203 protein-coding genes, 1 tRNA gene and 1 other annotated feature (2 of these 205 cut by a window edge) are annotated in these 229,811 nt (G+C 67.3%); of the genes, 127 read left to right on the top strand and 77 right to left on the bottom strand.

Features of this window, described 5'->3' with window-relative positions:
- The 10 genes from IAI54_RS15805 to IAI54_RS15760 all read right to left on the bottom strand — a co-directional run.
- A protein-coding gene (locus IAI54_RS15805) for a flagellar basal body P-ring protein FlgI (protein WP_187968112.1) crosses the window boundary here: on the bottom strand, positions 1–981 show its 5' portion. The gene continues 240 nt to the left of window position 1, outside the view; the window shows 981 of its 1,221 coding nt (coding positions 1–981); the start codon lies at positions 979–981; its stop codon lies off the left edge, out of view.
- Entirely contained in the window at positions 981–1,448 is a 468-nt protein-coding gene (gene flgA / locus IAI54_RS15800; protein ID WP_187968111.1) for a flagellar basal body P-ring formation chaperone FlgA, read from the bottom strand. The genes IAI54_RS15805 and flgA overlap by 1 nt, the downstream gene beginning before the upstream one ends.
- A gap of 6 nt (positions 1,449–1,454) precedes the next feature.
- Complete coding sequence (flgG, locus tag IAI54_RS15795) at positions 1,455–2,243, bottom strand: flagellar basal-body rod protein FlgG (protein WP_187968110.1); 789 nt, start codon at positions 2,241–2,243, stop codon at positions 1,455–1,457.
- Positions 2,244–2,254: 11 nt separating this feature from the next.
- Positions 2,255–2,572, bottom strand: a complete 318-nt coding sequence (gene fliE, locus IAI54_RS15790; protein ID WP_187968109.1) for a flagellar hook-basal body complex protein FliE — start codon at positions 2,570–2,572, stop codon at positions 2,255–2,257.
- Positions 2,572–2,988, bottom strand: a complete 417-nt coding sequence (gene flgC / locus IAI54_RS15785) for a flagellar basal body rod protein FlgC (RefSeq protein ID WP_187973183.1) — start codon at positions 2,986–2,988, stop codon at positions 2,572–2,574. The genes fliE and flgC overlap by 1 nt, the downstream gene beginning before the upstream one ends.
- 8 nt (positions 2,989–2,996) lie before the next feature.
- Entirely contained in the window at positions 2,997–3,371 is a 375-nt protein-coding gene (flgB, locus tag IAI54_RS15780) for a flagellar basal body rod protein FlgB (protein WP_187968108.1), read from the bottom strand.
- A gap of 79 nt (positions 3,372–3,450) precedes the next feature.
- Complete coding sequence (locus IAI54_RS15775) at positions 3,451–4,062, bottom strand: hypothetical protein (RefSeq protein WP_187968107.1); 612 nt, start codon at positions 4,060–4,062, stop codon at positions 3,451–3,453.
- Positions 4,055–5,458, bottom strand: coding sequence for a flagellar protein export ATPase FliI (gene fliI, locus IAI54_RS15770; protein WP_187968106.1), 1,404 nt, complete (start codon positions 5,456–5,458; stop codon positions 4,055–4,057). Before fliI ends, IAI54_RS15775 begins: the two co-directional genes overlap by 8 nt.
- 8 nt (positions 5,459–5,466) lie before the next feature.
- Positions 5,467–6,186 (bottom strand): flagellar basal-body rod protein FlgF, encoded by a 720-nt coding sequence (gene flgF, locus IAI54_RS15765; RefSeq protein ID WP_187968105.1) that lies wholly within the window; start codon positions 6,184–6,186, stop codon positions 5,467–5,469.
- An 11-nt stretch (positions 6,187–6,197) separates the two neighbouring features.
- The gene (locus IAI54_RS15760; protein ID WP_210321136.1) at positions 6,198–6,974 is read right to left on the bottom strand and encodes a DUF1217 domain-containing protein; all 777 of its coding nucleotides are present in this window, start codon (positions 6,972–6,974) and stop codon (positions 6,198–6,200) included.
- Positions 6,975–7,137: 163 nt separating this feature from the next.
- On the opposite strand from IAI54_RS15760, the gene motA reads away from it, so the two are divergent.
- The 6 genes from motA to IAI54_RS15730 are packed head-to-tail and all read left to right on the top strand — an operon-like array spanning position 7,138 to position 12,112.
- Positions 7,138–8,007, top strand: coding sequence for a flagellar motor stator protein MotA (gene motA, locus IAI54_RS15755; protein WP_187968104.1), 870 nt, complete (start codon positions 7,138–7,140; stop codon positions 8,005–8,007).
- 1 nt (position 8,008) lies between these two features.
- Positions 8,009–8,956: a FliM/FliN family flagellar motor switch protein gene (locus IAI54_RS15750; RefSeq protein WP_187968103.1), complete on the top strand. Its 948-nt coding sequence runs from the start codon at positions 8,009–8,011 to the stop codon at positions 8,954–8,956.
- A gap of 39 nt (positions 8,957–8,995) precedes the next feature.
- Positions 8,996–9,487 carry a flagellar motor switch protein FliN gene (gene fliN / locus IAI54_RS15745; RefSeq protein WP_235679066.1) on the top strand — a complete coding sequence of 164 codons (492 nt, stop codon included), beginning with the start codon at positions 8,996–8,998 and terminating at the stop codon, positions 9,485–9,487.
- A gap of 7 nt (positions 9,488–9,494) precedes the next feature.
- A complete protein-coding gene (locus tag IAI54_RS15740; RefSeq protein WP_187968102.1) occupies positions 9,495–10,538 on the top strand; it encodes a flagellar motor switch protein FliG in 1,044 nt (347 codons plus the stop codon).
- 45 nt (positions 10,539–10,583) lie between these two features.
- Positions 10,584–11,675 (top strand): flagellar biosynthesis protein FlhB, encoded by a 1,092-nt coding sequence (gene flhB / locus IAI54_RS15735; RefSeq protein WP_187968101.1) that lies wholly within the window; start codon positions 10,584–10,586, stop codon positions 11,673–11,675.
- A complete protein-coding gene (locus IAI54_RS15730; protein ID WP_187968100.1) occupies positions 11,672–12,112 on the top strand; it encodes a hypothetical protein in 441 nt (146 codons plus the stop codon). Before flhB ends, IAI54_RS15730 begins: the two co-directional genes overlap by 4 nt.
- 44 nt (positions 12,113–12,156) lie before the next feature.
- Here the strand turns inward: IAI54_RS15730 and IAI54_RS29145 are convergent, their stop codons facing one another.
- The 3 genes from IAI54_RS29145 to IAI54_RS15715 all read right to left on the bottom strand — a co-directional run bounded on the left by IAI54_RS29145 (position 12,157) and on the right by IAI54_RS15715 (position 14,851).
- Positions 12,157–12,903 (bottom strand): response regulator transcription factor, encoded by a 747-nt coding sequence (locus tag IAI54_RS29145; protein WP_187968099.1) that lies wholly within the window; start codon positions 12,901–12,903, stop codon positions 12,157–12,159.
- A gap of 2 nt (positions 12,904–12,905) precedes the next feature.
- Positions 12,906–13,616 carry a helix-turn-helix transcriptional regulator gene (locus IAI54_RS15720; protein WP_187968098.1) on the bottom strand — a complete coding sequence of 237 codons (711 nt, stop codon included), beginning with the start codon at positions 13,614–13,616 and terminating at the stop codon, positions 12,906–12,908.
- Between the two features lie 179 nt (positions 13,617–13,795).
- Complete coding sequence (locus IAI54_RS15715) at positions 13,796–14,851, bottom strand: LacI family transcriptional regulator (RefSeq protein WP_187968097.1); 1,056 nt, start codon at positions 14,849–14,851, stop codon at positions 13,796–13,798.
- Between the two features lie 378 nt (positions 14,852–15,229).
- Between IAI54_RS15715 and IAI54_RS15710 the strand changes: the two genes are divergently transcribed.
- From IAI54_RS15710 to IAI54_RS15640, 15 genes are all read left to right on the top strand, one after another.
- Positions 15,230–16,447 carry an ABC transporter substrate-binding protein gene (locus IAI54_RS15710; RefSeq protein WP_420838306.1) on the top strand — a complete coding sequence of 406 codons (1,218 nt, stop codon included), beginning with the start codon at positions 15,230–15,232 and terminating at the stop codon, positions 16,445–16,447.
- Between the two features lie 104 nt (positions 16,448–16,551).
- The gene (locus tag IAI54_RS15705) at positions 16,552–17,454 is read left to right on the top strand and encodes a carbohydrate ABC transporter permease (protein ID WP_187968095.1); all 903 of its coding nucleotides are present in this window, start codon (positions 16,552–16,554) and stop codon (positions 17,452–17,454) included.
- Positions 17,455–17,491: 37 nt separating this feature from the next.
- Positions 17,492–18,385: a carbohydrate ABC transporter permease gene (locus IAI54_RS15700; RefSeq protein WP_235679413.1), complete on the top strand. Its 894-nt coding sequence runs from the start codon at positions 17,492–17,494 to the stop codon at positions 18,383–18,385.
- A gap of 5 nt (positions 18,386–18,390) precedes the next feature.
- Positions 18,391–19,473: an ABC transporter ATP-binding protein gene (locus IAI54_RS15695; RefSeq protein WP_187968093.1), complete on the top strand. Its 1,083-nt coding sequence runs from the start codon at positions 18,391–18,393 to the stop codon at positions 19,471–19,473.
- 34 nt (positions 19,474–19,507) lie between these two features.
- Positions 19,508–20,254 carry a sugar phosphate isomerase/epimerase family protein gene (locus IAI54_RS15690; RefSeq protein ID WP_187968092.1) on the top strand — a complete coding sequence of 249 codons (747 nt, stop codon included), beginning with the start codon at positions 19,508–19,510 and terminating at the stop codon, positions 20,252–20,254.
- A gap of 33 nt (positions 20,255–20,287) precedes the next feature.
- Positions 20,288–21,451: a Gfo/Idh/MocA family protein gene (locus IAI54_RS15685; RefSeq protein WP_187968091.1), complete on the top strand. Its 1,164-nt coding sequence runs from the start codon at positions 20,288–20,290 to the stop codon at positions 21,449–21,451.
- A gap of 191 nt (positions 21,452–21,642) precedes the next feature.
- Complete coding sequence (locus IAI54_RS15680; protein WP_187968090.1) at positions 21,643–22,023, top strand: hypothetical protein; 381 nt, start codon at positions 21,643–21,645, stop codon at positions 22,021–22,023.
- 86 nt (positions 22,024–22,109) lie between these two features.
- The gene (locus tag IAI54_RS15675; RefSeq protein ID WP_187968089.1) at positions 22,110–22,658 is read left to right on the top strand and encodes a copper chaperone PCu(A)C; all 549 of its coding nucleotides are present in this window, start codon (positions 22,110–22,112) and stop codon (positions 22,656–22,658) included.
- Positions 22,659–22,830: 172 nt separating this feature from the next.
- Positions 22,831–23,361, top strand: coding sequence for a YcnI family copper-binding membrane protein (locus IAI54_RS15670; RefSeq protein WP_187968088.1), 531 nt, complete (start codon positions 22,831–22,833; stop codon positions 23,359–23,361).
- 54 nt (positions 23,362–23,415) lie between these two features.
- Positions 23,416–25,041 (top strand): copper resistance CopC/CopD family protein, encoded by a 1,626-nt coding sequence (locus IAI54_RS15665; RefSeq protein WP_235679065.1) that lies wholly within the window; start codon positions 23,416–23,418, stop codon positions 25,039–25,041.
- A 43-nt stretch (positions 25,042–25,084) separates the two neighbouring features.
- Positions 25,085–25,558 carry a copper uptake system-associated protein gene (locus tag IAI54_RS15660; protein WP_187968087.1) on the top strand — a complete coding sequence of 158 codons (474 nt, stop codon included), beginning with the start codon at positions 25,085–25,087 and terminating at the stop codon, positions 25,556–25,558.
- A gap of 93 nt (positions 25,559–25,651) precedes the next feature.
- Positions 25,652–29,440 (top strand): methionine synthase, encoded by a 3,789-nt coding sequence (gene metH, locus IAI54_RS15655; RefSeq protein WP_187968086.1) that lies wholly within the window; start codon positions 25,652–25,654, stop codon positions 29,438–29,440.
- 114 nt (positions 29,441–29,554) lie between these two features.
- The gene (locus IAI54_RS15650; protein ID WP_187968085.1) at positions 29,555–31,117 is read left to right on the top strand and encodes a carbamoyltransferase C-terminal domain-containing protein; all 1,563 of its coding nucleotides are present in this window, start codon (positions 29,555–29,557) and stop codon (positions 31,115–31,117) included.
- A gap of 184 nt (positions 31,118–31,301) precedes the next feature.
- The gene (locus IAI54_RS15645) at positions 31,302–32,306 is read left to right on the top strand and encodes an ornithine cyclodeaminase family protein (protein ID WP_187968084.1); all 1,005 of its coding nucleotides are present in this window, start codon (positions 31,302–31,304) and stop codon (positions 32,304–32,306) included.
- On the top strand, positions 32,303–33,826 hold the full coding sequence (locus tag IAI54_RS15640; RefSeq protein WP_187968083.1) for an aromatic amino acid lyase: 1,524 nt from the start codon (positions 32,303–32,305) through the stop codon (positions 33,824–33,826). Before IAI54_RS15645 ends, IAI54_RS15640 begins: the two co-directional genes overlap by 4 nt.
- Here IAI54_RS15640 and IAI54_RS15635 read toward each other — a convergent pair.
- From IAI54_RS15635 to IAI54_RS15595, 9 genes are all read right to left on the bottom strand, one after another.
- A complete protein-coding gene (locus IAI54_RS15635; RefSeq protein ID WP_187968082.1) occupies positions 33,807–34,574 on the bottom strand; it encodes a 2-keto-4-pentenoate hydratase in 768 nt (255 codons plus the stop codon). The genes IAI54_RS15640 and IAI54_RS15635 overlap by 20 nt on opposite strands.
- Positions 34,571–35,830, bottom strand: coding sequence for an LLM class flavin-dependent oxidoreductase (locus tag IAI54_RS15630; protein ID WP_187968081.1), 1,260 nt, complete (start codon positions 35,828–35,830; stop codon positions 34,571–34,573). The genes IAI54_RS15635 and IAI54_RS15630 overlap by 4 nt, the downstream gene beginning before the upstream one ends.
- On the bottom strand, positions 35,827–36,486 hold the full coding sequence (locus tag IAI54_RS15625) for an LLM class flavin-dependent oxidoreductase (protein WP_187968080.1): 660 nt from the start codon (positions 36,484–36,486) through the stop codon (positions 35,827–35,829). The genes IAI54_RS15630 and IAI54_RS15625 overlap by 4 nt, the downstream gene beginning before the upstream one ends.
- 2 nt (positions 36,487–36,488) lie before the next feature.
- Positions 36,489–37,415, bottom strand: coding sequence for an ABC transporter ATP-binding protein (locus IAI54_RS15620; protein WP_187968079.1), 927 nt, complete (start codon positions 37,413–37,415; stop codon positions 36,489–36,491).
- A complete protein-coding gene (locus IAI54_RS15615; RefSeq protein ID WP_187973179.1) occupies positions 37,412–38,053 on the bottom strand; it encodes an ABC transporter permease in 642 nt (213 codons plus the stop codon). Before IAI54_RS15615 ends, IAI54_RS15620 begins: the two co-directional genes overlap by 4 nt.
- 2 nt (positions 38,054–38,055) lie before the next feature.
- Positions 38,056–38,679, bottom strand: coding sequence for an ABC transporter permease (locus tag IAI54_RS15610; RefSeq protein ID WP_187968078.1), 624 nt, complete (start codon positions 38,677–38,679; stop codon positions 38,056–38,058).
- 74 nt (positions 38,680–38,753) lie between these two features.
- On the bottom strand, positions 38,754–39,614 hold the full coding sequence (locus IAI54_RS15605; protein WP_235679412.1) for a glycine betaine ABC transporter substrate-binding protein: 861 nt from the start codon (positions 39,612–39,614) through the stop codon (positions 38,754–38,756).
- A gap of 259 nt (positions 39,615–39,873) precedes the next feature.
- The gene (locus tag IAI54_RS15600) at positions 39,874–40,722 is read right to left on the bottom strand and encodes an FkbM family methyltransferase (RefSeq protein ID WP_187968076.1); all 849 of its coding nucleotides are present in this window, start codon (positions 40,720–40,722) and stop codon (positions 39,874–39,876) included.
- Positions 40,723–40,747: 25 nt separating this feature from the next.
- Positions 40,748–43,225, bottom strand: a complete 2,478-nt coding sequence (locus tag IAI54_RS15595) for a mechanosensitive ion channel family protein (protein ID WP_187968075.1) — start codon at positions 43,223–43,225, stop codon at positions 40,748–40,750.
- A gap of 90 nt (positions 43,226–43,315) precedes the next feature.
- On the opposite strand from IAI54_RS15595, the gene IAI54_RS15590 reads away from it, so the two are divergent.
- The 5 genes from IAI54_RS15590 to IAI54_RS15570 all read left to right on the top strand — a co-directional run bounded on the left by IAI54_RS15590 (position 43,316) and on the right by IAI54_RS15570 (position 50,083).
- Entirely contained in the window at positions 43,316–43,918 is a 603-nt protein-coding gene (locus IAI54_RS15590) for a histidine phosphatase family protein (protein WP_187968074.1), read from the top strand.
- Positions 43,919–44,091: 173 nt separating this feature from the next.
- The gene (locus tag IAI54_RS15585) at positions 44,092–46,002 is read left to right on the top strand and encodes an ABC transporter ATP-binding protein (RefSeq protein WP_187968073.1); all 1,911 of its coding nucleotides are present in this window, start codon (positions 44,092–44,094) and stop codon (positions 46,000–46,002) included.
- Positions 46,003–46,007: 5 nt separating this feature from the next.
- Positions 46,008–47,903, top strand: a complete 1,896-nt coding sequence (locus IAI54_RS15580; RefSeq protein WP_420838305.1) for an ABC transporter substrate-binding protein — start codon at positions 46,008–46,010, stop codon at positions 47,901–47,903.
- Between the two features lie 6 nt (positions 47,904–47,909).
- A complete protein-coding gene (locus IAI54_RS15575; protein WP_187968071.1) occupies positions 47,910–48,905 on the top strand; it encodes an ABC transporter permease in 996 nt (331 codons plus the stop codon).
- Positions 48,902–50,083 (top strand): ABC transporter permease, encoded by a 1,182-nt coding sequence (locus tag IAI54_RS15570; protein ID WP_187968070.1) that lies wholly within the window; start codon positions 48,902–48,904, stop codon positions 50,081–50,083. Before IAI54_RS15575 ends, IAI54_RS15570 begins: the two co-directional genes overlap by 4 nt.
- Before the next feature lie 30 nt (positions 50,084–50,113).
- On the opposite strand, the gene IAI54_RS15565 is transcribed toward IAI54_RS15570, so the two are convergent.
- The 7 genes from IAI54_RS15565 to IAI54_RS15535 all read right to left on the bottom strand — a co-directional run bounded on the left by IAI54_RS15565 (position 50,114) and on the right by IAI54_RS15535 (position 59,441).
- Positions 50,114–50,875 carry a polysaccharide deacetylase family protein gene (locus IAI54_RS15565; RefSeq protein ID WP_187968069.1) on the bottom strand — a complete coding sequence of 254 codons (762 nt, stop codon included), beginning with the start codon at positions 50,873–50,875 and terminating at the stop codon, positions 50,114–50,116.
- Complete coding sequence (locus IAI54_RS15560) at positions 50,872–52,011, bottom strand: glycosyltransferase family 4 protein (RefSeq protein WP_187968068.1); 1,140 nt, start codon at positions 52,009–52,011, stop codon at positions 50,872–50,874. Before IAI54_RS15560 ends, IAI54_RS15565 begins: the two co-directional genes overlap by 4 nt.
- 52 nt (positions 52,012–52,063) lie before the next feature.
- Positions 52,064–53,224, bottom strand: a complete 1,161-nt coding sequence (locus IAI54_RS15555) for a glycosyltransferase family protein (protein ID WP_187968067.1) — start codon at positions 53,222–53,224, stop codon at positions 52,064–52,066.
- Entirely contained in the window at positions 53,221–54,486 is a 1,266-nt protein-coding gene (locus IAI54_RS15550) for a glycosyltransferase family 4 protein (protein ID WP_187968066.1), read from the bottom strand. The genes IAI54_RS15555 and IAI54_RS15550 overlap by 4 nt, the downstream gene beginning before the upstream one ends.
- Positions 54,483–55,724 (bottom strand): glycosyltransferase family protein, encoded by a 1,242-nt coding sequence (locus tag IAI54_RS15545; protein WP_210321135.1) that lies wholly within the window; start codon positions 55,722–55,724, stop codon positions 54,483–54,485. Before IAI54_RS15545 ends, IAI54_RS15550 begins: the two co-directional genes overlap by 4 nt.
- Before the next feature lie 205 nt (positions 55,725–55,929).
- The gene (locus tag IAI54_RS15540; protein WP_187968065.1) at positions 55,930–58,281 is read right to left on the bottom strand and encodes a mechanosensitive ion channel family protein; all 2,352 of its coding nucleotides are present in this window, start codon (positions 58,279–58,281) and stop codon (positions 55,930–55,932) included.
- Positions 58,278–59,441: a 2Fe-2S iron-sulfur cluster-binding protein gene (locus tag IAI54_RS15535; protein WP_187968064.1), complete on the bottom strand. Its 1,164-nt coding sequence runs from the start codon at positions 59,439–59,441 to the stop codon at positions 58,278–58,280. The genes IAI54_RS15540 and IAI54_RS15535 overlap by 4 nt, the downstream gene beginning before the upstream one ends.
- A 259-nt stretch (positions 59,442–59,700) precedes the next feature.
- Between IAI54_RS15535 and IAI54_RS15530 the strand changes: the two genes are divergently transcribed.
- Positions 59,701–60,771, top strand: a complete 1,071-nt coding sequence (locus IAI54_RS15530) for an MBL fold metallo-hydrolase (RefSeq protein ID WP_235679063.1) — start codon at positions 59,701–59,703, stop codon at positions 60,769–60,771.
- Between the two features lie 156 nt (positions 60,772–60,927).
- Here the strand turns inward: IAI54_RS15530 and IAI54_RS15525 are convergent, their stop codons facing one another.
- Entirely contained in the window at positions 60,928–62,157 is a 1,230-nt protein-coding gene (locus IAI54_RS15525; protein WP_235679062.1) for a serine hydrolase domain-containing protein, read from the bottom strand.
- A gap of 253 nt (positions 62,158–62,410) precedes the next feature.
- On the opposite strand from IAI54_RS15525, the gene IAI54_RS15520 reads away from it, so the two are divergent.
- A complete protein-coding gene (locus IAI54_RS15520; RefSeq protein WP_187968063.1) occupies positions 62,411–63,076 on the top strand; it encodes a TetR/AcrR family transcriptional regulator in 666 nt (221 codons plus the stop codon).
- Between the two features lie 12 nt (positions 63,077–63,088).
- Here IAI54_RS15520 and IAI54_RS15515 read toward each other — a convergent pair whose 3' ends face one another.
- The 11 genes from IAI54_RS15515 to IAI54_RS15465 form a co-directional block, all read right to left on the bottom strand.
- On the bottom strand, positions 63,089–64,120 hold the full coding sequence (locus tag IAI54_RS15515) for an ABC transporter ATP-binding protein (protein ID WP_187968062.1): 1,032 nt from the start codon (positions 64,118–64,120) through the stop codon (positions 63,089–63,091).
- Positions 64,117–65,166, bottom strand: a complete 1,050-nt coding sequence (locus IAI54_RS15510; protein WP_187968061.1) for an ABC transporter ATP-binding protein — start codon at positions 65,164–65,166, stop codon at positions 64,117–64,119. The genes IAI54_RS15515 and IAI54_RS15510 overlap by 4 nt, the downstream gene beginning before the upstream one ends.
- A complete protein-coding gene (locus tag IAI54_RS15505) occupies positions 65,163–66,152 on the bottom strand; it encodes an ABC transporter permease (RefSeq protein ID WP_187968060.1) in 990 nt (329 codons plus the stop codon). The genes IAI54_RS15510 and IAI54_RS15505 overlap by 4 nt, the downstream gene beginning before the upstream one ends.
- A gap of 75 nt (positions 66,153–66,227) precedes the next feature.
- Positions 66,228–67,208, bottom strand: coding sequence for an ABC transporter permease (locus IAI54_RS15500; RefSeq protein ID WP_187968059.1), 981 nt, complete (start codon positions 67,206–67,208; stop codon positions 66,228–66,230).
- A gap of 66 nt (positions 67,209–67,274) precedes the next feature.
- Positions 67,275–68,855: an ABC transporter substrate-binding protein gene (locus IAI54_RS15495; protein WP_187973175.1), complete on the bottom strand. Its 1,581-nt coding sequence runs from the start codon at positions 68,853–68,855 to the stop codon at positions 67,275–67,277.
- A gap of 184 nt (positions 68,856–69,039) precedes the next feature.
- Positions 69,040–70,437: a dihydrolipoyl dehydrogenase gene (gene lpdA, locus IAI54_RS15490; protein ID WP_187968058.1), complete on the bottom strand. Its 1,398-nt coding sequence runs from the start codon at positions 70,435–70,437 to the stop codon at positions 69,040–69,042.
- 79 nt (positions 70,438–70,516) lie between these two features.
- Positions 70,517–71,851 (bottom strand): dihydrolipoamide acetyltransferase family protein, encoded by a 1,335-nt coding sequence (locus IAI54_RS15485; RefSeq protein ID WP_187968057.1) that lies wholly within the window; start codon positions 71,849–71,851, stop codon positions 70,517–70,519.
- A 1-nt stretch (position 71,852) separates the two neighbouring features.
- Positions 71,853–72,866 (bottom strand): alpha-ketoacid dehydrogenase subunit beta, encoded by a 1,014-nt coding sequence (locus IAI54_RS15480; protein ID WP_187968056.1) that lies wholly within the window; start codon positions 72,864–72,866, stop codon positions 71,853–71,855.
- A gap of 1 nt (position 72,867) precedes the next feature.
- Positions 72,868–74,100: a 3-methyl-2-oxobutanoate dehydrogenase (2-methylpropanoyl-transferring) subunit alpha gene (locus IAI54_RS15475; protein WP_187968055.1), complete on the bottom strand. Its 1,233-nt coding sequence runs from the start codon at positions 74,098–74,100 to the stop codon at positions 72,868–72,870.
- 178 nt (positions 74,101–74,278) lie between these two features.
- The gene (locus tag IAI54_RS15470) at positions 74,279–75,094 is read right to left on the bottom strand and encodes a metallophosphoesterase (protein WP_187968054.1); all 816 of its coding nucleotides are present in this window, start codon (positions 75,092–75,094) and stop codon (positions 74,279–74,281) included.
- A gap of 205 nt (positions 75,095–75,299) precedes the next feature.
- Positions 75,300–75,683: a RidA family protein gene (locus IAI54_RS15465; RefSeq protein ID WP_187968053.1), complete on the bottom strand. Its 384-nt coding sequence runs from the start codon at positions 75,681–75,683 to the stop codon at positions 75,300–75,302.
- A gap of 229 nt (positions 75,684–75,912) precedes the next feature.
- On the opposite strand from IAI54_RS15465, the gene IAI54_RS15460 reads away from it, so the two are divergent.
- Positions 75,913–76,254 (top strand): ArsR/SmtB family transcription factor, encoded by a 342-nt coding sequence (locus IAI54_RS15460; RefSeq protein WP_187968052.1) that lies wholly within the window; start codon positions 75,913–75,915, stop codon positions 76,252–76,254.
- Positions 76,251–77,177 (top strand): SRPBCC family protein, encoded by a 927-nt coding sequence (locus tag IAI54_RS15455; protein ID WP_187968051.1) that lies wholly within the window; start codon positions 76,251–76,253, stop codon positions 77,175–77,177. Before IAI54_RS15460 ends, IAI54_RS15455 begins: the two co-directional genes overlap by 4 nt.
- A gap of 7 nt (positions 77,178–77,184) precedes the next feature.
- Here IAI54_RS15455 and IAI54_RS15450 read toward each other — a convergent pair whose 3' ends face one another.
- The gene (locus IAI54_RS15450; RefSeq protein ID WP_187968050.1) at positions 77,185–77,985 is read right to left on the bottom strand and encodes an IclR family transcriptional regulator domain-containing protein; all 801 of its coding nucleotides are present in this window, start codon (positions 77,983–77,985) and stop codon (positions 77,185–77,187) included.
- Between the two features lie 192 nt (positions 77,986–78,177).
- Between IAI54_RS15450 and IAI54_RS15445 the strand changes: the two genes are divergently transcribed.
- The 32 genes from IAI54_RS15445 to IAI54_RS15290 all read left to right on the top strand — a co-directional run bounded on the left by IAI54_RS15445 (position 78,178) and on the right by IAI54_RS15290 (position 117,212).
- Positions 78,178–79,491: an aromatic ring-hydroxylating dioxygenase subunit alpha gene (locus IAI54_RS15445; RefSeq protein WP_187968049.1), complete on the top strand. Its 1,314-nt coding sequence runs from the start codon at positions 78,178–78,180 to the stop codon at positions 79,489–79,491.
- A 247-nt stretch (positions 79,492–79,738) separates the two neighbouring features.
- Complete coding sequence (locus IAI54_RS15440) at positions 79,739–81,190, top strand: glutamine synthetase family protein (protein ID WP_187968048.1); 1,452 nt, start codon at positions 79,739–79,741, stop codon at positions 81,188–81,190.
- An 861-nt stretch (positions 81,191–82,051) separates the two neighbouring features.
- On the top strand, positions 82,052–82,270 hold the full coding sequence (locus IAI54_RS15435) for a hypothetical protein (protein ID WP_210321134.1): 219 nt from the start codon (positions 82,052–82,054) through the stop codon (positions 82,268–82,270).
- 235 nt (positions 82,271–82,505) lie between these two features.
- Positions 82,506–83,432: an ABC transporter ATP-binding protein gene (locus IAI54_RS15430; RefSeq protein ID WP_187968046.1), complete on the top strand. Its 927-nt coding sequence runs from the start codon at positions 82,506–82,508 to the stop codon at positions 83,430–83,432.
- Positions 83,429–84,190: an ABC transporter permease gene (locus tag IAI54_RS15425; RefSeq protein ID WP_187968045.1), complete on the top strand. Its 762-nt coding sequence runs from the start codon at positions 83,429–83,431 to the stop codon at positions 84,188–84,190. The genes IAI54_RS15430 and IAI54_RS15425 overlap by 4 nt, the downstream gene beginning before the upstream one ends.
- A 208-nt stretch (positions 84,191–84,398) precedes the next feature.
- Positions 84,399–84,698, top strand: a complete 300-nt coding sequence (locus IAI54_RS15420; RefSeq protein ID WP_187968044.1) for a DUF6074 family protein — start codon at positions 84,399–84,401, stop codon at positions 84,696–84,698.
- Between the two features lie 518 nt (positions 84,699–85,216).
- Entirely contained in the window at positions 85,217–86,203 is a 987-nt protein-coding gene (locus tag IAI54_RS15415; RefSeq protein ID WP_187968043.1) for a flagellin N-terminal helical domain-containing protein, read from the top strand.
- Positions 86,204–86,521: 318 nt separating this feature from the next.
- Positions 86,522–88,135 carry a globin-coupled sensor protein gene (locus IAI54_RS15410; protein WP_210321133.1) on the top strand — a complete coding sequence of 538 codons (1,614 nt, stop codon included), beginning with the start codon at positions 86,522–86,524 and terminating at the stop codon, positions 88,133–88,135.
- 31 nt (positions 88,136–88,166) lie between these two features.
- Positions 88,167–88,442 (top strand): STAS domain-containing protein, encoded by a 276-nt coding sequence (locus tag IAI54_RS15405; RefSeq protein ID WP_187973174.1) that lies wholly within the window; start codon positions 88,167–88,169, stop codon positions 88,440–88,442.
- A 1-nt stretch (position 88,443) separates the two neighbouring features.
- Positions 88,444–88,809: a response regulator gene (locus IAI54_RS15400; protein WP_187968041.1), complete on the top strand. Its 366-nt coding sequence runs from the start codon at positions 88,444–88,446 to the stop codon at positions 88,807–88,809.
- A 37-nt stretch (positions 88,810–88,846) separates the two neighbouring features.
- The gene (locus IAI54_RS15395) at positions 88,847–90,988 is read left to right on the top strand and encodes a chemotaxis protein CheA (protein ID WP_187968040.1); all 2,142 of its coding nucleotides are present in this window, start codon (positions 88,847–88,849) and stop codon (positions 90,986–90,988) included.
- 42 nt (positions 90,989–91,030) lie between these two features.
- Entirely contained in the window at positions 91,031–91,507 is a 477-nt protein-coding gene (locus IAI54_RS15390; RefSeq protein ID WP_126698717.1) for a chemotaxis protein CheW, read from the top strand.
- On the top strand, positions 91,504–92,394 hold the full coding sequence (locus IAI54_RS15385) for a CheR family methyltransferase (protein ID WP_275403575.1): 891 nt from the start codon (positions 91,504–91,506) through the stop codon (positions 92,392–92,394). Before IAI54_RS15390 ends, IAI54_RS15385 begins: the two co-directional genes overlap by 4 nt.
- Entirely contained in the window at positions 92,391–93,473 is a 1,083-nt protein-coding gene (locus IAI54_RS15380) for a protein-glutamate methylesterase/protein-glutamine glutaminase (RefSeq protein ID WP_187968039.1), read from the top strand. Before IAI54_RS15385 ends, IAI54_RS15380 begins: the two co-directional genes overlap by 4 nt.
- Positions 93,461–93,850 (top strand): response regulator, encoded by a 390-nt coding sequence (locus IAI54_RS15375; protein WP_187968038.1) that lies wholly within the window; start codon positions 93,461–93,463, stop codon positions 93,848–93,850. The genes IAI54_RS15380 and IAI54_RS15375 overlap by 13 nt, the downstream gene beginning before the upstream one ends.
- Positions 93,847–94,389, top strand: coding sequence for a chemotaxis protein CheD (locus tag IAI54_RS15370; RefSeq protein WP_235679061.1), 543 nt, complete (start codon positions 93,847–93,849; stop codon positions 94,387–94,389). Before IAI54_RS15375 ends, IAI54_RS15370 begins: the two co-directional genes overlap by 4 nt.
- Before the next feature lie 19 nt (positions 94,390–94,408).
- The gene (locus IAI54_RS15365) at positions 94,409–94,798 is read left to right on the top strand and encodes a hypothetical protein (RefSeq protein ID WP_187968037.1); all 390 of its coding nucleotides are present in this window, start codon (positions 94,409–94,411) and stop codon (positions 94,796–94,798) included.
- A 226-nt stretch (positions 94,799–95,024) separates the two neighbouring features.
- The gene (locus IAI54_RS15360) at positions 95,025–95,981 is read left to right on the top strand and encodes a TAXI family TRAP transporter solute-binding subunit (protein WP_187968036.1); all 957 of its coding nucleotides are present in this window, start codon (positions 95,025–95,027) and stop codon (positions 95,979–95,981) included.
- A 123-nt stretch (positions 95,982–96,104) separates the two neighbouring features.
- Complete coding sequence (locus tag IAI54_RS15355; protein ID WP_187968035.1) at positions 96,105–98,198, top strand: TRAP transporter permease; 2,094 nt, start codon at positions 96,105–96,107, stop codon at positions 98,196–98,198.
- A gap of 172 nt (positions 98,199–98,370) precedes the next feature.
- On the top strand, positions 98,371–98,739 hold the full coding sequence (locus IAI54_RS15350) for a DUF1850 domain-containing protein (protein ID WP_187968034.1): 369 nt from the start codon (positions 98,371–98,373) through the stop codon (positions 98,737–98,739).
- A gap of 126 nt (positions 98,740–98,865) precedes the next feature.
- Positions 98,866–99,774, top strand: a complete 909-nt coding sequence (locus tag IAI54_RS15345) for a LysR family transcriptional regulator (protein WP_187968033.1) — start codon at positions 98,866–98,868, stop codon at positions 99,772–99,774.
- An 80-nt stretch (positions 99,775–99,854) separates the two neighbouring features.
- The gene (locus IAI54_RS15340) at positions 99,855–100,469 is read left to right on the top strand and encodes a Uma2 family endonuclease (RefSeq protein WP_187968032.1); all 615 of its coding nucleotides are present in this window, start codon (positions 99,855–99,857) and stop codon (positions 100,467–100,469) included.
- Between the two features lie 191 nt (positions 100,470–100,660).
- On the top strand, positions 100,661–101,818 hold the full coding sequence (locus IAI54_RS15335) for an ABC transporter substrate-binding protein (RefSeq protein ID WP_187968031.1): 1,158 nt from the start codon (positions 100,661–100,663) through the stop codon (positions 101,816–101,818).
- 197 nt (positions 101,819–102,015) lie between these two features.
- Entirely contained in the window at positions 102,016–103,014 is a 999-nt protein-coding gene (locus tag IAI54_RS15330; protein ID WP_187968030.1) for an ABC transporter ATP-binding protein, read from the top strand.
- Positions 103,014–103,964, top strand: coding sequence for an ABC transporter permease (locus tag IAI54_RS15325; RefSeq protein WP_187968029.1), 951 nt, complete (start codon positions 103,014–103,016; stop codon positions 103,962–103,964). Before IAI54_RS15330 ends, IAI54_RS15325 begins: the two co-directional genes overlap by 1 nt.
- A gap of 185 nt (positions 103,965–104,149) precedes the next feature.
- Positions 104,150–104,965, top strand: coding sequence for an ABC transporter permease (locus IAI54_RS15320; protein WP_187968028.1), 816 nt, complete (start codon positions 104,150–104,152; stop codon positions 104,963–104,965).
- Positions 104,966–105,101: 136 nt separating this feature from the next.
- Positions 105,102–106,529 carry a gamma-aminobutyraldehyde dehydrogenase gene (locus tag IAI54_RS15315; RefSeq protein ID WP_187968027.1) on the top strand — a complete coding sequence of 476 codons (1,428 nt, stop codon included), beginning with the start codon at positions 105,102–105,104 and terminating at the stop codon, positions 106,527–106,529.
- 145 nt (positions 106,530–106,674) lie between these two features.
- Positions 106,675–107,865 (top strand): Mrp/NBP35 family ATP-binding protein, encoded by a 1,191-nt coding sequence (locus tag IAI54_RS15310; protein WP_187968026.1) that lies wholly within the window; start codon positions 106,675–106,677, stop codon positions 107,863–107,865.
- 281 nt (positions 107,866–108,146) lie between these two features.
- Complete coding sequence (locus IAI54_RS15305) at positions 108,147–109,925, top strand: adenylate/guanylate cyclase domain-containing protein (protein WP_187968025.1); 1,779 nt, start codon at positions 108,147–108,149, stop codon at positions 109,923–109,925.
- A 92-nt stretch (positions 109,926–110,017) separates the two neighbouring features.
- On the top strand, positions 110,018–114,298 hold the full coding sequence (locus IAI54_RS15300; protein WP_235679060.1) for a cytochrome P450: 4,281 nt from the start codon (positions 110,018–110,020) through the stop codon (positions 114,296–114,298).
- A 206-nt stretch (positions 114,299–114,504) separates the two neighbouring features.
- The gene (locus IAI54_RS15295) at positions 114,505–116,031 is read left to right on the top strand and encodes a methyl-accepting chemotaxis protein (protein ID WP_187968024.1); all 1,527 of its coding nucleotides are present in this window, start codon (positions 114,505–114,507) and stop codon (positions 116,029–116,031) included.
- Positions 116,032–116,330: 299 nt separating this feature from the next.
- Positions 116,331–117,212, top strand: a complete 882-nt coding sequence (locus IAI54_RS15290) for an AraC family transcriptional regulator (RefSeq protein ID WP_187968023.1) — start codon at positions 116,331–116,333, stop codon at positions 117,210–117,212.
- Positions 117,213–117,233: 21 nt separating this feature from the next.
- On the opposite strand, the gene IAI54_RS15285 is transcribed toward IAI54_RS15290, so the two are convergent.
- Positions 117,234–117,908 (bottom strand): Crp/Fnr family transcriptional regulator, encoded by a 675-nt coding sequence (locus tag IAI54_RS15285; protein WP_187968022.1) that lies wholly within the window; start codon positions 117,906–117,908, stop codon positions 117,234–117,236.
- A 176-nt stretch (positions 117,909–118,084) separates the two neighbouring features.
- On the opposite strand from IAI54_RS15285, the gene paaG reads away from it, so the two are divergent.
- Complete coding sequence (gene paaG / locus IAI54_RS15280; RefSeq protein ID WP_187968021.1) at positions 118,085–118,873, top strand: 2-(1,2-epoxy-1,2-dihydrophenyl)acetyl-CoA isomerase PaaG; 789 nt, start codon at positions 118,085–118,087, stop codon at positions 118,871–118,873.
- A 7-nt stretch (positions 118,874–118,880) separates the two neighbouring features.
- Here the strand turns inward: paaG and IAI54_RS15275 are convergent, their stop codons facing one another.
- Positions 118,881–119,333: an SRPBCC family protein gene (locus tag IAI54_RS15275; protein ID WP_187968020.1), complete on the bottom strand. Its 453-nt coding sequence runs from the start codon at positions 119,331–119,333 to the stop codon at positions 118,881–118,883.
- Between the two features lie 143 nt (positions 119,334–119,476).
- On the opposite strand from IAI54_RS15275, the gene IAI54_RS15270 reads away from it, so the two are divergent.
- Positions 119,477–121,291, top strand: coding sequence for an IlvD/Edd family dehydratase (locus IAI54_RS15270; protein ID WP_420838227.1), 1,815 nt, complete (start codon positions 119,477–119,479; stop codon positions 121,289–121,291).
- Between the two features lie 90 nt (positions 121,292–121,381).
- Here IAI54_RS15270 and IAI54_RS15265 read toward each other — a convergent pair whose 3' ends face one another.
- Positions 121,382–121,840, bottom strand: coding sequence for a hypothetical protein (locus IAI54_RS15265; RefSeq protein WP_210321131.1), 459 nt, complete (start codon positions 121,838–121,840; stop codon positions 121,382–121,384).
- Positions 121,841–122,043: 203 nt separating this feature from the next.
- Here IAI54_RS15265 and IAI54_RS15260 point away from each other — a divergent pair, with 203 nt between their 5' ends.
- Entirely contained in the window at positions 122,044–122,703 is a 660-nt protein-coding gene (locus tag IAI54_RS15260) for a Crp/Fnr family transcriptional regulator (protein WP_235679059.1), read from the top strand.
- A 29-nt stretch (positions 122,704–122,732) separates the two neighbouring features.
- Here IAI54_RS15260 and IAI54_RS15255 read toward each other — a convergent pair whose 3' ends face one another.
- Both IAI54_RS15255 and IAI54_RS15250 read right to left on the bottom strand, forming a co-directional pair.
- Positions 122,733–124,319 carry a trimethylamine methyltransferase family protein gene (locus tag IAI54_RS15255; RefSeq protein ID WP_187968017.1) on the bottom strand — a complete coding sequence of 529 codons (1,587 nt, stop codon included), beginning with the start codon at positions 124,317–124,319 and terminating at the stop codon, positions 122,733–122,735.
- A gap of 163 nt (positions 124,320–124,482) precedes the next feature.
- On the bottom strand, positions 124,483–125,979 hold the full coding sequence (locus tag IAI54_RS15250; protein WP_187968016.1) for an aminotransferase-like domain-containing protein: 1,497 nt from the start codon (positions 125,977–125,979) through the stop codon (positions 124,483–124,485).
- 203 nt (positions 125,980–126,182) lie between these two features.
- Between IAI54_RS15250 and pgi the strand changes: the two genes are divergently transcribed.
- The 4 genes from pgi (at position 126,183) to IAI54_RS15230 (ending at position 129,754) form a co-directional block, all read left to right on the top strand.
- On the top strand, positions 126,183–127,820 hold the full coding sequence (gene pgi / locus IAI54_RS15245) for a glucose-6-phosphate isomerase (protein ID WP_187968015.1): 1,638 nt from the start codon (positions 126,183–126,185) through the stop codon (positions 127,818–127,820).
- Between the two features lie 64 nt (positions 127,821–127,884).
- Positions 127,885–128,586 (top strand): HAD family hydrolase, encoded by a 702-nt coding sequence (locus IAI54_RS15240; RefSeq protein ID WP_187968014.1) that lies wholly within the window; start codon positions 127,885–127,887, stop codon positions 128,584–128,586.
- A 108-nt stretch (positions 128,587–128,694) separates the two neighbouring features.
- Positions 128,695–129,144, top strand: a complete 450-nt coding sequence (locus tag IAI54_RS15235; RefSeq protein WP_187968013.1) for a GNAT family N-acetyltransferase — start codon at positions 128,695–128,697, stop codon at positions 129,142–129,144.
- Positions 129,145–129,322: 178 nt separating this feature from the next.
- A complete protein-coding gene (locus IAI54_RS15230) occupies positions 129,323–129,754 on the top strand; it encodes a GNAT family N-acetyltransferase (protein ID WP_210321130.1) in 432 nt (143 codons plus the stop codon).
- Between the two features lie 132 nt (positions 129,755–129,886).
- On the opposite strand, the gene IAI54_RS15225 is transcribed toward IAI54_RS15230, so the two are convergent.
- Together IAI54_RS15225 and IAI54_RS15220 are read right to left on the bottom strand one after the other, a co-directional pair.
- A complete protein-coding gene (locus tag IAI54_RS15225) occupies positions 129,887–131,578 on the bottom strand; it encodes a long-chain-fatty-acid--CoA ligase (protein ID WP_187968011.1) in 1,692 nt (563 codons plus the stop codon).
- Between the two features lie 186 nt (positions 131,579–131,764).
- Positions 131,765–132,319 carry a DUF924 family protein gene (locus tag IAI54_RS15220; RefSeq protein WP_187968010.1) on the bottom strand — a complete coding sequence of 185 codons (555 nt, stop codon included), beginning with the start codon at positions 132,317–132,319 and terminating at the stop codon, positions 131,765–131,767.
- Positions 132,320–132,550: 231 nt separating this feature from the next.
- Here IAI54_RS15220 and IAI54_RS15215 point away from each other — a divergent pair, with 231 nt between their 5' ends.
- From IAI54_RS15215 to IAI54_RS15180, 8 genes are all read left to right on the top strand, one after another.
- The gene (locus tag IAI54_RS15215) at positions 132,551–134,143 is read left to right on the top strand and encodes an ABC transporter substrate-binding protein (protein ID WP_187968009.1); all 1,593 of its coding nucleotides are present in this window, start codon (positions 132,551–132,553) and stop codon (positions 134,141–134,143) included.
- A gap of 102 nt (positions 134,144–134,245) precedes the next feature.
- Entirely contained in the window at positions 134,246–135,250 is a 1,005-nt protein-coding gene (locus IAI54_RS15210) for an ABC transporter permease subunit (RefSeq protein ID WP_187968008.1), read from the top strand.
- An 8-nt stretch (positions 135,251–135,258) separates the two neighbouring features.
- Complete coding sequence (locus IAI54_RS15205; protein ID WP_187968007.1) at positions 135,259–136,176, top strand: ABC transporter permease subunit; 918 nt, start codon at positions 135,259–135,261, stop codon at positions 136,174–136,176.
- A gap of 197 nt (positions 136,177–136,373) precedes the next feature.
- The gene (locus tag IAI54_RS15200) at positions 136,374–137,225 is read left to right on the top strand and encodes an ABC transporter ATP-binding protein (RefSeq protein WP_187968006.1); all 852 of its coding nucleotides are present in this window, start codon (positions 136,374–136,376) and stop codon (positions 137,223–137,225) included.
- Entirely contained in the window at positions 137,222–138,049 is an 828-nt protein-coding gene (locus IAI54_RS15195) for a dipeptide ABC transporter ATP-binding protein (RefSeq protein WP_187968005.1), read from the top strand. Before IAI54_RS15200 ends, IAI54_RS15195 begins: the two co-directional genes overlap by 4 nt.
- 43 nt (positions 138,050–138,092) lie before the next feature.
- Positions 138,093–139,043, top strand: a complete 951-nt coding sequence (gene bhcB, locus IAI54_RS15190) for a beta-hydroxyaspartate dehydratase BhcB (protein ID WP_187973169.1) — start codon at positions 138,093–138,095, stop codon at positions 139,041–139,043.
- Positions 139,044–139,109: 66 nt separating this feature from the next.
- Positions 139,110–140,120 carry a ligase-associated DNA damage response exonuclease gene (locus IAI54_RS15185; RefSeq protein ID WP_187968004.1) on the top strand — a complete coding sequence of 337 codons (1,011 nt, stop codon included), beginning with the start codon at positions 139,110–139,112 and terminating at the stop codon, positions 140,118–140,120.
- Between the two features lie 233 nt (positions 140,121–140,353).
- A complete protein-coding gene (locus IAI54_RS15180) occupies positions 140,354–141,958 on the top strand; it encodes a cisplatin damage response ATP-dependent DNA ligase (protein WP_187968003.1) in 1,605 nt (534 codons plus the stop codon).
- Positions 141,959–142,125: 167 nt separating this feature from the next.
- Here the strand turns inward: IAI54_RS15180 and IAI54_RS15175 are convergent, their stop codons facing one another.
- Entirely contained in the window at positions 142,126–143,430 is a 1,305-nt protein-coding gene (locus tag IAI54_RS15175; protein ID WP_187968002.1) for a hypothetical protein, read from the bottom strand.
- 206 nt (positions 143,431–143,636) lie between these two features.
- On the opposite strand from IAI54_RS15175, the gene IAI54_RS15170 reads away from it, so the two are divergent.
- Entirely contained in the window at positions 143,637–144,590 is a 954-nt protein-coding gene (locus IAI54_RS15170) for an NAD(P)H-dependent flavin oxidoreductase (RefSeq protein ID WP_187968001.1), read from the top strand.
- Positions 144,591–144,632: 42 nt separating this feature from the next.
- Here IAI54_RS15170 and IAI54_RS15165 read toward each other — a convergent pair whose 3' ends face one another.
- The 6 genes from IAI54_RS15165 to IAI54_RS15140 all read right to left on the bottom strand — a co-directional run bounded on the left by IAI54_RS15165 (position 144,633) and on the right by IAI54_RS15140 (position 152,733).
- Complete coding sequence (locus IAI54_RS15165; RefSeq protein WP_187968000.1) at positions 144,633–145,697, bottom strand: HD domain-containing phosphohydrolase; 1,065 nt, start codon at positions 145,695–145,697, stop codon at positions 144,633–144,635.
- A 9-nt stretch (positions 145,698–145,706) separates the two neighbouring features.
- The gene (locus tag IAI54_RS15160) at positions 145,707–147,938 is read right to left on the bottom strand and encodes an ATP-binding protein (protein WP_187967999.1); all 2,232 of its coding nucleotides are present in this window, start codon (positions 147,936–147,938) and stop codon (positions 145,707–145,709) included.
- Entirely contained in the window at positions 147,935–148,438 is a 504-nt protein-coding gene (locus tag IAI54_RS15155; protein WP_187967998.1) for a putative pterin-binding protein, read from the bottom strand. Before IAI54_RS15155 ends, IAI54_RS15160 begins: the two co-directional genes overlap by 4 nt.
- Before the next feature lie 362 nt (positions 148,439–148,800).
- Positions 148,801–149,601 (bottom strand): FAD binding domain-containing protein, encoded by an 801-nt coding sequence (locus IAI54_RS15150; protein ID WP_187967997.1) that lies wholly within the window; start codon positions 149,599–149,601, stop codon positions 148,801–148,803.
- Between the two features lie 128 nt (positions 149,602–149,729).
- Positions 149,730–152,084, bottom strand: a complete 2,355-nt coding sequence (locus IAI54_RS15145; RefSeq protein WP_187967996.1) for a xanthine dehydrogenase family protein molybdopterin-binding subunit — start codon at positions 152,082–152,084, stop codon at positions 149,730–149,732.
- Between the two features lie 160 nt (positions 152,085–152,244).
- Positions 152,245–152,733, bottom strand: a complete 489-nt coding sequence (locus IAI54_RS15140) for a (2Fe-2S)-binding protein (protein WP_187967995.1) — start codon at positions 152,731–152,733, stop codon at positions 152,245–152,247.
- A 455-nt stretch (positions 152,734–153,188) separates the two neighbouring features.
- On the opposite strand from IAI54_RS15140, the gene IAI54_RS15135 reads away from it, so the two are divergent.
- From IAI54_RS15135 to IAI54_RS15085, 11 genes are all read left to right on the top strand, one after another.
- Positions 153,189–153,264 (top strand) — tRNA-Thr (locus IAI54_RS15135).
- A gap of 145 nt (positions 153,265–153,409) precedes the next feature.
- On the top strand, positions 153,410–154,453 hold the full coding sequence (locus IAI54_RS15130; protein WP_187967994.1) for an HD domain-containing phosphohydrolase: 1,044 nt from the start codon (positions 153,410–153,412) through the stop codon (positions 154,451–154,453).
- 264 nt (positions 154,454–154,717) lie between these two features.
- Entirely contained in the window at positions 154,718–155,014 is a 297-nt protein-coding gene (locus tag IAI54_RS15125; RefSeq protein ID WP_187967993.1) for an STAS domain-containing protein, read from the top strand.
- A gap of 37 nt (positions 155,015–155,051) precedes the next feature.
- On the top strand, positions 155,052–155,420 hold the full coding sequence (locus IAI54_RS15120; protein ID WP_187967992.1) for a response regulator: 369 nt from the start codon (positions 155,052–155,054) through the stop codon (positions 155,418–155,420).
- On the top strand, positions 155,417–157,447 hold the full coding sequence (locus IAI54_RS15115; protein WP_187967991.1) for a chemotaxis protein CheA: 2,031 nt from the start codon (positions 155,417–155,419) through the stop codon (positions 157,445–157,447). The genes IAI54_RS15120 and IAI54_RS15115 overlap by 4 nt, the downstream gene beginning before the upstream one ends.
- A complete protein-coding gene (locus IAI54_RS15110; RefSeq protein ID WP_235679058.1) occupies positions 157,444–157,950 on the top strand; it encodes a chemotaxis protein CheW in 507 nt (168 codons plus the stop codon). The genes IAI54_RS15115 and IAI54_RS15110 overlap by 4 nt, the downstream gene beginning before the upstream one ends.
- Positions 157,950–160,058, top strand: a complete 2,109-nt coding sequence (locus tag IAI54_RS15105; protein WP_187967990.1) for a HAMP domain-containing methyl-accepting chemotaxis protein — start codon at positions 157,950–157,952, stop codon at positions 160,056–160,058. The genes IAI54_RS15110 and IAI54_RS15105 overlap by 1 nt, the downstream gene beginning before the upstream one ends.
- A gap of 62 nt (positions 160,059–160,120) precedes the next feature.
- Complete coding sequence (locus IAI54_RS15100) at positions 160,121–160,600, top strand: chemotaxis protein CheW (protein ID WP_187967989.1); 480 nt, start codon at positions 160,121–160,123, stop codon at positions 160,598–160,600.
- 134 nt (positions 160,601–160,734) lie between these two features.
- Positions 160,735–161,619, top strand: a complete 885-nt coding sequence (locus tag IAI54_RS15095) for a CheR family methyltransferase (protein ID WP_187967988.1) — start codon at positions 160,735–160,737, stop codon at positions 161,617–161,619.
- A gap of 7 nt (positions 161,620–161,626) precedes the next feature.
- On the top strand, positions 161,627–162,748 hold the full coding sequence (locus tag IAI54_RS15090; protein WP_187967987.1) for a protein-glutamate methylesterase/protein-glutamine glutaminase: 1,122 nt from the start codon (positions 161,627–161,629) through the stop codon (positions 162,746–162,748).
- Positions 162,745–164,442 (top strand): methyl-accepting chemotaxis protein, encoded by a 1,698-nt coding sequence (locus IAI54_RS15085; protein ID WP_187967986.1) that lies wholly within the window; start codon positions 162,745–162,747, stop codon positions 164,440–164,442. Before IAI54_RS15090 ends, IAI54_RS15085 begins: the two co-directional genes overlap by 4 nt.
- A gap of 67 nt (positions 164,443–164,509) precedes the next feature.
- Here IAI54_RS15085 and IAI54_RS15080 read toward each other — a convergent pair whose 3' ends face one another.
- Positions 164,510–165,454 (bottom strand): Gfo/Idh/MocA family oxidoreductase, encoded by a 945-nt coding sequence (locus tag IAI54_RS15080; RefSeq protein ID WP_187967985.1) that lies wholly within the window; start codon positions 165,452–165,454, stop codon positions 164,510–164,512.
- A 180-nt stretch (positions 165,455–165,634) separates the two neighbouring features.
- The gene (locus IAI54_RS15075) at positions 165,635–166,810 is read right to left on the bottom strand and encodes a LysR family transcriptional regulator (RefSeq protein ID WP_275403619.1); all 1,176 of its coding nucleotides are present in this window, start codon (positions 166,808–166,810) and stop codon (positions 165,635–165,637) included.
- Positions 166,811–166,999: 189 nt separating this feature from the next.
- Here IAI54_RS15075 and IAI54_RS15070 point away from each other — a divergent pair, with 189 nt between their 5' ends.
- The 4 genes from IAI54_RS15070 to pobA all read left to right on the top strand — a co-directional run bounded on the left by IAI54_RS15070 (position 167,000) and on the right by pobA (position 170,360).
- Entirely contained in the window at positions 167,000–167,887 is an 888-nt protein-coding gene (locus IAI54_RS15070; RefSeq protein ID WP_187967983.1) for an amidohydrolase family protein, read from the top strand.
- An 11-nt stretch (positions 167,888–167,898) separates the two neighbouring features.
- Complete coding sequence (locus IAI54_RS15065; RefSeq protein WP_187967982.1) at positions 167,899–168,258, top strand: protocatechuate 4,5-dioxygenase subunit alpha; 360 nt, start codon at positions 167,899–167,901, stop codon at positions 168,256–168,258.
- 2 nt (positions 168,259–168,260) lie between these two features.
- Positions 168,261–169,109 carry a class III extradiol dioxygenase family protein gene (locus tag IAI54_RS15060; RefSeq protein WP_187967981.1) on the top strand — a complete coding sequence of 283 codons (849 nt, stop codon included), beginning with the start codon at positions 168,261–168,263 and terminating at the stop codon, positions 169,107–169,109.
- Positions 169,110–169,187: 78 nt separating this feature from the next.
- Positions 169,188–170,360 carry a 4-hydroxybenzoate 3-monooxygenase gene (pobA, locus tag IAI54_RS15055; RefSeq protein ID WP_187967980.1) on the top strand — a complete coding sequence of 391 codons (1,173 nt, stop codon included), beginning with the start codon at positions 169,188–169,190 and terminating at the stop codon, positions 170,358–170,360.
- Between the two features lie 36 nt (positions 170,361–170,396).
- Here pobA and IAI54_RS15050 read toward each other — a convergent pair whose 3' ends face one another.
- From IAI54_RS15050 to IAI54_RS15040, 3 genes are all read right to left on the bottom strand, one after another.
- Positions 170,397–171,491, bottom strand: a complete 1,095-nt coding sequence (locus tag IAI54_RS15050) for an AI-2E family transporter (RefSeq protein ID WP_187973167.1) — start codon at positions 171,489–171,491, stop codon at positions 170,397–170,399.
- Positions 171,492–171,571: 80 nt separating this feature from the next.
- Positions 171,572–172,309 carry an amino acid ABC transporter permease gene (locus tag IAI54_RS15045; protein ID WP_187967979.1) on the bottom strand — a complete coding sequence of 246 codons (738 nt, stop codon included), beginning with the start codon at positions 172,307–172,309 and terminating at the stop codon, positions 171,572–171,574.
- Positions 172,310–172,320: 11 nt separating this feature from the next.
- Complete coding sequence (locus tag IAI54_RS15040) at positions 172,321–173,067, bottom strand: amino acid ABC transporter ATP-binding protein (RefSeq protein WP_275403574.1); 747 nt, start codon at positions 173,065–173,067, stop codon at positions 172,321–172,323.
- Between the two features lie 151 nt (positions 173,068–173,218).
- Between IAI54_RS15040 and IAI54_RS15035 the strand changes: the two genes are divergently transcribed.
- From IAI54_RS15035 to IAI54_RS15025, 3 genes are read left to right on the top strand one after another with little or no spacing between them, the layout of a single operon-like run.
- Entirely contained in the window at positions 173,219–173,995 is a 777-nt protein-coding gene (locus tag IAI54_RS15035) for a transporter substrate-binding domain-containing protein (protein WP_187967978.1), read from the top strand.
- 43 nt (positions 173,996–174,038) lie between these two features.
- Positions 174,039–174,686: a glutathione S-transferase family protein gene (locus IAI54_RS15030; RefSeq protein ID WP_187967977.1), complete on the top strand. Its 648-nt coding sequence runs from the start codon at positions 174,039–174,041 to the stop codon at positions 174,684–174,686.
- Complete coding sequence (locus IAI54_RS15025; protein WP_187967976.1) at positions 174,683–175,420, top strand: creatininase family protein; 738 nt, start codon at positions 174,683–174,685, stop codon at positions 175,418–175,420. The genes IAI54_RS15030 and IAI54_RS15025 overlap by 4 nt, the downstream gene beginning before the upstream one ends.
- Here IAI54_RS15025 and IAI54_RS15020 read toward each other — a convergent pair.
- Positions 175,396–176,541: a hypothetical protein gene (locus IAI54_RS15020; RefSeq protein ID WP_187967975.1), complete on the bottom strand. Its 1,146-nt coding sequence runs from the start codon at positions 176,539–176,541 to the stop codon at positions 175,396–175,398. The two genes, IAI54_RS15025 and IAI54_RS15020, sit on opposite strands and share 25 nt — an antisense overlap.
- 98 nt (positions 176,542–176,639) lie before the next feature.
- Between IAI54_RS15020 and gcvA the strand changes: the two genes are divergently transcribed.
- On the top strand, positions 176,640–177,578 hold the full coding sequence (gene gcvA / locus IAI54_RS15015; protein ID WP_187967974.1) for a transcriptional regulator GcvA: 939 nt from the start codon (positions 176,640–176,642) through the stop codon (positions 177,576–177,578).
- Here gcvA and IAI54_RS15010 read toward each other — a convergent pair.
- Positions 177,539–178,609 (bottom strand): aromatic ring-hydroxylating dioxygenase subunit alpha, encoded by a 1,071-nt coding sequence (locus tag IAI54_RS15010; RefSeq protein WP_187967973.1) that lies wholly within the window; start codon positions 178,607–178,609, stop codon positions 177,539–177,541. The two genes, gcvA and IAI54_RS15010, sit on opposite strands and share 40 nt — an antisense overlap.
- 12 nt (positions 178,610–178,621) lie before the next feature.
- On the opposite strand from IAI54_RS15010, the gene IAI54_RS15005 reads away from it, so the two are divergent.
- Entirely contained in the window at positions 178,622–179,695 is a 1,074-nt protein-coding gene (locus tag IAI54_RS15005; RefSeq protein ID WP_187967972.1) for an amidohydrolase family protein, read from the top strand.
- A 225-nt stretch (positions 179,696–179,920) separates the two neighbouring features.
- Here IAI54_RS15005 and IAI54_RS15000 read toward each other — a convergent pair whose 3' ends face one another.
- The 3 genes from IAI54_RS15000 to IAI54_RS14990 are packed head-to-tail and all read right to left on the bottom strand — an operon-like array spanning position 179,921 to position 187,875.
- Positions 179,921–180,586, bottom strand: coding sequence for a tetratricopeptide repeat protein (locus tag IAI54_RS15000; RefSeq protein ID WP_187967971.1), 666 nt, complete (start codon positions 180,584–180,586; stop codon positions 179,921–179,923).
- A 56-nt stretch (positions 180,587–180,642) separates the two neighbouring features.
- Positions 180,643–183,186 carry a glycosyltransferase family 2 protein gene (locus IAI54_RS14995; protein ID WP_187967970.1) on the bottom strand — a complete coding sequence of 848 codons (2,544 nt, stop codon included), beginning with the start codon at positions 183,184–183,186 and terminating at the stop codon, positions 180,643–180,645.
- A gap of 24 nt (positions 183,187–183,210) precedes the next feature.
- Positions 183,211–187,875, bottom strand: coding sequence for an autotransporter outer membrane beta-barrel domain-containing protein (locus tag IAI54_RS14990; protein WP_187967969.1), 4,665 nt, complete (start codon positions 187,873–187,875; stop codon positions 183,211–183,213).
- A 261-nt stretch (positions 187,876–188,136) separates the two neighbouring features.
- Here IAI54_RS14990 and IAI54_RS14985 point away from each other — a divergent pair, with 261 nt between their 5' ends.
- The 3 genes from IAI54_RS14985 to pdeM all read left to right on the top strand — a co-directional run bounded on the left by IAI54_RS14985 (position 188,137) and on the right by pdeM (position 192,522).
- On the top strand, positions 188,137–189,159 hold the full coding sequence (locus tag IAI54_RS14985; RefSeq protein WP_187967968.1) for a class I SAM-dependent DNA methyltransferase: 1,023 nt from the start codon (positions 188,137–188,139) through the stop codon (positions 189,157–189,159).
- Positions 189,160–189,280: 121 nt separating this feature from the next.
- Positions 189,281–191,818, top strand: a complete 2,538-nt coding sequence (locus tag IAI54_RS14980) for a ligase-associated DNA damage response DEXH box helicase (protein WP_187967967.1) — start codon at positions 189,281–189,283, stop codon at positions 191,816–191,818.
- A complete protein-coding gene (pdeM, locus tag IAI54_RS14975) occupies positions 191,815–192,522 on the top strand; it encodes a ligase-associated DNA damage response endonuclease PdeM (RefSeq protein ID WP_187967966.1) in 708 nt (235 codons plus the stop codon). Before IAI54_RS14980 ends, pdeM begins: the two co-directional genes overlap by 4 nt.
- Positions 192,523–192,524: 2 nt before the next feature.
- On the opposite strand, the gene IAI54_RS14970 is transcribed toward pdeM, so the two are convergent.
- The 4 genes from IAI54_RS14970 to IAI54_RS14955 form a co-directional block, all read right to left on the bottom strand.
- A complete protein-coding gene (locus IAI54_RS14970; protein ID WP_187967965.1) occupies positions 192,525–192,998 on the bottom strand; it encodes a DUF3429 domain-containing protein in 474 nt (157 codons plus the stop codon).
- Positions 192,999–193,000: 2 nt separating this feature from the next.
- Positions 193,001–193,849, bottom strand: a complete 849-nt coding sequence (locus IAI54_RS14965; RefSeq protein WP_187967964.1) for a TIGR02186 family protein — start codon at positions 193,847–193,849, stop codon at positions 193,001–193,003.
- 3 nt (positions 193,850–193,852) lie between these two features.
- The gene (locus tag IAI54_RS14960; protein WP_187967963.1) at positions 193,853–194,776 is read right to left on the bottom strand and encodes a sulfite exporter TauE/SafE family protein; all 924 of its coding nucleotides are present in this window, start codon (positions 194,774–194,776) and stop codon (positions 193,853–193,855) included.
- Positions 194,777–194,957: 181 nt separating this feature from the next.
- The gene (locus tag IAI54_RS14955; protein ID WP_338021461.1) at positions 194,958–198,338 is read right to left on the bottom strand and encodes a peptidoglycan-binding protein; all 3,381 of its coding nucleotides are present in this window, start codon (positions 198,336–198,338) and stop codon (positions 194,958–194,960) included.
- On the opposite strand from IAI54_RS14955, the gene IAI54_RS29210 reads away from it, so the two are divergent.
- From IAI54_RS29210 to IAI54_RS14895, 13 genes are all read left to right on the top strand, one after another.
- Positions 198,337–198,882 carry a hypothetical protein gene (locus IAI54_RS29210; protein WP_338021460.1) on the top strand — a complete coding sequence of 182 codons (546 nt, stop codon included), beginning with the start codon at positions 198,337–198,339 and terminating at the stop codon, positions 198,880–198,882. The two genes, IAI54_RS14955 and IAI54_RS29210, sit on opposite strands and share 2 nt — an antisense overlap.
- Before the next feature lie 466 nt (positions 198,883–199,348).
- Complete coding sequence (locus tag IAI54_RS14950) at positions 199,349–199,801, top strand: MerR family transcriptional regulator (protein WP_187973165.1); 453 nt, start codon at positions 199,349–199,351, stop codon at positions 199,799–199,801.
- Positions 199,802–200,002: 201 nt separating this feature from the next.
- Positions 200,003–201,799, top strand: coding sequence for an acyl-CoA dehydrogenase C-terminal domain-containing protein (locus IAI54_RS14945; protein ID WP_187967962.1), 1,797 nt, complete (start codon positions 200,003–200,005; stop codon positions 201,797–201,799).
- Positions 201,800–201,986: 187 nt separating this feature from the next.
- Positions 201,987–203,159 carry an acyl-CoA dehydrogenase family protein gene (locus IAI54_RS14940; RefSeq protein WP_187967961.1) on the top strand — a complete coding sequence of 391 codons (1,173 nt, stop codon included), beginning with the start codon at positions 201,987–201,989 and terminating at the stop codon, positions 203,157–203,159.
- 5 nt (positions 203,160–203,164) lie between these two features.
- Positions 203,165–203,620: an OsmC family protein gene (locus IAI54_RS14935; RefSeq protein ID WP_187967960.1), complete on the top strand. Its 456-nt coding sequence runs from the start codon at positions 203,165–203,167 to the stop codon at positions 203,618–203,620.
- 177 nt (positions 203,621–203,797) lie between these two features.
- A complete protein-coding gene (locus IAI54_RS14930; protein ID WP_187967959.1) occupies positions 203,798–205,006 on the top strand; it encodes an acetyl-CoA C-acetyltransferase in 1,209 nt (402 codons plus the stop codon).
- A gap of 181 nt (positions 205,007–205,187) precedes the next feature.
- On the top strand, positions 205,188–207,404 hold the full coding sequence (locus IAI54_RS14925) for a 3-hydroxyacyl-CoA dehydrogenase NAD-binding domain-containing protein (protein ID WP_187967958.1): 2,217 nt from the start codon (positions 205,188–205,190) through the stop codon (positions 207,402–207,404).
- 287 nt (positions 207,405–207,691) lie between these two features.
- Positions 207,692–208,237, top strand: a complete 546-nt coding sequence (locus IAI54_RS14920) for a thioesterase family protein (RefSeq protein WP_187967957.1) — start codon at positions 207,692–207,694, stop codon at positions 208,235–208,237.
- A gap of 72 nt (positions 208,238–208,309) precedes the next feature.
- Positions 208,310–208,516, top strand: a complete 207-nt coding sequence (locus IAI54_RS14915) for a hypothetical protein (protein ID WP_187973402.1) — start codon at positions 208,310–208,312, stop codon at positions 208,514–208,516.
- Positions 208,506–208,715 carry a type II toxin-antitoxin system RelE/ParE family toxin gene (locus tag IAI54_RS29310; protein ID WP_187967956.1) on the top strand — a complete coding sequence of 70 codons (210 nt, stop codon included), beginning with the start codon at positions 208,506–208,508 and terminating at the stop codon, positions 208,713–208,715. The genes IAI54_RS14915 and IAI54_RS29310 overlap by 11 nt, the downstream gene beginning before the upstream one ends.
- A gap of 103 nt (positions 208,716–208,818) precedes the next feature.
- On the top strand, positions 208,819–209,442 hold the full coding sequence (locus IAI54_RS14905) for a 2-hydroxychromene-2-carboxylate isomerase (protein ID WP_187967955.1): 624 nt from the start codon (positions 208,819–208,821) through the stop codon (positions 209,440–209,442).
- 80 nt (positions 209,443–209,522) lie between these two features.
- Complete coding sequence (locus IAI54_RS14900; RefSeq protein ID WP_187967954.1) at positions 209,523–210,182, top strand: S24 family peptidase; 660 nt, start codon at positions 209,523–209,525, stop codon at positions 210,180–210,182.
- Between the two features lies 1 nt (position 210,183).
- Positions 210,184–211,002 carry a thermonuclease family protein gene (locus IAI54_RS14895; RefSeq protein ID WP_187967953.1) on the top strand — a complete coding sequence of 273 codons (819 nt, stop codon included), beginning with the start codon at positions 210,184–210,186 and terminating at the stop codon, positions 211,000–211,002.
- A gap of 91 nt (positions 211,003–211,093) precedes the next feature.
- On the opposite strand, the gene IAI54_RS14890 is transcribed toward IAI54_RS14895, so the two are convergent.
- Positions 211,094–212,746 carry a lysine--tRNA ligase gene (locus IAI54_RS14890; protein ID WP_187967952.1) on the bottom strand — a complete coding sequence of 551 codons (1,653 nt, stop codon included), beginning with the start codon at positions 212,744–212,746 and terminating at the stop codon, positions 211,094–211,096.
- A 135-nt stretch (positions 212,747–212,881) separates the two neighbouring features.
- On the opposite strand from IAI54_RS14890, the gene IAI54_RS14885 reads away from it, so the two are divergent.
- Together IAI54_RS14885 and IAI54_RS14880 are read left to right on the top strand one after the other, a co-directional pair.
- Positions 212,882–213,298 (top strand): tellurite resistance TerB family protein, encoded by a 417-nt coding sequence (locus IAI54_RS14885; RefSeq protein ID WP_235679057.1) that lies wholly within the window; start codon positions 212,882–212,884, stop codon positions 213,296–213,298.
- A 98-nt stretch (positions 213,299–213,396) separates the two neighbouring features.
- The gene (locus IAI54_RS14880; protein ID WP_187967950.1) at positions 213,397–214,233 is read left to right on the top strand and encodes a sterol desaturase family protein; all 837 of its coding nucleotides are present in this window, start codon (positions 213,397–213,399) and stop codon (positions 214,231–214,233) included.
- Here IAI54_RS14880 and IAI54_RS14875 read toward each other — a convergent pair.
- On the bottom strand, positions 214,209–215,030 hold the full coding sequence (locus IAI54_RS14875; protein ID WP_187967949.1) for a transporter substrate-binding domain-containing protein: 822 nt from the start codon (positions 215,028–215,030) through the stop codon (positions 214,209–214,211). The genes IAI54_RS14880 and IAI54_RS14875 overlap by 25 nt on opposite strands.
- A gap of 467 nt (positions 215,031–215,497) precedes the next feature.
- On the opposite strand from IAI54_RS14875, the gene IAI54_RS14870 reads away from it, so the two are divergent.
- Positions 215,498–217,525: a glycosyltransferase gene (locus IAI54_RS14870; protein ID WP_187967948.1), complete on the top strand. Its 2,028-nt coding sequence runs from the start codon at positions 215,498–215,500 to the stop codon at positions 217,523–217,525.
- Here IAI54_RS14870 and ppk2 read toward each other — a convergent pair.
- Positions 217,444–218,343 (bottom strand): polyphosphate kinase 2, encoded by a 900-nt coding sequence (ppk2, locus tag IAI54_RS14865; protein ID WP_187967947.1) that lies wholly within the window; start codon positions 218,341–218,343, stop codon positions 217,444–217,446. The genes IAI54_RS14870 and ppk2 overlap by 82 nt on opposite strands.
- Before the next feature lie 110 nt (positions 218,344–218,453).
- Between ppk2 and IAI54_RS14860 the strand changes: the two genes are divergently transcribed.
- From IAI54_RS14860 to IAI54_RS14850, 3 genes are all read left to right on the top strand, one after another.
- Positions 218,454–219,716, top strand: a complete 1,263-nt coding sequence (locus IAI54_RS14860; RefSeq protein WP_187967946.1) for an ATP-binding protein — start codon at positions 218,454–218,456, stop codon at positions 219,714–219,716.
- Positions 219,717–219,847: 131 nt separating this feature from the next.
- Positions 219,848–220,153: a hypothetical protein gene (locus IAI54_RS14855; RefSeq protein WP_187967945.1), complete on the top strand. Its 306-nt coding sequence runs from the start codon at positions 219,848–219,850 to the stop codon at positions 220,151–220,153.
- Position 220,154: 1 nt separating this feature from the next.
- Positions 220,155–220,745 (top strand): PRC-barrel domain-containing protein, encoded by a 591-nt coding sequence (locus tag IAI54_RS14850; protein WP_187967944.1) that lies wholly within the window; start codon positions 220,155–220,157, stop codon positions 220,743–220,745.
- A gap of 58 nt (positions 220,746–220,803) precedes the next feature.
- Here IAI54_RS14850 and IAI54_RS14845 read toward each other — a convergent pair whose 3' ends face one another.
- Positions 220,804–221,652 carry a universal stress protein gene (locus IAI54_RS14845; protein ID WP_187967943.1) on the bottom strand — a complete coding sequence of 283 codons (849 nt, stop codon included), beginning with the start codon at positions 221,650–221,652 and terminating at the stop codon, positions 220,804–220,806.
- A gap of 12 nt (positions 221,653–221,664) precedes the next feature.
- A complete protein-coding gene (locus IAI54_RS14840) occupies positions 221,665–223,149 on the bottom strand; it encodes a SulP family inorganic anion transporter (RefSeq protein WP_187967942.1) in 1,485 nt (494 codons plus the stop codon).
- A 69-nt stretch (positions 223,150–223,218) separates the two neighbouring features.
- Positions 223,219–223,274 (bottom strand) — a sequence feature (sul1 is cis-regulatory element that is thought to sense ions involved in sulfur or methionine metabolism; They are found in Alphaproteobacteria).
- A gap of 126 nt (positions 223,275–223,400) precedes the next feature.
- Here IAI54_RS14840 and phoU point away from each other — a divergent pair.
- The gene (phoU, locus tag IAI54_RS14835) at positions 223,401–224,114 is read left to right on the top strand and encodes a phosphate signaling complex protein PhoU (RefSeq protein WP_187967941.1); all 714 of its coding nucleotides are present in this window, start codon (positions 223,401–223,403) and stop codon (positions 224,112–224,114) included.
- A gap of 58 nt (positions 224,115–224,172) precedes the next feature.
- On the opposite strand, the gene IAI54_RS14830 is transcribed toward phoU, so the two are convergent.
- Positions 224,173–224,685 (bottom strand): GcrA family cell cycle regulator, encoded by a 513-nt coding sequence (locus tag IAI54_RS14830; RefSeq protein WP_187967940.1) that lies wholly within the window; start codon positions 224,683–224,685, stop codon positions 224,173–224,175.
- A gap of 416 nt (positions 224,686–225,101) precedes the next feature.
- Here IAI54_RS14830 and IAI54_RS14825 point away from each other — a divergent pair, with 416 nt between their 5' ends.
- The 3 genes from IAI54_RS14825 to IAI54_RS14815 are packed head-to-tail and all read left to right on the top strand — an operon-like array spanning position 225,102 to position 228,221.
- Positions 225,102–226,292, top strand: a complete 1,191-nt coding sequence (locus IAI54_RS14825) for an aspartate aminotransferase family protein (RefSeq protein WP_187967939.1) — start codon at positions 225,102–225,104, stop codon at positions 226,290–226,292.
- Between the two features lie 17 nt (positions 226,293–226,309).
- On the top strand, positions 226,310–227,239 hold the full coding sequence (gene argF / locus IAI54_RS14820; protein ID WP_187973164.1) for an ornithine carbamoyltransferase: 930 nt from the start codon (positions 226,310–226,312) through the stop codon (positions 227,237–227,239).
- Between the two features lie 7 nt (positions 227,240–227,246).
- Positions 227,247–228,221, top strand: coding sequence for an Hsp33 family molecular chaperone (locus IAI54_RS14815; RefSeq protein WP_235679409.1), 975 nt, complete (start codon positions 227,247–227,249; stop codon positions 228,219–228,221).
- 3 nt (positions 228,222–228,224) lie between these two features.
- On the opposite strand, the gene apaG is transcribed toward IAI54_RS14815, so the two are convergent.
- On the bottom strand, positions 228,225–228,617 hold the full coding sequence (gene apaG, locus IAI54_RS14810; protein WP_187967937.1) for a Co2+/Mg2+ efflux protein ApaG: 393 nt from the start codon (positions 228,615–228,617) through the stop codon (positions 228,225–228,227).
- Positions 228,618–228,748: 131 nt separating this feature from the next.
- Here apaG and IAI54_RS14805 point away from each other — a divergent pair, with 131 nt between their 5' ends.
- The 3 genes in view from IAI54_RS14805 to IAI54_RS14795 are tightly spaced (at most 48 nt apart) and all read left to right on the top strand, a layout consistent with a single transcriptional unit that may run on beyond the window.
- Complete coding sequence (locus IAI54_RS14805) at positions 228,749–229,354, top strand: CDP-alcohol phosphatidyltransferase family protein (protein WP_187967936.1); 606 nt, start codon at positions 228,749–228,751, stop codon at positions 229,352–229,354.
- Positions 229,355–229,402: 48 nt separating this feature from the next.
- Entirely contained in the window at positions 229,403–229,708 is a 306-nt protein-coding gene (locus IAI54_RS14800; protein WP_187967935.1) for a type II toxin -antitoxin system TacA 1-like antitoxin, read from the top strand.
- Positions 229,705–229,811, top strand: partial view of a GNAT family N-acetyltransferase gene (locus IAI54_RS14795; protein WP_187967934.1) — the start only. It continues 385 nt past the right edge of the window; the window shows 107 of its 492 coding nt (coding positions 1–107); the start codon lies at positions 229,705–229,707; its stop codon lies off the right edge, out of view. The genes IAI54_RS14800 and IAI54_RS14795 overlap by 4 nt, the downstream gene beginning before the upstream one ends.

The raw sequence follows: 229,811 nt of genomic DNA, 5'->3' as shown, positions 1-229,811 counted from the left end.
GATGCGGACCGTGAGCTGGCCGTAGCTGACCGCGACCTGAGAGATCTTGACGTCCTGGCCGATGACGATGGTGCCCGTCCGCTCGTCGACGACGACCTTGGCCGGCGTGTCGGTGGCCACCAGCAGGTTCTCGATCTCGGCCACGAAGCGGGCGGCGGTGACGTTGGCCGGGCGCTTCACCAGAATGGTGCGCGAATCCTGCTCGCTCGCGGTTCGATTGCCGAAGCGGCTCGCCGTGTATTCGTTGATGACGTCCGTGACGCGGATCGCGGTCGAGAAATCGGGATTGCGGAGCTGGAGGGTGAGCACGCCGTCGTCGTTGAAGCGCGCCTCGATCTGGCGTTCCACGATGGCGCCGTTGGGGATGCGGCCGGCGGTCGGGACGCCCCTGGTCAGGCTTTCGGCCTCGCCCTGGGCGCTGAAGCCGGAGATGAAGACGGGTCCCTGGGCGACGGCGTAGATGTCGCCGTCCGGCGCGCGCAGCGGCGTCATGACCAGCGTTCCGCCCTGCAGCGAGGTCGCATCGCCGAGCGAGGAGACGCTGACGTCGATGCGGGCGCCCGACTGGACGAAGGGCGGGAGCGTGGCGGTGACGATCACCGCCGCGACGTTGCGGGCGCGTGCCTGACCGCCCTCCATCGCGATGCCGAGATTCTGCAGCATCGCGCGGATCGACTGCTCCGTGAAGGGCGAGTTGCGCAGTCCGTCGCCGCTGCCCTGGAGGCCGATCACCAGGCCGTAACCGATCAGCTGGTTGTCGCGCGCGGTCTGGATGGTCGCGATGTCCTTGACCCGGGAGACGGGGCCGACCACCGTCGGCAAGGTCGAGGGTCCGGCCGCGATCTCGATACGATAGTTGACGTCCTGGCCGGCGCCTGTCTGGCCTGGACCCGCCGGCCGGGGCGGGAAGTCGGCAGCGAGCGCGGGCGCAGCGGAAAGGCCGAGCGCCAGGAAGATGCGCAGTGCAAGAAAGCGCAGCATCAGTTGCCTACCCGCAGGGTGCCGTCGGCCAGCACGATGCCGCTGAACACCGCCCCGCTGTCGGCGTTGCGCACGCGGATCATGTCGCCGATCGAACCCGGCTGGAGGGGTATGGCCATGGTCGTGATCTGCAGGCCGTTCTGGATGAAGTTGACTTCGACCGGAGAACCGGCCTCCACGACATAGGCCTCGCGTACGGAACTCAGCGGAATGAAGCGGCCCGGCAGCAGGGTGCGCTTGGCGACCTTGCCATCGATGTCTTCGGCCAGATAGGCGATCTCGGTGGTGATGCGCGCAGGATTGCGGACAGGAACCTCCGAAAGAGCGCCCGCGTCGATGGTCTCGCCGGGATAGATGACGCGCTTGGGGATGACCGCCGTGTCTGTGGCCATCGCCGGGCCATGAGGGGCGGCGGCAAGCAGCGTCGCGGCAGCCACCAGGACCATCGTGCGGAGCGGTCTCGACATGGGGGCCTACCGGATGCTCTGCGAGACGACCGACGCCATTTCGTCGGCGGCCTTGATCACCTTCGAATTCATCTCGTAGGCGCGCTGGGCGGAGATCAGTTCGGTGATCTCCTTGACCGGGTCGACGTTCGAGCTCTCGAGGTAACCCTGCTCGATCGTGGCATAGCCGGGGTCACCTGGAACGCCGACGGTCGCTGCACCCGAGGCTTCCGTCTCCCGGAACAGATTGTCGCCCATGGGCGAGAGGCCGGCCTCGTTGGCGAAGGTCGCCAGCGTCAGCTGGCCGAGGTCCTGCAGGGCCGCCTGGCCGTCGATGCGGGCGAAGACCTGGCCGGACTTGTTGACGATGACTTCCACCGTCTCCGCCGGGACGACGATCGCCGGAATGACGTTGAAGCCGTCGATGGTGACCAGTTCGCCCGCAGCATTGGTGTTGAAGGCGCCGGAGCGGCTGTAGAGCGTGGTGCCGTCGGCCCCCTGCACCTGAAACCATCCCGGCCCCGTCAGCGCCAGGTCGAAACGGTTGCCGGTGGCGGCGAGGGCGCCCTGCAGATGGACGTTGCGGACGGCGGACGTCTTGACGCCGAGGCCGATGTTGGCGCCCTCCGGGACGATGCTCTGGTCGGCGCGGTTGGGCACGCCCTGGAGCCGCTCGGTCTGGTAGAGCAGATCGGAGAATTCGGCACGCGCGCGCTTGAAGCCCGTGGTGTTGATGTTGGCGATGTTGTTGGCGATGACTTCCAGGTTCAGCTGCTGGGCGTTCATGCCGGTCGCGGCGATGGCGAGAGCTTTCATGATCCTGGTCCTCAGATCGCCATACGGCTGACTTCGAGATAGGCGGTGACGATCTTGTCGCGGATCGAGATCGCGGCCTGCAGGGTCTGCTCGGCGCTCATCACCGCGTCGACGACCTCGCGGGTCTGGACGTTCCCGCCCTCGAGCGCCGTCATGGAGACGGTCTCGGCCTGGCCGAGCGTGTGGATGGTGCGGCTGGCCGCCTCCGCCACCGCGCTGGCGAAATCGCTCGTCGAAACGGAGGGCGCGACCGGGGTGAGCGGGCCGGACACGCCGCCGAGGCGCATGCTGCCCGAGAGGGCGTCGAGAGCTCCGAGTCCGCCGATCATCACTGCGCCCTCATCAGATCGATGGTCATGGAGATGAGCTCGCGCGCCTGGCGGATCACCTGGAGGTTGGCCTCGTAGGAGCGATTGGCCTCGGTCATGTCGGCCATCTCGATCAGCACGTTGACGTTGGGCAGCTTGACGAAGCCGTTCTCGTCGGCGGCCTGATGGGTGGGGTCGTACTCGACGGGAAACTCGGAGGCGTCGACGTCCACCGCCTGGATGCGGACATAGGCTCCGCCGCTGTCGGCATCGAGCGCCGAGGCGAAGGATACGGTCTTGCGCTGGTAGGGATCGGAGCCCGGCGTCCGGCCGGTGGACTGCGCGTTGGCGAGGTTTTCCGAGACGACGCGGATGCGCTCCGACTGAGCCTTGAGGCCCGAGGCGGCGACGCCGACCGACAGGGTGAGCGGATCGATCGTCATCCTTACCTCGACGCCAGCATGACCATGCGGTGGAAAGCCTTGACGATCGCCGTGTTGAGCTCGACGCCGCGGCGGACCTCGCCGGCCTTGACCAGTTCTTCCTCGACGGACACCGAATTTCCGGACGTGGAGACGACCGGCGAGTCGTCCTCGGAGAGGCCGAAGTCGCCGCTGGCGCCGCCGAAGGCGATGTGGCCGGGTTGGGTGGAGGCGACCGTCAGCGTCCGGTCAGCCAGCAGATCCTGAAACGGCTGGACGTCCACGGCCCGGTAGCCGGGCGTGTTGATGTTGGCGACGTTGCCGGCGACGGCCGCCTGGCGAACCGACAGCCATCGCGCCTGGTGCGTGGCGAGTTCGAAGAGACTGACGGGCTGCATCCTGTTTCCCCTGCTGGAAGGGAATCATAGGAGACCAGTCTTGCGTGGAACTTGCGCGCAGCCGCGAGGCCGGGGCCGGTCACTCGACGAGTTCGACGACCTGTTCGCGACTGGTCTTCAGCAGCCACTTGCCGTCGGCGTTCTCGATCGAGACGACCCTCGAATTGTCAGGCAGGACGGAGCCGCGCTCGACCACGAAGAAGCCGTTCGCATCGCTTATCATGGCGCGTCCCTTGGCGACGTGCACGAGCTTGAAGCTCGGCGGCAGGCCGGGGAAGGGTTGGGTCTCGGGGCCCGGATCCGGCAGTTCGCGATCGATGGACCCGACCACGGTGCCTGTCGCGGCCAGATCGAGCGCCAGGGCATCCATGTCCTGCTCGGTCACGGGCTTCGGGCGCCACTGGACGCGCTGGGTGTAGAACGGACCCGACAGGTCCGATTCGGTCGGCGTCTGCTCGAACTCGACCACCGTGTAGCCGAACTTCTCCTGGTTCATGAAGACGTACCAGGGAAAGGTCGCTGCGGCAGCGGCGAGGCCGACACCGATGCCGACGAGGACGGCATCGGTGACGCTGAAGTCGCGCTTCTGCCAGAAGCGGACCGGTCGCTCCTCGCGCGGGAGCTCCATGCCGGCAAGCGGGGGCGCGGGCTCGTGCGGTGCACGACGCAACCACGAACGCCAGTCAGCCATCCGCCTTCTCCTGCTTCTTGAGGTGCCGCGCGAGTTCGGCGAAAGGATCGGCGACCGGACCGTCCTGCGGCGACTGGACCAGCGCGTCGTAGATCAGCGGCACCTGGCGCACCGCGGCGTCCAGATCCGGATCGGCGCCCGGCTGGTAACCGCCGAGCAGGCGGATGTCGCGCGTCTCCTCGTAGCGTCCGATCAGCGCACGCAGCCGCGTGACGAGCAGGCGCTCGCCGTCGTTCCAGGCACGGTTGGCCAGCCGCGAGACGGAGCCGAGCGGGTCGACGGCCGGATAGCGCCCCTGCTCGGCGATGCTGCGGCTGAGCACGATGTGCCCGTCGAGGATGCCGCGCACCGTATCGGCCACCGGATCATTGTGGTCGTCGCCGTCGACGAGGACCGATATGATCGCGGTGATGGAGCCGGCGCCCGCCGCGCCGGGGCCGGCCCGCTCCAGCAGGCGCGGCATGTCGGTGAAGACGGAGGCGGGATAGCCGCGCGCGACCGGCGGTTCGCCGGCGCCGATCGCCACCTCGCGCAGCGCATGGGCGAAGCGGGTGATGGAATCGACCACCAGCAGCACGCGGTCGCCCCGGTCGCGGAAATGCTCCGCGACGGACATCGCCGTGCCCGAGGCGCGCTTGCGCATCATGGCGCTCTCGTCGCTGGTGGCGACCACGGCGACCGTCTTCTTCATCGCCTGTTCGCCGATCGTATCCTCCAGGAATTCGCGCACCTCGCGGCCGCGTTCCCCCACCAGCGCCACCACGACCGTGTCGAAGGCATGGGCGGCGGCGAGCATGGCGAGCAGCGTCGACTTCCCGACGCCCGATCCCGCGAAGACGCCGAGGCGCTGGCCGAAGCAGAGGGGCGTGAAAAGGTCGATGACCTTGACGCCGGTCTGGAACGGCTTGTCCACGCGCTGGCGGTTCAGGGCTCCGGGAATGCCGCTGGCGATCTCGGTGCCTGCGGCGAGCGGAGGTCCGCCGTCGACAGGCCGGCCGAGTGCATCGATGACCCGTCCGCGCCAGCTCGTGTCGGGCGACACCCGGAACGCGCCGCGGAGGTAGACCGGATCGGCCACGCCGGCATCCGCGGATGCGTCGAACGGTGCGACGAGCAGTTCGCGCTGGCCGATCTGCACCACCTCCCCCGTCCGGACGCCATTCCGGCCATGGTGCTCGACCACGTCGCCGAGCCGCGCGACGGTCGAGAGGCCGCGTACGCGGTAATGGGTGGGCGAGACCTCGACGACGCGGCCGCCGCGACGCAGCAGCGCCGATTCTCCGGCGGCCTCGCGGAACAGCCGCTCCAGGATCTCGAGCGAAGCAGGCCGGCCCCCGGCCGGCGGGGGGAGGGTCGGATGGCCGGGCGTGGCGGGGGCGTACTCCTCCTCGAGCATCTAGCGGCTCAGGTGCCCAGGGCCTTGACCGCCTCGCCCAGGGTCTGGTCGCCGGCCCTTATCAGTGCCGAGGCATTTTCGAACGAGCGCTGCACCATGATGAGCTGCGTCATTTCCAGGACGGGATTGACGTTCGATTGTTCCACGAAGCCCTGCACCACGCCGACGTCCGGCTGGTCGACCACCGGCTCGGGCGGGGTCGGCGGGATCAGGCCGGAATTGCCGAAGCGCACGAAGTTCTCGCCCGGCGTGAAGGCGAAGAGGCCGATGGCGGCGACCGCCTGTCCGTTCTGGCGCAGCATGCCGTCGGCTGCGGCTTCCGGCGCCCCTTCCTGCGGGTTGAGCTGGATGGCCGCGCCGCCGGCGTCGAGCACCGGATAGCCTTCCAGCGTGACGACGTCGCCCGTGTCCAGCATGGTGAAACGGCCGTCGCGGGTCATCACCGTTCCGGCGGGGGTCTGGATGCCGAACCAGGCATCGCCGCGCACGGCGAAGTCGAGCGGGTTGCCGGTCTGGGTGTACCCGCCGGCCTTGCCCGAAAGGTAGGTGGTTCCGGGCGAGACGAAGGCGACCTTGCGGTCGCCGAGCGAGGCGACCACGTCCTCGAACTTGACCTCGGTCGAGCGGAAACCCACCGTGTTGGCGTTGGCGACGTTGTCGGCGATGGTGTCCAGCCGCTTCTGGAGCGCGATCTGGGCGGAGATGGCGACGTAGAGGCCCGACTGCATGGTCCCGGTCCTCAGGCTTTCAGCTGCTGCATCGTCAGCATCAGATCGGTGGAGATGCCGAACTGCGCCGGCTGGCTGAACAGGATGCCGACATTGGCGACGCCGCTACCGGTCTGGTTCTGGACATCCCACATGCTGGTGAAACGGGTGATGAGCTTCGACAGCGCCTCCGGCTCGGCAAAATCCTCGATGTCGATCTTCGATCCGAGGAACTCCACCTGCTTGTCGACGTCGAGGAGCGCGAAGGAATCCGGCAGGCCGAGCGAGGTGCGGACGACCTTGGAGAGCGCGGTGTCGGCGAGGATCTCGTACATGCTGGTGATTTCGGGCGCCTTGCGCTCGAAATACAGAGCCAGTCGCACGGCCTCGTTGGAGGTCCCCGCATCCTGCTCCAGGGTCTGACGCAGGTAGTTGTCCACCGCTCCCTGCTGGGCGCGGGTGAAGATGGTTGCGGTCTCCCCATGCCGCGCGAAGTTGTAGGTCTCGGCGAATTCCCGGTAGCGCTTGTCGCTGAGCGTATTGGCGAAACTGTCCCGCTCGTCGACGCCGCCTTCGAGCACCTTCACCATGAAGGCCTTCGCGTAGGTCATGTCTTCCAGCCCGTGCGCCTTCATCGCATAGGCGAAGAGACGGCGATCGCCTACAAAATCGTCGATCGTCTTAACCTTCCCGATAGCTTCGAGATAGTATTCCGTCTCACGCTCCACGAATGGCTGCTTCTCCACCCGCTCGAGCGAGAGGTTCAGGTCGCGGGTGATCGCGGCGTAGCTGGCATAGGTGCTGACCAATTGCGGTCTCCGGATGGAGGTCGTCGCATCGCACGTTAGCGCCCAATCCTTGCCCGAACCTTTCGGACGTCCGGCGAAACGGCCGTCCCGGAGCTGCAAACAAGCTTCACACAAGGCAGGGCGGCTACCCGTGCAGACGAGGCAGGCCGCATGGAGGGCTGAGTTGGGGATTCTCATCGGACTGGTCGTGACGTTCGGCTGCGTGCTGGGCGGCTTCATGGCCATGGGCGGCCATATCGAAGTCCTCGTTCAGCCGTGGGAGTTCGTCATCATCCTCGGTGCCGCGGTCGGTGTGTTCCTGATCGCCAACCCGATGAAGACGGTGAAGGACACGGGCAAAGCCATCCTCGAAGCCTTCAAGAACGCGGTGCCGGGGGAGCAGGACTATCTCCAGACGCTCGGCGTCCTGCACAGCCTGATGCGCGAACTGAAGACCAAGTCACGCAGCGAGGTCGAGGGCCACATCGACAATCCCGACGAATCGTCGGTGTTCCAGGCCTATCCGATCGTCCTGAAGAACAAGGAGCTCACCAACTTCATCTGCGACTATTGCCGGCTGATCATCATCGGCAACGCCCGCTCCTTCGAGATCGAGGCGCTGATGGACGAGGAGATCCAGACCATCCGGCACGACAAGCTGAAGCCCTATCAGGCGCTGACCGCGGTGGGCGACGCGCTGCCGGCGATCGGCATCGTCGCGGCGGTGCTGGGGGTCATCAAGGCCATGGGCGCGCTCAACGAATCACCGGAAGTGCTGGGCGGCCTGATCGGCGCCGCGCTCGTCGGCACCTTCGTCGGTATCTTCGCCTCCTACGGACTGGTCGGCCCCGTCGCGACCAAGGTGAAGATCGTGCGCGAGAAGAAGAACCGCCTGTTCGTGATCGTCAAGCAGACGCTGCTCGCCTACATGAACGGCGCCCTTCCGCAGGTCGCGCTGGAATTCGGCCGCAAGACGATTTCGGCGTACGACCGGCCGTCGATCGACGCCGTCGAGCAGCAGACGCTCAACAGCCACGCCGAGAAGGCAGCCTGACATGCAGGAGGCCGCGCCCAGCCCGTCTCCCGCACCGTCGACCGCTTCGATCCTGGAGCGGCTGCTCGGCGCGACCGGGGATCCGGAGGAAGTGGTCCGGGCCGGCCGGAGCATCGCCGAGCGCATGCTCAAGCCGCTGCGCGCGAGCCTGGAGGATGCCGCCAGCGAAGCGGTGCCGGTCGAGATCGAGGCCGTCCGCGTCGAGCGGACGACGGAACTGCTCACCGGCGCCGGGCCGCACGATGCGCTGACGGTGGGATCGTCGAGCATCTCGCCGGATGCGCTCTCGATCCGGCTCGAGGCGAAGGCGATCGCGGTGCTGGTCAACGCGCTGTTCGGTGCCGAGGCGGACGTCGGCGCCGGCGGAATCGACCGCGACCTGTCGCCGGTCGAGGTCGAGGTGGCCAATCTGATCTGCCGGCTGCTGGCCACCGCCTACAACGGTTTCAATGGGCCGTCCCAGCGCCTCCGGCTGCCTCTGCCGACGGTCGCCTCGGGCGAAGGACTGAAGGAGTTCGCCGTCCGCGACGGCCCGGGCCTGCGGATCGACTTCGCCATCGGACCGGATACCGAGCAGGGACGCATCTCGCTCTTCATGCCGCAGCGCATCGTGCTGCAGCGCGGCGAGCAAGAGGCAGCCGACCCCGCGCTCGCCGAGGCGCAGTCGGCGGAGTGGGCGGCGCGGTTCAACGAGGAGGTGATGCGCGCCCGCGTCACCCTGCAGGCGACGCTTTCGGCCGGGCGCATGACGCTCGGACAGGTCGCGGCGTTCCGCAGGGGGCAGGTGATCGAGCTGTCCCGCACGGCGCCGACCGAAACGCGGCTTTCGGCACGCAACAAGCAGCTCTTCGTTTGCGAGTTCGGGCGTCTCGATGAAAACTACACGGTACGAATCAGAACGCCGGTGGCCGAGAGCCAGGACATCATCGACGGGCTCGTTTCCCCGTGACGCCGACGACGGGTCGGCCGAGCGGCATGGAGTAACGGTATGAGCAAGGCCAAGGCGAAAGTGCCGGGCGAGGAAGAGCTGGACCGCGCGATCAGCGAGTTGCGCGGCGTGCTGAAGGAGGATGCGAACCCGACCGGCGCGCCCTCCTTCGGCGACCCCGATGCGTTCGAAGCGCCGGCCTTCGGCGATAACGGAATGCCGTCCTTCGACACGCCGGAGATGCCCTCCTTCGGCGCGGCCATGCCCGATTTCTCCGAGGACGGCGGCGGCGGAGCGGCGAATCCCGGCGTCATCATGACCATACCGGTCGACGTGCAGATCGTGCTCGGCAGCGCCGAGATGCAGGTGTCCGAACTGATGGCGCTGAAGAAGGGAGCGACCGTCGCGCTCGACCGCCGCATCGGGGAGCCGGTGGACGTGGTGGTGAACGGACGCAAGGTCGCGCGCGGCGAGATCACCGTCCTCGACAGCGACCCGACGCGTTTCGGCATCCGCCTGACCGAGATCATCTCCGCCGGAAAGGGCGGCTGAAGCCGTGATGGACTTCGGAATCGGCTCGATCGAGGAACCTTCGTACACGTCGTCGTCGCTGACGCCGCCCCAGAAGGCCGCCGCGATCCTGGTGGCCATGGGCAAGCCCGCCGCAGGCAGGCTGCTGAAGTTCTTCAAGCAGGACGAGCTGAAGGCGCTGATCGAGGCGGCGCGGATGCTGAAGACCATTCCGCAAGGCGAGCTCGAGAAGATCATCGCGGAATTCGAGGACGAGTTCGCCGAGGGCGCCGGGCTGATGGATTCGGCCGCGACGATGGACAAGATCCTGAGCGAATCGCTCTCGCCCGAGGAAGTGAACGCGATCATGAACCCCGGCTCCGCGACGGTCGAATCCGACGCGCCGCCGCCGGTCTGGCCCGCGATCGAGGCGCTGGAGCCGGCGCGGGTCGGCACCTTCCTGGCGGGCGAACATCCGCAGACGGCGGCGCTGGTGCTGACCAACCTCGCCCCCGCCGCCGCCGCCAACGTGCTGCTGACGCTGCCGAAGGCGCTGCGCGGAGACGTGGCGAAACGCATGGTGACGATCGGAACGGTCAAGCCGGCGGCGCTGCGGATCGTCGAGAACCAGCTCAGGACCCGCCTGCTCGGCGACACCGGAGCCAAGTCGCCCGCCGTCGGGCATGCCCGCGTGGCCAACGTCCTCAACGAGCTCGACAAGTCGCAGCTCGACGAGATCCTGTCCGACATGGAGAGTGCCGGCTTCTCCGACGTCAAGGCGATCAAGGCGCAGCTCTTCTCGTTCGAGGACCTGCCGATGCTGGACCAGCGCGCGCGCCTGACGCTGTTCGACGGAATGTCGTCGGAGACCGTCACGCTGGCGCTGCGCGGTGCCGACAAGGCGATCGTCGAGGCGGTGCTCACCGCCGTCGGCGCGCGGGCGCGACGGATGATCGAAGCCGAACTCGCCGCCGATCCCGGCAACGTCCAGCAGTCCGCCGTCATCCGGGCGCGGCGGGAGATCGCATCGACCGCGATCCGCATGGGCAAGAGCGGGCAGATCACCATGCCGGCCGCCAAGGAAGCCGCCTGATCCGCATCGCGGCCCTCCGACCCCGCCTGAAGCGAGTGCCTTCGCATGGCCGACGACGAAGACAAGGAAAGCAAGACAGAGCAGGCGAGCGAGAAGAAGATCCGCGACGCCGTGGAGAAGGGCAACCTGCCGTTCTCCAAGGAAGCGCCGATCTTCGCCACGCTGCTTGCCGTGCTCGTCTTCGCCATGTTCTTCGCCTACGACGCGGCGGTGCGGCTCGCCGTCTTCCTGTCGACCTTCCTCGAACGGCCGAACGAGTGGAGCCTGGCGAACGCGACCGATGCCATCTCGCTCTACCAGATCGTTTTCCTGGAGATCGGGCGGGCGATCCTCGTGGTGATGGCGCTGCTCGTCGCCGCGGGCGTAGGCGCATCCGTGATGCAGAACCTGCCGCAGTTCGTCGGCGACCGGATCATGCCGAAGATGAACCGCATCTCGCCGATGGCCGGATGGAAAAGGCTGTTTGGCGTCCAGGGTCTCGTCGAGTTTCTCAAGTCGCTGGGAAAGGTGCTCTTCGCAGGCGTCTTCCTGGGCTTCGCCATGAGCGACGTCCACGTCAGGCTGCTCGAGGACATGCTGATGCTGCCGTCGGCCTTCGGCATGCAGATCCGCGACATCGTGGTGGACCTGGTGATGGTCGTCGCATTCGCGATGGCGCTGATTGCCGGTGCCGACCTCCTGTGGACCCGTTTCCACTGGATGCAGGAACTGCGGATGTCCAAGCAGGAAGTCAAGGACGAGCACAAGCAGGCCGAAGGCGATCCGATCCTGAAGTCGCGCATGCGGTCGCTGGCGCGCGACCGGGCGCGGCAGCGCATGATGGCGTCGGTTCCGCGCGCCACGCTCGTCATCGCCAACCCGACCCACTTCTCGATCGCGCTGCGCTACGTGCGCGAGGAGACGGCGGCGCCGGTCGTGGTGGCGAAGGGGCAGGACCTCATCGCGCTCAAGATACGCGAAGTGGCCGAAGAGCACGGAATCCCGGTCTTCGAGGACGTGACGCTCGCCCGCTCCATGTTCAAACAAGTTTCGGTCGATAGCATGATCCCGCCGCAGTTCTACCAGGCGGTCGCAGAGCTCATCCGCATCATCCAGGGCAACCGCAAGGGCCCGAAGGCAGGCACGTCAGCTTCATGAATCGGCAGCCGCATTCTTCCGCACGCGAAATCATCGTGGCCAGCGTCCTGCGCGAGGTGGTCTCGGAACTGAGGATGGTGGACGTCGCCGACTACATCGCCTTCATCCGGCTGGAACAGCACGGCAACCTGGCCGATCTCGTGGAATCGGCGGCCGAACTCTACCTCATGCCCGGAACGCTCGGTTTCGGCCATGGCGGCGACGTGAACGTAGGATGGACGGGGGAACCGACGATCACGCTCGACCTGCAGCTGAAGCCGCGCGGCGCGACGATCTACTTCGCCCTGAAGATGTCGGCGCTCAAGGCGAGCATCGAGGTCAACTACGTGTCCTTCGAAGATCCGTCACCGGACCCGGCCGAGAACACCCGGTTCCTGGCCGAGACCCTGGAAGCCAGCCGCATCCACCGCGCGACGCCCATGGCGATGCGGGGCTGAGGCGCGCGTAGGTCTGCCGCTGCGACACCGCATCGAAGCGGACGTCAGTCGATCAGTCCCAGCCGCAGGGCCTTGGCGACCGCATGCATGCGGTTGACGGCGTTGAGTTTCTGCGTGGTGGCGGTGAGGTACTGGTTGGCGGTGTGGATCGACAGGCCGAGCGCGGCGGCTATCTCGTCGCTGGTCTTGCCCTGGGCGGTGAGCCGCAGGCACTGCAGCTCGCGCTTCGACAGAACCGGCACCTCGCCGGTCTGCGACAGCAGCATGCGGGCGACGGTGCCGAACAGCGTCAGCGTCCGCATGTGAAGGTCGCAGACGAGCGCGTCGTCGACGGCGATTCCTTCGCCCGCCAGGACCACGAATCCCTGCGCGCCGTCGTCGGCGAAGGCCGGCAGCGCCAGCCCGGGAAGGTCGGGCGTGAGCGTCGGAGTCTGCTGGCCCACCACAAGCAGCGGAAAGGCCGGGCAGCGCTCCTGCGCGGTTTCGCCCTGCCACCAGAACGGCGTCAGGGAGCGCCCGGCGGCGGCGAGCCAGGAGACGCCGCGTTCGCCGCACAGGATGCGCGAGGTCTCCGAGCTGCGCGGGAACTTCCGGTCGAAACAGAGCGCCAGGGCCGGCTGAGGCGTCGTCCGCGACACCAGAAAGACACCGTAGTAGCTTGCTCCCGCCTCCACCGACATGCGGCGAACCTGGCGGACGGTGTCGAGGAGCAGGCCGACGTTCTGCACGGTGACGATGAGGCCGCGGCCCGCCACCTCGATCCAGCTGCCCTCCGTCGCCCAGCCGGTCATCGTCAGATCAGCCCGGCGCGGATGGCGGTGGCGATGGCCATGGCGCGATTGCTCGCGCCGACCTTGCGGATCGCCTGGCCGAGATAGCTGTTGACGGTGTTTGCGGTGACGCCGAGGATCATGGCCACTTCGCCCGCGGTCTTGCCTTCGGCAACCCAGTACAGGCATTCGCGCTCGCGGTCCGACAGGATTTCGTCCGCACGGTCGTCGAAGAGACCGGCCGGTGGCCGGGCGAGCAGATAGCAGCAGGCGAGGTGAGCCGACGGCAGCATCGCTTCGTCGATCGTGCCGGCCGTCGCGCAGGACAGCAGAAGATGACAGCGTCGCGCGGCGTCCCTGAGCGGCAAGGCGTGCAGTTCCGCGTGACCCAGCCGCCGCAACGTCTCGCGCAGCCGCTGATCGGCCGCTGCCCGTTCCGCACTTCCGGGAACGGGACGCAGCGCCTGCATCGGCATGCCCTGCCGCGCGGCCGCGTGCGCGAAACGCTCCAGCGCCTCGGCGCCGACCGCCTGCACGGCGTCGAAGATCCAGTTGCTCGCCACGACCTGGGGCTCGCTCTTTCCGCGGACATGGCGTTCGAGCAGCAGGAGATAGTGCGAGGCGCCGGTCTCGCCGGCAATCCGGCCAAGGCAGTCCGCGAACTGCTCCCGGTCCAGGGTGTGACGGATCGCGGCGAGCGTCGTGCGGGAAGGCGTCGGCCGCGGAGGCTTCATGGCAGGGCCGATCCCACAGGCCGGCGGCACGACGGGGGTCGCCCATTCACGGGAGGGGGCGAAGCGCGGAGCCTGCCGACGAGGCACTTCGACTCATGGTCCATGACCCACGAATTCCATGCCCTGCCGGACGGGTCAAGCTCGGGTCGAGGCCGCGGGCGGTGCAGACGGCGGGAAGTCTAGGCGGTCGAGGGCATGCGGCACGAGACGACGTCGCCGGGAGCAGCCAGGCTCTGCAGCGTGGAGACCGGCCTGCCTTCGATGCGGCCGAGCACCGACTTCGCGACCTCGCGCCCGGCGAGGCGGAAATCCTCCTGCGAAATCCACAGTTCGGACCTGTACCAGCGGAGCAGTCTGGACGACTGCTTGGAGACCACGTCGACGTCCCGGCCGAGAGCGAGCCCGGCCTCCTCGATGCCGGCGACGAGCGCGAAGGTCGCGCCACCGCTCGCCGCCACCAGTCCGTCGGGACGGTCGGCGCGCCGCATCAACCGCGCGGTCTTGGCAAGGATGGCGTCGATCGGATCGTCTATGGAAATGCCGCCCCAGGCGACCTCCGTCGCGCCGAGTTCCTGCACGGCGTCCGAGAAGCCGTCACGCATGTGCTGGTGGTAGGTCAGGTCCGGCGGCGGCGGCAGCAGCGCCAGCCTGCGGCGCCCGAGTTCGGTCAGCTTGCGGACGGCGGCGGCCGCGAAGGCGCGATTGTCGAAGTCGTGGAAGGGATGGTCCTCGCCGATGGCGGTGCGGCCATGCGTGGCGAAGGGGAAATGATGCTCGAGGAGGTAGGCGACGCGGGGATCGTTCGGCTGGGTGCGCGACAGGATGATGCCGTCGGCCGAGCCCGTCTCGACGACGTACCGCACCGGATCCATCGGGTCGTTGCGCCGGGAATAGGGCGTCACGATCAGATGGTAGGGCGTCTCGGCGATGGTCTCCGAGATCCCGTAGATCATGTCGGAGACGAAGCCGGTGAGATCCTCCCCGGTGTCGAGCACGAGGCTGATGACGTTGGTCTTGCCGGTGCGCAGGCGCACGCCCGCGCGGTTGGGCCTGTAGCCGATCTGCTTGGCCACCAGCCGCACGCGGCGCTTGGTCTCCTCTCCGATCTCCGGCGCGTCCTTCAGCGCGCGCGACACCGTCGTCACACCGAGGCCGGTCATGAAGGCGATCGTCTTCAGCGTCGGGCGCGCGCCCTCGGCCGGCGCGGAATCGGAACTTGGATCGAGGCTGTCCATCGACGTGGCCTATCAGCCCCCCATGCCGCTGGCAACATTGCCGGCTGGGCCACGGGCGGGGCGTTTCCGGTGCAATGCCTGAAACGTTACAGAAAATTCCTGCGCGGTGCGAGGGCCAGCGACGTCGTGGCGATCGTCCAGGCGGATACGATCCGTCGTGCAGGCCGCTGACCTCCGCCGCTCTGGATCGGCATTGTGTGCTGCAGCAGCGGAAATGTTGCGCTGCAGCGCGTTCCGAAGGCAGTTGCTTTAGTTCGGCGCCCGAAAAAAAGCGACGTCGCCCTCGCTTTCCGGATTGCCACGATTTCCGGCTTCGCCTATGCTCGAACCTGTAACGTTTCAGAATTCCAGGGAGGAACACCAGTGCGTTATCATCTCATGACGGCCGCGTTCGCGGCTTCGGTCGCCTTGGCGGCTCCGGCTGCGGCCACGGAACTCGAGGTCACACATTGGTGGACCTCCGGTGGCGAGGCGGCCGCGGTCGCCGAGCTCGCCAAGGCCTTCGACGCCACCGGCAACAAGTGGATCGACGGCGCCATCGCCGGATCCGGCGGCACCGCCCGCCCGATCATGATCAGCCGCATCACCGGCGGCGACCCGATGGCCGCCACGCAGTTCAACCACGGCCGCCAGGCCGAGGAACTCGTGCAGTCCGGCCTGATGCGCGATCTGACCGACATCGCGGAGAAGGAAGGCTGGAAGGACATCGTCCGCCCGTCGAGCCTCCTCGATTCCTGCACGCTCGACGGCAAGATCTACTGCGTGCCGGTGAACATCCATTCGCAGCAGTGGCTGTGGCTCTCGAACGCCGCTTTCGAGAAGGCCGGCGTGGCGGTCCCGACCAACTGGGACGAGTACGTCGCCGCAGCGCCCGCGCTGGAAAAGGCCGGCATCATCCCGCTGGCGCTCGGCCAGCAGCCCTGGCAGGCGTCGCTCGCCTTCCAGGTGCTGGTGGTGGCGCTCGCCGGCTCCGACACCTACAACAAGATCTACGGCGACAAGGACGCCGAACTCGCCGCCGGCCCGGAGATGGCCAAGGTGTTCGAGGCCGCCGACAAGGCGCGCGCCATGGCCGCCAAGTCGAACGTGCAGGACTGGAACCAGGCGACCAACCTCGTGATCTCCGGCCAGGCCGCCGGGCAGATCATGGGCGACTGGGCGCAGGGCGAGTTCGCCGTGGCCGGACAGGTCGCGGGCAAGGACTACACCTGCCTGCCCGGGCTCGGGGTGAACGAGGTCATCCAGACCGGCGGCGATGCCTTCTACTTCCCCATCCTGAAGGATGCCGAGAAATCGGCCGCGCAGGAGGTCCTCGCCTCGACCATGCTGGCGCCCGCCACGCAGGTGGCCTTCAACCTCAAGAAGGGCTCGCTGCCGGTGCGCGGGGACGTCGACATCACCGCCGCCAACGATTGCATGAAGAAGGGTCTCGACATCCTGGCCAAGGGCAACGTCATCCAGTCGCCCGACCAGCTGATGTCGGCCGACTCGCTGACGCAGGTGAACGACCTGTTCGTGCAGTTCTTCAACACGCCGTCCATGACCGCCGCGGACGCGCAGAAGACCTTTGCCGAGATCGTCGCGGCCGCCGACTGACGGCACGCGACGCGGATCCGGCGCCGGTTCCGCCAATCATGGCGGGACCGGCGGCTTCGCCCCGTCGTTTCGGCGACGGACCCCGGCAGGCGGGAGGCTCCCTCATGGCAGATACCCGGAACGGACGACCGAGCCAGGTCTTCCGCAACATCAACTCGAAGGTCGCCTCGATACCGATGGTGCTGACGGCATCAGTCGTCTTCGTCGGCGGTACCGTCTGGACGGTCATCCACTCCTTCACGAATTCCAAGCTGCTGCCGCGTCTCAACTTCGTGGGCCTCGACCAGTACGAGCGGCTGTGGGGCTCCAACAAGTGGCTGATCTCGATCGAGAACCTCTTCATCTACGGCGTGCTCTCGCTGATCTTCTCGCTCGTGATCGGCTTCGTCCTGGCGGCGCTTCTCGACCAGAAGATCCGCTTCGAGGACACGTTCCGGACGATCTTCCTCTATCCCTTCGCGCTGTCCTTCATCGTCACCGGCCTCGTCTGGCAGTGGATTCTGAACCCCGACTTCGGCGTGCAGGCCGTGGTGCGCGGCCTCGGCTGGGAAAGCTTTGCTTTTGACCCGCTCTACAATCAGGACATCGTCATCTACGGCATCCTGATCGCCGGGCTGTGGCAGGGAACGGGCCTCGTCATGTGCCTGATGCTGGCCGGACTGCGCGGCATCGACGAGGACATCTGGAAAGCGTCACGGGTGGACGGCATTCCGATGTGGAAGACCTACCTGTTCATCGTCATCCCGATGATGCGGCCGGTCTTCGTCACCACGCTGGTCATCATCGCGTCGGGCATCGTGCGCGTCTACGATCTCGTGGTCGCACAGACCAGCGGCGGCCCCGGAATCGCCTCCGAGGTGCCGGCCAAATACGTCTATGACGCGATGTTCCTGTCGCAGAACCTCGGCCAGGGCTTCGCCGCCTCCACCATGATGCTGGTCACCGTGCTGATCGTCATCGTGCCGTGGGCCTATCTCGAATTCGGCAGGAGGCGCCACCGTGGCTGACCAGGCAACCGCTTCATCCGCCGCCGGCTTCGACGCCGTGCGTGTTTCGGCTTCCGAGGCCTGGGGGCCGCGCCCCCGCCGCGCATTGTCGCGCCGCAACATCATCATCTACGGCACGCTCACGGTCGTTGCGCTCTACTACCTGCTGCCGCTCTACGTGATGATCGTCACGTCGCTGAAGGGGATGCCCGAGATCCGCATGGGCAACATCTTCTCCCCGCCGATGGAGATCACCTTCGAACCCTGGGTGAAGGCCTGGGCGACCGCCTGCACGGGGCTCAACTGCGAGGGCCTGTCGCGGGGCTTCTGGAATTCCGTGCGCATCACCGTGCCATCGGTCATCATCTCGATCCTGATCGCCTCGGTGAACGGCTATGCGCTGGCCAACTGGCGTTTCCGCGGGGCCGACATCTTCTTCACGATCCTGATCGTCGGCGCCTTCATCCCCTACCAGGTGATGATCTATCCGATCGTCATCATCCTGCGCGAGATGGGGCTCTACGGCACGCTCACCGGTCTGGTCATGGTGCACACGATCTTCGGCATGCCGATCCTGACGCTGCTTTTCCGCAACTACTTCGCATCGGTGCCGGAGGAGCTGTTCAAGGCGGCCCGCGTCGACGGCGCCGGTTTCTGGGCGATCTACTTCAAGATCATGCTGCCGATGAGCCTGCCGATCTTCGTCGTCGCTGTGATCCTGCAGATCACGGGCATCTGGAACGACTTCCTCTTCGGCGTCGTCTACACCAAGCCCGACGTCTATCCGATGACCGTGCAGCTCAACAACATCGTCAACTCCGTGCAGGGCGTGAAGGAGTACAACGTCAACATGGCCGCAACGCTTCTGACGGGCCTCGTGCCGCTGATCGTCTACTTCATCTCCGGCAAGCTGTTCGTGCGCGGCATCGCCGCGGGCGCGGTGAAGGGGTGAGCAGCATGTCCAGTGTCATCGTTCGCGACGTCTCGCTCAACTTCGGTGCCGTCGAAGTGCTGCGCTCGCTCAACCTGGATGTCGCGGAAGGCGAGTTCATCGTCCTTCTCGGCCCCTCTGGCTGCGGCAAGTCCACGCTGCTCAACTGCATCGCCGGCCTGCTCGACGTCTCGCAGGGGCAGATCTTCATCAAGGGCAGGAACGTCACCTGGGAAGAGCCGAAGGATCGCGGCATCGGCATGGTGTTCCAGTCCTATGCGCTCTATCCGCAGATGACGGTGGAAGGGAACCTCTCCTTCGGCCTGAAGAATGCCGGCCTGCCGAAGGACGAGATCGCCAAGCGGGTCGCCCGGGCGTCCGAGATCCTGCAGATCGAGCCGCTGCTGCAGCGCAAGCCCGCCGCGCTGTCGGGCGGCCAGCGGCAGCGCGTGGCGATCGGGCGCGCGCTGGTGCGCGACGTCGACGTGTTCCTGTTCGACGAGCCGCTGTCGAACCTCGACGCCAAGCTGCGCTCGGAGCTGCGCGTCGAGATCAAGCGGCTGCACCAGAAGCTCGCCAACACGATGATCTACGTGACCCACGACCAGATCGAGGCGCTGACGCTCGCCGACCGCATCGCGGTGATGAAGGGCGGGGTCATCCAGCAGCTGGACGGTCCGCAGGCGATCTACAACCGGCCGGTCAACCGCTTCGTGGCAGGGTTCATCGGCTCGCCCGGCATGAACTTCCTCGAGGGGCAGGTGTCGCGCGACGGGTCGCCGCGCTTCCTCGTCGGCGACCTCAGCATACCGCTCGACCGCTACGCTTTCTCGGCCGCCGATGCGGCTGGCGCCGCCGCGCTCGGCATCCGGCCCGAGCACGTGGCTCTCGACGGGGCGGCGGCGGCGATGCCCTTCTCGCTGGAGGCGGTGGTCGAGATCGTCGAGCCGATGGGATCCGATACGCTCGTCTGGACGACCCTCGGCGGCCACAACTTCAATTTCCGCGCGCCGTCCGAGCGGACGCTCAGGCTCAGGGAGCGCATCACGATCGGCTTCGACCCGGCGCGCGCGTCCCTGTTCGACGCCCGCACGGACATGCGTCTCTGACACTGCAAAACGAAGAATGCTCGAGGAAGCAGACATGGACTGGTCGTTCCAACTTTACAGCGCCCGCAATTTCCAACCCTGGAACCGCATCCTGAAGCTGCTGGCGGAGTGCGGCTACCGGCAGGTGGAAGGCTATGGCGGCGTCTATTCCGATCCGGCCGGATTCCGTGCGGAAATGGACCGAAACGGCCTGTCGATGCCGAGCGGCCACTTCTCCATCGACGCACTGGAAAACGATTTCGACGGCGTTCGACGCATTGCAGACGCCCTCGGCGTCCGCATGCTGATCTGCCCCTACCTGATGCCCGATGCCCGGCCCTCGGACGCGGCCGGCTGGCGCAGCTTCGGCGATCGGCTGGCGCAGGTCGGCGCGCGTGCGGGCCGCGACGGCTACGGCTTCGCCTGGCACAATCATGATTTCGAATTCAGGGCACTCCCGGACGGCACCGTCCCGCAGGAGCATATCCTGTCGGGGGCGCCCGAGATCGGCTGGGAGATCGACGTGGCCTGGGTGGTCCGCGGCGGCGTCGACCCGCTGCCCTGGATCGAGCGCCACGGCGCGCGCATCGTCGCCGTCCACGTCAAGGACATCGCGAAGCCGGGCGAGGGGCTCGACGAGGACGGCTGGTCCGACGTCGGCCACGGCACCATCGACTGGCGCGGCATCATGAAGACGCTGCGCGCGTCGACGACGGCGCGCTACTACGTGATGGAGCAGGACAACCCCAACGACATCGATCGTTTCGCACGCCGCTCGATCGAAGCGGCGAACGGCTTCTGACGACGGCCGGCGATCCTTTCCAGGAGACTTGCAATGGTGAAGAAACTAGGCGTCGGCGTCATCGGCTGCGGCAACATCTCTGCGGCCTATCTGAGGCTCGCACCGCTGTTCCTCGGCATCGAGATGCGGGCCTGCGCCGACATCGACATGGCCGCAGCGACGGCGCGTGCGACCGAGTTTGGCGTGCGGGCGGAGACGGTGGAGGGACTGCTCGCGGCCTCCGACATCGACATCGTGGTCAATCTGACGATCCCGGCGGCGCATTACGAGATTTCGCGCCGCGCGCTCGATGCGGGCAAGCACGTCTATTCGGAGAAGCCCTTCGTTCTGTCGGTGGCCGAAGGGCTCGACCTGAAGAAGGTCGCGACCAAGAAGAAGCTGCGCATCGGATCGGCCCCGGACACCTTCCTCGGCGGAGCGCACCAGTACGCCCGCCACATCGTCGATTCCGGGGCGGTCGGCCGCATCACCAGCGGCACCTGCTACGTGATGAGCCACGGTATGGAGCACTGGCATCCGAACCCCGATTTCTTCTTCAAGGCCGGCGGCGGCCCGGTGCTCGACGTCGGACCCTATTACGTCGCCAACCTGATCCAGCTCATCGGGCCGGTGCGGCGCGTGGCGGCGCTGTCGTCCATCCCGACACGGGAGCGGCTGATCACGTCGCAGCCGCGCGCCGGTCAGACCATCGCCGTCGAGACGCCGACGACGCTGCACGCGCTGCTGCATTTCGAGAGCGGCGCGGTGGTGACGCTGAACGCGAGCTGGGACGTCTGGACGCACGGTCATTCTCCGATCGAACTCTACGGGGAGGAAGGGACGCTCTTCGTGCCCGACCCGAACTTCTTCGGCGGCGACGTGCGCTACACGCTCCGCGACCAGCCGGTGGCCAGTCCGGAGCCCTGGGAGCATCCCTTCGCCGTGCCCAACCAGGACAGTCCGCGCGGGCCGCTGGCCAATTACCGCGCCTCCGGCCTTGCGGACATGGCCGCCGGGATCCGCGAGGACCGGCCGCACCGCTGTTCGCTGGAAGCCTCGCTGCATGCGATCGAGATCATGACCTCGATCCTGAAGTCGGGCGAGACGGGCAAGTTCGTCGAGATGAAGACGACCTGCGAGCGGCCAGCGGCCCTGTCGCCGTCCGATGCCAGCGCGCTGCTCGCCGCCGATCCGCAGAAGCCCGCCCGCGCGGCCTGACCGCCGCGTCCTCCGGAGCCCCGGTGCGGCACGACGGCCGCACCGGGCGCGGCAGGAGAGGCCGAAGGAGCAAATGCCGCACCCGGCATCGTTCGAGCCACGCCGTGACCTGCTTGGCGCACGCATCGCGACCTGCTAGGAAACCTTCCAGCGGGCAGAAGGATTGCTCGAGACGGAAGGAACGTTCGGCCGTGAAGGCTTTGCGGAGAGCATCGGGGAGGTGGACGGCGCAGATCGCGCTGCTCGTCCTGCTCGTCCAGCTTTTCGCAGCCGGTCTCGGCAGCGCCGCTCATGCCGCGGTGCCCCAGCTCGATGCCTTCGGCAACGTCCTGTGCCTGGCCGGCGAGCCGGGCGCCGAGATGCCCGCTGGCGATCCCGCGGGATTCCACGACTGCTGCACCTTCGGATGCGGGAATGCGGTCTCCTCGCTGCTCCCGCCGCTCGACCCGGTGACACTGCCGGCCTACCATCCCCGCTCCACGCGTCCCTTCGTCAAGGAGCCGGTAGGCCTTGCCGCTTCCAGCCGGCCGACGCGCCCGGGCAGTCCGCGCGCCCCTCCGACCGCGATCTGATCGATGCCGCCCGGCGATCCCGGGCCGCCTGTCGTGATCATCGGGTCCGCCTTCGCGGACGCCATCGCTTCGTTCGGAGAACCATCATGTCGACTTCCCTTCGCGCATCCGCGCTCACCTTCGCCCGCCGCACCCATCTGGCCGGCATCCTCACCGCATCGGCACTGTCGCTTGCGGCGCTGTTCGCCTCGGCGCCGGCCTCGCACGCCCATGAGTTCAAGGCCGGCGACATCGTCATCGGCCATCCCTGGTCGCGCCAGACGCCGGAAGGCGCCAAGGTGGCCGGCGGGTTCCTGGTGCTGACCAACAACGGCACCGCGGCGGATCGTCTGGTCGGCGTGTCCTCGCCGATCTCGATGAAGGGCGAGGTGCATGAGATGTCGGTCGACGACAAGGGCGTCATGACCATGCGCCCGGTCGAGGGCGGTCTCGAGATTCCGGCCGGCGGTTCGGTCGAGCTCAAGCCCGGCTCCTACCACCTGATGTTCATGGGCCTGACCGCGCGTCCCGTCGAGGGCGACAGCTTCGAAGCCACGCTCGAGTTCGAGAAGGCGGGCAAGGTCGCGGTGGAGTTCGCCGTCGAAGGCATGGGCGGCGCGCCGAAGCACGACGGGCATTCCGGCCACGGCGGCTGACGCCCGGCCGGTAGGCCAGCCAGAAACAGCCTACAGCCCGAACGGCCGCGCAGCAGCGGCCGCCCGCAGCGGTCCGGACATCTCCGGACCGGACATCCTCGCTTTGTCCGGCGACCGGCCGGGCATGCACCCGATCCAACAGCATCCATCTTCATCAAGGAAAGACACACTGATGTCGAAGTCCATTCTCTCCGCCTGCGCTCTCGTCCTCGCCACAGCCGGCATGGCCCAGGCCCACACCACGCTCGAGCAGGCTGAAGCGCCCGTCGGCGCGAGCTACAAGGCAGTGTTCCGCGTGCCGCACGGCTGCGAGGGCAAGCCGACCAACACCGTGCGCGTCCAGATTCCCGAGGGCGTGATCACCGCCAAGCCGATGCCGAAGGCCGGCTGGACGCTGGAGAAGGTCACCGGTGCCTATGCCAAGTCCTACGAGTATTACGGCCGCACGCTCAGCGAGGGCGTGAAGGAGGTGGTCTGGAGCGGCGGAAATCTCGGCGACGACGAGTATGACGAGTTCGTCGTGCGCGTCTTCCTGACCAAGGACCTGCCGGTCGGCCAGATGCTCTATTTCCCGGTCGTGCAGGAATGCCCGGACGGTGCTGCCGAGCGCTGGATCGAGATCCCGAAGGAAGGCCAGGACCCGCACGACCTCGAGGGCCCGGCCCCGGGCATCAAGCTGATCGAGAAGCCGCACGCGCATTGATCGACCACGGGCGGGCCGTGGAGGCCCGCCCGATCCGACCAGGGAGAGAACGCAATGCTGCCGTCATCCATGCCGATCGAGGTCGGGCGCCGGGCAGGTGCGTCTTTCCTGGCAAAGGCCATCCTCGCGCTGGCCCTGCTGTTTGCCGGGACGGCCGGAGCGCTGGCGCATGCCTCGCTCGCCTCGGCCGATCCGGCGGACGGCGCGGTCGTGGCAATGGCGCCGTCCGGGATCGCGCTGACCTTCTCCGAGATCGTGTCGCCGCTGGTGATGCGGCTGGTTACCCCGGACGGCGCATCCCGGGATCTGTCCGATGTCGCCTACAGCGGCAACACGCTGCGCGTCGCGCTGCCGGACGGGCTATCCGACGGCACGCACGTGTTCTCCTGGCGGGTCGTCTCTGAGGACGGGCATCCCGTCGGCGGCTCGCTGATCTTCTCCATCGGCGCTCCCAGCGCCATGCCCGGAGCACAGGCCGAAGCGGTCGACTGGCCGGTGCGCGGCCTGGTCTGGGCATCGAAACTCCTGCTCACCGCCGGAATTGCGTTCGGCATCGGCGGCGTCTTCGCGCTTTCGTGGTTCGGGACGGGCCGGGACGTCGGCCGGGGCGTGGCCGCCGGCTTCGTCGTCGCAGGTATGATCGCGGCTGTGCTGGCGGTCGGCGCGCAGGGGCTCGACGCGCTGGCGAAACCGGTGACGAGCCTCCTTCATCCGACGGTCTGGCTGACCGGTCTCGATACCTCCTTTGGCCGAACCGCGCTCGGGCTCCTCGTTGCCTCGGCGGCGGCCATGGTCGCGATCGTCCTGCCCGGACCCGCCGGGCGCGCACCGGCGCTGATCGCCCTCCTCGGCGCAGGCGCGGCGGTGGCCGCCAGCGGGCACGCAGGCTCCGCCGAACCGCAATGGCTGACCCGGCCGATGGTGGCGCTGCACGTCGCGACGATGGCGGCCTGGATCGGCGCGCTGATGCCGCTCGGGCTCGCGCTGCGGGCGGGCGGCGAGGCGGCGACCGTCCTGCTCGGCCGCTTCTCGCGATCGATCCCCTGGCTGCTGGTCGTCCTGGTCGCTTCGGGCGGCGTGCTCGCTTTCATCCAGGTCCAGACACCGGCGGCCCTCGTGACGACCGCCTATGGCCGGGTCCTCCTCGTCAAGCTGGCGCTGGTTGCCCTGCTGCTTGTGCTCGCCGCCTTCAACCGCTGGCGCCTGACGCCGGCGGCGGCACGCGACGATGCGGCTGCCCGCCGGGCGCTCCTCCGCGCCATCGTCGCGGAACTGCTGCTCGCCGTCCTCATTCTCGGCGCGGCCGCCACGTGGCGCTTCACCCCGCCGCCGCGCGCGCTGGCGCGGGCCGCTGCCGAGCCCGCCTGGGTGCACCTGCACGATCCGCGCGTGATGGCCGACGTGACCGTGATGCCGGGCGTCGCGGGGCCGGTCGCGGTCAGTGCGGCGCTGCAGGGCGGCGATTTCGGTCCCTTCACGGCCAAGGCCGTCACGCTCGTGCTGTCGCGGCCCGACGCCGGCATCGAACCGATCCGCCGCGACATGGCGGCGGAGGAGGGCGTATGGCGCGCCGGCGACCTCGTGCTGCCTCTGCCGGGCCGCTGGTCGCTGCGGGTCGACGTGCTGGTCAGCGATTTCGAGCGCGTCAGGCTCGAGGGCGAGGTCGACATCCGGCCATGAAGCCGGCCGCACGAGCCTCATTTCCAACCAAGGAGGAACGACGATGAGACGATCCACGCTTTCCCTCGCCATCACGCTGGCACTCGGGCTGACCCTGGCGGTGCCGGCCTCGGCCCACGACACGTCCGACGGCGGCGCCATCCGGCACCTGATGATGGCGACCTTCGACAAGCCCGAGTCACCGCTCACCGTCGAACCGGTCGTGGTGCAGGGCGACATCGCGGTCGCCGGCTGGTCGCAGGGCGAGATGGGCGGCCGCGCCCTGCTGCGCCGCAAGGGCGACGCCTGGACACTGACGCTGTGCAGCGGCGATGCGCTGAAGGAAGCCGCCTCGCTGACGCATTTCGGCCTGAGCCAGACGGAGGCTTCGGCAATGGCTGCGGCCATCGCCGAAGCCGAGGCGAAGCTCGATCCGGCGCTGGTGGCGAAGTTCTCGACGTTCGACGGCGTCGTGATGATGGATGAGGAGGGGCACCATCCTCCGGTACACGGAGGCGGGCACAAACCGCATTCGTGACCGATCCGCGGGCGGCAGGTCGTCCATATTGACATAAAGATATCCTTATGTGAGCATTCGGTTTAACCAAATGCCAGCATGAGGATATCCGCCATGGCTTCGAGCCTCGACGATCTGTTCGGTGCCGCCGCGCCCGTGCGCGACGGCGCGGAGATCCGCGCGGCGCTCCGTGCGGCCGCGCGCGAGCGCATCCTGATCCTCGACGGTGCGATGGGGACGGAGATCCAGGGGCTCGGGCTCGGCGAGGATCATTTTCGCGGCGACCGTTTCGAGGGCTGCGCCTGCCACCAGCAGGGCAACAACGACATCCTGATCCTGACCCAGCCGAAGGCGATCGAGGAGATCCATTATTCCTACGCCATCGCCGGCGCCGACATCATCGAGACCAACACCTTCTCGTCGACGTCCATCGCGCAGGCCGACTACGGCATGGAGGAGATGGTCTACGACCTGAACCGCGACGGCGCGCGGCTGGCCCGGCGGGCCGCGCTCCGCGCCACGCAGGAGGACGGACGGCGCCGCTTCGTGGCCGGCGCGCTGGGGCCGACCAACCGCACCGCGTCGATCTCGCCCGACGTCAACAATCCCGGCTACCGCGCGGTGTCCTTCGACGACCTGCGGCTCGCCTATGGCGAACAGCTGCGCGGCCTCATCGACGGCGGCGCCGACCTGATCCTGATCGAGACGATCTTCGACACGCTGAACGCCAAGGCGGCGATCTTCGCCTGCGGCGAGGTCTTCGCCGAGAAGGGCATCGACCTGCCGATCATGATCTCGGGTACCATCACGGACCTGTCGGGCCGGACGCTTTCCGGCCAGACGCCGACGGCCTTCTGGCACTCCGTGCGCCATGCGCGGCCGGTGTCGGTGGGCCTCAACTGCGCGCTGGGCGCCGCCGCCATGCGGCCGCACATCGCCGAGATTTCGGGCGTCGCCGACACGCTGACTTGCGCCTATCCGAACGCCGGTCTGCCCAACGCCTTCGGCCAGTACGACGAGAGCCCCGAATTCATGGCCTCCCAGGTCGCGGACTTCGCGCGCGAGGGGCTGGTCAACATCGTCGGCGGCTGCTGCGGCTCGACGCCCGAGCACATCCGCGCGATCGCGGAGGCCGTCGGGAGGCACCCGCCGCGGGCGATTCCCGAAGTTGGGCCGCTGATGCGCCTGTCGGGGCTGGAGCCCTTCGTGCTCACCAGGGACATTCCCTTCGTCAACGTCGGCGAGCGGACCAACGTGACCGGGTCGGCGAAGTTCAGGAAGCTGATCACCGCCGGCGACTATGCCGCAGGCCTCGACGTCGCGCGCGACCAGGTGGAGAACGGCGCGCAGATCATCGACGTCAACATGGACGAGGGCCTGATCGATTCGCAGAAGGCGATGGTCGAGTTCCTCAACCTGATCGCCGCCGAACCCGACATCGCCAAGGTGCCGCTGATGATCGACAGTTCCAAGTGGGAGATCATCGAGGCCGGGCTGAAATGCGTCCAGGGCAAGCCGGTCGTCAACTCGATCTCGCTGAAGGAAGGCGAGGAGGCCTTCCTGCACCATGCGCGGCTCTGCCAGGCCTATGGCGCCGCCGTCGTCGTGATGGCCTTCGACGAGAAGGGCCAGGCCGACACGAAGGAGCGCAAGGTCGAGATCTCGAAGCGGGCCTTCAAGCTGCTGACCGAGGAGGCCGGCATGGAGGCCGCCGACATCATCTTCGACCCGAACATTTTCGCGGTGGCGACCGGTATCGAGGAGCACGACAATTACGGCCACGACTTCATCGCGGCCGCGCGGGAGATCACGACCGCCATGCCGGGCGTCCACGTCTCGGGCGGCGTGTCGAACCTCTCCTTCTCGTTCCGGGGCAACGAGCCGGTGCGCGAGGCCATGCACGCGGTGTTCCTCTACCACGCCATCCAGGCGGGCATGGACATGGGCATCGTCAATGCGGGCCAGCTCGCCGTCTACGAGACGATCGATCCGGAACTGCGCGAGGCCTGCGAGGACGTGGTGCTGAACCGCAAGCCCAGGGCCGGCGGGACGGCGACGGAGAACCTGCTCGACCTCGCCGAGCGCTACAAGGGCGCGGCCGGCAAGGAGGCGCGCGAGAAGGACCTGAGGTGGCGCGACTGGCCGGTGGAGAAGCGGCTGGAGCATGCGCTGGTCAACGGCATCACCGAATACATCGACGTCGACACCGAGGAGGCGCGGCAGGCGGCCGAGCGTCCGCTGCACGTCATCGAGGGGCCGCTGATGGCCGGCATGAACGTCGTCGGCGACCTGTTCGGCGCCGGCAAGATGTTCCTGCCGCAGGTGGTCAAGTCGGCGCGCGTGATGAAGCAGGCGGTGGCGGTTCTGCTGCCCCACATGGAGGCCGAGAAGCGGGCCAATGGCGGCGGCGGCGCGCGCAAGACCGCAGGCACGGTGCTGATGGCGACCGTCAAGGGGGACGTCCACGACATCGGCAAGAACATCGTCGGCGTCGTGCTCGCCTGCAACAATTACGAGATCATCGACCTCGGCGTGATGGTGCCGGCGACGAAGATCCTGGAGACGGCGCGCGAGCGCAAGGTCGACATCATCGGGCTCTCGGGCCTGATCACGCCGTCGCTCGACGAGATGGTGCACGTCGCTTCGGAAATGGAGCGGGAAGGCTTCGACATCCCGCTGCTCATCGGCGGGGCGACGACGAGCCGCGTGCACACCGCGGTGAAGATCCACCCGCGCTATCATCGCGGCCAGGCGATCTACGTCACCGATGCCAGCCGCGCCGTGGGCGTGGTCTCGGGCCTGCTGTCGCAGGAGACGAAGCCCGGCATGATCGAGACCGTTCGCGCCGAGTACCGCAAGGTCGCCGATGCGCATGCGCGCTCGGAGGCCGACAAGCAGCGCCTGCCGCTGGCGCGTGCCCGCGCCAATGGGCATCGCATCGACTGGGCGTCCTACGACCCGCCGAAGCCCTCCTTTCTCGGCACGCGCGTGTTCCAGGACTGGGATCTGGCAGACCTCGCCCGCTACATCGACTGGACGCCCTTCTTCCAGACCTGGGAGCTCAAGGGCCGCTACCCGAAGATCCTGGACGACGAGAAGCAGGGCGCGGCGGCGCGCCAGCTGTTCGAGGACGCGCAGGCGATGCTCGCCAAGATCGTCGCGGAAAGCTGGTTCGCGCCGAAGGCGGTGGTCGGCTTCTGGCCGGCCAACGCGGTCGGCGACGACATCGCGCTGTTTGCCGACGACAGCCGCGCAAGTGAGATCGCCGCGCTCCATACGCTGCGCCAGCAGCTTCCCCGCCGCGACGGCAAGCCGAACCTCGCGCTCGCCGATTTCGTCGCGCCGCGGGACAGCGGCAGGGACGACTATGTCGGCGGCTTCGTGGTGTCTGCCGGCATCGAGGAGGTGGCGATCGCGGAGCGCTTCGAGCGCGCCAACGACGACTATTCCTCGATCATGGTCAAGGCGCTGGCCGACCGTTTCGCCGAAGCCTTCGCCGAGCGCATGCATGAACGCGTGCGCAAGGAGCTCTGGGGCTATGCGGCAGACGAGGCTTTCGCGCCGGAGGATCTCGTGGGCGAACCCTACCGCGGCATCCGCCCGGCGCCGGGCTACCCGGCGCAACCCGACCACACCGAGAAGGCGACGCTGTTCGACCTGCTCGACGCGGAGGCGCGGATCGGCGTGCGGCTGACCGAGAGCTATGCGATGTGGCCCGGCTCGTCGGTGTCGGGCCTCTATCTGTCGCATCCGGAAAGCTATTATTTCGGCGTCGCGAAGGTCGAGCGCGACCAGGTCGAAGACTATGCGCGCCGCAAGCGCATGAGCGTGGAGGAGGTGGAACGATGGCTGGCCCCGGTCCTCAACTACACGCCGACCGCCTTCGCGGAAGCAGCCGAATAGCCGCCGCTTTCCGCCGGACCGTTGCCGCAGTGCCATAGGCCTGCGGCCGATCATGCCCTAAGGATCGGGTGCGGGGTCGGGGAGGCTCCGTCTTCCGACCCCTGCGGAGCGCGCATGAAGATCTTTTCCTACAAGCCCGGTCACGACGGTCACGTCGCCCTGATCGAGGACGCGACGCTCGCCTTCTCGATCGAGGCGGAGAAGGATTCCGGCCCGCGTTATGCGCCGGTGACGCCGGAACTCGTGCTGCGCGGGCTCGGTCTCTGCGACGCCATTCCGGACGTGCATGCGCTGTCGGGCTGGATGGGCTCGTTCCGGCCGTTCGCGCAGCCGCTCGGCGCCGGCTATTTCGGGCACGACGAGAGCGGCATCATCGACCGTCCGCAGCGCTTCGCGGGCAAGGAGGTGCGCTTCTTCTCGTCCTCGCACGAGCGGTCCCACATCATCGGCAGCTACGCCATGTCCCCGTTCCCGCAGGGTCAGGCCTGCTACGCGCTGGTGTGGGAGGGCGTGCTCGGTTCGTTCTACCGCATCGACGAGAAACTCCAGGTGACGAAGCTCGGCACCCCGGTCACCGGTCCGGGCCACAAATACGGCTTCCTCTACGGGCTGGCAGACCCGACCTTGGCGATCGATGCCCGCAAGTCGCGGCGCGAGGACGCGGGCAAGCTGATGGCGATCGCCGGCTATGGCCGGGACGTTCCCGAGACGCCCGAGGAGCGGGAACTGATCGAACGGCTGATCGCCTGGGACGCGGTGGCCGCGCCGCTGCGCAAGGCGGACTTCGTCGGCACGCCCTTCTTCGACATCGGGCTGGAGACCGAAGCCTTCCGCAATCTGGCGCGCCGCTTCCAGGACGCGATGTTTTCGCGCTTTCTCGACTTCGCCAGGGCGAACATGCGCGACGGCCTGCCGCTGCTGGTCTCCGGCGGCTGCGGCCTCAACTGCGACTGGAACAGCGAATGGAAGGGCTGCGGCCTGTTCGCGGACGTCTTCGTGCAGCCCTGCACCAATGATTCCGGTTCCGCCATCGGCACAGCCGCCGATGCACAGCTGCGCATCACCGGCAATGCCAAGATCGCCTGGACGGCCTATGCCGGCGAGGATTTCGTGCATGATGCGGCCGACCTGACGGGCTTCGCCGCCGTGCCCGCCGACGATGCCGTGGTGGCCGAGGCGCTGGCCGGCGGCGCCGTGCTCGCCTGGGTGCAGGGGCGCTACGAGATCGGCCCGCGCGCGCTGGGCAACCGGTCGCTGATCGCGGCCCCCTTCACGAAGGAGATGCACACGCGCCTCAACGCGATCAAGAAGCGCGAGGGCTTCCGCCCGATTGCGCCGATTCTGCTCGAGGAGGAGCTCGACCGGCTGTTTACGCATCACGGGCCGAGCCCGCACATGCTCTATTTCCAGCGCGTCAAGACCGACGCCATCCAGGCCGTCACCCATGTCGACGGATCCGCGCGGGCGCAGACGGTCACCGCCGCGCAGAACGCGCGGATGCACGCGCTGCTGTCGGCCTTCAAGGCGCGCACCGGCTATGGCGTTCTCTGCAACACCTCGCTCAACTTCTCGGGCAAGGGCTTCATCAACCGGATGAGCGATCTGGTGCGCTATGTCCGCGACACGGGGCTCGACGGCTTCGTCGTCGGCGACAGGTTCTACAGGCGCCGCCCGTAGAGACTGCCAGGCGCGCACCGCCCGGTTGCGGGATCCGCGGCCGCACTGTGCGCTGGTGCCTCCGGCTAAGCGGCTGCACCTCCGCCGGTTTGCCGATGCGGTCGTTGCGGCACGACCTCGCTTCCTTGCCTTCGCCGCATCGAACGGGCAGCAATGGGCGATTGAAACGTCAGGACACCGGCACATGCTCCCCATCTACATCACCTACCTCAACCGCTTCGACATCGAGGCGGCCATGCTCGGGGATGGCGAGATTCTCGCGGCGATCGAGGCCAGTCTGGCCATGCAGGGACGCGGGGAAACGGTCATCGAGCCGCGCATGCATCTGGAGCCGCGCGCCGGCGTGGAGGGCCATTTCAACGTGCTGCGCGGCTGGATCGGCGGCGAGATCGACGCGGCAGGCGTGAAGATCGTCGGCGACTTCGTCGACAACTACAAGCACGGCATGCCGTCCGAATTCGGAGTCCTCAACCTCTTCGATCCGCGCACCGGCAAGCCCACGGCCATCCTCGATGCCAGCGGCATCACCGACATGCGCACCGGCGCCGTCACAGCCATCGGCGCCAAGCACCTGGCGCGCAAGGGCTCGAAGGTGCTCGGCCATATCGGCGCGCGCGGCACGGCGTACTGGAACGTGCGGCTCCTCGATCATCTCTTCGACTTCGACGAGATCCGCGTGCATTCGCGCCGGCCCGAAAGCCGGGAGAGCTTCGGAGAACGGCTCTCCCGCGACCTCGGCAAGGCGGTGACCGTCACCGAGGACTGGCGTTCCTGCGTCGAAGGCGCCGACATCGTGGTCGAGGCCTCGCGGCTGAGCGAGCCCCGGCCGATGCTGAAGACGGAGTGGATCAAGCCGGGCGCGCTCGTCGTGCCCTACGGAACGATGAGCGCGGTGGAGCTTTCGCTCACCGACATCATGGCGAAGATGGTGGTGGACGACTGGGGGCAGTGCAAGGGCGGCAAGTTCGGCTCGCTGCGCGCCCATGTCGAGGCCGGCAAGCTGTCGGAACGGACGCTTCATGCCGAACTCGGCCAGATCGTCGCCGGACTGAAGCCCGGCCGCGAGAGCGAGGCGGAAACCAACCTGTTCTGGCATCGCGGCCTCTCCCTGTCCGACATCGCGCTCGGTCATGCCTTCCTGACGAAGGCGCAGAGCATGGGCGTCGGGCACCGGCTGCGCTACGCATGAGGACGTTCGTCTTCTCTGACCGGCTGGTGACGATCGCCGACGTTGTCGCTGCCGCGCAGGGGCCGGTCGCGGTCACGGCGAGCCCCGTGCGGCGCGCGGCGATGCAGCAGGCGCGCGGCGTGCTCGACGATCATCTCGCGCGGGACATTCCCGTCTACGGGCTGAACACCGGGCTCGGCGGCAATATCGGCCACCGGATCCACGCGGCGGAGGCCGAAGATCTGCAGGCCTCGCTTGTAACGGCGCGCGTCGCGGGCGTGGGCGCGGCGCTGCCGGTCGACGTCTGCCGGGCGGTTCTCTTCTGCCGCCTCGCCGGGCTCGCGCAGGCGGGCGCCGGGGTGTCGCTTCCGGTCTTCGACCTGCTGTCGGAGATGCTGGCGCGGGACGTGGTGCCGGTCATCCCCTCGCGCGGATCGACCGGCGCCAGCGACCTCGTGCAGACCATGAGCCTGGCTGCTGCCGCGATCGGCGAGGGGGAGGCGTATCTGGGCGGCGTCCGATTGCCGGCGCGCGACGCGCTGGCCAGGGCAGGGCTTGCCGCCGCCCGGCTGGCGCCCAAGGACGGGCTGTCGATCGGCAGCGCCTCTTCGGTCACGGTGGCGACGGCGGCGCTGGCGATCGCGGCGCTGGAAGACCTCGCGGCCGTCCATGTCGCCGTCGCGGCCCTCGCCTGCGAGGGGTTTGGCGCCAGCCCGCACATTTTCGACGCGCGGATCGCCGGCGCCCGTCCTGCGGCGGGGCAGGTCGAGGCGGCTTCGCTGTTTCGGGCCGCGCTTTCGGGCGGCGGCCATGTCTCGCGGACCTCGCAGAAGGTGCAGGACGCGCTGTCGTTCCGCGCCCTGCCGCAGGTCACCGGTCCATTCCTCGCCGCGCTCGAGACCGCGCGCCGGGAGGTCGAGATCGAGCTGAATTCGCCCGCCGACAACCCCCTGGTGATCGGGCCGCAGGGCGAGGTTCGATCCTCCGCGAACTTCCTGACGGCATCGATCGCGCTTTCCTTCGACACGCTGGCCATCGCGATGGTGCAACTCGCGACGGCCTGCGTGCAGCGCTCCATCAAGCTGACGACCGGCCGCCTGTCCGGCCTTGCCAATTATCTGTCGCCGGTCGGCGGCGCTTCGGCCGGCTTCGTTCCGATGCAGAAATCGCTCGCGGCCCTGCATGCCGAAATCAGGCTCAGGGCCACGCCGGCGAGCCTCGACACGATCGTGGTTTCGGAGATGGTGGAGGACATCGGGACCAACGCCGTGCTCGCGGTTTCAAAGCTCGCCGAACAGGTCGAACCGATGCGATGGCTCCTCGCCATCGAAGCCATGCTCGCGGCGCAAGCCGTCGACCTGCGCCGGCGGATCGAGCCCGGGCCGGCGCTGTCCCCGGTCTGTCTGCGTGTTCATGACGCCGTCCGTTCGGCGGTCCCCGCGCTCGACGAGGATCGTCCCACGGGTGCGGATGCCGCGAGGGTCTTCGAGGCCTTGTGGACGCCGCAGGTCGTCGGCGAACTCAGGAGCCTCGCAGGCTGAGCGAGACGGTGCCCAGCGGCGCGATCTCGACGGTGACGGAGCTTGGCTTCGTCAGGGCGAAGCCGGGCAGATGCGCGCCGGTGAGCACGATCATGCCGGCCTCGAGCGGCAGCCCGTCCGCGGCGAGCCGGCGCGACAGCCAGGCAAGCGCTTCCGTCGGCGTCTGCGGTGCGGCGCCTTTCGCCTCGCCGCGCGTTTCGCCGTCGACCCGGAGCCTCGCCACCACGTCGGCGACGTCGACCGCGCAGCGGCTGCCGGCCTCGCCGATCACCGCGCCCTCGGCGTGGACGCGCTGGGCGACGGCCGCGGCCGCGCTCGGGTCCCGCGCGAAGGCGCCGCGCACGTCCATGATCTCGATCGCAGGCAGGAGGACGCCGATCGCCGCTTCCACGCCCGCGTCGTCCTCGTTGCCGGTGAGGGTGGCGGAAAGGCGGATCGCGATTTCCGGCTCGATGACCGGATCGCGATACAGGCGAAACGGCAACGTCGCGCTGCCGGAATGGATCTGGTCGGAGAACAGGGGCGCATAGCAGGGCTCGCTCAGGCCATAGTAATCCATCGACGAGCGCCTGTTGAAGGCGATCTTGTAGCCGGCGATGCGGCGGCCGGGATGTCGGTCGAGCAGCGCGGCCGTCACCTTCTTCTGGATGTCGTAGGCATGGGTCAGTCCCTCGATCGCATCCTCGCGCGGATCGAAGGGCAGCAGGTTCTCGATGTCGTGGACGATGCTCTCGACGATGTCGCTCATGCCGGCACCTCGAGGCCGAGATTGGCGCGCAAGGTGCCGCCTTCGTATCGCGTCCGGAACAGCCCGCGGCGCTGCAGTTCCGGGATCACCAGGTCGACGAAATCGTCCAGTTCCCCGGGGAACCAGGCCGGCATCACGTTGAAGCCGTCGCAGGCGGCGCCGACGAACCAGGCTTCCAGTTCGTCGGCGATGTCGGCCGCGGTGCCGATCAGCCGCCAGTGGCCGCGGGCGCCGGCGAAATGCTGCGCCACCTGGCGGATGCTCAAGCCCTCGCGGCGCGACTGGTCGATGACCAGCTGCTGACGGCTCTGCATTCCCTCGTTCGCCTTCAGGTCTGGCATCGGACCGTCGAGCGGCAGGCCCTCCAGGGCATCGGTGGACAGATAGCTCGCGAGCAGCGCCAGTCCCACCTCGTCGGGAATGAGCGCCTGAAGCGCATCGAACTTCGACTGCGCCTCGTCACGCGTCCTTCCCACCACCGGCGACACCCCCGGCATGATCTTCAGCTGGTCGGGTTTGCGTCCCGCCCGGACGACGCGCGCCTTCACGTCGTCGTAGAAGGCCTTTGCGGCGTCGAAGGTCTGGGTCGCCACGAAGACGATGTCGGCGGTGCGGGCCGCGAGGTCGCGGCCGACGTCCGACGAGCCGGCCTGCACCAGCACCGGCGCGCCTTGCGGCGACGCGGGAATGCCGAGCCCCTGCCGGACCGAGAAGCTCTCGCCGACATGGTCGATCGTCCCGGAGCGGTTTCCGGGGCTCCACAGCCGCGCGACCACTGCTGCGAATTCGTCCGCCCTGGCGTAGCGGTCCCGATGCGCGCGCAGACCCTGCGCGCCGAAATTCGCGGCCTCGATCTCGCTGGCAGAGGTGACGAGGTTCCAGCCCGCCCGTCCGCCGCTGACGAGGTCGAGCGTGGCGAAGGCGCGGGCGAGCGCGTAGGGCTCGTTGTAGGAGGACGAAGCGGTCGCCACGAGGCCGATGGTCCGCGTGCGGGCCGCGAGCGCCGAAAGCAGGCTGACCGGCTCGAAACCCAGCGAGCGGGCGGTCTGCGAGGCGATCTCGACGCGCGCCTCGCGCACGCCGGCTGCATCCTCGAAGAAGACGAGGTCGAACAGGCCGCGCTCGGCCGTCTGCGCCAGCGCTATCATGTGATCGACGTTCATGCCCGCATCGGCGGCCGCCTGCGGGTGGCGCCACGCGGCGACATGGTGGCCGGTCGGCATGAGGAACGCGCCGAGCTTCATCGTCGCGCTCATCGGGCCTGTCCTTCGATCAGCGCTCTCGCGGCTTCGAGGCTCGTCACGACCGATGCTTCCGTGAGATCGCCGTCCCGCAGCACGTCCGGCTTGCCGCGCGGCGAGCGCATCACGTTCAGCGGTCCGCGCACGGTGAAGTAGTCGCCTTCGTGATCGAGCGCGTGCATCGCTTCCGGCCTGAAGAACTGCCCCTTGTCGCGGTCGAGCGTCAGGGCGTCGGCATCCCAGCTCTGCAGGAGCCCGTCCACGACCCGCTCGAATTCCCGCTGCCGCGCGGCGATGTCCGCGTCCTTGAGCCTGGCCTCGCCGCTGAAAGCCGCATAGGCGTCGCCGCTTTCCTCGGCATCGATCACCCAGCCCGTGCGGCCGTGGCTGACGAGCTCCAGCGAGGCGAGACGCCGCGCCAGATTGTAGGGCTGGTGCCCGAGGCTCGAAACGCGTGCCAGGAGCCGGATGCGGGTGGTGCCGGCAGCCAGCCAGCCGATCAGGATCAAGGCATCCGGCCAGGCCTCTCCGCCCGTGGCCGGCGCGATCGTATCAGGCAGCACCAGCGCGACCGTACCGGCCCTCTCGGCCAGCAGGGCGAATTCGGCGAGACCTTCGACGGTCCAGTCGGCGAAATCGCCCGCGACGATGATGGTGTGGGGGATGCTCATGATCAGATCGACATGATCCGGTCGCGGCTGATGGTTCCGATCACCATGCCGGCGCCGTCGACGACCGCAGCGCTCTCCGCCTTCGCCGCGATGATCGCCGACAGGGCGTCGCGCAGATCGGCGTCCGCCGCGACGTGTGGAAGCGATGCGTCGCCGCCGCCACGCTCCATCGCATCGGCGACGCTGAACAGGGTCAGGCGCTTCAGCGCGCGGTCGGCGCCGACGAAATGTTCCACGAATGCGTCGACGGGCCTGGAGAGGATGGTGTCCGGCGTGTCGTACTGCACGATGCGCCCGTCCCGCATTATGGCGATCCGGTCGCCCAGGCGCACGGCCTCGTCGATGTCATGCGTGACCAGAACCACGGTCTTGCGGACGCGCGCGAGGATCTGCCGGAATTCGTTCTGCAGCCGCAGGCGCGCGATCGGATCGATCGCGCCGAAGGGCTCGTCCATGAGCAGGACCGGCGGGTCCGCCGCCAGCGCGCGGGCGACGCCGACGCGCTGGCGCTGGCCGCCGGACAGCTGGCGCGGATAGCGCTCCAGCATCCCGGTCTCGAGCCCCACCAGTTCCATCAGTTCGCGGTTGCGCGCGTCGATCCGCGCCTTGTCCCAGCCGAGCAGCTTCGGCACCGAGGCGATGTTCTGGGCGATCGTCATGTGCGGGAACAGGCCGACCTGCTGGATCACGTAGCCGATGTGCCGACGCAGCTGCACCGGGTCGGCCTTTCGCACGTCCTGGCCGCCGACGATGAGCTCGCCGCTGGTCGGCTCGATCAGGCGGTTGATCATGCGCATCGTCGTCGTCTTGCCGCAGCCGGACGGCCCGACCAGCGCGACGGTGAGGCCGTCCGGGACCTCGAGCGTCAGGTCGTCGACGGCCGGGGCACCGGCGCCGAACCGCTTGGTCACATTCTTCATGACGATCATGCGGCGCGTCTTTCTCCGAAGAACAGCCGTTCCACCAGGCCGAGCGCGAACTCGGTACCGAGTGCGAGCAGCGCGATGGGCACGGCGCCGACGAGCAGCCGCGACTGGTCCATGCCCGCGACGCCGACGGCGATGAAGTCGCCGAGCCCGCCGCCACCGATGAAGGGCGCGAGCGTAGCGCCGGCGAGGACCTGCACGGAGGCCGTGCGCAATCCGGCGAACATGGCGGGCGCTGCAAGCGGGACGCGGATCTTGCGCAGGATCTGGCCGTCGCTCATGCCCATGCCGGCCGCCGCCTCGATGGAATCCGGGTCGACGTCGCGGAGACCGACATAGGCGTTGATGAGGATCGGCGGCAGCGCCAGGATCGTCAGCGCCACGATGGCGGGCCACAGGCCGATGCCGAGGATCGGCATCATGATGGCGAGGATGGCGAGGCTCGGCAGCGTGCGCATGCCGTTGACGAGGTTGATGGCGGCGGATGCCCACTTCGCGTGCCGCAGGATCACGACGGCGAGCGGCAGACCGATCGCCAGCGCGATGGCGATCGCCGAGATCGACATCACGAGATGCTGGTAGAGCGCGCGGTTGAAAGGGACGGGATTGTCGAGAATCCAGGTGAAGGCTTGCCACAGCAGGTTCATGCCTGCCTCCAGCGCTGCAGCCGGCGCTCGATCCAGGTCAGGAGGAGATCGAAGAACACGGCGATCAGCGCCGTCAGCACGCCGCCGACGATGATCTTTTCCGGCCAGTTCTGGTCGATACCCTGCAGGATGATCGAGCCCAGCCCACCCGCGTCGATGAAGGCGGCGATGGTGGCGATGCCGATGACGGTGACGAGCGCGATCCGGATGCCGGAGACGATCAGGGGCAGGGCCAGCGGCAGCTCGATCCTGACGAGGCGCTGCCAGCGGCTGAAGCCCATGCCGTCGGCGGCGTCCAGCACCTCGGCGGGGACGTTGCGGAGCCCGGTCACGACGTTGCGCAAGAGGATCAGCACGCAATAGGAGGACAGGCCCGTGAGCGCGGGTTTCATGCCCAGTCCCATGATCGGGATCAGGAAGGCAAACAGGGCGAGGCTCGGGATGACGAAGACGATGCCGGCGATCGTCAGGAACGCCACGTAGAGGCGTGGGCGACGCGCGGATATGACGCCCAGCACGAGCGCGATGGCGCAGCCGATCAGGACCGACAGGAACGACAGCGTCAGGTGCTGGCCCGCCGCCTCGGCGATCAGACCGAGGTTCTTGTGTGCCCAGGTCAAATGCGGACCATCATCTGGAACCAACTCGTTGAAGGGATTGCCCGCCGCGCCTCAGGCGGGCGGGCAATCCGGGATCACATTCCTTCCGCGGCAAGGAATTCCGCGGCCACCTCGGCCGGCTCCCGGCGGTCGCGCTCGACCGCGGCATTCATCGCGCGCATCTTCTCGTTGGTCAAAAGCGGAGCGATCCTGTTGAGCACCTCGGCGATCTTCGGGTTCGCCGCCAGCGCGTCCTGGCGCACGATCGGCACGAGATAGTAGGGCGGGAACAGGTTCTTGTCGTCTTCGAGAACGGCAAGCTTGCTGTCTTCGATCTGCCAGTCGGTGGAGAAGCCGAAGGAGACGTCGATCTGCTCGCTGGTCAGCGCGCTGTAGCGGATGCCGAGCTTGGCGAACTGGACGAATTCCTTGAACTTGATGCCGTAGACCGCCTCGAGGCCCGGCAGGCCGTCCTTGCGCTCGCCGAAGGTGCCTTCCGCGCCGAAGGTCAGATCCTTGGAGGCGGGGCCGAGATCGCTGAGGGTCTTGAGGTTGTTGGCCTCGGCCGTCTCCGGCAGGAGGATGATGGCGTAGCCGTTGTTGATGGCCGTCGGCTCGAGCAGCGTCAGGTTCAGTTCATTCTCGTAGTAGGTCTTGACGTCGGCATAGATCTGGTCGGCGTCGCTGGTAAGCTCGCCCTTGACGATCGCCGCGAGGGCGGTGCCGGTGTATTCCGGGTAGAGGTCGATCTCGCCGCTCGTCAGAGCGGTGTGGGCGATCTGCGTCGCACCGAGGTTCAGGCGCTTCTGGACCTCGATGCCGGCCTTCTCCAGCGCCTGCGCATAGATCTCCGCCACGACGAACTGTTCGGTGAAGTTCTTGCTGCCGATCTTCACGGGCTCGGCCTGCGCCGCCATCGCGCCCGCCATCGTGATCGCCAGACCGAGACCGGCCATCTTCGTCTTCGTGAAAATCATGGTGCACTCCTGATTGAGGATCGGAACTCTGTCACAGACTTGCACCGTTTTGCGAGCCTCGCCATTTCAAATTGTGCGCCGCACACGCAAAATTGCGCTCGAAGACCCGCGATTGCATGAATCTGTTTCGGGCGGGGGTCCGGTCTGCGCAAGATTCTTGATGTTGCGGCCGGTAGCCCGGCGCTTCATCCCCGTCCGTGGGCGTGGACGTTGCCCGATCCCGGAGCGTCCCGTGGCGTCAGGGCGTCGTGCGCACCAGAAGCACGTTCTCGGCCGTTTCGCCGGCGCGGCGATAGCCCTTCTCGGCCAGGACGGCGAGGCAATCGTGCTGCCAGAGCGTCGACAGCACGGTCTCGATGAGGATGGCCGCCGGCCAGAGCCGTTCCGGCGCCTGGTCGAAGAGCGGCAGAAGGGCGCGGTCCTCGAAGCCCTCGACGTCGATCTTCAGGAGGTCGATCGCCTCGATGCCTTCCTCCGCGAGGATGGCGGCGAGGGGCGCGACCTGCACCGACTGGGTGCTGCGGACCGTTCCTGCTCCCTCCTTCAGGAGCGAGGCGTGACCGACGTTGCCGCCACCGTCCGAATAGAGCTCCATCGTGCCGGCCGCCGCGGCGATGGCGAGGTTCCTGGCGACGACGTTCCGGGCGCCATTGGCGCAGAGGTTGAAGGCGAGCTTGGCGAAGGTGCGCGGATGCGGCTCGAACGCGAGCACGCGGGCGCCCGGTCCGGCGCGCGTGGCCACGAAGAGAGCGTAGGTGCCGACATTGGCGCCGATGTCGACGAAGACCATGTCCGGCTTCAGCAGCGGCGCGACGAGCGCGTGCTCCTCCGCCTCCGGCAGTTCACCGCGGCCGACCAGCATGCGGTCGTCGCGGTTTTCCGCCGGATAGGCACGGAAGGCGATGCCGCCCGCCGTCACGTCGAAGGGGCCGGCAAGCCTCGCGGCGAAGTGCTTGCGGATCGCCTTGCGGCGCGCCTGCGGGATCCCGGCCGAAACGGTCAGCGCCCAGACGAGACACGCGAAGCGCCCCGGCGCGCGGGTTCCGAAGGCTGAGGCCGAATCGATCGGCGCGAGGGACAGGGGCATGCTGGCCGCGTTCTTCCGTTCGTCGTCAGAGGGCGCCGGCGGCGGTCTTGCCCGCATCGGCTGCCATAGCCTGGGCATCGTCGATGACCGCCCGGACGGACCCCGTGATCGCGTCCTTCTGTTCCTTCGTCAACTCGTCCGCCTTCTGGCCGTCGGCCAGACGCACCGTCACCTCGCGATGCGCGAAGCGTATGCCCTCCCGGCTGAAGACCTCGCGGATCGCGGCGTAGACGACCTTGCGGGTGACGAACTGGTCGCCCGGCCGCGTCATGAACTTGACGCGGATGATCATGGCCGAGTCCTCCATGGCGTAGACGCCCTGCGACTTCAGCGGCTGCAGGAAGAGATGGCCGACGACGGGGTCCTCGAGCAGTCGCGCGCCGATCTTCTTGACCAGCTTGCGCACCTTCTCCACGTCCGTGTCGTAGGTGAGCCGGAGCGGCAGCTTCATCATCACCCAGTCGCGCGAATAGTTGGTGAGCTGCGTGATCTCGCCGAACGGCACCGTATGGACGGCGCCCAGATGGTGGCGCAGCTGGAAGGAGCGCATCGATATCTTCTCCACCACGCCCTTGACCGATCCCACCTCGATGTACTCGCCCTTGCGGAACGCATCGTCGACGAGGAAGAAGGCGCCCGAGAAGATATCGCGGATGAGGGTCTGCGCGCCGAAGCCGACGGCGATGCCCACCACGCCGGCGCCCGCGAAGAGCGGACCGACGTCGACGCCGAGATTGGCGAGAACCACCATCGTGCCGAGGACCGCGAGCAGAGACACGATGACGTTGCGGAAGATCGGGAGCAGCGTGGCGAGCCGCGACTGGCTCTTGCCGCCTTCGCCCTCTCCCTCGCCGGGATTGCCGGCCTGGCCGTCCAGCGTCCCGCCCTCCTCGACGATCTTGTGGTCGATGAAGCCGTTGATCGCCCGATAGAAGGAAAGGGCGACGATGACGACAAGCAGGATGTCGAGCGCGGCGGCGACCGGATGTCCTCCATCGCGGCCGAGGTCGAGCCCCCACAGCCTGGCGAGTTCGCCCGCGCAGACCACCAGGATCGTCGCCTGGATGGTGTTCTGGAAGAATACCTTGAAGGCGGGGAAGTAGGGCCGGATCTGCGTCTTGGGCGGCTGGACCGGGGCCATGACCGTCATCTCGTCGCCGTCCTCCAGCATGTCGCGCATGTCTTCGTTCATGGCCGACATGAGTTCCTTCGACGCCTGGGCACGCCGCCAGGCTCGCCGCTCCGCCTGCTGCTTCAGGATCTGGCGGCGGCGATGCGAGGCGGCCCGGCGCTCGTAGACGATCTCGAGCAGATAGGCCGCGATCGCATAGGCGAAGATGCCTGCGACGAAGACGATGATCGGGGCCAGCACCGGGACGTAACCGCCCGGCAGACCGAGCGTCAGCCGGACGGAACTGACGAGCCAGGCCACGATGAGGTAGACGATGGCCAGCGGCAGCGCCGCGACGGCGAACACCCGGTTGAGAAGCGGCGCCTTCTGCGGATCGTCAGTGCCGAGGACGATGCCGGTCAGGTCGCGGCGATGGATGATGGCCAGGGCGCCCATCATGGCCGCGCAGAGCAGCATGCCGAGAATGAAGGCGAGATTCTGGGCGTCCTGGTTCACCGCCACCATCGACATGTCGGTGACGCTGCCGGGCGGCGTGAGGATCAGGATCCAGCGGCAGAGGCCGATCACGACGGCGCCGACGGACAGGACGATGGCCCAGTGGTTGAAGAGCTTCTGGGCGGCCGCGTCCGGGAGGTGGATCAGCCTGTGTGCGGACGAGTTCGGCGCAAAGAAGTTCCAGAAGATCACCGAGCGGACGATGCGATAGACCACGTAGGTGGAGATGATCACGAAGATCGTGTCGCGGGACGGCTGGTGTCCGGAATCGAAGACCACCGCGACGAGCACGGCCGTGACGAACATGATCCCGGCGCTGAGCAGCATCCATCCGGCTCGGAACAGGATGTAGCCGAGCTTGCGCGAGAGGATCGTCTCGTCCTCGCGGTAGAGGTGACGGAAATGCCCGCGTCCCCAGCGCGTGACCTGCCAGAACACGAGCCGGCCCGCCACCAGGCCGCCCACCGCCGTGGCGGCGGCAAGCAGCAGCCAGAGCGCCGTTCCGTCGGGACTGGCCGCCTTCAGCGATTCCGGGAGAAAGTCGACATAGGTGAGCGAATTCACGACCATTCGCTTCAGGCTCTCGCGTGCCTTCAGCAGATTCTCGCTGGAAAGGGCCATCGCCATGGGCATCTCCGGCGTGGCCGCCTGGCCAGTGCCGGCCGGCTGCATGATGATGACGGTCGAACCGTCGCGCTGCGCCTGCTGCAGGAGCGCCTCGTATCCCGACGAATCCGGACCCTCCGCGGGCTTGCCCTGAGCGAGCGCCTGCAGCGGGATCTGCGCCTGCGCGCCCGCAACCGGCAGCGCCGTGAGGATGGCCAGGACGGCGAAGGCAAGCAGCCTCGGCCAGGCACGCAACGGTTCTGCCACCATTCCCATTTCCGCTCCCTTCGCCTCGATCATTGTCAAGACTTGCGCCCGCCGATAGGCATGGCATAGCCGGCCGCAATGACAAGATAAATCATGATCAACAGCACGTTCTTCATCGTGAGGCACGGCAGGACCGCCTGGAACGAGGAAGGGCGGTTCCAGGGCCGGACCGATATACCGCTGTCGGCCGCGGGGATGGCGGACGCCGCGGCGAACGGGCGGCGCCTGGCGGATCATCTCGCCGACGTCGCACGACCGGACTTGCCGTTGCGCGTCGTCAGTTCGCCCCTCACGCGATGCCTCGAGACGGCGCGCATCCTGGCCCGGCAACTCGCCCTGCCCGAGACGTCGATCGAGAGCGACGACCGTCTTGCCGAAGCCGGCTTCGGCCGCTGGGAGGGACTGACCACGCATGAGGTGAAGGCGCGGTTTCCGCAGGAGCGGCGCGCGCGCAAGGCCGACCGGTGGAATTTCGCGCCGGAGGGCGGGGGAAGCTACGCCGATCTTCACGCCAGAATGAAATTTTTCACACACAGCCTCGTCACCGACGCGTTACCAATCGTCGTGACGCACAGCGGAAATCTGCGCGTCATGATCGGGGTGCTAGAGGGACTTGGCAGGGACGAGACGATGCGTCGGGCGATACCGCACGACCGCGTCTTTCGCTGGTCGAACGGCCGGCTCGACGAGCTGTGAACGCATGGACGCAGGTTCGGGGGCTTGCTTGAAGCAAATTGAGAATAGGCCTCTTCCGCCTCTTGCCGCCGGGAGAGGGAATTGCAAAACTCCCGGCAATTCCTCGCCCGGCCAGGCCCTTCGCCGCCGCCGGCCGCAGGGGCAAGACGGCCGGGCGTAAGAGACCGTCAGGGATGGGACAGATCGACTTGGGCGACAGACGGGACTTGCTGCGTATCGAGGACTTGCGCATCTCGATCGCGATACAACAGAGCAGCATCGAGGTCGTGAAGGGCGTCAGCTTCCGGATTCCGGCGGGCAAGACGGTCGCTCTCGTCGGCGAGTCGGGCTCCGGCAAGTCCATCATCGCGCAGGCGATCCTCGGCATCCTGCCCAAGGTGGCGAAGGTGACGGGCGGGAGGATCCGGTTCCGCGACCCAGCGGTGGCTGGCTCCGACATAGACATCGCCGCGCTCGATCCGGAAAAGGCGGAGATGCGCGCACTTCGCGGCGGGCGTATCGCCATGATCTTCCAGGAGCCGATGACGTCGCTGTCGCCGCTCCACACGATCGGCAACCAGGTCGAGGAAGCGCTCGTCCTGCATCGCGAGGTGGCCCGGGGCGAAGCGCGGTCGCTGACCGAGGACATGCTCAAGCTCGTCGACTTTCCCGACCCGTCGCGCGCCTACGACATGTATCCGATGGAGCTGTCGGGCGGCCTGCGGCAGCGTGCGATGATCGCCATGGCGCTGATCTGCCGGCCGGCGCTGCTGATCGCCGACGAGCCGACGACGGCGCTGGACGTGACCGTGCAGGCGCAGGTGCTCGGGCTCCTGAAGTCGCTGCAGGCCCGTCTCGGCATGTCCCTGCTCCTGATCACGCACGACCTCGGCGTCGTCGCCAACATGGCCGACGAGGTGGTGGTGATCTACCACGGCAGGATCCTGGAGGCCGGGCCGCTGCAGGATATCTTCACGAAGCCCGGACATGCCTATACGCGCGCGCTGATGAAGGCGGTTCCCGATCTCGACATGGAGCGTGGCGAGAAGCTGGTCGCACTGCGCGAGATCGACAAGGTGATTCCCGGCTCGATGCGGCGCGCGAGCGAGGGACGGTGCTCGTCCGACAAGCCGCTGCTGACCGTGCGCGATCTCAGGAAGACCTACACCATCAAGTCGGGCAGCTGGTTCGGCGGCCAGAACCGCCAGATCCACGCGGTCAACGGCGTGTCCTTCGACGTGCGGCGCGGCGAGTGCTTCGGCATCGTGGGCGAAAGCGGCTGCGGCAAGTCGTCGGTGAGCAAGCTGATCATGCGGGCGACCGAGGCCGACGGCGGCGAGATCCTGTTCGACAACGGCGAGGTGAAGTGCGACGTGCGCCAGCTTCACGGCCGCGCGCTGAAAGAGTTCCGCAAGCGCATCCAGATCGTCTTCCAGGACCCGTTCGGATCGCTCAGCCCCCGTTCGACCATTCTCAACACGCTGCGCGAGCCGCTGGAGATCCATCGCCAGGGCGGCGCGCGCGAGATCACCCAGACGGCCGCCGACCTGATGGCGATGGTCGGCCTGCAGACCAGTCACCTGAACCGGTATCCGCATTCCTTCTCCGGGGGGCAGCGCCAGCGCATCGGGATCGCCCGCGCGCTCGCTCTCGCCCCCGACCTGCTGATCTGCGACGAGCCTGTCTCGGCGCTCGACGTCTCGGTCCAAGCGCAGATCCTCAACCTGCTGAAATCGCTGCAGGACGAGCTGTCGCTGACGATGGTGTTCATCTCGCACAACCTCGCGGTGGTGAAGTACATCGCCGACCGCATCGCCGTGATGCGGCGCGGACGGATCGTCGAGATCGCGGACTGCGAGACGCTGTTCGCCCGTCCGATGCACCCCTACACGCAGAAGCTCCTGAGCGCGGTTCCGAGCGTCAATCTCGACCGCAAGCTCGATTTCGAGGCTCTGGGCGGGGACGAATCCGATCCGAGCGACCACTGGCCGCCGGAGTTCCAGAGCTTGAACGGCGACGGGAGGGACCTGTCGCTCGTTCAGGTCGGCGAGGGACATCTCGTCCTGGCGCGCGACATGCCATCCCGTGAAAGGATCTACGCATGACCACGATCATCAGCCGTGCCGGATGGTTTGCGGCGATGGCCGCAGCCGCAACCTTCACCCTCGTCTCCGCGGGTTTCGCCGAAGAGCCGCCTTCGCTGAAGGAGGCCGTCGAAAGCGGCAAGCTTCCGCCGATGGAAGAGCGGCTGCCGGACGTCCCGCGCGTCATCGACATGGCCGCGCACGGCAAGACCAACGGCGCTTACGGCGGAACGCTCAGGATGCTGATGGCCGACGCCAAGGACATCCGCATGATGACGATCTACGGCTATTCGCGTCTGGTCGGCTTCAACGAGCAGCTCGAGATCGTGCCGGACATCCTGGAAAGCTTCGAGGTGGAGGAAGGCCGGATCTTCACCTTCCACCTCCGGCCCGGTCACCGCTGGTCGGACGGACATCCGTTCACGGCGGAAGACTTCCGCTACGCCTGGGAGGACGTGGAGACCAACGAGGCGCTGTCGCGCGGCGGCGCCTCGGCGGTGATGCTGGTCGACGGCGAGCTTCCGACATTCGAGGTGGTCGACGAACTCACCGTCCGCTACACCTGGGCCAAGCCCAACCCGCAGTTCCTGCCGTCGCTGGCAGGCGCGAGCCCGAACTACATCGCCCAACCGGCCCACTACCTGAAGCAGTTCCACGAAAAATACGCCACCGCCGACGAACTGGCCGCCAAGGTCAAGGCGGCCGGGTCGCGCGACTGGGTGGCCCTGCACACCGTGAAGGCGCGGGCCTACCGGCCCGAGAATCCGGAACTGCCGACCCTCGAACCCTGGATGAACACCACGCCGCCGCCGGCCGAGCGGTTCGTCTTCAAGCGCAATCCCTTTTTCCACCGCGTCGACGGCGAGGGCAACCAGCTGCCCTACATCGACGAGGTCTATCTCGGGATAAGCTCGGCCGACATCATCCCGGCCAAGACCGGGACCGGCGACAGCGACCTGCAGGCGCGCTATCTGCGCTTCGACAACTTCACGTTCCTGAAGGAGTCGAGCGAGCAGCACAAGTTCGACGTCAAGCTGTGGAAGGACGGCACCGGCTCGCAGGTTGCCTACCTGCCGAACCTCAACGTCAGCGATCCCGTCTGGCGCGAACTCTTCCGCGACGCCCGTTTCCGGCGCGCCCTGTCGCTGGGCATCCACCGCGAAGAGATCAACCAGCAGTTCTACTACGGGCTGGCCCAGCCGGCGGCCAATTCGGTGCTGGAGGGATCGCCGCTCTACAAGCCGCAATATGCGCAGGCCTATGCCGAATATGATCCGGACCGGGCCAACGCCCTGCTCGACGAGATCGGCCTGAAGCGCGGCGCCGACGGCGTGCGTCTGCTGCCGGACGGGCGCCGGGCCGAGATCATCATCGAGATGGCCGGCGGCACCGAGGAGACCGACGTCACGCAGCTGGTGACGGAGTACTGGGGCACGCTCGGCATCAAGGTTTTCTCGCGTGCGATGCAGCTCGACAACATGCGCCGCCGCTTCCTCTCGGGCGAGACGATGATGTCGGTCTGGGCTGGCCTCAACGTCGGTCTCGCGACGCCCGACATGCCGCCGGAGGAACTCGCACCGGTCTCCGCCGTCCAGGGAACATGGCCGCAGTGGGGCCAGTATCTGGAGACGAACGGCGTGGCGGGCGAGAAGATCGACGTTCCCGAGGTCGCCCGCCTTGCCGAACTCTTCCAGGCCTGGCGCGTGTCGTCGACCACCGAGGAGCGCACGGCGATCTGGCACGACATGCTGGCGATCTACACCGACCAGGTCTTCACGATCGGTACGGTGAACGGCGTCCTGCAGCCGGTCGTGGTCCGCAATACGCTGAAGAACGTCCCCGCGGAGGGCATCTACGCCTTTTCGCCGGTCAGCTTCTTCGGCGTCTACATGCCGGACACGTTCTGGTTCGACAAGGAGTAGCGTGCGTTGCTGCGCTACATCGCCTACCGCCTTCTGGCCGCCATCCCGACGCTGTTCCTCATCAGCGCGCTGGTGTTCATCATCATCGAGCTGCCTCCGGGCGACTATTTCGAAACCTATGTCGCGGAACTGCAGGCGCAGGGCGAAACCGTCGACCCCAAGAAGATCGAGTACCTCAAGCAGGAGTATGGCTTCGACCAGCCCCTGATCGAGCGATACTTCACCTGGGTCGGCGGCATGCTCCAGGGCGATTTCGGCTATTCCTTCGAGTATGAGCTGCCGGTCAGCGAGGTGGTGGGCAACCGTCTCTGGCTCACCATCCTGGTCTCGACCATCACCATCATCTTCACATGGCTGATCGCCTTCCCGATCGGCATCTACTCGGCGACGCACCAGTATTCCTGGAGCGACTACGGACTGACCTTCCTGGGGCTGCTCGGTCTGGCGACGCCGAACTTCCTGCTGGCGCTGATCCTGCTCTACTTCGCCAACGTCTGGTTCGGCACCTCGATCGGGCACCTGATGGATGCCCAGTACATCGACCAGCCGATGAGCTGGCCCAAGTTCTGGTCGATGGCGGAGCACATGGTGATCCCGGTCATCGTGATCGGCACGGCCGGCACGGCAGGGATGATCCGCCGCCTGCGCGCCAACCTGCTCGATGAACTGCAGAAGCAGTACGTGGTGACGGCGCGGGCCAAGGGCGTGCCGCCCACCCGGGCGCTGCTGAAGTATCCGCTGCGCATGTCGCTCAACTTCTTCATCGCCGACATCGGCTCGATCCTGCCCGCGGTCATCTCCGGCGCGGAGGTCGTGGCCATCGTGCTGTCGCTCGAAACCACCGGTCCTCTGCTCATCCGCGCGCTGCAGAGCCAGGACATGTACCTTGCAGGCTCCTTCCTGATGTTCCTCGCCACGTTGACCGTCATCGGCGTCCTCGTCTCCGACATCGCGCTGGCGATCCTCGATCCCCGGATCCGGCTGCAGGGGGGACGCCGATGAACACCTCGCTGCCGCCGGACGGAGAGACGATCAGCCACTTCGTCTCGCAGACGCCCTTCGATCCGCAGGGTGTGGAGAAACTCTCGCCTGAGCAGGAGAAGGTCTACTTCGCCTCTCAGCTGAAGCTGATGTGGTGGAAGTTCCGCAAGCATCGCGCGGCGGTCTGGTCGGGCGTCTTCCTGCTGCTGATCTACCTGTCGATCCTGGTCAGCGAGTTCCTCGCCCCCTACGGCCTCGAGCGGCGGGACGTGAAGGCGATCTACATGCCGCCGCAAGGCATTCACCTCTTCCACGAGGGCAGCTTCGTCGGTCCTTTCGTCTACGGCTACGACTACAAGCTCAACATGCAGACGCTGAAGCGCGAATACGTGCCCGACACGACCGACGTGCAGCCGCTGCGCTTCTTCTGCCGCGGTGACAGCTACCGCTTCTGGGGGATGGTCGAGAGCGACCTGCACCTCGTCTGCCCGGCAGAGAACGGCTATTTCTACCTGCTGGGCACCGACCGGCTGGGGCGCGACGTGCTCTCGCGCATCATCTACGGTACGCGAATATCGCTGACCATCGGCCTGATCGGCATCACCGTGTCCTTCCTGCTCGGCATCACCATCGGCGGCATGGCCGGATATTACGGCGGCTGGATCGACCATGTCGTACAGCGCATCATCGAGGTTCTTCAAAGTCTGCCCAGCATTCCCCTCTGGCTGGCGCTCGCCGCCATCATGCCGGTGACGTGGTCGCCGATCGTGGTCTATTTCGGCATCACGATCATCCTCGGCCTGATCGACTGGACGGGGCTCGCGCGGGCGGTGCGGTCGAAGCTGCTGTCGCTGCGCGAGGAAGAGTATGTGGTGGCGGCCGAACTGATGGGCGCTTCGCCGCCGCGCATCATCTTCCGCCACCTGATCCCGGGCTTCATGAGCCATCTGATCGCCTCCGCGACCATCACCATCCCGACGATGATCCTCGGCGAGACGGCGCTGTCCTTCCTGGGCCTCGGCCTGCGTCCGCCGGTGACGAGCTGGGGCGTGCTGCTCAACGAGGCGCAGAACATCAACGTGGTGGCGCTCTATCCCTGGCTGATCCTGCCGGTGGTGCCGGTCATCCTCGTCATCCTCGCTTTCAATTTCCTGGGCGACGGACTGCGCGACGCGGCTGACCCCTACCACACGGCCTGAGGCACCAACGGGGCCGGAGTGCCGGCTTCGTCAGAACCGCATCGCGGCGCCTGCCGCGATCAGGTCGTCAGCGCTCTCGAAAACGAAGCCGCGGTCTTCCGCCAGCCACGTCACGAGTTCGTCGAGCGTCGCCCAGGCACGCTCGTCGTGGACGAGATGGTGGGTGAGGATGCCGAGCGGCGCGCCGCCCCTTTCGCGGGCCTGGATCAGCCGCCGGACGAGTTCGCCTGCCGTCCAGGAGAGGTCGCGGCCGCGGTGTCCGCCGGCCCAGTCCATCACGTCGATCTGGGTGTTGAGTTCGGGCAGGGACGTGCCCTTGCGCTGCCAGGACCAGGTCGACAGGCCGGTGAAGCCGAGGGCGTGCAACTGCGCGGCCACGTCCGGTGCCATCCGGTTCCACGGCGGCACCAGGATGCCGGAGAGACGCTTGCCGAAGAGCTCCAGCAGCCGGGCGCGCGCATCCGCCAGATCGGCGAGGATCTCTTTTGCCGGCCTCGTGCCGCCGAGTTCGAGCGAGGGTGTGCCGGCGGCCGCGTTGTTGCAATGAGCGATTCCGTGCTGGCAGGGCGTCAGGAGCGGTTCGTCCGCCAGCCGGTCGGCCAGCGCCTGTGTCGCCCGCGCCGGAATCACGGCGAGCAACACCGGCACGCTGCGACGGCGGGCGAAGCCGATCAGCCGTTCCAGCGCCGCCGTGGCCTCCACCGCGTCGTCGTCGCGCAGCCAGAAGCGCGGCGTAAGGCCGGCCTCGGCCCAGAGCGCCAGTTCCTCCTCGACGGCGGCGAAGGCGCTCAAGCCGTGCCGTCCTGCGCAGGTCGCGTCGCCAAGAGCGGTGACAGGACCGTCTTCAGCGCCATGGCCGCGGCCTCCAGTCCATGTTCGCGCATGACCTTTGCCCGGCCTCCGGCGCCGAGACGCGCGCGGTCCTCAGGCGAGGACAGCAGCCGGGCCAGGTTTCCGCGGTAGGCCGCGACGTCGAATTCCGGGGCGAGCAATCCGCTTTCGCCGTGGGCGACGACCACGGGAACGCCCGTCGTGGCGAAGGCGGCCACCGGCAGGCCGTTCGCCTGCGCCTCCAGATAGGCGACGCCGAAGGCCTCCCGCACGCCAGGCCAGGCGAAGAGATCGGCCCGCTGTATCCAGCCCAGCACCTCGGGATGGGGGAGGGCGCCCGTGAAGCGCACCCGGTTGCCGGCAAGGGCGAACATGGCCTCGACTTCGCTCCGCCCGGGTCCGTCGCCCACGATCGTGAGGCGCCATGGCCGGTCGAGAAGACCCGACATCGCCTCGGCGAGGAGCCGGTAGGACTCGATCTTGGCACCCGGACGCATCATCCCCACGGCGAGGATCAGCGGTCCGTCGCCATCGGCGCCGGTGTCCTGCGGGACGGCGGCGTCGGGCAGATCGGCGAGATCGGTGAACGGCTTCAGAGGCAGGATGGTCGATGCGTCCGGCAGGACGCTCTCCAGATAGGCGCGGTCGGCCGGCTTGAGGCAGAAGTTCGCCACCGCCTGACGCACCGCCGCCTGCACCACCGCCCTGCCATCCGCCCAGTCGGTATCCGTATCCTGGCGCGTGCGGCAAGCCTCCACGGTCACGTAGGGAATGTCGAGCGCGCGGCAGAGAGGCGGGCCGATCCAGTCCGGCGCCTTGCAATAGGGATGATAGGTCATCCAGACGTCGGGCCGGAGCGCCGGTTCGGTCCGCCAGGCGGCCAGCAGGCGTTCGGTCTCTGCCTCGCAGCGCGCCTTGCGGTCGAGGAACAGCGCGGCCGACGGCCGCTTCTGGTAGGCGATGGCCTCGCTGGCGACGAAGGGATCGAAGCCGGCGAGCGCCAGCGCCTTCAGGAGATTGCGCGCGATCTCCCGGTCACCCGACGGGATCGGGTGGCCGGGCGGCTTCAGCGGCGCATAGAAGGCGATCCTCGTCATGGGCGCGACCGTAGCGGCGCGGGCGGGCGGGTCAAGCGGTGCCCTGCCTGCGTCAGACCGGCAGATCCTCGTCCCGCGCGATGGCCGCGAGCATCCGCGCGGCCTTCCCCGCGCCGCCGATGTCGATCATCGAACGATCCGGCGCGGGTCCGGCCATGGCGCGGTCGATCGCAGCCGCGATCGCTTCCGGCGTCTCGTTCTCGTGGTCGACCGCGATCGCGAGGCCCTTCTCGTTCATCAGCGCGGCGCGCGTGATCTGTTCGGTCTCGATGCCGTCCGACAGCGGCACCACGATCGCCCGGCAGCCTGCGGTGTAGATGTCGGCCGTGGTGTTGTAGCCGGCACGGGAGATCGACAGTTTCGCGGCCGCCAGCCGCGCGGGCAGATCGGGGATGAAGCGCTCGAATGTGACGTTTTCGCCGGCCAGAGCCTCGAGTTCGGCCCGCTGCGCGGGCGTCGCCGCGAGGCCCGTCAGCACCACCCAGCGCGCATCCGCGAGGACGGACAGCCTGCGGGCCTTCAGCGCGGCAAGCAGCAGCCTATGGCCGAAGGCGCCGCCGCCGACCGACAGGACAACGTCGTACGCTGCCTCGCCCGTCGCGGGAACGGGCGGTTCCGGCGCGACGATGCCCGTGTAGCGCAGCTTGTCCGCGATCTCGCCGCCATGCGGAAAGGTCTTTTCGATGCGCACGAAGCCCGGGTCGCCGTGGACCAGGATGTGGTCGAAATACCGGTCGATGAGGTCCACCACCTCGCGGTCGCGCTCGGGCTTGGCATTTTCCTGGAGGATGTCGCGTACCGATCCGACCACCGTTGCCGGTCGTGGCCTTCGCGTCTTCGCAGCCTCCATCAGCGGCAGCAGTTCGAAGCGCATCTGGCGACGGCCGAAGGGAAAGGCTTCGGTCACCACCACGTCGGGGCGCGTCTTCTCGAAGATGTCGAGCAGCAGGTCGCGACGGCGGTCCTTGTAGGCGTCGTCGACCGGGTTGCCGTCGGCGTCCTCCAGCCTGTTGAAGACCTCCAGGCCCGCCCGCACCGGCGGCAGGTAGTGGACGGGCGCGTCGGCGACGTCGAGCCCGGGGATCGGCACGCCGCCGAAGACGAGGTCGACCTCGACTCCCTCGCCACGCAGCGCGCGCACGATGCGCGAGGCGCGGAAGACATGGCCGACACCGACGAGGTGCTGCACGTAGAACAGGACGCGCGGGGTCATGGGACCTGTATCTCCCTCTGCTTGTCGCCGATCAGGCCGCGGGCTTCGAACAGCGCGATCAGCTGGCCGATCGTGCCGCGATGGTCGAAATGGGCATGGACCCGCTCCATCGCGGACGCCCCGAGGCGGGCGCGCATATCGGGCGACCGCACGGCCTCCTCGATCGCGCTGGCGAGCGCGTGCGGATCGTTCGGAGACACGAGGATGCCCGTGCGCCCATCCTCGATCAGTTCGGGGATGCCAGAGATCGGGGTGGAAATGCAGGGCAGCCCCTGGCTCTGCGCTTCCACCAGCACGTTCGGCAAACCGTCCCGGTCGCCGTCGTCGGCGATGCGGCATGGCAGGACGAAGAGGTCCGACCCGGCATAGGCTTCCAGAACCTCGCTCTGTGCCCGAGAGCCATGGATGGCGACACGCGGGCCGAGCCCGAGCCGCCCGACCTGCGCCTTCAGATCGTCGGCCAGCTCGCCGCCGCCCACGTGGGTCCATTGCCAGGAGAGGTCCTGCGGCAGGAGGGCGAGCGCGTCGGCCAGCGTGTCGAGCCCCTTCTTTGCCACCGCCCGGCCGACGGACAGGATCCGCACGGGATCGGCGACGTCCGTGCCGTCGCGCCGCGAAGGCGCACGCCGGGGTCTCGGGAAGCGCGTGAGATCGATGCCGTGATAGACCAGCGTCACTTTCGCCGGATCGAGCGACAGGTCCTTGAGATGGCGGGCGCCGCCAGCCGTGCAGGTGACGGTCCACTCCGCGGCATCCAGCTTTTCGGACAGTTCCCAGTCCGGCGAGGTCCAGATGTCCTTGGCGTGGGCGGAGGCACTCCAGGCGATCCCCGTCATGTCGCTGGCATAGCGCGCCACCGAGGAGGGCGTGTGGATGAAGTGGCTGTAGATCCAGCGCGCCTCCGGGGGAAACTCGGCTGCGAGCACGATGGCCTGTCCGAAGCGGCGGACACGGTTGCGGGTGACGTCGCGCGCGAGATCCTTCAGCCAGTGGCGGACAGCCTTGCCGAAGCCCGGCAGCCGGCGCGCCTTCCGCCACGCCGCGATCACCCGCCGGGGCTCGTCGTGCAGGTATTCGGGAAGGTAGGTGACGGGCGCACGGATCTCGTCGTTGACGGGATGGCGCTTGCCGTCGGTGGGATGGCGCAGCGAGACGAGGTGCAGGTCGTAGCCGGCGCGCTCCAGTTCCAGGAGTTCCTGCGCGATGAAGGTTTCCGACAGGCGCGGATAGCCCTTCAGCACGACGACGAGGGCAGGCTTCATGAGGAGGCGGCTTTGCGCAGTTCCGATGCGGCCGTGATCTCTTCCCGGCGGTCGAACAGGATCTCCGTCAGCGCGCAGATGCGGTTGAGGCCGTCGAGGTCGGGGCGTGCGACGGCGGCGGAGGGTTTCGGGCGCTGCAGCACGGCGTCGATGGCGGCCAGGAGCCGCCGCGGGTTCTTCGCCATCTCGATATCGATGACGTCGACCCAGCCGAACTCCGCGGCGCGGTTGGCACGGATCGCCTGCTCGCGGCGCGGTGCGGTGCGGGGCACGAAGAGCGCCCGCTTGTCGAAGGAAATGACCTCGCAGAAGGTGTTGTAGCCGCACATGCCGACGACGGCGCTGGCGTTGGCCACGACCGCCTCCAGGTTGGCATCGAAATCGATGATGCGGACGTTCGGCACGCTGCCGGCGCGCGCGCCGATCTCGAAACGCTCGCGCTCGGTCATGAACGGCCCGAGCACGAACAGGAACTCCCGGCCCGGCGTCCGGTCCTGGCGCACGGCGCCGAGGGCGGCCGCCATGAGTTCGTAGCCGTCGCCGCCGCCGCCGGCCGTCACCAGCACATAGTCCCGGCCGTACTTCTCCGTGGCATCCTCGGCGGCCAGGGTGCGAGGCAGGAAGCCGGTGTAGCGGGTCTGGGACAGGATGGTCTCGGACAGATCGATGCCGGCGAGCGGGTTGTAGAAGCTGCCCGGGCCGTAGATCCAGATCTCGTCGTAGAGCGCCAGATGCTCGACGATGTGCTTGCGCTGCCACTCTTCACGCAGGAGTTCCGGTGCGTCGAGAACGTCGCGCAGGCCGAGCACGGTGATCGCCCCCTTCGCCTTTGCCCATTTGAGCGTCGACAGCATCTCGCGGGCCAGTCCCAGCGGTTCCTTGTCGACGATGATCATGTCCGGGCGGATCCGCTCGGCGGCGGCGCGAATGACGGCCTCCCGGGCATTGATGGTCTGCTCGAAGGTCAGTTCGCCGCTGCCGGAGGTATAGGTGCCGTTCGGAAGCTTGCTGGCCGGCGGTATCTGGATGTAATCGACGCGGTCCTCGAAGGGAAAGGCGTCGACCACGGGAGAACCCGAGACGATCGACACGTGTACGCCGGGAAAATGCGAAACCAGCGCATGGGCTATCGTGCGGCTGCGCCGCAGATGGCCGAGACCGAACGTATCGTGGCTGTACATGAGTACAGTGAATTCGAAGACCGGGTCCATGCGCGCCTGGATACGTTCGGCAAACACCTCGATGCCTCGATGTCGGACAAGGACCATAGAGGCATCGTATGCGTCCAGGTCCTCGCCTCCCCCGAGACGGGACAGCCATTCACGGTTCCCTCGGTCCGTCGCACTCACGATCGGCGGGCCAGCGACCAACAGCATGCCGAACATTCACGCTCGCCGCGCCGAAATCAAGCCCCCCTGCGCAAAGTCGCGGAAGCTTCACATTTCACGGTTCGTCGCGCGCCGGCGCGGCCGGGCGCTGGGCTTCGATCACCGTCTGTGCCGCCCCGGCAACGGCCTCCCGCACCTGGTCGGGGAGGGGTATCTCCGACAGGACCTCGACCTTTACGTTGCGCTGCGCGAAGTGGATGCCGTTCTTCTCGAAGGCGTCCCGCAGCTTGTGATAGGCGTCGCGCCGGATGACCCATTGCGCGCCGGGCCGGGCCATGAACTTGACGCCGACCACCATGTTGAACTCCTCCATCCGCCGCACGCCCTGCGACTTCAGCGTCTCGATGATATAGTGCCCGTAGGCCGGATCGGCCTGCAGCTCGGCGCCGACCTGCTTGACCAGCTTCTTGACCAGCCTCAGGTCGGTCTCGAAGGGCACGCGGAACTCCAGCTTCATGATCACCCAGTCACGGCTGTAGTTGGTGAGCGATTTCAGCTCGCCGAAGGGAATCGTGTGGACGGCGCCGCGGTGGTGGCGCACCCGCATGGAGCGGAGAGACATGGATTCCACGGTGCCGCGCAGGTCGCCGATCTCGACATACTCGCCGACGCGGAAGGCATCGTCGACGAGGAAGAAGATGCCGGAGACGATGTCGCGGACCAGGGACTGCGTGCCGAAGCCGACGGCCACGCCGACGATGCCCGCACCGGCGAGCAGGGGCGCGATGTTGACGCCGACCGAGGACAGCATGGTGAGGCCGCCGATCACGAGGATGGTCACCAGCAGAATGTTGCGCATCAGCGGCAGGAGCGTCGCCATGCGCGCCTCGGGACCCGGCGCCTCGCCGGGCGGCGGCGCGACGTAGCCGGCCAGCCGCCGGTCGATCGCCGTCCGCGCCCAGACCCAGATGAGGTCGGCGAGCAGCAGCACGGCCACGACGTTGATCGCCACCTTGGCGATGCGACCGGCGATCGTCGGCGTCTCGGCCAGCGCGAAGATGTCGGTGCCCCAGGCCGCCGCCAGTGCGAACAGCGTGGCGACCGCGAGCAGGAAGCGCACGAGCCGCCGCACGATCGGCCGGTAGATGGCGTATCGGCCTGCGGCAGCCTCGGCGGCGGACGCGGGCGGTGCGGCCCTCGGCAAGCCCTCCAGGTCGGCAGCAGGGGAGGAGGCAGCCGAAGCCCCGTCGGGATGCAGCTTCGCTTCGTCGGCGGCCGCAGCCGCATCCTCCCGTTCGGCGGCTTCCTCGGCCCGGTCGAAGAAATGGTCGATCATCGCTCGCGCCAGCGTCATTGCGGGGGCGAAGAGACCGATGATCAGGACCGTCCACATCAGCTCGCGGGCGCCCGCGATCCAGAGCAGCAGCGCGGCAATCAGAACGAGCGACTGCGCGATCGGAAGCAGCCGCACGGCGACCGGCTCCAGCCTGCCCAGCGCGAAGCTCGGCATCGCAACCTCGCGGATGATGCGCGGCGTCATCGACCAGATCATCGCCAGCACCGCAAGCGTCGTGAGCGCACCGAGGCCGACCGACACCGCCAGCGCCGCACCCTGCGCCTGCAGGGAGCCGGATGCCGTGCGGGCCAGCGCGGCCAGCGTGTCCGACACGAGAAGGGACGTCACGAAGACGACGGCGACGAAGACGTTCCAGCCGTGCACCTTCGACGCCAGCCGATCGTCGAGCGGCACCAGCCGTAGCGAGGGCGAGCGCGGCGCCAGCAGGAAGCGCGAGAGCGTCGCCAGCGAGCGCACGGCGATGACGCCGATGAGCAGATTGACGACCACCCTTTCCAGGAAACCCGGCCACGTGAAGGAGAGGAAGGCGCCGACGCTGCCGATCGAGAAGACGGCGATGGCCAGAGCCTGCAGGAACAGGCGCGATGTCGCCGCCGACAGCCGCCGCATCAGAGTGCGCGGGATGGCGTGCTCGATCCGCACCAGCGTCGGATGCAGGTACTGCCAGAACAGCCATTCCAGACCGCCGCCGACGAAGACGAAGATGACGACGTAGGTCAGGCTGCGCAGGGCATCGCCGCGCGACAGCTGCGAGCGCCAAGCGTCGGCGAGCACTTCCGGCACCAGCGGGAAGTTCGACCAGGCGCTGGCGAGCTCGGCCATGCGCTGACGGGCGGCCGCCAGACGGCGCTCCACCGCAGCGCGCAGCGAGGCCCGCTCGTCGTCTTCGGCTTGCGGCCGTTCGGCTGCCGCCTGCTTGAGCCATTCGACGACGCTCGGATCTCCGAGCAGGCGCAGCAGCTCCTGCACGTCGGCCGCCGCGGGCGGTTGAGCGGTCGTCTCGGCTGCTGCCGGTGCACGCTGGGCCATCGGAAGGCCGGTCTGCGCGGCGGCCGCGGCCGGGATCAGGAGCGAGGCCACGAACAGGACGACGACACGCATGCGGTTCATGCGGCGGTTCCTTCCTGCGGCAGGACGACGCTCGGCGCGTGGTGCAGGTCGCCCGGACGGACGAAAGGTGCCAGGACCCGCTCGACGGCAAGGTCGCCCGGTCCCGGCCGCAACTGACACGCGAGCCGCTCTCCCGCTGCGGCGCCGACGCGGGCGAGCGTCTGTGCCTCCTCGGTGTCGGGCTCGGGCAGCGCCGCGTCTCCGCCGTGCATCCGGATGCGGCATGTTCCGCAGCGGGCGCGTCCCCGGCACAGATGGGCGATCGCCACATTCCGTTGCTCGGCGATCTCGAGCACGCTCAGGCCGGCCGGTGCCGATACCGACGGGCCTTCGGCGAAGGCGATGCGGACGGTGTTTCGGTCGCCTGCCAGGCGAAACTGGCGAGCGACCAGAACTGCGGCGATCACGCCGAGATACAGATAGAAGACCGTCCAGTTGACGCGGCTGAAGAAAGCCAGGATCTCGGCGCGGGAAAGGTTCGGCTGAGCCGGTGTCTCGTCTGCCGGTTCGACGGGAGTGGTGTCCTCCGCAGAGCCGGTCTCCGCCGCGCCCGCCGTCGCGGACCCGGCCGCGACGGCGGGCGCGGCGTCGAGCGCCTCGATCGCCTGGTTGCCGGCGCCGACGAAGCCGAGCAGCGCGAGCACCGGAATGGCGACCGCGAGCGGATGCAGGAAGGCGCCGGTCCGTCGCCACCATGGCTGGACCCGGGCCCAGGTGACGACCCCGACGCAGCCATGGATCCAGAGAAAGGCCAGGAGCAGGACCTGGCGAAGGCCCTCCCCGGGCGCCCAGATCCAGAAGTACGGGATGAGTGATGCGAAACTCGGCTCGATTCCGAACCGGGCCGCGAGGGCGGTACCGACGACGTGCGGCGTCAGGAGCGGAATCACCAGAAGGCTTGCAGCGAGCTGGACGCCGTCGGTGGTCGACATGCGCAGCGTGTTGCGCCGGTAGATCGCGAGAAGCCCCAGCGAAAAATGCGCCAGGAAAGCCGCCGTCAGGACCAGGCTGCCGGGCGGGCTGGACCACAAGGCCATCAGCCAGGGCCGCGCCTCGTCCATGGCCTCGATGGAACGCAGCCCGAAAGCAACGTTGACGAGATGCATCGTCACGAAGGCGAACAGCACCAGCCCCGAGACGATCCTGATTGTCCTGACCATGCGCCCCCGCGCCCGTTCGCCGACACCGGTGCGACCTTACCCGTATTGTCGTCCGGCAGGAACAGTGCGCATCGGGAAAGAAAGGTCCGCCGCGGGTCGCGAAGACGGGAACGATCCCGATGTCCTTGCCAAGCAGGAAGGCAGGGTCTAATCCGGCGCGATCATCCGGGCCGCGCCTGCTGCGGGATGCCGTCGCGACAGCCGGCGTCGCGCTGCCTCCTTCCGGAGACGAAGCCCCCCGAAAACGAGAGACAGGTCATTGCCGAACGATATCAAGACCGGGCGCAGCGCCGCCCTGCCGCAGGCCGGGCTCTCCTTTCCCCACGCCGCACCGCCCCCCACGGGCGAACTCGTCGAGATCGCGCCCGGTATCCTGTGGACCCGGATTCCGCTGCCGTTCCGGCTCGACCACGTCAACATCTTCCTGATCGAGGACGGCGACGGCTGGGCAGTGGTCGACACGGGCATCTCCAACCAGCCCACCCGCGACGTCTGGGAGTCCCTGGTTTCCGGGCCGCTTGCCGGCCGGCGGCTCACCCGGCTGATCGTCACCCACTTTCACCCCGACCACATCGGCCTGGCAGGCTGGATCTGCGACCGGTTCGACATTCCGCTTCTCACCAGCCAGACGGCCTATCTCGGCTGCATCAACATCTCGCTCAGCCCCGGTGCACTGGAGGCCAAGCCCTATCGCGACTTCTATCTGCGCCACGGCATGAGCGAGGAGACGGCCACGATCGTGTCCACCCAGGGACATGGCTACCTGCGCATGGTGACGCCGCTGCCGCTGAGTTTCGGGCGCCTGGTGGCGGGCGATACGCTCGACATCGGCGGGCGCCGCTTCGACGTGCTCTCGGGCGACGGACATGCACCCGAGCAGATCATGCTCTACGCGCCCGACGACAACCTCTTCCTCGCCGCCGACCAGGTGCTGGCGAAGATCACGCCCAACATCAGCGTCTGGGCGGTGGATCCCGAGGGCGATCCGCTCGGGCTCTACATCCGGTCGCTCAACGCGATCCGCGACCGGATTCCCGCCGACGCGCTGGTCTTGCCGGGCCACCAGCTGCCCTTCCGCGGCCTGCACACGCGGTGCGGCGAACTGATCGACCATCACGAGGAGCGTTGCGAACGCATCTGGCAGGCCTGCCGGGCCGGGCCGCGTTCCGTGGCCGAGCTGGTTCCGACCATCTTCTCGCGCCCGCTCGACCCGCACCAGCTTTCCTTCGCCTTCTCCGAAGTCCACGCCCACGTGAACTTCATGCTCCGGCGCGGACAGCTGAGGTGGGAAGACAAGAAGGCGCCGATGCTGCGGGCGGTGCTCGCCTAGGACTGTCTGGAAACGCGGGCGGTTCGGTCCGGCGGGGCCTTTCCGTCGTCCTGTCGTCACAGGCCCTGCGCCGCCGATTTCCCGTACAGTCTCCTGGCGGGACACGCGGGGATCGCGACGCCTGCGGTCGCGATCCCGGTTCACTCCGACGGATGATCAGCCGCCAAGCCGCCCGGTGATCTGGCGGAAGAGTTCGAAGTTCTCCTCGTCGCGGCCGACCGGTTCGGCGGTGTGGCTCGCCTTGACGATCACGAGGTCGTTGGCCGGATCCACATAGATGAACTGGTGATGCAGCCCGATGGCGGAGTAGGCATCGGATCCGGCGACGGTCCACCACTGATACTGGTAGCCGAGCGGCTCGCCGGCCGCCGTCGGCTCGTAGCCTTCGTCCGGGACGGTCGCTTCCTCCACCCATTCGGCCGGCAGAACCTGCCTGCCGTTCGCCTTGCCGCCATTGAGGAACATCAGGCCGAAGCGCGCGTGGTCGCGCGCGGTGGCATTGAGACCGGCGCCGAAGAACTCGCGCCCGACGGAGTCGGGTCCGTCCATGATCCAGTAGGCGTCGTTCTCCATACCGGCGGGCTTCCACAGCTTCTCCGACATGTATTCGGATCCGGTCTTGCCGACGGCCGCTTCGAGGATGCAGCCGAGAACGCTGGTGTCCAGGGTGGCATAGTTGAAGACCGCGCCCGGAGCGTTGGGGCCGGGCTTGGATTCGTTGGCGGCATAGTCGCACCAGCGGTAGCGATAGGCGACGAGCGAGTTGTCGTGCACCTTCGTCAGCTGCGTCTCGCTGCCGAACTGGTAGACTTCCAGCCAGTCGACGCCCGAGCGCATCCGCAGCAGGTCGCGGATGGTCGGCCCGTCATAGCCCGTCCCTTTCATCTGCGGCAGGTAGTCGGTCACCTTGTCGTCGAGCGATTTGATCGCGCCGTCCGCCAGAGCGAGGCCGATGAGCGTGGAGACGTAGGACTTGGCCACGGAGAAGGTGAGGAAGCGCGTATCGGCGTCGCTTCCGTTGCGATAGCTCTCGTGGACGATCTTGCCGCCCTTCACCACGACGAGAGCGTTCGTGGACGTGGCTTCGAGGGCTTCCTCGAAGGAGAGGGCCTTGCCTGCGACCGTGAACTCGCCGTCGAACGCGACGGGTTCGACCGGAAGGTCCCAGACCTCGTCGCCGGCTGCGACCGTGCGGCTGGCGAAGAGCTGATCCATGTGCTGGAACGTCAGGTAGTTCAGGTTCGCGTCGAACATATGGGCGCGGGCAGTGATCATCGTCGGCGTCAGCCAGCGCGCGTCCGCCTCGCCGGCCCCTGCCGGAGCAGATGCCAGAGCCATGGCGGCGGTCAGGAGCCCGCCTGCGGTGGTGAGAATTCGTTTCGACATGCTGAAGTCCTCCCTGTTGCGGTCACCGCGGAATCCGGTCGCGCACCCGGCGCCGCCTCTTCCCGGCGCCTCCGGCCGGGTGGATCATGCGATGTAACCAATGGTAACATTGCTGATCCGTCGCCCGAGGTCAAGGGTATCACCGGCGGCTCGGTTGACGGGCGCGGGGAGCGGATGGACAGTCGCGGGCTGGGCGCTCCGCCTGTGGCAACGCGCGCGGCGGGCGTCGACGATGGGCAAAGGGATGCCGAAGATGAGCTATCACCACGGGGATCTGCGCAATGCCCTCCAGGAGGCCGCGCTGGCGCTGGTGGCCGAGCGCAACGGCATCGGCTTCACCCTGCGAGAGCTGGGAGCTGCGGTCGGCGTGTCGCATGCGTCCGTCTACCGGCATTTCGCAGACAAGGCGGAACTGCTCGAGGCGCTCACGGCGCGCGGCTTCGACCTGCTGCATGCCTATCAGCAGGAAGAACTCGCCAGGGCCGGCGACGATGCGACGGAACGTCTGCACGCTCTGAGCGATGCCTACATTCGCTTCGCCCGCGAAAAGCCCGGCGCCTTCTGGCTGATGTTCGGTTCGCGGGAAGAAAGCGTATCGGCTGCGAAGGCGCGGGAGCGCATCAACGAGAAGGCGTTGCACACCCTGATCGAGGAGATCGAGCGCTGCCAGACCGAGGGCGTGATCATCGCGGGAGATCCCCGTCTCATCGCCGGCTACCTGGTGATGGCGCCGCACGGCTTCGCCTGCTACTCGGCCCGCGACCTGGCGATGATCGGGCTCGAAGAAGCCTACATGACGGCGCGCATGGTGTCGGAGATCTCCCTGATCCCGGTCCTGAAGCAGCCTCCGGTGCCCGGAGACGTCGGGGCGCGCTTCTTCGGTGGAACACGCAGCTCCGACACGATCCGCGGCGGCTGAGACTCGTCGGGATCAGGCCTCCGCGAACAGATGGCACCGCACCCCCGCGTCGCCTCTCGCCAGCACCGGCGGGACGACGGTCCTGCAGTGCGGCATCACGAAGGGGCAGCGGGGGTGGAAGTGGCAGCCGGAAGGTGGGTTGACGGGGTTGGGGATCTCGCCGGCGATCGCCAGCCGTTCCTTGCCCGCCATCTCGATGTCGGGGACCGCGTCGAGCAGCATGCGGGTGTAGGGGTGCTTCGGGTCCGAGAAAAGCTCGCGGGCGGGCGCTTCCTCGACCAGCCGCCCGAGATAGAGCACGCCGACGCGGGTGGCCACGTGGCGCACCACGGCGAGGTTGTGGCTGATGAAGAGGTAGGTCAGGCCGAGCCGCTCCTGCAGCTCGCGCAACAGGTTCAGCACCTGCGCCTGCACCGACACGTCGAGCGCCGACGTGGGTTCGTCGCAGACGATGAAATGCGGCTCGGAGGCCAGCGCGCGGGCAATGGCGATGCGCTGGCGCTGGCCGCCGGAAAACTCGTGCGGAAACTTGCTGCCGTCGCGCGGGTCGAGCCCGACGAGCGACAGGAGTTCGCCGACGCGTGCGGCGCGATCCTTCGGGTCGGGAATCATGCCGAAGGCCTTGATCGGTTCCTCGACGATGGCACCGACGCGCCAGCGCGGGTTGAGGCTGGCGAAGGGGTCCTGGAAGATCATCTGGATGCGGCGGCGCATGCGGCGCTGCAATTCGGCCGACTTCTCGCCCCACACGTCGATGCCCTCGATGGTGATGGAGCCTGCCGAAGGCGGCAGGAGCCCCACCGCCATCTTGGCGATGGTCGACTTGCCCGAGCCGGATTCGCCGACCAGCGCATAGGTCTCGCCGCGCCGGATGGAGAAATCGACGCCGTCGACCGCCGTCAGCGTCACGCGGCCGCCGCCCTCGATCAGGCGGTTGAGCAGCGGCTTCGACAGGTCGAACACCCGGCGCAGGCCCCTGACCTCGACCAGCGGGGCGGCAGTCGATGCGGCGGCGAGGCCGGAGGGGGCTTCGGTGGTGCTCATCGACCCGTCTCCGCCGGTGTCCGGGCGAGGCGGATGCCGGCCTCCGACGCGCGGCCGGCGATCTCCGGCGGCGGTGCGGTCTTCGCGTCGTGCAGGAAGCAGGCGGCGTCGGTTGCTCCCGCCGGATAGGCGTCGGGCCGTTCGGCGCGGCAGCGGTCGAAGGCGAAGTCGCAGCGCGGGTTGAAGGCGCATCCGGGCGGAATGGCGCCCAGCCGCGGCATGGACCCCGGAATCTGCGCCAGCTTCTCGTCGGGATCGCCGGCAAGCGACGGGATCGCGGCCATCAGGCCCTTCGTGTAGGGGTGCTGGGGATGTTTGACCACGTCGCGCACCGGCCCGATCTCGGCCAGGCGGCCGGCATAGAGCACGCAGACCCGGTCGGCCGTCTCCGCGATCACCCCCATGTCGTGGGTGATCAGCATGACCGAAGCGCCGCGGTCGGCACAGAGGCGCTTCAGCAGGGCGATGATCTGCGCCTGCACCGAGACGTCGAGCGCCGTCGTCGGCTCGTCGGCGATGACGAGCTGCGGATCGGCGGCGAGCGCCAGCGCGATCACCACCCGCTGTCGCATGCCGCCGGAGAACTGGTGCGGATAGGCCGACAGCCGTTCGGCCGCGGCCGGGATGCCCACCTCCTCCAGCAGGCGCTGCGCCTTGTCGCGCGCGGCGCGGCCCGACAGCCGCTCATGCGTCAGGATCGTCTCGGTCAGCTGCTCGCCGATCCGGTAGAGCGGGTTGAGGCTGGTCAGCGGATCCTGGAAGATCATGCCGATGCGCCTGCCGCGCACGTGGCGCATGCGCTCGGGCGGCAGGTGGTCGATCCGTTCGCCCGCCAGCCGGATCTCGCCGCCCGCCACCCGGCCCGGCGGTTCCAGCAGGCCGATGATGGCCGAGCCGGTGATCGACTTGCCGGCGCCGGATTCGCCCACCATACCCAGCACCTCGCCGGGCGCGATGTCGAAGGACAGGTCGTCGATCGCCCTCAGCACGCCGCGGCGCGTCGGGATCTCGACCCTCAGGTTTCTGACGGAGAGGGTAGGGGTCATCTGAGCTTCGGATTCAAGGCGTCGCGCAGCCAGTCGCCGAGCAGGTTGACCGCGAGCGCGAGCACGGCCAGCGTGATGCCGGGGAAGATCGTGATCCACCATTCGCCGGAGAACAGGAAGTCGTTGCCGATGCGGATCAGCGTGCCGAGCGAGGGCTGCGTGGGCGGCACGCCGACGCCGAGGAAGGAGAGGGTGGCCTCGGTGATGATGGCGAGCGCCAGGTTGATGGTGGCGATCACCAGCACCGGGCCGAGCACGTTTGGCAGCACGTGCTTGACCATGATGGTCCAGGGGCGCAGCCCGATCAGGCGCGCGGCCAGCACGTATTCCTTGTTCTTCTCCACCAGCACCGAGCCGCGCACGGTGCGGGCGTACTGCACCCAGAAGGACAGGCCGATCGACAGCACCAGCACCCCGAAGACGATGTCCTGGTAGGAATTGGGTCCGGCGACGCCGCGCGCGACACCGTCGATGAGGAGTGCGATCAGGATCGCCGGAAAGGTGAGCTGGACGTCGGCGACACGCATGATGACCGAATCGACGACGCCGCCGAGATAGCCGGCGAGAAGGCCGAGCGTCACGCCCAGCACAAGCGCGAAGAGCACGCTGGCGAAACCGACGGCCAGCGAGATGCGCATGCCGTAGAGAATGGTCGACAGGATGTCGCGGCCCTGGTCGTCGGTGCCGAGCAGGAAGCGCGGATCGCCTTCGCCTGTCCATGCCGGCGGATAGAAGGAATCCATGATCGACAGCGTCGCCGGGTCGAACGGGTCGTGCGGCGCGATCAGCGGCGCAAACAGCGCAGACAGCACCAGCAGCAACGTCACCATCGCCGAGACGACGGTCACCGGCGAGCGGATGAAGGAGTACCAGATGTCGTTGTCTCGCAGACGTGCGAGCCGGCCAGGGGCCTGCGCGGCGCCCCGTTCGGGCGCGACGGTCGGGGTACTGCCGGCTCTCGCTTCCTCGCCGGTCACGTAGGGCATCGCGCACCTCGTCGATCGAGCCGTCCGGGGGGTGGGCAGGACGTTGCCCGCTTCGGGTCGATCAGCATGACCGGATCATCCGCGCGCGCCTCCGAGCCTGATGCGGGGATCGACCGCGACGTAGAGCAGGTCGACGATGAAGTTGATCGTGACGAACAGGAAGGCGATCAGCAGCAGGTAGGCGGCCATGATCGGGATGTCGACGCTCTGCACGGCCTGCAGGAACAACAGCCCCATGCCGGGCCACTGGAACACCGTTTCGGTGATGATGGCGAAGGCGATGATGGACCCGACCTGCAGGCCGGTGATGGTGATCACCGGCACGAGCGTGTTCTTCAGGGCATGGCCGAAATTGATCGCCTTGCGCGAGAGACCGCGGGCGCGGGCGAACTTGATGTAGTCGGTGCGCAGCACCTCCAGCATCTCGCCGCGCACGAGCCGCATGATCAGCGTCATCTGGAACAGGCCGAGCGTGATCGACGGCAGGATCAGCGACTGCAGACCGGACGCAGTCAGCAGTCCTGTCGTCCAGCCGAAGCCGATTTCGACCACCGCGCCGCGCCCGAAGGATGGCAGCCAGCCGAGATTCACCGAGACGAGGAAGATGAGCAGGATGCCGATCAGGAAGGTCGGCAGGGAGACGCCGACCAGCGAAATGGCCAGGAAGGCCCGCGACACCCAGGAGCGCGGATAAAGACCGGTGAAGACGCCCATGGGCACGCCGACGGCAAGGGCAAAGAAGGCCGAGACCAGTGACAGCTCCAGCGTCGCCGGCAGGCGCGAGGCGATCAGCGCCGCCACGGGCTGCTTGAACTGGTAGGAGATGCCGAAATCCAGCTGGGCGGCCCGCAGGATGAAGCGGCCGAACTGCAGCAGCACGGGATCGTTGAGACCCAGCGCCTCGCGCAGCGCGGCGCGATCCTCCGGCGATGTGTCGACGCCGACGAGCTGGTTCACCGGGTCGCCGACGAAGCGGAACATGATGAACGAGATGAGCGCCACGACGAGCATGACGCCAATGGCCTGGACGAGCCGCCGGATGGCGAAAGCAAGCATGCGGTGAAGCCTCTCTGAGCGTTGCGGCCCGCGCCGGAGCGCGGGCCGTCGTCGCGGCGGAGGCCGTCAGTTCACCTTGGCCCAGTAGAACAGGACCTGGTTGTCGGGACGCTGGACGATCTCGACGTTCTTGCGCTTGCCCCAGGCGAGCGACTGCTGGTGCAGCGGGATGTGCGAGGTTTCCTGCGTCATGATCGTGTAGGCTTCCGTGATCATGGCGTCGCGCTTGGCGGCATCCGTCTCCACGACGATCTTTGCCGCGAGCGCGTCCATGTCCTTGTTGCAGTAGCCGCCCAGATTGAAGGGACCGCCCTTGCCGGTCTCGTCGCGGCAGCCGGCGAGGTTGACCAGGACGTTCCAGGAGTCGAACGAGCCGGGCGTCCAGCCGAGCAGGTAGAAGTCGGTGTCGTAGCCGCCGGGGGCCAGCACCTTGGCGAAGTACTGCGCCTTGGGTTGGGCGTTGAGGTTCACCTTCACCCCGATGCGGGCGAGCATCGACACCGTCGCCTGGCAGATCGCCTCGTCGTTGACGTAGCGATCGTTCGGGCAGTCCATGCCGACGGTGAAGCCGTCCGGATAGCCTGCGTCGGCGAGCAGTTTCTTGGCCGCTTCCGGATCGTAGGGCCAGCGCTTGAAGTCCTTGGAGCCCGAGAACTGCTCGTTGGCGATGAGCAGCGGCACCGGCGTCGACAGGCCGCGCATGACGCGTTCCTTGATCGCCTCGATGTCGATGGCCTGATACAGCGCCTTGCGGACGTTCGGGTCCTTGAACGGGTTCTTGCCCTTCACGTCGGAGGAGGCGAGTTCGTCGTCCATCTGGTTGAAGCCGAGATGGATGACGCGCAGTTCCGGCCCCGTCATGGCCTCGGTGTTCGGGTCGGCGTTGACGCGCGGGATGTCCTGAACCGGCACCGGGTCGATCAGGTCGACGTCACCGGCGAGCAGGGCAGCGACGCGGGTGCCGTCGGCGGCGATGGGCGTGAAGATCACCTCGGTCAGGTTGTGCTCGGGCGTGCCCCACCAGCCGGGGTTCGGCTTGAACACGGTCTTCACGCCGGGCTCGTGGCTTTCGATGACGAAGGGCCCGGTGCCGTTGGTCTTGAAGGCCGCAGGACCGGGATTGGTGTCCTTGGCGGAGATCGGCTTGGTTGCGCCTTCTGCCTCGGCCCATTCCTTGTCCATCATGTACCAGGTGTCCCACTCGTAGTGGAGAATGGGATTGGGCGAGGTGAGCTTCACCTCGACCGTGTGGTCGTCGATGGCCGTCCAGACGGAATCGGCCGGGATGCGCGTCTTCAGGTCGGAGGAGGCGTCGCGGACGCGCTCGGCGGAGAAGACCACGTCGGCCGCGGTGAAGTCGTTGCCGTTGGAGAACTTGACGCCCTTGCGCAGGTTGAAGCGCCAGGTCAGCGGATCGACCATCTCCCAGCTCTCGGCGAGGCCCGGAATGATCTTCAGATCCTTGTCGCGCTTGGTGAGCCCTTCGTAGACGTTGCCGAACATGCCGAGCGAGAAGGTCTCGTTCAGCGTGTAGGGGTCGAGCGCGTTCAGCGTGCCCTGGAAAGCGAAGCGCAGCGTCTCGGCCTGCGCGGCCGTGGCGAGCAGAAGGCTCGCGGTCGCGGCGAGCAAGGCCTTGCGGCCCGACATGGCAAGGCCGTTCGTACGGAATCGTGCGATCATCAACAATCTCCCATTCGTGGCACCGGCCGTCGTTTCGCGCGGCCCGTCGTGCCCGGACAGGCACTATCCGGGAAAGGCGAGGTCAACGCAACCCGTGACGACGGGCCTGTTGCGTTTCCCGCCGGGGGGGGTCGGCGACGTTACGCGATCGTCACAGGTGCAGCGCGTGGCCGAGCGCGCGCATCGCCGCTTCCTGAACGGCCTCGCCCATGGTGGGGTGCGCGTGGATCGTGGCGGCGACGTCCTCCAGCCGCGCGCCCATCTCGATGGCGTGGGTGAAGTAGGAGGCCATCTCCGACACCTGCACGCCGGTCGCCTGAATGCCGAGGATGACGTTGTCGTCTGCCCGGGCCACGACGCGGACGAAGCCGTCGTCGCGCTCGATCGTCATGGCGCGGCCGTTGGCCTGGAACGGGAAGAGCCCCGTCCGCACGTCGATGCCGGCCTTCTGCGCGTCCGCCGGCGACAGGCCGGCGGAGACGATTTCCGGATCGGTGAAGCAGATGGCGGGGACGGCGCGCCTGTCCCAGGCTCGGCGACGACCGGCGACGATCTCGGCCACCATCTCGCCCTGCGCCATCGCCCGGTGCGCCAGCATCGGTTCGCCGGTCACGTCGCCGATGGCGTAGACACCGCGCATCGAGGTGCGGCAATGCTCGTCGATCGCGATGGCTTGGCCGTCCATCGTCAGATCGAGTTCCTCCAGGCCCCAGCCGCGCGTCGCCGGCCTGCGACCGACGGTCACCAGCACCTTGTCGGCGGCCACCGATCGGCCTGCACCTTCGGCGCCGACGAAAGCAAGGGCTGCGGTGTTTTCGGCGTAGCGATCGGCCCTGGCGCCGGTGATCACGTCGATCCCGAGCTTCTCCAGCCGCTTCGCGACCGGACGGGTCAGTTCCGCGTCCCAGAGGGGCAGGAGGCGTTCGGCGGCTTCGAAAATGGTCACTTTCGCGCCGAGCTTGGCGAAGGCGGTTCCGAGTTCCAGCCCGATGTAGCCGGCGCCGACGACCGCCAGACGTTCCGGCACCGCCGTCAGCGACAGTGCCTCCGTCGACGACAGGACGTTGCCGCCGAAGGGCAGGCCGGGCAGCGCCACGGCTTCGGAGCCGGTGGCGATCACCACCGTTTCGGCCAGGATGCGCTGCGGCCCGGTGGGGGTCTCGACGACGACCGATTTGCCGTCGCGGAACCGCGCCCACCCTTCCACCTGCTTGACGCCGGCCTTCTTGAGCAGGCCGGAGACGCCGCCGGTCAGCCGGCGGACGATGCCGTCTTTCCAGTCCACCGTCTTCGCCAGATCGATCGCCGGGCTGGCCGCCGTGATGCCGAGCGCCGAGGTGCCGGCTGCGAAATGGCCGAGCCTGGCGAACTCGTCGGCCGCGTGGATCATCGCCTTGGACGGGATGCAGCCGACGTTGAGGCAGGTGCCGCCGGGTCTCGCGGCCTCCACGATCACCGTGTCGAGCCCGAGCTGGCCCGCGCGGATGGCGCAGACATAGCCGCCCGGTCCCGCGCCGACGACGAGGAGCTGGCAGGTGATGTCGATCATGCGGTGGCTCCGAGTGGCGATACCTGCGCCCTGCGGGGGCGCGACAGAACGCGACGTTTAGCGGCCAAGACCAATCGCCTCATCCCTCTATGAAAATCGACGCGGGCGTCTCGAGCAGCGCCTTCACCCGCTGCACGAACACCGCCGCATCCCAGCCGTCGATGACGCGGTGGTCGAAGCTGGACGAGAGGTTCATCATCTTCTTCGGCACGAACTGGGTGCCGTCCCACATCGGCCGGACCTGCATCTTGTTCACCCCGACGATCGCCACTTCCGGATGGTTGATGACGGGTGTGGTTGCGATGCCGCCCAGCGCGCCGAGCGAGGTGATGGTGATGGTCGAACCGGTCAGTTCCTCGCGCGTCGCCGTGCCGTTCTTCGCCGCCTCCGCAAGCCGCGCGATCTCGGCTGCCGCCGTCCAGAGGTCGAGCGCCTCGGCGTGGCGCACCACCGGCACGACGAGGCCGTTCCTGGTCTGGGCCGCGATGCCGCAATGCACGCCGCCGAACTGGCGTACGATGCCCGCTTCGTCGTCGTAATGGGCGTTGATGTCGGGCTGTTCCTTCAGCGCCTTCACCATGGCCAGCATCAGGAACGGGAGAAGCGTCAGCTTCGGCCGGTCGTCGCGGCGGCTGGCATTCAAGCTGGCGCGCAGCTTCTCCAGCGCGTCCATCTCGATCTCGTCGACATAGGTGATGTGGGCGATGCGCGACTTCGACAGCGCCATCTTCTGCGCGATCCGGCGGCGCAGGCCGACCACCTTGAACTCGGTGACGCGGTCGTCGGACGCCCGGCCCGCCGGGGCCATCGGGCGCGCGCCTTGCTCGGCGAAGGCGGCGAGATCCTCATGCGTGATACGCCCGGCCGGGCCGGTGCCGGCCACGAAGCGCAGGTCGATGCCGCGCTCGCGCGCCTTCAGCCGCACGGAGGGCGCCGCAAGCGGCTTCTCGCCGTCCTTGCGGGCATGCGCCGACAGCGTGCGGCGCGGCGGCTCCGGCTTCGCTGGCAGAAGAGACGGACCCTCGTCCTCATCGTCATCCTCCGACGGGGCGGGAGCCGGCTTCTGAGGCGCGGGTGCGGGTTTCGGCGCGGGGGGAGCCTTGGACGCTTGCGCGGTACCTGGCTCCTTCGCCGGCGGCGGAGCGTCCGCGCCGTCCCTGACATTGCCGTCGCCCGCCACGTCGAGGCGGATCAGCGGCGCGCCGACGGCGATCTGCTCACCGATCTCGCCGCCGAGCCAGGCGACCGTGCCGTCGGTGGGCGAGGGGATCTCGACCGTCGCCTTGTCGGTCATCACGGCGGCGAGAACCATGTCCTCCTTGACCGGGTCGCCGACCTTGACGTGCCATTCCACGAGTTCGGCCTCGGCGACGCCCTCGCCGACGTCCGGCATCTTGATCACGAACACGCCCATGTCAGCCCTCCATGACCTCGACGAGCGCCGCCGCCACGCGCGCCGGTCCCGGGAAGTAGGTCCATTCCTGGGCGTGCGGATAGGGCGTGTCCCAGCCGGCGATGCGGCGGATCGGCGCCTCCAGATGGTAGAAGCAGTGCTCCTGCACCAGCGCGGTCAGTTCCGCGCCGAAGCCCGAGGTCAGCGTCGCCTCGTGCACCACCACGCAGCGACCGGTCTTCTTCACCGAGGCCACGATCGTGTCGAGGTCGAGTGGGTGGAGCGTGCGCAGATCGATGATCTCGGCGTCGATGCCGCTTTCCTGCGCGGCCGCTTCGGCGACGTAGACCATGGTGCCGTAGGCGAGCACGGTCACCGCCGCACCTTCCCGCCGCACCACGGCCTTGCCGAGCGGTACGGTGTAGTGCCCGGCCGGGACCTCGCCAAGAGCGTGCTTCGACCACGGCGTGACCGGACGGTCGTGATGGCCGTCGAAGGGGCCGTTGTAGAGGCGCTTCGGCTCCAGGAAGATCACCGGGTTGTCGTCCTCGATGGCGGCGATCAGCAGGCCCTTGGCATCGTGGGGGTTCGACGGCACGACGACCTTCAGACCCGAGACGTGGGTGAACAGTGCCTCGGGCGACTGGCTGTGCGTCTGGCCGCCGAAGATGCCGCCGCCTGTCGGCATGCGGATGGTGATCGGGCAGGTGAAGTCGCCGGCCGAACGGTGGCGGATGCGCGCGGCCTCCGAGACGATCTGGTCGTAGGCCGGGTAGACGTAGTCGGCGAACTGGATCTCGACGCAGGGCCGCAGGCCGTAGGTGGCCATGCCGATCGCCGTGCCGACGATGCCGGCCTCGTTGATCGGGCTGTCGAAGCAGCGATCCCTGCCGAAGCGCTCCTGAAGCCCCTGCGTGCAGCGGAAGACGCCGCCGAAATAGCCGACGTCCTCGCCGAAGATCACCACCTTGCCGTCGCGTTCCATCGCGACGACATGCGCGTCGCGGATCGCCTCGATCATCGTCATGCGCGGCATGTCAGAACCCCGCTTCCTGGCGCTGGCGCCTGAGGTTCGGCGGCATCACGTCGTAGACGTCCTCGAAGATGTCGCGGGGCGAGGCCTTGGGGCCGGAATGCAGCGTGCCATTTGCTTCTGCCTGCTTCTGTGACGCCAGCACCTCGGCGTCGATCTCGGCCTCGGCCTGCGCGTGGCGCTCGGGCGACCAGGCGCCCACGGCGATCAGATGGTTCTTCAGCCGCTCGACGGGATCTCCCAGCGGCCAGGCGTCGCTCTCCTCCTTCGGGCGGTAGGCCGAAGGGTCGTCGGAGGTGGAATGCGCGGCGGCGCGGTAGGTGACGTATTCCACCAGCACCGGGCCGAGATTGCTGCGCGCCCGCTCGATCGCCCATTTCGCGACCGCGTGGACGGCCAGATAGTCGTTGCCGTCGACGCGCAGCGAGGGGATGCCGAAGCCGTGGCCGCGCGCGGCAAACGTGCCGGAACCGCCGCGGGCGATGCCCTGGAAGGTCGAGATGGCCCACTGGTTGTTGACGATGTTCAAGACCACCGGCGCCTTGTAGGTGGAGGCGAAGACCAGCCCGGCGTGGAAGTCGCTTTCGGCCGTCGAGCCGTCGCCGATCCAGGCGGCGGCGATCTTCGTGTCGCGGCTGATCGCCGACGCCATCGCCCAGCCCACCGCCTGCACGAACTGGGTCGCGAGGTTTCCGGAGATGGTGAAGAAGCCGTGCGCCTTCGACGAATACATCACCGGCAGCTGACGGCCCTTGATCGGGTCCTTCGTGTTGGAGAAGATCTGGTTCATCATGTCGACCATCGGATAGCCGCCGGCGATCAGAAGACCCTGCTGGCGGTAGGTCGGGAAGTTCATGTCCCCGTCATCCATCGCCTTGCGGAAGGCGCAGGCGATCGCCTCCTCGCCGAGACACTGCATGTAGAACGACGTCTTGCCCTGGCGCTGGGCCATCAGCATGCGCTTGTCGAAAGCCCGGACCCGCATCATGTCGCGCAGCCCCGACAGCGCCTCCTCGGGCGTCAATGTTCCGGCCCAGGGACCGACCGCCTCGCCCTTTCGGTTGAGGACACGGATGATCGAATAGGCCATGTCGCGGATCGATTCGGGCGCCACGTCGACGGGTGGCCGGTCGACGCTGCCCGCCTTGGGAATGCTGACCCTGGAGAAGTCCGGCTTGCCGCCCGGCCTGACCTCCGGCTCGGGGACGTTGAGGCGAAGCGGAACCGTGTCTGCCATGGCGTGTCTCTTCCCTGGGGCCGCCTCCGCACGATGCCGCTGCGGCAGGCGAGCAGCATTCTCCACCGGACGGGAGCGCGGACAAGGGGCAAACGGTTCCGCACCGAAGATAGCAAGAAGCGATCCGGCGGGAGGCCGGGCAGTGACATCTTGTTGCGGGAAGGACGCTTCGGGCGGATTATTCGAACCCGCGCACCGTCGCGGCGTCGAGCGTCACGAGATGGCGACGGTCGGACGGCAGCGGGACGAAGGCGACCGACAGCCCCGACTCGCGCAGCGTGCAGTGGCCGAAAGAGGCGCCGGTGTGGATCTTGAGTCCGTCCCGATAGGTGGGGTCGATGAAGTCGTGCAGGCCGTTGCCGACCACCACGGGGACGCCGTGCCAGAGCGAGACGCCGTCATGGTGGATGTGGCCGGTGAGGATGCCGGCAACAGGCCGGCCGGCGAGCGTGCGGCGCAGCCTTTCGCTGTCCGCCTCGTTCAGGCTCTCCCAGGCGAAGGGAGACTCGGTCACGATGCGTGGGCCGTGGTGCATCACTACGATCTTCGCCAGGTCGGGATGGCGCAGCGTCGCGGCATCGAGGAAGGCGAACTGGTCGTCGCCGAGCGCGCCGCTCACCTTTCCCGGCACGCTGGTGTCGAGCACGATCACGTGGACGTCGTCGAACACCCGGTCGTAGACATGGGGCGCGTCGAGACCGCTCGTGCGGTCGAGCATGCCTTCGTGGAACCCCGGACGCGAGTCGTGATTGCCGAGGGCCCAGAGGACCGGCATCGACAGCCCGTGAAAACGATCGCGAACGGCCCGGTAGCTCGCCGCGTCGCCCTTGTCGGTCAGGTCGCCGCTGACGATGACGAAATCCGGTGCCGGATCGATCGCGGTGATCATCGCCAGCGCGGCTTCCAGATTGGCCATCGTGTCGATGCCGTCCACGTCGCGGTCGCAATGGGCGTGGAGGTCGGTCAGGTGGATGAAGGTCGGTGCTCTGGTCATCTGGCGTCGTGATCTGCGGGTTCCAGGCGGGGATGTCGTCGGCACGCGGCTCCATCCGTCTCACAGGGCGAGACGCCGTTCAAGGGCGCGCCGCGCCGGTTCGGGTGCAGGCGGCCGGTCCGGCACGGATGCGCCGCCCGAGGTCCATGGCCAATCCATCTGACAGTGGGATGACGGCCCGGGGACGAGAGCGCGGGCGCCGGCTTCAGCCGGCGGCAACCACCTCGATCTCCACCTTGAATTCCTCGCGGGTAAAACCGCCGACGATCATCAGGGTCGAGGCCGGCGAGGGGGCGGGGAAGAGGCGGTCGCGGACGGCCATGTAGGGCTTCATGTGCTCGCGGGCGGTGACGTAGGCGTTGATGCGCACGACGTTCGCCAGCGTCATGCCGGCGGCGGCGAGGATGGTGGCGATGGCGGAAAAGCACAGATCGGCCTGCGCCTCGGCGCTTTCCGGAACGACGTCGTCGGGCGAGATGCCGAGTTGGCCCGAGCAGAAGACCATCCGCGCGCCGGCCTGCACCTCCACCGCATGGCTGTAGGCGGCGAAGGGCGCGCGCACGCCGTCGGGGGTGAGGTGGGTGAGCATGGGAGGCCTCGCGGTCTGATCGGACGGGCGTATTGATGCACGGGCGGGGAGGGATGTCGACGCATAAACCTGCTCCCGACCGGGCCGGCGCACTGCCGTCGACCGGCCGGGGGGCCTGCTGGCGCGGTGAGCCGCGTGCACGGGACCATCGGCTGGCCACGGAATAAACTTAGCCAATCAACGAAGTATTTGATTGCCGGAGGAGCGGCTTGGGTTTATGGTTAGCTGAATGGCTAAGCATGATCCAGATCTCTCGCTGCTCTTCCACGCACTGGCGGACCCCACACGCCGGTCGGTCCTGGCCCGGCTCGCCGAAGGGCCGGCGCGGGTGACGGACCTTGCCGGACCCACCGGGCTGCGCCTGCCCACGGTGATGCGTCATCTGTCGGTACTGGAGGAAGCCGGGCTGATCGTCACCTCCAAGGACGGGCGGGTCCGCACCTGCGCCATCGTGCCGGAGGCGCTGAATCCGGCGAGGGCCTGGCTCGACGAACAGCGGGCGGTCTGGACGGCGCGGCTCGACCGGCTGGACGCCTATGTGATGACCATGATGAAGGAACGCGAGACATGAGACAGGATTCGGCCGTGAACGGAACCGCCGGCGTGACGCCCGAAGGCGAGAGCCGGCGTTTCGCGACCCTGACCTTCGAGCGGGAGGTGGCGGCGCCCCCGTCGGTGCTGTGGCAGGCATGGACGTCGCCCGCCGCACGCGCGGTCTGGGCCGCGCCGGCTCCGTCGGTCACCGTTGAGTTCCTCGAGGCCGACACGCGGGTCGGCGGCCGTGAGATCTCGCTCTGCAAGGTCGCCGGACAGCCGGACGTCCGCTGCGAGATCGGCTGGCTCGCGTTGCAGTCGGAGACCTGCAGCGTGAACCACGAGGTGATCTCGACAGAGGGGGTGATTCAGTCGGCAGCCCTGGTGACTGCGGACTTCTCGGGCACGCAGGAGCGCAGCCGCGTGACCGTGACCGTGCAACTCGCCTCGCTGGCGGCGGACATGGAGGCGGGCTACCGACAGGGCTTCGGTGCCGGACTGGACAATCTGGCGGGCGTCGCCGAACGGACGATGGTGCTGCAGCGGGTGATCCGCGCGCCGCGAGCGGTCGTCTGGGGTGTCTGGATGAATGCCGAGACGCTGCCCCGGTGGTGGGGGCCGGACGGCTTCTCCTGCCGCACGCAGCGGATCGACCTCCGGGCCGGCGGCGAATGGGTGTTCGACATGATCGGGCCCGACGGCACCGAATACCCGAACCACCATCTCTACACCGAGGTCCGGCCGCAGGAGAGGATCGGCTATACGCTGCTGTGGGGCGAGAACGGGCCGAAGCACGCCGATGCGTGGGTGTCGTTCGAGGATCGGGACGGGGCGACACTGGTCACGCTCGGCATGGTGTTTTCGGCCGTGGCCGAATTCCAGGCGGCGAAGGGTTTCGGGGCGGTGGAACTGGGGCTGCAGACGCTGGGCAAACTGGAGCGCTTCGCCACGTCCGGCTGACGCCGTCCTACAGCAATCCCGCCAGCGCGCCCGCGCAGTCTTTCAGCGTGGCCAGCGCCTCCTGTGTGAAGGCCGCGTCGCCGAGCCGCTGCGACGTTGCCGAAAACCCCAGTGCGGCGACTTCGCCGCTGCCGGCGGCGACCGGGACGGCGAGCGCCGCGACGTTCGGCTCGAACTCGCCGTCGACCAGCGCGTGCCCCGCAGCCGCGATCTGGCGCACGCGAGCGGCGATCGCGTCGCGGTCCAGCGTGGTGGCCTGGGTGTGGGGCTCGAGAGGGGCGGTGCGGATGGCTTCGGCGGCGGTCGTCGCGTCGCCGGCGGCGAGCAGCATGCGGCCGATAGCGGTGGACAAGAGCGGCACGCGGCTGCCGATGGTGAAGCCGATACGGGCGCGCTCGGTCTCGCCGCCGGCATGGGCGACGTAGACGGCTTCCTGGCCGTCGAGCATGGCGAGCGAGAGGGTCTCGCCGATCCTGAGCGAGAAGGCGCGCATCACCGGCTGGATGGTCTTGCCGAACTGGCGCCCCTGCAGGAAGCCGCCGGCGAGCACCAGGATGCGCGGGGTGAGCGAAAACAGCCGGTCCTGCTGGCGCACATAGCCGAGATGCACCAGCGTCAGCACCAACCGGCGCGTCGCCGCGCGGTCGAAGCCGGTGAGGCGGGCGATCTGCGGCAGGGTCAGGCGGGTGTGCTCGGCATCGAAGGCCTTCAGCACCGCCATGCCCTTGGCGAAGGTCAGCGAGATGTCCTTCTCGGCGATGGAACCGGCGACGGGTTCGCGCGGGATTTCCGGGCGCGGGGCGGTCACGGCCGGCCGCCTCGCTGTACGCGCGGCTCGCCCGGAAGGCGACGGGCGCGCGCTTGACAGGCTCGCGGGAGGGCGACTAGGTTCGTTCGATAATATACCATGCGTGCAATAATCGCACATTTTGCTGGGCGGAGGCAAGGTCGTTTCGACCGTGCCGCTGCGCGGCAGGCGAGCCAGGGAGGGTCCCCAGCCATGATGAGCCAGGAACAGAACGACCGCCTTACCCGCGTCGGCAAGGGCACCGACGGCGGGGCGCTGCTTCGGATGTACTGGCAGCCGGCGGCGCTGTCGGACGAGCTGGTCTCGGCGCGGCCGGTGGTGCCGGTGCGGCTGCTCGGCGAGGACCTGGTGCTGTTTCGCGACAACCGGGGGGAGCTCGGCCTGATCGGCCGGCACTGCCCGCACCGCGGCGCCGACCTCTGCTATGGCCGGCGCGAGGATGACGGCCTGCGCTGCCCGTTCCATGGCTGGCATTTCGACCGCACCGGACAATGCGTGGAGCAGCCGGGCGAACCGGAGGGCTCGCGCATGCACGAGAACATCCGCGCCGTGTCCTATCCGGTGGTCGAACGGAACGGCGTCGTCTTCGCCTATATGGGGCCGGGCGACCCGCCGGCCTTCCCGGCTCTCGACTGCTTCGCCGCGCCCGACAGCCACGTCTTCGCCTTCAAGGGCCTGTGGGAGTGCAACTGGCTGCAGGCGCTGGAGGTGGGCATCGATCCGGCGCATGCCTCCTTCCTGCACCGCTTCCTGCAGGACGAGGACCCGGCGCAAGCCTATGGCAAGCAGTTCCGCGACAAGGCCGGCAACACGAACATGCCGATGACGCAGCTGCTGCGCGAGTATCCGCGGCCGGAGATCCGGGTGGAGGCCACCGACTACGGGTTGCGGCTGATATCGCTGCGCCACATGGCCGACGGGCGCAGCCATGTGCGGGTGACGAACCAGATCTTCCCCGCGGCGATCTGCATCCCGATGTCGAACGAGATGACGATCACCCAGTGGCACGTGCCGGTCGACGACGAGACCTGCTACTGGTTCGCGATGTTCACGAGCTTCGGCAAACCGGTCGACAAGAGCCTGATGCGCGAGCAGCGCATGAAGGAACACCGGCTGCCCGACTATGCGCCGCTGAAGAACAGGCGCAACAATTACGGCTACAACCCCGACGAGCAGGCGAGCCTGACCTATACGGGCATGGGGCTCGACATCAACGTGCACGACCAGTGGGCGGTGGAATCGATGGGCCGCATCCAGGACCGCACGCAGGAGCATCTCGGCCGCACCGACGTCGCCATCATGAAGCACCGCCGCAAGCTCCTGGCGGCCATGAAGGCGGTGAAGGAGGGGGATTTGGCCGCGCTGCCGATGCGGGGGGCGGTGGGCGAGGTCGAGGCGATCCGCGGGCCGGTGTCGATCGACGCGATCGGGGAGACGGAAGGCTGGGAGGCGCTGTGGCCGGAGGCGGATCGCGCAAGGCGGGCGGGGTCGAGCTGGGCGGCATAGTGATGGGTTCGCGGATGTTTTCGCCCTACGGCGCCCCCCTCTGTCCTGCCGGACATCTCCCCCACGAGGGGGGAGATCGGCCGTCATCGCGGCTTTCGCCAATCTCCGGCGGCGCAGGATGGGCGTCGACGCCCAAGCTGCCGATCTCCCCCCTCGTGGGGGAGATGTCCGGCAGGACAGAGGGGGGCGCGACGGAGCGCGACCTCTCGCTTCCTCGCTCCCCGGCGTGCACCGAAGAGCCATACGCATGACCCCGCTCCTCTCCCCCGGCTTCACCGCCGAGCACGGCCTGCTCTCGCCCGACCAGCTTCGCCTCGCCGAGGGTGTGCTCGCGCGCGTCGAGGCGGAGGGGCTGGAGACAATTCGGGTGCTGTTTGCCGACCAGCATGGCGTGCTGCGCGGCAAGACGATCGTGGCGGGCGGGCTGGCATCGGCCTTCCGCAGCGGGCTCGCGGTGACCTCGACGCTGCTCCTGAAAGACACCTCGCACCGCACGGTGTTCCCGGTCTGGGGCGGCGACATCGGCTTCGGGGCGGGGATGATGACGGGGGCGGGCGACATCGTGATGGTGCCGGACCCGGCGACCTTCCGCGTGCTGCCCTGGTCGCCGACGTCGGGTTATGTGCTCTGCGACCTCGTCCAGAAGGACGGGACGCCGATCCCGTTCTCCGCGCGCGCCATCCTGCGCAAGGCGGTCGAGCGGCTGGAGGCGGCGGGGAGGCGGCTGGTTTGCGGGCTGGAGGTGGAGTTCTACGTCTTCAGGCTCGACGATCCGAAGCTCGCCCATGCCGATGGCGGCATGCCAGGCACGCCGCCCGCCACCAGCCTGCTTTCGCAGGGCTACCAGTATCTGACCGACGCGCGCTACGACGCGTTGGAGCCGGTGATGGACGCGCTGCGCCGCGCCTGCCTGGCGCTCGGCCTGCCGGTGCGTTCGATGGAGGCCGAGTTCGGGCCGAGCCAGTGCGAGTTCACCTTCGAGCCGGACGGGGCGATGGCGCATGCCGACGCGATGATGCTGTTTCGCATGGCGGCCAAGCAGGTCTGCGCCCGGATGGGCCTGCACGCCACCTTCATGTGCCGGCCGAAGGTGGAGAACGGCATGGCGAGCGGCTGGCACCTGCATCAGTCGGTCGTGGATGCGGCCTCCGGCGAGAACCTGTTCATGCCGGGCGCGGACGGGACGCTGTCGGCGGACGCGTCGGGCTGGATCGCCGGGCTGCTCGACCACGCCGCCGAGACCTGTCTCCTGACGACGCCCACCGTCAACGGCTACAAGCGCTACCAGGCCTTCCAGCTGGCGCCCGACCGGATCCAGTGGGGCCGCGACAACAAGGGCGCGATGATCCGCGGGCTGATGGCGCCGGGCGACAAGGCGAGCCGGATCGAGAACCGCGTCGCCGAGCCCGCCGCCAACCCGTACCTCTATTTCGCCTCGCAGATCCTGTGCGGCCTCGACGGGCTGGAGCGCGGGCTCGCCGCCCCGCCGCCGGTGGAGAGCCCCTACGAGAGCGACGCCGCGCTGCTGCCGAAGAGCCTGATCGCCGCCATCGAGCGCTTCGAGGCGAGCGGGTTCTATCGCGAGACGCTGGGCGGGGACGTCGTGTCGTACCTGACCCGGATCAAGCGGGCGGAGTGGGATCGGTATCTGATGACGGTGTCGGAATGGGAGCAGCGGGAGTATTTTTCGCTGTTTTGAGGGGACGTGGAGGTTCGGACGTGTGTCGTCCTTCTACCCCGCGCGGGGCACCCTGTGTATCCGAACTGCGAAAACCGCTTCCTGCTCGATCGCTGGAGCTCAAGGTGCGGAGGCTGCGCGCGAGCCACCGCCAGAAGGGCAGACGCCGGCGCACGACGATCGTTCCCTCAACGACGATTTCACGGTTCTGCTTTCCGTTGAGCACAAGCCTTTCACTCCGGCCGTATCGCTGCAGCCAGTCATCGAGCCAGTTCGCTGCCTGTCGGTCATCGAGCACGATCACCATGAGCCACATGTCGTAGGGACCGAGCTTGCGCGCATCCCATCGCACGACCGCCGATCTCCACTTGCGCCTGATCGGATCAAAGACGGCTTCCGGCGAGGTCGCATGGAAGCGGAAGACGCGGTTTGCCATCGCGGATGAGCAAGCTCCCTCGGCGATTCTCTGCTTTGCGCGCATATTCTTGCCCTGACGGCCCTGATATGCTCGTTTAGCGTGAGGAGCCAAGGCCCTTCTTACAATCCGTCTCAGGCCTTCGGAATCGATTTAACTTAGTGAATTCTGTTGGACATTTTTCACTTGGCTTGCTTGTGGATAAAAATCCGGAAGAATAGGTTGCCATGATCGTCTTGAGCTGCGCAGAAGCTGAAAAACCCTTCGTCGAATGCTTTGATTGCCGTTTCCCGTATAGCGATCCATCTGCTTCGACACTTATCAATCAGGGGTAGAGCATCTCTCTCAATGCAGCCTTTTGTGTTCTCGTTGAGCTTTGTCACCTTCCTCGACATATTGATGTTGACAGGTGTCGCCTTAAGGAACTTGTCGATGAATGGGCGGCAGGTCCCGACCACCCTATCAAGATGCCTGTGCTGCACGCGGCTCGTGCTCTCGTCGATGGTAATACTCTTCCTTTGGATGAGTGTGTCAATCTGATGAACTATGTGGCAGGTTTTGACGGACAACGTGCGGCACTCGCCATCGTCTACTATGCCGCCGATGCTGACACACCCGAAGGCGACGAAGCGCTGGAGCGTATATATACAGAGATACTCCAGCGCTGGGATATAAATGGGGTTTAGTTGTTGTCCTAGCGAATCTCCATAAGAGATTTTCGCAATTTAAAGCAAGTAATTCTACTTTTCTCGATCTGTTTCATTTAATTGCCAGGCGCGTTGTTGCGCTTCGTACGGCCACCAGTTCGTGCATGTAAATCAGTTGGAAGCGAACGCACGCCCACCCCCTCCTGTCAGCAGCCTCGCCTGGTCCAACGCCGCTGCTGCTGACAAACCGTCGCAGGTCTCCTACATGGCGGCCATGCAATCCATCATTTCCATCCAGGGTGTCTCGAAGCGCTATGCCACCGGCTTCGAGGCGCTGAAGACCGTCGATCTCGAGATCGCGGAGGGGGAGATCTTCGCGCTGCTCGGGCCGAACGGGGCGGGCAAGACGACGCTGATCTCGATCGTCTGCGGCATCGTCAACAAGAGCACCGGCACGGTGACCGTGGGCGGCCACGACAACGTCACCGCTTACCGCCAGGCGCGCGCGCTGATCGGGCTGGTGCCGCAGGAACTGACGACCGACATGTGGGAGACGGTGTGGGACACGGTCTCCTACAGCCGCGGGCTGTTCGGGCTGAAGCCCGACCCGGCGCATCTGGAAAAGGTGCTGCGCGACCTCTCGCTGTGGGAGAAGCGGAACGACAGGATCATGACGCTGTCGGGTGGCATGAAGCGGCGGGTGCTGATCGCCAAGGCGCTGTCGCACGAGCCGCGCGTGCTGTTCCTCGACGAGCCGACGGCCGGCGTCGACGTCGAGCTGCGCCGCGACATGTGGCAGATGGTGCGCGGCCTCAAGGCAGACGGCGTCACCATCGTGCTCACCACGCACTATATCGAGGAGGCCGAGGAGATGGCCGACCGGGTGGGCGTCATCTCCAGGGGCGAGATCATCCTCGTCGAGGAGAAGGCCGAGCTGATGCGCAAGCTCGGCCGCAAGGAGCTCGCCATCACGCTGAAGGACCCCGTCGCCGCGGTGCCGGAGGCGCTCGCCGAGTACCAGCTTGCGCTGTCGCCCGACGGCGCGACACTGACCTACGCCTACGACACCCAGGCCGACCGGACCGGGATCACCCGCCTCCTGCGCGATCTCGATGCCGCCGGCATCCGGCTGCGCGATCTCGACACCCGCCAGAGCACGCTGGAGGACATCTTCGTCAACCTGGTGAGGAACGGCCGATGAACATGCGCGCGATCTACGCGATCTACCGCCAGGAGATGGCGCGCACGCGGCGCACGCTGCTGCAGAGCATCGTTTCGCCAGTCATCTCGACCGCGCTCTATTTCGTGGTCTTCGGCGCGGCCATCGGCAGCCGGATCGAGGAGATTGACGGCATTTCCTACGGCGCCTTCATCGTGCCGGGGCTGATCATGCTGTCGCTCTTGACCCAGAGCATCTCCAACGCCGCCTTCGGCATCTACTTCCCGAAATTCGTCGGCACGATCTACGAACTCCTGGCGGCGCCGATCTCCTATCTCGAGATCGTCGTCGCCTTCGTCGGCGCGGCGGCCACCAAGGCCACCATTCTCGGGCTGATCATCCTCGCCACCGCCTTCCTGTTCGTGCCGCTCCGGATCGAGCATCCCTTCGTGATGCTGGTCTTCCTGGTGCTGACGGCGGTGACCTTCAGCCTGTTCGGCTTCATCATCGGCATCTGGGCCGACAATTTCGAGAAGCTGCAACTGGTGCCGCTGCTCGTCGTCACGCCGCTCACTTTTCTCGGCGGCAGCTTCTATTCGATCGACATGCTGCCGCCGTTCTGGCGCACGGTGACGCTGTTCAACCCGGTGGTCTATCTCGTCAGCGGCTTCCGCTGGAGCTTCTTCGGCCAGTCCGACGTCAACGTGGTGATCAGCCTGGGCATGACCTTCGCGTTCCTGGCGCTCTGCCTCGGCATCGTGGCCTGGATCTTCCGTACCGGCTATCGCCTGAAGAACTGATGCCGCCGCAGGTCACGGCTCGCGACGCCCGATAACCTTCCGTCAACACTCTCCGCGCAGTGTCGCACATGCCGGTCGCGAGCGATTCGGCCGCGAGGTTGCAGTTCCAGCCGCCTGTTGCGACGCCCCCGGGGCGAAGGGCACGCCTGTCGTGCCGCTTCGACCGGCGGCGCAGTCGCGCTCGCCGCCGGCCAGTAGGAGAGACGTCTTGAGCACCGAGTCCGCCGCCGCCGAAATCCGCTCCGAAGACGAGGCCAGCCGTGTCGTCGTCTTCCCGCTCTGGCGCCGGGCGGACGCAGTCCGCCGCGTGGCGATGAACCTGGCGGTGATCGCCGGGACGGAGGAGGCGGACGACTACCGCTTCGAGGTCGCGGATCGCTACTTCGCCGAGCTCACGGCGATGGGCGTGGCGGAGTTCGAGCAGGACGAGCTGGTCGGCGCCTTCTTCCACCAGGTCGATCTGGCGCTGGAGGTCCTCTACGACGACGTCAGCGAAAGTGCCCGCTGACGGACGCGCACAGCGTTCCCGTCGCGCCACCGACTGTATGGACCAAGGCCTCCGCCCCGCGGGGGCCTTTTTCATTTCCATCAATCCCGTTTCCGCTTCCGGCTGAACGCCCGGCGCGGCCCGCCGCCGCAATCGTCGGGGAGCGCGAATCACCGCGCGGTTTCGGGGACGCGCAAGTCGATCTGCGTCAAGGATTCGCGCTTCGCAGGTCTTTGCCGGCGCTCGACGGTTAACGATTGTTGCCAAATTCTTGCAATCCCCGAGGCCTCCCCACGGCGCGGTCTCCGGTCGGAATCGCATTGAAATAATTAGATATTATCGGATTGCATACGCGGTGCGGGCCTGGCTCCCGGAGGGCCGCACGGCACCGTTAACGTCGATTTACCCTTTGTTAAGCACGTTCATTCACAAAGATTAAGAGGCGGCTATCGGTCTACCCGGCCAAGGAGATCGAACGCCGATCGGGGTGACAATTCGACTCGGAATGATGTCCGGGCAGATCATGAAGGGGCCATAGCGTGTCCAGTATTCTGACCAACGCCGCAGCGATGACCGCGCTGAAGAGCCTCCAGGCGACGAACAAGTCGCTGGAGATGACGCAGGCGCGCATTTCCACGGGCTACCGGGTGGGGCAGGCCAGCGACAACGCCGCCTACTGGTCGATCGCCACGACCATGCGCTCCGACAACAAGGCGCTGCTGACGGTCCAGGACGCGCTGGGGCTCGGCGCGGCCAAGATCGACATCGCCTATACCGGCGTGAGCGAGACCATCAAGGTGGTCGACGAGATCAAGGCCAAGCTGGTGGCGGCACGCGAGCCGGGCGTGGACCGCTCCAAGATCCAGGCGGAGATCTCCGCGCTGCAGGGCCAGCTCCTGGGCAACGCCTCGACCTCCTCCTTCGCCGGGGAAAACTGGCTTTCGGTCGACTCCGATTCGACCGACTACAATTCCTCCAAGTCGATGGTCGCGTCCTTCACCCGCGCGTCCGACGGCACCGTCTCGGTTTCGACGATCACCATCAGCACCGATTCCATCAAGCTCTTCGACGCGGCGGCAGACGTGGCGCCTGCCGGTGTCGGCGACGTCGAGACCGGTGTCGGCATCCTCGACGCGAGCTACGACGAGGACACCGGCCAGAGGATCACCAACACGTCGATCTCGACCTTCTCCGTCTCGACGCTCGACATTTCCGGGCTGACGAACAACGCAGCCGACCTCGACATCCTCGACAACTATATCGTCGCCGTCGACGACGCGATCAGCCGCATGACCATTGCCGCCAGCGATCTCGGCGCGGCAAAGAAGCGCGTCGACCTGCAGGTCGACTTCGTCAGCAACCTGATGGACGCGATCGACCGCGGCGTCGGATCGCTGGTCGATGCCAACATGAACGAGGAGTCGACCCGACTCCAGGCGCTGCAGGTGCAGCAGCAGCTCGGCATCCAGGGGCTGTCGATTGCCAACGCCAGCGTCCAGGGCATCCTCTCGCTCTTCAAGGGTTAAGCTGCTGGCGCCCGGGGCCGGGCGCGCGCACTCCTCGTCCTCCGTCGTTCGCGAACCCGCACCGGACCTCGCATGGTTCCGATGCGGGTTTGCCGGCTATCTTCCGGACGGCAAGGCGAAGACACGGCGCGGCCGGCGCTGCGAGCCGAAAAAGGTTTCGTCCGCAGCGGTTGGCCATGCACCGTTAAGGAGGGTTAAACGATTGCGTGCCAAGTGTAGTCCATGGTGGCTTGGCACGATTGGCCAAAGGCATGAAGCCGCGACACCAGCGCCGGTCGAACCGGGATGTACCGTTTTCGCGCCCTGGGGGACAAGGGGATGGCGACCGTCCGGACCTACGACCACGATATTTCCGCACGCCTTGAATTCATGGGGCTCGACGCCCCGGCGCGCGCCAACCTCAAGAAACTCAAGCCGGCCATCGCCAATGCGGTCGACCAGGCGCTCGATGCGTTCTACGCCAAGGCGCGGGCCAATCCGGCCACCAGCAGGCATTTCAAGGGCGACGACCATGTCGCCAGCGCCAAGCGCCGTCAGACGTCGCACTGGAGCGTGATCGCCGAGGGCGAGTTCGGCGAGGCCTATGCCCGCGCGGTGCTGGCGATCGGCAACACCCATGCCCGCCTCGGTCTCGAACCTCGCTGGTACATCGGCGGATACGCCCTCATCGCCGAAAAACTGTTCGACGCGATCGTCGCCGAACACTGGCCGAAGTTCAGCGTGGGCGGTGGCGCGAAGTCCGCCGTCGCTGCGTCGGTGAGCAGCCTGATGAAGGCGGTGCTGCTCGACATGGACCTCGCCATCTCGACCTATCTCGACGCGCTCGAGCAGGAACGCCAGAAGCTCGACAGCGAAATGCGGACCGCGAGGGAGCGGCAGGACGGGGCGATGGCTTCCATCAGCCGTGCGCTGTCCGAACTCGCACAAGGCGACCTGCGGGTGCGGATCACCGAACCGCTGGCGCCAGAGTTCGAACAGCTGCGCCACGATTTCAACGCGACGGCCGGTGCCCTCGAAAGCGCCATCGAGAAGGTGTCCGCGGCTGCCGTCGGGATCGGCGGGAGCTGCGACGAGATCGGCCAGGCCTCCGACGACCTGTCGCGCCGGACCGAGCAGCAGGCCGCGAGCCTCGAAGAAACCGCCGCGGCCGTGGAAGAACTGACCGCGAGCGTGCGCCGCGCCGCCGAAGGGGCCAATGTGGCGGCCCAGAAGGTCATCGCGGCGCGCAAGGAGGCGGAGAATTCCGGATCCATCATGCAGGATGCGGTGCGCGCCATGAGCGGCATCGAGAAGTCGTCACGCGAGATCTCGCAGATCATCGGGGTCATCGACGAGATCGCCTTCCAGACCAACCTGCTCGCGCTCAATGCCGGCGTCGAGGCGGCACGGGCGGGCGAAGCCGGCAAGGGCTTCGCGGTCGTCGCTCAGGAAGTGCGCGGGCTTGCCCAGCGCTCGGCCGAGGCTGCCAAGGAGATCAAGGGCCTGATCCAGACGAGTTCGGCCCAGGTGGACGATGGCGTCAAGCTGATCGACGAGACCGGAAAGGTCGCCGAACGGATCGTGCGTCAGGTCATCGAGATCGATTCGCTCGTCGCCGAGATGGCGTCGTCGACCAAGGAGCAGTCGACCGGCCTCTCCGAAATCAACACCGCCGTCTCGCAGATGGACCAGGCCACGCAGCAGAACGCCGCGATGGTGGAGCAGACGACCGCGGCCGTTCATTCGCTGCGCACCGAGGCGGCCGAACTCGTCCGCTCGATCGCAGGCTTCAGCATCAGCGCCGCCGCACAGGCGAGCCCCGTCAGGCCGACCGGTCGGTCCGCGAAGGCGCCGGCCCGCGCCGCAGCGCCCCGCCACGCGACCGCTCCCGCTTCGCACGGCTCAACCGCGCTGAAGGTGGTCGCCGATGCGGATGGCTGGGAAGAGTTCTGAGACTCCAGAGGAAACGTGAATGAAACAAGCCATGTCCACCACATTGGCCTTGCCGCCGGTTCTCGACATCACGGCGGCCGGCCCCCTCGCCTCCGAATTCCTCCGCGCCCGGGGGAAGGACATTTCCATCGATGCGTCAAAGGTCGAACGCGTCGGCGGGCAGTGCATCCAGGTCCTGCTGTCGGCAGTGGCCACGTGGACGCTCGACGGAATGGAATTCGACCTCGCGAACCCATCTGCCGCGCTCGTGGAAGGCCTCGACATCGCGGGGCTGGAGCCGGCCAACTTCATTGCAAGGAACGCTTGAAATGACGAAAACGGTACTGACTGTGGACGATTCCCGCACGATCCGCGAAATGCTGCGCGCCGCGCTGACGGAGGCCGGCATGAACGTGCTGCAGGCCGAGGACGGCGTGCACGGGCTGGAGGTGCTCGACGGGGCGATGCCCGACGTGATCGTCACCGACATCAACATGCCGCGGATGGACGGCTTCGGTTTCATCGAGGCGGTGCGCGGCAGCAACAAGCACCGTGCGATCCCGATCCTGGTCCTGACCACCGAGAGCGTCGACGACAAGAAGGACCGCGCCCGCCGCCTCGGCGCGACGGGCTGGATCGTCAAGCCGTTCGACCCTGCCAAGCTGGTCAACGCCATCAATCGCGTCGCGGCCTGATCAAACAGAAGACCGGGGGAGCTGGCCAGTGGATACCATGGCGGCAATCAAGCAGACTTTCTTCCAGGAGTGCGAGGAGCAGCTCGCCGAACTGGAGACCGGTCTGCTTGCGATCGAAAGCGAAGAGCACGACGCCGACACCATCAACGCGGTGTTCCGGGCAGTCCACTCGATCAAGGGCGGCGCCGGCGCGTTCGGCCTCGAGGATCTGGTCCGGTTCGCCCATACGTTCGAGACGACGCTCGATCTGGTCCGCAGCGGGCAGATCCAGCCTGATGCCGGGCTGATCAAGCTCATGCTGCGGTCGTCCGACATCCTGGCCGATCTCGTGCGCATCTCTCGCGATGGCGGCGAGATGGACGAAGGGCGCGTCTCCCAGATCCACGACGAACTGACGCGCGCCGCCCAGCCCGGTGCCGCCGCGCCTGCAGCACCCGCGCCTGCTGCGCCGGCCTTCGCGCCGCTGCCGGCCGTCGAGGCTGCAGGTGACGACGACTTCGTGCCGATCACGATCAGCTTCGACGACCTTCTGGGCGGCGGCGATCCTGCGCCCGAGGAGCAGGTCTTCGTGGTCAGCTTCCGGCCGAAGCCGGAGCTGTACGCAAAGGCCAACGACGCCATCAAGCTGCTGCGCGAAATCCGCGCCCTCGGCGATGCCGACGTCGCCTGCGACATCTCCGAGGTACCGCTGCTGACCGAGCTCGACCCGGAAGGCGCCTACCTCTCCTGGACGATCCGCCTCGGCTCCAACGTGACGGAAGCGCAGGTGCGGGAGGTCTTCGAATTCGTCGAGTTCGACTGCGACGTGTCGGTGACGGCGGAGCCCAGGGTGGACCCGAATTTCGAGTTCGTTCCGGCCCCGGCCGCCGAGACGCGGGATGCCGCGCCCGTGCTGACCGAGGAAGGGCCGCTGATCCCCGAATCCGTGCTCGCCAAGATCGCACAGGTCAACGCCGAGCCCGCCAAGGCTTCGCCCGCGGCCGCCGGCCAGGCGCAGCCGACCCAGCAGGCCCAGACGACGATCCGCGTCGACCTCGACCGCGTCGACCGCCTGATCGACCTCGTCGGCGAGCTGGTCATCAACCAGTCGATGCTGTCGCAGCGCGTCACGGAAGCCGGGATCGCGCGGCTGTCGGAGGTCGCCGTCGGTCTCGACGACCTCGAGCAGCTGACCCGCGAAATCCAGGACTCCGTGATGGCGATCCGCGCCCAGCCGGTGCGGCCGATCTTCCAGCGCATGTCGCGGGTGGTTCGCGAAGTGGCCGACATGGTCGGCAAGTCGGTCCGCCTGGTCACGGAGGGGGAGAACTGCGAGGTCGACAAGACCGTCATCGAACGGCTGGCAGACCCGCTGACCCACATGATCCGCAACGCGGTCGACCACGGGCTCGAGAAGCCCGAGGACCGCGTCAAGGCCGGCAAGCCGGAACAGGGCGTCGTGCGGATGACCGCCGCCCACCGCTCCGGCCGCGTCATCATCGAGGTTTCCGACGATGGGGCGGGCATCAACCGCGCCCGCGTCAAGGAGATCGCCGTCAAGCGCGGCGTGATCGAACCGGGCGTGCAACTGTCGGACAGCGAGATCGACGACCTCATCTTCGCGCCGGGCTTCTCGACGGCAAGCACGGTGTCGGACGTGTCCGGCCGCGGCGTGGGCATGGACGTCGTCAAGCGCTCGATCCAGGCCCTGGGCGGACGTATATCGATCTCGTCGAAGCCGGGGCTGGGGACCACCTTCACGCTCAGCCTGCCGCTGACGCTCGCCGTCCTCGACGGCATGGTGGTGACGGTGGCCGGCCAGACGCTGGTTGTGCCGCTCACGGCGATCGTCGAGACGCTGCAGCCGAAGGGACCGGAAGTGCACGGTCTCGGCGAGCGCGCCAAGGTCATCGCCATCCGCGGCACGTTCATCCCGCTCATCGATGTCGGCTACAAGCTCGGCTACCGCTACGAGGAGGCCGATCCGCTGAACAGCGTCGCCATCATGGTGGAATCCGAGAACCGGGCGCAGAGCGCGCTGATGGTCGACGGCATCATCGGCCAGCAGCAGGTCGTCATCAAGAGCCTCGAAACCAACTACGGCCAGGTCTTCGGCGTGGCCGCCGCAACCATCCTCGGCGACGGCCGGGTTGCCGTCATTCTCGACGTCGATGCCATCGTCGCCGGCAACCGCTCCTAGCCGGCGACAGCCGGGCATGCCCAAGGAAAGAGGAACGCAGTTATGATGCACGTCAAGGAACACGACCTGTCGAAGAACAGCGAGCTCATCGCCTTCCGTCTCGGAGGCCAGGAGTTCTGCGTCGACATCATGTCCGTCCGGGATATCCGCGGCTGGACCCCCACCACCCCGCTGCCGCATTCGCCGGGCTACGTGAAGGGCGTGATCAACCTGCGCGGCTCGGTGCTGCCCGTGATCGACCTCGCCGCGCGCCTCGGCTTCCGCTCGACGGAACCGACCGCCCGCCACGTCATCATCGTGACGCAGGTCGGCAACCAGTCGGTCGGACTGCTGGTCGACGCCGTCTCCGACATCCTGACCATCAATGCCGACACGATCCAGCCGACGCCCGACGTCGCCTCCGAACTGGCCCGGGCTTTCATGAAGGGCGTGCTGGCCATCGAAGGCCGGATGATCAGCCTGATCGGGCTGGACAGCGTGCTGCAGTCGACCCGCGAGAACTCGGGATTCCTGAATTGAAATCCACCGCCGCCTCCCTGTCGGGCGGGATCGTGCCCGGAGAATATCTGCTGACGGCGGAGGATTTCCGCCAGATCGCGGATATCCTGCACGATCACGCCGGCATCCAGCTCACGGAAACGAAGGCTGCGCTGGTCTATGCGCGGCTGGCCAAGCGCCTGCGGGCGCTCGGGCTGGAGAGTTTCCGGGATTACTGTGCCTATGTCGCCAAGTCCGACGGACTCGACGAACGGCAGCGGATGGTGGCGGCGCTGACCACCAACGTCACCAAGTTCTTCCGCGAGGCGCACCATTTCGAGCACCTGCGTCGCACCGTCCTGCCCCCGCTGCTGGAGGCCGCGCGCCGCGGTGCACCGGTGCGGATCTGGTCGGCCGGCTGTTCGAACGGGCAGGAGGCCTACTCGGCTGCGCTGGTGATCCTGTCGATGATGCCGGACGTCGGTCGCCACGACGTCAAGATCCTCGCGTCCGACATCGATCCGAACATGATCGCAGAAGGCAAGGCAGCGGTCTATCCGGACCAGGCGCTCACCGACGTGCCCGCCGACCTGAGGAAGCGCTGGCTGCATCGTGCGCCGGGCGGCTTCGGAGATCAGCAGCTCTGGCGGGTCGCCGACGAGGCGCGCAATCTGGTGGCCTTCCGCGAACTCAACCTTTTCGCGAAGTGGCCGATGCAGCGCAAGTTCGACGTCATCTTCTGCCGCAACGTCGTCATCTACTTCGACAAGATCAAGCAGGCCGCTCTCTGGACGCGCTTCTCCGAAGCGCTGAAGCCGGACGGCTGGCTCTACATCGGCCATTCCGAGCGTGTCTCGGGGCCTGCGGCCGACAATTTCGTCAGCGACGGGATCACGACCTGGCGCCACGCAAAGGGGGGTGCACGATGAAGCCGGTCCGGGTCCTTATCATCGACGACAGTGCCACGATGCGACGCATCATCGGCTTCGCGCTGTCCTCCAACCCCGCGATCCAGGTCGTGGGCGAGGCCCCCGATCCGACGGAAGCGTTCAGGCTCGTCGACAGCCTGGATCCGGACGTCATCACGCTCGACATCGAGATGCCGAAGATGAACGGGATCGATTTCCTGCGCCGCGTCATGAAGCACCGGCCGCGGCCGGTGATCATGGTCTCGACGCTGACCGTCAACGGCGCGGCGGTGACGATCGAGGCACTCGCCATCGGCGCCTTCGACTGCGTGGCCAAGCCTTCGCTGAAGGACGACCGTTCCTTCGACGATCTGATCGAGAAGGTCATCGCGGCGGGCGCCGTGCGCGCCCGCTCCGCCGGCGGCATGGCCCGGCCGGTGCCGGTCCGCGAGCCGGCGGCCCCCGTCCCCTCCGCACCGGTCATGGCGGGGGGCGCGACGGAACGCCTCATCGCCATCGGCGCCTCGACCGGCGGCGTCGAAGCGCTGATCGCGGTACTGTCCGAGTTCCCGATGGACTGTCCGCCGACGGTCATCACGCAGCACATGCCGGCCAACTTCACCCGCTCCTTCGCCGAGCGGCTCGACCGGCTGTGCCGGCCGACGGTTCAGGAGGCCGACGACCGACGGCCGCTGCAGCGGGGCAACATCTACATCGCGCCGGGCGGCGGGCGGCACATGGAGGTCGTGCGCGGGGCGGGCGGCTTCGAGACCCGGCTCCGCGAGGGCGACACGGTCTCCGGGCATCGGCCTTCGGTCGACGTGCTGATGAACTCGGTGGCGGCCGCCGCGGGGCGCGATTGCGTCGGCGTCATCCTGACGGGCATGGGGCGCGATGGCGCCCAGGGCCTGCTGAAGATGCGCCAGAACGGCGCGAGGACCATCGGGCAGGACGAGACGTCCTCCCTGATCTACGGAATGCCGCGCGTGGCCCAGGAGGTCGGCGCGGTCCAGAAGCAACTGCCACTGAGCCGTATCGCCCGGGAGATCTTCACGGGCGCAAGGTCGACGAGAGAAGGGACCATGGTATGTCACTCCTAGCTCAGCTGAAGATCCTCGTGGTCGACGACACCACCACCAGCCGCATGCTGCTGCGCGACGCCCTCGAAACCATCGGCTTCAGGAACATCGCGGTCGCCGCGGACGGCGAGCAGGCCATGCAGGTGATGATGACGCAGCCGTGCCACCTGATCATTTCGGACATGAACATGCCGAAGATGAACGGCCTACAGCTTCTGCATGCGATCCGCACCTACAAGCCCACGTCGCGCACGCCCTTCATGATCCTGACCGGCAACAACGACAAGAACGTGCTGATCGAGGGGCGCAAGATGGGTCTCAACAACTACCTCAACAAGCCCTTCACGACCCCCGATCTGAAGAAGGCTCTGGAAGCGATCGTAGGGAGGCTGCATTGATTCTGCCAGGTCGACCCGACCGGGTTCACGTCATCCAGGGTGAATGCGCGGTCTCCGACAAGCCCGAAACGGTGCTGACAACCGTGCTGGGATCCTGCGTCGCCGCCTGCATGCGCGACCCGGTGCTGAAGATCGGCGGAATGAACCATTTCCTGCTGCCGGGCGAGGGCGAGCGGTCGCGCCTCAACGAGGCCGAGCGTTTCGGGGTGTACCTGATGGAGTTGCTGGTCAACGGCCTCCTGAAGCGCGGCGCCCGGCGCGAGAACCTCGAGGCGAAGCTGTTCGGCGGCGCCCGCACGATCCAGAACTTCACCGACATCGGGGCCAAGAACATCGAGTTCGCACGCCGATTTCTCGACAATGAAGGCATCAAATACGCCGGTGGCAGTGTCGGCGGCGACCAGGGCCGGCGGCTGGAGTTCCAGCCGCACACGGGCAAGGCGCGGCAGTTTCTCCTGCCCAAGGCCATCGCGCCCGTTCCGACGCCGGAGCCGCGCGTCCCGGCGCCTGCCGCCGGCGGCGAACTCGAATTGTTCTAGGACCAGAGGTTTCGCCTGCATGTCGCTTCCAGCCAAGACCGTCCAGCACGATCCGCACCACGAGACGGTGCGCGACGTCATCGCGCGCATCGAGGCGGAACTCGAGACGATCGCGCATGCGATCGACGTCAACCATGCCCACATCGCCGTCGCGGTCGGGGATGCGATCCAGGGCAAGCCGGGGTTCATCCGCGCCATGCAGGAGGGCGACCTCATCTACCAGAAGGTCTCCGGCATCGCCGGTTTCCTGCGCTCGCTGATGGAGGTCATGCCGGAGGATTGGGAGGTCGAAACCGGGGTAGCGACGCGCGACGTCAAGCTCGCCGAACTCGCCGGCCGCATCGGCGCCCGCGCGCAACTGGTCATCGTGGAGCGCAACGACGACTTCGGCGACTGCGACATGTTCTGAAGGCCTTTCTCGCGGGGGCGGGACCCAAGACCGGCGCCGGCCATTCCTGGCCGGTGCCGGTTGCCTTTCCGACCTTGCGGACGACGCCGAAGTGGAGCGGATGCCGACGGCGCGATGATCCGAGGTCGGCCCAGTATTTAAGGGTTGGCTTTCCCATCCCAGTCACTAACATGGCCTTCAGGACCGTGCGGCTCCTCGCACGGAGAACATCATCGGGAGGTCCATCATGTTCGACGTCGGCACCCGTCTGCTTGCCGCAGGCGCCCTGTCGGTCACGCTCGCCTTCGGCGCCATGCCGGCGAAGGCGGACGAATTCATCAACGTCCTGACGGGCGGCACGTCCGGCGTCTATTATCCGCTCGGCGCGGCGCTGGCCAAGATCTACGGCGAAAAGATCGAAGGCGCGCGCACCCAGGTGCAGTCCACCAAGGCCTCGGTCGAGAACCTGAACCTGCTGCAGAAGGGCAGCGGCGAGATCGCCTTCGCGCTCGGCGATTCCGTCAAGGCGGCCTGGGAGGGCGACGCGGAGGCGGGCTTTTCCAGCAAGCTCGACAAGCTTCGCGGCATCGCGGCGATTTATCCGAACTACATCCAGATCGTCGCCTCGCAGGAATCCGGCATCAAGAGCTTCGAGGACCTGAAGGGCAAGAGCCTGTCCGTCGGCGCTCCGAAGTCGGGAACCGAGCTCAACGCGCGCCAGATCTTCAAGGCGCTCGGCATGACCTACGAGGATCTCGGCCAGACGGAGTACCTGCCGTTCGGCGAGTCGGTCGAACTGATCAAGAACCGCCAGCTCGACGCCACGCTGCAATCGGCCGGCCTCGGCGTCGCCTCGATCAAGGACCTCGCGACCGCGCTGCCGATCACCATGGTGGCGGTGCCGGAGAGCGTGGCCGCGACCCTCGGTGCGCCTTTCCTGGCCGCCACCATCCCGGCCGGCACCTACGAAGGCCAGTCCGCGGACGTGCCGACGCTCGCCATCACCAACATTCTGGTGACCCATTCCGACGTCTCCGACGAGACGGCCTACCAGATGACCAAGCAGCTGTTCGAGAACCTGCCCGAGATGGTGGCCGCCCACGCTGCCGCCAAGGCGATCGATGCCGCGGCCGGGGCCAAGGGACTGCCGATCCCGCTGCATCCGGGTGCGGAGCGGTACTACAAGGAAAAGGGCCTGCTCTGATCCGCTGCGGATCGGACCAGATGTCCAGACAGTGCGACCGCTCCTTTCCGGCGGTCGCACGCTGCGGCCGCCTTGCTCGGGCGGCCGCAGCGCCATGGCGAGACCGTGATCCCGGAACATGACATGAGCAATCCACCAGCAAGCGACGTCGGTTCCTCCGCCACCTTCCATGACCCGACCGGCGGCGGCTTTCCCGCCACGCGGGAGGGCCGGCTGCTGTTCTGGATCGCCGTCGCCTTCTCGGTGTTCCAGCTGGCCACCGCAGCGCACGTGCTCAACCTGCCGAGCCAGATCGTCCGCTCCTTCCATGTCGGCTTCCTGCTCCTGCTCGCCTTCCCGCTGGTGGCGGCTGCCGCGGGCTGGCGCCTGCCGTGGAAATCGCTCGCCTGGGCGCTGGCCGCCGCCAGCGTCGCCGTGGCGCTCTACCAGTGGATCGAGTACAAGCCGCTGATCCTGCGCGCCGGCGATCCGCTGCCGCGCGACATCGTCTTCGGCGTGACCGCGCTCGTCACCATTTTCGCGGCGGCCTGGCTGATCATGGGGCCGGCGCTGCCGATCATCGCGGGCGCCTTCCTCGCCTACTGCCTGTTCGGACAATTCCTGCCCGCTCCCCTCGACCACCGCGGCTACGACTTCGCGCAGGTGATCGATCACATGACCTACGGGACCGAGGGCATCTACGGCATCCCGATCTACGTCTCCTCGACCTACATCTTCCTGTTCATCCTGTTCGGCGCCTTTCTGGAGAAAGGCGGAATGATCCGCCTCTTCACCGACATCTCGATGGGGCTGGTCGGCCACGCGCGCGGCGGCGCGGCCAAGGTGTCGGTCATCTCGTCGGGGCTGATGGGCACGATCTCGGGGTCGGGCGTCGCCAACGTCGTCACCACCGGCCAGTTCACGATCCCGCTGATGAAGCGTTTCGGCTACCGGCCGGCCTTCGCGGGCGGCGTCGAGGCAACCGCCTCGATGGGCGGGCAGATCATGCCGCCGGTGATGGGCGCGGTCGCCTTCATCATGGCCGAGACGCTGGGCATCGAATACTACGAGGTGGTCAAGGCGGCGATCGTGCCGGCCATCCTCTATTTCGCCTCGACCTTCTGGATGGTGCATCTCGAAGCCGGCAAGCGCGGGCTGATGGGCCTGCCGCGCGCCGAACTGCCGTCGGCGCTGGGTGCGCTGAAGCAGGGCTGGTACCTGCTGCTGCCGCTCGGCGTGCTGGTCTACCTGCTGTTCACCGGCTACACGCCGCTGTTTGCCGGCACCGTCGGCCTTGCGCTGACCGTGCTGCTGATCCTTGGCGGCTCGGTGGCGCTGGGACTGCCCGGCCAAGCGATCCGATTCGTCTTCTGGATCGGGCTCGGCCTCGTGGCAGCGAGCTTCTTCCGCTACGGCATCGGCGTCGTGCTGGCTGCCGCGGCGCTGCTCGTGATCGCCAACGTCTTCGTGGAGGGCGGGCGGCGAACGCTCGCGGTGTGCCGGGACTCGCTCGCCGACGGCGCCCGCACGGCACTGCCCGTCGGCATCGCCTGCGCGATCGTCGGCATCATCATCGGCACCATGACGCTGACGGGTGTGGCCAACACCTTCGGCCAGTACATCGTCTCGGTCGGGCAGAACTCGCTGTTCCTGTCGCTGGTGCTCACCATGATCACCTGCATCGTGCTCGGAATGGGCATTCCGACCATCCCGAACTACATCATCACCTCCACCATCGCCGGGCCGGCCCTGCTGGAGCTCGGCGTGCCGCTGATCGTCAGCCACATGTTCGTGTTCTATTTCGGCATCCTGGCCGACCTGACGCCGCCGGTGGCGCTCGCCTGCTTCGCCGCCGCGCCAATCGCCAAGGAGAGCGGGCTCAGGATCTCGATGGAGGCGATCAAGGTCGCCGCCGCGGGCTTCGTCATTCCCTACATGGCCGTCTACACGCCGGCCCTGATGCTTCAGGACGGCGGGCCGCTCGCAGCGACGGTCGGCTACTGGCCGGCGGTGGCCTATATCGTCTTCAAGGCCGGGCTGGCGATCGCGCTGTGGGGCGCGGCGGTGATAGGCTATCTGCGCGCGCCGCTCGCCGCCTGGGAACGGCTGCTCGCAGCGGCGGCGGCCTTCACGCTGGTCGCGGCGCTGCCGGTGACCGATGAAATCGGCTTCGCGCTCGCCTTGCTCGTGCTCGGGCTGCACTTCTGGCGGACCCGGGCGCGGCCGGCGGCGGCGTGATGTCTTTGGCCGTGCTGCCAACGATGGCACTCTACGGCGCCTCCCTCTGTCCTGCCGGGTGGGGCGAGCCACGGGTCTCGCCCGTCCTTCGGACCCCCCTTGAGGGGGAAATGCCGGCAGGCAGAGGGGGGTATGGGTGCGTGGCGGCGGACGCGAGGTCCGACACCCGCCCATGCCCCTAGCCCTCTGCATCGTCGCCGCGGGGAAGACCACGGTGCTCGCCGCCTCCGCCTTCACGCTCGCCTGGACGCATTCGGTGGAAAAGACCCGCTGGGAAGAGGACTGGCAGGTGACGCCGGCCGGGCTCGAACTGGTCGCCGCCCGCGTGGCAGGCACGGGCGCCGGCATGGAGATTCCCGACGGCGCGGTGCTCGAGGACGGCGTCTGGACGTACCGGCCATACCTGCCGCCGCAGACGGCACTGCGGCTCGCCAGTTCCGGCGCGACGGGGCAGGGCTGGGAATTCTGCGCCGCGGGAACGTGCCTGTCCATCGGTGTCGAGCCAGGTGAGCCGGTGGAGATCAGGGGCTGCAAGGAGTAGGACGCGACAGGACTCTGCGTGGGTCAGGACTGCGGCACACGCCAACCTCCATCGGCGAATCGCGCAGGCGCGACCGCCGGCCCGCTCCCCGCTTTCCTTTCGCGTCAACGGCCGTATGAATGAGCCATGGCCTTCACGCTCCGCCAGTTGCAGTACTTCGTCGCCGTCGCCGAGCAGGGGACGGTGAGCCGTGCGGCGCAGAACCTGTCGATCTCTCAGTCGGCCGTCACCGAGGCGATCAAGGAACTGGAGGGCGATCTGGGGGTGGCGCTGTTCGACCGGCACGCGCGCGGCCTGTCGATTACCCACAAGGGCCATCAGTTCCTGCGGCATGCCACCAAGATCCTGGCCGACGTCTCGGATGCGCGGCGCAGCTTTTCAGGCGAACCGGCGACGGCGACCGGGCGGCTGCAGCTCGGCGTCACCTCGCTGGTGGCCGGCTACGTGCTGTCGGACCTGCTCGCCCGCTACCGCCGCGCCTGGCCGGCGGTGGACGTGTCGGCGATCGAGGACAATGGCGACTATCTCGAGCACCTGCTGGTCGGCGGCGAACTCGACGTGGCGGTGACCGTCATCTCCAACCTTCGCGACCGGATGGCGCTGCAGGCGGAGATCCTCGAGGTCTCGCCCTACCGGCTGTGGCTGCCGCTCGGCCACCGGCTGGTCGACGCGGACTCCATCGCGCTGTCGGATCTGTCGGCGGAACCGCTGATCATGCTCACCATCGACGAGATCGAGGAGAGCACCGGCAAGCTGCTCGCCGCACTCGGCACCCGCCCCCACGTCGCCTTCCGCACGCGCTCGGTGGAGGCGGTGCGCAGCCTGGTGGCGACCGGGGCGGGGGTGGCGCTGCTGCCCGACCTCGTCTACCGCCCATGGTCGCTGGAAGGCGATCGCATCGAGAGCCGCGACATCTCCGGCGCGCTGCCGGTGGTGCAGGTCGGCATGGTGTGGCGGCGCGGCTCGGTGCTGTCGCAGACCGCGCGCGACTTCATCGCGCTGGCGCAGGGGCAGCGGATGCAGCGGGGGCGGTGAGGGCCCGCCAGGGATGGGCGTCGTTCCGACCAGAACCCGGAAATTGCGGCAGCCTTGCGCGACGTGGTATGATCGTTCCCATGAACCAGCTGTTCCGCAACCCGGACCTTCGCTCCCCCAACCTGCCGCTCACCACGCAGGCCGCCGAGGGCTTGGCGCGGCGGCGATGGAGCGTGGCCGAGATCGAGGCGCTGGTGAAGGCCGGCGTGCTGGACGAGAACGAGCGCTTCGAGCTGATCGGCGGGGAGATCGTGCCCATGAATGCGAAGGGCATACGGCACGAGGTGCTGAAGAGCGCGCTGATTTACCATTTCGTCCGGACCGCGCCAGCCGAGTTCGTCTTTGCCGGAGAAACGACCTTCCGTCTCAGCGACGACACGTTCGTCGAGCCCGACTTCGTGTTCTTCCGCAAGGCCGACGGGCTCGCTGCGCTGGCGCCGAAGACGGCGCTGCTGGCGGTCGAGGTGGCGGATTCCAGCCTGCGCTGGGATCTCGGGCGCAAGGCGCTGATCTACGCGCATTTCGGCATTCCGGAAATGTGGGTGATCGACGCGGTGAAAGAGACGACCCACGTTCACACGGCGCCGGGACTGGAGGGTTATGGCTCGATCCGGGAGGTGGCGGCCGACGCGGAGGTGCAATCCATGGCCATCCCCGGCCTCTCCGTCGGCCTGGCAAAGCTGGAGCGTTTCTGACCGTTGCGGACGTGGCTCGCGGCGCCTTTCGCAGGGCATGCGCCGGTGAAGAGGTCGGACAATGAGCAATCGGAATTTCCGATATGTCGTTTCTGACGAATGAAATTGCGAAAGCCGGGATTCGTGGCACTCTGGCGTCAGGGATCATGCCGCCGCCTCAGAGAGCGGCCCCCGACAATGGGAGAATCGTCATGAAGAAGCTTCTCGAGTCATGCACTGCGCTGGCGCTCGCGCTCAGCGTCTCGACCTCCGCCTTCGCCCAGGTCACGTCGATCGGCGAGAGCGAGGGACAGGTCAACATCGTCGCCTGGGCCGGCTACATCGAGCGCGGCGAGACGATGAAGGAATTCGACTGGGTGACCAAGTTCGAGGAGGCCTCGGGCTGCAAGGTCAATGTCAAGACCGCCAACACCTCCGACGAGATGGTGGCGCTGATGAACGAGGGCGGCTTCGACCTCGTGACCGCGTCGGGTGACGCCTCTCTGCGCCTCATTGCCGGCAAGCGCGTGCAGCCGATCAACATCGACCTGGTGCCCAGCTGGTCCACCGTCGACGAGCGGCTGAAGAACGCGCCCTGGCACACGGTCGACGGCGTGCACTACGGCGTGCCCTACATGTGGGGTCCGAACGTTCTGATGTACAACACCAACGTCTTCAAGGAGGCGCCGACCTCGTGGAACGTGGTGTTCGAGGAGATGGACCTGCCCGACGGCAAGACCAACAAGGGCCGCGTGCAGGCCTATGACGGCCCGATCCACGTGGCCGATGCCGCGCTGTACCTGATGACGCACAAGCCGGAACTCGGCATCAAGAGCCCCTACGAGCTCAACGAGGACCAGTACAAGGCCGCTCTCGACCTGCTGCGCCAGCAGCGCAAGCTCGTCGGCCGCTACTGGCACGACGCCTTCATCCAGATCGACGACTTCAAGAACGAGGGCGTCGTGGCGTCCGGTTCCTGGCCGTTCCAGGTGAACCTGCTCAAGTCTGACAACCAGCCGGTCGCCTCGGTGTTCCCCAAGGAGGGCGTGACGGGCTGGGCCGACACGACCATGATGCATGTCGACGCGGCCAACCCGAACTGCGCCTACAAGTGGATGGAGCATTCGCTGTCGTCGAACCTGCAGTCGGACCTGTCGGTCTGGTTCGGCGCCAACCCCTCTGTGCCCGCCGCCTGCACCGACGGTCGCGGCATGCAGACCGCCGAGGGCTGCACGACCAACGGCATGGATCATTTCGAGGACGTCCGGTTCTGGACCACGCCGACCTCGAAATGCGCCAGCCAGAACGACCAGTGCGTGCCCTACTACCGCTGGGTATCGGACTATGTCGGGGTGATCGGCGGCCGCTGAGGCGGATACGCCGGCACGGCCAGTCCGCGCGCGCCCTCACCGTCTCGGGCTTCGCCCGATCCACCTCTTCCCCATGTGCATGGGGGAGAGGAACCGCAGCGCTTGCGGTTGGCGCTCCTCTCCCCGGACAGGGGGAGAGGAGGCGCGAAGGGTCGGTGAGGGGTGCGCCGCATTCGCAGCAGGATCGTTCGACCACGATGACCACAGCCGTCTCCTTCCAGTCCGTCTCACGGCATTACGGCCCGGTGAAAGCGGTCGATCGGGTGGACCTCGCCGTCCGGGAAGGCGAATTCTTCGCCATGCTGGGCCCGTCCGGGTCTGGCAAGACGACGTCGCTCCGGCTGATCGCAGGCTTCGAACAGCCGACGGCGGGACATATCGAGATATTCGGCGAGACCGCGGAGGGCGTTCCGCCTTACCGGCGCAACGTCAACACGGTGTTCCAGGACTATGCGCTGTTTCCGCACCTCAACGTCGTCGACAACGTCGCCTACGGGCTGATGGTGCGCGGGGTGGGCAAGCCCGAGCGGCGCAAGGCAGCGGAAGAGGCGCTGGCACTCGTCAAGCTGCCCGGTTACGGCGACCGGCGGCCCGGACAGCTGTCGGGCGGCCAGCGACAGCGCGTGGCGCTGGCGCGTGCGCTCGTCAACCGGCCGAAGGTGCTCCTGCTCGACGAGCCGCTCGGCGCGCTCGACCTCAAGCTGCGCGAGCAGATGCAGGAGGAACTGAAGGTGCTGCAGCGGAGCCTCGGCATCACCTTCGTCTTCGTGACCCACGACCAGGGCGAAGCCCTGTCCATGGCCGACCGCGTGGCGGTGTTCAGCGAGGGTCGCATCATGCAGGTGGGAACGCCGGAGGAAATCTACCAGCGTCCGGCCTCCCGCTTCGTGGCCGATTTCGTCGGTTCGTCCAACGTCCTGCCGCCGGACTTCGTGCAGCGCTATTGCGGACAGCGCGGCTGGGGCAGCCTTCGCCCCGAGCAGATTCGCATCCAGCGCGAGGCCGCAGGCGACGGGGTGCCCGCGCGGGTGATTTCGAAGAACTATCTCGGCGCCGCCACCCGCGTGGCTCTGGACGCCCACGGCCTGCGGCTCAACGCCGTGCTGCCCGCCGGCACCCGCCTGCCGGAGGACGGCGAAGCGGTGGTGCTGACCTTCAACCGCGATGCCATGCACGTGATGGGGGAGGAGGCCTGATGGCCGTGTCGGCCAGCCCGGCGATCCTGCCGCGCCGCGGAGGCGTCGCAGGGGCGATGTCGGATACGTTCTGGCGGCATCCGGGGCTGCTGCTGTTCCTGCTGCTGACGCCGCCGGTGCTGTGGCTCGGCATCATCTATCTCGGGTCGCTGTTCGCACTCCTGGCGCAGAGCTTCTTCTCGATCGACGAGTTCTCGGGCCTCGTCCAGTACGAGTTCACGCTGAAGACCTATGGCGAACTGCTGCGGGCGCAGAACCTCGACATCATCCTGCGGACCGTTTCGATGGCGGCGATCGTGACGCTGGCGGCGGCGGCAGTGGCCTTTCCGATCGCCTATTTCGCGGCGCGCTACGCGAAGGGAAAGTGGAAGGCGTTCTTCTATCTCGCGGTCATGCTGCCGCTGTGGTCGAGCTATCTCGTCAAGGTCTATGCCTGGAAGCTGATCCTGGCCAAGGAAGGCATCCTGAACTGGCTGCTGGCCAAGCTGCACCTGACATGGCTGCTCGAAGCCTGGCTGTCGCTGCCGATCGTCGGCGGGAATTCGCTGTCGTTCAGCTATACCGGCACGTTTCTCGTGTTCCTCTACGTCTGGCTGCCCTTCATGATCCTGCCGCTGCAGGCGGCACTGGAGCGCGTGCCGGGCAATCTCGTGGAAGCCTCCTCGGACCTCGGCGCGCGGCCGGCCACGACCTTCCGGCACGTGATCTTCCCGCTCGCACTGCCCGGGCTGGTGGCCGGCTCGATCTTCACCTTCTCGCTGACCCTGGGCGACTACATCATCCCGCAGATCGTCGGCACGTCGCGGCTGTTCATCGGCCAGGCGGTCTACGCACACCAGGGCACGGCGGGCAACATCCCGCTGGCGGCCGCCTTCACGGTGGTACCGATCGTGGTGATGGGGTTCTACCTCTGGGGCGCCAAGAGGCTGGGGGCGTTCGATGCGATGTGAGATGGTGCCCGCCTTCGCGCCGTCATCCTCGGGCTTGTCCCGAGGATCTACCGCCGGCCGACCGATAGTCGCAGCCATCGGCATGCTTCTTTGCTCACCGACATTCACAACCCGCGAACGCTGGCAGATCCTCGGGACAAGCCCGAGGATGACGGCCGAGCGGAGGCTGCGAGCGGGAGTTCCCCATGCGTGCTGACCGCAACGAGCGGGCGTCGCTGCCCTTGACGCTTGCCGCGGCGGCCGGGCTCCTGTTCCTGCACCTGCCGATCCTGCTCATCTTCGTCTATGCCTTCACGACGGAGGACAAGAGCTATGCCTGGCCGCCGCCCGGCTTCACCACGAAATGGTTCGCGGTGACGTGGAACCGGCCGGACGTGTGGGAGGCGCTGACGCTGTCGGTCAAGGTGGCGTCGATCTCGACCGCGGTCGCGCTGGTGCTCGGCACGCTGTGCGCGGCGGCCGTCAGCCGGACGAAATTCTTCGGCCGCGAGACCATCTCGCTGCTGGTCATCCTGCCGATCGCGCTGCCCGGCATCATCACCGGCATCGCGCTGCGTTCGGCCTTCTCGATCGCCGAGATTCCGTTCTCGACCTGGACGATCGTGCTCGGGCACGCGACCTTCTGCGTGGTCGTTGTCTACAACAACGCGGTGGCGCGCTTCCGGCGCACCTCGGCCTCCCTGATCGAGGCCTCGATGGATCTCGGTGCGGACGGTTTCCAGACGTTCCGATACGTGATCCTGCCCAACATCGGCACGGCGCTGCTGGCCGGCGGCATGCTCGCCTTCGCACTGTCCTTCGACGAGGTGATCGTGACCACGTTTACGGCCGGGCAGCAGGCGACGCTGCCGATCTGGATGCTGGAGGAACTGGTGCGGCCTCGGCAGCGCCCGGTGACCAACGTGGTGGCGATGGTGGTGGTGATCGTCACCTTCCTGCCGATCCTCGCCGCCTTCTATCTGACCCGGGACGGCGACCAGATCGCGGGGGGCGGCAAATGAAACGGGCGAGTGGCGAACAGCGAATAGCGAATAGCGAATAGGGAATAGGGAATAGGGAATAGGGAATAGGGAATAGGGTCTTTCCATTCGCCATTCGCCATTCGCCATTCGCTTCTCGATAAAAGGGAGAGACACCATGGACACCGCAATGCTGATCGGCTCGCGCTTCGAGGCCGGGACCGAGACCGAGGAACCGATCCTCAACCCCAGGACGGGCGCGACGATCCTCAATCTGCCCGAGGCCAACCAGGGCCAGATCGAGGCGGCGGTCGCGGCCGCCGACAAGGCTTTCGCGACATGGTCGCGTACCACGCCCGCGCAGCGTTCTGGCTACCTGCTCAAGATCGCCGAACGCATCGAGGCGGAGGCCGAGGGGTTCGCGGCGCTGGAGGCGCTGAACTGCGGCAAGCCGATCAACGCGGTGAAGAACGACGAGATCCCCGCGATCGTCGACTGCTACCGCTTCTTCGCCGGCGCGGTGCGCTCGATGCCGGGCGCGGTGGCGGGCGAGTACCTGCCGGGCTTCACCTCGATGATCCGGCGCGACCCGATCGGCATCGTGGCCTCCATCGCGCCGTGGAACTATCCGTTGATGATGATGGCCTGGAAGCTGGCGCCTGCCATCGCCGGCGGCAACACCGTCGTCTTCAAGCCTTCCGAGCAGACGCCGCTGACGGCGCTGAAGCTCGCCCGCATCCTGGCGGAGGTGCTGCCGGAAGGCGTGGTCAACGTGGTGCTCGGGCGCGGCGAGAGCGTCGGCAACGCGCTGATCAACCATCCCAAGGTCAACATGATCTCGATCACCGGCGACATCGCGACCGGCAAGAAGGTGCTGCAGGCGGCGGCCAAGTCGGTCAAGCGCACGCATCTGGAGCTCGGCGGCAAGGCGCCGGTGATCGTGTTCGACGATGCCGATCTCGGTGCCGTGGTCAGCGGCCTGCGTGCCTTCGGCTTCTACAATGCCGGCCAGGACTGCACCGCCGCCTGCCGTATCTACGCCGGCGAGAAGATCTACGAGAAGCTGGTCGCCGACCTCTCCTCCGCCGTCTCGACCATCGCCTACGGCCAGGAGGACGACACGGTCAACGAGATCGGACCGCTGATCTCGAAGCGTCAGCGCGACCGCGTCTCTTCCTTCGTCGAGCGCGCCTCGGAACTGAACCACATCGAGATCACCACCGGCGGCAAGCCGGGCGAGGGGGGCGGCTTCTACTACCAGCCGACCGTCGTGGCCGGCGCGCTGCAGTCGGACGAGATCGTGCGGCGCGAGGTGTTCGGGCCGGTCGTCTCCGTGACGCGCTTCTCCGACGTCGACGAGGCGGTAGGCTGGGCCAACGACAGCGACTACGGCCTCGCCTCCTCGGTGTGGACGAAGGATGTCGGCCGCGCGATGGCCACCGCGTCGCGGCTGCAGTACGGCTGCACCTGGATCAATACCCATTTCATGCTGACCAACGAGATGCCGCATGGGGGGCTGAAGCAGTCCGGCTACGGCAAGGACATGTCGCTCTACGCGCTGGAGGACTATACGGCGGTGCGCCACGTGATGGTGGCGCACGGCTAGCGGCAGCTTACCGACCACGAACGGCGCGCCGCGAAATCCTTCGCGTCGCGTCGCCTTTCGGGCCTTCTGCGCCGCCACCCCGCTTGGTGTCGGGGCGTCATTGACCTATGTGTGACGTCAGACCGCGCATTCAGCAGGGGGCCAGATGTCCGTCACGAAGGAAACCGTCATCGAGAAGCTGCGGACGATCCCCGGACCCGATGGGGGCGGGGACATCGTGTCGCTCGGGCTCGTGTCGGACATCTTCATCGCCGACGGCAAGGCATTCTTCTCCATCACCGTGCCGGCGGCCCGCGCCCGTGAACTGGAGCCGCTGCGCGAGACCGCCGAGCGCGCGGTGAAGGCGATCCCGGGTGTCACCGGCGCCATGGTGGCGCTGACGGCCGAGAAGAAGGGCGGCGGGATGGAGCGGGCGCCGGCGCCGCCGCCGCGTCCCGCGCCGCAGGCCCATTCGCACGGGCATTCGCATGGCCATTCACACGCGCCGCGCCCCGCGCCCGAGTTGGCGCCCGCCTCGCGCCAGCCGGGCAAGCGCGGCGTTCCAGGCGTGGCCGCCATCATCGCCGTCGCCTCCGGCAAGGGCGGCGTGGGCAAGTCGACCACGGCCGTCAACCTGGCGCTCGGCCTCGTGGCGCTCGGCATGAAGGTCGGCATCCTCGACGCCGACATCTACGGCCCGTCCATGCCGCGTCTGCTCGGCTTGTCGGGCAGGCCCGAGACGGTGGACGGCAAGGTGCTGAAGCCGATGCAGCGCTACGGGCTGAAGGCGATGTCGATGGGTTTCCTCGTCGAAGAGGAGACGCCGATGATCTGGCGCGGACCGATGGTGATGTCGGCTCTGACGCAGATGCTGCGCGAGGTGGAATGGGGGGCGCTCGACGTGCTTGTGGTCGACATGCCGCCCGGCACCGGCGACGCGCAGCTGACCATGGCGCAGCAGGTGCCGCTCGCGGGCGCCGTCATCGTCTCCACGCCGCAGGACCTGGCGCTGATCGACGCCCGCAAGGGTCTGAACATGTTCCGCAAGGTGGACGTGCCACTGCTCGGCATCGTCGAGAACATGAGCTACTTCGTGGCACCCGATACCGGCACGCGCTACGACATCTTCGGCCACGGCGGTGCGCGCAGGGAGGCCGAGCGTCTCGGCGTCCCGTTCCTCGGCGAAGTGCCGCTCGAGATGGCGATCCGCGAGAGTTCGGACGCGGGCGCGCCTGTCGTGGTCTCGCAGCCGGATGGACCGCACGCGCGGGTCTATCGCGACATAGCCGCCAAGGTCATCGAGCAACTCGAGGTCGGCAAGGGCGGCGGCGAGGGACCCGCGATCGTGTTCGAATAGGCGGCGGGAAAGCTGTCCGCGCGTGATCGCCGCGCGGGCTGCCGAAGTGGTCATGGCGGTGCTTTCGACCTTCAGCATAAAGTCGCTGCGGACCTACCCGTCGTGGTGGAAATGCGACCCCGTATTTGTTAAGAAGACTTGACAGTTTGCAGTGGGACGGCGCCGATCGACCGCCGTCCGACTGCAGCGTGAGTTGATGGATCGGCGGTTCGTCTTCCTGCCACAAGCGACGGGTTCGGGTCGCGGGCCGGGGCGGTCTTCCGACGGAAATGGGGCAATGCATGGCCGGCCCGCGCTATACGCGGCAGGTCGCGACGATCGTTTCGATCGATGCGGCGGGTTTCTCCCGCCTGATGGGCATCGACGACGAGGCGACGGTGGCGACTTTCGAGCAGATGAGGGAGATCATCGAGGCGAGCTGCGCGGATCATGGCGGCCGGCTCTTCGGCCCTGCCGGGGACAGCATGATGGCGGAGTTCGGCGCGCCGGTGGAGGCGCTGCTCGCCGCGCTGGAGTTCCAGGACCGCATCCGCGACCGCAACGAGGCCATCGCTCCCGACAGGCGGATGTCGTTCCGGACGGGTATCAATACGGGCAGCGTCATCGTCCGCGAGGGGAGCCGGTACGGCGACGACGTCAACATCGCCGCCAGGCTGCAGGAGATCGCGCCCGAGGGCGGCGTGGTAATCTCGGACACGACCTGGCAGCACGTGCGCGACCGCGCCGCGGTGCGCTTCATCGACCTCGGAATTCAGAACTTCCACAACATCCTCCTTCCGGTTCGCGCCTACCGGGTAGAGCGGGGCACGCCGCAGCCGGTCGCGCGGCAGGACGGCGCGGCGCCCTTCTCGTTCTTCCGGGCTGACGGCAAGGGTGGACCGCCGGCGATCGCGGTGCTGCCGCTGCGCAGCGAGCCCGACGATCCGGAGACCCGCTACATCGGCGAGGGCATCGCCGAGGACATCATCGCGGGGCTGTCCAACGTGCGGTGGCTGCCGGTGATATCCGTCAATTCCAGCCGCCAGTTCGCCGACGCCGCGGTGACGGCGGAGGCGGCAGGGCAGGCCCTCGGTGCCCGCTACGTCGTGACCGGCACGGTGACCCGCAACGGAAGCCAGCTGCGCGTGCGCACGATGCTCGACGATGCGTCGAGCGACCGCACCATCTGGTCGCGCCGCTACGACCGCGACATGACCGACATGTTCGACATGCAGGGCGAGATCGGCAGCGAGATCGTGGCCACGCTGGAGAAGGAGGTCGATCGGATCGAGCAGGCCCGCACCTTCCGTGTTCCCTGGGAGAGCCTCGAGACCTGGCAGCTGGTGCGCCGCGGGCGCTGGCACATGCAGCGGCGGACGCGGGAGGACACGGAGCGCGCGCTCGAGTTCTTCCAGGCGGCTTATGAGCGGGACCCGAACTCGTCCACGGTGCTCGACGAACTGGCGTGGTGGTACTTCTGGCGTTCCTGGTTGAATTTCGGCGCGAGCGGCGAGTACCGCGAGGATCTCCAGCGCGTCGTCGACTATTCGCGCAAGGCCCTCTACGTCGACAGCCAGGACGCGCGGCCGCACGCCTATCTCGGCATCACCGACATCATGTCCGGCCGGCCGCGCGCGGCGCTCGAACATCTGTCGGAGGCCCTGCGGATCAATCCGAGCTTCGCCTTCGCACGCTCGGCCATGGGCAGCGCACACAATCTGCTCGGCGAGGCCGAGAGGGCCATCCCGCTGTTCCAGGGCGCCGACCGGCTGAGCCCCTTCGACCTCTACCGCTTCCACAATCTCGGTGAACTCGCATCCGCCCAGTGCCTTGCCGGCGACTGGGAGGGCGCCATCCTCAGCGCCGAACGCTCGCTGATGCTCGCGCCCGCCTACTGGTATGCCCGCTTCCTCAAGGCCGGCGCACTCGCCCGCTCGGGGCGGCATCAGGAGGCTCGCGCCGAGCGGGCGATCCTTCTGGCGCAGGATCCCCGCTTCACGGTGGAGAAGGCCGAGTTGATCCCGTTCGCCGACAAAGCCTGCAACCGGCTCCTGATCGACGCCTATCTCGCTGCAGAATAAATCCGCCGACCCGTCAGCAGTGTGAAGCGCCTCACTTACAGTGGCGTGCGCAGCAATTTATCTGCAACCTGCGAGCAAGAGGGAACGGCATCGTGCAGACGAAGTACTTCGACGGGATCAGGAAGGCGCAGGCCAGTCAGAGGCCAGCCCATGCCCTGCCTCCCTTCGATCCGGAGCGCCTGCGCACGCGCGGCCTCCTCGGCAAGGTGGTCGGCCGGCTGATGGAGAATCCACGCGGCTGGCTCTCGCTGCTGCGCCGCTGGTGGCCGAACCCCAAGATCGGCAATTTCGTGCTGGTGACGCGAGCAGCCGACGTGCGCGAAGTGTTCGAGCGCCAGGACGTCTTCCACACGCCTTTCGGTCCCGAGATGATGGAGATGGCCGACGGCTCCAACTTCATTCTCGGCATGCAGGACGGCGCCGCCTACCGCAAGCTCAAGTCGCCCATCCTGACCGCCTTCCCGCCCGACGAGGTGGAGCGTCGCGTGCGGCCGATCGCCCGGCGTCATGCCGACGACATCATGCGCACCGCGACGCCCGGCTTCGATGCGGTGGACGAACTTCTCAAGATCGTACCGGTGCGGGTCTGCCGCGACTATTTCGGGATGGCGATCGACGACGATGCGGCCTTCTCCGACTGGTCGATCGCGCTGTCGACGCTGTTCTTCGCCGATCCCGCCGGCAATGCCGACACCCGAGAACTCGCCGTGGTGGCGGCCAACCACATGCTCGCGGCGATCGACCGGTCGATCGAGCGGGCGCAGCGCGGCGAGATCGCAGCCGACACGCCGCTCGCCCGCCTCGTCCTCCTCAACGAGCAGCGCCCGGAGGTGATCTCGATCCCCGAGATCCGGTCGGTGATGATGGGCATGATCTCCGGCTTCGCACCGACCAACCTGCTCGCTGCGGGCAACTGCCTCGACGTCATCCTGTCGATGCCGGAAGCCCGCGCGGCGGTGGTCAAGGCGGTCAAGGGCGGGGACGACGCCGCGCTCGACCGCGCGATCCTGGAGGCCATGCGCTTCAAGCCGATCTTCGTCGGTCCGTTCCGCTATGCCGCGGTCGACACGGTGATCGCCCGCGGCACGCCGCGGGAGCGTTTCGTCCCCAAGGGCGCCACCGTGATGCCGTCGATCCTCTCGGCCATGTTCGACGCCGAATCCGTCGTTGACCCCGAGCGGTTCGATCCGGACCGTTCCTGCCGCGACTACATGGTCTATGGCCACGGCATCCACTGGTGCATCGGGTCGGCGATCGCGCGGGTACAGATCGGCGAGTGTTTCCGGGCGCTGTTCATGCGGCCGGGATTGCGGCGGGCCGAGGGCCGCGCCGGGCGTCTTTCCCGGCGCGGTGCCTTCCCGGAAAGGCTCTGCGTCACGTTCGATACCGATGCTCTGTCGCGGACGGTGCCGCATGCCTTCGTCACCATCGCCGCGCCGGTCGCATCGGGGGTCGACGTTCCGGCGCTTCGCGACGAAGTCGCGCGGCTAGGAAACCCGGCGACCGGCGGAATCCGGGCCGCGCTCGACGATACGCGGGCTGTGCATTTCGCCAGCCTGTCGGTGATCGGCAGCGCGGACCCGCGTGTGGAGACGGTCGACGGCCGCTTCGACGTGGTGCTGGAGTTTTCCGCCGACGGGAGCGAGGCCGAGGCCATCGCGCTGATGGCGGAAAAGGCCGGCCCGTTCCTGCGCACCGTCTTCGAAAAAGCCGGCGTGCTCCCGGCAGGGCGCGAACTCACGAGCTTCCTGCTGATGCACAGCGTCCGGGTCGGCCCGGGCTTGCGGACACCTGCGGGCCTGGTGTTCACCGGCACGCCCGGACATGGGGTCGCGCGGATCAAGGCGGAGGCCTGTCTGGAAGCAGAGCTGCGCGCCGAACTGTCGAGGCTGCGGCCCGACCCGGACGAGACGGCGCTTGCGCGCCTCCAAAGGCTGCGCCGGCATCTCGCAGAGCTTGGCGGCTACGACTGGGCGTTCCAGCCTGCCCCTCATGGCCTCGAAGGGCCGACGAAGCCACTGGCCTCCGCCTTCCTCCGCTGGCTGACCTCCTGGAAGGCGCTTGGTGGCTCCCTCGCCGTTCTGACGCTGCTGAGCGCGCTCTATGCGCGCGTGGCCTTCTCCGGGGCGCAGGCGGCAGGGGGCGCGCTCGTGGCCTGGCTGGCGGCCCTGTCCCTCGCGCTGCTGACCATCCTGTTCCTCGCCGGCGGGACGGCCGGTTTGCTGTACTGGCGCCTGCGCCGCGCGGAGGAACGGGATGCGGAAAAGGGCGCGCCCCTTCCGCCGGACCGTTTCGAGCCGATCGCGGCGGGTGAGAACCACGTCGCACAGAACCATCTCGCCGCCGTATCCGTGATGAAGCCCGGATGGTTGCGCCGCCTCACGCTGCGGCTGACGTTCCTGGCGATCAAGATCGCGGCGACGCGTGCGTTCGAACCCGGCCGCCTGTCGGACATCGGGTCGATCCACTATGCGCGCTGGGTGCTCCTGCCCGGCACCGACAAGCTGCTGTTCTTCAGCAACTACGGCGGCAGCTGGGAGAGCTATCTGGAGGATTTCATCACCAAGGCGCATGCCGGCCTGACCGGCGTGTGGAGCAACACCGCAGGCTTCCCGCGGACCCGCAACCTGTTCCAGGAGGGCGCCACCAACGGCGCGCAGTTCAAGCTGTGGGCGCGCGAACAGCAGATACCGACGCTGTTCTGGTACTCGGCCTATCCGGAACTGACGACCTTCCACATCCGCCGCAATGCGGCGATCCGGGAGGCCGTGGCCGGTGCCCGCACGGAGACAGACGCCGCGGCGCTGCTGTCGAGCTTCGGCTCGGCGCCGCTGCCGGCACGCGTGCTGGAGACGGACGAGATCCAGTCGATCGCCTTCGGCGGCATGGGCAGGCTGCAGGCGGCGGAGATGATCGCGCTGCGGCTGCCCGAGAGCCCGCCGGCCGCCGAGCGGGCGCAGTGGCTGGACTTCGTTCTGGCCAATGCCAGCTTCGGGGCGCGCGTGCCGGAGAGGGAGGCGATGACGGTCGCCTTCAGCGCAGCCGGGCTGCGAAAGCTCGGGCTTGCGGACGAGGGCGTCGCGGGGCTGCCGACCGTCTTCCTGCGCGGCATGGCGGCGCCGGGGCAGGACCGGGTGCTGGGCGACGTCGGCGAGAATGCAGCGGTGAACTGGGCCTGGGGGCATGGCGACGCGGAAGCCGATGCGATCCTCGTCTGCTACGCGACACCCGCACGCATTGCCGGCATGATCGCGACGGCCATCGCCGAGGCGGAGGTCGCAGGCATGCGGGTGATCCACCGGCTGCCGCTGATCATCAAGACCGATTCCGAAGGCCGTGCGCTCGAGCACTTCGGCTATCGCGACGGCATCTCGCAGCCGGTGATCGAGGGAACGCCGCGCGCACGCGGGCCGGTCCACCCGCAGCACAAGGTGGCGGCGGGGGAATTCCTGCTCGGCTACCCCGACCAGACCGGCAAGGCGCCGCCGCCGATCGCCGTTCCGGCGGGATTCGATCGCGGGCAGTGCCTGAGCCCGCTGGCCGTGCCGCCGGTGGGCGGGGAAGGGCGCGACTGGCGCGATTTCGGCCGCAACGGCTCCTTCCTCGTGGTGCGCCAGCTCGTCCAGCACGTCGACCGTTTCGAGACCTTCTGCCGCCGGACGGCGGAGGGCCTCGGCGAAGAGACCATAGACGGGCGGCCGGCCACGGAATGGGTCGGCGCAAAGATGTTCGGACGCTGGAAGGATGGCGCCTCGCTGGTGCGCAATCCCGTCCGGCGGGAGGCGGAGACGACGGAGGGACGCCGGAAAGACGTGGCCGACAATGGCTTTCTGTACGAAGGCGAGGATCCGCAGGGGCTCGCATGCCCACTCGGCGCGCATGCGCGGCGGTCGAATCCCCGCGATTCTCTCGGCAAGGATCCGCAGGCCCAGATCGAACTCGCCAAGCGCCACCGGCTGCTGCGCATCAGCCGCGCCTTCCAGCAGGACGACCGGAAGGGCATCCTGTTCATGTGCCTGAACGCCGACATCGAGCGGCAGTTCGAGTTCGTCCAGCAGACCTGGGTGATGAATCCGAACTTCCAGACCCTGCACGGCGAGCAGGACCCGATCGTGGGGCATCCCGCCGGCGACGGGGCCTTTACCGTACCGACCCGGCACGGGCCGCTCGTTTTTTCCGATCTCCAGGCCTTCGTCACCGTCGCAGGCGGCGGCTACTTCTTCATGCCCGGACGACGCGCGCTGCAGTACCTGCGATCTCAGGCCGATACGGGCGATCCGGCGGTCCTGTCCCTGCCGGGTCACGGTCTGGAGGAGAGCGGCACGACGTGCCGGGCGAGGTGCGCGCCCGCCCCTACGAACGCGGTCTTCTAGGATCGATTGACGCTGCCGAGTGTAAACTCCCCATGGTTGTATAAACTTTGCATATTCTTCGTCGATCGCGAGCAATTGCTGGCAATCTGTTAAGGATCACGCCTCACACTCTGCCCTCGAAAGATGCGCGTGATGATTCCGTGACCACGCACGCGTCGTAGAAGCACGCTGCAAGCGATCGGGCAGCGAATCGAGGGGGTAAAGACATGCGGTTCTTCAGGTCGAAGGATGGGGCGAATGCAGGGAACTCGGAGATCGGGGAGCTGAACGCCAAGGTTGCCGCCATCATGCGTTCGCAGGCAGTGATCGAATTTGCCCTCGACGGAACGATCCTGACAGCCAACCAGAATTTTCTGGATACGATGGGTTATACCGAAGCCGAGATCCTCGGCAAGCGCCACTCGATGTTCGTCGACATGGCCTATTCGTCCAGCCCGGAATACAAATCCTTCTGGGACCGTCTTCGGGCCGGCGAATTCTTTTCCGACAAGTTCGCGCGTGTCGGTAAGGGCGGCCGTGAAATCTGGATTCAGGGTTCATACAACCCGCTCTTCGATGCTGCGGGCAAGCCCTACAAGGTGATCAAGATTGCGTCCGACATCACCGGGATCGAACACGAGCGGCGCCGCAACGAAGAGGAACGCGCCGCGCGCGCCGGCGAGCAGCAGAAGGTCGTTCAGGCCCTGGCCGGAGGCTTGAAGAACCTCGCCGCCGGAAACCTGTTGAACGGCATCGCAGAGAACTTCCCGGCCGAGTACGAGGCGCTCCGGATCGACTTCAATAGGGCCGTCGACGCCCTGCAGGGTGCGCTGACCTCGATTGCGGCGAGCGCGGAGACCGTCCGTGGCGGGACGAGCGAGATCATGCGCGCTTCCGACGACCTGTCGAAGCGCACCGAGCAGAATGCGGCGAGCCTCGAGCAGACCGCAGCGGCCCTGAATGAACTGACCGAGACGGTGCGCCAGACTGCAGAGGGCGCGCGGAAGGCGGATCGCACGGTGGCGTCGACCCGTTCGGATGCGGAGAAGAGCGGCGGAATCGTGCGCGAGGCGATCACGGCCATGGAGCAGATCGAGAAGTCGTCCGCGCAGATCGGCCAGATCATCGGCGTGATCGACGAGATCGCCTTCCAGACCAACCTGCTGGCGCTGAACGCCGGTGTGGAGGCGGCCCGCGCCGGGGAGGCGGGCCGCGGCTTCGCGGTCGTCGCTCAGGAGGTGCGTGCGCTGGCTCAGCGGTCGGCAGAGGCGGCCAAGGAGATCAAGGGTCTGATCTCGACCTCGACCGCGCATGTCGACAACGGCGTCACCCTCGTGGGAAACACGCGCGACGCCCTGATGCGCATCGTCGCCTCCTTCGGCGGCATCAGCGAACTCGTCGGCGCGATGGCGGCCTCTGCCGAGGCGCAGTCGACGGGCATCGCCCAGATCAACGTGGCGATCGGCCAGATGGACCAGTCGACGCAGCAGAACGCCGCCATGGTGGAGCAGTCCACCGCGGCAGCCGTCTCGCTCGACCGAGAGGCGGAGGCCATGGCAGAACTCGTCGGCCGGTTCGAGGTCGGCATCGCACGCCGTTCATCGACCGCGTCCCGGCACGGTCACGTACGATCTCTGCATGGCGCGCCCGCGCGCTCGCAGCAGCCGGCACGGTCGACCTATGCGCCCGGGCGTTCGGCGGCGTTGCGCAAGCCTGACACGGCCCACGAGGAAGACGGCTGGGAAGCGTTCTGAACTCCGCCAGCTTCGCAGGCAGCCGGGCATGTCCGCCCCGGCGGAGCGGACACCGGCGTCCTTGCGACGCGAATCACGCCGGCTCACGATCCCGAGGCTTCCGCGCGCATGGCGGCGGGGCTGGTTGCTCCTGTGCGCCTGGATCTTGCCGGTTCGTACTCGCACGGGCCGAGCCCGGCACAAAAAACAGCAAGCGGACGCAACTTTTCTTCGCCTGGGGTGTTATGCGATGTCATCCTGTAGATTAGGGTGTCCTTGAAAACGAGCACTTGCAGACAGAGGGATCCGGGGGAGGCGCCATGAACAGAGACGCTATGCTGCAATTCTCCTTTCGGCCGGAGGCGCGGCTCCCCGACGTCCACCGGACTGAAAGCTGGCGTGGCTTCTCGGTCGAGTTCTCGCGTATAAACGGCGCCAGCGAATACAGCTTCAGCCTTACCTGCGACCGGCATTATCTGTGCCTGCACGATCTCCTGCTCTCCGACGGCAGCATGGTCGTGGACGGAATGCGGCCGATCCAGCGCAAGGACCTGCGCAACAACATGACCTATCTGCCGCGCCACACGTCCATTTCCGGCTTTGCGGCTCCCGTGGACCGCACGAACAGCTTCACCGCCTTCTATTTCGATCCCGAGGAGATCGCGACGGAGACCGAACGGCTGTACCGGGCGACCGACAGCTTCGCGATGGTCTATTTCGACGACGCGCGCCTGCGCACCACCCTGGAAAAGATGCGCACGGTGATGGCGAGCGATCAGGAGCCGGACAGGCTCTATGCGGAGACGCTGGCGCTGCTTACCGCCATCGAGGTGGCGCAGATGCAGACGGGGGCACTCAAGCTGACGCCCGGCCAGTCCGGGGGACTGTCGGGTGCACAGCTGAAGCTCGTCTTCGATTTCGTCGATTCCCGGCTGGGCGCGGAGGTTTCGCTCGACGACATGGCGGCGGTCGCCCGGCTGAGCCGGTTCCATTTCGCCAGGGCCTTCAAGAAGTCGGTCGGCGAACCGCCGTACGCTTACGTCCTGCGCCAGCGCATCGAGCGGGCCAAGGTGCTGCTCAAGACGACGAAAATGCAGGTCAACGAGGTTGCGGTGTCCACCGGGTTCAAGACCGCGAGCCATTTCGTGCGCGCTTTCCAGCAGGCGGTGGGGACGTCGCCGGGCAGTTTCCGCCGGGCGTGAGGGCGCCGCACGCCGGCCGGATCAGTCGTCGGGACCGGCGCCCAGCCGCTCCAGCGCGCGGGTGTTGAGGATCTTGATCGCGCCGCGCTTGACGTCGATGACGCCGCCCTTGCGCATGTCGGTCAGCGTCTTGTTCACCGATTCCCGCGTCGCGCCGAGGAATTCCGCCAGATCGGACTGCGAGATGTGGATCCACCCGCCGTCGTCCTCGATCAGGCTGGACAGGAAGGAGAGCCGTTTTGCCAGGCGCGCCTCGATCTTGAGCAGGGCCTGATCGCCCAATTCGGCGCTGACGTAGCGGAGCCGGGCGCAGAGCAGCCAGATCATGGTCGTGGCCAGCTGCGGATTCTGCTGGATCCGGTCGATCAGCTGGCGGCGCGACAGCGAAACGAGGGTGGCGTCCGTCAGACAGGTCGCGGTCGCCGTCCGCAATCCGCCGTCGAGCGCCCCGATCTCGCCGAAGACACATTTCTCCGTCTCCAGATTGGCGACGAGCTTGCGTCCGCTCTCCGAGTAGATCGCGATCTCGACCGCGCCGGCGGTCACGCCGTAGACCCGGTCGGAGACGTCGTCCTGCATGAAGAGGTGATGGCCGGCACGATAGGTTTCGCCTGTGCAACCCGCGAACAGTCCCTCGAACAGATCAGCGGTCAGCTGCGCCCGGGGCTTCGGCCTTTCGTATCCCGTCTCCACCATCTGACTTGCCTTCACTCCTGCCAGCCGGTAACCGCCATCCACAAGACCGGTCTCCGCGTCCCGCCATTCGCGCGATCCACCGTCGTCCGGCGGCATCCCCTTGAGAACCGGCGGGTGCCCGGTCCATGGTAGCTGCGGCAGAGGCCGGTCGGTCCGGCGCGAGGAGGAGCATGCGTATGAGCGAAGCGACAATATTGCACGATCGGCGGGATGGCTACAGCGTGATTTCGCTTAACCGGCCCGACCGGCTGAACTCCTTCAATCGGCAGCAGCATGCCGAGCTTCGCGCGGCGCTCGACGAATGCGCCGGCAATGCCGACATCCGCGCCGTCGTGCTGACGGGCCAGGGGCGCGGCTTCTGCGCGGGTCAGGATCTGTCCGACGTCGGCGACATGGGCGGGGAACGTCCCGACCTCGGCCGGACGCTGCACGAGAACTACAATCCCCTCATCCGCGCCATGCGGAACATGCCGAAGCCCATCGTCTGCGCCGTCAACGGCGTGGCGGCCGGCGCCGGCGCCAACATCGCGCTCGCCTGCGACGTCGTGCTCGCCGCACGATCGGCGACCTTCATCCAGGCCTTCTCGAAGATCGCGCTCGTTCCCGATGCCGGTGGCACCTACTGGCTCACGCACATGCTGGGCGAGGCGCGCGCCAAGGCGCTTGCGCTGACGGCACAGCCGCTGTCGGCGGAGCAGGCGGCGCAGTGGGGGCTGATCTGGAAGGCCGTCGACGACGACAGGCTGATGACGGAAGCCTGCGCTCTCGCCGAAACCTTCGCCGCCGGCCCCACCCATGCCTACGGCTTGACCAAGCAGGCGATCCAGGCCGCATCGACCAATACGCTCGACGAGCAACTGGAACTCGAGCGCCGGCTGCAGCGGGAAGCCGGCATGTCGGACGACTACAAGGAGGGCGTCCAGGCCTTCCTCGAGAAGCGGCCGGCAAACTACCGGAAGCGGTGAAGCGGGGTCAGCGGCTGGAAACGACTTCGTTGAACTTGGCGAAGAACTCGCCCGCCAGCTTCTTCGAAGTCGAGGCGATGAGACGGCTGCCGAGCTGCGCGATCTTGCCGCCGACGTCGGCGTTGACCGTGTAGGAAAGCTGGGTCTCCTGCGGGCCGGCCTCCTCCAGCACCACATCGGCACCACCCTTGGCGAAGCCGGCGATCCCGCCCTTGCCTTCGCCCTGGATGGTGTAGGAGTGGGGCGGGTTGAGGTTCAGGAGGGTGACGGCCCCGGCGAAGCGGGCCTTGATCGGACCGATCTTCAAGGACACGGTCGCGGCCATTTCGGTGTCCGAGGTCTTCTCCAGGCTTTCGCAGCCCGGGATGCATTCGCGCAGCACGTCCGGATCGTTCAGCGCGGCCCACACCTTGTCGATGGGAGCGCCGATCGTCTCCCGGCCTTCCAGATTCATGGCCATGCTTTGCTCCTTCTCCCGGTGTCGACTGGACTAGCGCAGCGCCTTCGACTTGTCCATCAACCCAGCCTCACACACCGCTGCATGGCGCTTGCCCGCGCGGCGGGCCTGCACTATCGCTAGGCACACAAGTCGGAGGGATGTCGATGAGCGGTGGCAACGGTTCGGGCAGTACAGGCAAGAGACTGCGGTCGCAGGAGTGGTTCGACAATCCGGCCGACCCGGGGATGACGGCCCTCTATCTCGAACGATACCTGAACTTCGGCCTGACGCGCGAAGAACTGCAGTCGGGGAAACCCATCATCGGCATTGCCCAGACCGGGTCCGATCTTTCGCCGTGCAACCGGCACCATATCGAGCTCGCCAAGCGGGTTCGCGCCGGCATCGAGGCGGCGGGCGGCATCCCGCTGGAGTTCCCGGTCCATCCGATCCAGGAAACGGGCAAGCGCCCGACCGCCGCGCTCGACCGCAACCTCGCCTATCTCTCGCTCGTGGAAATCCTCTACGGCTACCCGCTCGACGGCGTGGTGCTGACGATCGGCTGCGACAAGACGACGCCCGCGCTGCTGATGGGAGCAGCCACCGTGAACATTCCGGCGATCGCGCTGTCGGTCGGACCGATGCTCAACGGCTGGTATCGCGGGGAGCGGACCGGATCGGGCACCGTGGTCTGGAAATCCCGCGAACTGCTGGCCGAAGGCAAGATCGATTACGACCAGTTCATGGACCGCGTGGCCTCGTCCGCGCCCTCGGTCGGCTATTGCAACACCATGGGCACGGCCACCACGATGAACAGCCTGGCCGAGGCGCTCGGAATGCAGTTGCCGGGCTCGGCGGCGATCCCCGCGCCCTACCGTGAGCGCGGCCAGATCGCCTGGCACACGGGCAAGCGCATCGTCGACATGGTACACGAGGACCTGAAGCCGTCCGACATCATGACGCGCGAGGCGTTCGAGAATGCGATCGTGGTCAACTCGGCGATCGGGGGATCGAGCAACGCGCCGATCCACCTCAACGCCATCGCCCGCCACCTCGGCGTTCCGCTCGACAACGACGACTGGCAGCGCGTCGGCCACCACGTTCCGCTGCTGGTCAACCTGCAGCCGGCGGGCGTGTTTCTCGGCGAGGATTACCACCACGCCGGCGGCGTGCCCGCAGTGGTGGCCGAACTCATGAAGGCGGGCCTTCTGCCGCACCCCGCGGCGATGACGGCGAACGGCCGTTCGATCGGAGACAATTGCCGTGACGCCGAAAACCTGGATCCGGCCGTCATCCTCCCCGTTTCCGCGCCGATGAAGCGGGATGCAGGCTTCATCAACCTGAAGGGCAACCTGTTCGACTCCGCGATCATGAAGACGTCGGTGATCTCGCCGGAGTTCCGCGAACGCTATCTGTCGGATCCGGAGGATCCGGACGCTTTCGAAGGCCGGGCGATGGTGTTCGAGGGACCGGAAGACTATCACGCCCGCATCGAGGATCCGGCGCTCGGCATCGACGAGGACACCATCCTGTTCATGCGCGGCACGGGGCCGATCGGCTATCCGGGTTCGGCGGAAGTGGTGAACATGCAGCCTCCGGCGGCGCTTCTGAAGCGGGGGATCCATTCGCTTCCCTGCATCGGGGACGGCCGTCAGTCGGGAACGTCGGGCTCGCCGTCCATCCTCAATGCCTCGCCGGAGGCGGCCGCCGGGGGCGGTCTCGCGCTGCTGCGCAGCGGCGACCGCGTTCGCATCGATCTGAAGCAGGGCACGGCCGACATTCTCGTTTCGGACGAGGAACTGTCGCAGCGGCGGGCGGAACTCGCCGCGAGGGGCGGATTCTCCTTCGCCGGCCACCAGACGCCGTGGCAGGAGATCCAGCGCGGCATCGTCGATCAGCTCTCGGGTGGCATGGTCCTCAAGCCCGCCGTCAACTACCAGCGGATCGCGCAGGACAAGGGGATCCCGCGCAACAACCACTGACAACCGAAGCTGAGAGTCTTCCGCCGGGCCAAAGTCCGATCGTTGGTCGGCTTTGGTCGCAGAAGGCGTTCGAACCGGTGGCCGGAGACGTCAGTCGATCGTGCTGTCGACCGTCGTCCGCGCCTGCAGTTGGCGAAGGGCGACGATCAGATCGTCCAGACCATCGAGTCTGGCGCGGATCTCCGCCATCCGTTCGACCCTCACCGGATCATGGTCGGCGTCGCGCGTGGCGGCGTCGATGCTGCTGAGGGCTTCCAGAGTGCGCGCGACATAGGCATCCGCCATGTCGGCGAAAATGCCGTAGCGATCCGCAGCAGCGTCCGCCTCCGTCGCAAGCAGGCGATCCCGCAACGATCCCATCGGATGAGCACTCGCCATCGTCGTCCTTCGCCCTCGTCGTATCGACCACGATGTTGTACGGCGTGGTGCCGTGTCCAGATCAACGGATCCCATAAAATCGACGGCGTCGGCGATCGGCGGAACGCCTGGCAGACATTTGTACATCCTCCCGATCCTCAGCCGCGCCGAAGCACGGACGGGCGATGCCACGTCAGATTTTCCGCTTCTTGTGATCGATATCGTACATTGCGAAACCTATGCTTTAACTGGTTAACAATTCACTAAACTGGACGGATACTGCGGACCGTGCAAGGTTTGAGGGGCATGTTTCGAATCGCAGTCGTGTCGTATCGATAGGTCCCATCGCCCCCGTGTTCCGAAACCGGATCCTCGCGTCTCTGTCACCCGATGCCTTGTCCCATCTCGCGGGGCACGTGCAGCGCCGGGACATGAAGGCGGGCGAGGTGATCTACGAGAACGATGCCGAAGTGACGCATGCCGTGTTTCCCGAAACGGGGGTCGTGGCGATCATGGCCGAAATGGGGGACGGCCGGTCGGTCCAGCAGGGGTCGGTGGGATACGAGGGCTTCGTCGGCTACGCCATCGTGCTCGGCGGAGGCAGGGCGCTCGGCCGGTCGGTGGTTCTGGTCGCCGGCGAGGCGACGTGGGTCCCGATCGCGGCATTCGACCAGGCTCTGCTCCGGTTCATGTCCGTTCGCGAAGCGATGCTGCGCTATGGGCAGGCGCACACGATCGAGCTGATGCAGCTCGTCGCCTGCAACAGCCTCCATCCGGCAGACCAGCGGCTGTCGCAATGGCTGCTGCAGACCAGCGATCGCATGCAGGGCGAAGGATTCTACCTGACGCAGGACGTCATGGCCAAGACGCTCGGCTTGCGCCGGGCTACGGTCAACATGATCTGCGGAGAGCTGATGGACGCCGGCGCGATCGACTACAGTCGCGGCAATCTCACCGTCACCGACCGCGGCAAGCTCGAAGCCAGAGCCTGCGAATGCTACGGCCGGATCCGTCTGGCCTATTCCTCCCGCCAGGCCCCGCGAGAGACGTGCTGACGAACGTCGCGCGGGCCGGTGGTTCGTTCTCAGAGGCCCATCGAGCCCCGCGGCAGATAGATGTTCTGGAAGCGGAGGCGCAGACGGTCGTCCAGCGCCTTGCCGACGTGGCGCGGGAAGTGCGACGACAGGATGCGCCGCTTCTCGGCGATGGCGCGCTGGAGAATGTCCGGCCGGCCCTTTTCGGCCCATTCCTTGGGCGAGAAGCGGTCGGCGATGGCGGGGTAGACATACTCCGTCTGCATGAGCTGCAGCGTCTGGCCATGGCCGAGATAATGGCCGGGACCGTTGAGGCAGACGTCGGAGATCGCGTCGATGGAGAGCGACGCCTCGGTGACCTCTACGCCGCGCACGCAGCGCAGGCACTGGCCCAGCATGTCGTTGTCGATGATCAGGCTCTCGAGGCAGAAGCCGAGCAGCGAGGCATGCATGCCGGCCGATTCATAGATCAGATTGAGGCCCGAAAGACCGGCCATGACGTTGGTGATGCCCTTTTCGTAGCCGGCCTGAATGTCCGGCAGCTTCGAGTCGGCCATGCCGGCCGCCGAACCGCCCGGAAGGTCGTAGAACTGCGCCATCTGCGCGCAGGCGGCCGTCAGCAGCGCCTGCTCGCCGGAACCGCCGGACATGGCGCCGGTGCGAAGATCGGACACGAAGGGCCAGGTGCCGAAGATCGCGGGGTGACCGGGCTTGAGGGCATTGACGTAGACCAGTCCGGCCAGCACCTCCGCGACGGCCTGCACGACGGCACCGGCGATGGCGGCCGGCGCGGTCGCCCCCGCCTGGCCCGCCGAGAGCAGCAGGATCGGAATGCCGCCCTCGACGCAGGCCTCGAGCACGCCGCAGGCGTCCTCGGCGAACTTCATCGGCGGGACGACGAAGCAGTTGGAATTGGACACGAAGGGCCGGGCGCGGAAGTTCTCCTCGCCGCCGGCGATGGCGTAGAGCATCTCCAGCGCCGGCGCGACGTTCTCCCGCACGGTGAAAGACGTCCCGACATGCTTCGTCGTACCCGTGACGCAGGCGTAGAGCGTGTTGAAATCCATGTCGAGCGGATCGATCATGTCGCGCGGCACCATCGGCCGCTGGAAGAAATGGACGTTGTCCATCAGGTCGACGATGCGCGCGGCGTCGTAGATGTCCTGGAGCAGCGATTCGCGGTACTCGCGCTTCTCGACGTCGACGACGTGCACCGCCGCACCCGCCGTCCCGTAGTGGACCCGCGTGCCCTGGACGACCATGTCGTGCTTCGGATCCTGGCCGTACAGGGTGAAGTTGCGCGCGGCGCTGCGGATGGTGTCGAGCACGAGGTTTCGCGGAAAGCGGATGCGTCCATCGGCGCCGTAGTCGGCTCCCACCCGCGTCAGGGCCTCGATGCAGGATGGAATGGCGTTGGCAAATCCGACGGTTTCCAGAACCGTCAGCACCGCTTCGTGGATGCTCTCGACGTCGCTCGCCGACAGGACGCCGTACCGGCCACCAGCCATGCCCGGCCGGATCGGCCGAACATCCTCTGCCAGAGGCGCTGCTCGCATCGCGCGCCGCGCTTCCCGCCCTCCCGATCTGCGGTTGCGCTGTGAATCGGCGCTCTCGCGCTGTTCGGCCGTCAAGCTCATGTCGCCACTCCCGAAGCGGTGTTCCCCGCATCCGAAGCTGGCTTGTTTTTGTTGATCCGGCGCCTCGGTGCACGACAAACTATGTCGTGCCGCTGGGCTACAACATTGAGCCAGGGATTGTCGGCTTTAGAGCCACGCAGAAGAGTACGCGCGCCTGCGCCTGTCAGGCCGCCGCAGGACGCCGGCCGATCGCGGTGGCCAGTTCGCGGATGCCGGGCTCGATGTGCTGGACCGCGATCGAGGAAATGCCGAGGCGAACGAAGCGGCGGGGCGGGGACTGTCCGTCGAAGAAGCGGGCGCCGGGCTCGATCAGGACGCTGCGGGTCGCCGCGGCCTGGGACAGCTTCTCCGAATCCGTCCCTTGCGGACCCTCCAGCCAGACCGAGGTGCCGCCCGCGCTGTCGGTGGCGTTCCAGTCCGGAAGGAAGGCCGAGATCGCCGAGACCAGCCGCTTGCGGCGCTCGGCGAAGGCGGTCGAGAGCTTGCGCACGAGTGCGTCATGATGGCCGAGCGACAGGAACAGGGCGACGGCGCGCTGGTTGTTGGCCGGCGGGTGGCGCAGCATGAAGCGGCGCAGCGCGCGCAGTTCCGCAATGAGGTCGGAAGAGGCGACGATGTAGCCGAGCCGCAGCCCCGGCGCGAGCGTCTTGGACATCGAACCGACATGGATGACCCGGCCCGTCCGGTCGAGGCTCTTCAGGGCCTGCTGCGGCGCATCGTCGATCAACTGGCTGTCGTAGCCATCCTCGATGATGATCTGGTCGTTGCGCGCGGCGATGGCGAGCAGTTCGCGGCGGCGCGTCTCCGACAGCGGCACCATGGTCGGGCAGTGATGGCTGGGCGTCACGAAGACGAAGCTGGATTCGCTCGGAATCTCGCGTGTCACGATGCCCTCAGCATCCACGCGGACAGCATCGATCGAAGCCCCGGCGAGGCGGAAGATCGAGCGGGCATCGGGGTAGCCCGGATCTTCCATCGCGACCCGCGAGCCGCGGCTCATCAGGAGCGTGGCCAGCATGTAGATGGCGTGCTGGGCACCCAGGGTGACGATGATCTCGTCGGGATTGGCGAAGATGCCGCGACGCGGGAGGAGGCGGGCCTGGATCTGCTCGATCAGCAGAGGGTCGTCGCGGTCGACCATGTCTGCGGCCCAGTTGCGGATCTCGAGCACGGCCAGCGCCATACGATTGCATTCACGCCACTCCGCAGTCGGGAAGAGGCCCGGATCGAACTGGCCATAGATGAAGGGATACGAGGACTTGATCCAGTTCTCCATCTTCATCGGCGGCGGCATGTCGCTGGCGGCGATCCGTCGGCGCGCCTTCCAGTCGAGGCCGCCGGGAACATTGTTGTCCTGTCGCGCCAGAGGCTTGGTCGGCGTCGTCAGCACGTCCGGATTGACGAAATGGCCGCGGCGCTCCCGCGCCACGAGGAAGCCCTGGTCGACGAGTTGCTGGAAGGCGAGCACGACGGTGCCGCGCGCCACGCCGAGCTTCTCGGCGAGGATGCGGCAGGAGGGCAGGGGCATCGATGCCGCGATCTGGCGATCGAGGATGGCCGCCACGATCGCCTGGCGGATCTGCGCCTGCAGCGTCTGGCCGGAATCCGGCGAGATGGTGAAGAGGCCGGACCAGATGGCGGAATCGTTTCTCGTGGACATGGCGTCGCTCCCTCACAGCGACAGTAAACATGTGAAGTTTTGCGGGGCAAGTCTGGTCCAACGCCTTAAGCCACGGAATCTTGTCTCCATGGCAATTATGCCACGGTGCGCCGGTCGATCCAGCCAGCAACGAGTCCTCCCGCAGCCTTCTTTTCGGGGAATGATTGCTTTAATCCAGGAACAGCCGCACATGGGAGACAGCCTTGGATCGACACGCCTTCTCCGACACGCTCGCCGCGCTGAAACAGCACGCGGAAACGGATGCACCGCAGGATCTGCGCAGGGCGTTCGCGGTCGATCCGGACCGCTTCGGTCGATTCTCGCTGCGGCTCGACGATCTGCTGCTCGACTGGTCGAAGACTGCCGTCGACGCCCGCGCCATGGACCTGCTCGCCCGTCTCGCCAGGTCGGCGGGACTGGAGGCGCGGCGCGACGCGATGTTCGCGGGCGAGCCGATCAACTCGACGGAAGGCCGTGCGGTGCTTCACGTGGCGTTGCGGGCACCGGAGCGCGCGGGCTTCGCCGTGGGTGGGCAGGAGGTCATGAGCGAGGTGCATGCGGTGCTGGGCCGCATGGGACGCTTTGCGGAAGCGATCCGCTCCGGTGCCTCGGCGGGCGCGGCGGGACGGCCGATCACCGACGTCGTCAACATCGGCATCGGCGGTTCCGATCTCGGACCGGCGATGGCGACGGCGGCGCTTGCGCCATACCATGACGGGCCGCGCGTGCATTTCGTATCCAACGTCGACGGTGCCCATGTCGCAGACGTGCTGAAGCCGCTCGATCCGGGGACGACGCTGGTGATCGTCGCCTCGAAGACCTTCACCACCGTCGAGACCATGACGAATGCGCAGACGGCGCGGCGCTGGATCTCGTCCGCGCTGGGAGCCGATGCGGTTGCGGGGCATTTCGCAGCCGTTTCCACCGCGCTCGACAAGGTGGCCGACTTCGGCATCGCCGAGGACCGGGTGTTCGGCTTCTGGGACTGGGTGGGAGGGCGTTACTCGCTGTGGTCGGCAATCGGCCTGCCGCTCATGCTGGCCATCGGGCCGGCGCGCTTCCGCGCCTTCCTCGATGGCGCCCATGCGATGGACGAGCATTTCCGCTCGGCATCCCTGCTCGACAATCTGCCGGTGGTGCTCGGTCTCGTCGGCTTCTGGCATCGGGTCGTCAGGGGTTATCCGGCCCGGGCCGTGATACCTTATGACCAGCGGCTTGCGCGACTGCCGGCCTATCTGCAGCAGCTCGACATGGAATCGAACGGTAAATCGGTGGCGCTCGACGGCCAACCGGCGCGGATGCCGACGGGTCCGCTCGTCTGGGGCGAGCCGGGAACCAACGGTCAGCATGCCTTCTTCCAGCTGCTCCACCAGGGAACCGACGTGGTGCCGGTCGAGTTCATCGCGGCTGCCGTCGGACATGAGCCGGAGCTGCGCCACCAGCACGCGCTGCTGCTCGCCAACTGCCTCGCCCAGTCGCAGGCGCTGATGATGGGACGCATCCTCGAAGAGGCGAAGGCGCAGATGTCGGCGAGAGGCATGGCGTCCGACACGGTGGACGCGATCGCGCCGCACCGCGTCTTCCCCGGCAACCGGCCCTCGATCACCATCCTGCACCGCCAGCTCGATCCGTTCACGCTCGGCCGCCTGATCGCGCTCTACGAGCATCGGGTGTTCGTCGAGGCGCAGCTCTTCGGCATCAACGCCTTCGATCAGTGGGGCGTGGAACTCGGCAAGGAACTCGCCACGGCGCTGCTTCCCGTCGTGGAGGGCAAACGGGACGCCGCTGACGGCGACGCCTCCACGGCAGGACTGGTCGATTATCTGCGCGGCTTCGCCTGAACCGGCTGCGCCCTGCATCCTCATCTTCAACCGCGCCGTCCGGGCGCCACTTCGCGAGATCTGTATGGCCATCAGGGGCATCCTTTTCGACAAGGACGGTACACTGGTCGATTTCCACAAGACCTGGCACGCCATCGGCGACCGCCTGGCCCTGGAGGCGGCCGGAGGCGACCGCGGCAAGGCCGACGATCTGATGGAAATCGCCGGCTATGATTTTGCGCTCGGTCGCTTTCGCGGCGATTCCGTCTTCGCGGCAGGTACCAATGCCGACATCGTGGCGCTCTGGTATGCCGGCGCGCCGCGTGAGGAGCACGAGGCGCGGGTCAGGCATTTCGACAGGGTGACGGCAGCGGAAGGCGCTCGGTCGGCCGTGCCGCTCGATGGCGTGCTCGACGCGCTGCGCGATCTGCATGGGGGCGGCTACAAGCTCGGTATCGCCACGAACGACAGCGAAGGCGGAGCGAGGCAGACCATCGAGGCGATCGGCGTCGCTCAGCTCTTCGTGGCCGCCTATGGCTATGATTCGGTCGCGCGGCCGAAACCGGCTCCCGACGCCATCGAAGCCTTCTGCACGCTGACCGGCCTTCTGCCCGAGGAGATCGCGATGGTCGGCGACAACCGGCACGACCTCGAAATGGCGCGCGCCGGACGCGCCGGGCTCGCTGTCGGCGTCCTTTCGGGCACCGGAACGCAGGAACGGCTCGCGCCGCTGGCCGACGTGGTGCTATCGTCTGTGCGCGACCTGCCGGCATATCTCGCGGGCTAGGGTCGGCGCCTCGGGGAATCCCGCGTCGCCTGCTCGTGCAGCTTCAGGTTGCCGTAAAAAGTTGCGGGCGGTAAAAGCGGCCGCGCGAAGGACGGATCGGCACAGACGATGCAGCAGGAACTCGACATCCGGCAGGTCGGCGAGGCGAAAATGCCCGGCCTCGCTTCACTCTATCGCTTCCTGCATCCGCAGGATCCCGCTATGGCTGTGGTCACCGCGCGGATGACCCTGCGCCAGACCGCAGCCGATCCGGGCAGTGCGGTGCTGGTCGGTTATCTCGGCGACGATCCGGTGGCCAGTTGCGCAGTGGTGGTGGTGCCGAGCGGGACGAGGTCCGGCAAGCCGTCCGCGCTGATCGAGAACCTCGTGACGCATCCCGAACGGCGCCGCCGAGGCTACGGCCGCGTCGTGCTGCAGGCTGGGCTGGCACTGGCGCGCGATGCGGGCTGCTTCCGGGCAACCGTACTCACGACGACGCTCGACGACGTCCCCGCCGCTTTCCTCCTGGCCTGCGGATTCGAGCGGTCGGCGAACGGATTTCGGCAGAAACTTGACTGAAGGTCGGCGGTTTACATTTACCGTTTTATTAACTATATGAATTAACATCATTTTCAGGCGTGATTTCGATGCGGTGCCTGGGAGTGGTTTTCCAGGCCCGTGCAGGACCGGCAGTACGATGGAACAGGCACTCCGCATCCGACCCATTTCCGATGGCGACCTGAATGACCTAACGTCATTGTACAGGCATCTCTATCCGCGTTACCAGATTTTCGCAGCCGCGCTTGCCCGCGATGCCTTTCATCAGGCGCTGGAAGAACCGGGGATCACCATTCTGGCGGGGTTTCAGGGGAAGCAACTCGTCTCGGCCTGCACCCTCATCGTGATCCCGAACGCCACCTGGGCTGGCAAGCCGGCGGCCCTGATCGAGAACGTCGTCACCCATTCCGACCACCGCCAGAAGGGGCACGCCGGCAAGGTGGTCAACTGCGCGGTCAGGCTCGCCTGGCGGGTCGACTGCATCAAGGTCCTTGTTCTCGGAGGCTTCAACGACCCCGCCGTGCTCGGTCTCTGCGCCGCTGCCGGCTTCGACCAGACCCGCTACGGTTTCGAGCTTCGCCGTGACACGCAGCCGGCGCCCGCGAGGAGACGAGAGGCGTTGCGCGCCTGACGGTTGCAGGACCGTCGTCCGTGCTGCGGTTGCACCGACGAGATCCGGACGAACCACATGCCCGTTCCAGCCGGCCCGCCGCGGACACGCAGGGTCGGGTCCGCCAGAGGCAATCCGTCGGCGCCGGGACCCTCAGTTCCTCAGTTCTCGCCGGAGGATCTTGCCGACATTGGTCTTCGGCAGCTCGGTCCGGAACTCGATCTGCTTCGGCCGCTTGTAGGCGGTGAGCTTGTCCTTGTACCAGTCGCGAACGTCGTCGGCGGTGAGGTTCGGGTCCTTCTTGACGATGAAGACCTTCGGCGCTTCCCCCGACTTCTCATCCGGGACGCCCACGGCGGCGACTTCCAGGACGCCGGGATGTCCGGCGATGACGTCCTCGATCTCGTTGGGATAGACGTTGAAGCCCGAGACCAGGATCATGTCCTTCTTGCGGTCGACGATCTTGATGAAGCCGGCCTCGTTCATGAAGCCCATGTCGCCGGACTTGAAGAAGCCATCGGCAGTCATCACCTTGGCGGTCTCGTCGGGCCGGTTCCAGTAGCCGGCCATGACCTGCGGTCCCCGGATGCAGATCTCGCCCACTTCGCCGAGCGGCAGATCGTTGCCGTCGTCATCACGGATCACGATCTCCGTCGACGGGATCGGAAGACCGATGGTGCCCGTGAACTCGTCCGCATCGAAGCGGTTGCCGGTGGCCACGGGCGAGGTTTCGGACAGGCCGTACCCTTCCGCGATGACGAGGCCCGTCACCTGCTTCCAGCGATCCGCAACGGGACGCTGGACCGCCATTCCACCGCCGAAGGTGACGAGGAGGTGGGTGAAGTCGAGCTTGCGGAAGTCCTCGTTGTTCAGCAGCGCGTTGAACAGCGTGTTGAGACCCGGGAAGACGTTGACCTTGTGGGCGGCGAACTCCTTGACCAGGGCCGGGATATCGCGCGGGTTTGCGACGAGGACGTTCTGGGCGCCCTGCTGCATGCCCATCAGCGCGTTCACCGTGAGCGCGTAGATGTGGTAGAGCGGCAGCGCGCAGAGATAGACCGGCAGGTCCGGCCGAGGCTTCTTCGCATAGGCTGCCTCAACCCAGAGGGCATTCTGCGCGACGTTGGCCAGGATGTTGCGATGAAGCAGCACGGCGCCCTTCGAAACGCCGGTGGTGCCGCCGGTGTACTGCAGGAAGGCCACGTCGTCCGGACCGACGACCACCGGCTTCAGGCTCTGGCCGCGACCGGAGGAGAGGGCGTCCTTGAACGAGACGTGGCCCGGCAGCGACCACGCGGGAACCATCTTCTTCACGCGGCGAACGACGAGATTGACGAGCAGTCCCTTCAAGCCGAGCATCTCGCCCATCGAGGCGACGACGACGTGCCGGACTTTGGTACGCGCCACGACCGCCTGCAGCGTCGCTGCGAAATTTTCGAGAATGACGATCGCCTCCGCGCCCGAATCGTTCAGCTGGTGCTCGAGCTCGCGCGGGGTGTAGAGCGGGTTGACGTTGACCACGGTGCAGCCGGCGCGCAGAGCGCCCATCATGGCGATCGGGTACTGCAGCACGTTCGGCATCATGATCGCCACGCGTGCGCCCTTGACGAGCCCCTTGCCCTGCAGCCATGCGCCGAAGGCCGCCGAAGCCTGCTCGACCTCCGCGAAGCTCATCGACTTGCCCATGCTGGTGAAGGCGGGGCGCGTCTTGAACTGACGGCACGCACCGACGAGGAGCTCGCCGATGGAACTGGCCGGCAGACCGGCGATCTCTGCCGGGATACCCGGGGGATAGCTCTTCAGCCAGATGCGCTCCGCGCCTGCCGTCTGCCCGGAAGTGGCCATGTCTCGCTCCCTCTCGACCTCCCGGCGGGCGCGCGCGGCGGCCTGGCCGGTCGGCTCTTTCGTGCTGCCTCCCGGCGGGTCCCGCCCCGCCGCTCTGCATCTATCTAGTGGCAAGGGGCGATCCCGCGCAAGTCTTACCGGAACGTAAACGTAAACGTGTTGGACGAGGCCGCTCCCCTTCGCGCGCTATTGTCCGTAGCCGCCATGCGTGCCGAGAAACTCCCGTTCCTCGGGCGTGCTCTCCCGGCCGAGCGCTGCGTTGCGGTGGGGAAAGCGGCCGAAGCGGGCGACGATGTCGCGGTGTTCGATGGCGAACTTCAGCGCCTCCTCGTTGCCGAGGTCGCGGAACAGCTTCACGCAGAGCTCCTGGTCGGACACCACCTCCGAATGCATCAGGGGCATATAGAGGAACTGCCGCTCGTCAGCCGTCAGGGCCGTGTCCCAGCCGCGTCGCAGGGCCCCGTGGGTCACGAGCAGTGCGGCCGGATCGCCGGAAAAGGCGCGCGGCTGGCCCCGGAACACTTGCCGCGGAAACTGGTCGAGCAGGATGATGCCAGCCAGCGCCCGGTGCGGATCGGTCAGGAAATCCTCCGGTCTCGCCGCCAGGGCCCGCTCGCAGACGGCGCCGAAGCGGTCGGCGATCTGCCGGTCGAGCTCCGGTCTCCCGCTGAACCAGTCCGAAGGGCCGAGTTCGCCGAACCAGTAAGCGAGGATGGCTTCGGTAGCGGGCTTGTCGATCATGGTCACATTCCTCCTCTTGCCCTCCGCAGATAGGCAACCGTGGGGCGAATTCAAACGCGTTCCTCTTCGCTCCGGCGCGGATGTTTGTCATCCGAAACGCGCCCTCGGCGCAAATCTTTACCCAAGGTCGCCCCGCAGGGAGTTTTCTTGTCCTTTGAACGGTGCTTATATGCCCGCCTCACGGGCCGGGGCACAACGGATCCCGGACACTTGAATGGGAGTCAAAAGACCATGAAACGTTTCGGTTTCGCGGGCATGCTGCTTGCAGCAACCGTGTTGAGCGGTGCGGCGAGCGCCAAGACGCTCGTCTATTGTTCGGAAGGATCGCCGGAAGGCTTCGATCCTGCGCTCTACACCGCCGGCACGACGTTCGACGCCTCGTCGAATCCGGTCTACAACAAGCTGATGGAGTTCGCGCCCGGCACGACCAACCCTGAGCCCGGCCTGGCCGAGAGCTATTCGGTCTCCGACGACGGGCTGGAGTACACCTTCAAGCTGCGTCCGGGCGTCAAGTTCCAGACGACCGACTTCTTCACGCCGACGCGCGACTTCAATGCCGACGACGTCATCTTCACCTTCGAGCGTCAGTTGAAGGCCGACCACCCCTGGCACCAGTACGTCGCGGGCGCCGCGTGGGAGTATTTCAACGGTATGGGCTTCCCCGACCTCATCGAATCCATCGAGAAGGTCGACGATCTGACCGTCAAGTTCAAGCTGAAGAAGAAGGAGGCGCCCTTCGTCGCCAACCTCGGCATGGACTTCGCCTCGATCATGTCCAAGGAATATGCCGACAAGCTCCAGGCGGACGGCAAGATGGAGCAGCTCAACCAGATGCCGCTCGGCACCGGCCCCTTCGAGTTCGTCGCCTATCAGCCCGACGCCGTGATCCGCTACCGTGCCAACGACGATTACTGGAAGGGCCGCGAGAAGCTCGACGACCTGGTCTTCGCGATCACCACGGACGCCGCGGTGCGCTATCAGAAGCTGCTCGCCGGCGAATGCCACGTGATGCCCTATCCGAACGCGGCCGACGTCGAAGCCATGAAGGCCAACGAGAGCCTGACGGTGATGGAGCAGGAGGGCCTCAACATCGCCTACCTCGCCTACAACACCACGCAGGCACCGTTCGACAAGCCGGAAGTCCGCAAGGCCCTCAACATGGCGATCAACAAGCAGGCGATCGTCGACGCCGTGTTCCAGGGGGCCGCGACGCCTGCCAAGAACCCGATTCCGCCGACGATGTGGTCCTACAACGACGCCATCCAGGACGATCCCTACGATCCGGACGCGGCAAAGAAGATGCTCGAGGAAGCCGGCGTCACCGACCTCGACATGAAGATCTGGGCCATGCCGGTGGCGCGTCCCTACATGCTCAACGCGCGCCGCGCGGCCGAGCTGATCCAGGCGGACTTCGCCAAGATCGGGGTTGACGTCGAGATCGTCTCCTTCGAATGGGCCGAGTACCTCGCCCGCTCCAAGGACAAGGACCGCGACGGCGCCGTGATGCTCGGCTGGACCGGCGACAATGGCGACCCGGACAACTTCCTGCACACCCTGCTCGGCTGCGACGCGGTCGGCGGCAACAACCGTGCGCAGTGGTGCAACGAGGAGTTCGACACGCTGGTCAACCAGGCCAAGGTCGAGACCGATCAGGCCGCGCGGACCAAGCTCTATGAAGAGGCCCAGGTCGTCTTCAAGCGCGAGGCGCCGTGGGCGACCCTCGACCACAGCCTGGTCGTGATGCCGATGCGCAAGGAAGTGCAGGGCTACGTCATGAGCCCGCTCGGCAAGCACCACTTCTCGGGCGTCGACATCTCCGAGTAAGCCTCGTGTAGACCATGGAGCGGGGGCGATCGCCAGGCGAGCGCCCCCGCTGCTTTTGTATTCCGGACCGGATCCGCGCTGGTTCGGCAACAGGGGGCAAGCATGCTTCGGTTTCTCCTCGGTCGGTTCGCCGTGCTGATCCCGACCTTCATCGGCGTCTCCATCATCGCCTTCTCCTTCATCCGCCTGCTGCCCGGAGATCCGGTCATGCTGATGTCGGGCGAGCGCGTGATGTCGCAGGAGCGCTACGAGAAGATCACGCAGGAACTCGGCTACGACCGGAACATCGTGATCCAGTACCTGGATTATTTCGGCGACCTGCTGCAGGGCGATTTCGGCACCTCGCTGGTGACGAAGAAGCCGGTGCTGACGCATTTTTCGGAACTGTTCCCGGCGACACTGGAACTGTCGCTCTGCGCCATCCTGTTCGCCGTGCTGCTCGGTATTCCGGCGGGCGTGTTCGCGGCGATCAAGCGCGGTTCGGCCTTCGACCAGACGATCATGGGAACCGCCCTGGTCGGCTACTCGATGCCGATCTTCTGGTGGGGGCTGCTGCTGATCATCCTGTTCTCGGGCATCCTCGGCTGGACTCCCGTGTCGGGGCGGATATCGCTGCTCTATTATTTCCCCTCCGTCACCGGCTTCATGCTGATCGACTCGCTCCTGTCGGGGCAGGCGGGCGCGTTCAAGTCGGCGGTGAGCCACCTGATCCTGCCCACCATCGTGCTCGGCACCATCCCTCTCGCCGTCATCGCGCGGCAGACGCGGTCGGCCATGCTGGAGGTGCTGAGCGAGGACTATGTCCGTACCGCGCGCGCCAAGGGCATGCCGCCGCTGCGCGTCATCGGCGTTCACGCGCTGCGCAACGCCATGATCCCGGTCATCACCACGATCGGCCTGCAGGTGGGCGTGATGCTCGCAGGCGCGATCCTGACCGAGACGATCTTCTCCTGGCCGGGGATCGGCAAGTGGATGGTCGATTCCGTGTTCAAGCGGGACTACCCTGTGATTCAGGGCGGGCTCCTGCTGATCGCGGCCATCATCATGCTGGTCAACCTGCTGGTCGACATCCTGTACGGCCTCATCAACCCGCGCATCCGGCATTGAGGTCGACCATGGCACAGGCATCCACCGCAGCGTTGGACAAGGCGAAGGCCGGCGAAGTGACACGCCGGCAGCGCTTCGCCGAGTTCTGGTTCTATTTCTCCGAAAACAAGGGGGCCGTGATCGGGCTTTGGGTGTTCCTCGCACTCGTCGTGCTGGCCATCCTGGCGCCGCTGATCGCGCCTCACGCGCCCAACGCCCAATATCGCGACGCCGTGCTCCTGCCGCCCGTCTGGCAGGAGGGCGGCCAGGCGACCCATCTGCTGGGCACCGACCAGGTGGGACGGGACATGCTGTCGCGGCTGCTCTACGGTGCGCAGTTCTCGCTGTTCATCGGCATCGTGGTGACGACGCTGGCGCTGACCGGCGGCATCTTCGTCGGTGTGATCGCGGGCTATTTCCGCGGCTGGGTCGACACCGTCATCATGCGGCTGATGGACATCATCCTCGCCTTCCCGTCGCTGCTGCTCGCGCTGGTGCTGGTCGCGGTGCTCGGGCCGGGGCTGATGAACGCGATGATCGCCATCGCGCTGGTGCTGCAGCCGCATTTCGTCCGGCTGACGCGCGCCGCCGTGATGGCCGAGAAAGGGCGCGACTACGTGGTGGCCGCCAAGGTCGCTGGCGCGAAGCCGCTCCGGCTGATGTTCCGCACGATCCTGCCCAACTGCATGGCGCCGTTGATCGTGCAGGCGACGCTCTCCTTCTCGACCGCGATCCTCGATGCCGCAGCGCTGGGCTTCCTCGGCATGGGCGCGCAACCGCCGACGCCCGAATGGGGCACGATGCTGGCCGAAGCGCGCGAGTTCATCCTGCGCGCCTGGTGGGTGGTCACGCTGCCGGGCCTGGCGATCCTGGTCACGGTGCTGGCCATCAACCTGATGGGCGACGGCCTGCGGGACGCACTGGATCCGAAGCTGAAGCGGAGTTGACGGGGGTGGAAGCTTGGGTTGGACCAGCGATCGTCGCTGCGCTCAGCGGCAGCCCCGCAGTAGCTGGGACGCGGGCCGTTCCGACCGCTGATCGGCTGGACGGAAGGTAGTGGACGTGGCTTGGACATTGTTGCTGTCTCACTTCTTCAAGACCAATATGGGCGTCCGTGACGCCGAAATCCGACCGGAAATCGATCATGCCTCTTCTGACCATCGATAATCTCGTCGTCGAGTTCGAGACCGCGTCCGGCCCGTTCCGGGCCGTGGACGGCGTGTCGCTGTCGGTCGACGCGCGGGAGGTGCTGGCGATCGTCGGCGAGTCCGGCTCCGGCAAGTCGGTGTCGATGCTCGCTGTCATGGGGCTCCTGCCCTGGACGGCGAAGGTAACGGCCGACCGGATGGAGTTTGCAGGCCGCGACCTCCTGACGATGAGCGACACCGACCGGCGCAGGATCATCGGCAAGGACATCGCGATGATCTTCCAGGAGCCGATGTCGAGCCTGAACCCGTGCTTTACGGTCGGTTTCCAGATCGAGGAGGTGCTGCGCTTCCACCTCGGCATGGACCGCAAGGCGCGGCGGACCCGGGCGATCGAGCTGCTGCGGGCGGTGGGCATTCCCGATCCGGAGCAGCGGCTCTCCTCCTATCCGCACCAGATGTCGGGCGGCCAGTGCCAGCGCGTGATGATCGCTATGGCGCTTGCCTGCAATCCCAAGCTCCTGATCGCCGACGAGCCGACGACGGCGCTGGACGTGACGATCCAGAAGCAGATCCTCGATCTCCTGGTGGCGCTGCAGACGGAGCACGGCATGGGACTGATCATGATCACCCACAACATGGGCGTGGTGGCCGAGACGGCCGACCGCGTGATCGTCCAGTACAAGGGCCGCAAGATGGAGGAAGCCGACGTGCTGACCCTCTTCGAGAACCCGAAGAGCAACTACACCAAGGCGCTGCTGTCGGCTCTGCCCGAGCGCGCCACCGGCGACCGGCTCCCGACCGTCGCGAGCTTCATGGACGACTTCAAGGCTGCAGGAGAGGCTCGATGAGCGAGATCGTCGTCGAGGGACGCAACCTCAAGCGCGACTACCGGATCGGCGGCGGCCTGTTCGCGCAGGAGCGCGTGGTGCACGCCGTCAAGGGCGTGTCGTTCACGGTGGAGAAGGGCAGGACGCTGGCGATCGTCGGCGAATCGGGCTGCGGAAAATCGACACTGGCGCGCATCATCACCATGATCGACGCGCAGACCGACGGCGAACTGCTGATCGACGGCGTGCCGGTCGACATCCGCAAGCAGGCGCTGACGGCGGAGATGCGCCGCAAGGTGCAGATCGTGTTCCAGAATCCCTACGGCTCGCTCAACCCGCGCCAGAAGATCGGCGACGTGCTGGGCGAGCCGCTGCTGGTCAACACCGGCATGCCGGCGTCGGAGCGGCGCGAGCGGGCGATGCAGATGCTTGTCAAGGTCGGGCTGGGGCCGGAGCACTTCAACCGCTATCCGCACATGTTCTCGGGAGGGCAGCGCCAGCGCATCGCGATCGCGCGGGCGCTGATGCTGAACCCCAGCATCCTGGTGCTTGACGAGCCGGTGTCGGCGCTCGATCTCTCTGTTCAGGCACAGGTGCTGAACCTGCTGTCAGACTTGCAGGACGAGTTCGACCTGACCTACATCTTCATCAGCCACGACCTGTCGGTGGTGCGCTACATCGCCGACGACGTGATGGTCATGTATTTCGGCGAGGCGGTGGAGTATGGCTCGCGCGACGCGGTGTTCTCGGACCCCCAGCACGACTATACGAAGACACTGTTCGCCGCGACTCCGCGGGCCGATGTCGAAAGCATCCGGCGGCGGCTGGCGGCCAGGGCGGCCTGAAGGGACGGCCCTGTCAGGCGGCCTTCCGGGACATGAGGGCATGATGCAGCTTCCGAACTATGACGACGTGGTGGCCGCACATGAGCGGATCCGCCCGCATGTCCACCGCACGCCGGTGCTGACGAGCAGCCATCTCGACGCCCTTGCGGGCGCGCGCCTCCTCCTCAAATGCGAGAACCTGCAGAAGATCGGCGCCTTCAAGGCGCGGGGCGCCTGCAACGCCGTGTTCGGGCTGTCGCAAGAGCAGGCGGGGCGGGGTGTCCTCACGCACTCGTCGGGCAATCACGGTCAGGCGCTGGCCTATGCTGCCGCCAAGCGCGGCATTCCGGCGACCATCGTCATGCCGGAGACCTCGGCCAGGCCCAAGCTCGACGCGGTGCGCGGCTATGGCGGGCGCGTGGTGACCTGCGCGCCCGGCACGAAGGCGCGCGAGGAGGCGGTGGCTGCCGAACTCGAGCGTACGGGCGCCGAGATCGTGCATCCCTATGCGGACGCGCGCGTGATCGCGGGGCAGGGGACCTGCGCGCGCGAACTGATCGAGGAGGCGGGGCCGTTCGACGCGATCGTGGCGCCCGTCGGCGGCGGCGGGCTTATCTCCGGCACCTGTGTCGCGGCGCATGCGATGGCGCCCGGGATCAAGGTCTTCGCCGCGGAACCGGCGAATGCCGATGACGCCTTCCGGTCCAAGGCGGCCGGGCACCTCGTCGAGGACGACGCGCCGCAGACCATCGCCGACGGGCTGCGCGCCTCGCTGAAGCCGATCACCTTCCACTATGTCCGGAACGATGTGGAAGCGGTGCTGACGGTCTCGGAGGCGGAGATCGTGGCGGCGATGCGGCTCGTCTGGGAGCGCCTGAAGATCGTGATCGAGCCGTCGAGCGCGGTGGCGATCGCGGCCGTGCTGAAGAACGCCGAGCGCTTCGCGGGACAGACCGTCGGGATCATCGTCACCGGCGGGAACGTCGATCTCGACCGGCTTCCGTGGATGGCGTGACAGGAGCCTTTGCCCGACGGGTGCGCGGCATCTTCCACCGGTCCTGCAATACCCTATCTTGAGCGGATGCGTGCGTCCGATCTGCTGCAGCCCAGACCCCAGGGCCTCTACTGCCCGCCCGGCGACTTCTTCATCGATCCGGTGAAGCCGGTCGAGCGGGCGCTGATCACGCATGGGCATGCCGATCACGCGCGGTCCGGGCACGGAAAGGTGCTGGCGACGCGCGAGACGCTCGAAATCATGGCGATCCGCTACGGGGCCGATTTTTCCGTTTCGCGGCAGGAGGCACGGCTGGGCGAGCGTCTTGACGTCAACGGCGTGGAGGTGAGCTTCCACCCGGCCGGCCACGTGCTGGGCTCCGCGCAGATCCGCGTCGCGCATGGCGGGCGCTGCATCGTTGCGTCGGGCGACTACAAGCGGCGGCGCGACCCGACCTGCCAGGGATTCGAGCCGATCGCCTGCGACGTCTTCATCACCGAAGCGACCTTCGGCCTGCCGGTCTTCCGCCACCCCGACGACCGCGTCGAGATCGCGCGGCTGCTCGCCTCGCTGAAGCAGTTCCCCGAGCGCACGCATCTCGTCGGCGCCTACTCGCTCGGCAAGGCACAACGCGTGATCCGGCTGCTGCGCGACGCGGGATACGGCGAGACGATCTACATTCACGGCGCCCTGCAGAAGCTCTGCGACTACTATGAGAGCCAGGGCGTCCCGCTCGGGCCGCTCGCACCCGCGACCATCGACAATGGCGGCAAGGCGGCGTTCGCGGGCAGGATCGTCGTCGGTCCGCCGTCGGCTTTCGCAGACCGTTGGGCGCGGCGCTTCGCCGACCCGGTCTCGGCCTTCGCCTCGGGCTGGATGCGCATCCGCCAGCGCGCCAGGCAGCGCGGCGTGGAACTGCCGCTGATCCTGTCGGACCATTCGGACTGGGACGAACTCGTCGCGACCATCGCCGATACGGGCGCCTCGGAAGTCTGGGTGACGCATGGGCGCGAGGAGGCGCTGGTGCGCTGGTGCGAGATCAACGGGATCGCCGCGCGGCCGCTGCATCTCGTGGGGTACGAGGACGAGGGGGACTAGTCCGTGAGGTGGTTCGTATACGTCTCGTCCTGTCGCGCCCCCCTCTGTCCTGCCGGACATCTCCCCCTCAAGGGGGGAGATCGGCCGTTCCGTCCGTTTTCGCCAAACTTCATCGTTGCATATCGAGCGCGGCCGCGAGAGCTGCCGATCTCCCCCCTCGAGGGGGAGATGTCCGGCAGGACAGAGGGGGGTGTCGTAGAGCGATCGGCATGCCGTAGGGGCCATTCCTACCCATGAAACCCTTCGCCGACCTCCTCGACCGCCTGGTGCTCACCCCGTCGCGCAATGCGAAGCTGAAGCTCCTGGCCGACCATTTCGCTGCCGTGCCGGATCCCGACCGCGGACTGGCGCTGGCGGCGATCACCGGGGATCTCGACATTCCGAGCGTCAAGCCGGCGATGCTCCGGGCACTGGTGATGGAACGGATGGACCCGGTGCTCTTCGCCTATTCCTACGACTATGTCGGCGATCTGGCGGAGACCGTGTCGCTGGTCTGGCCAGCACCCGAGGGGCGGGTGCTGCACAATGCCGATCCCAGCCTGTCGGAAGCGGTGGAGGCTCTCCTGGCCGCCGGCCGCGCCAACGGGCCGGCGGTCTTCGCCACGCTTCTCGACAGGCTCGATGCGCCGTCGCGCTTCGCACTCATCAAGCTGGTCACGGGCGGCCTGCGGATCGGCGTGTCGGCGCGTCTCGCCAAGCAGGCGCTCGCCGATTTCGGCCAGGTCGACGTGGCCGAGATCGAGGAACTGTGGCACGGTATCGCGCCGCCCTACGAACCGCTGTTCATGTGGCTGGAGAAGCGGGGACCGCGGCCCGAGCCGCAGGCGCAGGCGCTGTTCCGACCCGTGATGCTGTCCAACCCGGTGCAGGACGGCGATCTGGAGAAGCTCGACCCTGCCGATTACCTTGCGGAGTGGAAATGGGACGGAATCCGGGTGCAGGCGACGTCTGAGGGCGGCGTCCACCGGCTTTATTCGCGGACGGGCGACGACGTGTCCGGAGCATTTCCAGACCTGCTGGAGGCGATGAACTTCGCCGGGTCGATCGACGGCGAACTGCTCGTGGGGGTCGCCGGGCGGCACACCGGCACCTTCTCGGACCTCCAGCAGCGCCTCAACCGCAAGGCCGTGTCCGCCAGGATGCGGGAGAAGTTTCCCGTCTTCGTGCGCTGCTACGATCTGTTGGAGGAGGGTGGAGAGGACCTGCGGCCTCTGCCATTCGTCGAACGGCGCGCCAGGCTCGAGGCTTTCGCGGCAAGGCTCCCCGCCGACCGTTTCGATCTGTCGCCCTTCGTCGACTTCTCCGGCTGGAAGGAACTCGACGACAAGCGAAGGCGCCCGCCGCACCCGGTGATCGAAGGCGTGATGCTGAAGCGGCGCGACTCGGCCTACGTGCCCGGCCGACCAAAGGGTCCCTGGTTCAAGTGGAAGCGCGACCCGCACACGGTGGACGCGGTTCTGATGTATGCCCAGCGCGGGCATGGCAAGCGGTCGAGCTTCTATTCGGACTACACGTTCGGAGTCTGGACCGGTCCGGAGGACAGGCCGGAGCTGGTGCCCGTCGGCAAGGCCTATTTCGGCTTCACCGACGAGGAACTGCGCCAGATCGACAAGTACGTGCGCGACAACACGGTGGAGCGCTTCGGGCCCGTCCGCTCGGTGCGGGCCGACCGCGGGCACGGTCTGGTGCTGGAAGTGGCCTTCGAAGGGCTGAACCGGTCGACTCGGCACAAATCCGGGGTCGCGATGCGGTTTCCGCGCATCTCGCGCCTGCGCTGGGACAAGCCGGCGGCGGAAGCGGACCGGCTGGAATCATTGCAGGCGCTGCTCGACGGCTGAGCCCGTCAGCCTTGGCTGAGACGGTCGGCCTTGGCTGACCGGTCAGCCTTGTCGACGGAGCGCCGGTTCCACAGCCGTCATCGAACCGAAGAGCCGCCGACGGGCGCGGAGGCGTCGGGATCTCTGCGAGGTTCCTGAGCTTTTCCTTCCAACCGGCTGCGTCGGCCTCAGTCCGGAACCGTCACGCTGATGTCGATGATGTCGACCGAACGGCCCCCGTCGCCGAAGTCCGTGACGATGGCGATGCTGCCGGCGCCGGTCGGGCGGACGTCGGGCACATCCAGCGCAACGGCGTAGTCGCGGTTTTCCGACGAGACGACGTAGCGCTTGCGACCGCAATCGCCGAGCGCGCCGAAGTCGCACGTGACGAGGATCTCCGTCTCGCGGCCGGGCTCTGTCCTCGCCCTGATGTTGAAGACGGCGCTTCGCCCGGCGATGGCCTGGAGGGTGCCTTGGCCGACCTCGAAGCGGACGGGTTCGTTCGGCGCGGAGGAGCGGATGCGCAGGGCCACGCCGCCTTCGATCTCGATCACCTGCGCGGTTCCGCCCGACAGGGTGAGCACGCGTGTCGGATCGGTGGGCGTGAAGACGGTGATCCAGTCGCCGCCATTGCCTCCGGCCGGCTGCCCTTCGCTGAGCGGCGGCGGGGCTCCAGGCTGGAACTCCTCGTCCTCCAGCTTCAGCGGCGGGTTCGGAACGCTCGTGTCGCGCTCCTCGGCGGAGAGGAAGAGGCCGCTGTCCATCGCCCACCAGACCGCCATGGCGCCGGCGGCAAAGAACGTGACCGCGAGAAACAGGATGATGAAGATGCGACCGCGGCGCCCCCGCGGCTCGTTCCCGCCGCGAACCGGTGCGTCGATGCGCGGGCCTCGGCTGCGGACGTCGCGGCGCGGCGCCAGTCCGTCCAGTCCCGAGGAAGCCGTACCACGATCGCGGCCGCGCGCGGGATGCCGGGGTTCGATGTCGGGCAGCGGGATGGGACCGTCGTCGAAAGCCGGGCGCGGTTGCCGCTCGACGATCACCGGCTCGCGCGGGGGCTGCTGTCGCGGCCAGGCGGACGTCCTGCCTTGCGCCTCGCCGCCATAGTAGCGGCTGGACGCGGCGGCCCAGGAGGATCGCGGCTCGCTGCCGCGCGCCTGCACCTGCGGAAACGGCTCCATGCGATGGTTCGGCGCGGCCGGGGCCTCGAAGGCCTCCTCGTCCTCGAATGCCTCCTCGAAGTCGAAGGAATCTTCGGCTTCGGCCGGACTCTCCGGCTCGAAGGCGGGGACGAATTCCTGCTCCACCGTCAGGATGCTGGCCTTCAGCATTTCGCGGCGCCGCTCGACCGCGTGGTCCGAGAGATCGGGATTGGCGGCGATGTTCTTTTCCAGCGCCGCATAGACGGAACGGTAGACCTTTTCGCGATAGGCGCGATCGTCGGCGTCGCCTCGCTCCAGGGCGGTCCGGATCGTCTTTTCGATCGGATTCAACTGCAGTACCTCACATGCCGTCGCGAATGGTTAACCGCGCGAGCGGTCGCAAGCAACAACGCATCGACCTTCGGTAAGCCCGGTCCCAAGAAAGTCCGACGGGCGCCGCCAGTGGCTGCACCCGCCCCGCCGCGCTTGCCCGCACGACGATCTGCTTGTATCGACGTTTACGCAAACGTCAAAGCCTGCGGGGAGTGAGCGACGCCATGGCCTTACCGGACATCCTGAAGAAGAACCTGCGCATCCCCGTGGTCGGGTCTCCCCTCTTCATCATCTCGCACCCGCCGCTGGTGCTGGCGCAGTGCAAGGCCGGCGTGGTCGGCTCGTTCCCTGCGCTGAACGCCCGCCCCGAGGCGCAGCTCGACGAATGGCTGGCCGAGATCACCGAGACGCTCGCCGCCCATGACGCCGCGAATCCGGAACGTCCGGCAGCACCCTACGCGGTCAACCAGATCGTGCACAAGTCGAACATGCGCCTCCAGCACGACCTCGCGATGTGCGTGAAGTACAAGGTGCCGGTGGTGATCACCTCGCTCGGCGCCGTCGAGGAGGTCAACCAGGCGGTGCATTCCTATGGCGGCATCGTGCTGCACGACATCATCCACGACCGTCACGCCCGCAAGGCCATCGAAAAAGGAGCCGACGGGCTGATCGCGGTCGCGGCAGGGGCGGGCGGCCATGCCGGCACGCTGTCACCCTTCGCGCTGGTGCAGGAAATCCGCCGCTGGTTCGACGGGCCGCTCCTGCTGTCCGGATCGATCGCCAATGGCGGCGCCATCCTCGCTGCGCAGGCGATGGGGGCGGACCTGGCCTATATCGGCTCGCCCTTCATTGCCACGGCGGAGGCGCGCGCAGAGGACGCCTACAAGGCGATGATCGTCGACTCGAAGGCCGCCGACATCGTCTATTCCAACCTCTTCACCGGCGTGCACGGCAACTACCTGAAGGGATCGATCGCCGCGCAGGGGCTCGATCCCGACAACCTGCCGGTCTCCGACCCGTCGAAGATGAACTTCGGCAGCTCCACGACCAAGGCCTGGAAGCACATCTGGGGCTGCGGCCAGGGCATCGGCGTCATCGACGAGGTGGTGCCCGCCGGCGAACTGGTGGACAGGCTGGCCGCCGAGTATGCGGCAGCCCGACGGCATCTCTGTGCCTGATCGGAGCCGTCCGGTCGGGTCATGCCGTCGGCGGGACCCGGCTCAGGCCACCTGGCGCCGCATACCGCCGTCACCGGGAAATTCGAGCATGACCGCGAGAACCCTGTCCCGGCATCGCTCGAAGGCTGCCACGCAATCCGGATCGAAATGGCGCCCCGCCTGTTCGCGCAGGTGCTGGAACGCCCGGTCGACGGTCCAGGCGCACTTGTAGGCCCGCTCCGACGTCAGCGCATCGAATACGTCCGCCACCGCCGCGATGCGCCCGACGAGGGGAATGTCTTCGCCCGAGAGGCCCTTCGGATAGCCTGATCCGTCCCAGTGTTCGTGGTGCGAGACGGCGATGGTCGCCGCCAGCTGCAGCAGGTCACAGGACGAGCCGGCGAGGATCGCGGCCCCGATGCTCGTATGGGTGTCGATATGCGCGCGTTCGGTCGCGGTGAGGCTTCCCTGCTTCAGGAGCACGTCGTCGCGAATGCCCACCTTGCCGATGTCGTGCATGGGAGCGGCGAGCTGGAGGTCCCGGCAGAAGGCTTCGGACAGTCCGAGTTCCCGGGCGATAAGCGCAGAGTAGCGCGCCATGCGCAGCGTGTGGTTGGCGGTTTCCTGGTCCTTGTAGCCGGCGGCGAGCGTCAGCCGGTTGATGATCTCCTCCTCGCGGCGGCGCAGTTCGAGCGTCGCCATCTCCACCTCGCCGCGCAGCCACTCGGCCTGGTCGGCGAGCTTCAGCTGGACCTCGCAGAGTCGCGCGAGGTTCGCCAGGCGCGCCTTGAACTCGATCGGCTCGACCGGCTTGGTGAGGAACTCGACCGCACCCGCCTTGATGGCGCGCAGCCGCAGGTCGGCATCGTCGTCGGCGGTGATCATGACGATCGGCTTTTCGGCGAAGCGCGGGTCTGCCCGGATGGCCGCGATGAGGTCGATCCCGTTCATGCCCGGCATCTGGTAGTCGACCAGCGCGATGTCGAAATGGATGCCTGGAAGGTCGTCCAGAAGCCTGCCCGGATCGGGGTAGGCGAGCACGGAACAGCGACCGACCTGGCGGACGAGCATCTCCATCAGCATCAGGTTCGAGCGGTTGTCCTCGACGATCAGGACGTTCAATCGCATGCCGCGCTCCTATGCCGCCCGCTTGCACTGGGTGTCGTTCAATCTGGCGATCTCGGCGGCAACGCGCGCGAGGGCGGCCTCGTCGAGCCTCGTCGAACGAAGGCTCTCGGCAAGCTCCGCCATCCGGGTGAAACCGAGATTCGAGGCCGAGCCCTTCAGGGAATGCAGGGACCGGTCGAGAAGTTCGTTGTCGTGCGCGCTCATCGCACGGTGCAGGTCCGACAACAGCGCGCCCGCGTCGTCGAAGAAGACGCCGAGCAACTGCTCGAAGCCGTCCTGTCCGATCGCATCCACGAGTTCCGCATGGCGATCCTCGTCGTGCACGGCCGCGGTCTGCAGGGGGAGCGCGTCGACCGGCGCGGGTGCCTCCGCCGGCCGTTCCCGGGCGGCTGCGGGAACGGCCGCAACCTCGCTGCAATGTTCGGCGAGCAGCCTGGCGAGCCGCGCGGAACTGATCGGCTTCGCCTCGAAGCCGTTCATGCCGACCTCCATGCAGAGCTTCCGGTCGGTGTCTGAGGCATTGGCGGTCATGGCGACGATCGGCACCCGGCCGAGAATGCCGCCCAGTCTGCGGATCTCGCGCGTGGCGGCGATGCCGTCCATCACCGGCATCTGCATGTCCATCAGGATCAGATCGTAGAGATGGTCCTTCGCCATCGCGACGGCCTGCGCACCGTCGACGGCCACGGCCACGGACTGTCCCAGACGTTCGAGGAAGCGGGTGGCGACCTGCCGGTTCACTTCGTTGTCCTCGACGAGGAGGATGTCGAGACGCGGCGCCGGCGATTCGACCGGCTGTTCGACCACGGTTTCCTGCGCGGGAGCGCGTTCGGCCGGAACCTCGAACCAGAACAGGCTGCCGCGGCCGGGCGTGCTCTCGACACCGATCTCTCCGCCGAGGCTTTCCACGATACGCTTGCAGATGGCCAGCCCGAGGCCGGTGCCGCCATAGCGTCGGCTGATCGTGCCGTCGACCTGGCTGAAGGCGTTGAACAGTCGGTGGAGGGCGTCTCGCGGGATGCCGATGCCGGTGTCGGAGACCTCGAATCGCAGCCGCGGATGGCCGTCGGCGCCGACCGCGTCTGCCGCCTTGACGTGGATGGTGCCGTTCTCGGTGAACTTGACCGCGTTGCTGACAAGGTTCAGCACCACGCGGCGCAGCTGTGTGGGATCGCCATAGTACCAGCTGTCCCCATCGATCCCGCAGGAGCAGGTCAGCACGTCGCCCTGTTCCCGGGCGCGTCCCTCCATGATGCGCATGGAATCCTTCACCAGTGCGCGAGCGTCGAAGGGCAGGTTCTCTGCAGGCTGGCCGCCGTGCTCCAGCTTGGCGAAATCGAGAATCTCGTTGATGACCTCGAGCAAGGCCGTGCCGGAACTGGTGATCACCCGAACGTTCTCACGATTTTCGTCCGACAGCTCGGTGCGCGACATCAGCTCCGCCATGCCGAGGATCGCATTCAGCGGCGTGCGGATTTCATGCCCGACGGTGGCCATGAACTGCGACTTGGCGCGGTTGCCCGCTTCGGCCGCTTCATAGGCCTCGGAGAGATTCTCCGTCATCCGCTCGAGATGCTCGGAGGCCCGGCGCATCACCGAGAGCTGCCGCTTCAAGTTCAGGATCAGGAACCCGATCGTGAACATCAGCGCCACCACGAAGACGGCGGCGATGTTCTGCAGGCGCATGACGAAGTCGCGCGAATCGGCGCGCGCCGTCGAGACGGTCGCGTTGGTGAAGGTCAACAGCTCGTTGGTGTGCTGCAGGAGCACCGGCATTCTTGCGCGCAGATCGGCCAGTGCGGAGGTGGTCAGCGAGTTGCCGCGGCCGATGTCGTTGAAGATGTGCTCGATACCGAGCACGATCTCCCGCACTTCACGGCGCCGATGGCGGATACGCTCGCTGGACACGAAGTGCGGCGCATATTGCCCGTTGTCGAGAATCGACAGGCGCGAATAGAGAATGTCGTAGCGGGTGGTCAGGCTCTTCAGCGTCGGACCGTCGCTCGTCTCCGACACGCCATGCACTCTCTCCGACAGCGTCCGCGCCTCCCTGTCGAGCTGGTAGACCGCCCAGAGCGCATCCTCGCGGATGGAATCCTGGAGCGAGTTCTGCCGCGAGGACAGGTGCACGAAGGCTCCGGCAAGCGCAGCCATCAGCCCGACCGACAGGGCGATCAGGTATCTGGTCGTCCTGCCGGCCTTCCGGACGGCCTCGCGGCTGGCGGCGAAGTCCGCTTTCAATCGACGACCTCGATTTCCTTGATCTGCCAGACCGACCGCGAGAAGTACTTCTCGTTGTAGAGTTCCGGATGTGTGTCGAAAGGATAGATCATGAAGATCGGCCCCTTGTCGCGGACGGACATCTCCTCACCATTCATGCGGATCGCCAGCATGGTGGGAAAGGCCGTCGCATCCTCCATCGGCACTTCGGCGGAATAGTCGTTCAGCGCCTTGACGATCAGCGTCTTGCCCCGTGCTCCGGCGGCCTCGAGCACGGCCTTCAGCAGCGGCCCCTCGAAGGCGGTGCTGCCTTCGGTCCACGGCGTCTCCATCGAGGCGCCGCGGCGTTCGAGCGCATCGAGCATGGCCAGGTCGAAGGCGGCGACGCCGTCGCCGTTGGTGTTGGCGATGTCGCCGGTCACGGTCAGGATCGTCTCGCCGGCCGGCTGGCCGAGCGGTCCGGCAATCGCGGCGGTCAGGGAAAGCAGGGCGAAAGCGCAGCCTGCAAGCAAGGTCTTCATAAGGAATGCCCCCATCGTGCGCGACCGGGCGTGGTCGCCGGCAGGAAATGTCCTGCCGCGGTCGCGGTTATCGCTGTCGAGGAACGCACCGCCGGGTCGACCGGCCGGGGACGAAGCGGCATCATGCCTTTGCCGCACGATGGCGACAATTCTCCCCCTCAGGGTCGGATTAGCATGGACCGTCTTGCGGGGCGGTGAAGCCGATCGGTGCAAATTGAAAGATTGCGAGATGCGGCCGTTCCGCCGCGTGTGAGGCAGGCGCATGCGGCTGCCGGCAGCCGGGCGGCTGGCCCGAAAAAGGCGGAAGGCCCTGCAGGGGCCTCCCGCCGGTCACGATGATGGGAGCCGATGTCTGTTGCGGATCACCCGCGGGCTGCGGCCACGGCGCGCCTGGCCATCACCACCACGAGGTTGGCGCGGTAGTCGGCGGAGGCGTGGATGTCCGACATCATGCCGTCGGCCGGCAGGGTCAGCCCGTCCAGCGCCGAGGCGTCGAAGTTCGACGACAGCGCCGCCTCGATCTCGGCCGAGCGGAACACCCCGTTGTCGCCCGCGCCCGTCACCGCCACCTTCACGCCGTCGCCGCCCTTCGCGACGAAGACGCCGGCCATGGCGTAGCGCGAGGCCGGGTTGCGGAACTTCTGGTAGGCGGCTTGCTGCGGGGCGGTGAAGCGGATGGCGGTGACGATCTCGCCGTCGCCGAGCGCGGTCTCGAACAGCCCGGTGAAGAAATCCTCGGCCGCGATCTCGCGCTTGTTGGTCACGACCGTGGCGCCCAGTGCCAGGAGCGCGGCCGGATAGTCGGCGGCCGGATCGTTGTTGGCGACCGACCCGCCGATGGTGCCGAGATGGCGCACGTGCGGATCGCCGATGCCGCCGGCAAGTTTCGCCAGGGCGGGGCAGACGGCGGCGAGTTCATGGCTCTTGGCCACCTCGGCATGGGTCGTGCCGGCGCCGATCGTCACCGACGAGCCCGACACGCTTATCCCCTTCAGCGAAGCGACGTGGCGCAGGTCGATCAGGTCGCTGGGCGCCGCCAGCCTCGTCTTCATGGCCGGGATCAGCGTCATGCCGCCCGACACCAGCTTGGCCTCGGCATTGGCGGCGAGCAGGCTCGCGGCATCCTCCACCGAGGCGGCGCGGTGATAGTTCACGGAATACATGGTTTCTTCTCCTTCCGGGTGGCGGGGCGGGGAGGGAAGGCGCTCCGGCCTCTGCCGGCCGCCTTACCCGATCCTGCCGCTGCGCTTTCACCCCATCCTGGTTGCCGTTCGTCTCTTCGGTGGCTGGTTCAGTGCCGCGTGCCGGCGCGGATCGCCGCCCACACCTTCTGCGGCGTCGCCGGCATGGTAAGGTCGTTGTTGCCGATCGCGTCGGTGATGGCGTTGATCACCGCCGGAGGCGAGCCGATCGCGCCGGCCTCGCCGCAGCCCTTGATGCCGAGCGGATTGCCCGGGCAGGGGGTGTTGGTGGTCGACACGGTGAAGGACGGCAGGTCGCCCGCGCGCGGCATGGTGTAGTCCATGTAGCTCGCGGTGATCAGCTGTCCGGTCGCGGGATCGTAGTGGCAGCCTTCCAGCAGCGCCTGGCCGACGCCCTGTGCGATGCCCCCATGGACCTGGCCCTCGACGATCATCGGGTTGATGATGTTGCCGAAATCGTCGGCCGCGACGAACTGGACGATCTCGGTGGTGCCCGTCTCCGGGTCGATCTCGACCTCGCAGATGTAGCAGCCCGCCGGGAAGGTGAAGTTCGTCGGGTCGTAGAAGGCGCCTTCCTTGAGGCCGGGCTCCATGCCCGCCGGCAGGTTGTGCGCGGCGTAGGCCGCGAGCGCCATCTGGAACCAGGGCAGCGCCTTGTCGGTACCGGCGACCTTCAGGGCGCCGTTCTCGATGACGATGTCGGCCTCGTCGGCCTCCAGCAGGTGCGCGGCGATCTTCTTGGCCTTGGCCTCCACCTTGTCCAGCGCCTTGACGATGGCCGACATGCCCACGGCGCCGGAACGGGAGCCGTAGGTGCCCATGCCCATCTGCACCTTGTCGGTATCGCCGTGGACGATGGAGACCTGTTCCATCGGCACGCCGAGGCGGTGCGAGACCAGCTGCGCGAAGGTGGTCTCGTGGCCCTGGCCGTGGCTGTGCGAGCCGGTCAGCACCTCGATGGTACCGGCCATGTTGACGCGAACCTCGGCCGATTCCCACAGGCCGACGCCCGCGCCGAGCGAGCCGACCGCCTGGCTGGGGGCGATGCCGCAGGCCTCGATGTAGCAGCTCAAGCCCATGCCGCGGAGCTTGCCGCGGCTCGCCGCCTCGGCCTTGCGGGCCGGGAAGCCGGCATGGTCGGCAGCCTGCATCGCCGCGTCGAGCGAGGCGGCATAGTCGCCGGCGTCATAGGCCATGATCACCGGCGTCTGGTGCGGGAACTGCGTGATGAAGTTCTGCCGGCGAAGCTCGGCCGGGCTGACGCCAAGCTCGCGCGCGGCGGTCTCCACCACGCGCTCCACCACGTAGGTGGCTTCCGGTCGGCCGGCGCCGCGATAGGCGTCGACAGGGGCGGTGTTGGTGTAGACCGCCTTGACGTTGCAGTGGATCGCCGGGATGGCGTACTGGCCCGACAGCAGCGTGGCATAGAGGTAGGTCGGCACCGACGACGAGAACAGCGACATGTAGCCGCCGAGATTGGCGACGGTTTCGACCTTCATCGCCGTCATGCGGTTGGAGGCGTCGAAGGCGAGCTTCACCTCGGTGACGTGGTCGCGGCCATGGGCGTCGGTGAGGAAGCTCTCGGTGCGGTCGGCCACCCACTTGACCGGTACGCCGGTCTTCTTCGACGCCCACAGGCAGGTGATCTCCTCGGGATAGATGAAGATCTTGGAGCCGAAGCCGCCGCCGACGTCGGGCGCGATGACGCGCAGCTTGTTCTCGGGCGCGACGTTGTAGAAGGCGCTCATCACCACGCGGGCGACGTGCGGGTTCTGCGAGGTCGTCCAGCAGGTGTAGTGGTCCTCGGCCTTGTCGTAGTGGCCGAGCGCGGCGCGCGGCTCCATGGCATTGGGCACGAGCCGGTTGTTGACGAGGTGCATGGTCGTGACGTGAGCGGCCGACGCCAGCGCCTTGTCGACGGCGCCGGCGTCGCCGATGTCCCAGTCGTAGATCAGGTTCTTCTCCGCTTCGGGGTGAAGCTGCGGCGCGCCGTCCTGCATCGCGGCCACCGCGTCTGTGATCGCCGGCAGTTCGCGGTAGCTGACCGCCACGGCCTCGGCGGCGTCGCGCGCCTGGCCCTTGGTCTCGGCCACGACAATCGCCACCGCCTCGCCGACGAAACGCACCCGGTCGGTGGCCATCGGCGACCAGGCGCCCATCTTCATGGGCGTGCCGTCCTTCGAATGGATCATCCAGCCGCAGATCAGGTTGCCGATCCCGTCTGCCTTGATCTCGCGGCCGGTCAGCACGCCGATCACGCCCGGCATCGCCCTGGCGGCCGCGACGTCGATGCTCTCGATCTCGGCATGCGCGTGCGGGCTGCGCACGAATGCCGCATGCTTCATGCCGGGGACCACCATGTCGTCGACATAGCGGCCCGCGCCGGTGATGAATCGCTTGTCTTCCTTGCGCACGACCCGTGCGCCGATGCCTTCCATGCCCATGTCCAAACCTCCTCCAGAATTGCTTTGCACGTTGCGGCTGACGGCAGTCACGGCGATGCGGCCGGGGCGGTACGGCAGTCGGGAACCGGAAGCGCCGACCCGCAGGACGGCGATGCGACGGTTCCTGGCGCCTCCTCCTCCCGCGCCCGGGCCTCGCCGGTCAGGCGGCCTTCGCCGCGCCTTTCGACATGGCCTCCGAGGCCGCAAGGATCGCCTTGACGATGTTGTGATAGCCGGTGCAGCGGCAGATGTTGCCTTCGAGCTCGGCGCGCACGGTCTTCTCGTCGAGCCCCTCGGGGTGGCGGGCGATCATGTCGGTGGCGGCCATGATCATGCCGGGCGTGCAGAAGCCGCACTGAAGGCCGTGATGCTCGCGGAAGGCGGCCTGGACCGGATGCAGGTCGGCGCCGTTCGCCAGGCCCTCGATCGTGACGACCTCGGAGCCGGAGGCCTGGACGGCGAGTATCGAGCAACTCTTCACCGCCTTGCCGTCGAGATGCACCACGCAGGCGCCGCACTGCGAGGTGTCGCAGCCCACATGGGTGCCGGTCATGCCCAGGTTCTCGCGCAGGAAATGCACCAGCAGCGTCCGGTCCTCGACGGTGCCGGTCACCGTTCGGCCGTTCACGACCATTTTCACGTCAGACATCGATCTCCTCCTGTGCCTGTCTCTCGGATGGGTCTGCGCCGACGACGCGCAGTCAGGTCGTCGCGAGATTAGCGTAGCGCCGCGAAGAGTCCATCGCCAAGCGGCTGAATATTGCGCGCTGCGGCGTCGTGACGGAGAGCGCGGGAGGCCTCTCGGGCCGGCGCGCACGCGGGCTCGACCCACTGGCCCCGGAGGCAGCCTCGAAACGGGGTCCCATCGATCGTCGCGCCCCTGATTGGCCACGCCAGCCGGCCTGCGGCGGCGGGGACCGGCATCGACCCGGGTCGCCGTCGCGTGGTGGCCTTTCCGAATCCGTACCGGTGCTGTCCGACGGGCCCCGTCTCCGCGCGGGATCGCCGGGCACACCGATTTGTCGCGCTTGCCGCTTGAACTTTGCGCCCGATGCCGGTATCAGGCGCACACGATCCGGCGCTGCAGACGCACGCGTCGGGAGGGCCGCTTTAGCTCAGTCGGTAGAGCACATCATTCGTAATGATGGGGTCGCGTGTTCGAGTCACGCAAGCGGCACCACAACTTTCCTCCCCGCGATAAACATTTCCGAAGGAATCCCGCCGGGTGCGACTCTGTCGATTCGGACTTCAGTCTCGTCACGATCTTAACCCGTCCTGAACATTCTTGCGCCAACGATCCGGCAGGGCGTGGCTGGGGGGCCTCAATGCGGACGATCGTGATCGACGACAGCAGATCGAGCCTTCTGGCCGTCGTGGACCAGCTGTCGCGTCTGGAAAATTGCGAGCCGGAGGGGTTCCTCGATCCCGAGGAAGCGCTGGCGCGTTGCCGGCTCGAACAGTTCGATCTGGTGCTGGTCGACTACGTCATGCCGAGGATGGACGGTCTGGAGGTGCTTGCCGCGCTGCGGGCGCTCGACCGTTATGCGACGGTTCCCATCGTCGTCATCACCTCGATGAACGACCGCGACCTCAAGCGGCGGGCGATCGAACTGGGCGCGACCGACTTCCTGACCAAGCCCTTCGACTGGAGCGAGCTGCTCGCGCGTGCCCGCAACCTGCTCGACCTGCGGCAGGCTCAGGTGGAACTGGCGGACCGCGCCGCGCGCCTGGCACGCGAAGTGGAGGCGGCCGTGCGCCACCTTTCCGAGCGCGAGGAGGAGGTCATCTGGCGCCTGGCGCGCGCGGTGGAGTACCGCGACGGCACGACCGGCGACCACGTTTCGCGGGTCGCGACGATCTCGCGCCTGATCGCCGAGGCGCTGGGCTTCGACCAAGAGCGGCAGCGGATGATCTACCTCGCGGCGCCGCTGCACGACATCGGCAAGATCGGCATCGCCGACGCGATCCTCAACAAGCCGGGCCGGCTCAGCGCCGACGAGTTCGACCAGATGCGCACGCATGTGAGCATCGGCGCGCGCATCCTCGACGGCGGATCGTCCGAACTCGTCAGGATCGCGGCGCTGATCGCAAGGACGCATCACGAGAGATGGGACGGAACGGGCTATCCCGCCGGCCTCGCGGGCGAGGCGATCCCGATCGAGGGACGGATCGTCGCCGTGGCGGACGTGTTCGATGCGCTGTGCTCGGAGCGGCCCTACAAGCCGTCCTGGCCGGTCGAGCGGGCGCGCGCCGAGATCCTTTCGCTCGGCGGCAGCCATTTCGACCCCGCCTGCGTCGCGGCCTTCGATGCGCAATGGCCGAAGATCGCCGACGTCCTGCGCGCGAACGAGGCGACACTCGCGGCCTGAGGCGCGTCGCAGACCGTCGCGGGCCGGGCGAACCCCGTCGCCGATCTTCCGGTCGTCTTTCGAATCAACCGAAAATTGTACGAGCTTCCGTCTCAATACTGAAGCGAGTCAAGTAAATTCCTGTTTTGATTCAATATTCCTTAATCCAGACGACCTAACCATCGGACTCAGGTTTTCGCAGTCGGTCCTTTCGCCCGCCGTGGCGGGCAAGTGGCAGGCGAGAACCGTGTACAGGGGGCGTCGGCAGTGAATTCAGTTGTTTCCTTGGACCGTCCGGGGCGGGACCGCTCGGACGCGATCGTCATCGAGAAGAGCGGGCCACTCGATCTGCGCGGCGCGGCAGAGCTGCGCGAGGCGCTGCTCTCGGCGTCGCGGGGCTGGAAGCCGGTCGCGCTGGACGCGACCGCGGTCACGTCCGTCGATGCGGGCATCGTCCAGGTCCTGCTCGCCGCCTGCCGCAGTGCGGACGAGGCCGGCCGTCGGTTTTCCATCATCGCGGGTCCGGACGGCGCCCTGGCCGAGGCCCTGAGGCGCCTCGGCATCGCGCCGGTACACCGCTGATCCCGGCAACAACATCCTGCGACGAAAGGTCATTGCCATGAGCAAGACGATCCTCACCATCGACGACTCTCCCTCCGTCCGCCAGATGGTCGCCCTCACCCTCTCCACGGCCGGGTACACCGTGCTCGAGGCGTGCGACGGGGCGGACGGCTACAACAAGGCGGTCGGCAACAGGATCGATGCGGTCCTGACCGACCTCAACATGCCCGGAATGAACGGTCTCGACTTCATCCGGAAGTACCGCTCGCATCCGTCCAGCGCCGGCGTGCCGATCGTCTTCCTGACCACGGAGTCCGACGACGGCCTGAAGCGCCAGGCGCGCGAGGCCGGCGCGACCGGCTGGATCGTCAAGCCCTTCAAGCAGGACCAGCTGCTCTCGGTGGTCCGGAAGGTGGCAGGCGCATGAGCACCGGCATCGACCCAGCCGAAACCTTCCGGCAGGAGGCGCGCGAGCTCCTCGACGCGCTCGAACAGTCGCTGCTCGATCTGGAGCAGCGGCCCGACCAGCACGACCTCGTCGATGCCGCTTTCCGGGCGCTGCACACGCTCAAGGGATCGGGCTCGATGTTCGGCTTCGACGAGGTGGCCGATTTCGTGCACGAGTTCGAAACCGCCTTCGACAAGGTCCGCAAGGGCCGGTCGACGGTCAATCCGGGGCTCGTCACCGTGGCGCTCGCCGCCCGCGATCACATTCAGAAGCTGATAGAGCAGCCCGGCCGGCACGCGCCGGCCGGACAGCCCATCCTCGAAGCGCTGCGCAGGATCGTGGAGACGGACGGGGCGCCGGCGCCCGAGCCGGTCGTCGCGCCGGCGCCGGATGCGTCCGGAACAGGCGTGAAGGCCTGGCGGATCGTCTTCCGGCTGCCGGACGACGCGCTGGCCTTCGGCACCAATCCGCTCCTGCTGCTCGACGAACTGCGCGAACTCGGCCCCTGCCGCGTCACTGCGCTCACCGACCGGATCCCGACGCTGGAGACGATGGAACCGACGCTCGCCTATCTCGGCTGGGACGTGGTCCTCGACACGGACGGCGGCCTGGAGAAGATCGAGGACGTCTTCATGTTCATCCGCGACGGCATGGAACTGTCGATCGAGCCCGCAAACGCGGCCGTCACCGCCGCTGCGGGGGCGGCGGAAGCGGTGCCCGCGGCCGTCGCGACGAGCGAGGACCGCCCCGCGGTTCCCGCGCCGGCCCGCGGCGCGACGAAGGAGGCACCCGCGGCGACCGGACCGGCCGACCGCGCGGGCTCCTCGATGCGCGTGCCGGCCGAGCGGCTGGACGAACTGATGGACCGCGTCGGAGAACTGGTCATCGCGCAGTCGCGGCTGACCCAGATCGCCAGCGCCAGCAACGATCTCAACCTCAAGAACGTCGCCGAGGAGCTGGAACGCCTCGCCTCCGGCCTGCGCGACACCACGATGGGCATCCGCATGGTGCCGATCGGCTCGCTGTTCGGGCGGTTCAGGCGCCTCGTGCACGACCTGTCGCACGATCTCGGCAAGGAGATCGAGTTCGTCACCACGGGCGAAGAGACCGAGCTCGACAAAACCATGATCGAGCGGCTCGCCGATCCGCTGGTCCACCTCATCCGCAATTCGATCGACCACGGCATCGAAAGCCCGGAGAAGCGGCTCGCGTCCGGCAAGGGCATACGCGGACGAGTCAAGCTCTCCGCGATCCATTCCGGCGCCGAGGTGGCCATCTCCATCACCGACGACGGCAAGGGCCTCGACGCGGCGCGCATCCGCGCCAAGGCGGAGGAGGCGGGGCTGATCGCGCCGGACGCCAAGATCACGGACGCCGAGCTCCACCAGATGATCTTCCATCCCGGCTTCTCGACCGCCGGCGAGATCACCTCGGTCTCGGGCCGCGGGGTCGGCATGGACGTCGTCAAGCGCACCATTGAGGGCCTGCGCGGCTCGATCGACCTGTCGACGCGGCCGGGCGAGGGCACCACGGCGACGCTGCGGCTGCCGCTGACGCTCGCCATCATCGAAGGCATGCTGGTCCGGGTGGGCAACGGCCGCTACTCGATCCCGCTGTCGGCGGTGGAGGAATGCGTCGAACTGCCGCCCGCCGCCGAGTTCTGCGACCAGGGCCGCAACTTCCTCAACATCCGCGGCAGCCTGGTGCCGTTCCTGCGGCTGCGGGAACTGTTCAGGACGACCACTCCGCCCGATCCCTACCAGAAGGTCGTCATCGTCTCGGCAGGCGAAGCCCGCGTCGGCCTCGTCGTCGACCAGATCATCGGCAACAGCCAGACCGTCATCAAGTCGCTGTCGAAGCTGCATGCCGACGTCGAGACCTTTTCCGGCGCCACGATCCTCGGCGACGGCACGGTGGCGCTGATCCTCGACGTGATGAACCTCGTCACCTTCGGCCAGAAGCTGGAAAGCAGGCTGCGGGGCGAACGCCTGAGGAGGGCGGCATGAACGGTCGGATGCAGAACGGGGCGGGCGGCGCGATGAAGGCGCTCACCGTGGGGCTTCAGAACGAAACCTTCGCGCTCCCCGCCGAGAGCGTGCGCGAGATCCTCGACGTCGTGCCGATCACCGAGGTGCCGAACGCGCGCGCCTTCGTGGGCGGTCTCATCAACGTGCGCGGCCGGGTGGTGCCGCTCGCGGATCTCAGGGTGATGTTCGGCATGGACCGGCCGCCGCCCGACAAGGACACGCGCATCGTCGTCATCGAGATCGATCTCGACGGCGAACCGACGATCGCCGGCATCTTGGCCGACAGGGTCAAGGACGTCACCGACATCGATGCGGCGTCCATCGAGGACGCGCCGAAGGTCGGCATGCGGTGGCCGGCGGAATTCGTCCGCGGCATCGGCCGCCGCGGCGAGGAATTCATCATCATCCCCGACATGGGGCGCATTTTCGGGGCGGAGGGGGACAGGAACCCGCCCCATCAGTCGGAAGAAAGGACCAACTGATGAGACTTACACTCAAGACAAAGCTGGGGGCAACGTTCGCGACGATCGTCGTCATGTCCGGCATCAGCATGTTCGTGGCCATCCAGAACCTCGGCAGCCTCAACGACGAGCTCAACGGCATCGTCAACGGCAATGTCGAGCGCATCAGGCTCGCCAACGAAATCAACGCGCACACGCTGCGCATCGGACGCGACGAGAAGAACTTCATCCTCGTCAACACCGACGAGGAGATGAACCGCTTCGAGCAGTCGATCGTCACGGAAAAGGCTGCGATCACGGAGAAGGTCGCCAAGCTGCGCGAACTGTCGAGCGACGATCTGGGGAAGCCGAAGGTCGACGCCTTCACGGCCGCCTGGAACGGCTTCCTCGGCAAGCACGAGGAGGTCAAGGCGCTCGCGCGCGGCAATTCCGCCGCCCAGGCCTTCGGTTCGGTGCAGGAGGCCCGGCAGTTGCGCGGCGACGCCAACAAGCTGCTCGACGGGCTGAGCACCCGGCTGCGCGACGCGGCGGCCACGAACGAGGCCGCCAAGACCGCCTATGAAGAGACGCTCGACCTCGAGCGCGTTTCGGCCAGCATCGCCATCGACCTGCGCAACGTGATCCTGTCGACGCTCGACCCGGTCGTGCAGAAGGACTTCGACGTCACGCTCACGGACAGGATCAAGACTTTCAGGGACAGGCTCGAAAAGGATGCGGCGCTGATGCCGTTCAACGAGCGTGAGGCCTTCGGCAGCTATCGCAGCGCGATCGAGACGTGGCTCGGCAGTGTCGAGACGACGCGCCAGACGGCGCTTCTCAACTCCGACTACAATGCTTTCCAACTGGCCAACGGAGCGGCACGGGAGGCACGTCAGGTATCGATCGACGCGCTCAACGCGGTCATCGCGCTCAACAACGAGCAGATGGCTGCAGCGGCCGTCGAAACCGACCAGCTCTACAGCTTCTCCCGCTCGCTGCTGATCGGTCTTCTCGCCGCATCGACCCTGATCGCGGCGATCGCCGCCACGTGGATCGTGCTGTCGATCAGCCGCGCCCTGTCGAGCGCCCTCGGACTTGCCGAGTCCGTCGCCGCCGGCGACCTGAGTGCGACCGCCAGCGTCAAGTCGGACGACGAGATCAAGGACCTGATCGACGCGCTGAACCGGATGGTGGCAAAGCTGAAGGAAGTCGTCTCGGAAGTCACGACCGCGACCCGCAACGTCGCCTCGGGCAGCCAGGAGATGTCCGCCTCTGCCGAACAGCTCTCGCAGGGTGCGACGGAACAGGCCTCGTCCACCGAGGAAGCTTCCTCGTCGATGGAAGAGATGGCGGCCAACATCAAGCAGAACGCCGACAACGCCACCCAGACCGAAAAGATCGCCCGCCAGTCGGCGCTCGACGCGCAGGCCTCCGGTGAAGCCGTCGGCAAGGCCGTCGACGCCATGCAGACGATCGCCCAGAAGATCATGATCGTCCAGGAGATCGCCCGCCAGACCGACCTGCTCGCCCTCAACGCGGCGGTCGAGGCTGCCCGTGCAGGCGAACATGGCCGCGGCTTCGCGGTGGTGGCGTCCGAGGTGCGCAAGCTCGCCGAGCGCAGCCAGGCGGCCGCCCAGGAGATCTCCGGCCTCTCGGGCGACACGGTCAAGGCCGCCCAGGAAGCGGGCGAGATGCTGACGCGGCTGGTCCCGGACATCCAGAAGACGGCCGAGCTGGTTTCGGAAATCTCCAATGCCAGCCGCGAGCAGAATGCCGGCGCCGCGCAGATCAATGCGGCGATCCAGCAGCTCGACAAGGTGACCCAGCAGAACACCTCGGCGGCCGAGGAACTGTCCTCGACGTCGGAGGAACTGGCGAGCCAGGCCGAGCAGCTGGAGCAGGTCATCTCCTACTTCCGCCTCGACCAATCGTCGACGGCGGCCCCTGCGGCCAAGCCGGTCGCCGTTCGGGCCACCCTCGCGGGACGCAAGCTGGGCGTGGCCGAGATGCATACGGCGCTGCGTTCCGCCGCGCCGAAGCTCGGCGGTCCGAAGAGCAAGGCCAGGGCGAACGGCGGCGGCTTCGCGCTCGATCTCGAGGGTGACGAGGACGAACTCGACCGTCAGTTCATGCGCAACAGCGCGGCCTGACCGGAACAGGTGTTGCTCCCGGGCTCGTGCCCGGGAGCGGCGCTCATTCGAGAGGAACCCAGATGTCGATCACTTCGCAGTACGTGACGCTCGGCGTCGCCCAGGACATGTTCGCCGTTCCGGTGGAGCGGGTGCAGGAAATCCTCGAGCCGCAGCCGATGGCGCGGATGCCGCACGCCCCGGCCGACTTCCTCGGTATCATCGACGTGCGCGGCGAGGGCGTTCCGGTCATCGACCTGCGCACGCGCCTCGACCTGCCGGCTGCAGCGGACACGGAGAACACCCGCATCATCGTGCTCGAGGTTCAGCTGCGCGGATCCATGCGCAAGCTGGGGCTGAAGGCCGACCGCGTCTTCGAGGTGACCGGCCTCGACGGCGACCTCGAACCGCCGCCGGAGATCGGTGCACGCTGGCGGGCCGAGACGGTCCGCGGCGTCGGCCGGCGCAACGGCACCTTCGTGACGGTCTTCGACCTCGACAGGCTGATCGCCATGGACGCGGTCGCCCTCGACAGGCAGGCACCCGCCGACCTCGTCGCCTGAGGCGACGGAGTCGCCTCAGGCGACCGGATCGCCTTTGGCGACGGGATCGCGTGACCAGCGGCGGCCGGCCCCGGCCGGTCGTCGCCATCAAACAGCATCAGTGGCGTCCCAGCGGCGCCGGAGAGACGTGACCGATGGCCTCTGCCTCCGCAGCCCTCCGCAAGTCGCAGACGGCTCCCCTGCCGCCGTCGGACAGCCTTTCGGACGAGGACTTCCTCCGCATCGCCGAATTGGTCGGCGGGCACACCGGCATCCGGCTTCCGGCCGGCAAGCGCACCATGGTCGAGGGGCGGATCCGCAAACGCATGCGGGCGACAGGGCAGTCGAGCTTCGCGGACTATTGCCACTACGTATTCGAGGACGGCGGGCTGGCGACCGAAGTCACCCACATGATCGACGCCGTCACCACCAACAAGACCGACTTCTTCCGCGAGCCCGAGCATTTCGACGTGCTGCGCCGGCACATCGTGCCCGACTGCCTGTCGCGCTCGCGGGGCGGGAAGGCGGCCCTCAAGGTGTGGAGCGCGGCGGCGTCCAACGGCGCCGAGGCCTACACGATCGCCATGGTGCTGGCCGACATGGCCAGCCGCGAGAGGAGGTTCGATTTCTCCATCCTCGGCACGGACATCTCGACCGACATCCTCGCGCAGGCGCGGCGTGCGGTCTATCCGGCGGACTTCGTCGCGCCGGTCCCTGCCGAGATGCAGCGGCGATACCTGATGCATTCGCGCGATCCCGCCGCGCGGGAAGTCCGGATCGTCCCCGAACTGCGCAGGCATGTCGGCTTCATGCATCTGAACCTGATGGACGACTCATATGCCGTCGACGGCGACGTCGATGCCATCTTCCTGCGCAACGTCCTGATCTATTTCGACAAGCCGACCCAGGTGGCGGTCGTGGGCCGGCTGCTGCGGCATCTGAGGCCGGGTGGCTACCTGCTCCTCGGGCACTCCGAAAGCATGATCGGCGCCTCGCTGCGGCTGAAGCAGCTGGCACCGTCCGTCTTCAAGCTGGTGTGAGGATGCGATGACAGACCGAACTGCACGCGCCGGACGCAAGACCAGGGTCCTCATCGTCGACGATTCCGCTTCGGTCCGGCAGACCCTTTCGGACATCATCTCGAGCGATCCCGCGCTGGAGGTGATGGCGACGGCTCCGGATCCCTATGCCGCCGCCGAGCGGATCCGCCAGGAGGTGCCCGACGTCATCTTCCTCGACATCGAGATGCCGAAGATGGACGGGCTCACCTTCCTGCGCAAGATCATGGCGCAGCGCCCCATCCCGGTCGTCATCTGTTCCAGCCTGACCGAGAGCGGCTCGGATGCGCTGCTGCAGGCGCTCGAAGGGGGAGCGGTGGACGTCGTGACCAAGCCGCGCGTCGGCTCGATCGAGTTCCTGCAGATGTCGCGGATGCAGATCTGCGACGTGGCGAAGGCTGCTGCCCAGGCACGACCGCGGGGACCGCGCCCGAAGCCCGTCGCCGTGGAACGCAAGCTCACGGCCGATGCCGTCCTCCCGCCGGTCAGGGTCAGTCCGGGGCGGGCGATGCCCGACATCGGCACGAGGATCGTCTGCATCGGCGCGTCCACCGGCGGCACGGAGGCGCTGCGCGACGTGCTCGAAGCGCTGCCGGCCGACGCGCCGCCGATCGTCATCGTCCAGCACATGCCGGAGAAGTTCACTGCGGCCTTCGCGCGCCGGCTCGACAGCCTCTGCGCGATTTCGGTCAAGGAGGCAGCGGACGGCGACGACGTGGTCGCCGGTCGCGCCCTCGTCGCGCCGGGCAACCGCCACATGATCCTGCAGCGGATCGGCGCGCGCTTCCGGGTCTCGATCGCCGACGGCCCTCCGGTGTGCCGGCACCGGCCGTCGGTCGACGTGCTCTTCCGTTCGGCCGCCCAGGCGGCGGGCGCCAACGCGGTCGGCGTGATCATGACGGGAATGGGCGACGACGGCGCGCAGGGACTCCTGGAAATGAAAACGGCCGGCGCCTTCACGCTGGCGCAGGACGAAGACAGCTGCGTCGTGTTCGGCATGCCAAGGGAGGCGATCGAACGCGGCGCGGCATCCAAGGTCGTGCCGCTCCAGAAGATAGCGGGCGAGATCCTGACGGCCGCCCACGCCACCACGCCCGCGAGAGCTCGATGAACGCACTGACGTCACACTTTCCGGAGAGAACCGGTGCGGGCAGGGGCCACGTCGCCGTGGCCGAGACGCTCGCATTCTCGCGAAGGTCCATCGAGAAGTCCTTCCTCGACATGGGGCAGCGCCTCCTCGAAAGCTCGCGCCTGCTGCGCGAGATCACGGCGGCACACGAAGGCATGCCGGGAGAGCTGCAGGGCGAGCAATTCTCGGCCGCCGTGACCCTGCTGACGAGGCTGCGCGAGGAAGCCGTCCAGATCGCGAGCCGCCAGGATGCCAATGGCGAGCGCGTCGACAAGCTCGCGGCCATGGCGCGGGAACTGGAAGATCCGATCGACGGTCTGAGCAAGGCGGTGCGCAACCTCGGTCTGATCGCGATCAACGCCCGGATCATCGCAGCCGGGATGGCGCAGATGACGGGCGACTTCGATTCCTTTGCGCTGGAGATGGTGGAGCTCGGCAAGAACGCCGCGTCGATCGTGGAGAAGTTCTCGAAGGCCCATCGCCGGCTGATCGATTCGCTCGCGCATGCGGGCGCTGCCAACGCCGCGTTCCGCAGGAAGCACGAAGGAACGCTCTCGGCCATCTCGGTCCGTCTCGGCGACCAGCTCGCCGCGATCGACGGCCACAAGGCGCATGCTCTGGCCGACGTCGCCCAGTCGGGCCGGATGGCCGGGTCGATCTCCCGCCGCATCGGAGAGGCCGTATCCGCGATGCAGATCGGCGACATCACGCGTCAGCGCCTCGAGCACGTCGAGGATTCCCTGACCGACCTCGACGGATGCGATCCGACCCCCGCCACCGAGGCGCTGGTCCTGCGTGTCCAGGCCCTGCAACTGGCCGAGACACAGGACGACTTCGGCCGCGAAGTGGCCGCGATCACCAAAGCCCTGCTCAGCCTCTCGGCCGATGCACAACAGGTGCTGGACGACAGCTGCGCGCAGTCCGAGGCGCTCCTGTCCACCGGCGGCACGGCGCTTGCCGGCCTCGTCGCCGACCTCGGCTCCGTCTCCGAGGTGCTCGCGGACTACGAGGCGATGCGGACCCGGATCGAGGCGCTGCGCGCCGAAGTCGGCCTCTGTGTCGCGGACATGCAGGCCAGGATGGAGGACATCGGCGATCTGGAGCAATCGATGCGGCTCCTGTCCATCAACACGTCGGTACGCTGCTCGCGCTTCGGCGAGGAGGGACGGGCCCTGCGGGTGGTTGCCCAGGAGATGCGCGAACTGGCGGCCTTCACGGTCGAGGCTGCGGCGACCATAACCGGCGGTCTCACGCGATCGAAGAGCGAACTCGGCAGCAATGCCGAGCCGGAAGCGGGCGCAACCACCGAGGCTCTGTCGGGCGACGCGTCGCGGGCCATCGAACTGCTCGAAGGGGTGGTCGAACGGATGCGCGTGCGGGCGACGACGATCGCCGATGTCGGTCCGCGCGCGTCCAGGTTGCTGCGGGATGCCGCGGCGGCTTCCGAAACCTATGGCCGGCACGCCCAGGGCTGGCAGGACCTGGTGTCGCAGCTGGACGAGGCCGGCCAGACGAACGGCGAAGGCGGCGGCGCGGTCGACCCCGACCTCCTCGATCGCATGCGATCACGCTACACCATGGTCGCCGAGCGCCGCATCCACGACGACCTCTGCGGCGAAGCGCTCGCTTCCGGCGACGAGGGGCTTCGCGGACAGGAGGCGGACGCCTCCGTCTGATCGCGGGCGATGCAGGAGGGACCGGCCGGGCGTGAAGGCACCCGTGCCGGAAATGCGGGCGGCGCCGTCAGGCGAAGCTCTTCTCGATCCGGTCGAGGGTCCGCATGGCGGCGAGAACCTGTCGCGCGGACCCGTTCGGTTCCCGACCGTCCTCGATCGCCGCGACGAACTCCCGGTCGATCAGCTCGATCCCGTTGCCGGACACGGCCACGCCCGTGAGGTCTATCTTGTTGTCGCGGCCGTCGTAGAGGTCGTCGTAGCGGGCGATGTAGGTTCCGTTGTCGCAAATGTAGCGGAAGAAGGTGCCGATCGGCCCGTCATTGTTGAAGGAGAGCGACAGCGTGCAGATGGCGCCCGAGGGGGTCTTCATGCCGATCGCCATGTCCATCGCGATGCCGAGTTCCGGGTGGTGCGGTCCTTCCAGGCCGTAGGCCTGCGAGGCGACCTCGCCGGTCTGGTACTGGAACAGGTCGACGGTGTGGCAGGCATGGTGCCAGAGCAGATGGTCGGTCCAGCTGCGCGGCTCGCCCTTGGCGTTCATGTTGGAACGGCGGAAGAAATAGGTCTGCACGTCCATCTGCTGGATCTTCAGTTCGCCCGCCTTGATCCTGTCGTGGATCCACTGGTGGCTCGGGTTGAAGCGGCGCACCTGGCCGGCCATGCACAGCACGCCGGTTTCTTCCTGCGCCTTCACGATGGCCTCGCTGTCGGCGAGCGAATCGGCCATCGGGATCTCGACCAGAACCGGCTTGCCCGCCCGCATGCAGGCGATCGCCTGTTCGGCGTGAAGCTGGGTGGGCGTGGCGAGGATGACGGCGTCGACATCGTCGCGCGCCAGGCATTCGGCCAGGTCGGTCGAGGCATGGCCGATGCCGCGGGCAGCCGCGAGCGCGTCGATCCTTGCCCGGGTCGGTCCCATGACCGAGGTGACCTGAACCCCCTCGATCGCGGCCAGCGCGTCGAGATGCTTCACTCCGAAGGCGCCATAGGCACCGGCGACGCATATTCTCATGTTTCCTCCCGAAGCGGCTGCAGATCGTTCCGGCGTCGAACGCCGGACTGAACCTGCCTGCGGCAGCGGGCAGGTCCGTCGGACGTCTGTAGCACCGACGCGGGCGCGCGGCGCATTCGGATCCGTGCGCCACCATTGGAAAAAGCTACTATGGATGGTCCGGCGCGGCCGGGCGCAAGATCAGTCCGCGCTGAATGTTCGCAGATAGTCAATGAAGCGGCGCTGCGTGTCCGTCGGCCGCCAGCCGGTGCGCCAAGTCAGGCCGTAGGCCCTCGTGTTGTCCCGGAGCGCAACCGGCAGCGAGACCAGACCGGTCGGCTCCGTGCCGCCGCGCCGCCGCGAGATGATGGAGATGTAGTTGCCGGTGGCGAGGACCTCCTGCATCAGCGCCGGCGCCGAGAAGACGAGGCGCACCGGGGTCGTCCGCCGCTCGTGGATGCGCAGCGTCTCGAACAGATAGGTGCCGGGCGGCGTGTCGCGTGGCGGTGCGATCCAGGGGAAGGCCAGCGTTTCTTCCAGATCCACCGCGCCGCGCTTCGCGAGCGGGTGGCGCGGGTGGACGACGATGGTGAGTTCGTCTTCGAACAGGAACTCCTCCGTCACGTCGTCGGCGGGCGCCGGCTGGCGCAAGGCGCCGATGAGGCAGTCGAGATCGCCTTCGCGAAGGCTCTTCAGAAGATGTGCGTAGTGCCCGTCGGTAACGCGGATCTGCACGCGCTTCGTGGCCGAGAGCAGGGCGTCGGCGGCGCGGGCCACCAGCGAGGTCCGCGCCAGCGGCAGCATGCCGAGGTTGAAGGTGCCGCGGTCGTCGCCGAGCAGGGCGCCGATCTCCTCTGCCGCCTGCCGGATCTCGGCCCGGGCGAGCTTGACGCCGAGCGCGAAGAACTGCGCGGCCGGCGTCAGTTCCACACCCGAGGCGGTCGCCCGGAAGAAGGGAGTCCCGGCGAGTGCCTCGAGCGTTCTCGCCGTCCGGTGCACCGTGGGCTGCGACACGCCGAGCGCCCGGGCCGCCATGGTGAAGCTGCCGCAGTCGGCGATCGCCACCAGGGCCTTGAGTTGCGCGGCGGTGACGTGCCTGTCGAAGGTCTGCCGCGGTTTGCGCAGCGCGGACGCGTCGGCGCGCATCGCGGCCTGGGCGCCGACGCGCAGATGCTCCAGGGCGGGGCCGATCCGTGCCGCGAGCAGTGCGCCGGGGGCGGTCGGCTCTGCGCCGCGGGAGGTTCGACGGAGCAGGGGCGTCCCGAAGCTGTCCTCCAGCCTGTCGATCGCCTGCGTGGCGGCCGGCTGCGACAACTGACAGCGTTCGGCAGCCGTGGTGACGGAGCCGGTCTCGACCGCCGCGTGCAGGACGCGCAGGTGGCGGATGTTCGGAAGATCGATGCCCAGAGCGGCCTCCCTTCAAGCCTATAGAAAAAACCTATCATATCGCCGGCATCCGAAATAGGCGCGTCTTCCGATGCGGCGCATGTTCATCGCGTCCGGCTCGGCGAGGCCCAGGGGGTGCTTCGCCGGCTGCCGATACGACCGTGGAGGAGCGGTACGCGCATGACGATCCAGACCATGGATCCCGACTGGCTGGTCTTCGATCCGCAGCCGAGCAGGCCGGCCTTCAGGCTGCCGCCCGGTGCCGTCGACGCCCATTGCCACGTCTTCGGCCCGGCGGCGGAGTTCCCCTTCGCACCGGAGCGCAAGTACACGCCCTGCGACGCCGGCAAGGACGACCTGTTCAGGCTGCGCGACTTCCTCGGCTTCGAACGCAACGTCATCGTCCAGGCGACCTGCCACGGCCGCGACAACCGGGCGCTGGTCGACGCCTGCCGCGCTGCCGGCGACAAGGCACGCGGCATCGCCACCGTCGGCCCGGACGTCTCCCGCGACGAACTGGCCGAACTCGACGCGGCCGGCATTCGCGGCGTGCGGTTCAACTTCGTCCGGCGCCTCGTCGACGCGACACCGAAATCGGTCTTCCTCGGCATCGCCGAGAAGATCCGGGAGTTCGACTGGCACGTGGTGGTCTATTTCGAGGCTGCCGATCTCGCTGAACTGCGCCCCTTCCTCCGGGGCCTGCCGACGATCGTCGTGGTGGACCACATGGGCAGGCCGGACGTCGCGAAGGGTGTCGATCATTCCGACTTCCAGGCCTTCCTCGACCTGATGGGCGAGACCCCGACCATCTGGTCGAAGGTGACCTGCCCGGAGCGCCTGTCGGTGCAGGGGCCGCCCTATGACGACGTCGTGCCCTTCTGCGCGGCGATCACGGAACGGTTCCCCGACCGGGTGCTCTGGGGCACCGACTGGCCGCATCCCAACATGACGACGCACATGCCCGACGACGGAGCGCTCGTCGACTTCATCCCGCGCTTTGCGACGACGCCCGACCTGCAGCGCAAGCTGCTCGTCGACAACCCGATGCGCCTCTACTGGGCGCGATAGTGGAGGACACCATGGCCGCCGAGCCTTTCGACCAGCATGCAGACATACCCGGCACGACGATCTTCGACGGCCGGCAGGCCATGAAGGGGTATGCGCTGAACAAGATGTGCTACTCCTTCAACAGCGCCGAGAACCGCGCCGAGTATCTGCGCGATCCCGAGGCCTATTTCGTCAAATACGGGCTCAACGAGGAGCAGCGCCAGGCCTGCCGGGACAAGAACGTGCTGGCGATGATCGCGGCCGGCGGCAACATCTACTACCTCGCCAAGTTCGCCGGCATCTACAAGCTCTCCGTCCAGGACGTCGGGGCGCAGCAGACCGGCATGACGACCGAACAATTCAAGGAAAAACTCAAGAGGGCGGGAGACTGATCATGGCCACGATCATCGGCGGGTTGACGAGCTCGCATATTCCAGCGGTCGGCAACGCGATCCACAACAAGCTGTTCGACGATCCCTACTGGAAGCCATTCTTCGACGGCTACCCGCCGATCCGTGAATGGCTGGACCATCACAAGCCGGACGTCGCGATCAACATCTACAACGACCACGGCCTCGGTTTCTTCCTCGACCGGATGCCGACATTCGCCATCGGCGCGGCGGCCGAATATCGCAACGAGGACGAGGGCTGGGGCATCCCGAAGCTCGACCCGTTCCCGGGCGATCCGGAACTGTCCTGGCACATCATCGAGAGCATGGTCGCCGACGAGTTCGACATCACGTCCTGTCAGGAACTGGCGGTCGACCATGGCTTCACGGTGCCGATGCAGCTGTTCTGGCCAGGCGCTCCGAACAATCCGGACATGCCGCGCACCGTCCCGATCAGCGCCAATACGGTGCAGCATCCGATTCCGACGCTGAAGCGCGCGCTGGATTTCGGCAAGGCGCTGCGCAAGGCGCTGCTGTCCTATCCCAAGGACGTGAAGATCGTCGTGATGGGCACGGGCGGGCTGTCGCACCAGCTCGACGGGCAGCGGGCCGGCTTCATCAACAAAAGCTTCGACCAGATGTGCATGGAGAAGATCGTCACGGCGCCCGAGGAACTGACCCATATCTCGCGCAGGGAACTGGTCGAGAAGGCCGGCGCGCAGGGCACCGAATTCCTGATGTGGATGATGATGCGCGGCGCGCTCGGCGACACGGTCGTGCCGCTGGAGAAGAACTACCACATCCCGATCTCCAACACCGGCGCCGGCACCATGCTGCTGGAGTGCGCCGCCTGACGACCCGCCCGCGGCGCGCCGAGGGGCGCGTCCGCAGGCTTTCACCGAAACGACGTCCGTCCCGCGGGAGGAACCGCCATGAAGACCCAGATCTGCATTATCGGAGGCGGCCCGTCGGGCCTCATGCTCTCCCAGCTTCTCCACCTCAAGGGCATCGACACGATCGTGCTCGAACGCCAGAGCCGCGAATACGTCCTCGGACGCATCCGCGCCGGCGTTCTGGAGCACGGCTTCGCCGAACTGATGCGCGAGGCGCAATGCGGCGAGCGGATGGACCGGGAGGGGGAAATCCACGAAGGCTTCTTCATCGCCCATGACGGCCGGCTCGACCGGATCGACCTGCACGAGCATTCGGGCGGTTCGTCGGTGGTCGTCTACGGCCAGACCGAATTGACGCGCGATCTCTACGAGGCGCGGGACCGGATGGGCGGCAAGGTCATCCACAATGTCGAGGACGTGAAGATCCACGACGTCACGTCGGCCGCGCCCTTCGTCACCTGGCGCGACGGCGACGAAGTCGTGCGCATCGACTGCGACTATGTCATCGGTGCCGACGGCTTCCACGGCGTCAGCCGCAAGACGATCCCGTCCGATGTCCTGCGGGAATACGAGCGGCTCTATCCGATCGGCTGGCTCGGCGTGCTGTCGCGGACCAAGCCCGTTTCACCCGAACTGATCTATGCCCGGCACGAGCGCGGCTTCGCGCTATGCTCGCTGCGCAGCCAGGTGCTGAGCCGCTACTACATCCAGGTGCCCTTGACCGACACCGTCGAGGACTGGTCCGACGAGGCGTTCTGGGCGGAGCTGAAGCAGCGGCTGCCCGCCGAGGTCGCCGCGCGGCTGGAGACGGGCCCCTCGATCGAGAAGTCGATCGCGCCGCTGCGCAGTTTCGTGGCCGAACCGATGCGCTACGGCAATCTGTTCCTGGCGGGTGACGCCGCCCATATCGTGCCGCCCACCGGCGCGCGCGGGCTGAACAGCGCCGCCTCGGACATCTACTATCTCTACCACGCGCTGGTGGATCACTATCAGAAGGGCGACGACGCCGGCCTGGAGAACTATTCGGCCAAGGCCCTGGCCCGCGTCTGGAAGGCGCAGCGGTTCAGCTGGTGGATGACCATGATGCTGCACACCTTCCCGGACGGCATCTCCTATGATCGCAAGCTGCAGGAGACCGAGCTGCAGTACCTGCTCTCGTCACAGAAGGCGCTCGGCTCGCTGGCCGAGAATTATGTGGGGCTGCCCTTCTGACCGACCGGCAGCGCCCTGTAAGGTCGATCCGCGCGATCACGCATCGCGCGTTTCGGCCCGCTCCGGCCCGCTCTGTGCGGCGGGCGACATCTCGATGTCCAGATTACCGCGCGTGGCGGCGAAGATCTCCCACACCGCGATGAATATGGCGGCGATCATCGGACCAAGGACGAAGCCGTTCAGGCCGAAGACGGAGATGCCGCCGAGAGTGGAGATCAGGACGACGTAGTCCGGAATGCTCGTCGACTTGCCGATCAGGAACGGCCGCAGGAGATTGTCGACGAGGCCGATCACCAGCATCCCGAACAGGATCAGGACGAGGCCTTCCCAGACCGATCCGGTGAGCAGCAGATAGACCGCGACCGGGAACCAGACGATGCCGGATCCCACGGCCGGCAGCAGCGACAGGAAGGCCATGAGCACTGCCCAGAGCACGGGTGCGTGGATCCCGAGGACCCAGAAGATCACCCCTCCAAGCGCACCTTGCGCGGCAGCGACGAGGATCGAGCCGCGGACGATCGCCTGCACGACGATCGCGAAACGCCGGAGGAGAGCGTCGCGCTGGCGTTCGTGCAGCGGGATCGCCGATTTTATCCTGCGCGTCAGTGCGGCACCGTCGCGCAGCAGGAAGAACAGGAGGTAGAGCATAACGCCGAGGCTGACAACAAATTCGAAGGTGCTCTGCCCGACGGAGAGGGCCCGGGTGACGAGCGCCTGCAGGAAGCGGGAAATTCCGTCCCGAACCGCCTGGAGGTTGGTCAGTTCGATCCTGGAGAACAGGTCCGTCACCCAGGCCGGCGCGCCGTCGACCACCTTGCGGACGAACTGCTCGAGGTCGATCTGACCGGACTCGATGCCCGAATAGAGACCCGCCGCCTCGACGGCGAGCGAGGACGCCACGACCATCAGCGGCAGGATGACGAGCAGAACGGTAAGGACGACGGTGGTGATGGCTGCTAGCCCTTCCCGCCCGCGCATGATCTCCGTCAGCCGCCGGTGAACCGGCAGAAACAGGATCGCTGCGATGACGCCCCACAGGACGGCGCCGTAGTAGGGCCAGACGACCAGTCCGAACGCGAGCGACGTGGCGAGCAGAAGCCACAGGAACGCCTGGTCCTCGATCGTCCGCATCGCCGCCACCTCATTCTCCCGTCAGGACGCGATCCTACGCCGATCGCGTGCCCAGGACATCGGAAAATCCGCGTCCGCCGTCAGCGTTCGTCGGTGCGCATGCGCCGTTCCAGCCAGCGAACGCCGGCCGAGACGATCAGGATCAGCACGAGGTATTCCAGGACGAGGAAGGTGTAGATTTCGAGCGGCCGGTACTCGGTCACGACGAGTTCGTTCGCCTTGCGGGTGAGTTCCTGCATGCCGATCACCGAGACCAGCGACGACATCTTCAGCATGTAGACGATCTGGTTGCCGATCGCCGGCAGGATGCGCCGGATCGCCTGCGGCAGGATCACGTAGCGCATCGTGTCGCGATAGTTGAGCGAGATGGAATAGGCCGCCTCGTACTGGCCGCGCGCGATCGACTGGATGCCGGCGCGGAAGATTTCGGCCTGGAAGGCGCTGTCGGAGAGCGCCAGCGCGATGACGCCCGCCCAGAACACGCCGATGGTCAGGCCGGTGATCTGCGGCAGGCCGTAATAGACCCAGAGCACCAGCACCAGGATGGGCACCGCCCGGACGAGTTCGACATAGGTCCGGCTCGCCCAGCGCAGCGCCCGGTTGGCGGACAGGCCGGGCAGGGCCACCAGCAGCCCCGCGACGATCGAGATGGAGATGGCGGTGGCCGAGAGCAGGATGGTGTACTGCAGCCCGCTCAGGAGAAAGCGGACATTGGTGTAGCCTTTGGGCGTGGTCGGGTCGACGACGTACCAGCCCCAGTTGCCCGCACAACCCGTGAGCGCCAGTGCGATAGCGACCAGGATGAGAGCCTTGCGCATGGTCGGGGCCCTCAATGGTTCAGGATCTTCTGGAGGAAGTCGCGACAGCGCTGGCTTTCCGGTGCCGAGAAGAAGCGCTCGGGCGGCGCGGTCTCGACGATCTCGCCATGGTCCATGAACATGACGCGATCGGCGACGCGCCGCGCAAAGCCCATCTCGTGGGTGACGCAGAGCATGGTCATGCCGGTGCCGGCGAGTTCGGCCATCACCTCCAGCACCTCGTTGATCATCTCGGGATCGAGCGCCGAGGTCGGCTCGTCGAACAGCATGATGCCGGGCTCCATGCAAAGCGACCGGGCGATCGCCACGCGCTGCTGCTGGCCGCCCGAGAGCTGGCGCGGATATTTGTCGGCCTGCTCGGGAATGCGCACGCGGGCGAGATAGCGCCGCGCGATCTCCTCGGCCGCGGCGCGATCCATGCCGCGGGCGCGCATCGGCCCGAGCATCAGGTTTTCGAGCACCGTCAGATGCGGGAACAGGTTGAACTGCTGGAACACCATGCCGGCCTTGCCGCGCACCGCGCGCCGGCTTGCCTCGTCGGTCCCCAGAGACACGCCGGCGACGCGGATGCGACCGCGGTCGTAGGTTTCCAGGCCGTTGATGCAGCGGATCAGCGTCGATTTCCCGGAACCGGACGGCCCGCAGATGACGACGCGTTCCCCTCGAGCGATCTCCAGCGACACGCCCTTCAGCACCTGGAAGTCCCCGAAGGACTTGAAAACGCTGTCGAACAGGATGATGGGCTCGTCGTCTCGCACCGCTGTCTCGATCCTCTCTGCTTCGGATGGCCACCGGGCGACGATCCGTCCTGCCGCAGATTTAGGCATAAGTTTCGCTTGCATAGCAACTGATTTCGGACAAGGATCAGGCATCCCACGGTCACGGCCGATCGAAGGTTGGAGGTTCCCCATGAGCATACTGAAATCGCTTGTCCTGACCGCGGCGCTGGCGCTGTCGTCCGTTCCCGCACTGGCGCAGTCGGCGCTGAACGAGATCCTGAACGGCGGCGTGCTGAAGGTCGGCACCACCGGCGACTGGAATCCGATGACCATGAAGGACGTCGCCACCAACGGCTACACGGGTTACGACATCGACGTGATGAACCAGCTCGCCACCGATCTCGGCGTCACCGTCGAATTCGTGCCGACCGACTGGAAGACCCTCGTCGCCGGCGTCTCGGCAGGCACCTACCACATCACCGGCTCTGCCTCGATGTCGCCCGCGCGTGCCAAGGCGGCGGGCTATTCGTCGAGCTACTTCTCCCTTGCGACAGTTCCGCTGATCAACAAGAAGGACGCCGACCGCTTCAAGGACTGGGCCGATCTCGACAAGGCCGACGTGACCGTCGCGGCGACGCTGGGCACCACCCAGGAAAAGCAGGTGAAGGAGTTCTTCCCGAACGCCCAGTACAAGATCGTCGAGGCGCCCGCGCGCGACTTCCAGGAGGTGCTCGCCGGCCGCGCCCAGGCGCACATCACCTCCAACGTCGAGGCCTACAAGCTCGTCGCCCAGTATCCCGAGCTTATGATCGTTCCGGTCTCGGCACCACGCGCCCGCACGCCGGTCGCCATGCTGATGAAGCAGGACGACCAGGTGTGGATCAACTACGTCAACACCTGGATCACGCTGAAGAAGGAAGCCGGCTTCTTCGACCAGCTCGCAACGAAATGGCAGCTGCAGAACTGACCGGGGCCGCTGTGGGGCGCCCTGGGCGCTCCGCTTCCCGTCCATGCTGACGATCTACGCCATCCCGCCCAGCCTCTACTGCGCCAAGCTGCGCATCCTGTTGCGGCACAAGAACCTCGAATGGCGCGAACTGCCGCCGCCCGGCGGCTACGGCTCGGCCGCCTACAGGCAGGTCGTGCCGTCCGGCAACCTGCCCGCCATGCTCGACGGCGACCTGCTGCTTGCCGATGGCGAGGCGATCGCCGAATATCTCGAAGAGTGGCATCCGGCGCCGCCGATGCTTCCACAAGGCGCGGCGGACCGCGCCAAGATGCGCGAGCGCGGGCGTTTTCACGATACCCGGCTGGAGCCTGCACTGCGGGCGCTGTTCGGGTCGATCGCGCCCGACAGGCGCGACGCCGCTCTCAATGAACGCCAGTCGGTCCTCCTGACGGAAAAGCTCGGCCAACTGGGCCGTATCCTGGAATCAGGCCCGGACCTCGCCTTCGGTCTCGGCGATTGCGGCTATCCGATCAGTTTCGCCTGGATCGACGCGCTGACGCCGCCGCTTTCGCTCACCGTCGCGTGGCCCGAACCGGTCATCGCCTACCGCGCCCGCATCGAGGCCGCGCCGGCGGTGGCGGACGAACTCGCTTCGTACCGGCCGATCCTGGAAGGATGGGTGCAGCGGACCGCAGGCGCCGTGGCATGAGGCTCGACCTGATGACCTGGCCGGAGGTCGAGGCACATCTGGCGGCATCGGGCGGCATACTCCTGCCGGTCGGCTCCACCGAGCAGCACGGGCCGATGGGGCTGATCGGCACGGATGCGCTCTGCGCCACGACGATCGCGGAGCGGGCGGCGGAGCGGTGCGGCGCCGTCGTCGCCCCGACGCTGGCGCTGACGCCGGCACCGTTCAACACGGCCTTTCCGGGCACGATCTCGATCTCTGTCCCGCTCTTTGCTGCGCTGGCCGGCGAGGTGATCGACGGCCTCGCCGCTCAGGGCTTTCCCCATGTCTACGTGCTCAACGGCCATGGCGCCAATCTGGCACCGCTGCGCGACGTGATCGCGGCGCGGCCGGCCCTGCGCATCCGGCTGAAGAGCTGGTGGGATTTCGAACCCGTCAACGTGCTGCGGCGCGCGTGGTATGGCGACTGGGAAGGCATGCATGCGACGCCCTCCGAAGTGGCGATCACCATGGCGGCGCATCGTCAGCCGCCGGTCCCGCCGGAGGCCCTGACGCCGCCGCGCGCGCTGTCGTCGGATTACATCCGCGCCCATGCGGGCGACCGGCACGGGCCGCCCGACGAGCACCGGCGCGACTTTCCCGACGGACGCGTGGGGTCGCATTCGGCGCTCGCGACGCCGGAGCAGGGTGCGGCGCTGATCGAGGCTGCCGCGATGGCGATCGCCGAGGACTACCGCGACTTCGCGGCGGCCTGACCGGCATTCGCCGACAGCCGTCCGTCGGGCGACAGGCCGATCGCCTGGGCGGGACTGGCGAAGGCCGTGGCGACGCTCGGATGGGCGGCTAGGATGTCGCTGCCGCCTGGCACCCGCTCCGGATGCAGACGGCCGTTCTCCCAGATGGCAACCCCGTCGACCAGCACGGTCGGGTCGACGACGTTCCAGCAGATCTCGCCCGGCGCATAATCTCCGCAGGTGTGAAAATGCAGCAGGCGGGGGTTGCCGAAGGCTGCGCCGCTCCAGCGTTCGAGGCTTTCGCCCGCCTGGGCGGCAAAGGCGCAGCCGGGATGGATACCGGCGTGCCAGGAGTGGACGAAGTCGCGCTCGATGCCGAACCGCTCCGCCACGAAGGCATAATGGCGCCGCGCCGTCTCGATATCGGCGGCGTCGCCCTCGAACCCGGTGAGGCGGTTGCCGTCGAAGTCGATGAACAGGACGTCGCGCAGCGCCGCGCCATAGGGCTGGTAGTATTTCGAACCCGTGCCGACGAGAAAGCCCGCCTGCGCCACCCGGCCGCGATAGGCCGCGGCCGGTGCGGGCGTGAAGACGGACATGGGGAAGCGTGCGACCGTGACATCGCCGGCCGCCGCCGGAAACGCCACGCCAGGGCCGGAGAAGTCGGTGCCGAGGGGGCAGGTGACGCGGATGGTCGACGCGGCGGCAAGCGCCCGGTCGATGCGGGCCTTCAGCTCGACGAAGGCGCGATAGGGCACCTGGCCGAAAGCCGATCCGAGCATGGCGCGGTCGAGCGCATAGCAGACGATCGGTCGGACAGCTGCCAGTTCGGCGTTGAAGCGCAGCTGGTCTCCCATGCGCGCGAGAAACAGCGTGCGGTCGGCCGCCAGCATCGCCCGGCAAAGCTCCGCCGGCGGGGCATCGACGTCGGGATCGAAGGGGACCGCCCGGGCCGTCGCGCGGATCCCCATCCCCGCGGCTGCCTCCAGCATCGCCTCCGCCATTCCCGGTCCGTAGTAGCCGAGCGCGGGATCTTCGTGCAGCACGAGCAGCGTGTCGCCTTCGCGCATTCCGGCGCAATCGGCCAGGAGATTGCGCGCGCCCGCCAGGACGGCAGCGTCATCCGTGTCGAAATCAGGCATCACCGGAAACCTCCTCCAGCTTGCGCGCGACCGGCCTGGATGGAGAGCCGGCGCGCGGCGAATTGACTTCGAGCAGGCGCTTCATTAGCAGCACTTATATGAAGGCGAATCTTCCTTTCGCAGCACTGCGAACCTTCGAATCGGTCGTGCGGCTGCAGGGCTTCGGCCGCGCGGCCGAAGAACTCGGCGTCACGCAGAGCGCGGTGAGCCAGCACGTGCGGGCGCTGGAGGACTGGCTGGGTCGCCGGCTGGTGATCCGCGGCGGCGGCCGTGCGACGGCCAACGAGGACGGGCTGAAGCTCGCGGCCGCGGTCGCTGACGGTTTCGGGCAGGTGGCGCAGGCCTGCAACGCGCTTCGCGTGCAGCCCGGCGAGAGCCTGACCATCGGCATTTCCTGCCTGCCGGGCTTCGCCTTCATCTGGCTCATTCCGCGCCTGATCGAGTTCGACCAGCGCTGGCCCGATTTTCCCGTATCGATCCTGACGTCCGGGTCGCTCGCCAATTTCGCGGACGACGAGGTCGACGTCGCGATCCGCTACGGGCTCGGCAACTATCCGGGCCTGCACGTGGAGCCGCTGCTGACGGAGCGCGTCTTCCCGGTCTGTGCTCCGAAGCTTCTGCAGAAGGGGCCGCCGATCCGCAGCGTGGAGGATCTGGCGCACCACACGCTGCTCTACGACGAGATCGCCGACATCGGCGGGCGTCCGCCGACATGGCAGTACTGGGCCGAGGAGACCGGACGGGTGCTTCCCAAACCGCAGCGGGCGCGCAGGTTCGGCCAGTCCAACATGGTGGTGCAGGCGGCGATCAACGGCTATGGCGTGGCGCTCGGCCGCGAGCCGCTGGTGATCGACGCGCTGACCGACGGACGGCTCGTGCGGCCGTTCCGGGAACTCGTGCCGTCGCAGTTCTCCTATTGGTTCGTCTGTCCGGCAGGAACCCTGCAGACCGAGCGCATCCAGGTGTTTCGCGACTGGCTGCATCAGGAGGTCGCGCGTCAGCCGGCCATCACCGACGCCTCGCTCGCCGTCTCCTGAGCCGTTTCGGCGGCGATCCGCCGCTCGACCTTGCGCCGAAAGCGCAGCGCGCCGGCGTCGAGCCCGAGATTGATGCTGGGCGTGCGCGGGTTCTTCATGCCGCGATGGACGAACTCCAGCACGTCCTTGTCCTCGTTGAACGCCATGGTGGCGCCCGCGAACATGCGCTCCGACATGGCCGTGTCGTCGGCCCGCTGGTTGCGGTGCTGGAACCAGAAATAGAGCGAATTGTCCTCGTCCACCGGCGTGATGAAATTGTACGAGACGTTGACGAAGGAGCCTTCCGGAATGTCGTTGCCCGAGGCGCCGGACCCGCCCGGCGCATAGACCGACATGTTCAGAGCGATGGCCGGGAGCCGCATCTCGTAGTGTTGCTTGCGGTCGCAATTGGCGGCGAAGGCGAGGAACGGCGCATAATAGGGCGGCGCCGGCCTGTCGTGGATCCATCGGTAGACGACCACGCCGTCGTCGTCCTCCGTCATCTCGAGCGGCAGCGTGTCCGATCCCGCGCCGGCAAAGGAGGTGACGTGCACCCAGGCGACGTGCGATGGGTCGAGCAGGTTGTCGGTAACCCAGAGATAGTTGCAGGCGATGGAGAGCGCGCCGCGCGCCGTGCGCCCCCAGGACGGATCGTCGAAATGCGGGATGTCGATGAGTGCCGACGGATCGGCCAGCGCGGGGTCGCCGGGCCAGACCCAGACGAAGCCGTAGCGCTCGATCACCGGCCATGAGGCGACGCGCGCCCGCTTCGGGATCATGTGCTCCTGCGTCGGCGCCGCCACGCACCGTCCCGACCCGTCGAAGGTGAGGCCGTGATAGCCGCAGACGACCGTGTCGCCTTTCAACGCGCCCTTCGACAAAGGGAGCTTGCGATGGGGACAGGCGTCTTCCAGCGCCGCGACCGAGCCGTCCTGCCTTCGGAAGAACACCATCGCCTCGCCGAGCAGTGTCATCGGCTTCAGGTCGCGACCGAAATCCTCGCTGCGGCCGGCGACATACCAGGTGTTGCGGATGAAGGCTGACGGCTGCATCGGATTCTCCGGTTGCGCGACTTGCCGCCGACATTAGCATGGGCTTTAGTGAAACTGAAGTACGGCTTTCGGATCGGAGCACGCCGCATGGACCTCTCGCGCTGCATCGACATGCATGCCCATTTCTATGGGGGAGGTCTTGCCGAGATGCTGGCTGCCCGCACGGGCCGGCCGTGCCTGCGCGAAACGATCGACGGTCCGGTGATGCTCGCCATGAACGGCGAATTCCCGTTCACACCGGCGCATCATGATCACGAGGTGGGGCTTGCGGAGATGGCGGTGCAGGGTGTGACCCGGCGCATGCTGACCTTTCCCGGCGCATTGTGTGCGGACGTCCTGCCGCTCGTCGATTCGCTTCCGGCCATCCGCCGGTTCAACGACCACATGGCTGCGATGCGGGGACAGACCGCCGGCCGGCTGACGGCGCTGGCCGGCCTGCCGTTCGCCGACATGGAGGAGGCCGCGCGCGAACTGGTTCGGGTGCGGCGCGAGTTGCGTCTGCCGGGCGCGATCGTGCCGTCGAACTACTTCGGCACGATCGCGCAGGCGCGTACACTGGAACCCGTGCTGAGGGCGGCGAACGAAACCGGGGCGCTGCTCATGCTGCATCCGGGGCTGATGGTGGGCGAGGCGGCGCCGGTGCTTGCGGATGACCATCCGCAGTATCGCACCTCGGCGGTCGTGCTGCAGGCGCAGGCCTCGCAGGTCGTGCTGACCCTGATCCTTTCGGATATTCTCGACACCTTTCCCGACATCGCCTTCCAGGCGATCAATCTCGGCGGGACGATACCGTTCATCGTCGAGCGAATGGAGAGCATCGGGCGGCATCGCAATGGCGACCGGCCGTTCCCGACCGACAGGCTGAAGCGGGTCTGGTACGATGCCGCCTCGCTCGGGCCGCGGGCGCTGGAGGCGGCGGTGAAGCTCTACGGTGCCGACCGCATCATGGCCGGATCGGACTATCCGATCTTCCACGACAGCCCCCTGGATGCGATCCGCGGGGCGACGATTTCGGATGACGAGAAGGAGCAGGTCGCCTGGCGAACGGCGGAGGCGCTCCTCGATCGGCAGGATCAATTCCTCTGACGAAGCGCCTCATGGCGTCGAACCGCCCGGCCCGGCACGATCTCCAGCCGTCGTCGCTGCGTTCCGGAGTAGCCCGCCGGATCGTGACTTCATCCTCGCGCATGTCACCGTCCCGATCGAAGCGACCGTCGGGAGACAGGCCTCGCAGCCGGCCGCTCTTCACAGGCGGCGCGACATCCAGACGGAGCGGGGGACAGGGCGGCGCGTCTTCGGCGCGCCGGGGGATCAGCTCGTGAGCTGGGCCAGCCGCTTGACGGCGAGCTGGTTGCCGGCTGCCGCGGCTTCCTGGAGCAGAGTCCGGGCCCGCTGCGGCTCCTTCTCGATGATCAGATTGGCGAGCGCGAACTGGGCGTAGGAGATGTCCTGGGCGGCTGCCTTCTCGAGATAGGTGCGCGCCTTTGCGAGGTCCTGCGGGACGTCGGTGCCGGAGGCGTACATGTCGCCGACGCGGTACTGAGCCCAGCCGATGTTCTGGTCCGCGGCCTTCATCAGGAGCGCGGAGCCGCGAGCAACGTCCTTCGGCACGCCGTTTCCATCCATGTAGAGCACACCGAGCTGGTACTGTGCCCAGCCGTTGTTCTCTTCCGCCGCCTTGGCGAAGGCCTCGGCCGCCGCCGGAACGTTCTGGGCCACGCCTTTCCCCTCGAGGAGCATCGTCCCGTACTTGTACTGGCCCCAGTGGCTGCCCATGTCGGCGGCGCGTTTGTAGTAGCGTGCGGCGAGCGCTTCGTTCTTCGCTCCGCCCAGCTTCATGAGGCTGTCGCCGGCCTGGAACGCCTGGCGCGCCGCGAGGCTGCTGTCGTCGTCCATCTTCGAGGCGACGTCGATGGTGCAGGCCGTCAGCACGCTCAGCAGAAGGACGTCGATGATGCGAATCCGCCTACGCTTCATGTCCGTTCATCCTGATTCCCGCTTCGCCTAGGAGTGCGGCCCTCATTAGCATCTGCTCAGTATCCCGCATAGGGCCAAACGACCCCCGGCTCGGACACCACGACTTCCCGAGGAGCGGAAGGCACGGCTGCACGACGTTCTGGCCCGTCCGCGACCGGCGAACTGGCGAAGGGCGGGTAAGTCATCGGGATGAGCATCTTCGGTACCGGCGACGAGCGCACCAGCGCCGGGCTTCGGGACTGAGGCGACGTCACCTCCGTCGCGATTCGCGAGCCCGATTGCGCAGGCGTCAGCACGATCATGGCGGCGGTCAGGGCCGGCACGGACACGTAACGGCTCCCGAACGGCGCGAAGACGGGCGACAGGAAGCGCGCGACGGAGCCGACGACGGCGCTCACGGCGAGCACGAGGCGGCGGAGCGACGGGAACATGTCGCCCAGGCTGTCCAGCACGCCCACGAAACGGACGAGCCCGTAGCTGTAGAGCAGGATGTTCAGGCTGAACAGCATGATGTTCATGATCGGGATGGCCCCGCCCGACAGTTCACCGCTCATGACCGCCTTGGTCGCATAGGCCAGCATCAGGACGAAGACGCCGAGATTGAAGATCAGCGCATAGGGCGGGACGTTGGTGCGAAGCGAGATCTTCGGCGTGCGGATGAAGCTGCCCTTGCGGCCTGTCACCATCTGCATGATGGAGGCGATGATGCCGGCGAAATTGACCGGCAGGAGCATCAGGTTCAGCGAGCAGACCCCGAACAGGTCGCGACGGCGATAGCCGAGGCGCCGCAGATCCATCATGTACAGCATGAAATAGGGGAGCATGACGAGCGGCGTCCACAGGATGCCGCTCGATTCGGTGCCTGCCCAGATCATCAGCATGAAGACGGCGACGTTGCCGATGGCCGGCGACAGGAGGTAGTGCGACCGAAGCACGAGTTCGGGGAGGCGGCCTACCCGGTCGGGCGACTGCAGGTACTGCTGCATCAGGTCCGGCATGATGATGAGCCCGCCATTCGCCCAGCGCTTCCGCTGGATCGCGAGCGCGCCGAAATCCGCAGGGGTGGCGCTGTAGGCGAGCGGCACGAAGTGGTTGCGCACACTCCAGCCGAGCTTCATGAGGTCGACCGTGGAGCCGGTGTCCTCGATGACTGTCTTGTCCTGGATGAAGATGCGCACCGGCTTGCCGTCGTCGACGCGGGACTTCGAGATGGCTTCCAGGGCGGAGAAACGGATGAGGGCGTTGGCTCCGACCCAGAAGGCCGCATCGAACCAGCTCGATCCCTGGTGCACGAGATACTGGATGTCGGTCGTCGCCCCCGCGATCCGCTCGACGGGAGCATCGCCGTTGGGGAAGGTGAGATAGGGCGTCTGGGCCACGCCCGCGTCCGGCTGGTTCTCGAGGATGTCGACGAGAGTGGCGACGTATTCGTGGAGGATGACGCTGTCGGCGTCGAGCGTCAGCACGTAGTCGGGTCGCGGGACGACGACGTCCACCTCGGAACCCAGCGCCGGTTCCAGGCTCGTGACGCCGTTGCGGTGAACGCGCACGAAGCGTCCGCCCATCAGGCCGATGTAGGTGTTCAGGTTCATCGCCTTGTTGGGCGCATGCGAAAGGTTCGCGAAAGTCTTGCGCTGGAAGTGGGTGACGTCGTCGCAGACCACGAGCGACAGCCGGAGATGCTCGGCCTCGGCTTCCTCAGCGGTCAGAGGGGTATTTGCGAGCCTTTCTGCCCTGTCCCGGTACTGCGCAGCGGCCGCCCGCACGATCCGCTCGGCGATGAAGCCGTCGACATGCTGGAAATCCTCCGGCGATTCTTGTTCGAGCCGCAGCGCGATGGAGGATAGCCAGCCGGCCACGTCGCGGTAGCCCACCGAGAGGGTGCGTGCCTCTGCCGCCGCGTCGAAGGCGGTCGAAGCCTTGCGGCTCTGCCAGGAAGCGTAAGCATCGCGTCTGCGCCCGGCCTGTTCGCCAAGCCATCCCGTGACTTCCTCGATCGCAGACAGCGTCGTCCTCAGCGCGGACGCATCGGACGGTGCGTCGTCGACGAGGACGGCAATCCGCCTGTTGGCGTATTCGGCGATCGCGGCGGACAGCACCGTGCCGATCAGGACGCGGCGCTCCTCGCGATAGGAAGGAACGAGGATGGTCACCGACGGAGCGGTCGATGGCTCGCGCCAGGTGATCTGTGCAGGCTGGACGGCCTGAAGGTCCTCGCGTCGCCGCGCGGCACCGAAGCGGTTGAACTGGTAGGCGAGGCTGCAATAGAGCAGCGCCAACAGCATCGCATAGTGGAGGAAGACGTCTGCTCCGACCATGCCGAGCGTGCCGAAGTGATAGGCGGCACAACCGACGAACACCGCCAGCGAAAGGACGATGGAAAACTTGATGCTGGTCGACTCGAACGTCCGCCGCTGCTCGGCGATCCAAGCCGCAACGGCACGATGGACCGCCCGCCATGCAGACCTGACAGCTGCGACCGCCCTACGCGGCCAGGCCTTCCACAGGGGGAGAACGGAGGATCGGCCGACGGACACGACGCCGGCGGCATTCGCCGCCGGCTCCGAGTCCATGACGTCACTCTGGAAACTTGCCGTCATGATACTCGCGTTCCGGTTACCCGATCAGAAGTTGACGCTGAACTTGGCGCCGCCTGCGTTGATCGTGGTGTCCTGGCCGAAGGCGCCCTCGTAGAAGATCTGGAGGGTGCCCATGTCGCCCTTGAGGATGTCGACGCCGGCCGAGACGGTCCACAGGACGTCTTCGGAGGTGGTGCCGACGGTGAAGGGCGTCGCGGCGTTGCCGTCGGCGTTGAAGACACCGGTCAGCGAGTAGTCGTTGCCGGTGTAGAGGGCGACGCCGCCGCGCAGGTAGGGCCGCAGCAGCATGTCGCCGCCGAGTTCGATCTGGCCGCCGACCTCGACCGCCGGCAGCAGCGCCAGCACGGTGTTGTCGACGCCGTTGCTGCTGATGGAGGCCACGCCGCCGCTTTCGGTGAAGGCGCCGGTGCGCACGTAGGTGGCCGACAGGTCGACCATCGGGCGCAGGTAGAAGCCGCCGGTCTGCAGCGTGTAGGCGGCGCGCAGGCGGCCGCTGACGGTGGTCACGTCGGTCTCGCCCGACAGGAGGTCGGTGAAGTTGCCGAAGGCGATCGGCCGCAGCGTGTCGTAGCTGCCGTGGGAGGCCGAGAGCGAGGCCGCCAGCAGCAGCGGGCCGGGTGCGTACTTGACGACCGCGCCGGCCGAGAAGCTGTCGCCCTTGCTCGACGCGCCGCCGTCGCCGTCGCGGTCGGACGAGCGGTAGCCGATGGAGCCGCCGAGGCGCCAGGGCGTGCCGTCGACCGCCATCTGCACGCCGCCCATGATCTCGGTGGAGCGGGTGTTGAAGCCGGTCAGGTCGCCATTGGCGGCGTTCAGGTCGTACTCGCTGTAGACGGCGCGGCCCCAGGCGCATTCGCCCTCGGCGGCGAAGGCGTTCTCGCCACCGGCCATGCGGCAGCTGAGCATGCCGTCGGAGAAGGTGTCGATGTCCTGCACGGCGGCGATCTGGTCGGCGACGTAGATGTTGGGCGACAGCTGGTTGAGGGCGGCCTCGCCTTCCTCGACGGAGCCGAGGTTGAGCAGCGCCACCGCCAGCGGCTCGAGCCCGCCGGGGCCCTGGATGCTGGCCTGGATGGCGTTGCCGATGGAGCTGGCATTGTCGCCCATGCCGGCCGGCGAGAAGTCGAAGCCGTTGATCGACAGCTGGACGTCGTTGCCGCCGTTCACCGTGCTGACGCCGGCGAGCACGAAGGGGTTGGTGATGGTCAGCGACTGCGTGGCGCCGTTCGCCGTGGTGATGATGGTGTAGGTCTCCGGCGTGCCGTCGGCGCTGACGAAGTTCAGCCGCAGGTCGCCGTCGAGCGAGGCGGTGTTGGAGACGGCGATGCGGTCGGCGGTGCCGTTGTCCATGTCGACGTCGAACAGCAGCGTACCGGTCGCCTCGTTGACGAGGATGCCCGTCAGCGTCGACGTGTAGACATTGTCGTCGCCGCCCGGCGACAGCGTGCCCGAGTTGCTGAGGGTGCTGTCGTTACCGATGTTGACCGTGCCGCCCATCTCGAACAGGCCGCCGGAGCGGTTGTTGAAGGGGTTGTTCCAGGGGCCGAGCAGCACGTTGCCGCTGATCGTTCCGTAGTTGTCGACGGTGGTGTCGTTCTGGGCCGAAACCACGGCGAACTGGTTGATGCCGCCGGTGTTCGAGATCGAGCCGTAGTTGGTGAGCTGCAGCCCGAGACCGTCGACGAAGCGGACACCGGCATTGCCGGTGGTGCCCGTGACCGAGGCATCCGCCCCGACGGTGACCGTCATGGCACCGTAGCTCGTGACCCGGATGCCGTCGAGCGCGCCCGAAACCGTTCCGCCGTCGACGTTGACGTCGATCGTCCCCCTGGCAATCGACGTCGCGGTGATGCCGTTGCCGCTGGTGGAGGTGATGCTGCCCTCGTGGTCGATGTCGATGAGGGTGTCGCCGTTGGTCAGGGCATAGATGCCGTGATTGACCGAGGTGATGTCGCCGGTGGTGTCCACTTCGGCATTGCCGTCGAGCGCATTGACGTAGACGCCGAAGCCGTCGGCATCGATGTCGCCGAGCTGCGTGACGGTGACCTTCGACGTGCTGAGCGTCGTCGCGCGGATGCCGTCGCTGCCCGACCAGATGTCGCCGGTGTTGTTGATGGTGACGGATCCCGCATCCGAATGGCCCGCGATGCCGTAGCCGTCCGCATTGATGTTGCCGACATTGTTGATGCCGACGCCATTGCTTCCGTTCGTCAGCGCGAAGATGCCGTCGCCGCCTGCTTCGATGTTGCCGGAATTGATGATCGAAACGGTGGCGCCCGTCGACGTTGCGCGGATACCGCTGCCGTCGGCATAGATGTCGCCCGACCGCGCGACGCCGACGGTGCCATCGCCGAGGTTCAGCGCATAGACGCCGTGATCGCCGGACCAGATGGTGCCCGTAGACAGGATGGTCACCACGCCCGTGGCCGAGTAGCCGTAGATGCCGTAGCCGTCATCCGCCGAGATGTTCCCGAGGCTGGTGATCGAGACCGTGCTGTTGCCCATCGAGCGGGCGAAGATGCCGTCGCTGTCGGCGGAGATGTTTCCGGTGCTGCTGACCGTCACGAGGCCGGTCGCGGAGTAGGCGTAGATGCCGTCACCATTGGTTCCCGCGGTGAGATCGCCGTTGCTGATGACGGAAACGGTGGCCGAGCCATCGCTCTGCGCAAAAATGGCGTCCGAACTCGACCCCACGTTTCCGTTCGTCACGATGGTGACGGCGCCGGTCGCCGACTGGGCGTAGATGCCGCGGTTGCCGGCATCGATGTTGCCGGTGCTGTTCACGGTCACGACGTTGCTGCCGAGGTTGACGGCATAGATGCCATAGCCGCCGGCCGTGAGGTTTCCGATCGAGTCGACGTCGACGATGCCCTGCGAGGAACTGGCGAAGATCGCGTCGCCGCCGGTGTCCATGTCGCCGATGCTGTCGACCGTGACGGTCGCCGAGGCCTTGCTCTGGGCGAAGATGCCGGCGCCGTCCGCGTCGATGTCGCCGCGCATGGTGACGTTCACCACTCCCTGCGCCGACAGCGCGGTGATGCCGTCGCCACCGGCCTGGATGTTGCCCGTGATGCCGACGATGACGGGGGCGTTGTACTTGTTCTCGGCATAGATCGCGGCGCCGCCGGCCTGGAACAGATCGCCCGACGCCGAGACGGTGACGGCGCCGTTCGGCGTGTAGGCGTAGATGGCGTGGCCGGAATCCGCGGAGATGCTGCCGGACTGGATGACCGCCACGCTCTCCGAACCGGTATTGGCCGCCCAGATGCCGTGATCCCAGGCCGTGATCGAGCTGTTGCTGATGACGAGCACGGCGCCTGCCGTCGCTTCGGCCTGGATGCCGATCCAGCTGCCGGCGATGGTGCCGTCGAACTGGACGGTCACGCCGTCGTCGCTGCCTGATCCCTTGGTCTGCGCGAAGATGCCGTAGCCCGAGGCATTGATGACGCTGTCGTCGACGTCGACGGAGACCGCGCCGCCCGCGGCATAGGCGTAGACGCCGTTCTTGGAGGACGAGGTGAGGTTGCCGGTATGATCGACGGCGACGCCGGCGAAGCTCGCCGTCATGGCGAAGAGCGCATCATCGGCGGAAGAGATGTTGCCGGTCGTAGTGACCGCGACGAAGTCATTGGCTGCGTAGACGTAGACACCCTTGCCGGTCTGCGACGTCACGTCACCGTTCCAGACCACGCTGGCGGAGTCGTCCGACCCCGTCGACTGGACGAAAATGCCGTCTTCGTAAGCCGAGATCGTCCCGGCGCCCGTAAGGTTTGCGCCGCCATCGGGCGCTTCGACCATGATGCCGACACCGCCGCTCGAGGTGACGTCGCCATAATGGGTGGCGGTCGCGTTGGACGACGAAGAAAGAAGATGAATGCCGTTGTTGACCGAGACGATGTCGCCGACGCTGTTCACGGTCACGGTGCCAAGCGCAGCACTGGCGAAGATTCCGCGGTCCCCGGCATCGATGTCGCCGGTCTGGGTGACGGTGACGCCGGCGGATGAGGTTGCTACCGCGCGGATGCCGTCTCCACCGGCGGCGATGTCGCCTTCGTTGACGACTTCGACGGCCGTGCTCGACGAGAGCGCGTCGATGCCGGGACCCGCCGACGCCGAAATGTCGCCCTCATGATAGATGTACAGCGTCGAGCCGGCGTCGTCGTTGCGGGCGCTGATGCCGCCGAGCGTGCTCTCGATGTCGCCGTCCACGATGATCGACGTGCCGCCGAGCGAAATGGTGCGCACGCCGTAGCCGCCGTCGGAAACGATGTCGCCGTCGTGCGAGATGGTGATCGAGCCGCCCGTGGTGTTGGCGTTGATGCCGTCGGCATCGACGGCGATGGTCGCGAACTTGCCGGTGTCGCTGATGATGGTGATCGGACCGGTCGACTGGAAGTCGATTGCATTGACGCCGGCGAGATCGGGCCAGACCTTGCCGGTCACGTCGTCGATGATCAGCGTCTCGACCGGGTTCGTGGCCGATACGCCGTCGCCGAGGAGGCCGGTGCAGGTCTGGATGGTGCCGTTGATCGAGCAGGCGGCATTGGCATCACCCGGCGTTCCGATGGTCATGAAGACGACGCAGAGCGCCGCACCGCCGAGCAGTGCATTGCGCCGGGCCGCGCTCCTGCCGCCGGTGAGGCTTCCGGCCTGGGCGGGGCTTCCGCTGTGCTTCACTCGATCCATCATGTCGTTCCCCTGCCTCGCATCAATACATGAACGGGCGCATGGAATCACGCCGCCCTAGACTGTCTCTTTTGTTAAGTACCCGACGCAGGTGCACATCGATAGCAGCGGGCGCCTCCGTAACGGAACTTTTCCGGGCTGTGGCACGACTGCAACAATGTGTGAATCCGAGCCAGAGGGTTGCCGGCGGATCGCGGCTTGCGCATGTCCGAGAGTTGACCCATAAGCCGTCGTCCGCAGAGTGCGGTTGCCGGGTCCATCTTCATGACATCGCTGCAGTTCTCCTCGGGCGACCTGGTCGCGGACCGCCGCGCCGACTATGCCGAAATGCTCTTCTCGGGCGGCGACGCCGCAGCGGCCGCCGGGTTGCTGGCCGATACGCTGAGGCTCGTGCCGGGCTGGGCGGCGGGGTGGTTCCGCCTTGGCGAAATGCGGGAGGCGGCGGGGGAGCAGGCGGCGGCTGCGGAGGCTTTCGCCGAGGCACTTCGGGTCGACCCGTCCGACCGTCTGGGCGCCAGCCTCAAGCTCGGGCTGCTGGGTGCCGCCCATGCCATCGACGCGCCGCCGAGCGCCTTCGTCGAAACACTGTTCGACCAGTATGCCGACCGGTTCGACAAGGCGCTGGTGGAGCGCCTCGCGTACCGCGTGCCGGACCTGATCGCGCAGGCGCTTTCGGCGGCGGGTGCCGTGCGGTTCGCACATGCGCTGGATCTCGGCTGCGGCACGGGACTGATGGGCGAGCGGCTGCGCGGCCGCGCGAGCTTCCTCGACGGCGTCGACATCTCGGCCGGCATGCTGAAGAGGGCGGAGGCGAAGCGCATCTACGACAGGCTTCGGCGGCAGGACCTGCAGACGCTCGATCCCGCGACCGCTTGTGCCGGAGCGTCGCATGGCGAAGGGGGGCGCCCCGCCATGCCAGCAGATCTGGTGGTCGCGGCCGACGTGTTCCTCTACATGGGCGCGCTCGATCGGATCGTCGGCACCGTGTCCGCCCTGCTGCCGCGGGGCGGCCTCTTCGCCTTCTCGGTCGAACGGCACGAGGGCCCGGAACCGGTGGTGCTGCGCCCATCGCGTCGCTACGCGCATTCGGAGGGGCCGCTGCGCGATCTGCTCGCCGTCGCCGGCTTCACCATCGTCTCCCTCGATCCGCATACGATCCGCATGGACCGCGGCGAGCCGGTCGAGGGGCTGATCGTTGTCGCGCGGAAGGGGAGGGCGGAGGCATTGCAGCCCGTCCGCGAGGACGGGGTCCAGGCCGGCGACGAGCCTGTCGCGCTGCCGAACTGAGGTCTGTCCGCATCGGGGTGGCCCTCGCCTGCGCGCGTTCCGGCCTGGATCGCCGCCGCTGCGGTCGTCGTGTCCAGCTGCACCCTTCCCACGACGCCTGTTCTGCTTTAGTTCTTTCGCCGTGACCAACCAGTCCGTCCTCCCGCCCGACACGGCCGCCGCGCGCCTGCCGCCCGCCTTCCTGCGCTGGTTCGCCGAGCGCGGCTGGGCGCCGCGGGCGCATCAGCTCGACCTGCTGGTCCGGGCGCAGGGCGGTGCCTCCGTGCTGCTGATCGCGCCGACCGGTGCGGGCAAGACGCTGGCCGGGTTCCTGCCGTCGCTGGTCGATCTCGCGGAGCGCGGCAGGCGCAGGCCGGGCGAAGCGCATCGCGGCGTGCACACGCTCTACATCTCGCCGCTGAAGGCGCTGGCCGTCGACATCGAGCGCAACCTGACGAAGCCGGTCGAAGGCATCGGCCTGCCGGTCACGCTGGAGACCCGTACCGGCGACACGCCCGCCCACAAGCGCCAGCGCCAGAAGCTGTCGCCCCCCGACATCCTGCTGACCACGCCCGAGCAGCTTGCGCTGCTGATCGCCTCGGCGGACGCGGCGCGGTTCTTCTCGGGCCTGCGCTACGTCGTGCTCGACGAACTGCACTCGCTGGTCACATCCAAGCGCGGTCATCTGCTGGCGCTCGGGCTGGCACGGCTGCGCAGGCTGGTGCCGTCGCTGCAGACGGTCGGCCTCTCGGCCACCGTTGCCGAGCCCGATGCGCTGCGCCGCTGGCTGGTTCCGCAGGACGGATCCCGCGCGATGGCCGACCTGATCACCGTGGCGGGCGGCGCAAAGCCGCAGATCACCATCCTGGAATCGCGCGAACGGGTACCGTGGGCGGGGCATTCGGCGCGCCATGCCATGCCGGAGGTCTACGAAGAGATCCGCCGGCACAGGACGACGCTGCTCTTCGTCAACACGCGCAGCCAGGCCGAGATGCTGTTCCAGGAACTGTGGCGCATCAACGACGACAACCTGCCGATCGCGCTGCATCACGGCTCGCTCGACGTCGCACAGCGCCGCAAGGTGGAGAAGGCGATGGAGAACAACGCGCTGCGGGCGATCGTGGCGACGTCGACGCTCGACCTCGGGATCGACTGGGGCGACGTCGACCTCGTCGTCCACGTCGGCGCGCCGAAAGGCGCGAGCCGGCTCGCCCAGCGCATCGGCCGCTCCAACCACCGCATGGACGAGCCCTCGAAGGCGATCCTGGTGCCGGCGAACCGGTTCGAGGTGATGGAATGCCGCGCTGCCATCGAGGCGAACTATCTGGGTGCGCAGGACACGCCGCCGCTGCTCGACGGTGCGCTCGACGTGCTGGCCCAGCACGTGCTCGGATGCGCCTGCGGCGCGCCCTTCTCGGCGGACGCGCTGTTCGCGGAGGTCAGGACGGCCGCGCCTTATGCCGCGCTCGACCGCGACAGCTTCGACCGGATCGTCCAGTTCGTCGCGACCGGCGGCTATGCGCTGCGCAGCTATGAGCGCTATGCCCGCATCCGGCAGACGAAGGACGGGCTGTGGCGCGTCAGCAATCCGCGGGTGGCGCAGCAGTACCGCCTCAACGTCGGAACGATCATCGAGGCGCCGATGCTCAACGTGCGCTACGTCCGGTCGGGGCGCGGGGCAGGGGGGCGCGGGGGGCCGGTCCTGGGGAAGGTCGAGGAGTACTTCCTGGAAACGCTGGCGCCCGGCGACACCTTCATGTTCTCCGGCCGGGTGCTCCGCTTCGAGGGAATCCGCGAGAACGAAGCCTTCGTGTCGAATGCCACCGGCGTCGATGCCATGGTGCCGTCCTATGCCGGCGGGAAGTTCCCGCTGTCGACCTATCTCGCCGATCAGGTGCGGGCGATGCTGGCGGATCCGGCGCGCTGGCAGGCGCTGCCCGACCAGGTGGCGGACTGGCTTCGGCTGCAGCGCGACGTCTCGGCGCTGCCCAAGCGCGACCATCTGCTGGTGGAGACCTTTCCGCGCGGGCAGCGCTACTACATGGTGACCTATCCGTTCGAAGGCCGGCTGGCGCACCAGACGCTCGGCATGCTGCTGACGCGACGGCTGGAGCGGGCCGGGGCGCGGCCGCTCGGCTTCGTCGCCAGCGACTATGCACTGGCGGTGTGGGGTCTGTCGGACATGGGGAGCATGGCGAGATCGGGCGAGGCGCCGCTGGCGCAGCTCTTCGACGAGGATATGCTGGGCGACGACCTCGATGCGTGGCTGGCGGAGAGCTGGCTGCTGAAGCGCACCTTCCGCTACTGCGCGGTGATTGCCGGGCTGATCGAGAAGCGCCATCCGGGGCAGGAGAAGACCGGGCGGCAGGTGACGGTGTCGGCGGACCTGATCTACGACGTCCTGCGCAGCCACGAACCCGACCACATCCTGATGCAGGCCACGCGCGCCGATGCGGCGACGGGGCTTCTCGACGTCGCGCGTCTGTCGGATATGCTCTCGCGCATCAAGGGTCGAATCATGCACAAGGACCTCGGGCGGATCTCGCCGCTGGCGGTTCCGATCATGCTGGAGATCGGCAAGGAATCGGTGAACGGCGAGGCGAGCGACACGCTTCTGGCCGAGGCGGCGGACGACCTGATCGAGGAGGCGCAGGGACTGATGACCGGAAGGACCCGATGACCATCGCCGCGCGTATCGACGGCAGTGCGGCCCTGGTCTCCGTCGCCGGAGAAGAGGCCGTGTGCGATCCGGCGGGGGCGCTGTTCTTGCCGGCGCACGGGTTGCTCGTGGTTTCCGACCTGCACCTCGAGAAAGGCGCGGCCTTCGCGCGGCGCGGCGTCATGATGCCGCCCTACGACACCGCGGCGACGCTCGACCGGCTGACCGCCGTCGTGGCGGCCTGGCGGCCGGCAGCCGTCATCAGCCTGGGCGATTCCTTCCACGACGCCAGAGGCGCGCGCGACATGCCGGAGATGTTCCGGGACAGGCTGAACCTGCTCATGAAGGACCGCGACTGGTTCTGGATCGTGGGCAACCACGATCCAGAACCGCCTGCCGGGCTGCCCGGACGGAGCGTGCGCGAGATCGCGGTCGGGAGCCTCCTGTTTCGCCACGAACCTCTCGGCCAGGCATGCGACGGCGAGGTGGCGGGTCACCTGCACCCGGGTGCGCGCGTGGTGCGGCGCGGACGCTCGGTGCGGCGGCCCTGCTTCGCGACCGACGGCCGCCGGCTGATCATGCCCGCCTTCGGCGCCTTGACCGGCGCGCTCAACGTGCGGGATCGCGCCTTCGCCCGGCTGTTCGACTGGACGGTCTTCCGGGCATACATGCTGGGGTCGGACCGGGTGTATCCGGTGGCCGGGAAGATGCTGTCGCCCGGCTGAGCTCAGGCCGTCGCCACGAAGGCCAGCACCATCGCCGCCACGACGAGCGTGGTGAGGAGGATTCTCAGGCGGCCGAACCAGGGCGGTGCGATCCCGGAATGGGCAGCGAAGTTGTCCCATGCGCCCTGCGCCGCAAAGGCGACGGCGAAGAGGGCGAAGGCATAGGGAACGGGAGCGTAGACGGCAGCCCAGCCGAGCAGCGGCGGGATGCAGCTCATGGCGAGATCGCGCGGGCTTCCGCCCCCGCGAAACACCATGCCGAGTCCCCAGCGGATGCCGCCGAGGAAGGACAGGATGATCGCGCAATAGCTTTCGAGCAGCGCCTGGGTCGGCTGCCGCGCCGGATGCCCGGCATCGATGCCCATCAGCCACAGCACCAGGACGAGGATCGGCGCGTATCCGGCGAGGGCGAGGAAGCGGGCGGTACGCTCCGTCTTCGCTTCCTGTCCGGCATCGCGCGAGGAGTCGTCCGGCATTCTCAGTCCCGCCTGAAGATAACGCGTCCGAGCCAGCCGATGACGATGGCCAGCAGCACGGAAAGCACGCCATACGCGAAGCCGTTGGTGTTGGCGAATCGGAACAGCGTCTGCTCGAAGCCGGCCTTCTGGATCGCCAGCTGGGCCGAGCTTTCCTTCATGAAGATGCCGTTCTTGAAGAGGAAGGCGCGCGCCTTGTGGGTGCCTACCGGCACGTTGGGTGCGAGCCGCAGGGTCGCCCGGAAGAGGCTCTGCGTCAGGAACTGCACGCCGCCGATGTTCTCGGAGTAGAGGCCGCTCGTGCGCTTCAGTCCGCGCAGCGCTGCCTCGAACTCGTCGATCTTGGCGGGATCGCCGGTCCGGTCGAGCGGCGCGATGTAGATGTTGTCGGTGCCCAGCGCCAGCTGGCGGAAATTGTTCTGATCGGTGATGTCCTGCAGCGCCCGGGTCGTCGCCACCGAGTAGGAGGCCGGTGCGCTGACGAAGGATTCGGAGTCGGTGTTGATCCAGACCCCGAGCACCCGCTCCTTCTTGCGCACCACGATGGGCCGCATCGGGCCTTCGAGGACCACGATGACGTCGTAGCGGCCCTGCCGGTTGATCAGCGGATCCGCATTGTCGAGCGCGCCGAAGATCGTGAGGTCGGCGCCCGAGAAGTCGGAGGTGATCGAGATCCGGTCGGTCGAGAGGCCGATCTGGATGCTTTCGACGAGGGTCGCCGGCACCTGCTGCGGTGCCGGTTCTGCGGGGGCGGCCGGCACGGCCGCTTCGGGCTGCTGCGCGTGCGCCCCGGCGCCGAGACAGGCCAGGAGGAATATGGCCGCCGCAAGTCCGGTGTGCCGTCCCGCCATGGCTCAGAGCACCACGAGGGGCGAGAGCGAGTAGACGTTCGGCGGGCGGACGAACAGATCGAACGCGAGACGGATCGCCACCGCCAGCACGAGCAGCGCCAGAAGGGCGCGCAGCTGTTCGCCGCGAAGCTTCTGGCCGGCCTTGGCGCCATACTGCGCGCCTGCGACTCCGCCGACCATCAGCGCGATCGCCAGAACCACGTCGACGGTGTGGTTGGTGGCTGAATGGATGATGGTCGTATAGGCGGACGTGAAGATGATCTGGAACAGCGAGGTGCCGATGACGACGTTGGTCGGCACCTTGAGCAGGTAGATCATGGCCGGCACCATGATGAAGCCGCCACCGACGCCCATGATCGAGGCGAGGAAGCCGATGGCCGCGCCCAGCACGAGGACGGGGATGACGCTGACGAAGAGTTTGGAGGCGCGGAAGCGCATCTTCAGCGGAAGCTTGTGAATCCAGTTGTGCTGGCCCGGCCGGCGCAGACCGGTGGTGTCGCCCTTGCGTGCCGCCCGCAGCGCGTTCACGCTCTCGACGAGCATCAGGGTGCCCACCGTCCCGAGGAGGCCGACGTAGAGGAGCGACACGAAAAGGTCGAGCTGGCCCAGCTGGCGCAGGAGCTTGAACACCCAGACGCCGAAGGTCGAGCCGAAAACGCCGCCGAGCAGCAGGACCGTCCCGAGCTTGAAGTCGATGGTCCCGCGCTTGAAGTGCGCCAGCGCGCCTGAGAAGGACGAGGCGATGACCTGGTTGGCGCCGGTCGCCACGGCGATCGCCGGAGGGATGTTGTAGAAGATCAGGAGAGGGGTGATCAGGAAGCCGCCGCCCACTCCGAACATGCCGGACAGGAAGCCGACCGCCGCTCCCATGGCGAGGAGAACGAACAGGTTGACCGACATTTCCGCGATGGGAAGATAAATGCCCACCAGACCAACTCGACTAGGTTGCGTTCGGCAACGACCCCGACCCCGAGGAGCCTAACACGCGGATCATTAAGGGCTTGTTGCGCCCTGATGATGGCGGAGTCAAACGTCATTCGCGCAGACGGCTATGCCGTTTGCGACATGGCTCTTCCGGCCATCAGCGTTGGCACCGGCGGCCCGGGCGTCACTTCCTGGCCAGCAGCACCTGTACGAGCTCGTCATTCACCTCGCCGGTCGGCGCCATTCCGTTGTCCTTCTGGAAGGCCATGATGGCGGATTTCGTCCGGCCGCCCATGACGCCGTCGGCCGCGCCGGCGTCGTAGCCGTTCTTGTTGAGGATCAGCTGGATCGTCATGACCGCCTTCTTCATGTCGATGCTCGAGGTCGTGCCCGCACTCTCCTGCCATGCGGCGGGAACGTCGACGATGTTGGCCTCTTCGGCGAGGGGCTTGGGCTTCCACAGTTCCGTCGCGGCGCGCGCCCGCGCCAGCTGTTCGGGCCGCAGCGCATTGGCGACCTCGTCCCGCTTGGCGGCAGCATCCTTGTCGCCGTCCTTGGCGAGCAGGGCGAACCACTTGTAGGATTCCTCGAGGCTCTGCGGCACGCCGAGGCCCTTGGCCGAAAGGATGCCCAGATTGTACTGGCTGTCCTTCACGCCCAGTTCGGCGGCCTTGACGAACCAGCGGGCCGCCGACTCGTTGTCGACGGCGCCGTCGGTGCCCATGGCGAACAGCACGGCGAGATTGTGCATGGCGCTGGCATTTCCCTGGGTCGCGGCGAGCTGGTACCAGGTCTTGGCCTTGGCGACGTCGCGTTCGACGCCGATGCCCTTCTCGTGGAAATTGCCGATGCGGTACTGCGCCGGCGCGAAGCCCTGCTCGGCGGCACGCTCGTACCATTTCGCCGCTACCGTCCGGTCCGCGGCCACGCCGCGGCCGGAATCGTAGCGGTTGCCGATCTCGAATATCGCCTTCGGATCCCCGGCATCGGCAGCTTCGCGCAGCGCGAGCGGCCCGGCCTCGACCGGCGCGGCTTCGAACCCCAGCGACGCCACCTCGTCGGTGTCGACCTCCGTCGTGTCGATCGCCTCTGCAGCGGTGTTTTCGCCGCCGTCCGCGGTCGAGACGTCCTGCGCTGCGGGGGCCGCGGCCGGGCCGGGCGCCTCCGCTGTCGCCGAAGCCGTCAGCACGCCCCGCTGCACGGGCGCCACCGACGCCCCGGAGATCCCCGTCGGCCCCGGCGTCACCGTGGCCGGGGCCGCGGAGGGCGCCTTGCGCATCGAATCGGCGCCGGAAACGGCGACGTCGCGGGCGGACGCGACGAGAGGCGCCTCGGGCGCCGCGGTCGCGATCGGCGCCGCCGGCACGTCGGCGATACGCACGGCATCGGCGAAGAAGGCTTTTCCGAGCTGAAGCCCGGCCAGCGCCATCATGATCGCGGCAGCGGCCATCAGGATCGGCTTGCGCTTGGCGCGCAGGAATTCCGAGGGGCTGAACTTCCGCTTGGCGCCGTCCGCGCCGTCGGCCTGACGGAAGGTCTGCGCCTCTGCAGCCGCCGCCTGGGCCGCACGCCTGGCGGCTGCGATGAAGTCGGCCTTGCCCGTCGCGCCGGTGTCCGGTGTGCCGGGCGCGCCGGCACGTTCCTCGCGCACGCGACGCATGATCGCGTTCAGGTCCGGCGCGCCCGACCCGGGTTCCAGCGGCTGGTCGACGACGGCGTTGGCGAGCGGCTCGTCTATGCCGGGCTCGGCCATGCCCGCGAGCACCGGCTCCTGCTGGACGGGCCGCTCCGGCTTCGGCTCGCCTCGCCCCGACAGGGCGCGCGCGAAGCCGCCGAACAGCGACTTTTTGGGCGTCTCGCCCGTCGGCGCGTCGTCCGCGGAAGCCGCCGCGGCCTGTGCGGCTGCCTTGGCCGCTACGCGGGGCGGCTGGGGCCGGAGCACGGGCGCCGCAGGGATCGCGGTCGATGCGGAGAGCGCCGCTGCGGCAGAGGCGATCGGCATCTCGTCGGCGCCGGGAGACAGCGGCGGAACCGCGGCGTCATCCAGCCGGCTGCGGTAGGCGGTCGCGGTCTCCACATTGCGGACCTCAAGCGAAGCCAGCCGGTCTACGACCTTCAGCAGCGTGTCGTGAATCGCCTCGAAGGTGCGGGTGTTGCGTTCGTCCGACTTGCGCGCCAGCGCTTCCAGCGTGCGGAGTTCTTCGGCGAGCGCGCTGGCGTCCTCGTCATCCATGCCGCCGGCACGCAGCGAGGCGACGGCGCGCTGCGCCGCCTCCTGCGCCGCCGCCACGATCTGGTCGCGCTGGCCGGCCAGCGAACGTTCGATGTTGTCGAGGCGCGGGGCGAGCACGTCCACGTCCGGTGCCTCGGTACGCGGACGCGAGAGATGGGCCGTCAGTCCGGCGAGCTGCCGTTCGAGTCCGAGGATCAGATGCGGGTCGATGTCGGCCGCGTGCCGCGCGGTGTCCTCCATGCGCGCGGCGATGCTCTCGAGCCGTTCCTCCAGCGCGCGAAACGCCAGCCCGCCCGGCACGCCGGAACGGCCGTCGATCCGCTCGGACAGGTCGGCGAACTTCTCGTCGAGCGCCTGGAGCAGGATCGGATCCGGGTCGCCCACGCGACCGATCGAGTGATCGAGCCTGTTGGCGATGCTCTCGAGGCGGCGCTCGAAGGCTTCGAGCAGACGCGGATCGGTCCGGTCCGCGCGTGCGGCGTCGATGCGATCGGAGAGGTCGGCGAACTTTTCGTCCAGCGCCTCGAGCAGGCCGGGCTCCACGCCGGGCCGGGAGTCGAGGCGCTCCGTCATCTCCTCGAGCCGGCGATCCAGGTCGCGCATCAGCGCGTGCCCCTGGGCCGTGGCGCGCTCGTGGCGCTCCTCGAACAGCGCGGCGATCTCCGCAAAACGTCGCTCGAGGCTGTCGAGGACCCTCTCGCGTTCGGTGCCGGAGGAATCGTTCTCGAGCTTCTCGTAGACGATGGCGATCTGGCGGCCCAGCCGCTCGATGGCCTTCTCCGGAAGCGATGCCTGCAGGGCGATATCCTCGACGCGCCGCGTCAGGGCGCCCAGACGGTCGAGAAGTTCGCCGGATCCGGTTTCCGCCGACATCTCGTCGATCTGCTGCGCCAGCGCCGCAATCCTGGCCTCGATGCGCTCGAAGGGTTCCGTCGGCACGGTCCTGCCGGAGACGCTCGACGCGACGATGGCGCGCGAGATCTCGTCGAGCCGATGCTCGATGGTCTCGAAGGAGTCGACGGGGTTGCCGGCCTGACGCGAGAAATGGTCGACGGCACCCGCGAGCGTGCGAACCTTTTCGTCGAGCGACCGCAGGGCGCGCGAATCAGGCAGGTTCCCGATCGCCTCGCCGATCTGTTCGAGGCGCTGCGTCAGCGCAGCGATGGCCGGATCCGGCGTGCCGCGTGTGTCGGCGCGCTCCTCGAAACGCGACCAGCGGCTGTCGATCGACCGCAGGGTCTCCTCGCGCGCCAGTTCGGCCAGCGTCGTGCGCACCTGTTCCATCTCGGCGCGGAGCATCTCCAGTCCTCGATCGTCGCTGCGGCTGGCCATGGAGTGGATCGCGCGCGACAGGCGTTCCATCTCGGCGGCCAGTTCGCGGCCTTCCGCCGTCGCCTGGGACGCCGGTGCGGCCGAGATCGTCGCGCAAAGCGTCGAATTCCTTGCGCATGCCGGAGGACATCTGCTGGCGCATGTCCTCGCGCAGCGCCTTCAGTTCGTCCGACAGGCTGGAAAGCGCGCCCGTGCCTGCGACCTGTTGCCGCGAGCGCTCGATCTCGCGGCGTATCGATCCGATCGCGTCGGCACTTTCGGCGCCACGGCGCGGGGACGGCGTGCTGTCGGTCGCCCGCGGCTCCGGGCGGGCCTGACGCTGCGCGCGCGATGCGGGCGGCGCCACGACGTCGGTGAGGCGCCGGGCGCGACGATTCTCGTCTTCGGAGGGGACACGCCCCTGCTGCATGCTGCCAAAGCGGGTCTCGAGATCCTCGAGCGTGCGATTGAGATCCTCGAGGGAGGCATGCGCCCGACGCTGCCGGCCGGCATTCAGGGTGTCGAGAAAGGACCGGTTGCTGTTCATCGAAAAGCCTGTTCGTAAGGATTTCCCGAGACTTCTCCCGGAATCGCGTGAATGGCGCGGGGCGCCGGCCGGACCGTCGTCATCGCGCAGGCTGCGTTCGGATTGGCGGTCATCGCGCCTGGCCCTCTTTTCGGTGCAGACAGCCGTGGGGAACGCGAGACGGGATACCTACGGGAAATCGACGCCCAACCATTCGCTCAACGTGGTAAACAAGCCGTTAACCATGCTTAAGATTTCCAACGGACCGGCCAGCAGACCGTTCATGACGCTGCGATACCCGTTCCGATTTGAAACAGTTTGTATCCAAACTTGAATTGCAATCCATCGCGCGGCTCCCTAACTGCGCGCCCATGCAGAGAGGCCGGGTGTCCATGGGCGCCGTGCGGCTGACGTTTCAGTTTAGCTGAACGACGAAGAAACTGGCCTACTGGGCCGCGATTGCGTGCGCCGAGCGGCGGCCGCGCCGAAGGAACCACTGAACATGATGAAGACAGTCTCGGCCATCGAGGCCATGGCCAACGCATCCGAAGCCTTTTCCGAGTCCGACGACGAACTGATGCGGATCGGCGATATGGCCAAGGAATTCGACGTTTCGCTGCGCACCCTGCGCTTCTATGAAGACAAGGGTCTGCTGCATCCCAAGCGCGAGGGCAGCATGCGTCTGTACTCTCGCCGCGAGCGCGCCCGCCTGCGCCTCATCCTGCTCGGTCGCAACGTCGGCTTCTCACTGCGAGAGGTCAAGCAGATGATGGACCTCTACGATCCCCAGGGCACCAACACGAAGCAGCTGCGCGTGGCGCTCGAGAAATCGGAGAAGCAGCTCTCGCGGCTGGAGAAGCAGCGCGAGTCAATCGAAGACGCCATCGAACAGCTTCGCGCGGCGATGGAGGTCGTGCGCACCTCGCTCGAGGAGCGGCAGCGCCAGTCTGCAGCCTGACCGCTGCCGCCTGCCGAAGTCACGGGATGAACGCAGAACGGCGCGCTTCGGCGCGCCGTTCGCGTATTCTGCAATCCAAAAAAACCACCTCACGCCGAATTGACGTTTACGCAAACGTCAATATTTGCTAGGGCACGCTCCAACGAGATGTGGTCGCCTTCGCACTCGTGGGGCGCCCCGGATTTCAGACTGGAGGATTCCATGCCCAGCTATCGTGCCCCGGTTCAGGACACGCTGTTCGTGCTCAACGAGGTGCTCGGCTACGAGCGCTATTCCAACCTTCCCGGCTTTTCCGACGCCACTCCGGACGTTCTGGAGGCTATCCTCGCGGAGGGCGCCAAGCTCGCGGAGAACGTCATGCATCCGCTCAACCTCTCGGGCGACCGGGAAGGCTGCGTGCGCCATGACGACGGATCGGTCACCACGCCGAAGGGCTTCAAGGACGCGTTCGACCAATACTGCCAGGGCGGCTGGATGTCGTTGGCGGTGCCGACCGAGTATGGCGGGCAGGGGCTGCCCTACACCGTGCATTCGGCGGTGGGCGAGTACCTGTCCTCGGCCAACATGGCGCTGATGATGTATCCGGGCCTGACCCAGGGTGCGATCGCGGCGATCCTGGCGCATGGGACCGAGGAGCAGAAGCAGACCTTCGTGCCGAAGATGGCCGAGGGCCGCTGGACGGGCACCATGAACCTGACCGAGCCGCATTGCGGCACCGATCTCGGGCTGCTGCGGACCAAGGCGGTGCCGGCCGGCGACGGGTCCTACAGGATCTCCGGCCAGAAGATCTTCATCTCTGCCGGCGACCACGACATGGCCGAGAACATCGTCCACCTGGTGCTCGCCCGGATCGAGGGCGCGCCGGAGGGCGTCAAGGGCATCTCGCTGTTCATCGTGCCGAAGTTCAAGCTCGACGCCGATGGCAATCCGGGGGAGAAGAACGGCGTGTCCTGCGGCTCCATCGAGGAGAAGATGGGCATCCACGGCAACGCCACCTGCGTCATGAACTACGACGAGGCTGTCGGGCACCTGATCGGTGCCGAGAACGGCGGCCTGAAGGCGATGTTCGTGATGATGAACGAGGCGCGCCTCGGGGTCGGCCTGCAGGGTCTTTCGGTGGCGGAGATCGCCTACCAGAACGCGGTCAACTATGCCCGCGAACGCATCCAGGGACGCTCCCTGACCGGCGCCAAGGCGAAGGACAAGAAGGCGGATCCGATCATCGTCCACCCCGACATCCGCCGCAAGCTCCTGACGATGAAGGCCTTCAACGAGGCGGGTCGGGCGCTGATCCTGTGGACGGCGATCAAGTCCGACGTCGCCCATCGCTCCGGCGACGAGACGGAGCGGCAGGCGGCGGACGACCACATGGGCCTGATGACCCCGATCATCAAGGGCGTGCTGACCGACAAGGGCTTCGAGCATGCCGTGATGGCGCAGCAGGTCTATGGCGGCCACGGCTACATCGAGGAATGGGGCATGAGCCAGTTCGTGCGCGATGCCCGCATCGCCATGATCTACGAGGGTGCCAACGGCATCCAGGCGCTCGATCTCGTCGGCCGCAAGCTCGCAGCCAATGGCGGCCGCGCTGTGCAGGCCTTCTTCAAGGAGGTCGGTGACTTCTGCGAGGAGAACCGCGCCGACGAGAAGATGGCGCCGCTGACCAAGCCGCTCAAGAAGGGTTTGAACGACCTGCAGGCCGCGACCATGTGGCTGGTGCAGAACGGTATGTCGAACCCCGACAATGCCGGTGCCGCCTCGACCGACTACATGCATCTCTTCGGCCTCGTGTCGCTCGGCTACATGTGGGGCCAGATGGCGAAGACCGCGCAGATGAAGCTCGCCGCGGGTGCCAACGGTTCGTCTGCCTTCTACGAGACGAAGCTGGTCACCGCTCGCTTCTTCATGGAGCGGGTGATGCCTGAAACCGCGGCGCATCTGGCCCGGATCTCGACCGGGTCGGCGACGATGATGGCGCTGCCGGCGGAGGCCTTCTAGGCTCCGTCACGCCGAGACGCCGCCTGTCGCCAGACTGTTCAATGTTGAACTTTATGGCGGAATGGGATACCGGTGGGCGGGAAACGAGGCGCAGGGCTGCGCGCTGCGCCCGCCGGCACGGTCCGCGGCTCTTGCGGCCGGCGTTCGATGGGCGCAAAGGGTCCTGCGCCAGCTTGGAGGAAACGTCATGACCACCAGCCCCGCATCCGTCCTCGGCCTGCCGCAGCCCGCCTGGGCCGGCGAGGACGTCGCCATGCTCTACGACATGGCGACGAAGTTTCTCGAGGCCGAGATCGCGCCGCGCTACGAAGAGTTCGAGAAGGCCGAAATCTTCGATCGCGAGAGCTGGAAGAAGGCCGGCGCGAATGGACTCCTCTGTGCCTCCATGCCGGAGGAATATGGCGGATCGGGCGGCACCTACGCGCATGAGAGCGCCATCATCGAGGCGATCAGCCATGTCGGCGTCGACGGCTTCGGGATCGCGCTGCACAATTCCATCGTGGCGCCCTACATCCTCCACTACGGCTCGGAAGAGCAGAAGCGGAAATGGCTGCCCAGGATGGCGACGGGCGAACTCATCGGCGCCATCGCCATGACCGAGCCTGGCGCCGGTTCCGATCTCCAGGGCATCAAGACCCGCGCGGAGAAGGACGGCAACCACTACCGCATCAACGGCTCCAAGACCTTCATCACCAACGGCCAGCTCGCCAACCTGATCGTCGTGGTCACCAAGACCGATCCGGCCAGGGGCGCCAAGGGCACCTCGCTGATCGTGGTCGAGACCGACGAGGTCGACGGTTTTCGCCGCGGCCGAAATCTCGACAAGGTGGGGCTCAAGTCGAACGACACCTCCGAGCTCTTCTTCGACGACGTGCGCGTCCCGACGGCCAACCTGCTCGGCACCGAGGAAGGCCAGGGCTTCGTCCAGCTGATGCAGCAATTGCCGCAGGAGCGGCTGCAGATCGGCGGCACGGCGATCGCGGCTGTGGAGAAGGCGCTCGCGATCACCATCGACTACGTCAAGGAGCGCAAGGCCTTCGGCAAGGCGATCATCGACTTCCAGAACACCCAGTTCAAGCTCGCCGAGCTGAAGACGGAGGCCACCGTCGGTCGCGTCTTCTACAACGACTGCGTCGCCCGCCACGTCGCCGGCGGGCTCGATCCCTCGACCGCCTCCATGGCCAAGTACTGGCTGTCGGACCTCCAGGGCAAGGTGATGGACGAGTGCGTGCAGCTGCATGGCGGCTACGGCTTCATGAACGAATACGCCATCGCCCGCATGTGGCGCGACGCGCGCGTTCAGCGCATCTATGGCGGCACGAACGAGATCATGAAGCTCCTGATCGCGCGGGGGCTGTGAGGACCATGTCGCAGCACACCGCCACCATCACCTGGCGCCAGGACGAGGACGACCACTTCACGCTCGGCCGCTACACCCGCGTGCACGAGATCGCCTTCGACGGCGGCACGACGATCCAGGCGTCGGGGGCGCCGCAGAACGTGCCGGCGCAGTTCTCGTCGGAGATGGCGGTCGATCCCGAGGAGATGTTCGTCGCCTCGCTCGCCTCCTGCCACATGCTGTGGTTCCTCGACTTCGCGCGCCGCGCGGGGCTCGACGTCCAGTCCTACCGCGACGAGGCGGTGGGCGAGATGGGCAGGAATGCCGAAGGGCGGACCGCGATCCTGACGGTCCGGCTGCGGCCGAAGGTCGAGGTCGCGGCCGACGCCGCCCAGCTCGCGGAGCTGCACCACAAGGCGCACGACGCCTGCTTCATCGCCAATTCGGTGACGACCGTGGTGACGGTCGAGCCGCAGGGGTAGATCGCGCCACGCGCGGTTCCCATATCGGCGACGACACGCCGCCCCTCCGGGGCAGTTCCCGGATCGACGGGAGGATTTGACGGCTGGCAGAGGGCTTTCGGGACCAGTCAGCTGCCAGGACGAAGAACACGAACCAGCGGCAGCCCTGGAGCGGCCGCACCAAAGAGGAGACTTCCGATGGCTGACGCTTATGTCTACGACGCCGTGCGCACGCCGCGCGGCCGCGGCAAGAAGGACGGATCGCTGCACGAAGTGCCGGCGGTGCGGCTCGGCGCGAAGGTGCTGGAGGCGGTGCGCGACCGCAACGGGCTCGACACGAGCCAGGTCGACGACATCGTCTTCGGCTGCGTCGACCCGGTCGGCGAGGCGGGCTCGGTGATCCCGCGCGCTTCGGCCTTCGAGGCGCGATATGCCACCGAGGCGCCCGGCATCCAGCTGTCGCGCTTCTGCGCGTCCGGCCTCGACGCCATCAATGTGGGCGCGGCCAAGATCGCCGGCGGTTCGGACGACATCGTGATCGCGGGCGGCGTGGAATCCATGTCGCGCGTCGGCATGGGCATGTCGGGCGGCGCCTGGTTCATGGACCCCTCGGTCGGCATCCCGTCCTATTTCGTGCCGCAGGGCATCTCGGCGGACCTCATCGCCACCAAGTACGGCTTCTCGCGCGACGATGTCGACGCCTATGCGGTCGAGAGCCAGAAGCGCGCCGCAAAGGCCTGGGAGAAGGGCTGGTTCAAGAAGTCGGTCATCGAGATCAAGGACCAGAACGGCCTGACGATCCTCGCGCATGACGAGCACATGCGGCCCGGCACCGACATGCAGTCGCTCGCCTCGCTGAACCCGTCCTTCGTCATGCCGGGCGAGATGGGCGGATTCGATGCGGTCGCTGTTCAGCGCTATCCGGAGATCGAGGCGGTGAACCACGTCCACCACGCCGGCAATTCGTCCGGCATCGTCGACGGTGCGGCAGCCGTGCTGCTCGGCTCCAAGAAGGGCGGCAAGGCGATGGGGCTGAAGCCGCGCGCCCGCATCCGCGCCTTCACCAACATCGGCTCGGAGCCGGCGATCATGCTGACCGGCCCGGTGGACGTGACCGAGAAGCTTCTCGCCCGCGCCAAGATGAAGCTGTCGGACATCGACCTGTTCGAGCTCAACGAGGCCTTCGCCTCGGTGGTGCTGCGCTACATGCAGGCCTTCGACATCCCGCACGACAAGATGAACGTCAATGGCGGCGCCATCGCGATGGGCCATCCGCTCGGCGCGACCGGCGCGATGATCTTCGGAACGGTGCTCGACGAGCTCGAGCGGCGCGACCTCAACACCGCGCTGGTGACGCTCTGCATCGGCGCCGGCATGGGCACCGCCACCATCATCGAGCGGGTCTAGGCTCGCGCCCCACCCTCTCTCCCCTTGCGGGAGGGCCGGGATGGGGGTCGGGCAGGGCGAGCACTTCACCTCGACCCCCACCCGGCCCTTCGGGCCACCCTCCCCGCAAGGGGGAGGGAACGCAGTTTCACCGTCGCGCTCCGTCCGCTGACGCAACCGATTTCAAGGAGGGATTTCTCCAATGGCCAAATACACCAACTTCAAGGTCGAGACCGACGCCGACGGCATCGCGCTCGTCACCTGGGACATGCCCGGCAAGTCGATGAACGTCTTCACCGAGGAGGTGATGGACGAACTGGAAAAGATCGTCGAGCAGGTCGCCGGCGACGATGCGATCAAGGGCGCCGTCGTCACCTCCGGCAAGGAGAGCTTCTCCGGCGGCGCCGACCTCACCATGCTGCAGCGCATGCTCAAGCTGTTCAAGGACGAGAAGGCGAAGGATCCGGACGCCGCCATCAAGATGCTGTTCGCCGGCGCGGGCCGCATGAACTGGCTGTTCCGCAAGCTCGAGACCTCCGGCAAGCCGTGGGTATCGGCGATCAACGGAACCTGCATGGGCGGCGCCTTTGAGCTGTCGCTCGCCTGCCATGCCCGCGTGGCGGCCGATTCCGACAAGGTCAAGATGGGCCTGCCGGAAGTGAAGGTCGGACTGTTCCCCGGCGCGGGCGGGACGCAGCGCGTGCCCCGGCTCACCGACACGCAGGGCGCGCTGCAGATGCTGACGTCGGGCCAGTCGCTGTCGCCGAAGAAGGCAAAGCAGATGGGCCTGATCACCGAGGTCGCCGCGCCCGACGCGCTGGTCGAGACGGCCAAGGGCCTGATCAAGGGCGGTCTCAAGGCGACCGCGCCCTGGGACGTCAAGGGCTTCAAGCTGCCGGGCGGTCCGGTCTATTCGGCCGCCGGCGCCAACCTCTTCCCGCCGGCCATCGCCATCCTGCGCCGCGAGACCTATGGCAACTATCCGGCCGCGAGCGCGATCCTGAAATGCGTCTATGAGGGCCTCCTGGTGCCCTTCGACACGGCGCTGAAGATCGAGCAGCGCTACTTCACCGAGATCATGCAGACGACCGAAGCGGCGATGATGATCCGCTCGCTGTTCATCTCGCTGCAGGAACTGAACAAGGGCGCGCGCCGCCCGGCCGGCGTGCCGGAGACGAACTTCAAGAAGATCGGCGTTCTCGGCGCCGGCTTCATGGGCGCGGGCATCGCCTACGTGACCGCCAAGGCCGGCATCCCGGTCGTGCTGCTCGACCGCGACATGGCCGCGGCCGAGAAGGGCAAGGCGCATTCGGAGAGCCTGATCACCGACGCCGTCAAGAAGGGCCGCGCCACGGCGGAGGAGAAGGAGAAGCTTCTGTCGCTGATCACGCCGGCCGAGGACTATGCCCAACTCGACGGCTGCGACCTGATCATCGAGGCGGTGTTCGAGGATTCCGAGATCAAGAAGGGCGTGACCGAGAAGGCCGAGGCGGTGATCGCCAAGGACGCCATCTTCGCCTCCAACACCTCGACCATCCCGATCACCGGACTGGCGAAGAACTCGTCGCGGCCGGCGAACTTCATCGGCATCCACTTCTTCTCGCCGGTCGACAGGATGATGCTGGTCGAGATCATCCTCGGCAAGAAGACCGAGGAGAAGGCGCTGGCGGTGGCCATCGACTATGTGCGGGCCATCAAGAAGACGCCGATCGTGGTCAACGACACGCGCGGCTTCTATGTCAACCGCTGCGTGCTGCGCTACATGGCCGAAGCCTACCAGATGCTGATCGAGGGCGTTCCGCCCGCGATGATCGAGAACTCGGCCAAGATGGCCGGCATGCCGGTCGGCCCGCTGGCGCTGACCGACGAGACGGCGATCGACCTCGCGCAGAAGATCATGAAGCAGACGATGCGCGACCTCGGCGAAAAGGCCGTCGACAAGGACCAGTTCGCCCTGATCAACACCATGGTCGACACGCATGGCCGCCATGGCCGAAAGAACGGCAAGGGCTTCTACGACTACCCGGCGAAGCCCGCCAAGAAGCATCTGTGGCCGGGGCTGAAGGACCTCTACACGCAGCAGGACCCCGACAGGATCGACGTCGAGGAGCTGAAGCAGCGCTTCCTCGTGACGATCGCACTCGAAGCCGCGCGCGTGATGGAGGAAGGCATCGTCACCGATCCCCGGGAGGCCGACGTCGGCTCGATCCTCGCCTTCGGCTTCGCGCCCTATACGGGTGGCGCGCTGTCCTACATCGAGGGCATGGGCGTCGCCGAGTTCGTCGCGCTGGCGAAGAAGCTGCAGAAGAAGTACGGCGCGCAGTTCAAGGCACCGAAGCTGCTCGTCGAGATGGCCGAGAAGGGGCAAACCTTCTACGGCCGCTTCGATCCCTACAAGTCCGCGAAGAAGGCGGCCTGAGGCCTCGGCCGAAGGGGCTCCCGAGGCCCGTCGGGGCGGAGGCCTGGCGCCACGCCGGCCACCCCCTCCCCCTCGTGGGGAGGGTAAGGGTGGGGGCGCATGGCGCGACGTGGACAAGGGATTTTGTCTCGCCCTCCGGGCGGATCCCCACCCCTCGCCCCTCCCCACAAGGGGGAGGGGGACGCTGACGGTGGCGCCCAGCTTGGGCGAGGCCCGGCGCGGCTTTCCCTCCAGCCCTTCCCAATAAAGGTGCGGGGCACTAAGCCGCGCTTTGCAAGGAGCTGTTCATGTACGTCTGGGGACGCATGGCCCGAATGGCGGCGACCGCCCGCTCGCGCGGCCCCTACCGGATGGGCGAGGAGAGCCGGCTGGCGTTCCGCTGCCTGCCGACCGACGTCGACACCAACCTGCATCTCAACAATGCCCGCTACATGATGCTGGCCGACATCGGGCGCATCGACATCTTCCTGCGCGCGGGGCTCCTCGGGCTCGCGCGCCGCAACGGCTGGGCGCCGATGATGGGGGGGCTGCAATCGGTCTACGTGCGCGAGATCCGGCTCTGGAAGCGCTTCGAGGTGGTCTCGACCGTCGAGACCTGGGAGGACACCCAGGTGATCGGCCGGCACCGCTTCGTGCTGGAGAACGGCGAGACGGCGGCGCTGGTGATGACGACCGCGGGCGTCTACGACTTCAAGAACCGCCGCTTCGTGCCGATCGACGCCATTGTCGCCGAGCTCGGTGCCCGCATCGCGCCGCGGCCGCCCAGCGAGGAGGAGCGCATCTTCATGGCCTCGCATGCTGGGCTGCGCAAACTGGCGAAGGGGCGGGATTAGCTTCCTTTCGCGTCGCGAAGCGGCTTACTCGCCGCCCGTTGAGATGCTATTCTCTTCCGAGGAGCAAATTCCATGACCAAAATGGAAAACGCGATCAAGGCCGCCGAGCAGCTTCCTGAGGAACTGCAAGAAAAACTGGGCGAGGATCTCCTGCGCTTCATCGACAAGTACATGTCGCTGCGTGACGACCTCGAAGCAGCGATCGCTGAGATCGATGCCGGGAAGGGGATCCCCGCGGAAGAGGTATTTGCCGAATTGAGGGCTTCGCTTGGCGCGTAGGAAGGTCCTTGCGCCTCTGGCGCGCCGAGATATCAGGGATATCGCCGACTCCATCGGCGCTCAGGATCAAGCCGCCGCACTCAGGATCGTCGGACGCATCGAGGAGACGATCGAGTTGCTGGCGCTTCGCCCTCACATGGGGCCGCCTGCGATGCTGCCGTTCTCGATGCCGATGCGGAGGATGTCGGTGACACCCTAGATTGTCTTCCATGTTCCGACGGAGGCCGAACTCATCGTCTTGCGCGTGCTGCATGCATGGCGCGATCTCGCCGATCCGGCACTTTTCGACCAAGGGTGACCCCATGCCTGCCATCATCGACTATTTCCTGACCTGCGCTTCGCCGTGGGTCTACCTAGGACACGACGCCGCGCGCGCGCTGGCGGTGCGGCATGGCGCGACGCTGAAGGTGCGGCCGGTCAATCTGGGCGAGATGTTCAAGGTGTCCGGTCAGGTCGGGCTCGCCGACCGGCCGGCCGTGCGCCAGCGCTACCGGCTGATCGAACTGCAGCGCCATGCGGCGTTCCGCGGCAAGCCGATCGTGCTCAGGCCGAAGCACTTCCCCACCAATCCCGCGCTCGCCGACCTGACGATCTGCGCGATCCTCGCCGACGGCCGCGACCCGATGGACTATATGGGCCGCGTCTTCGCCGCTCTGTGGGCGCAGGAACAAGACATCGCCGACGAAGCGACGCTGGCAGATCTCCTGTCGGCCTCCGGTTTCGCGCCGAGGAACGTCCTCGCCCGGGCCCACTCGGCGGAAGTCGCCGAGATGCGGGCGCGCAATACCGCCGACGCCATCGCGGCGGATGCGACCGGCGTTCCGTCCTTCGTGCTGAACGGTGAACCCTTCTGGGGGCAGGACCGGCTGGATCTGCTCGAGGAGGCGCTGTCCTCCGGACGCGGACCCTACAAGTCGGACGTCTGACGCGATCCGCTGGACAAGGCCGGCGCCGGACGCTAGAACCGGAGCGAAGGCATATATTCCTGTTGCGAAGGAGAGCGGTGATGCTCTCGCACGACCGTGTCTGGGCGGCGATCGACGCGCTCGCCGACCGCTATTCGCTGTCGGCGTCGGGCCTCGCCAAGCGTGCTGGACTCGATTCCACTGCGTTCAACAAGTCGAAGCGCCAGTCCGCCGACGGCCGACCGCGCTGGCCGTCGACCGAGTCGCTCGCCAAGATCATGGAAGCCACGGGCGCTTCGCTCGACGAGTTCATCGCGCTGGTCGAGCCCGGTCGCGGACGGTCGCGGGCGCTCGACCGGCCCTTGCCGGCCCAACGCTCTTCCGTACCGCTGATCGGCTTCGCACAGGCGGGGGCCGGCGGGTTTTTCGACGATGCCGGCTTCCCCGCGGGGCATGGGTGGGACCTGGTGGAGATTCCGGACCGGTCGTCGGATTCGGCCTATGCGCTCGGCGTTCAGGGCGATTCGATGCTGCCGCTCTATCGCGACGGCGACGTGCTGATCGTGGAGCCGGGCGCCTCGATCCGGAAGGGCGACCGTGTGGTGGTCAAGACGACCTTCGGCGAAGTCATGGCCAAGGTGCTTGCGAAACGGACGTCGAAGCAGGTGGAACTGCTTTCCCTCAATGCCGAGCACCAGCCCCGCGTGATCCCGATCACGCAGGTCGAGTGGATGGCGCGCATCGTCTGGGCGAGCCAGTAAGGTGACCGCAATCAGGTTTTTCCCCGCCCTCGCGCTCGCCGCGGTCTCGTTCGCTACCGCCCGTGCCGATGCGGCCCCGTTGCTGCTCGCCCAGGCGACGGACGACGGCGGCCGGCCGATCCGGCAGATCGCTCCGGAGATCGTCGCTCCACCGGCGGTCGACGCCGGCGAACTCGAACGCGAGGCGCCGCGCGAACCGCTGAGCGAGCTCGGAACCGCAGGCCCGCCCGAGCGTGCGAGGGCACGCGGATCGGCGAACGACGCGGGCGGAGAAGGGACCGCCAGACCGCAGTTCTTCCGCCCCGTGGCAACGGCGGCGGGACGCATGGAGGCCGAGGGGCTGACCATCGTCATCGCAGGCATCGAGGTTCTCGAGCCCGAGCGCCTCTGCAGCGGCGACGATGGCGACTGGCCTTGCGGCATGGTCGCGCGCACCGCGTTCCGGTCCTTCCTGCGCGGACGGGCGCTCGATTGCGACCTGCCCGACGGCGAATTGCCCGCCATGCTCACCGCCAGCTGCCGCGTCGGATCGCAGGATCTCGGCGCGTGGCTGGTATCGAATGGATGGGCGAAAGTATCCAGCACCGGCCCCTATGGCGAGGAACAGGCCGAAGCCGTCGAAGCGCGCCGAGGCATGTTCGGGACGGGACCGGCACCGCTGCCGCCGTCTCCCGTGCCGGGGGGCGACGCGGCACCGGCCGGGGCCATGCAGGCTCCGACCACCGCCGCACCGCCTCTCGTCGACGCGGCACCGGCAGCGGAGCCCGAACCATCCGTCATCGAACGTCGGCCGCTGCCGGAGCCGAAAGGCCTCTACTGAGCGAAATGGTCTCGTTCCGTCGTTGACGGACCGCCCCGAAACCTCGACGGCACATCCCCTGGACCGCCCGCCCGGCCCAGCGGCGCGGCCGTCAGTCGAGGGTACCGGCGAGCGCCTTTGCGATGAGAGATCTCGTCTCCGCGACGCCGTAGAGTGCGGCGAAGGAGCCGAAGCGCGGTCCGCGTTCCTGGCCGAGCACCACCTCGTAGATCATCTGGAAGAAGGCCACCGACACGCCGGGACCGCCGGTCGGGCTCTTCTTCGCATGGTCCTGATAGCGCTCGATGCCGCGCGCGACGTCGAGCGCGGCATTCTGAATCGCCTCGCCGTCGGCGCCGTCGGGCAGGGTCCCAAGCCTGTCCGCCAGCGCCTGCAGCGCCTGCCGCTCGACCTCGTCCGCCGGGCGGAAGGTCTTCTCCGGTTTCACGAAATCGTCGAAATAGCGGATCGCGTAGCCGACCAGCCTGTCGAGTTCGGGATGGGTCTGCGGCGTCACGCCCGGCGCGTGGCGCGAGATGAAGCCCCAGAGCACGCCGGGCTCGTGCGCGTTCGACGCGCTGACGAGGTTGAGCAGCAGGGCGAAGGAGACCGGCATCTCGATTTCCGGCGGCTCGCCCGAGTGGATGTGCCAGACGGGGTTGCCCAGCCGCTCCTTCCAGTCCTGACGCCTGTAAGCCGAGAGGAACTGGTAGTATTCGTCGACGGCGCGCGGGATGACGTCGAAATAGAGCTTCTTGGCCTGGCGCGGGCGCTGGAACATGTAGAGCGCCAGGCTCTCGGTCGGGGCGTAGGTCAGCCATTCGTCGATGGTGAGCCCGTTGCCCTTCGACTTCGAGATCTTCTGGCCGTTCTCGTCGAGAAACAGTTCGTAGACGAAGTGCTCCGGGGCGCGGCCGCCGAGCGCCTCGCAGATCCGGTCGTAGACGCCCATGTTCGGACCGTGATCCTTGCCGAACATCTCGAAGTCGACCCCCAGCGCCGCCCAGCGGGCGCCGAAATCCGGCTTCCACTGCAGCTTCACCTTGCCGCCCGTCACCGGCAGCGTCGTCTCGGTGCCGTCCTCGTCGTCGAAGGTGACTGTGCCGGCCTGCGCGTCGACCTTCTTCATCGGCACGTAGAGGACGCGGCCCGTCTTCGGCGAGATCGGGAGGAAGGGCGAATATGTGGCGCGACGCTCCTCGCCCAGCGTCGGCAGCATGATCGCCATTACGGCGTCGTAGCGCTCGGCCACCCGCCGCAGGATGTCGTCGAACCGACCCGACCGGTAGTAGTCGGTCGCGCTGGCGAATTCGTAGTCGAAGCCGAACGTGTCGAGGAAGCGCCTGAGCATCGCGTTGTTGTGATGGCCGAAGCTCTCGTAGTCGCCGCCGAATGGGTTCGGGACCACGGTCAAGGGCTTGTGCAGGTGCGGCTCCAGAAACGACCGGTCCGGCACGTTGTCCGGGATCTTGCGCATGCCGTCCATGTCGTCCGAGAAGCACAGCAGACGGGTCGCCACTTTGTCTTCGGTCAGCACGCGGAAGGCGTGGCGCACCATCGTCGTGCGGGCCACCTCGCCGAAGGTGCCGATATGCGGCAGGCCCGAGGGGCCGTAGCCTGTCTCGAAGAGCACCGTTTCGGGAAAGCCGCCGTCGGCGTAGCGGGCGATGATCTTCTTCGCTTCCTCGAACGGCCAGGCCTTGCTTTCGCGGGCGGCTGCGAGGATTTCGGGCGACGGGTCGATCATTGGCGTGGCTGTGGTCATCGGCTCTTTGCGGGTGGGTGCAACGCTCTAGGCCGGGGCAGGGGGAGCGTCAATGACGCGCGGCGTTTTTCCTTGCGGGGCGGCCGGCCGGTTCCTACCTTCGCACGACAAGATCCGTCAGACATGGAGCCAGAATTGATCCGTCCCGCCAGCGTCCAGGAAGCCCTCGTCCACATCATGGTGGTGGTATCGGCTTCCGACAGCAACATGACCGACCGGGAACTGGCCAAGATGGGCACCGTCGTGCAGACCATGCCGGCCTTCGCGGATTTCGATCCCGAGAAACTGCTCGACGTCACGCGGCGCAGCCACCAGCTGCTGCAGCAGGACGGCGCGCTGAACGACATCATCGCGTCGATCGCCGAGGCGATCCCGGCACGTCTGCGCGACACTGCCTATGCCTTCGCGGTGGAGATCGCGGCAGCCGACCGGCAGGTCCGTCCCGAGGAACTCCGCATCCTCCAGATCCTGCGCGGGCATCTTGGGCTGGATTCCCTGACTGCCGCCGCCATCGAACGCGCCGCCGTCATCCGCCACCGCGCAATGGTCTGAGCCGCGCTGCTTCACCGCAACGTGGCTTGGACGTGTTTTGGCGAGGCGTCATCTGAGGGCGGTCCATAGCCGGAGACCGTCTGCGCGAGGAATGAGCGATGTCCGAAGCAGCGATTCGACTGACGGCCTTCCTGTCGATATTCGCGGCGATGGCAGCCTTCGAACTCTGGTCGCCGCGGCTCGAGCGCGCCGAGATGCGCGGCGCCCTGAAGAGCCGCCGCTGGTTCACCAATCTGGCGATGGTCGTTCTGTCTTCGGTGCTGGTCCGCATCCTGTTTCCGGCGGCGGCGGTGGGCGCCGCGCTCTGGGCCGAGACACGACAGCTCGGCCTGTTCAGGTGGGTCGGCGTGGATCCGGTCATCGCCGGCCTCCTCGGTTTCGTCATTCTCGACCTCGCGGTCTGGCTGGAGCACTGGGCAAGCCACAGGATCCCGATCCTGTGGCGCATCCATCGCATGCATCACGCCGACACCGGCTTCGATCTCACCACCGCACTGCGTTTCCACCCCCTCGAGATCGTGCTGTCCATGGTCTGGAAGGCGGCCGTCGTCGTGGCGCTCGGCGTGCCGGTCGCGGCGGTGCTGGTGTTCGAGATCGTGCTCAACGGCATGGCGATGTTCAACCACGCCAACGCCCGGCTTCCTGCCGGTCTCGACCGCGTGCTTCGTCGGTTCGTCGTGACGCCCGACATGCACCGGGTGCATCATTCCTCGATCCCTGCCGAGACCGATTCCAACTACGGTTTCAACTTTCCCTTCTGGGACAGGATCTTCGGCACCTACAACGACCAGCCGCAGCTCGGGCACGACGGGATGGAAATCGGCCTGCGCGAGTTCCGCGACGGCTCTACCGCCGATCTGCGGTGGGCGCTGGTTCTGCCGTTCCGCGGGTCGAACGCCGGAGCCGGCGGTCAGAAGAAACCGATCGGAAAATAGCGCAGGTAGAGCTCCGCGAAGATGCCCTTCGCATCGATCTCCCGCAGCGCGTAGTCGAACGCATCGACGAGCTTCTCGTCTTCCGGTCGCACCGCGATCGCCATGCCGGTTCCCAGATAACCGGGGAGCAGGTAGGGTCCGCCTGCGAAACGGCAGCAGTTCTCCGAATCCGTCCCGGCCAGCCAGAAGGACAGCCGCATGCCATCGTCGAAAACGGCATCGGTCTTGCCCTCGCGCAGGTCGCCGAGCATCCAGTCGGCGCGGCTGTAAACGACCACCTTCGTCTGCGGGAAGAGATCGCGCAGGATGCGCTCGTGTGCCGATCCGTCCCGGACCCCGATCCGCAGCCCCGCCGTCGCGCGGAACATCGGCTCTGCCAGGGTCTTGTCGCGCCGCGCGACGAAGCGGGCGGGCAGTTGCAGGTAGGGCCGCGAGAAGGCGAAGCGATCGCGGTTCTCCCGCGTGATCGCGATCCCCGCGAGGAGCGCTTCCCCTTCGCCGGCCTCCAGCGCGTCCGGGAGGTCGGCCCAGGGCAAGGCCTGAATCTGGCATTCCTCTCCCAAGCCGAGTTCCGCGCAGATGGCCCGTGCGAGGTCGATGTGGAAGCCGGACAGCCGTCCCGCTTCGTCCAGGAAGTTGAAGGGCGGAAAATCGACCGTCGTCAGGAAGCGCAGCCGTGTGAGGTCGGTGATCTCGGGCTTCGGCAGCCGTTCCCGAGCATCCCAGAAGTTCGGCGTCAGTTCCTGAGCCGACGCCGAGGTCATCGACAACAGTAGCAGCAGGATGAGCCGGATCATGCGAGACAGCTGCCATTCTCCCTTTGCCGGCCGCCTCGGGGGCAAACGGACGACAGCCCTCGATAGCAGGTCAGCCGATCCGGCGGCAAGGCGGGCAACGCGCCATCGGGCATCATCCCGACGGCCCGCCGGGATCCTTGGCCGGCATGCTTTCGCAAACGTCCCCGGGCCTGTCTTCGGCGGTTCAGCGGGCGAGACCTCTCCATCCGTTTGCGGTTTTTCTTGCATTCGCGAAATCACGCAATGATTGTACATCAATATCGACAAGTGTAGGCCGGTCTTCTAGACTGGGTTGAGGAGCGAAAGGAAACCACAGTCAGGGAGCTGCGACGAACCGGCGACCGCAGAGTCGTCGTCGCACGCCGTTCGGACCGCCTTGACTGACGGCGGATCGGGGCGGATCCGAAGGGGGACCGATGGGCGACGCGTGGACGCGGAAAAGATCCGCAAGCCGCGAAGTGCATCCCGTGCAGGCAGTTCCGATCGACGGGATCGTCGGCGACCGGCTCGAAAAGACGAGCCTCGACGTCCGCTTGCGGCTGCTCGACGACTGGGCGGACGTCCTCCGCGAGCTCGCCATCGACGACCGGATGGCCAGGCTGATCGCGGAGCGGGCATTGGCGAACCGCACCTGCTTCCACGCCGAACTTCTGGCCTCCGGGCGCGTGCGGGAAGACCTCCTGTGCGCCGCGGTGGCGAAGGCGCTCGGCCTCCGGTTCCTTGCAAACGTGCCGGCGGACCGGCTCGTGATCGACGAGAGCCAGGCCATCACCGTTCTGCGCGGGATGCGCCGGAACGCCACCGTCACGCTGCGCGGCCGAAGAGGCGCTGCGCTGTTCGTCGTCGCTCCTTTCCATCTCGACCTCGGGAGCCTGCGCGCGCGGCTCCGCGGTGCGCCCGCGCTGGCCCGACGCCTCGTGCTGGCGACCCCGGGCGCACTGCGCGCGGCGCTGATGGTGCGGGCCGGACCGGCTTTGTCACGCGAAGCGTCACTCGGGCTGTTCGGGCGCACGCCCGACCTTTCCGCGCGCTTCGTCACCAATCCCTGGCAGGCTTTCGCGACCGGGCTCATCCTGGCGGGCGTGCCGATGCTCCTCTATGCCGCGCCGAAGACGACGGTACTGGCTCTTTCGGGAGTGCTGACGCTGCTCTTCCTCGGCTGTGTCGGCCTCAGGCTGCTCGCAGGGGCGCAGCGCAGCCCTTTCGCCGCTGCCGCCGACATCCCGGACGATGGCTCGCCGTTGCCCGTCTACTCCATCCTCATCGCCCTTCACCGGGAGGCGGACGTCGTACCGGACCTGCTCGCCGCCCTCGGCCGCATCGACTGGCCGCGCAGCCGTCTCGAGGTGAAGCTCGTCTGCGAGGCCGACGATACCGGGACGCTCTCGGCCCTGGAGCGTCATGCGCTGCGGTCCTGGGTGGAGATCGTGCGAGTCCCCCCGGGACAGCCACGCACGAAGCCGAAGGCGCTCAACTTCGCCCTGCCCACCTGCACCGGGGATCTCGTTGCGCTCTACGATGCGGAAGACCGGCCGCATCCGCAACAGCTGCGGGCCGCGTGGAACGCGCTTCGCGCCGGCGGAGAGGATCTGGCCTGCGTACAGGCGCCGCTGCAGATCGCAAACGCTGCCTTCGGCGTGCTGCCCTTCCTGTTCCGGATCGAATATGCCGCCCATTTTCGCGGACTGCTGCCATGGCTGGCCGAACGCGACCTCCTGATGCCGCTCGGCGGCACGTCCAACCATTTTCGGCGCGCCGTGCTGGAAGAGGTCGGCGGATGGGATCCGCACAACGTCACGGAGGACGCCGATCTCGGCGTCCGGCTCGCGCGCTTCGGCTATCGGGTCGGGGTGATCTCACCACCGACGCTGGAGGACGCCCCCGAAACCCTGCCGATCTGGTTCCGGCAGCGGACGCGCTGGTTCAAGGGCTTCCTGCACACGTGGCTCGTCCACATGCGGATGCCGGGGCGGCTCTGCCGCGAACTTGGACCGGGCTCCTTCGCGATCTTCCACCTGCTGATCGGCGGCGTCGTGGTTTCGGCGCTGCTGCACCCGCTGCTTCTCGTCACCACCGTCGGGCTCGCGTTCAGGCTCGTCGTCGAAGGCGCGCTGCCGCAACATGAGGCCATCGTCCTTGGGCTCGCGACGATGAATGTGATCGGCGGCTACGGCGCGCAGCTGCTGCTGTCGTGGTCGAGCCTGGACCAGAGCGAGCGCGCCGGCTTCTGGAAGGCGGCGCTGCTCACGCCGGCCTACTGGATGATGCTGTCGGTGGTCGGGTACCGCGCGGTGTTCGAGCTTGCACGCAATCCGCACCACTGGGCCAAGACCCCGCACCGGCGCTATCGCCGCGAGGCGGCGCCCGGCGGACAGGGCTTCGCAGGCGCGTCGCTCCTCGCCCGTCTTCGCCGTCACTTGCCCACGATGTCGGGACCCGAGCAGACGATCTTGCCGTCCTCCTCGCCAATCACGGAGTCGTCGCGGCCGGCATAGGGCAGCGTCTTCAGGATGCGGCGGATGGCGGCGAGCCGGGAACGCCGCTTGTCGTTGGCCCGCAGCACCGTCCACGGCGCATGGTCGGTGTGGGTGTGCTTCATCATACGGTCACGCGCGCGGGTGTAGTCGTCCCACTTCGTCATGCCGGCGAGGTCGATGGGCGAGAATTTCCACACCTTCAGCGGATCGTGGCGCCGGTCGTGGAAACGCTCGAGCTGGGTCTCCTGGCCGATGTTGAGCCAGAACTTGAAGAAATGAATGCCTTCGTCGACGATCATCTGCTCGAATTTCGGCGTCTCCTCGAGGAAAAGCCTGTGCTGTTCGGGCGTGCAGAAACCCATGACCGGCTCCACGCCGGCGCGGTTGTACCAGGAGCGGTCGAAGGTCACGAATTCGCCGGCGGTGGGAAACTGCGCGACGTAGCGCTGGAAGTACCATTGTCCGCGCTCCGTCTCCGTCGGCTTGGTCAGCGCGACGTTGCGGGCCGAGCGCGGGTTCATGTATTGCCGCACGACGAAGATGGTGCCGCCCTTGCCGGCTGCGTCGCGGCCCTCGAACAGGATCATGACGCGCTTGCCGGTCGCCTGCAGCCAGTACTGCATCTTGACGAGCTCGACCTGGAGGTTTTCCAAGGTCTCCTCGTAGTCCTTCTTGTCCATCTTCTTGTCGTAGGGATAGCCGCCCGCCGACATCGCCTTGTCCTCCACCCAGTCGGGCAGCTTCGGGTCGTCGATGTCGAAGACGCGCTCCTTCCCGTCGACGACGATGCGGATCGGCTCGTTGGGCGGCATGGGCGGCGTTGGTCGCGACGGCATTTCCGAAATCTCCTCACGGTGGATGCCGGCATGCTATTGAGCGACCCGCGCTCCGTCCAGCCGGGGCGGGCGGGCAGGACGACGGGAACGGGGCGGCGGCGGAGTATGCGATGAGCGAGACCGAGGGCGATACGCCGGCCGGGGGACGCGTCGTCGTGGCGCGGTTGGCAGAGACGCGCTGGGTACTGATGGCCTCGGCCGCCGCGATCGGCGGGCTTGGCCTGGCCGGCGGCGTTTCGCCGCTCTGGCAGGCGCTGGCCTTCGCCGGCATCGCGGCGGTCGCCGTGCTCGCACCGCACCGCACCGCACGGCTCCGCAAGAGCGAGGCCAAGGCGGCCGCGGTGATCGGGCTCGACGGCCACCCGGCCCGCGAACTCGCCGAAGCCGTGCCCGATCCGCTGATCGTGTTCGACCGGCACGGCATGATCACCAATGCCAATGCGGCCGCGCGCGCCGCCTTCGGGAAACTCGACGCGGGCACGCTCCTGACGCTGCGTTTCCGCACTCCGGAACTCCAGGGCCTCGTCGCCCAGCTGCTCGCCGACGCCGGCGGGCCGTCTTCCGGCGACTACGTGGAGAAGGTGCCGATCGAGCGCTGGTTCCGCGTCGCCGGTGCGGCCCTGGGGCAGGGCAGCGGGCTGTTCGTGCTCGTGTTCAAGGACCAGAGCGAGATGCGCCGCATCGACCGCATGCGCTCCGACTTCATCGCCAATGCCAGTCACGAGCTGCGCACGCCGCTGGCCTCGATCGCCGGCTTCGTCGAGACGCTGCGCGGCCCGGCCCGCAACGATGCACGGGCGCGCGACCAGTTCCTGCAGATCATGCAGACCCAGACGGGCCGCATGGCGCGGCTGATCGACGACCTCCTGTCGCTGTCGCGGCTGGAGATGAAGTCCTCTTCGGCGCCAGCCGAGCCGCTCGACCTGAAGGCGCTGATCGACGGCGTGGTCGATGCGCTGCGCCATCTGGCATCGGAAAGCGGGGTGGAGATCGAGAGGGTCTATCCGGCCGAGCCGGTCACGCTGCGCGGCATGCGCGACGAACTGATCCAGGTGTTCGAGAACCTGCTCGAGAACGCCATCAAGTACGGCCAGGACGGCAAGCGCGTGGTGGTGACGGTGGAGAGGGGACAGGGGGCCGCCGGCCCGCGGGTCACGGTGCGCGATTTCGGGCCGGGCATCCCCGAAGAGCACATCCCGCGGTTGACGGAACGCTTCTACCGCGTCGATGTCGACACCAGCCGCACCCAGAAGGGCACCGGCCTCGGCCTCGCCATCGTCAAGCACATCCTGACCCGCCACGACGCACGGCTGATCATCCGCTCGACACTGGGCGAAGGTGCGTCGTTCACGGTGCAGTTTCCGGGGAAGTAAGGCGCGGGAACCGTCGGCGCGGTCGAACACGCGATCTTTCCGGCTGGAACAATTCGGGATGGGACCGGTTGACCGGGAGACCTCCGCACATATTCGTGCCCACTCACCCTCCAGAAAAAGGAGGAGCAGCCATGTTCCTGAAACTAGCATCCACGACCGCGATCGCAGCCGGCGGCATTGCCATCCTCTCCGCGCCGGCGATCGCCCAGACCTCGCCGCAGACCGGGACCCAGATCTCCGAAGCCTGCATCTTCGAGATGAACGACTTTGCCGAGCGCATGAACCAGAACGAGTTCTGGCTCACCGGCTGGGGCACAGGCGCCTATGGCGTACCCCCCGGTCCGCAGTCCACCCGGACGCCCGCGGACGACCTCGCCGGCAACGGGTGGCGCGTCCACGACCGTTCCCGGCGCCGGCACGGCCAGCGGGACCGGTGACATGGGCGCGGATCCGCGTGGCTCCGTCGTGGGGATCGATGCGCCGCGCTACCAGATCCGCGCGCTCTACAGCGCTGCCCGTGTCCTTGCCCATCGGGGTGACGGCGAAGGATGCCAGTATGTCGTCGCCAGGATGAACGATGTCTATGACGGCTATTCGCAGCGTTTGCAGGATGCCGGTGTGGATCCCGCGTCGGTCGCGACCTGGCGCCAGGAGCAGCTCGCGCTGGCTGAGCCGGTGTCCGGGCGTGACGGGATGTCTTCCTACCGGATCGACGACATCACCGGCACCGACGTGCGCAATGTCGAGGACGAGAATCTCGGCAGCGTCAGCGACGTGGTGATTGATCCGCAGACCGGCCAAGCGTCCTACGTCATCGTCGCACGCGGCGGCTTCCTGGGGATCGGCGAGGATCACTACGCCGTTCCGTGGAGCGAGGTCCGCGCCACGCCGGGGCTCGACACCATCGTCGTCGACCGAAGCGAAGCCGAGCTCCAGCAGGCGCCGTCCATCGATCCCGACCGCTTCCGCGGCTCCGAGACGATGACCGAGGAGCGCCGCGCTACGGATGCCTACTGGCAGGCCGGCTAAGCCACGTGCTTCCGTCGCATGAAGGAGGGTCCCGCATCGGCGGGGCCCTTTTTTCGCGTCAGCGGAACATCAGGACCGGCACCTTGCAGCGGCGGACCATCGCTTCGGTCGTCGAGCCGATGACCAGGCTGCGGATGCGCGAGTGTCCATAAGCACCCATGACGAGGAGGCCGATGCTCTGCGTCTCCACATGCGCACCGATTACCTCGTCGGGTTCGCCCTGGCGGAGCAGTCCTTCGACCTCGAAGCCCGCCCCGCGCAGGCGGCGCACGGGAGTCTCGAGGCGGGAGCGGTTTTCGGCCGTGTCGGCGCCGACGGAGAGCACGGTCGCCTTCATGCCTTTCAGCAGGCTGCCGGAGGCGACGAAGTCGACGGCGCGGTTGGCGCTCCTGCCGCCGTCGAAGGCGATGAGGAAGCGGTCGAAGGGCGTGTAGGCCCGCGCGGCGACCAGCACCGGCCGCGTCGCGGTGCGCACGATGCGTTCGAGGTTCGAACCGAGATGCATCCGGGCGAAATCGGCGGCTTCGCCGCGCTTTCCAACGACCACCATGGCCGCATCCTTCTCCAGATCGGCGAGGGCCTCCATCAGGTCGCCGTTGCGCAGCCGGGTCTCGACCTGTCCCACGCCGCCGGCGGCGACGATGGTGCGGGCGGTGTCGAGCAGGGCGCGTCCCTTGGCCTGCGCCAGCCTGGCATGCTGCTCATCGAGGCGGGCGTATTCTTCGAGCAATGCCGACCGCTGGTCCGCTTCGAGACTGCCGCTGAGATCGAAGGAGCCCGACATACGCCGGCCCAGCACATGGGCGATTTCCACGGAATGCTCCATGCGGGCCGCCGCCCAGGCGGTGAGGCGGCAGACGCTCTCGGCATAGGTCGAGCCGTCGACGAAGGCGACTATCCTGGACATGGTCTTCCTCCCTCAGTGGCCGGTCAGCTGGTCGAGCGCGCCCGGCTTGTCATGGATCGCCAGCCTGTCGACCAGCGTCGCGCTCGCCTTGTTCATGCCGATCACCTCGACATCCGCGCCTTCGCGCCGGAACTTGAGAATGACGGTGTCGAGTGCCGCGACGCCTGTCAGATCCCAGATGTGGGACCGGCTGACGTCGATCCGGACCTTGTCCACCGCCTCCCTGAAGTCGAAGGATTTCAGGAACCGGTCCGCCGAGGCGAAGAACACCTGGCCTTCCACGAGGTAGGACCGCTCGCGGCCGTCCGGCGAGACGGTGGAGGTGACACGGAAGATCTGGGCGACCTTGGCGGCGAAGAACAGACCCGAGAGCAGCACCCCGATGAGGACGCCTATGGCGAGATTGTGGGTGAAGACGACGGCGATGACGGTCGCCAGCATCACGACCGACGAGCGGCGCGGATGGTCGCGCAGGTTCCTGACCGACGACCAGGAGAAGGTCCCGATCGAGACCATGATCATGATGGCGACGAGCGCCGCCATGGGAATGATCGACACCCAGTCGCCGAGGCCGACGCACAGGATGAGCAGGAAGACGCCGGCGGCGAAGCAGGACAGCCTGCCGCGCCCGCCCGACTTCACGTTGATGACCGACTGGCCGATCATGGCGCAGCCCGCCATGCCGCCGAGGAAGCCGGTGACGATGTTGGCGGTGCCCTGGCCGACGCATTCGCGGTTCTTGTCGCTGCCGGTATCGGTCAGTTCGTCGACGATCGACGCCGTCATCAGGGATTCGAGCAGGCCGACCACCGCGACGGCCGCCGAATAGGGCAGAACGATCAGGAAGGTCTCCAGCGTCACGGGTACGTCGGGCAGCAGGAAGGCCGGAAGCGTCGTCGGCAGTTCGCCCATGTCGCCGACGGTCCGGATGTCCATGCCGAAAGCCAGTGCGATGGCCGTGAGGACGAGGATGCAGACCAGCGGCGAAGGGATCGTCCGGGTAACATACGGGAAGAGGTAGATGATCGCGAGGCCGCCCGCGACCATGACGTAGGTCAGCCAGGGCACGCCGATCAGCTCCGGCAGCTGCGCCATGAAGATCAGGATCGCCAGCGCATTGACGAAGCCGGTGATGACCGATCGCGAGACGAAGCGCATCAGGTCGCCGAGACGAAACAGCCCGGCGGCGATCTGGATCGCGCCGGCGAGGACGGTCGCGACCAGCAGGTATTGCAGGCCGTGCTCCTTCACCAGCGTCACCATCAGGACGGCGGTGGCGGCCGTCGCGGCCGAGATCATGCCGGGCCTACCGCCGGTGAAGGCGATGACGACGGCGATGGAGAAGGAGGCATAGAGGCCGATCTTCGGATCGACGCCGGCAATGATGGAAAAAGCGATGGCTTCGGGGATGAGCGCGAGCGCCACGACGAGGCCCGCGAGCAGGTCGCCGCGGATGTTGCCGAACCACTCGTCGCGGTAGGCGGAAAGAGAATTCATGGAAATCCGGGAAAGATGACGGAACCGCCGTGGCCGCATGGCCATGGATCAGGAGCGGGCTGGCGGTTCTGTGGTCCGGCGGGTCGGCGGCCGGAAGAGCCACCCGGAATTTCACCGGGTCCTTGCGAGTGCCCCTAGTATGCGGAACCCGTGCTGCGATGCAACATCAATCGCAGCACTCCGATCCCGCCTTTTCGTCTTCCGGTCATGACGAGGCCGTATAAGATCGTGATTCGGGTGGAGAACCGGCCATGCAGTCCATTCATATCGTCAACGCCTTCGAGCAGGAACTGAAGTTCCTGGCCGGCCGCATCGCGGCCATGGGAGGTCATGCAGAGCGCATGGTCGAGCAGGCGGTGCAGGCACTGGTGCATCACGACCTCGACCTCGCCCGCAAGGTGATCGCCGACGACATCATGCTCGACGAGGGCCAGCGCGAGATCGACGAGAAGGCGATCGTGGTCATCGCACGGCGCCAGCCGATGGCCGACGACCTGCGTGCCGTGATCGGCGCGATCCGCATCTCGTCGGACCTCGAACGGGTGGGCGACCTCGGCAAGAACATCGCCAAGCGGCTGCTGACGATCGCCGACACGCCGCAGCCGGTGCGGCTGTCGCGCGGGATCGAGGCCCTGGCGCAACTGGCGCTGACGCAGCTGAAGGACGTGCTCGACGCCTATGCCACGCGCTCGGTGGACCGGATCAGCCTGGTGCGCGACCGCGATGACGATATCGACGCCATGTATACGTCGCTGTTCCGCGAGCTCCTGACCTACATGATGGAAGACCCGCGCAACATCGCGCCCTGCACGCATCTCCTTTTCTGCGCCAAGAACATCGAGCGGATCGGCGACCACGCGACGAACATCGCCGAGACCGTCTATCACATCATCGCCGGCAAGCAGCTGCCGATCGACCGCCCCAAGGAGGACAAGACGCACCGGGTGAGCCTCGGCGGCGGCTGAGAAACCACCGTCGTCCGTCCGGCCGCCTTCCCTCCATCAGCGGCTGCTGCTGGCGGCGTCAGCGCGCGCGCCGTCGATCGGAGACCGGCTGGTAGGCGAGGCGGGCGTGATAGGCGCAGTAGGGGCTGCCGTCCTTGGAGGCGGTTCCGCAAAAATGGAAGTCCTCGTTCAGCGGATCGCCGTTCGGCCACTTGCAGGTGCGATCGCTCAATTCGACGAGCTTCAGGCGGCGCGAGATCGGCACGACCACGCCGTCGTCGGTGCGCGTCACGGGACGCGGTGCCGGCTCGGGCTCGAACTCCACCTTGAGGGCGGTGGCGCCCACGGTCTGAGGCACCGGGCGTGGAGGAGGGGCGGCGGGCTTGGCAGCTTTCGGCGCTGCAGGCTTGGGCTTCTTCTGGCGGGCCTGCGCGGGGGCGGCACGGCCGCGGCTCGACAGCTTCAGACGATGGACCTTGCCGATCACGGCATTTCGGCTCACTCCACCCAGCTGCGCAGCGATCTGGCTGGCGCTCAGACCCTCGGCCCACAGTTTTCGGAGAAGTTCGACCCGCTCGTCTGTCCAGTTCATGCAAATAGGCTCCTGGGTAGTGCCCGCCGAGGAATCCGAATCCATGCCAACCCTGGCGACGCCAGGAGGACGCATCAATTACTCGGGGTGATTTTGGTCCGCCGCACGAAATCTAGTCGTTTCGTAGCCGCAAGCTACAATACCCGGTGACTCCGTGACAAGAGTCGGGTCCGGACGCCGAATCGGAATTTTCAGTTTTCCCCAACTTGCGGCCCTGCCGCAAGGGAAAGCCGTCATGAAGGCGCGAAGGCCGTGGGAAGGTCGCGAGACGGCCGCGTCCGTTGACTTCGCGACGAAAAACCCCGATATGATGGTGGAAGAGGCCGCCCCGGGGGCGGCTTTTTGATTTGGTGGTCCTGCCGCCGCGCGGGTGGGGGGGCGAACGTTCGGCAAGGTCGGTTCCGGAGCAGTCTGGCATGAGCGGTTCTGCGCTTTATCAAACCTTTGCGAGGGCGCCGCTGGCGTTCGATCACGGAGAGGGAGCGTGGCTGATCACGAAGGGCGGCGAGCGATATCTGGACTTCGCGGCCGGCATCGCGGTCAATTCGCTCGGACACGGCCATCCGCACCTGGTCGAGGCGCTGCGCGAGCAGGCCGGCAAGCTGTGGCACACGTCCAATCTCTACGAGGTGCCCGAGCAGCGCAGGCTCGGCGAGCGGCTGGTCGACAGCACCTTCGCCGACAAGGTGTTCTTCACCAATTCCGGCGCCGAGGCGCTGGAATGCGCGATCAAGACGGCGCGGCGCTATCACTTCGTGAAGGGAAAGCCCGAGAAGTACCGGATCATTACCTTCGAGGGGGCCTTCCACGGTCGCACGCTGGCGACCATCGCAGCCGGCGGCCAGCCGAAGTATCTCGAAGGTTTCGGCCCGAAGGTCGAGGGCTTTGACCAGGTCGCGCTCGGCGATATCGAGGCGGTGAAGAGGGCGATCACAGGCGAGACCGCCGGCATCCTGATCGAACCCGTGCAGGGCGAGGGCGGCATCCGTGCGGTTCCCGCCGAGACGCTGAAGGCGCTGCGCAAGCTGTGCGACGATAACGATCTGCTCCTGATCTACGACGAAGTGCAGTGCGGCGTGGGGCGCACCGGCAAGTTCTTCGCCTATGAATGGTCGGGTGCCGTCCCTGACATCATGGCCATCGCGAAGGGCATCGGCGGCGGCTTCCCGATGGGAGCGTGCCTGGCGACCGACGCCGCCGCGAGCGGCATGACGCCTGGCGTTCACGGCACGACCTTCGGCGGCAATCCGCTCGCCATGGCGGTGGGCAATGCGGTGCTCGACGTCGTGCTGGCCGACGGCTTCCTCGACGAGGTCAACCGCAAGGCTCTGCTGTTCAAGCAGGGTCTCGCCTCCATCGTCGACGAGTTCCCCGCGGTCTTCGAGGAAATCCGCGGCATCGGGTTGATCCTCGGCCTCAAATGCCGGATGCCGAACGCCGGCGTCAACATGGCCTTCCGCGAGGAGAAGCTGCTGACCGTGCCCGGCGGCGACAACGTCGTGCGCCTGCTGCCGCCGCTCACCCTCACCGACGACGACATCCGCGAGGGTCTCGTCAGGATCCGCTCGGCGGCCGCGAAGCTCGCGTCGGGCGCGCCGGGCCATTGACCGGGAACAGCATGATGATGAATGGCAAGCCGCGGCACTTCACCGATCTTTCGGCCGTTTCGGCCTCCGATCTGCGCCTGATCCTCGACGACGCCAAGGCGCGCAAGGCGCGGCTGAAAGCCGGCGAGCGCGAAAGGCCGTTCGATGGCAAGGTGCTGGCGATGATCTTCGACAAGCCGTCGACCCGCACACGCGTCTCCTTCGACGTCGGCATGCGCCAGCTGGGCGGCGAGACCATCATGCTGACCGGCACAGAGATGCAGCTCGGGCGGTCCGAGACGATCGCCGACACCGCAAAGGTTCTGTCGCGATACGTCGACGTCATCATGATCCGCACGACCTCTCACGACCGGTTGATGGAACTGGCGCAGAACGCGACCGTGCCGGTGATCAACGGGCTGACGGACGACACGCATCCCTGCCAACTGATGGCCGACGTCATGACCTACGAGGAACATCGCGGTGAGGTGACCGGCAAGCGCTTCGCCTGGACCGGCGATGGCAACAACGTGCTGCACTCGCTGATCGAGGCGGCCGCGCGGTTCCGCTTCGGGGTCAACGTCGCCGTGCCGAAGGGCAGCGAACCGGAGGCTTCCTATGTCGAATGGGCGCGGGGCGAGGGCGCGGACGTGCGCTTCTTCGACGATGCGGTCGAGGCGGTGACGGGCGTGGACTGCGTGGTCACCGACACCTGGGTGTCGATGGGCCAGGAGCACCGCGCGCGCGGCCACAACGTCTTTCAACCCTTCCAGGTCAATGCAGACCTGATGCGCCACGCACGGCCGGAGGCGCTCTTCATGCACTGCCTGCCCGCGCATCGCGGCGAGGAGGTGACCGACGAGGTGATCGACGGACCGCAGTCGGTCGTGTTCGACGAGGCGGAAAATCGTCTGCATGCGCAGAAGGCGGTCCTCGCCTGGTGCCTGTCGGGAGCCGCCCTTGGCTGACGGGACCATGCTCGGCGAGTTCGGCTTCGCGGGCGACGACGTCGTCGTGCCGTTCCAGGTCGCGCCGCTCGACATGCGCGGCCGTGCCGTGCAGGTCGGGCCGATGCTCGATCAGATCCTCGGCCGCCACGCCTATCCCGAGCCGGTTGCCCGGCTGCTCGGCGAATGCGTGGTGCTGACGGCCCTGCTCGGAAGCTCGCTCAAGTTCGACGGCAAGTTCATCCTGCAGACCCAGTCGGACGGACCCGTCGACATGCTGGTGGCCGACTTCACGTCGCCGGGATCGATGCGCGCCTATGCCCGCTTCGATGCCGAACGGCTCGCCGAGGCGCAGGCGCAGGGCCGTACCGAACCGCAGGACCTGCTCGGCAAGGGCATCCTCGCGATGACCATCGACCAGGGCGTCCACACGCAGCGCTACCAGGGCATCGTCCAGCTCGACGGCATTTCGCTCGAGGAGGTCGCGCGGACCTATTTCCGCCAGTCCGAGCAGATCCCGACCGAGGTGAGGCTTGCCGTGGCTCGGCAGGTGCTGCCCGGCGCGGACGGCAGCCGCGAGAGCTGGCGCGCCGGCGGCATCCTGGCGCAGTTCCTGCCGGAGGCGCCGGAGCGTCTGCGCATGCCGGACCTGCCGGGCGGCGACGGCGACGACGGTGAGATCGACGACAGCATGGTCGACGACGCCTGGGTGGAAGTGATGTCGCTTCTGGCGACGGTGGCGCCCGACGAACTCTTCGATCCGACGATCGGCACCGAGCGGCTGCTCTACCGCCTGTTCCACGAGCATGGCGTCGTCGTCTTCGAGGGCGTGCCGGTGGCCGACGACTGCTCCTGTTCGCGCGAGAAGATCCATGCCGTGCTCAGCGGCTTCACGGCCGAGGAGATCGTCGACAGCATCGAGGACGGCACGATCCGCGTCACCTGCGAGTTCTGCTCGACCGAATATACGTTCGACCCGGCGGAGTTCGTCGGGAAGCAGTAGCTCTCAGTTGACCGTCCGGGCGGCGTTCGGAAGGTCGAGCGAGAAGGCGGGGATGTCCACCTCGAACGTCTCGCCGGACCGCGACCGCATGGTGTAGCGCCCGACCATGATGCCCGAGGGCGTCGCGAGTGGACAGCCGGAGGTGTACTGGAAGCTGTCGCCGGGATCGAGTGCCGGCTGCTCGCCGACGACGCCCGCACCGCGCACTTCTTCCACCCGTCCCGTGCCGTCGGTGATGTGCCAGTAGCGCGAGATCAACTGAACGTGCTCGTCGGAGTGGTTGGCGATCGTCACGCGATAGGCCCATACGTAGTGGCTCTCCGACGGGTCGGAGCGGTCGTCGAGATAGAACGGCTCGACGCTGACCTCGATGTTGCGTGTGATGGACCGATACATTTCCGATGCTCCGGGCGGGCCGACGTCCCGTTCTCTTGCCGACGAAGGCCGCGCCGTCAATGGCCGACAGTCCAGCCGAACCGTGACGGAAATGGGGAGGGCCGGGACGGCGGCGGCGCAGAGCGGGCGCGATGCTTGACGGCTGGACACGGCGCCGGATCGATCCCGCCTTGGAGCGGCTCGCGCGGCTCGTCGCCCGCACGGGGATCTCCGCCGATGCGGTGACGCTCGCCGCCTTCGCCATCGGTGCCCTGGCGGCCGTGGCGATCGCTTTCGAGCTCTTCCTCCTGGGGCTCGTGCTGGTCGTCGTCAGCCGCATCGGCGACGGGCTCGACGGCGCGGTGGCGCGGATCCGCGGCAAGACCGACTATGGCGGCTATCTCGACATCGTGCTCGACTTCTTCTTCTACGGCGCGATCCCGCTCGGCTTCGCGCTGGCCGATCCGGGGGCGAACGCGGTGCCGGCGGCCGTGCTGGTCTTTTCCTTCTACGTCAACGGCGCGAGCTTCCTCGCCTTCGCCATCCTGGCCGAGCGGCGCCGGCTGTCGACCGTGGCCCGCGGCGAGAAGTCGATCTTCTTCACCACGGGCCTCGCCGAGGCGACCGAGACCATCGCGGTCTTCGTTCTCGCTTGCCTGGTCCCGGCCTGGTTCCCCCTGCTCGCCTACGTCTTTGCCGCGGTGTGCTTCTATACCGCGCTGTCGCGCATCGTGCTGGCGGGGCGGCAGTTCGGGTAGCGATGTAATGGCAATGGCGTTACGGTTTGCCAAGTACCCCATATGACGATGCAACCCACATCGAAGCCGACCGAGAAGGTGTCGCGTCCCGTCCGCGACACGCTGAACCTGCGGATTCGGCCGGACCTGCGCAGCCTGATCGATCAGGCTGCCGAACTCGCCGGCAAGTCCCGCTCCGACTTCGTGCTGGAGGCATCCCGCCGGGCGGCGGAGGAAACTCTGCGTGATCGCACGCTGTGGCTGGCTGATCCGGACGCCTTCGCAGCCTTCTGCGAAAGGCTCGATTTGCCATCTGCGCCGAGTGAGAGGCTGCGGCACGTCTTGGCTCGAAAGGCGCCCTGGGAACAGCCGTGAGCCTGCAGGCCCCCGGACCACTCGGCGAGGCTCATGATTTCGCGGCGTTCGCCTCGGGAGCCGACGGCCTCGACGACTGGCTGAAACGGCGTGCGCGCTTCAA

Origin of the sequence: Aquibium microcysteis, assembly GCF_014495845.1 — a bacterium.
GTDB classification, from domain to species: Bacteria; Pseudomonadota; Alphaproteobacteria; order Rhizobiales; family Rhizobiaceae; genus Aquibium; species Aquibium microcysteis.
This window is presented reverse-complemented; position numbering and strand designations above follow the sequence as displayed.

Excerpts from the sequence above, each read along its gene's own strand:
- flgA (WP_187968111.1), bottom strand. The coding sequence starts at position 1,448 with ATGTCGAGACCGCTCCGCACGATGGTCCTGGTGGCTGCCGCGACGCTG.
- flgG (WP_187968110.1), bottom strand. The coding sequence starts at position 2,243 with ATGAAAGCTCTCGCCATCGCCGCGACCGGCATGAACGCCCAGCAGCTG.
- fliE (WP_187968109.1), bottom strand. The coding sequence starts at position 2,572 with ATGATCGGCGGACTCGGAGCTCTCGACGCCCTCTCGGGCAGCATGCGC.
- flgB (WP_187968108.1), bottom strand. The coding sequence starts at position 3,371 with ATGCAGCCCGTCAGTCTCTTCGAACTCGCCACGCACCAGGCGCGATGG.
- IAI54_RS15775 (WP_187968107.1), bottom strand. The coding sequence starts at position 4,062 with ATGGCTGACTGGCGTTCGTGGTTGCGTCGTGCACCGCACGAGCCCGCG.
- fliI (WP_187968106.1), bottom strand. The coding sequence starts at position 5,458 with ATGCTCGAGGAGGAGTACGCCCCCGCCACGCCCGGCCATCCGACCCTC.
- flgF (WP_187968105.1), bottom strand. The coding sequence starts at position 6,186 with ATGCAGTCGGGCCTCTACGTCGCCATCTCCGCCCAGATCGCGCTCCAG.
- IAI54_RS15750 (WP_187968103.1), top strand. The coding sequence starts at position 8,009 with ATGCAGGAGGCCGCGCCCAGCCCGTCTCCCGCACCGTCGACCGCTTCG.
- fliN (WP_235679066.1), top strand. The coding sequence starts at position 8,996 with ATGAGCAAGGCCAAGGCGAAAGTGCCGGGCGAGGAAGAGCTGGACCGC.
- IAI54_RS15740 (WP_187968102.1), top strand. The coding sequence starts at position 9,495 with ATGGACTTCGGAATCGGCTCGATCGAGGAACCTTCGTACACGTCGTCG.
- flhB (WP_187968101.1), top strand. The coding sequence starts at position 10,584 with ATGGCCGACGACGAAGACAAGGAAAGCAAGACAGAGCAGGCGAGCGAG.
- IAI54_RS15730 (WP_187968100.1), top strand. The coding sequence starts at position 11,672 with ATGAATCGGCAGCCGCATTCTTCCGCACGCGAAATCATCGTGGCCAGC.
- IAI54_RS29145 (WP_187968099.1), bottom strand. The coding sequence starts at position 12,903 with ATGACCGGCTGGGCGACGGAGGGCAGCTGGATCGAGGTGGCGGGCCGC.
- IAI54_RS15720 (WP_187968098.1), bottom strand. The coding sequence starts at position 13,616 with ATGAAGCCTCCGCGGCCGACGCCTTCCCGCACGACGCTCGCCGCGATC.
- IAI54_RS15715 (WP_187968097.1), bottom strand. The coding sequence starts at position 14,851 with ATGGACAGCCTCGATCCAAGTTCCGATTCCGCGCCGGCCGAGGGCGCG.
- IAI54_RS15710 (WP_420838306.1), top strand. The coding sequence starts at position 15,230 with ATGACGGCCGCGTTCGCGGCTTCGGTCGCCTTGGCGGCTCCGGCTGCG.
- IAI54_RS15705 (WP_187968095.1), top strand. The coding sequence starts at position 16,552 with ATGGCAGATACCCGGAACGGACGACCGAGCCAGGTCTTCCGCAACATC.
- IAI54_RS15695 (WP_187968093.1), top strand. The coding sequence starts at position 18,391 with ATGTCCAGTGTCATCGTTCGCGACGTCTCGCTCAACTTCGGTGCCGTC.
- IAI54_RS15690 (WP_187968092.1), top strand. The coding sequence starts at position 19,508 with ATGGACTGGTCGTTCCAACTTTACAGCGCCCGCAATTTCCAACCCTGG.
- IAI54_RS15685 (WP_187968091.1), top strand. The coding sequence starts at position 20,288 with ATGGTGAAGAAACTAGGCGTCGGCGTCATCGGCTGCGGCAACATCTCT.
- IAI54_RS15675 (WP_187968089.1), top strand. The coding sequence starts at position 22,110 with ATGTCGACTTCCCTTCGCGCATCCGCGCTCACCTTCGCCCGCCGCACC.
- IAI54_RS15670 (WP_187968088.1), top strand. The coding sequence starts at position 22,831 with ATGTCGAAGTCCATTCTCTCCGCCTGCGCTCTCGTCCTCGCCACAGCC.
- IAI54_RS15665 (WP_235679065.1), top strand. The coding sequence starts at position 23,416 with ATGCTGCCGTCATCCATGCCGATCGAGGTCGGGCGCCGGGCAGGTGCG.
- IAI54_RS15660 (WP_187968087.1), top strand. The coding sequence starts at position 25,085 with ATGAGACGATCCACGCTTTCCCTCGCCATCACGCTGGCACTCGGGCTG.
- metH (WP_187968086.1), top strand. The coding sequence starts at position 25,652 with ATGGCTTCGAGCCTCGACGATCTGTTCGGTGCCGCCGCGCCCGTGCGC.
- IAI54_RS15650 (WP_187968085.1), top strand. The coding sequence starts at position 29,555 with ATGAAGATCTTTTCCTACAAGCCCGGTCACGACGGTCACGTCGCCCTG.
- IAI54_RS15645 (WP_187968084.1), top strand. The coding sequence starts at position 31,302 with ATGCTCCCCATCTACATCACCTACCTCAACCGCTTCGACATCGAGGCG.
- IAI54_RS15640 (WP_187968083.1), top strand. The coding sequence starts at position 32,303 with ATGAGGACGTTCGTCTTCTCTGACCGGCTGGTGACGATCGCCGACGTT.
- IAI54_RS15635 (WP_187968082.1), bottom strand. The coding sequence starts at position 34,574 with ATGAGCGACATCGTCGAGAGCATCGTCCACGACATCGAGAACCTGCTG.
- IAI54_RS15630 (WP_187968081.1), bottom strand. The coding sequence starts at position 35,830 with ATGAGCGCGACGATGAAGCTCGGCGCGTTCCTCATGCCGACCGGCCAC.
- IAI54_RS15625 (WP_187968080.1), bottom strand. The coding sequence starts at position 36,486 with ATGAGCATCCCCCACACCATCATCGTCGCGGGCGATTTCGCCGACTGG.
- IAI54_RS15620 (WP_187968079.1), bottom strand. The coding sequence starts at position 37,415 with ATGATCGTCATGAAGAATGTGACCAAGCGGTTCGGCGCCGGTGCCCCG.
- IAI54_RS15605 (WP_235679412.1), bottom strand. The coding sequence starts at position 39,614 with ATGGCCGGTCTCGGTCTGGCGATCACGATGGCGGGCGCGATGGCGGCG.
- IAI54_RS15600 (WP_187968076.1), bottom strand. The coding sequence starts at position 40,722 with ATGCCCCTGTCCCTCGCGCCGATCGATTCGGCCTCAGCCTTCGGAACC.
- IAI54_RS15595 (WP_187968075.1), bottom strand. The coding sequence starts at position 43,225 with ATGGTGGCAGAACCGTTGCGTGCCTGGCCGAGGCTGCTTGCCTTCGCC.
- IAI54_RS15590 (WP_187968074.1), top strand. The coding sequence starts at position 43,316 with ATGATCAACAGCACGTTCTTCATCGTGAGGCACGGCAGGACCGCCTGG.
- IAI54_RS15585 (WP_187968073.1), top strand. The coding sequence starts at position 44,092 with ATGGGACAGATCGACTTGGGCGACAGACGGGACTTGCTGCGTATCGAG.
- IAI54_RS15570 (WP_187968070.1), top strand. The coding sequence starts at position 48,902 with ATGAACACCTCGCTGCCGCCGGACGGAGAGACGATCAGCCACTTCGTC.
- IAI54_RS15560 (WP_187968068.1), bottom strand. The coding sequence starts at position 52,011 with ATGACGAGGATCGCCTTCTATGCGCCGCTGAAGCCGCCCGGCCACCCG.
- IAI54_RS15555 (WP_187968067.1), bottom strand. The coding sequence starts at position 53,224 with ATGACCCCGCGCGTCCTGTTCTACGTGCAGCACCTCGTCGGTGTCGGC.
- IAI54_RS15550 (WP_187968066.1), bottom strand. The coding sequence starts at position 54,486 with ATGAAGCCTGCCCTCGTCGTCGTGCTGAAGGGCTATCCGCGCCTGTCG.
- IAI54_RS15540 (WP_187968065.1), bottom strand. The coding sequence starts at position 58,281 with ATGAACCGCATGCGTGTCGTCGTCCTGTTCGTGGCCTCGCTCCTGATC.
- IAI54_RS15535 (WP_187968064.1), bottom strand. The coding sequence starts at position 59,441 with ATGGTCAGGACAATCAGGATCGTCTCGGGGCTGGTGCTGTTCGCCTTC.
- IAI54_RS15525 (WP_235679062.1), bottom strand. The coding sequence starts at position 62,157 with ATGTCGAAACGAATTCTCACCACCGCAGGCGGGCTCCTGACCGCCGCC.
- IAI54_RS15520 (WP_187968063.1), top strand. The coding sequence starts at position 62,411 with ATGAGCTATCACCACGGGGATCTGCGCAATGCCCTCCAGGAGGCCGCG.
- IAI54_RS15515 (WP_187968062.1), bottom strand. The coding sequence starts at position 64,120 with ATGAGCACCACCGAAGCCCCCTCCGGCCTCGCCGCCGCATCGACTGCC.
- IAI54_RS15510 (WP_187968061.1), bottom strand. The coding sequence starts at position 65,166 with ATGACCCCTACCCTCTCCGTCAGAAACCTGAGGGTCGAGATCCCGACG.
- IAI54_RS15505 (WP_187968060.1), bottom strand. The coding sequence starts at position 66,152 with ATGCCCTACGTGACCGGCGAGGAAGCGAGAGCCGGCAGTACCCCGACC.
- IAI54_RS15500 (WP_187968059.1), bottom strand. The coding sequence starts at position 67,208 with ATGCTTGCTTTCGCCATCCGGCGGCTCGTCCAGGCCATTGGCGTCATG.
- IAI54_RS15495 (WP_187973175.1), bottom strand. The coding sequence starts at position 68,855 with ATGTCGGGCCGCAAGGCCTTGCTCGCCGCGACCGCGAGCCTTCTGCTC.
- lpdA (WP_187968058.1), bottom strand. The coding sequence starts at position 70,437 with ATGATCGACATCACCTGCCAGCTCCTCGTCGTCGGCGCGGGACCGGGC.
- IAI54_RS15485 (WP_187968057.1), bottom strand. The coding sequence starts at position 71,851 with ATGGGCGTGTTCGTGATCAAGATGCCGGACGTCGGCGAGGGCGTCGCC.
- IAI54_RS15480 (WP_187968056.1), bottom strand. The coding sequence starts at position 72,866 with ATGCCGCGCATGACGATGATCGAGGCGATCCGCGACGCGCATGTCGTC.
- IAI54_RS15475 (WP_187968055.1), bottom strand. The coding sequence starts at position 74,100 with ATGGCAGACACGGTTCCGCTTCGCCTCAACGTCCCCGAGCCGGAGGTC.
- IAI54_RS15470 (WP_187968054.1), bottom strand. The coding sequence starts at position 75,094 with ATGACCAGAGCACCGACCTTCATCCACCTGACCGACCTCCACGCCCAT.
- IAI54_RS15465 (WP_187968053.1), bottom strand. The coding sequence starts at position 75,683 with ATGCTCACCCACCTCACCCCCGACGGCGTGCGCGCGCCCTTCGCCGCC.
- IAI54_RS15460 (WP_187968052.1), top strand. The coding sequence starts at position 75,913 with ATGGCTAAGCATGATCCAGATCTCTCGCTGCTCTTCCACGCACTGGCG.
- IAI54_RS15455 (WP_187968051.1), top strand. The coding sequence starts at position 76,251 with ATGAGACAGGATTCGGCCGTGAACGGAACCGCCGGCGTGACGCCCGAA.
- IAI54_RS15445 (WP_187968049.1), top strand. The coding sequence starts at position 78,178 with ATGATGAGCCAGGAACAGAACGACCGCCTTACCCGCGTCGGCAAGGGC.
- IAI54_RS15440 (WP_187968048.1), top strand. The coding sequence starts at position 79,739 with ATGACCCCGCTCCTCTCCCCCGGCTTCACCGCCGAGCACGGCCTGCTC.
- IAI54_RS15435 (WP_210321134.1), top strand. The coding sequence starts at position 82,052 with ATGCCTGTGCTGCACGCGGCTCGTGCTCTCGTCGATGGTAATACTCTT.
- IAI54_RS15430 (WP_187968046.1), top strand. The coding sequence starts at position 82,506 with ATGCAATCCATCATTTCCATCCAGGGTGTCTCGAAGCGCTATGCCACC.
- IAI54_RS15425 (WP_187968045.1), top strand. The coding sequence starts at position 83,429 with ATGAACATGCGCGCGATCTACGCGATCTACCGCCAGGAGATGGCGCGC.
- IAI54_RS15410 (WP_210321133.1), top strand. The coding sequence starts at position 86,522 with ATGGCGACCGTCCGGACCTACGACCACGATATTTCCGCACGCCTTGAA.
- IAI54_RS15405 (WP_187973174.1), top strand. The coding sequence starts at position 88,167 with ATGTCCACCACATTGGCCTTGCCGCCGGTTCTCGACATCACGGCGGCC.
- IAI54_RS15400 (WP_187968041.1), top strand. The coding sequence starts at position 88,444 with ATGACGAAAACGGTACTGACTGTGGACGATTCCCGCACGATCCGCGAA.
- IAI54_RS15395 (WP_187968040.1), top strand. The coding sequence starts at position 88,847 with ATGGCGGCAATCAAGCAGACTTTCTTCCAGGAGTGCGAGGAGCAGCTC.
- IAI54_RS15390 (WP_126698717.1), top strand. The coding sequence starts at position 91,031 with ATGATGCACGTCAAGGAACACGACCTGTCGAAGAACAGCGAGCTCATC.
- IAI54_RS15380 (WP_187968039.1), top strand. The coding sequence starts at position 92,391 with ATGAAGCCGGTCCGGGTCCTTATCATCGACGACAGTGCCACGATGCGA.
- IAI54_RS15375 (WP_187968038.1), top strand. The coding sequence starts at position 93,461 with ATGTCACTCCTAGCTCAGCTGAAGATCCTCGTGGTCGACGACACCACC.
- IAI54_RS15365 (WP_187968037.1), top strand. The coding sequence starts at position 94,409 with ATGTCGCTTCCAGCCAAGACCGTCCAGCACGATCCGCACCACGAGACG.
- IAI54_RS15360 (WP_187968036.1), top strand. The coding sequence starts at position 95,025 with ATGTTCGACGTCGGCACCCGTCTGCTTGCCGCAGGCGCCCTGTCGGTC.
- IAI54_RS15355 (WP_187968035.1), top strand. The coding sequence starts at position 96,105 with ATGAGCAATCCACCAGCAAGCGACGTCGGTTCCTCCGCCACCTTCCAT.
- IAI54_RS15350 (WP_187968034.1), top strand. The coding sequence starts at position 98,371 with ATGCCCCTAGCCCTCTGCATCGTCGCCGCGGGGAAGACCACGGTGCTC.
- IAI54_RS15345 (WP_187968033.1), top strand. The coding sequence starts at position 98,866 with ATGGCCTTCACGCTCCGCCAGTTGCAGTACTTCGTCGCCGTCGCCGAG.
- IAI54_RS15340 (WP_187968032.1), top strand. The coding sequence starts at position 99,855 with ATGAACCAGCTGTTCCGCAACCCGGACCTTCGCTCCCCCAACCTGCCG.
- IAI54_RS15335 (WP_187968031.1), top strand. The coding sequence starts at position 100,661 with ATGAAGAAGCTTCTCGAGTCATGCACTGCGCTGGCGCTCGCGCTCAGC.
- IAI54_RS15330 (WP_187968030.1), top strand. The coding sequence starts at position 102,016 with ATGACCACAGCCGTCTCCTTCCAGTCCGTCTCACGGCATTACGGCCCG.
- IAI54_RS15325 (WP_187968029.1), top strand. The coding sequence starts at position 103,014 with ATGGCCGTGTCGGCCAGCCCGGCGATCCTGCCGCGCCGCGGAGGCGTC.
- IAI54_RS15320 (WP_187968028.1), top strand. The coding sequence starts at position 104,150 with ATGCGTGCTGACCGCAACGAGCGGGCGTCGCTGCCCTTGACGCTTGCC.
- IAI54_RS15315 (WP_187968027.1), top strand. The coding sequence starts at position 105,102 with ATGGACACCGCAATGCTGATCGGCTCGCGCTTCGAGGCCGGGACCGAG.
- IAI54_RS15310 (WP_187968026.1), top strand. The coding sequence starts at position 106,675 with ATGTCCGTCACGAAGGAAACCGTCATCGAGAAGCTGCGGACGATCCCC.
- IAI54_RS15305 (WP_187968025.1), top strand. The coding sequence starts at position 108,147 with ATGGCCGGCCCGCGCTATACGCGGCAGGTCGCGACGATCGTTTCGATC.
- IAI54_RS15295 (WP_187968024.1), top strand. The coding sequence starts at position 114,505 with ATGCGGTTCTTCAGGTCGAAGGATGGGGCGAATGCAGGGAACTCGGAG.
- IAI54_RS15290 (WP_187968023.1), top strand. The coding sequence starts at position 116,331 with ATGAACAGAGACGCTATGCTGCAATTCTCCTTTCGGCCGGAGGCGCGG.
- IAI54_RS15285 (WP_187968022.1), bottom strand. The coding sequence starts at position 117,908 with ATGGTGGAGACGGGATACGAAAGGCCGAAGCCCCGGGCGCAGCTGACC.
- paaG (WP_187968021.1), top strand. The coding sequence starts at position 118,085 with ATGAGCGAAGCGACAATATTGCACGATCGGCGGGATGGCTACAGCGTG.
- IAI54_RS15275 (WP_187968020.1), bottom strand. The coding sequence starts at position 119,333 with ATGGCCATGAATCTGGAAGGCCGGGAGACGATCGGCGCTCCCATCGAC.
- IAI54_RS15270 (WP_420838227.1), top strand. The coding sequence starts at position 119,477 with ATGAGCGGTGGCAACGGTTCGGGCAGTACAGGCAAGAGACTGCGGTCG.
- IAI54_RS15255 (WP_187968017.1), bottom strand. The coding sequence starts at position 124,319 with ATGAGCTTGACGGCCGAACAGCGCGAGAGCGCCGATTCACAGCGCAAC.
- IAI54_RS15250 (WP_187968016.1), bottom strand. The coding sequence starts at position 125,979 with ATGTCCACGAGAAACGATTCCGCCATCTGGTCCGGCCTCTTCACCATC.
- IAI54_RS15240 (WP_187968014.1), top strand. The coding sequence starts at position 127,885 with ATGGCCATCAGGGGCATCCTTTTCGACAAGGACGGTACACTGGTCGAT.
- IAI54_RS15235 (WP_187968013.1), top strand. The coding sequence starts at position 128,695 with ATGCAGCAGGAACTCGACATCCGGCAGGTCGGCGAGGCGAAAATGCCC.
- IAI54_RS15225 (WP_187968011.1), bottom strand. The coding sequence starts at position 131,578 with ATGGCCACTTCCGGGCAGACGGCAGGCGCGGAGCGCATCTGGCTGAAG.
- IAI54_RS15220 (WP_187968010.1), bottom strand. The coding sequence starts at position 132,319 with ATGATCGACAAGCCCGCTACCGAAGCCATCCTCGCTTACTGGTTCGGC.
- IAI54_RS15215 (WP_187968009.1), top strand. The coding sequence starts at position 132,551 with ATGAAACGTTTCGGTTTCGCGGGCATGCTGCTTGCAGCAACCGTGTTG.
- IAI54_RS15210 (WP_187968008.1), top strand. The coding sequence starts at position 134,246 with ATGCTTCGGTTTCTCCTCGGTCGGTTCGCCGTGCTGATCCCGACCTTC.
- IAI54_RS15205 (WP_187968007.1), top strand. The coding sequence starts at position 135,259 with ATGGCACAGGCATCCACCGCAGCGTTGGACAAGGCGAAGGCCGGCGAA.
- IAI54_RS15200 (WP_187968006.1), top strand. The coding sequence starts at position 136,374 with ATGCCTCTTCTGACCATCGATAATCTCGTCGTCGAGTTCGAGACCGCG.
- IAI54_RS15195 (WP_187968005.1), top strand. The coding sequence starts at position 137,222 with ATGAGCGAGATCGTCGTCGAGGGACGCAACCTCAAGCGCGACTACCGG.
- bhcB (WP_187973169.1), top strand. The coding sequence starts at position 138,093 with ATGCAGCTTCCGAACTATGACGACGTGGTGGCCGCACATGAGCGGATC.
- IAI54_RS15185 (WP_187968004.1), top strand. The coding sequence starts at position 139,110 with ATGCGTGCGTCCGATCTGCTGCAGCCCAGACCCCAGGGCCTCTACTGC.
- IAI54_RS15180 (WP_187968003.1), top strand. The coding sequence starts at position 140,354 with ATGAAACCCTTCGCCGACCTCCTCGACCGCCTGGTGCTCACCCCGTCG.
- IAI54_RS15170 (WP_187968001.1), top strand. The coding sequence starts at position 143,637 with ATGGCCTTACCGGACATCCTGAAGAAGAACCTGCGCATCCCCGTGGTC.
- IAI54_RS15165 (WP_187968000.1), bottom strand. The coding sequence starts at position 145,697 with ATGCGATTGAACGTCCTGATCGTCGAGGACAACCGCTCGAACCTGATG.
- IAI54_RS15155 (WP_187967998.1), bottom strand. The coding sequence starts at position 148,438 with ATGAAGACCTTGCTTGCAGGCTGCGCTTTCGCCCTGCTTTCCCTGACC.
- IAI54_RS15150 (WP_187967997.1), bottom strand. The coding sequence starts at position 149,601 with ATGTATTCCGTGAACTATCACCGCGCCGCCTCGGTGGAGGATGCCGCG.
- IAI54_RS15145 (WP_187967996.1), bottom strand. The coding sequence starts at position 152,084 with ATGGGCATGGAAGGCATCGGCGCACGGGTCGTGCGCAAGGAAGACAAG.
- IAI54_RS15140 (WP_187967995.1), bottom strand. The coding sequence starts at position 152,733 with ATGTCTGACGTGAAAATGGTCGTGAACGGCCGAACGGTGACCGGCACC.
- IAI54_RS15130 (WP_187967994.1), top strand. The coding sequence starts at position 153,410 with ATGCGGACGATCGTGATCGACGACAGCAGATCGAGCCTTCTGGCCGTC.
- IAI54_RS15120 (WP_187967992.1), top strand. The coding sequence starts at position 155,052 with ATGAGCAAGACGATCCTCACCATCGACGACTCTCCCTCCGTCCGCCAG.
- IAI54_RS15115 (WP_187967991.1), top strand. The coding sequence starts at position 155,417 with ATGAGCACCGGCATCGACCCAGCCGAAACCTTCCGGCAGGAGGCGCGC.
- IAI54_RS15110 (WP_235679058.1), top strand. The coding sequence starts at position 157,444 with ATGAACGGTCGGATGCAGAACGGGGCGGGCGGCGCGATGAAGGCGCTC.
- IAI54_RS15105 (WP_187967990.1), top strand. The coding sequence starts at position 157,950 with ATGAGACTTACACTCAAGACAAAGCTGGGGGCAACGTTCGCGACGATC.
- IAI54_RS15100 (WP_187967989.1), top strand. The coding sequence starts at position 160,121 with ATGTCGATCACTTCGCAGTACGTGACGCTCGGCGTCGCCCAGGACATG.
- IAI54_RS15095 (WP_187967988.1), top strand. The coding sequence starts at position 160,735 with ATGGCCTCTGCCTCCGCAGCCCTCCGCAAGTCGCAGACGGCTCCCCTG.
- IAI54_RS15090 (WP_187967987.1), top strand. The coding sequence starts at position 161,627 with ATGACAGACCGAACTGCACGCGCCGGACGCAAGACCAGGGTCCTCATC.
- IAI54_RS15085 (WP_187967986.1), top strand. The coding sequence starts at position 162,745 with ATGAACGCACTGACGTCACACTTTCCGGAGAGAACCGGTGCGGGCAGG.
- IAI54_RS15080 (WP_187967985.1), bottom strand. The coding sequence starts at position 165,454 with ATGAGAATATGCGTCGCCGGTGCCTATGGCGCCTTCGGAGTGAAGCAT.
- IAI54_RS15070 (WP_187967983.1), top strand. The coding sequence starts at position 167,000 with ATGACGATCCAGACCATGGATCCCGACTGGCTGGTCTTCGATCCGCAG.
- IAI54_RS15065 (WP_187967982.1), top strand. The coding sequence starts at position 167,899 with ATGGCCGCCGAGCCTTTCGACCAGCATGCAGACATACCCGGCACGACG.
- IAI54_RS15060 (WP_187967981.1), top strand. The coding sequence starts at position 168,261 with ATGGCCACGATCATCGGCGGGTTGACGAGCTCGCATATTCCAGCGGTC.
- pobA (WP_187967980.1), top strand. The coding sequence starts at position 169,188 with ATGAAGACCCAGATCTGCATTATCGGAGGCGGCCCGTCGGGCCTCATG.
- IAI54_RS15050 (WP_187973167.1), bottom strand. The coding sequence starts at position 171,491 with ATGCGGACGATCGAGGACCAGGCGTTCCTGTGGCTTCTGCTCGCCACG.
- IAI54_RS15045 (WP_187967979.1), bottom strand. The coding sequence starts at position 172,309 with ATGCGCAAGGCTCTCATCCTGGTCGCTATCGCACTGGCGCTCACGGGT.
- IAI54_RS15035 (WP_187967978.1), top strand. The coding sequence starts at position 173,219 with ATGAGCATACTGAAATCGCTTGTCCTGACCGCGGCGCTGGCGCTGTCG.
- IAI54_RS15030 (WP_187967977.1), top strand. The coding sequence starts at position 174,039 with ATGCTGACGATCTACGCCATCCCGCCCAGCCTCTACTGCGCCAAGCTG.
- IAI54_RS15025 (WP_187967976.1), top strand. The coding sequence starts at position 174,683 with ATGAGGCTCGACCTGATGACCTGGCCGGAGGTCGAGGCACATCTGGCG.
- IAI54_RS15020 (WP_187967975.1), bottom strand. The coding sequence starts at position 176,541 with ATGCCTGATTTCGACACGGATGACGCTGCCGTCCTGGCGGGCGCGCGC.
- gcvA (WP_187967974.1), top strand. The coding sequence starts at position 176,640 with ATGAAGGCGAATCTTCCTTTCGCAGCACTGCGAACCTTCGAATCGGTC.
- IAI54_RS15010 (WP_187967973.1), bottom strand. The coding sequence starts at position 178,609 with ATGCAGCCGTCAGCCTTCATCCGCAACACCTGGTATGTCGCCGGCCGC.
- IAI54_RS15000 (WP_187967971.1), bottom strand. The coding sequence starts at position 180,586 with ATGAAGCGTAGGCGGATTCGCATCATCGACGTCCTTCTGCTGAGCGTG.
- IAI54_RS14995 (WP_187967970.1), bottom strand. The coding sequence starts at position 183,186 with ATGACGGCAAGTTTCCAGAGTGACGTCATGGACTCGGAGCCGGCGGCG.
- IAI54_RS14990 (WP_187967969.1), bottom strand. The coding sequence starts at position 187,875 with ATGATGGATCGAGTGAAGCACAGCGGAAGCCCCGCCCAGGCCGGAAGC.
- IAI54_RS14985 (WP_187967968.1), top strand. The coding sequence starts at position 188,137 with ATGACATCGCTGCAGTTCTCCTCGGGCGACCTGGTCGCGGACCGCCGC.
- pdeM (WP_187967966.1), top strand. The coding sequence starts at position 191,815 with ATGACCATCGCCGCGCGTATCGACGGCAGTGCGGCCCTGGTCTCCGTC.
- IAI54_RS14970 (WP_187967965.1), bottom strand. The coding sequence starts at position 192,998 with ATGCCGGACGACTCCTCGCGCGATGCCGGACAGGAAGCGAAGACGGAG.
- IAI54_RS14965 (WP_187967964.1), bottom strand. The coding sequence starts at position 193,849 with ATGGCGGGACGGCACACCGGACTTGCGGCGGCCATATTCCTCCTGGCC.
- IAI54_RS29210 (WP_338021460.1), top strand. The coding sequence starts at position 198,337 with ATGGAGTGGATCGCGCGCGACAGGCGTTCCATCTCGGCGGCCAGTTCG.
- IAI54_RS14955 (WP_338021461.1), bottom strand. The coding sequence starts at position 198,338 with ATGGCCAGCCGCAGCGACGATCGAGGACTGGAGATGCTCCGCGCCGAG.
- IAI54_RS14950 (WP_187973165.1), top strand. The coding sequence starts at position 199,349 with ATGAAGACAGTCTCGGCCATCGAGGCCATGGCCAACGCATCCGAAGCC.
- IAI54_RS14945 (WP_187967962.1), top strand. The coding sequence starts at position 200,003 with ATGCCCAGCTATCGTGCCCCGGTTCAGGACACGCTGTTCGTGCTCAAC.
- IAI54_RS14940 (WP_187967961.1), top strand. The coding sequence starts at position 201,987 with ATGACCACCAGCCCCGCATCCGTCCTCGGCCTGCCGCAGCCCGCCTGG.
- IAI54_RS14935 (WP_187967960.1), top strand. The coding sequence starts at position 203,165 with ATGTCGCAGCACACCGCCACCATCACCTGGCGCCAGGACGAGGACGAC.
- IAI54_RS14930 (WP_187967959.1), top strand. The coding sequence starts at position 203,798 with ATGGCTGACGCTTATGTCTACGACGCCGTGCGCACGCCGCGCGGCCGC.
- IAI54_RS14925 (WP_187967958.1), top strand. The coding sequence starts at position 205,188 with ATGGCCAAATACACCAACTTCAAGGTCGAGACCGACGCCGACGGCATC.
- IAI54_RS14920 (WP_187967957.1), top strand. The coding sequence starts at position 207,692 with ATGTACGTCTGGGGACGCATGGCCCGAATGGCGGCGACCGCCCGCTCG.
- IAI54_RS14915 (WP_187973402.1), top strand. The coding sequence starts at position 208,310 with ATGACCAAAATGGAAAACGCGATCAAGGCCGCCGAGCAGCTTCCTGAG.
- IAI54_RS14905 (WP_187967955.1), top strand. The coding sequence starts at position 208,819 with ATGCCTGCCATCATCGACTATTTCCTGACCTGCGCTTCGCCGTGGGTC.
- IAI54_RS14900 (WP_187967954.1), top strand. The coding sequence starts at position 209,523 with ATGCTCTCGCACGACCGTGTCTGGGCGGCGATCGACGCGCTCGCCGAC.
- IAI54_RS14890 (WP_187967952.1), bottom strand. The coding sequence starts at position 212,746 with ATGACCACAGCCACGCCAATGATCGACCCGTCGCCCGAAATCCTCGCA.
- IAI54_RS14880 (WP_187967950.1), top strand. The coding sequence starts at position 213,397 with ATGTCCGAAGCAGCGATTCGACTGACGGCCTTCCTGTCGATATTCGCG.
- IAI54_RS14875 (WP_187967949.1), bottom strand. The coding sequence starts at position 215,030 with ATGATCCGGCTCATCCTGCTGCTACTGTTGTCGATGACCTCGGCGTCG.
- ppk2 (WP_187967947.1), bottom strand. The coding sequence starts at position 218,343 with ATGCCGTCGCGACCAACGCCGCCCATGCCGCCCAACGAGCCGATCCGC.
- IAI54_RS14860 (WP_187967946.1), top strand. The coding sequence starts at position 218,454 with ATGAGCGAGACCGAGGGCGATACGCCGGCCGGGGGACGCGTCGTCGTG.
- IAI54_RS14855 (WP_187967945.1), top strand. The coding sequence starts at position 219,848 with ATGTTCCTGAAACTAGCATCCACGACCGCGATCGCAGCCGGCGGCATT.
- IAI54_RS14850 (WP_187967944.1), top strand. The coding sequence starts at position 220,155 with ATGGGCGCGGATCCGCGTGGCTCCGTCGTGGGGATCGATGCGCCGCGC.
- IAI54_RS14845 (WP_187967943.1), bottom strand. The coding sequence starts at position 221,652 with ATGTCCAGGATAGTCGCCTTCGTCGACGGCTCGACCTATGCCGAGAGC.
- IAI54_RS14840 (WP_187967942.1), bottom strand. The coding sequence starts at position 223,149 with ATGAATTCTCTTTCCGCCTACCGCGACGAGTGGTTCGGCAACATCCGC.
- phoU (WP_187967941.1), top strand. The coding sequence starts at position 223,401 with ATGCAGTCCATTCATATCGTCAACGCCTTCGAGCAGGAACTGAAGTTC.
- IAI54_RS14830 (WP_187967940.1), bottom strand. The coding sequence starts at position 224,685 with ATGAACTGGACAGACGAGCGGGTCGAACTTCTCCGAAAACTGTGGGCC.
- IAI54_RS14825 (WP_187967939.1), top strand. The coding sequence starts at position 225,102 with ATGAGCGGTTCTGCGCTTTATCAAACCTTTGCGAGGGCGCCGCTGGCG.
- argF (WP_187973164.1), top strand. The coding sequence starts at position 226,310 with ATGAATGGCAAGCCGCGGCACTTCACCGATCTTTCGGCCGTTTCGGCC.
- IAI54_RS14815 (WP_235679409.1), top strand. The coding sequence starts at position 227,247 with ATGCTCGGCGAGTTCGGCTTCGCGGGCGACGACGTCGTCGTGCCGTTC.
- apaG (WP_187967937.1), bottom strand. The coding sequence starts at position 228,617 with ATGTATCGGTCCATCACACGCAACATCGAGGTCAGCGTCGAGCCGTTC.
- IAI54_RS14805 (WP_187967936.1), top strand. The coding sequence starts at position 228,749 with ATGCTTGACGGCTGGACACGGCGCCGGATCGATCCCGCCTTGGAGCGG.
- IAI54_RS14800 (WP_187967935.1), top strand. The coding sequence starts at position 229,403 with ATGCAACCCACATCGAAGCCGACCGAGAAGGTGTCGCGTCCCGTCCGC.